General features: G+C 63.2%; 133 protein-coding genes, 3 tRNA genes and 2 pseudogenes. 84 read left to right on the forward strand and 54 right to left on the reverse strand.

The annotated features are described in order from the left end of the window. Positions 1–122: 122 nt before the first annotated feature. Positions 123–2,834: a [protein-PII] uridylyltransferase gene (locus tag MKZ40_RS12225; RefSeq protein WP_175089678.1), complete on the reverse strand. Its 2,712-nt coding sequence runs from the start codon at positions 2,832–2,834 to the stop codon at positions 123–125. A 5-nt stretch (positions 2,835–2,839) separates the two neighbouring features. Continuing rightward, entirely contained in the window at positions 2,840–3,631 is a 792-nt protein-coding gene (map, locus tag MKZ40_RS12230) for a type I methionyl aminopeptidase (RefSeq protein WP_175089677.1), read from the reverse strand. Positions 3,632–3,946: 315 nt separating this feature from the next. Here map and rpsB point away from each other — a divergent pair, with 315 nt between their 5' ends. The 18 genes and pseudogenes from rpsB to tilS all read left to right on the forward strand — a co-directional run bounded on the left by rpsB (position 3,947) and on the right by tilS (position 25,921). Next, complete coding sequence (rpsB, locus tag MKZ40_RS12235; RefSeq protein WP_175089676.1) at positions 3,947–4,681, forward strand: 30S ribosomal protein S2; 735 nt, start codon at positions 3,947–3,949, stop codon at positions 4,679–4,681. Positions 4,682–4,860: 179 nt separating this feature from the next. Further along, positions 4,861–5,730, forward strand: a complete 870-nt coding sequence (gene tsf, locus MKZ40_RS12240) for a translation elongation factor Ts (RefSeq protein WP_175089675.1) — start codon at positions 4,861–4,863, stop codon at positions 5,728–5,730. 115 nt (positions 5,731–5,845) lie between these two features. Beyond that, complete coding sequence (gene pyrH / locus MKZ40_RS12245) at positions 5,846–6,583, forward strand: UMP kinase (protein WP_253064173.1); 738 nt, start codon at positions 5,846–5,848, stop codon at positions 6,581–6,583. Positions 6,584–6,587: 4 nt separating this feature from the next. Next, on the forward strand, positions 6,588–7,145 hold the full coding sequence (gene frr, locus MKZ40_RS12250) for a ribosome recycling factor (protein ID WP_043333023.1): 558 nt from the start codon (positions 6,588–6,590) through the stop codon (positions 7,143–7,145). Positions 7,146–7,199: 54 nt separating this feature from the next. Continuing rightward, entirely contained in the window at positions 7,200–7,943 is a 744-nt protein-coding gene (gene uppS, locus MKZ40_RS12255; RefSeq protein ID WP_175089673.1) for a polyprenyl diphosphate synthase, read from the forward strand. Beyond that, positions 7,943–8,746 carry a phosphatidate cytidylyltransferase gene (locus MKZ40_RS12260; protein WP_175089672.1) on the forward strand — a complete coding sequence of 268 codons (804 nt, stop codon included), beginning with the start codon at positions 7,943–7,945 and terminating at the stop codon, positions 8,744–8,746. Before uppS ends, MKZ40_RS12260 begins: the two co-directional genes overlap by 1 nt. After that, positions 8,743–9,996 carry a 1-deoxy-D-xylulose-5-phosphate reductoisomerase gene (gene ispC, locus MKZ40_RS12265; protein WP_282627910.1) on the forward strand — a complete coding sequence of 418 codons (1,254 nt, stop codon included), beginning with the start codon at positions 8,743–8,745 and terminating at the stop codon, positions 9,994–9,996. The genes MKZ40_RS12260 and ispC overlap by 4 nt, the downstream gene beginning before the upstream one ends. Positions 9,997–10,084: 88 nt before the next feature. Beyond that, positions 10,085–11,440 (forward strand): sigma E protease regulator RseP, encoded by a 1,356-nt coding sequence (gene rseP / locus MKZ40_RS12270; protein WP_175089671.1) that lies wholly within the window; start codon positions 10,085–10,087, stop codon positions 11,438–11,440. A gap of 245 nt (positions 11,441–11,685) precedes the next feature. Beyond that, a complete protein-coding gene (gene bamA, locus MKZ40_RS12275) occupies positions 11,686–14,022 on the forward strand; it encodes an outer membrane protein assembly factor BamA (RefSeq protein ID WP_175089670.1) in 2,337 nt (778 codons plus the stop codon). Between the two features lie 145 nt (positions 14,023–14,167). Beyond that, complete coding sequence (locus MKZ40_RS12280; RefSeq protein ID WP_175089669.1) at positions 14,168–14,680, forward strand: OmpH family outer membrane protein; 513 nt, start codon at positions 14,168–14,170, stop codon at positions 14,678–14,680. A 92-nt stretch (positions 14,681–14,772) separates the two neighbouring features. After that, positions 14,773–15,810 carry a UDP-3-O-(3-hydroxymyristoyl)glucosamine N-acyltransferase gene (lpxD, locus tag MKZ40_RS12285; RefSeq protein ID WP_175089668.1) on the forward strand — a complete coding sequence of 346 codons (1,038 nt, stop codon included), beginning with the start codon at positions 14,773–14,775 and terminating at the stop codon, positions 15,808–15,810. Positions 15,811–16,003: 193 nt separating this feature from the next. After that, positions 16,004–16,447, forward strand: a complete 444-nt coding sequence (gene fabZ / locus MKZ40_RS12290; RefSeq protein WP_175089667.1) for a 3-hydroxyacyl-ACP dehydratase FabZ — start codon at positions 16,004–16,006, stop codon at positions 16,445–16,447. Further along, complete coding sequence (gene lpxA / locus MKZ40_RS12295) at positions 16,444–17,211, forward strand: acyl-ACP--UDP-N-acetylglucosamine O-acyltransferase (protein WP_175089666.1); 768 nt, start codon at positions 16,444–16,446, stop codon at positions 17,209–17,211. The genes fabZ and lpxA overlap by 4 nt, the downstream gene beginning before the upstream one ends. 2 nt (positions 17,212–17,213) lie before the next feature. After that, on the forward strand, positions 17,214–18,365 hold the full coding sequence (lpxB, locus tag MKZ40_RS12300; RefSeq protein ID WP_107335918.1) for a lipid-A-disaccharide synthase: 1,152 nt from the start codon (positions 17,214–17,216) through the stop codon (positions 18,363–18,365). 101 nt (positions 18,366–18,466) lie between these two features. Beyond that, positions 18,467–19,111, forward strand: a pseudogene (gene rnhB, locus MKZ40_RS12305) (ribonuclease HII); the annotation flags it as partial. 431 nt (positions 19,112–19,542) lie between these two features. Beyond that, positions 19,543–23,043, forward strand: a complete 3,501-nt coding sequence (dnaE, locus tag MKZ40_RS12310; protein WP_175089664.1) for a DNA polymerase III subunit alpha — start codon at positions 19,543–19,545, stop codon at positions 23,041–23,043. Positions 23,044–23,319: 276 nt separating this feature from the next. Continuing rightward, on the forward strand, positions 23,320–24,273 hold the full coding sequence (gene accA, locus MKZ40_RS12315) for an acetyl-CoA carboxylase carboxyl transferase subunit alpha (protein ID WP_175089663.1): 954 nt from the start codon (positions 23,320–23,322) through the stop codon (positions 24,271–24,273). A gap of 142 nt (positions 24,274–24,415) precedes the next feature. After that, positions 24,416–25,921 carry a tRNA lysidine(34) synthetase TilS gene (gene tilS / locus MKZ40_RS12320; protein ID WP_175089662.1) on the forward strand — a complete coding sequence of 502 codons (1,506 nt, stop codon included), beginning with the start codon at positions 24,416–24,418 and terminating at the stop codon, positions 25,919–25,921. 41 nt (positions 25,922–25,962) lie between these two features. Here tilS and ppx read toward each other — a convergent pair whose 3' ends face one another. Continuing rightward, on the reverse strand, positions 25,963–27,468 hold the full coding sequence (ppx, locus tag MKZ40_RS12325; protein WP_175089723.1) for an exopolyphosphatase: 1,506 nt from the start codon (positions 27,466–27,468) through the stop codon (positions 25,963–25,965). 460 nt (positions 27,469–27,928) lie between these two features. Between ppx and trxA the strand changes: the two genes are divergently transcribed. The 5 genes from trxA to folM all read left to right on the forward strand — a co-directional run bounded on the left by trxA (position 27,929) and on the right by folM (position 33,369). Beyond that, positions 27,929–28,255: a thioredoxin gene (gene trxA / locus MKZ40_RS12330; RefSeq protein WP_175089661.1), complete on the forward strand. Its 327-nt coding sequence runs from the start codon at positions 27,929–27,931 to the stop codon at positions 28,253–28,255. Positions 28,256–28,851: 596 nt separating this feature from the next. Beyond that, a complete protein-coding gene (gene rho, locus MKZ40_RS12335) occupies positions 28,852–30,111 on the forward strand; it encodes a transcription termination factor Rho (RefSeq protein ID WP_043332997.1) in 1,260 nt (419 codons plus the stop codon). 160 nt (positions 30,112–30,271) lie between these two features. Further along, positions 30,272–31,741, forward strand: a complete 1,470-nt coding sequence (ubiD, locus tag MKZ40_RS12340; protein WP_175089660.1) for a 4-hydroxy-3-polyprenylbenzoate decarboxylase — start codon at positions 30,272–30,274, stop codon at positions 31,739–31,741. Positions 31,742–31,827: 86 nt separating this feature from the next. Further along, positions 31,828–32,622: an FAD-binding oxidoreductase gene (locus tag MKZ40_RS12345; RefSeq protein ID WP_175089659.1), complete on the forward strand. Its 795-nt coding sequence runs from the start codon at positions 31,828–31,830 to the stop codon at positions 32,620–32,622. Positions 32,623–32,655: 33 nt separating this feature from the next. Beyond that, a complete protein-coding gene (folM, locus tag MKZ40_RS12350) occupies positions 32,656–33,369 on the forward strand; it encodes a dihydromonapterin reductase (RefSeq protein WP_175089658.1) in 714 nt (237 codons plus the stop codon). Positions 33,370–33,537: 168 nt separating this feature from the next. On the opposite strand, the gene MKZ40_RS12355 is transcribed toward folM, so the two are convergent. Both MKZ40_RS12355 and MKZ40_RS12360 read right to left on the reverse strand, forming a co-directional pair. Further along, positions 33,538–34,248: an anti-sigma factor gene (locus MKZ40_RS12355; protein ID WP_175089657.1), complete on the reverse strand. Its 711-nt coding sequence runs from the start codon at positions 34,246–34,248 to the stop codon at positions 33,538–33,540. Then, on the reverse strand, positions 34,227–34,781 hold the full coding sequence (locus MKZ40_RS12360; protein ID WP_084207827.1) for a sigma-70 family RNA polymerase sigma factor: 555 nt from the start codon (positions 34,779–34,781) through the stop codon (positions 34,227–34,229). The genes MKZ40_RS12355 and MKZ40_RS12360 overlap by 22 nt, the downstream gene beginning before the upstream one ends. A gap of 725 nt (positions 34,782–35,506) precedes the next feature. Between MKZ40_RS12360 and MKZ40_RS12365 the strand changes: the two genes are divergently transcribed. Both MKZ40_RS12365 and MKZ40_RS12370 read left to right on the forward strand, forming a co-directional pair. Continuing rightward, positions 35,507–36,667 (forward strand): 3-deoxy-7-phosphoheptulonate synthase, encoded by a 1,161-nt coding sequence (locus tag MKZ40_RS12365; RefSeq protein WP_175089656.1) that lies wholly within the window; start codon positions 35,507–35,509, stop codon positions 36,665–36,667. Positions 36,668–36,944: 277 nt separating this feature from the next. Beyond that, positions 36,945–39,086, forward strand: coding sequence for a PhoX family phosphatase (locus MKZ40_RS12370; protein ID WP_175089655.1), 2,142 nt, complete (start codon positions 36,945–36,947; stop codon positions 39,084–39,086). 214 nt (positions 39,087–39,300) lie between these two features. Here MKZ40_RS12370 and ppk1 read toward each other — a convergent pair whose 3' ends face one another. Both ppk1 and hemB read right to left on the reverse strand, forming a co-directional pair. After that, on the reverse strand, positions 39,301–41,586 hold the full coding sequence (gene ppk1, locus MKZ40_RS12375) for a polyphosphate kinase 1 (protein WP_175089654.1): 2,286 nt from the start codon (positions 41,584–41,586) through the stop codon (positions 39,301–39,303). Positions 41,587–41,634: 48 nt separating this feature from the next. Continuing rightward, positions 41,635–42,654 (reverse strand): porphobilinogen synthase, encoded by a 1,020-nt coding sequence (gene hemB / locus MKZ40_RS12380; protein WP_175089653.1) that lies wholly within the window; start codon positions 42,652–42,654, stop codon positions 41,635–41,637. 444 nt (positions 42,655–43,098) lie between these two features. On the opposite strand from hemB, the gene elbB reads away from it, so the two are divergent. Continuing rightward, on the forward strand, positions 43,099–43,779 hold the full coding sequence (elbB, locus tag MKZ40_RS12385; RefSeq protein WP_175089652.1) for an isoprenoid biosynthesis glyoxalase ElbB: 681 nt from the start codon (positions 43,099–43,101) through the stop codon (positions 43,777–43,779). A gap of 193 nt (positions 43,780–43,972) precedes the next feature. Here elbB and tatC read toward each other — a convergent pair whose 3' ends face one another. The 13 genes from tatC to MKZ40_RS12450 form a co-directional block, all read right to left on the reverse strand. Next, on the reverse strand, positions 43,973–44,764 hold the full coding sequence (gene tatC / locus MKZ40_RS12390; protein ID WP_175089651.1) for a twin-arginine translocase subunit TatC: 792 nt from the start codon (positions 44,762–44,764) through the stop codon (positions 43,973–43,975). Continuing rightward, a complete protein-coding gene (tatB, locus tag MKZ40_RS12395) occupies positions 44,764–45,162 on the reverse strand; it encodes a Sec-independent protein translocase protein TatB (RefSeq protein ID WP_175089650.1) in 399 nt (132 codons plus the stop codon). The genes tatC and tatB overlap by 1 nt, the downstream gene beginning before the upstream one ends. A 5-nt stretch (positions 45,163–45,167) precedes the next feature. Continuing rightward, positions 45,168–45,422 (reverse strand): Sec-independent protein translocase subunit TatA, encoded by a 255-nt coding sequence (gene tatA / locus MKZ40_RS12400; protein ID WP_043332981.1) that lies wholly within the window; start codon positions 45,420–45,422, stop codon positions 45,168–45,170. Between the two features lie 109 nt (positions 45,423–45,531). After that, the gene (locus MKZ40_RS12405; RefSeq protein WP_175089649.1) at positions 45,532–45,867 is read right to left on the reverse strand and encodes a phosphoribosyl-ATP diphosphatase; all 336 of its coding nucleotides are present in this window, start codon (positions 45,865–45,867) and stop codon (positions 45,532–45,534) included. Between the two features lie 202 nt (positions 45,868–46,069). Next, on the reverse strand, positions 46,070–47,698 hold the full coding sequence (gene ubiB / locus MKZ40_RS12410; protein ID WP_175089648.1) for a ubiquinone biosynthesis regulatory protein kinase UbiB: 1,629 nt from the start codon (positions 47,696–47,698) through the stop codon (positions 46,070–46,072). Further along, positions 47,695–48,363 carry an SCP2 sterol-binding domain-containing protein gene (locus tag MKZ40_RS12415; protein ID WP_175089647.1) on the reverse strand — a complete coding sequence of 223 codons (669 nt, stop codon included), beginning with the start codon at positions 48,361–48,363 and terminating at the stop codon, positions 47,695–47,697. The genes ubiB and MKZ40_RS12415 overlap by 4 nt, the downstream gene beginning before the upstream one ends. Positions 48,364–48,370: 7 nt before the next feature. Continuing rightward, positions 48,371–49,117 carry a bifunctional demethylmenaquinone methyltransferase/2-methoxy-6-polyprenyl-1,4-benzoquinol methylase UbiE gene (gene ubiE, locus MKZ40_RS12420; protein WP_043332974.1) on the reverse strand — a complete coding sequence of 249 codons (747 nt, stop codon included), beginning with the start codon at positions 49,115–49,117 and terminating at the stop codon, positions 48,371–48,373. 147 nt (positions 49,118–49,264) lie between these two features. After that, entirely contained in the window at positions 49,265–49,624 is a 360-nt protein-coding gene (locus MKZ40_RS12425; RefSeq protein WP_043333080.1) for a DUF971 domain-containing protein, read from the reverse strand. Positions 49,625–49,960: 336 nt separating this feature from the next. Next, complete coding sequence (gene hslU / locus MKZ40_RS12430) at positions 49,961–51,286, reverse strand: ATP-dependent protease ATPase subunit HslU (protein ID WP_175089645.1); 1,326 nt, start codon at positions 51,284–51,286, stop codon at positions 49,961–49,963. Position 51,287: 1 nt separating this feature from the next. Further along, positions 51,288–51,809: an ATP-dependent protease subunit HslV gene (hslV, locus tag MKZ40_RS12435; protein WP_043332970.1), complete on the reverse strand. Its 522-nt coding sequence runs from the start codon at positions 51,807–51,809 to the stop codon at positions 51,288–51,290. A gap of 331 nt (positions 51,810–52,140) precedes the next feature. Then, positions 52,141–52,806, reverse strand: a complete 666-nt coding sequence (locus tag MKZ40_RS12440; RefSeq protein WP_175089644.1) for an SPOR domain-containing protein — start codon at positions 52,804–52,806, stop codon at positions 52,141–52,143. Between the two features lie 3 nt (positions 52,807–52,809). Continuing rightward, on the reverse strand, positions 52,810–54,495 hold the full coding sequence (gene argS, locus MKZ40_RS12445; RefSeq protein WP_175089643.1) for an arginine--tRNA ligase: 1,686 nt from the start codon (positions 54,493–54,495) through the stop codon (positions 52,810–52,812). Positions 54,496–54,735: 240 nt separating this feature from the next. Beyond that, positions 54,736–56,994, reverse strand: a complete 2,259-nt coding sequence (locus MKZ40_RS12450) for a primosomal protein N' (RefSeq protein WP_282627912.1) — start codon at positions 56,992–56,994, stop codon at positions 54,736–54,738. Positions 56,995–57,234: 240 nt separating this feature from the next. Here MKZ40_RS12450 and rpmE point away from each other — a divergent pair, with 240 nt between their 5' ends. The 3 genes from rpmE (at position 57,235) to MKZ40_RS12465 (ending at position 59,230) form a co-directional block, all read left to right on the forward strand. Continuing rightward, a complete protein-coding gene (gene rpmE / locus MKZ40_RS12455; RefSeq protein ID WP_054556509.1) occupies positions 57,235–57,447 on the forward strand; it encodes a 50S ribosomal protein L31 in 213 nt (70 codons plus the stop codon). Between the two features lie 24 nt (positions 57,448–57,471). Further along, positions 57,472–57,786: a hypothetical protein gene (locus MKZ40_RS12460; RefSeq protein WP_175089642.1), complete on the forward strand. Its 315-nt coding sequence runs from the start codon at positions 57,472–57,474 to the stop codon at positions 57,784–57,786. 175 nt (positions 57,787–57,961) lie between these two features. Then, on the forward strand, positions 57,962–59,230 hold the full coding sequence (locus MKZ40_RS12465) for a malic enzyme-like NAD(P)-binding protein (RefSeq protein WP_043333076.1): 1,269 nt from the start codon (positions 57,962–57,964) through the stop codon (positions 59,228–59,230). Between the two features lie 160 nt (positions 59,231–59,390). Here MKZ40_RS12465 and MKZ40_RS12470 read toward each other — a convergent pair whose 3' ends face one another. Beyond that, complete coding sequence (locus MKZ40_RS12470; protein WP_254627086.1) at positions 59,391–60,152, reverse strand: DUF481 domain-containing protein; 762 nt, start codon at positions 60,150–60,152, stop codon at positions 59,391–59,393. A gap of 224 nt (positions 60,153–60,376) precedes the next feature. After that, positions 60,377–62,893: a penicillin-binding protein 1A gene (locus MKZ40_RS12475; RefSeq protein ID WP_175089641.1), complete on the reverse strand. Its 2,517-nt coding sequence runs from the start codon at positions 62,891–62,893 to the stop codon at positions 60,377–60,379. A 248-nt stretch (positions 62,894–63,141) separates the two neighbouring features. Between MKZ40_RS12475 and pilM the strand changes: the two genes are divergently transcribed. From pilM to eno, 12 genes are all read left to right on the forward strand, one after another. Next, complete coding sequence (gene pilM / locus MKZ40_RS12480; protein WP_175089640.1) at positions 63,142–64,206, forward strand: type IV pilus assembly protein PilM; 1,065 nt, start codon at positions 63,142–63,144, stop codon at positions 64,204–64,206. Continuing rightward, positions 64,203–64,793, forward strand: coding sequence for a PilN domain-containing protein (locus MKZ40_RS12485; RefSeq protein ID WP_175089639.1), 591 nt, complete (start codon positions 64,203–64,205; stop codon positions 64,791–64,793). The genes pilM and MKZ40_RS12485 overlap by 4 nt, the downstream gene beginning before the upstream one ends. After that, on the forward strand, positions 64,790–65,422 hold the full coding sequence (locus MKZ40_RS12490; protein ID WP_043332958.1) for a type 4a pilus biogenesis protein PilO: 633 nt from the start codon (positions 64,790–64,792) through the stop codon (positions 65,420–65,422). Before MKZ40_RS12485 ends, MKZ40_RS12490 begins: the two co-directional genes overlap by 4 nt. After that, positions 65,419–65,970 carry a pilus assembly protein PilP gene (locus MKZ40_RS12495; protein WP_175089638.1) on the forward strand — a complete coding sequence of 184 codons (552 nt, stop codon included), beginning with the start codon at positions 65,419–65,421 and terminating at the stop codon, positions 65,968–65,970. Before MKZ40_RS12490 ends, MKZ40_RS12495 begins: the two co-directional genes overlap by 4 nt. A 153-nt stretch (positions 65,971–66,123) precedes the next feature. Beyond that, positions 66,124–68,181 (forward strand): type IV pilus secretin PilQ family protein, encoded by a 2,058-nt coding sequence (locus MKZ40_RS12500; RefSeq protein ID WP_175089637.1) that lies wholly within the window; start codon positions 66,124–66,126, stop codon positions 68,179–68,181. After that, positions 68,181–68,723, forward strand: a complete 543-nt coding sequence (aroK, locus tag MKZ40_RS12505) for a shikimate kinase AroK (RefSeq protein WP_175089636.1) — start codon at positions 68,181–68,183, stop codon at positions 68,721–68,723. Before MKZ40_RS12500 ends, aroK begins: the two co-directional genes overlap by 1 nt. Before the next feature lie 69 nt (positions 68,724–68,792). Next, positions 68,793–69,899 carry a 3-dehydroquinate synthase gene (gene aroB / locus MKZ40_RS12510; RefSeq protein WP_175089635.1) on the forward strand — a complete coding sequence of 369 codons (1,107 nt, stop codon included), beginning with the start codon at positions 68,793–68,795 and terminating at the stop codon, positions 69,897–69,899. A 552-nt stretch (positions 69,900–70,451) separates the two neighbouring features. After that, a complete protein-coding gene (gene gltB, locus MKZ40_RS12515; protein WP_175089634.1) occupies positions 70,452–74,903 on the forward strand; it encodes a glutamate synthase large subunit in 4,452 nt (1,483 codons plus the stop codon). 77 nt (positions 74,904–74,980) lie between these two features. Beyond that, positions 74,981–76,396: an FAD-dependent oxidoreductase gene (locus MKZ40_RS12520; RefSeq protein ID WP_043332950.1), complete on the forward strand. Its 1,416-nt coding sequence runs from the start codon at positions 74,981–74,983 to the stop codon at positions 76,394–76,396. 194 nt (positions 76,397–76,590) lie between these two features. Continuing rightward, complete coding sequence (locus tag MKZ40_RS12525; protein WP_175089633.1) at positions 76,591–78,231, forward strand: CTP synthase; 1,641 nt, start codon at positions 76,591–76,593, stop codon at positions 78,229–78,231. A gap of 131 nt (positions 78,232–78,362) precedes the next feature. Continuing rightward, the gene (kdsA, locus tag MKZ40_RS12530; protein ID WP_175089632.1) at positions 78,363–79,214 is read left to right on the forward strand and encodes a 3-deoxy-8-phosphooctulonate synthase; all 852 of its coding nucleotides are present in this window, start codon (positions 78,363–78,365) and stop codon (positions 79,212–79,214) included. 102 nt (positions 79,215–79,316) lie between these two features. Then, entirely contained in the window at positions 79,317–80,606 is a 1,290-nt protein-coding gene (gene eno, locus MKZ40_RS12535; protein ID WP_175089631.1) for a phosphopyruvate hydratase, read from the forward strand. A 1,245-nt stretch (positions 80,607–81,851) separates the two neighbouring features. Here the strand turns inward: eno and fdxA are convergent. Then, positions 81,852–82,175, reverse strand: a complete 324-nt coding sequence (gene fdxA / locus MKZ40_RS12540) for a ferredoxin FdxA (protein ID WP_043333067.1) — start codon at positions 82,173–82,175, stop codon at positions 81,852–81,854. A 260-nt stretch (positions 82,176–82,435) separates the two neighbouring features. Then, positions 82,436–85,015, reverse strand: a complete 2,580-nt coding sequence (mutS, locus tag MKZ40_RS12545; RefSeq protein WP_175089630.1) for a DNA mismatch repair protein MutS — start codon at positions 85,013–85,015, stop codon at positions 82,436–82,438. Between the two features lie 166 nt (positions 85,016–85,181). Between mutS and MKZ40_RS12550 the strand changes: the two genes are divergently transcribed. From MKZ40_RS12550 to MKZ40_RS12590, 9 genes are all read left to right on the forward strand, one after another. Continuing rightward, positions 85,182–85,718 (forward strand): CinA family protein, encoded by a 537-nt coding sequence (locus MKZ40_RS12550; protein WP_282627913.1) that lies wholly within the window; start codon positions 85,182–85,184, stop codon positions 85,716–85,718. Between the two features lie 215 nt (positions 85,719–85,933). After that, complete coding sequence (recA, locus tag MKZ40_RS12555; RefSeq protein WP_175089629.1) at positions 85,934–87,001, forward strand: recombinase RecA; 1,068 nt, start codon at positions 85,934–85,936, stop codon at positions 86,999–87,001. A 232-nt stretch (positions 87,002–87,233) separates the two neighbouring features. Beyond that, positions 87,234–87,818: a regulatory protein RecX gene (locus MKZ40_RS12560; RefSeq protein ID WP_175089719.1), complete on the forward strand. Its 585-nt coding sequence runs from the start codon at positions 87,234–87,236 to the stop codon at positions 87,816–87,818. 242 nt (positions 87,819–88,060) lie between these two features. Beyond that, positions 88,061–90,664, forward strand: a complete 2,604-nt coding sequence (gene alaS / locus MKZ40_RS12565; protein WP_175089628.1) for an alanine--tRNA ligase — start codon at positions 88,061–88,063, stop codon at positions 90,662–90,664. A gap of 109 nt (positions 90,665–90,773) precedes the next feature. After that, positions 90,774–92,021, forward strand: coding sequence for an aspartate kinase (locus MKZ40_RS12570; RefSeq protein ID WP_175089627.1), 1,248 nt, complete (start codon positions 90,774–90,776; stop codon positions 92,019–92,021). Between the two features lie 358 nt (positions 92,022–92,379). Beyond that, on the forward strand, positions 92,380–92,571 hold the full coding sequence (gene csrA, locus MKZ40_RS12575; protein ID WP_043332937.1) for a carbon storage regulator CsrA: 192 nt from the start codon (positions 92,380–92,382) through the stop codon (positions 92,569–92,571). Between the two features lie 464 nt (positions 92,572–93,035). Beyond that, positions 93,036–93,128, forward strand: a tRNA-Ser gene (locus MKZ40_RS12580). Between the two features lie 22 nt (positions 93,129–93,150). Next, positions 93,151–93,227: transfer RNA gene (locus tag MKZ40_RS12585), tRNA-Arg, on the forward strand. A 97-nt stretch (positions 93,228–93,324) separates the two neighbouring features. Beyond that, a tRNA-Arg gene (locus tag MKZ40_RS12590) sits at positions 93,325–93,401 on the forward strand. 337 nt (positions 93,402–93,738) lie between these two features. Here the strand turns inward: MKZ40_RS12590 and MKZ40_RS12595 are convergent. Further along, complete coding sequence (locus MKZ40_RS12595) at positions 93,739–94,815, reverse strand: tRNA-dihydrouridine synthase family protein (protein ID WP_175089718.1); 1,077 nt, start codon at positions 94,813–94,815, stop codon at positions 93,739–93,741. 256 nt (positions 94,816–95,071) lie between these two features. Here MKZ40_RS12595 and MKZ40_RS12600 point away from each other — a divergent pair, with 256 nt between their 5' ends. From MKZ40_RS12600 to MKZ40_RS12610, 3 genes are all read left to right on the forward strand, one after another. Beyond that, on the forward strand, positions 95,072–95,338 hold the full coding sequence (locus MKZ40_RS12600; RefSeq protein WP_175089626.1) for an OadG family transporter subunit: 267 nt from the start codon (positions 95,072–95,074) through the stop codon (positions 95,336–95,338). Positions 95,339–95,543: 205 nt separating this feature from the next. After that, positions 95,544–97,361, forward strand: coding sequence for a sodium-extruding oxaloacetate decarboxylase subunit alpha (oadA, locus tag MKZ40_RS12605; protein WP_175089625.1), 1,818 nt, complete (start codon positions 95,544–95,546; stop codon positions 97,359–97,361). 70 nt (positions 97,362–97,431) lie between these two features. Then, entirely contained in the window at positions 97,432–98,751 is a 1,320-nt protein-coding gene (locus MKZ40_RS12610) for a sodium ion-translocating decarboxylase subunit beta (RefSeq protein WP_131432760.1), read from the forward strand. 85 nt (positions 98,752–98,836) lie between these two features. Here MKZ40_RS12610 and MKZ40_RS12615 read toward each other — a convergent pair whose 3' ends face one another. The 6 genes from MKZ40_RS12615 to MKZ40_RS12640 form a co-directional block, all read right to left on the reverse strand. After that, entirely contained in the window at positions 98,837–99,952 is a 1,116-nt protein-coding gene (locus MKZ40_RS12615; RefSeq protein ID WP_175089624.1) for a metal-dependent hydrolase, read from the reverse strand. A 50-nt stretch (positions 99,953–100,002) separates the two neighbouring features. Next, a complete protein-coding gene (locus tag MKZ40_RS12620) occupies positions 100,003–100,587 on the reverse strand; it encodes a DNA-3-methyladenine glycosylase I (RefSeq protein ID WP_175089623.1) in 585 nt (194 codons plus the stop codon). Continuing rightward, on the reverse strand, positions 100,587–100,991 hold the full coding sequence (locus MKZ40_RS12625; protein WP_282627915.1) for a DoxX family protein: 405 nt from the start codon (positions 100,989–100,991) through the stop codon (positions 100,587–100,589). Before MKZ40_RS12625 ends, MKZ40_RS12620 begins: the two co-directional genes overlap by 1 nt. Positions 100,992–101,057: 66 nt before the next feature. After that, positions 101,058–101,501, reverse strand: a complete 444-nt coding sequence (locus MKZ40_RS12630) for a GNAT family N-acetyltransferase (RefSeq protein WP_175089622.1) — start codon at positions 101,499–101,501, stop codon at positions 101,058–101,060. A gap of 44 nt (positions 101,502–101,545) precedes the next feature. Continuing rightward, the gene (locus MKZ40_RS12635; protein WP_175089621.1) at positions 101,546–102,151 is read right to left on the reverse strand and encodes a glutathione S-transferase family protein; all 606 of its coding nucleotides are present in this window, start codon (positions 102,149–102,151) and stop codon (positions 101,546–101,548) included. Positions 102,152–102,284: 133 nt separating this feature from the next. Further along, positions 102,285–102,887, reverse strand: a complete 603-nt coding sequence (locus tag MKZ40_RS12640; RefSeq protein WP_043332923.1) for a LysE family translocator — start codon at positions 102,885–102,887, stop codon at positions 102,285–102,287. A gap of 157 nt (positions 102,888–103,044) precedes the next feature. On the opposite strand from MKZ40_RS12640, the gene MKZ40_RS12645 reads away from it, so the two are divergent. Continuing rightward, positions 103,045–104,496, forward strand: coding sequence for a PLP-dependent aminotransferase family protein (locus MKZ40_RS12645; protein WP_175089620.1), 1,452 nt, complete (start codon positions 103,045–103,047; stop codon positions 104,494–104,496). Positions 104,497–104,509: 13 nt separating this feature from the next. Here MKZ40_RS12645 and MKZ40_RS12650 read toward each other — a convergent pair whose 3' ends face one another. The 4 genes from MKZ40_RS12650 to MKZ40_RS12665 form a co-directional block, all read right to left on the reverse strand. Beyond that, complete coding sequence (locus tag MKZ40_RS12650) at positions 104,510–105,805, reverse strand: methylated-DNA--[protein]-cysteine S-methyltransferase (RefSeq protein WP_175089619.1); 1,296 nt, start codon at positions 105,803–105,805, stop codon at positions 104,510–104,512. A 150-nt stretch (positions 105,806–105,955) separates the two neighbouring features. Continuing rightward, positions 105,956–106,480: an acyl-CoA thioesterase gene (locus tag MKZ40_RS12655; RefSeq protein ID WP_043332919.1), complete on the reverse strand. Its 525-nt coding sequence runs from the start codon at positions 106,478–106,480 to the stop codon at positions 105,956–105,958. 272 nt (positions 106,481–106,752) lie between these two features. Further along, positions 106,753–108,063 (reverse strand): short-chain fatty acid transporter, encoded by a 1,311-nt coding sequence (locus MKZ40_RS12660; RefSeq protein WP_175089618.1) that lies wholly within the window; start codon positions 108,061–108,063, stop codon positions 106,753–106,755. A gap of 189 nt (positions 108,064–108,252) precedes the next feature. After that, positions 108,253–109,587 (reverse strand): MATE family efflux transporter, encoded by a 1,335-nt coding sequence (locus MKZ40_RS12665; RefSeq protein WP_254627085.1) that lies wholly within the window; start codon positions 109,585–109,587, stop codon positions 108,253–108,255. 285 nt (positions 109,588–109,872) lie between these two features. On the opposite strand from MKZ40_RS12665, the gene MKZ40_RS12670 reads away from it, so the two are divergent. Next, complete coding sequence (locus MKZ40_RS12670) at positions 109,873–110,154, forward strand: hypothetical protein (protein ID WP_254627084.1); 282 nt, start codon at positions 109,873–109,875, stop codon at positions 110,152–110,154. A gap of 107 nt (positions 110,155–110,261) precedes the next feature. Here MKZ40_RS12670 and MKZ40_RS12675 read toward each other — a convergent pair whose 3' ends face one another. The 4 genes from MKZ40_RS12675 to MKZ40_RS12690 form a co-directional block, all read right to left on the reverse strand. After that, positions 110,262–113,192 carry an MASE3 domain-containing protein gene (locus MKZ40_RS12675; RefSeq protein ID WP_175089616.1) on the reverse strand — a complete coding sequence of 977 codons (2,931 nt, stop codon included), beginning with the start codon at positions 113,190–113,192 and terminating at the stop codon, positions 110,262–110,264. Positions 113,193–113,711: 519 nt separating this feature from the next. Next, positions 113,712–113,969 (reverse strand): YfhL family 4Fe-4S dicluster ferredoxin, encoded by a 258-nt coding sequence (locus tag MKZ40_RS12680; RefSeq protein ID WP_175089615.1) that lies wholly within the window; start codon positions 113,967–113,969, stop codon positions 113,712–113,714. Between the two features lie 10 nt (positions 113,970–113,979). After that, positions 113,980–114,489, reverse strand: coding sequence for a pantetheine-phosphate adenylyltransferase (gene coaD, locus MKZ40_RS12685; RefSeq protein WP_175089614.1), 510 nt, complete (start codon positions 114,487–114,489; stop codon positions 113,980–113,982). 227 nt (positions 114,490–114,716) lie between these two features. After that, positions 114,717–116,591 carry a beta-ketoacyl synthase gene (locus MKZ40_RS12690; RefSeq protein ID WP_175089715.1) on the reverse strand — a complete coding sequence of 625 codons (1,875 nt, stop codon included), beginning with the start codon at positions 116,589–116,591 and terminating at the stop codon, positions 114,717–114,719. Between the two features lie 477 nt (positions 116,592–117,068). Here MKZ40_RS12690 and MKZ40_RS12695 point away from each other — a divergent pair, with 477 nt between their 5' ends. Further along, the gene (locus MKZ40_RS12695) at positions 117,069–117,758 is read left to right on the forward strand and encodes an SAM-dependent methyltransferase (RefSeq protein WP_175089613.1); all 690 of its coding nucleotides are present in this window, start codon (positions 117,069–117,071) and stop codon (positions 117,756–117,758) included. A 6-nt stretch (positions 117,759–117,764) separates the two neighbouring features. Here MKZ40_RS12695 and MKZ40_RS12700 read toward each other — a convergent pair whose 3' ends face one another. After that, positions 117,765–118,691 (reverse strand): LysR family transcriptional regulator, encoded by a 927-nt coding sequence (locus tag MKZ40_RS12700; RefSeq protein WP_175089612.1) that lies wholly within the window; start codon positions 118,689–118,691, stop codon positions 117,765–117,767. A 141-nt stretch (positions 118,692–118,832) separates the two neighbouring features. On the opposite strand from MKZ40_RS12700, the gene MKZ40_RS12705 reads away from it, so the two are divergent. From MKZ40_RS12705 to dacB, 3 genes are all read left to right on the forward strand, one after another. Continuing rightward, a complete protein-coding gene (locus MKZ40_RS12705; RefSeq protein WP_175089611.1) occupies positions 118,833–119,282 on the forward strand; it encodes a PACE efflux transporter in 450 nt (149 codons plus the stop codon). A gap of 4 nt (positions 119,283–119,286) precedes the next feature. Continuing rightward, complete coding sequence (locus MKZ40_RS12710; RefSeq protein WP_175089610.1) at positions 119,287–119,616, forward strand: multidrug efflux SMR transporter; 330 nt, start codon at positions 119,287–119,289, stop codon at positions 119,614–119,616. Between the two features lie 67 nt (positions 119,617–119,683). Beyond that, the gene (gene dacB / locus MKZ40_RS12715) at positions 119,684–121,234 is read left to right on the forward strand and encodes a D-alanyl-D-alanine carboxypeptidase/D-alanyl-D-alanine-endopeptidase (protein WP_249330404.1); all 1,551 of its coding nucleotides are present in this window, start codon (positions 119,684–119,686) and stop codon (positions 121,232–121,234) included. A 304-nt stretch (positions 121,235–121,538) separates the two neighbouring features. On the opposite strand, the gene MKZ40_RS12720 is transcribed toward dacB, so the two are convergent. Further along, on the reverse strand, positions 121,539–122,516 hold the full coding sequence (locus tag MKZ40_RS12720; protein ID WP_175089609.1) for an MDR family oxidoreductase: 978 nt from the start codon (positions 122,514–122,516) through the stop codon (positions 121,539–121,541). Between the two features lie 247 nt (positions 122,517–122,763). Continuing rightward, positions 122,764–124,296, reverse strand: coding sequence for a sodium/proton antiporter NhaB (gene nhaB / locus MKZ40_RS12725; RefSeq protein WP_175089608.1), 1,533 nt, complete (start codon positions 124,294–124,296; stop codon positions 122,764–122,766). Between the two features lie 287 nt (positions 124,297–124,583). On the opposite strand from nhaB, the gene MKZ40_RS12730 reads away from it, so the two are divergent. The 4 genes from MKZ40_RS12730 (at position 124,584) to MKZ40_RS12745 (ending at position 130,052) form a co-directional block, all read left to right on the forward strand. Then, the gene (locus MKZ40_RS12730; RefSeq protein WP_043334615.1) at positions 124,584–124,955 is read left to right on the forward strand and encodes a diacylglycerol kinase; all 372 of its coding nucleotides are present in this window, start codon (positions 124,584–124,586) and stop codon (positions 124,953–124,955) included. Positions 124,956–125,057: 102 nt separating this feature from the next. After that, positions 125,058–128,147 carry a bifunctional [glutamate--ammonia ligase]-adenylyl-L-tyrosine phosphorylase/[glutamate--ammonia-ligase] adenylyltransferase gene (glnE, locus tag MKZ40_RS12735; protein WP_175089607.1) on the forward strand — a complete coding sequence of 1,030 codons (3,090 nt, stop codon included), beginning with the start codon at positions 125,058–125,060 and terminating at the stop codon, positions 128,145–128,147. A 79-nt stretch (positions 128,148–128,226) separates the two neighbouring features. Continuing rightward, complete coding sequence (locus tag MKZ40_RS12740; protein WP_175089606.1) at positions 128,227–128,994, forward strand: hypothetical protein; 768 nt, start codon at positions 128,227–128,229, stop codon at positions 128,992–128,994. Between the two features lie 173 nt (positions 128,995–129,167). Beyond that, the gene (locus MKZ40_RS12745) at positions 129,168–130,052 is read left to right on the forward strand and encodes an ion transporter (protein WP_175089605.1); all 885 of its coding nucleotides are present in this window, start codon (positions 129,168–129,170) and stop codon (positions 130,050–130,052) included. A 126-nt stretch (positions 130,053–130,178) separates the two neighbouring features. Here MKZ40_RS12745 and speD read toward each other — a convergent pair whose 3' ends face one another. The 4 genes from speD to MKZ40_RS12765 all read right to left on the reverse strand — a co-directional run bounded on the left by speD (position 130,179) and on the right by MKZ40_RS12765 (position 134,031). After that, positions 130,179–130,973 carry an adenosylmethionine decarboxylase gene (gene speD, locus MKZ40_RS12750; RefSeq protein WP_175089604.1) on the reverse strand — a complete coding sequence of 265 codons (795 nt, stop codon included), beginning with the start codon at positions 130,971–130,973 and terminating at the stop codon, positions 130,179–130,181. Between the two features lie 313 nt (positions 130,974–131,286). Continuing rightward, on the reverse strand, positions 131,287–131,712 hold the full coding sequence (locus tag MKZ40_RS12755) for an OsmC family protein (RefSeq protein ID WP_175089714.1): 426 nt from the start codon (positions 131,710–131,712) through the stop codon (positions 131,287–131,289). Positions 131,713–131,923: 211 nt separating this feature from the next. Continuing rightward, complete coding sequence (locus MKZ40_RS12760; RefSeq protein ID WP_175089603.1) at positions 131,924–132,784, reverse strand: nucleotidyltransferase family protein; 861 nt, start codon at positions 132,782–132,784, stop codon at positions 131,924–131,926. Beyond that, on the reverse strand, positions 132,784–134,031 hold the full coding sequence (locus MKZ40_RS12765; protein WP_175089602.1) for a phosphotransferase: 1,248 nt from the start codon (positions 134,029–134,031) through the stop codon (positions 132,784–132,786). The genes MKZ40_RS12760 and MKZ40_RS12765 overlap by 1 nt, the downstream gene beginning before the upstream one ends. A gap of 171 nt (positions 134,032–134,202) precedes the next feature. Here MKZ40_RS12765 and MKZ40_RS12770 point away from each other — a divergent pair, with 171 nt between their 5' ends. The 8 genes and pseudogenes from MKZ40_RS12770 to MKZ40_RS12805 all read left to right on the forward strand — a co-directional run bounded on the left by MKZ40_RS12770 (position 134,203) and on the right by MKZ40_RS12805 (position 143,415). Then, positions 134,203–136,797: an LPS-assembly protein LptD gene (locus MKZ40_RS12770; RefSeq protein ID WP_254627083.1), complete on the forward strand. Its 2,595-nt coding sequence runs from the start codon at positions 134,203–134,205 to the stop codon at positions 136,795–136,797. A gap of 82 nt (positions 136,798–136,879) precedes the next feature. Then, positions 136,880–138,163: a peptidylprolyl isomerase gene (locus MKZ40_RS12775; RefSeq protein WP_175089601.1), complete on the forward strand. Its 1,284-nt coding sequence runs from the start codon at positions 136,880–136,882 to the stop codon at positions 138,161–138,163. Between the two features lie 27 nt (positions 138,164–138,190). After that, complete coding sequence (gene pdxA, locus MKZ40_RS12780; RefSeq protein WP_175089600.1) at positions 138,191–139,207, forward strand: 4-hydroxythreonine-4-phosphate dehydrogenase PdxA; 1,017 nt, start codon at positions 138,191–138,193, stop codon at positions 139,205–139,207. A gap of 194 nt (positions 139,208–139,401) precedes the next feature. Then, positions 139,402–140,190, forward strand: a pseudogene (gene rsmA / locus MKZ40_RS12785) (16S rRNA (adenine(1518)-N(6)/adenine(1519)-N(6))-dimethyltransferase RsmA); the annotation flags it as partial. Positions 140,191–140,381: 191 nt separating this feature from the next. Beyond that, complete coding sequence (apaG, locus tag MKZ40_RS12790) at positions 140,382–140,762, forward strand: Co2+/Mg2+ efflux protein ApaG (RefSeq protein ID WP_043334633.1); 381 nt, start codon at positions 140,382–140,384, stop codon at positions 140,760–140,762. 71 nt (positions 140,763–140,833) lie between these two features. Next, positions 140,834–141,673: a symmetrical bis(5'-nucleosyl)-tetraphosphatase gene (locus tag MKZ40_RS12795; protein ID WP_175089598.1), complete on the forward strand. Its 840-nt coding sequence runs from the start codon at positions 140,834–140,836 to the stop codon at positions 141,671–141,673. Positions 141,674–141,752: 79 nt separating this feature from the next. Then, on the forward strand, positions 141,753–142,079 hold the full coding sequence (glpE, locus tag MKZ40_RS12800) for a thiosulfate sulfurtransferase GlpE (RefSeq protein ID WP_054557228.1): 327 nt from the start codon (positions 141,753–141,755) through the stop codon (positions 142,077–142,079). A 91-nt stretch (positions 142,080–142,170) separates the two neighbouring features. Then, on the forward strand, positions 142,171–143,415 hold the full coding sequence (locus MKZ40_RS12805; protein ID WP_175089597.1) for a polynucleotide adenylyltransferase: 1,245 nt from the start codon (positions 142,171–142,173) through the stop codon (positions 143,413–143,415). Positions 143,416–143,599: 184 nt separating this feature from the next. Here MKZ40_RS12805 and MKZ40_RS12810 read toward each other — a convergent pair whose 3' ends face one another. Then, positions 143,600–144,220, reverse strand: a complete 621-nt coding sequence (locus MKZ40_RS12810) for a glycerol-3-phosphate acyltransferase (protein WP_175089596.1) — start codon at positions 144,218–144,220, stop codon at positions 143,600–143,602. 161 nt (positions 144,221–144,381) lie between these two features. Here MKZ40_RS12810 and folB point away from each other — a divergent pair, with 161 nt between their 5' ends. Both folB and folK read left to right on the forward strand, forming a co-directional pair. Next, on the forward strand, positions 144,382–144,759 hold the full coding sequence (gene folB, locus MKZ40_RS12815; protein WP_175089595.1) for a dihydroneopterin aldolase: 378 nt from the start codon (positions 144,382–144,384) through the stop codon (positions 144,757–144,759). After that, the gene (gene folK / locus MKZ40_RS12820) at positions 144,756–145,295 is read left to right on the forward strand and encodes a 2-amino-4-hydroxy-6-hydroxymethyldihydropteridine diphosphokinase (protein WP_175089594.1); all 540 of its coding nucleotides are present in this window, start codon (positions 144,756–144,758) and stop codon (positions 145,293–145,295) included. Before folB ends, folK begins: the two co-directional genes overlap by 4 nt. Positions 145,296–145,443: 148 nt before the next feature. On the opposite strand, the gene tsaD is transcribed toward folK, so the two are convergent. Continuing rightward, complete coding sequence (gene tsaD / locus MKZ40_RS12825; RefSeq protein WP_175089593.1) at positions 145,444–146,484, reverse strand: tRNA (adenosine(37)-N6)-threonylcarbamoyltransferase complex transferase subunit TsaD; 1,041 nt, start codon at positions 146,482–146,484, stop codon at positions 145,444–145,446. 425 nt (positions 146,485–146,909) lie between these two features. On the opposite strand from tsaD, the gene rpsU reads away from it, so the two are divergent. From rpsU to rpoD, 3 genes are all read left to right on the forward strand, one after another. After that, positions 146,910–147,125 carry a 30S ribosomal protein S21 gene (gene rpsU / locus MKZ40_RS12830; RefSeq protein WP_024951433.1) on the forward strand — a complete coding sequence of 72 codons (216 nt, stop codon included), beginning with the start codon at positions 146,910–146,912 and terminating at the stop codon, positions 147,123–147,125. Between the two features lie 228 nt (positions 147,126–147,353). After that, on the forward strand, positions 147,354–149,441 hold the full coding sequence (gene dnaG / locus MKZ40_RS12835) for a DNA primase (protein WP_175089592.1): 2,088 nt from the start codon (positions 147,354–147,356) through the stop codon (positions 149,439–149,441). Positions 149,442–149,767: 326 nt separating this feature from the next. Continuing rightward, entirely contained in the window at positions 149,768–151,606 is a 1,839-nt protein-coding gene (gene rpoD / locus MKZ40_RS12840) for an RNA polymerase sigma factor RpoD (protein ID WP_043334650.1), read from the forward strand. Positions 151,607–151,816: 210 nt separating this feature from the next. Here the strand turns inward: rpoD and MKZ40_RS12845 are convergent, their stop codons facing one another. The 3 genes from MKZ40_RS12845 to MKZ40_RS12855 all read right to left on the reverse strand — a co-directional run bounded on the left by MKZ40_RS12845 (position 151,817) and on the right by MKZ40_RS12855 (position 154,437). Continuing rightward, positions 151,817–152,143 carry a hypothetical protein gene (locus tag MKZ40_RS12845; RefSeq protein ID WP_054557224.1) on the reverse strand — a complete coding sequence of 109 codons (327 nt, stop codon included), beginning with the start codon at positions 152,141–152,143 and terminating at the stop codon, positions 151,817–151,819. A 395-nt stretch (positions 152,144–152,538) separates the two neighbouring features. Beyond that, entirely contained in the window at positions 152,539–153,273 is a 735-nt protein-coding gene (locus MKZ40_RS12850; protein ID WP_175089591.1) for a hypothetical protein, read from the reverse strand. Positions 153,274–153,426: 153 nt separating this feature from the next. Next, positions 153,427–154,437, reverse strand: a complete 1,011-nt coding sequence (locus MKZ40_RS12855) for a LysR substrate-binding domain-containing protein (protein WP_175089590.1) — start codon at positions 154,435–154,437, stop codon at positions 153,427–153,429. A 264-nt stretch (positions 154,438–154,701) separates the two neighbouring features. Between MKZ40_RS12855 and MKZ40_RS12860 the strand changes: the two genes are divergently transcribed. The 6 genes from MKZ40_RS12860 (at position 154,702) to MKZ40_RS12885 (ending at position 161,733) form a co-directional block, all read left to right on the forward strand. Beyond that, complete coding sequence (locus MKZ40_RS12860; RefSeq protein ID WP_175089589.1) at positions 154,702–156,084, forward strand: L-serine ammonia-lyase; 1,383 nt, start codon at positions 154,702–154,704, stop codon at positions 156,082–156,084. A gap of 607 nt (positions 156,085–156,691) precedes the next feature. Further along, positions 156,692–157,525, forward strand: coding sequence for an ABC transporter ATP-binding protein (locus tag MKZ40_RS12865; protein ID WP_052384708.1), 834 nt, complete (start codon positions 156,692–156,694; stop codon positions 157,523–157,525). Further along, positions 157,522–158,307 carry an ABC transporter ATP-binding protein gene (locus tag MKZ40_RS12870; RefSeq protein ID WP_175089588.1) on the forward strand — a complete coding sequence of 262 codons (786 nt, stop codon included), beginning with the start codon at positions 157,522–157,524 and terminating at the stop codon, positions 158,305–158,307. Before MKZ40_RS12865 ends, MKZ40_RS12870 begins: the two co-directional genes overlap by 4 nt. 246 nt (positions 158,308–158,553) lie before the next feature. After that, complete coding sequence (locus MKZ40_RS12875) at positions 158,554–159,735, forward strand: ABC transporter substrate-binding protein (protein ID WP_175089587.1); 1,182 nt, start codon at positions 158,554–158,556, stop codon at positions 159,733–159,735. Between the two features lie 107 nt (positions 159,736–159,842). Further along, positions 159,843–160,730: a branched-chain amino acid ABC transporter permease gene (locus MKZ40_RS12880; protein ID WP_043334657.1), complete on the forward strand. Its 888-nt coding sequence runs from the start codon at positions 159,843–159,845 to the stop codon at positions 160,728–160,730. A gap of 73 nt (positions 160,731–160,803) precedes the next feature. Then, the gene (locus MKZ40_RS12885; RefSeq protein ID WP_217485862.1) at positions 160,804–161,733 is read left to right on the forward strand and encodes a branched-chain amino acid ABC transporter permease; all 930 of its coding nucleotides are present in this window, start codon (positions 160,804–160,806) and stop codon (positions 161,731–161,733) included. Between the two features lie 482 nt (positions 161,734–162,215). On the opposite strand, the gene nirD is transcribed toward MKZ40_RS12885, so the two are convergent. Genes nirD through MKZ40_RS12900 form a run of 3 tightly spaced genes read right to left on the reverse strand, consistent with a single transcriptional unit; the run spans position 162,216 to position 166,752 of the window. Beyond that, a complete protein-coding gene (gene nirD, locus MKZ40_RS12890) occupies positions 162,216–162,638 on the reverse strand; it encodes a nitrite reductase small subunit NirD (protein WP_217485860.1) in 423 nt (140 codons plus the stop codon). A 17-nt stretch (positions 162,639–162,655) separates the two neighbouring features. Continuing rightward, positions 162,656–165,313: a nitrite reductase large subunit NirB gene (nirB, locus tag MKZ40_RS12895; protein ID WP_175089584.1), complete on the reverse strand. Its 2,658-nt coding sequence runs from the start codon at positions 165,311–165,313 to the stop codon at positions 162,656–162,658. Further along, positions 165,310–166,752 (reverse strand): FAD-dependent oxidoreductase, encoded by a 1,443-nt coding sequence (locus MKZ40_RS12900; RefSeq protein ID WP_175089583.1) that lies wholly within the window; start codon positions 166,750–166,752, stop codon positions 165,310–165,312. Before MKZ40_RS12900 ends, nirB begins: the two co-directional genes overlap by 4 nt. Before the next feature lie 840 nt (positions 166,753–167,592). On the opposite strand from MKZ40_RS12900, the gene MKZ40_RS12905 reads away from it, so the two are divergent. Continuing rightward, the gene (locus MKZ40_RS12905; protein ID WP_175089582.1) at positions 167,593–170,457 is read left to right on the forward strand and encodes a nitrate reductase; all 2,865 of its coding nucleotides are present in this window, start codon (positions 167,593–167,595) and stop codon (positions 170,455–170,457) included. Next, the gene (cobA, locus tag MKZ40_RS12910; RefSeq protein ID WP_254627082.1) at positions 170,426–171,427 is read left to right on the forward strand and encodes a uroporphyrinogen-III C-methyltransferase; all 1,002 of its coding nucleotides are present in this window, start codon (positions 170,426–170,428) and stop codon (positions 171,425–171,427) included. Before MKZ40_RS12905 ends, cobA begins: the two co-directional genes overlap by 32 nt. The last annotated feature ends 649 nt before the right edge of the window (positions 171,428–172,076 follow it).

Below are 172,076 nucleotides of genomic sequence, written 5' to 3' on the forward strand. Positions count from 1 at the left end.
GGACTGCCATGCAGGTCGACTCGCGATTATAGGGAAGCCGACCGGTCCCCTCAATCGCGGGGTGCCGGCCGGCGCTTTCCCTCTGTACTCTCGTCACGTGCCGTCATGTGCCGTCACGCGTCTCAGCCGCGCTCGCCGACCTCAAGGACTTCGGTGAGGGCGTCACGCAGGCGTGTCTGGCGCTCGGGGTCGGTGATGGGTTCGCCGGCGCGGTCGGTGATGAAGAAGATATCCTCGACGCGCTCGCCGAGGGTGGCGATCTTGGCGGCATCGATGGCGATCTCATGCTCCATGAACACGCGGCCGATGCGCGCCAGCAGGCCCGGGCGGTCCGAGGCGATCACTTCCAGTACGCTGCGGCCGTTGGTGTAGTCCTGGCTCAGCGTGATGCGCGGCGCGATGCGGAAATGCTTGAGCTGGCGCGGCGTGTGACGATTGACGATCACCGAGTAGTCATCCGGGTCATCCAGCTCTTCGACCAGATGGGTGCGGATATCGGCCAGGCGTGCGGCATCGCGGATCGGCTCACCTTCATCGTCGAGCAGGATGAAAGTGTTGAGCGTCCAGTTGTGGCTGGAGGTGGCGATGCGCGCATCGTGGATCGAGAGTCCCAGCTGTTCCAGCGCCGCGGCGGTGGCCGCGAACAGGTTGTCCACCGAGCGGGTATGGATGAAGACCTTGGTGCCGCCTTCGGTCATCTCCTCGGTGGGCGCGCTGGTCAGCACCAGCGGCAGCGGCTCGCCATGCTCGTCGAGCTGCGGTGCCGCCTGGCGCGCCAGGATGCCCTGGGTGTGCCAGGCCACCTCGCTGGGCGCGTAGCGTACGAAGTAGTCGTCGCCGAGGCTGGCCCACAGCGCCTCGGCGTCAGTGCGGGCGGTGCCCATGCCGGCCAGCAGGGACAGTGCCTCCTCACGGGTCTCGGTGATCCACTCGTGGCGCTCCGGCGGATGTTCGAGGCCACGGCGCAGCGCCCGGCGCGTCTCCATGTGCAGCTGGCGCAGCAATGCCGCACGCCAGCCGTTCCACAGCGACGGGTTGGTGGCGTTGATGTCGGCCACCGTCAGCACGTAGAGATAATCGAGGTGCGTCTCGTCGCCGACGATCTCGGCGAAGCGCGTGATGATCTCGGGGTCGGCGATGTCCTGCTTCTGGGCGGTCATCGACATCAGCAGGTGGTGGCGCACCAGCCAGCTCAGCGTACGGGTATCGCGCGGGCTGAGGTCATGGCGGCGCGCGAAGTCCTCGACTTCCTCGGCGCCGATCTCGGAGTGGTCACCGCCACGGCCCTTGCCGATGTCGTGATAGAGCCCGGCGATCCACAGCAGCTCCAGCTTGGGCAGCTCGCGGATCAGGGTCGCGGCGACCGGGAACTCCTCCTCGGCATCGGGGGCGCGGAATTCCTGGGCGACCTTGAGCAGACGCAGCGTGTGTGCATCGACGGTGTAGACGTGAAAGAGGTCATGCTGCATCAGTCCCACGGCACGCCCGAAGGCCGGCAGGTACTTGCCGAGGATGCCGTAGCGCGCCATGCGCTTGAGCACGCGAGGCACGTTGCCGCCACAGCGCATCAGCTCCATGAACAGGCTCTGGTGGCGCACGTCGTCGCGGAAGGCGTCGTCGATCTGGTGGCGATGATCACGCAGCGCGCGGATGGTGTCGGCGCGCACGCCCTCGATCTCCGGATGCTGCGCCATCAGCAGGAACAGCTCCAGCAGCGCGGCGGGGCGGCGGCGGAACACGCCTTCCTCGCGCAGGCTGATGTAGCCGCTGCGGATCTCGAAGCGCGGATTGAGCGGCACGATGTTGACCGGTTCGTCATGACGCAGGATGGCCTCGTCGAAGTGCTGCAGCAGCATGTCATTGAGGCCCGCCAGGGCGGTGACATGGCGGTAGTAGCGCTTCATGAACTGCTCGACCGCCAGATGCTCGGGCGTGTCGCGGAAGCCGAACAGCTCGGCGATGGTGCGCTGGTGGTCGAATAGCAACCGGTCCTCGGCACGCCCGGCCAGCATGTGCAGCGCGAAGCGCACCTGCCACAGGAAGGCCTGGCCCTGGCTGAGAATGCGCAGTTCGGCATCATTCATGAAGCCCAGTGCGACCAGGTTGTCGTAGCGCTCGACCCCGAAGTGGCGCTTGGCGACCCAGCCGATCATCTGGATGTCACGCAGGCCGCCCGGCGACGACTTGATGTTGGGTTCGAGGTGGTATTCGGTGTTGGCGAACTTGTGGTGACGCGCGATCTGCTCCTGCCACTTGGCCTCGAAGAAGGCTTCGGCCGGCCACAGGCGGTCGGTGGCCAGGCGTTCGCGCATGGCCTCGCGCAGCCGCTGCGGGCCGGCGATGACGCGGGATTCCAGCAGGTTGGTGATCACGGTGACATCGGCGCGTGCCTCACGTTCGCAGTCATTCAGCGAGCGCACGGACTGGCCGATCTCGAGACCGATGTCCCACAGGAAGGTGATGAAGTCGGACAGCGCCTCACGATAGGGCGTGTCGTCGTCCTGCTCCAGCAACAGCAGCAGGTCGATGTCGGAATGCGGGTGCAGCTCGCCACGGCCGTAGCCGCCCACGGCGAGCAGGGCGATGCCGTCATCCGGCCAGGCCTGACGTTGCCAGGCGATGGCCAGCAGGCGATCGATGGCGCGGGCACGACCATGGATGAGGTCGCGGATGTCGGCGCCCGCCTTGAAGCGAGCCTCGAGACGCTCCTGTACCTGTGCCAGAGCCCGCTTGAACAGCGGGATGGGGGTCTTCGTCGTGGCCAGCTCGCCGTCCAGGGTGACGGCATCGTAGAGCGCTTCACGCTCGACGAAGTGATAGTGGTGCAGGAGCATCTTGATCAACCCTCGAGGAAGGAGAGGTCCTCTTCCGTGCGACGTGTCAGCACCTCAACGCCGGTGGCGGTGACCAGCAGAGTGTGCTCCCACTGGGCCGAGAGGCTCTTGTCCTTGGTGACAGCCGTCCAGTCGTCCTTGAGGACCTTCACCTTGTAGCCACCGACATTGACCATAGGCTCGATGGTCAGGCACATGCCTTCCAGAAGCTCGGCGTCAGCACGGGCTTCGTAGCCGTCATAGTGCAGCACCTGCGGGTCTTCATGGAAGCCGGCGCCGATGCCGTGGCCGCAGAAGTCACGCACGACACTGTAGCCAGCCGCTTCGGCATGCTTCTGGATCGCGCGACCGATTTCTGACAGGCGCACGCCCGGACGTACCAGCTCGATGCCTTTATAAAGGCATTCCTGGGTGATGCGGCACAGACGCTCGGCCTGGATGCTCGGCTCGCCGACGATGTACATCTTCGAGGTGTCGCCGTGATAGCCGTCCTTGATCACGGTGATGTCGATGTTGAGGATGTCGCCTTTCTTGAGCTTCTTGTTGTCATCGGGGATGCCGTGACAGACCACGTGATTGATCGAGGTGCAGATCGATTTCGGGAAGCCGTGGTAGTTGAGCGGCGCCGGAATGCAGCCCTGAACTTCGGTGATGTGGTGGTGCGCGATGCGGTTGAGCTCGCCCGTGGTGACGCCGGGACGGACATGCTCGTCGAGCAGCTCCAGCACTTCAGCCGCCAGACGGCCGGCGACGCGCATCTTGTCGATTTCTTCAGCTGTCTTGATGGGAATGTTCATGAGGACTCGAGGCAGGAGATAAGAGGGATGAAACGCCGCCAGGCCGCGCGTGACGGGGGAATGGCGCGACGCATCGCATGCCGCGTCGGGCAGTGGCGACTTCATATCGTGGTCGAGCTATGGTATAAAGCCGCGCGCTTTCCTGCAAATTCTCCTCGATCGGCCACCTCCGGGCGCCTGGCCGAGGCGAGATTGAAGGATTGACGTACATAACCCCAATCCACACACGTTCCGTCACATGGTCCCGGGTGCCGCGCAAGCGGTCGGATCCATGGGGGACGTGGAGGCCCAACCCGATATCCAGGAGATATTCACATGGCGCAAGTCAACATGCGCGATCTGCTCAAGGCAGGCGCACACTTCGGTCACCAGACCAAGTACTGGAACCCGAAGATGTCCAAGTTCATCTTCGGCGCTCGCAACAAGATCCACATCATCAACCTCGAGCACACCCTGCCGGCGCTGAACGAAGCCGTGTCAGTGGTCGAGAAGATGGCTGCCAATGGCAACAAGATCATGTTCGTGGGCACCAAGCGCGCTGCCGGCAAGATCATCAAGGAAGAAGCTCGCAAGGCTGGCCAGCCGTACGTCAACCATCGCTGGTTGGGCGGCATGCTGACCAACTTCAAGACCATCCGTCAGTCCATCAAGCGTCTGCGCGAAATCGAGCAGATGCATGAAGACGGTACCTTCGCGAAGCTGACCAAGAAAGAAGTCCTGATGGCCACTCGTGAGCAGGAAAAGCTCGAGCGTTCCATCGGCGGTATCAAGGACATGGGCGGCCTGCCGGACGCAATGTTCGTGATCGACGTTGACCACGAGCGCATCGCGATCAACGAAGCCAACAAGCTGGGCATCCCGGTCATCGGCGTCGTCGATACCAACTCCAACCCGGACGGCGTGGACTACGTCATCCCGGGTAACGATGACTCCATCCGCGCCATCCAGATCTATGTCCAGGCAATTGCAGGCGCCTGTGGCAAGAACAAGGAAGAAGAGCTGGCCGGTGAGTTCGTCGAAACTGCTTCTGAAGAAGACGCAGCAGAGTGATCCTGGCGGCTTGATCTGACTGTCACACACGCTGCGCTACACTAGGTGCGGCATGGCCTAGCCAGGCGGCAGTCAGGTCAGGCAATGAGGGGGCCACGGCCCCCTCATTTGCGACCGTTCAAGCGGTCGTGACCGAATTCCCGTATTCAAAGACGTCGACACGACAGAGGTTTCATCCCATGGCAGCTATCAGCGCATCTATGGTCAAGGAACTGCGTGAGCGTACCGCGCTCGGCATGATGGAATGCAAGAAGGCTCTTACCGAAGCCGGTGGTGACATCGAGCTCGCGATCGAGAACCTGCGCAAGAACTCCGGCCTGAAGGCCGCCAAGAAAGCTGGCCGTGTGGCCGCTGAAGGCGCCATCGTCATCAAGGTCGCCGACGATGCCAGCTACGGCGTGATGGTCGAAGTCAACTCCGAGACCGACTTCGTCGCTCGTGATGACAACTTCCAGGCCTTCACCAAGCTGATCGCCGACCGCGTGTTCGAAACCAAGAACACCGACATCGCCTCCCTGATGGAAGGTGAGCTGGAAGACACTCGTGGTCAGCTGGTTCAGAAGATCGGTGAGAACATCTCCGTTCGTCGTGCCGAGCTGGTTGAAGCACCGGCTGGCGGCATCGTCGGTGGTTACGTCCACGGCGGTCGCATCGCGGCACTGACCCTGCTGCAGGGCGGCACCGCTGACGCAGCCAAGGACGTTTCCATGCACGTCGCAGCCGTCAACCCGGTCTGTGCTCGTCCGGCAGACATGCCGCAGGAACAGATGGACGCCGAGAAGGCCATCATCCTTGCTCAGCCGGACATGGCAGGCAAGCCGGCGGAAATCGCCGAGAAGATGTCCCAGGGCCGTCTGAAGAAGTACCTGGCCGAGAACAGCCTGACCGAACAGCCGTTCGTCAAGGACCCGAACCAGACCGTCGCCGAGTTCGTCAAGGCTGCCGGCGGTGAAGTGGTGTCCTTCGTTCGCATGGAAGTCGGTGAAGGTATCGAGAAGGAAGAAGTCGACTTCGCAGCTGAAGTCCGTGAGCAGGCCAGCCGCGCGTAAGGGCTGACTGTTTTCGCTTCTCACGATGGCGTGCGCTTAGTCGCACGCCATCGTGTATCTGGCCCCCGCCTTCGGGCCGCCCCGTCCCCGTATGTCAGTATCAGGAGAGATTCGCATGGCCACCATTTCCGCTGAACGCAATGCCAAGTACAAGCGCATACTGCTCAAGCTTTCCGGTGAGGCCCTGATGGGTGATGGCGATTTCGGCATCGACCCCAAGGTGCTGGATCGCATGGCGCTGGAAATCGGTCAGCTGGTGGGCATCGGTGTCCAGGTCGGCATCGTCATCGGTGGCGGCAACCTGTTCCGTGGCGCAGCCCTGCAGGAAGCCGGCATGGAGCGCGTGACCGGTGATCACATGGGCATGCTGGCCACCGTCATGAACGGTCTGGCACTGCGTGATGCACTGGAGCGCTCCAATATCCGTTCGCGCGTGATGTCTGCCATCCCGATGAGTGGCGTGGTAGAACATTATGATCGTCGTACCGCCATCCGTTATCTGACGTCTGGCGATGTGGTCATCTTCTCCGCCGGTACCGGCAATCCGTTCTTCACTACCGATTCCGCTGCCTGTCTGCGCGGTATCGAGATCGACGCGGATGCCGTCATCAAGGCAACCAAGGTGGATGGTGTCTACGACAAGGACCCGGTCAAGTTCCCGGATGCCGTGAAGTACGACAGCCTCAGCTACGATGATGCGCTGGAGCAGAAGCTTGGCGTGATGGATTTGACCGCCATCTGCCTGGTACGTGACCATGACATGCCGGTGCGGGTGTTCAACATGAACAAGGCAGGCGCGCTGCTCAACCTGGTGGTGGGTGGCAAGGAAGGCACGCTGATTGATAGAGGGTAAGACTGTGATCAACGACATCAAGAAAGACGCCGAATCACGCATGAAGAAGACCATCGAGTCCCTCGGTGCCGCCTTCGGCAAGATCCGTACGGGTCGTGCGCATCCCAGCATCCTGGATGCCGTGACGGTCGATTACTATGGTAGCCAGGTACCGCTGAATCAGGTGGCCAACATCACCACCGAAGACGCGCGTACCCTGACGGTCGTGCCGTGGGAAAAGCCCATGGTGCCGAAGGTCGAGAAGGCCATCATGACTTCTGACCTGGGTCTCAACCCGTCCACCGCCGGTGACGTGATTCGCGTCCCGATGCCGATGCTGACGGAAGAGACTCGTCGTGGTTACACCAAGCAGGCGCGCGCCGAAGCGGAAAACGCCCGCGTGGCGCTTCGCAATGTGCGTCGTGATGCCAACGGCGACATCAAGAGCCTGCTCAAGGACAAGGACATCTCCGAGGACGACGCGCGTCGCGGAGAAGACGAGATCCAGAAGCTGACCGACAAGTATGTGGCGGAAGTCGACAGTGCTCTGGAGCACAAGGAAACCGACCTGATGCAGGTCTGATCGGGTCTGCCGCCGGCATCTGCCGGCGGCATCCGGTGCTCGTAGCGAGACCCCATGACGTCACCGAATTCCCCCTCCACGCCACGCCATGTGGCGATCATCATGGACGGCAACAACCGCTGGGCGAAGTCCCGCGGCTGGGCTGGCATACGCGGCCATCGCGCCGGTGCCGAAACTGTCCGCAGTACCATCCGTCGCGCTGCCGAGCAGGGCGTGGAAGTGCTGACCCTGTTCGCCTTCTCCAGTGAGAACTGGAAGCGCCCGGCCAATGAAGTCAGTGCGCTGATGGAGCTGTTCCTGCTGGCGCTCAAGCGCGAGGTCAAGAAGCTTCATCGCCACGATATCCGACTCTCGGTCATCGGCGAGCGCAGTCGTTTTTCCAATTCGATTCAAAAGCATATCCAGAGCGCCGAAGACATGACGCGCGGCAATCGCGGCATGCACGTGGTGATCTGCGCCAACTATGGCGGCCGCTGGGATATCGCCGAGGCCGCTCGCCGTCTGGCGGAGCAGGTCGAGCGCGGCGAGCTCAAGGCAGCGGACATCGACGAGTCACGTCTCGGGGCGGAAGTGTGCCTGAGCGATCTGCCGGAGGTGGATCTGTGTATCCGCACCAGCGGTGAGCAGCGTATCTCCAACTTCCTGATCTGGCAGCTGGCCTATGCCGAGTTCTATTTCTCGCCCGTGCTGTGGCCTGATTTCGATGCGGCAGCCTTCGATGAAGCGCTCAGCGCCTACGCCCTGCGTCAGCGTCGTTATGGCATGACCAGCGAACAACTCGACGCCGAGGGGCTCTAGTGCTCAGACAACGAATCATCACCGCGCTCATTCTCGCGCCGCTGGCGCTGTGGGGGCTGTTCGGCCTCGACGGCGCCGCCTTTGCCACCTTTACCGGCGCTGTCGTCGCGCTGGCCGCCTGGGAGTGGTCCAATCTGTCTGGCGTGCGTGCCGGCATGGCGCGCCTGCTGTTCCCGCTGGTGCTCAGCGTGCTGATGCTGCTGGTCTGGCAGCTCGATGGCGCTCTTGCGCGTTGGCCGCTGTATCTGGCGGCACTGGCATGGCTGGTCAATCTGCGCTGGGTAATGCGCTATCCGGCCTCCAGTCAGGAATGGCAGGCGACCGGCGTGCGGCTGGGCGTCGGCGTGCTGGCACTGCTGCCGACCTGGTTCGGCTTCGTGCAGCTCAAGGCCAGTGGCGGCGAGTGGCTGCTGTATGTGCTGCTGATGGTGTGGGCGGCCGATATCGGTGCCTACTTCTCCGGCAAGCGCTTCGGCAAGCGCAAGCTGGCGCCGCGTGTCAGCCCGGGCAAGTCCTGGGAGGGCGTCTACGGTGGTCTGGTGGCGACCGGTCTGCTGGCGACCGGCTATGCGCTGGCGGGGCTGGCCGACTGGCTGCCGCTGCTACTGGTCACGCTGGGCGTGACAGCCGTCTCGGTGCTGGGTGACCTGCTCGAGAGCATGTTCAAGCGCCAGCGTCAGATGAAGGACTCAAGCCATCTACTGCCCGGTCATGGTGGCGTGATGGATCGCATCGACAGCCTGACCGCGGCGGTGCCGCTGTTTGCCCTGCTGTTGCCGTGGGTGCTGGGAGGTGGTGCGTGAGCACGAATGTGAACGTGAATCACGAGACTCCTTCTGATGCACCTGCGTTGCAGCGCATCACTATCCTCGGCGCGACCGGCTCCATCGGGTCCAGTACACTGGATGTGATCGCGCGCCATCCCGAGCGCTATCGAGTGCATGCGCTCAGCGCTGCCACGCGTCACGAGGCGCTGCTGGAGCTGTGTCTGACGCATCGCCCGCAGGTGGCGGTGATCGCCTCGTGCGAGGCGGCTGCATGGCTCAGTGAGGCCCTCAAGGGCGTCGAGAGCTATCAGGGCACGCCCATCGAGGTGCGCCACGGTGAGCAGGCGCTGGTCGACATCAGTGAGGCGCCTGAAGTCGATAGCGTGATGGCTGCCATCGTCGGTGCGGCTGGCCTGTTGCCGACGCTGGCGGCGGTGCGGGCCGGCAAGCGCGTGCTGCTGGCCAACAAGGAAGCGCTGGTGTGTGCCGGGCAGCTGTTCATGGATGCGGTGAAACAGCACGGGGCGACCCTGCTGCCGATCGATTCCGAGCACAACGCCATCTTCCAGTGCCTGCCGGCCCGGCATCGTGATGGCCTGGCGCCGATCGGTGTCGAGAAGCTGTTGCTGACCGCCTCCGGTGGCCCGTTCCGCGATGATGCCGAATGGCCTGCCGAGCGACTGGCGACGGTGACGCCGGACGAAGCCTGCGCGCATCCCAACTGGTCGATGGGACGCAAGATTTCCGTCGACAGCGCCACCCTGATGAACAAGGGGCTGGAGCTGATCGAGGCCTGCTGGCTGTTCGCCTGCGGGCCGGATGACATTCAGGTGGTCGTGCATCCCCAGAGCGTGATTCACTCGATGGCGGCCTACAGCGATGGCTCGGTGCTGGCCCAGATGGGCAATCCGGACATGCGCACGCCGATCGCCTATGCGCTGGCATGGCCGGAGCGTATCGATGCCGGCGTCGAGCCGCTGGACCTGTTCCAGGTCGCACGTCTCGATTTCCGTGCCGCCGATGAGACGCGCTTCCCGTGTCTGCGGTTGGCGCGCGAGGCCATCGCGGCGGGCGGTACCTGGCCTGCGGTGATGAATGCTGCCAACGAGGTGGCAGTGGCTGCCTTCCTCGAGGGTCGCCTGGCCTTCGATCGTATCCCGGCAGTGGTGCAGGCCGTCATGCAGGCGCGCCCGCCGCTGGCGGTGGATGGCCTCGAGGTGATTCTTGCCGAAGATGCGGCGGCGCGTGAGCTGGCCGCTGCCGAGTTGGCCCTCGCCGGGCCCTGAAATCCTATCTTGCACTGTCTTGTCACTTTCCTCGTGAGCGTAACAAGGCAGGCTGCCCATCTCGGGCACCAATCTCCAGGAGCGCGTGATGGGTGTGATCCAGAATATTCTTGCCGTGATCGTCGTGTTGGGGGTGTTGATCACCATCCATGAATACGGTCATTTCTGGGTCGCGCGTCGTTGCGGCATCAAGGTGCTGCGCTTCTCCATCGGCTTCGGAAAACCCTTCTGGTCGTGGACCGATCGCCACGGCACCGAGTACGGGGTCGCCGCCATTCCGCTGGGTGGCTACGTCAAGATGCTGGATGAGCGCGAAGGGCCGGTCGATCCGGCCGAGCGTCATCTGGCCTTCAACACCAAGTCGGTGTGGAAGCGTATCGCTGTTGTCTCGGCGGGCCCGCTGGCCAACTTCCTGCTGGCCATCGTCGCCTACTGGGCGCTGTTCGTCGCCGGTACCACCACGGTGGTGCCGATGGTCGGTGCCGTGGCGCCTGACTCGCCGGCTGGCCGCGCTGGCCTTGCGCCGAAGACCGAGATCGTCGCCATCAATGGTCAGGCCACTCCCTCGTGGGATGAGGTCAACCTGCGCTTGATCGGTGCGATCGGCGATGACAGCCTGACGTTTACCACGCGTGCCGAGGGCGCCAGCACCACGCGTGAGCAGTCCCTCGATGTGACACGCTTTCTGGTCGATCAGGACCCGCCGCGTCCGCTGGTGACGCTGGGCATCACGGCCTGGCGTCCTCAGCTGCCGGCGGTGCTGGGGCGTGTGCTGGACGGTGGTGCCGCCCAGGCGGCAGGTCTGCAGGCCGGTGACCGCATCGTCAGCATCGATGGCACCCTGGTGGTCGACTGGATCGATTTCGTCGAGCGCGTGCGTGGTGCGCCGGGCGAGACGCTGTCGGTACTGGTGGCGCGAGATGGCAAGGAAGAGACGCTGTCATTGACACCTGCCAGCAATTCGCTCGATGACGGGCGTGTCGTGGGGCAGGTCGGTGCCGGCGTCCAGAATGTCAGCTGGCCCGAGCAGTATCAGCGCGAGCTCAGCTTCGGGCCACTGGCGGCCGTCGGGCAGGCCGTCGGCAAGACTGGCGAAATGACGGTGCTGACGCTGGATTCGATCCGCAAGATGCTGGTTGGCCTGATCGCGCCGTCCAATCTGTCAGGCCCGATCACCATCGCGCGTATCGCCGGCGACACGGCGCGCTCCGGCCTCGAGGCCTTCCTCGGCTTCATGGCCTACCTCTCCATCAGTCTGGGTGTCCTGAACCTGCTGCCGATTCCGGTGCTGGATGGCGGTCACCTGCTGTTCTATCTGGTGGAAGCCGTGCGCGGCAAACCACTTTCGCAAGAGGTCCAGAATGCGGGGTTGAAGATCGGCATGGCGCTGGTCGGTTCCCTCATGCTGATGGCCATCTACTTCGATCTCATGCGTCTTTGGTGACAGATTCGGGGAGCCATCAGCACTCGATGGCTCCCGCACGATGAACCGAATCTGAACTGTCGATGCCCATGGGGGTCAATTCATTGCACGGGCTGGTCAATGCGATCAACTCCCGTCATCATGCCCACACGACTTCGGCCCCGATTGCCGATCCTCACTCGTAGCTGTCTTGTCAGTTGCAGGGGGTTGTGTATAAGGTGCCTGTTCACCCAAGCGGGCGGAATCCAGAGAAGCGAAGCGACTGCATGAAACTCAAGACCATTGGATTGGCAGCTGCGCTGCTCGGGGCCAGTCAGGGCGCCTTGGCCGCATCTTTTAAAGTTTCGGACATCCGGGTAGAGGGCCTCCAGCGTGTGTCTGCGGGCACCGTCTTCAACGCCTTCCCCGTCTCCGCGGATCAGAATGTGGAAGAAGGGGACCTGTCGTCGGCTGCGCGTCAGCTGTTCGATACGGGCCTGTTCGACGACATCCGCCTCAAGCGTGATGGCGATGTCCTGATCATCGATGTGGTCGAGCGCCCGACGATCTCCAAGATCGAGATTGATGGCAACTCGCAGATTCCCGACGAAGACCTGCGCAAGGGCCTCAAGGAAGCAGGGCTGGCCGAGGGTCAGGTTCTGCAGCGCTCCACGCTGGAAGAGATGCAGCGTGAGCTCGAGCGTGTCTATCAGGCTCAGGGCCGCTACAGCGCGCGTATCGAGACCTCGGTCGAGGAGCTCGAGCGCAACCGCGTACAGGTCAACATCGACGTCAAGGAAGGCGCGATCGCCAAGATTCATCAGATCAACATCGTCGGCAATGATGCCTTCGACGACGAGACCCTGCGTGAACAGCTGGAGCTGGAAGACAAGCCGAGCTGGTTCTTCGGCTGGTTCTCGGATGATGAATATTCGCGTGAGAAGCTGACCGGCGACATCGAGACCCTCAAGTCCTGGTATCTCGATCGCGGTTACGTCAACTTCGAGGTGCGCTCGACCCAGGTGTCCATCTCGCCGGACAAGTCCGAGATCTTCGTCACCATCAACGTCGATGAAGGCAAGCCGTACAAGATCGGTGAGATCGGTTTCGCCGGCGACATCAAGATGAAGGAAGAGCGGGCACGTGATCTGGTCAAGCTCGCTCCGGATGCTCTCTATTCCCAGCGTGATGTGACCGCTTCCAGCGAGGCGCTGCGCCAGGCACTGGGTGCTGACGGCTTCGCCTTCGCCAAGGTCAACGCGGTGCCGGAGGTCAACGAAGAGAGCGACACTGTCGATCTGACCTTCGCGGTCGACCCCGGCAAGCGTGCCTACGTGCGTCGCATCAACTTCAAGGGCAACACCACCACCGCAGACGAAGTGCTGCGTCGTGAAATGACCCAGCTGGAAGGCGCACCGGCCTCCACCGACAAGATCAAGCAGTCCAAGCAGAAGCTTGAGCGCCTCGGCTTCTTCAAGCAGGTTGATGTCGACACGCGCCCTGTCGCCGGCGAGCCTGACCAGCTGGACGTCAACTACAACGTCGAGGAGCAGCCGTCAGGCTCGATCTCGGCGTCGATCGGCTTCTCCCAGGGTGATGGTGTCATCTACGGGGTTGGCCTGTCGCAGAAGAACTTCCTGGGCACCGGTAACGAAGTCAACATCAACGCCCAGAAGTCGGACGATTACACCAACGTCAGCTTCGGCTACACCGACCCGTACTGGACGCTGGATGGCATCTCGCGCGGCTACAACATGTTCTACCGCAAGGTGGACTACGACGATGACGATGATGTCGCCAGCTACGCGACCGACAGCTTCGGTGGCGGGATCAACTTCGGGTATCCGATCAATGAGCTGTCACGCCTGAACTTCGGCGGCGGTTACGAGTTCGTGCGCGTCAAGGACTTCGACGACAGCCCGGCGGAGGTCACGCAGTTCATCGAGGATGAAGGCGAAGACTTCAACCTCTACAAGCTGACAGCCAGCTGGTCACGCAACAACCTCAACCGTGGCATCCTGGCCACGGCGGGCAGCTCTCAGCTGCTGTCGCTGGAAGTGGCGGTGCCGGGTTCCGATGCGGATTACTACAAGCTCCGCTACAAGGGATCCAAGTACTTCGAGCTGAGTCAGGACTGGTCACTCAAGTTCCGTACCGAGCTGGGCTATGCCAACTCGTTCTCCGGCGATACCTATCCGTTCTTCAAGAACTTCTATGCCGGTGGCCTGGGCAGCGTGCGTGGTTACAGCTCCAATACTCTGGGGCAGGCTACCACCGAACAGAACGATGGTGACGACGATACCATCGGCGGCAACATCCTGATCGAAGGTGGGGTGGACCTGATCTTCCCGATGCCCTTCATCAAGGACAAGCGCTCCGTGCAGCCGTCGTTCTTCGTCGATGCCGGTAACACCTATCTGACGTCGTGCTACGACGTGAGCTCCAGTGACACCAGCAGCTGTGAAAGCGGTGTCGACCTGGGTGAGCTGAATTACAGTGCCGGTATCGGCCTGTCGTGGATCACGCCGGTGGGCCCGCTGACCTTCAGTGTCGCCCAGCCGATCGGTGACGATGACGACGATGACACCGAGATCTTCCAGTTCTCGCTGGGCCAGACCTTCTAAGGCCGTACGATGCCGCACCCGCTAGAGCCGGTGCGGCCTTCGTCACGACCACCGGCGGCGCTGTCCCTGTTCCGTCGCCGGTTTTCGCACCGTCGGTCGCTGAGTCATCAGTGACCGAGCAACAGGTCTACAAGGAGTTTGTGTGATGCGTAAATTGACCCGCGCCCTGTGTCTGGCTGGTGGCCTTGCCGCCATGGCAACTCCGATGCTGGCACAGGCCACCGAAGTCGCGGTCCTCGACTGGCGCCAGGCGCTGTTGAGTTCCGACTCGGCCAAGATTTCCATGAACCAGCTCAAGAATCAGCTGGCCGGCAAGCAGGACCAGGCCAAGGCTCTCGCCAAGGAACTGGAATCCCTGCAGGCCAAGCTTCAGAAGGACGGCGCCGTGATGTCCGACTCCGAGCGTCAGTCCGTGCAGCAGCAGCTGCGCCAGAAGGGTGGCCAGTTCCAGCAGCTGCGTGGTCAGGTCCAGCAGCAGCAGCAACAGGCGGAGCAGACCTTCCTCAAGCAGTCCAAGCCGAAGCTCGACAAGGCCATCCAGCAGGTCGTCGACAAGCATGGCATCGAGCTGTTGGTCGACCGCAATGCGACGGTCTACAGCAAGGACGGTTTGGATCTGACCAATGAAGTGACTCAGGTGTTCAACTCGCTCAACTGAGTGCATTCCGCGCGCGCAAGCGTGCGGGATGTATTGCATCCGAGCATGACAACGCGAATGCGAGCCAGAGGCGCTCAGCGCCCAGAGACAGAATGAAAAAGCGACAATTCTCTTACACTCTCGAGGATCTGGCTCAGCGGCTGGGCGCTCGTCTCGTCGGTGACCCGGCTGTCCGGGTCACCGGCCTGTCGACGCTGGTCGATGCTGAGCCCGGCGATATCGCCTTCCTCGCCAATCGCGCCTACCTCAAGTATCTCGGGGAAACCGCCGCGACTGCCGTGCTGCTGCATGAAAGCCATCTTGAAGAGTGCAAGGGTAATGCCCTCGTGCTGGACAATCCGTATCTGGCCTACGCTGAGCTGTCGCGTCTGTTCGATCCGTTGGCGGTCGAGCCTCAGGCGAGCGTGCACGCCAGTGCCGTCATCGACGAGACCGCAACCCTGGGGGCCAATGTCGAGGTCGGCCCGCAGGTCGTGATCGGTCCGGGCGTCAGCATCGGTGACAACACGCGCATTCAGGCGGGTTGCGTGATCGGGGCCGACAGCGTGCTGGGCGAGGGCTGTCTGCTGCATCCCAATGTCACGCTCTATCATGGCGTGGTGGTCGGTGCGCGTGCGGTGCTCCACAGCAGCTGCGTGATCGGCGCCGATGGCTTCGGTTTTGCCCACGATGGCAAGGGCTGGCACAAGATCGCTCAGCTCGGCGGCGTGCTGATCGGCGATGATGTCGAAGTCGGCAGCTGCACCAGTATCGATCGTGGCGCGCTCGGCGACACCATCATCGGCAATGACGTCAAGATCGACTCCCAGGTCCAGATTGCGCACAACGTCCAGATCGGGGATCACTCGGCACTGGCGGGCTGTGTCGGCATCGCCGGCTCCACCAAGGTCGGGCGCTACTGTCTGATGGGCGGCGGTGTGGGTCTGGCGGGGCACCTGGAAATCGCCGATGGCGTGCAGGTGACCGGCATGAGCCTGGTGACCAACTCCATCACCAAGCCGGGCGTCTATTCCTCCGGTACTGGCGCGATGGACAACGGCCTGTGGCGCAGAAATGCCGTGCGTTTCAAGCAGTTGGATCAGTTGGCGCGACGCTTGAATCAGGTAGAGAAGAGTCTGAAGGACAAGTAGTACTGCAAGCCCGGGTAGTACCTGTCCAGAGCGGGGTCTCGCACCTGCTTGGCGCACTGTCGGGCAATGAGCGGCTGCCAGCCACGCGCAAGGACGCTATAATGCGCGCCATTGCCCGAACGGCGGTCCGGACCGTCATTACATGCCTGCCCGCGAGCGGCAGGCATTTCGTTATTTCAGAGGTTGCAAGCCAATGGTTATGGACGTCAACGAGATCCGTGAGTATCTCCCGCACCGCTATCCTTTCCTGCTGATCGATCGTGTCATGGACCTGACCCTTGGCGAGTTCATCGTTGCGCGCAAGAACGTCAGCATCAACGAGCCGTTCTTCAATGGTCACTTCCCGGAGCACCCGATCATGCCGGGCGTTCTGATCGTGGAAGCCATGGCTCAGGCGGCGGGTATTCTCGGCTTCAAGACCGTCGACAAACGTCCCGCCGATGGCTACATCTACTATCTCGTCGGAAGCGACAATGTGCGCTTCAAGCGCCCGGTGATGCCGGGTGATCAGCTCGAGATCAGCGCCCGCGTGCTGCGCGAGAAGCGTGGCATCTGGAAATTCGCCTGTCAGGCCAAGGTCGATGGCGATGTGGTCTGCGAGGCCGAAATCATCTGTGCCGAGAGGAAGGTCGCTTGATACATCCTACTGCCATTGTCGATCCCGGCGCCCGCCTGGCCGATGATGTCGAGGTCGGCCCGTTCTGCGTGATCGGGGCTGATGTCGAGATCGGCGCTGGCACGGTGGTGGGGCCGCATGTCGTCATCAAGGGCACCACCGTCATCGGTGAGCGCAACCGTATCTTCCAGTTCGCGTCGGTGGGCGAGGACTGCCAGGACAAGAAGTACGCCGGTGAGCCGACGCGTCTGGAGATCGGGGATGACAACGTCATCCGCGAGGGCGTGACCCTGCATCGCGGCACCGTCCAGGATGCCAGCCTCACGCGTATCGGCAGTCGCAACCTGTTCATGGCCTACTCGCACGTCGGTCATGACTGCATCATCGGCGACGACTGCATCATGGCCAATCAGGCGACGCTGGGCGGCCATGTCCACCTCGGCAACCACGTCATTCTGGGTGGCCTGTCGGCGGTGCATCAGTTCTGCCATATCGGCGAACATGCCATGGCGGGTGGTGGCTCCATCATCACCAAGGACATCGCGGCCTTCGTGATGGTCAATGGTCATCCGGCGGAAGCGCATGGCCTCAACAGCGTCGGCCTCAAGCGTCGTGGCTTCAGCCGCGAGATCATCTCCGCGCTGAACACGGCCTACAAGACGGTCTTCCGTCAGGGGCTGACGCTGGCCCAGGCCCTCGAGCAGCTGGAAGCCGAGCCGCCGCTGGCCGAGCGCGATGTCTTCATCGCCTCGCTCAAGGCGTCCACACGCGGTCTGACTCGCTGAGCATGCGCATCTACCTGGTAGCCGGGGAGCTCTCCGGTGACATCCTCGGTGCCAGCCTGATGCGCGCGCTCAAGGCGCGCTATCCCGATGTCGAGTTCCGTGGCATCGGCGGCCCGCGCATGCAGGCCGAGGGCTTTGACAGCCTCTATCCGCTGGAAACCCTGTCGGTGATGGGGCTGGTCGAGGTGCTCAAGCATCTGCCGGCGCTGATCAAGGTGCGTCGCCATCTGTTGCGCGACGCCCTTGAGTGGCAGCCCGACGTGATGATCGGCATCGATGCCCCGGACTTCAATCTGGGGCTCGAGCTGCGTCTGCGCAAGCAGGGCATCACCACCGCGCACTACGTCAGCCCCTCCGTGTGGGCCTGGCGTCAGGGGCGCGTGAAGACCATTCGCCGCGCCGTCGATCGCATGTTGACCTTCCTGCCCTTCGAGGCCGCCTTCTATCGTGAGCATCAGGTGCCGGTGACCTTCGTCGGCCATCCGCTGGCCGATGAGTTGCCGCTCGAGGATGATCGCGCTGCTGCCCGTGGGCAGTTGGGGATCGATCCGGAAGTGCAGCTGCTGGCGGTATTGCCGGGCTCCCGCGCCAACGAGATCCGCTTTCTCGGCGAGACCTTCCTGGCCGCCATCGAGCGTCTCTGTCAGCGTTATCCTGGCCTTGAGGTGGTGATCCCGGCGGCCACGCCGCTGCGGCGCACCGAGCTCGAGTCCCTGATGGCGGAGCGCGAAGGTCTGGATCGCAGCCGCATCCATCTGGTGGATGGCCAATCGCGTGAAGCGATGACCGCCGCCGATGCCGTGCTGCTGGCGTCCGGCACAGCGGCGCTCGAATGTCTGCTCTGTCATCGCCCGATGGTGGTGGCCTATCGCATGGCGCCGATGACACATCGCATCGCGCGGCATATGGTCAAGACCGAGTGGATTTCCCTGCCTAATCTGATCGCCCGCGAGACGCTGGTGCCGGAGCTGATCCAGGACGCCGCCACGCCGGAGTCCATCGAGGAAAGCCTTGCGCCATTGCTGTCGCGTGCCGCCGGTGACGTCGCCCGCCAACGAGAACTGCGAGAGCGTTTCACCGCCATGCATCGTGAACTGACCTGTGATGCCAGCGCTGCGGCCGCCATCGCCATAGGTGAGCTGGCCGGACGCTGATCCCGCGTGTCACCGCCAGACATAGCGCTACCCTTGATTGAATCACCTCGACAGGCAGATCGCGTTGGCGCTCTGCCTGTTGTCTTACGCCTCGAGATATCATGACCGACTCTGCCGACAGCCACGCCACTCCGCCTTCTGCGCGCAAGCGTAAACCCGCCGATGATTTCCCGCCGCTGGTGATTCCCTACCAGGGGCAGTTGCTGGCCGGTATCGATGAGGTCGGACGTGGACCGCTGGTTGGTCCGGTGGTGGCGGCAGCGGTGATTCTGGACCCGAGCGATCCCATCGAGGGCATCACGGACTCCAAGAAGCTCAGCGAGAAGAAGCGTCTGGCCCTCTACGAGCAGATTCGAGCGCGTGCCTGGGCGTGGGCGATCGCCGAGGCCTCCAGTGACGAGATCGATGAGCTGAACATCTATCAGGCCACGCACCTGGCAATGCGGCGTGCCATCGATGCACTGGGCGTGCGCCCGGAATACCTGCTGGTGGATGGCAATCGACTGCCGGGGCACGAGATTCCCGGCATGGCGGTGGTGAAGGGCGATCTGCGTCACGCTGCCATCGGCGCGGCCTCGATTCTGGCCAAGGTGCATCGCGACGCCCAGATGGCGGCGCTGGATTCGCGCTTCCCCGTCTACGGCTTCGCGCGTCACAAGGGCTACCCGACTCGTGAGCACCAGGCCGCCATCAAGGAACATGGCATCCTCACCCTGCACCGCAAGAGCTTCGGGCCGGTCAAGCGGCTGTTCATGTCGGGGCACGTGCCACAGGCCGTGCCACCGGACGCGCTGATCGCGCTTCCGACCCCGGAGGCTGCGATTCCAGAAATGGCGACGCCAGAGCTGGATGACAGCGCCACGCCGGCAGGGCCGCAGACAGGAGTGCAGGTCGAGCCAACGCCAGAGCCGAGCGCGATGCTGAGCGATGCAAGCGAGACGAGCCAGTATTCCACGGCAAAAAAGCCACCAGCCGTGGTCTGACTGATGCCAGTGAGACCGCGGCATCCCCGTCAGTCGAGCCTGTCCGGCCAGACGCTGCACCTTCAGACGATGGCGCTGACAGGCTATCCTTGAAGCCCGAGCCTTCAGCCTCGCAGCCGCCGTCACCCGCAGCGACGACAGCACCAGCCGCAACCGAATCCTTCACCGTCACGCCGACTTCACGAGCCGATTCCATGACCACGCCCTTTGTTCACCTGCGCGTTCACACCGAGTTCTCCCTCGTCGATGGTCTGCCCGGCGTCAAGCCGCTGATCAAGGCGACCGCCGCGGCGGGCCAGCCGGCTGTCGCGGTGACTGACGAGGCCAACCTGTTCGGGCTGGTCAAGTTCTACTCCAATGCGCGCGCTGCCGGCATCAAGCCGATCATCGGTGCCGACATGTGGCTGATCAATCTCCAAGATGCCACGCGCCCGTATCGCCTCACGCTGCTGGCGATGAACGACACCGGTTATCGCAATCTCACCGAGCTGATCTCGCGCGGCTGGACCGATGGCCAGAAGCAGGACCGCGCCTACCTCGAGAAAGAGTGGATCTTCGAGCAGGCCGAGGGCCTGATCGTGCTGTCCGGCGGCCGTGAAGGCGAGATCGGCCGTCATCTACTGTCGGACCACGAGGACAGCGCTCGGGCACTGCTCGGTGAATGGAAGTCGGTGTTCGGGGATCGCTTCTATCTGGAGCTGACCCGCACCCAGCGTCAGTACGAGGAAGAGTGCCTTCATCTGTCGGTAGCGCTCGCCGAGGCCACCGATACGCCCGTGGTGGCCACCAATGATGTGCGCTTCCTCAAGCGTGAAGACTACTGGGCCCATGAGACGCGCGTCTCCATCGGCGAAGGCAAGGCGCTGGATGACCCGCGGCGCGAGACCCGCTACAGCGATGAGCAGTACCTGAAGAGCGCCGAGGAGATGAGCGAGCTGTTCTCCGACATTCCCGAAGCGCTCGAGAACAGTGTGCTGATCGCGGCGCGTTGCTCGGTGACCGTGCAGCTGGGCACCTACTTCCTGCCCGAATTCCCGGTGCCGGAAGGCATGACGATGGACCAGTTCTTCCGCAAGGTCTCGCATGATGGCCTGACGGAGCGTCTCGACAAGCTGTATCCCCACGCCAGGCATCCGCGCGACAGCGAGGCCTGGGCCGAGATCGAGCAACGCTACCGCACGCGGCTGGATTTCGAGCTCGACATCATCCTGCAGATGGGCTTCCCCGGTTACTTCCTGATCGTCATGGACTTCATCCAGTGGGGCAAGGACAACGGCGTGCCGGTCGGTCCGGGGCGCGGTTCCGGTGCCGGCTCACTGGTGGCCTATGCCCAGAAGATCACCGATCTGGACCCGCTGGAATATGACCTGCTGTTCGAGCGCTTCCTGAACCCGGAACGTGTCTCCATGCCTGACTTTGACGTCGATTTCTGCATGGAAAAGCGTGACCGCGTGATCGAGTACGTGGCCGAGCGCTACGGGCGCAACGCGGTCTCGCAGATCGTCACCTTCGGCACCATGGCTGCCAAGGCTGTGGTGCGTGACGTGGCGCGTGCCCAGGGCAAGCCCTACTCGCTGGGCGACAAGCTCTCCAAGCTGATTCCCTTCGAGGTCGGCATCACGCTGGAGAAGGCCATCGAGCAGGAGCCGCAGCTCAAGGAATTCATCGACAACGACGAGGAAGCCCAGGAAATCTGGGAGATGGCGCTCAAGCTCGAGGGCACCACGCGCGGCACCGGCAAGCACGCCGGGGGCGTGGTGATCGCGCCGACCAAGCTGACCGACTTCGCGCCGCTGCTCTGTGATGAAGACGGCAGCGGTCTGGTGGTCCAGTTCGACAAGAACGATGTCGAGGAGGCCGGGCTGGTCAAGTTCGACTTCCTGGGGCTGCGCACCCTGACCATCATCGACTGGGCGACCGAGATGGTCGACAAGGTCCGTGAGCGCGAAGGGCTGCCGCCACTGGATATCGATGACATCCCGCTGGATGACGCCAAGACCTTCGACATGCTGCAGAAGGCGGAGACGACGGCCGTCTTCCAGCTCGAATCCCGCGGCATGAAGGAGCTGATCAAGAAGCTCAAGCCCGACTGCCTGGAAGACATGATCGCCCTGGTGGCCCTGTTCCGTCCCGGGCCGTTGCAGTCCGGCATGGTGGATGACTTCATCAACCGCAAGCACGGTCGTTCCGAAGTGTCTTATCCACACCCGGATTACCAGCATGAGCTGCTCAAGCCGGTACTGGAGCCGACCTACGGCATCATCCTGTATCAGGAGCAGGTCATGCAGATCGCGCAGGTGCTGGCCGGCTATACGCTGGGGCAGGCCGACATGCTGCGCCGCGCGATGGGCAAGAAGAAGCCGGAAGAGATGGCCAAGCAGCGTGCCGGCTTCATGGAAGGGTGTGCGGGCAAGGGCATCGACAAGGACCTGGCCGGCAACATCTTCGATCTGGTGGAGAAATTCGCCGGTTACGGCTTCAACAAGTCGCACTCGGCGGCCTATGGTCTCGTCTCCTACCAGACGGGATGGCTGAAGGCGCACTATCCGGGGCCGTTCATGGCCGCGGTGATCTCGACCGAGATGCAGACCATCGAGAAGGTGGTGCCGCTGATCGAGGAGTGCCGCCATATCGGCCTCACGGTCACGCCGCCGGATGTGAACCTCGGCGGCTACAAGTTCACCGTCGATCTGGAAGGGCGCGTCGTCTATGGTCTGGGCGCGATCCGTGGCGTGGGTGAAGGCCCGATTGATGCCATCGTCAGCGCGAGAGCCGAGGGTGGCCCGTTCAGTGACATCTTCGACTTCTGCAAGCGCATCGATGCCAAGAAGATCAACAAGCGCACTCTGGAGGCGCTGATCCGCTCCGGTGCGCTGGACAACATCGGCCCGTCGCGCGCGGTGCTGATGCTGGCGGTGGAGGATGCGCTCAAGGCCGCCTCCCAGAATCACGCCAACAATGATGTCGGCATCACTGACATGTTCGGCGATGCCTTCAGCGAGCCGGAAACCGATGTCTACGCCGGCTATCGCAAAGCGCGCGAGTGGACCGACAAGGAACGTCTCACCGGCGAGAAGGACACGCTGGGCCTCTATCTGACCGGCCATCCCATCGATGAGTATGAGGGTGAGCTCAAGCGCTTCATCAATGCGCGCATCAGTGATCTCAAACCGTCGCGCGAGCCGCAGCGCATCGCCGGGCTGGTGATCGCCATGCGCACCATGAAGTCCAAGCGGGGCGACACCATGGCCTTCGTGACCCTGGATGACCGCACCGGACGCATCGAGGCCTCGATGTTCGGTGAGCTCTACGATCAGGTGCGCAACAAGCTGGTGCCTGACAGCGTGGTGATCGTCGAAGGCGAGGTCAGTCAGGATGACTATTCCGGCGGCCTGCGTCTGCGCGGCAAGGATGTCACGCCGATCATCGATGCGCGGGCGCGCTTCGGTGAGGCGGTCGAGATGAGCATTGCCGCCGAGGACATCGGCGGTCGCTTCACCCAGCAGCTGACCACCTTGCTGACGCCACACCTGGCCAGTGAAGGCCTGCCTATGCGCCTGCGTTATCGCAACGCCGCGGCGGAGGCCTGGCTGGAGCTGGGCGAGCAATGGCGCGTTGCGCCCAGTGATGAGTTGTTGATCCAGCTGGGTGAGGTGGAAGGCCAGCGCGGCGTGCGCCTCAAGTACCGTGACTGACTTGCTGGCCGACAGGATGATGCCTGCCTCGCCAAGCGGCGGGGCAGGCACAGCACCGAGATGAGCGGCGTGGGCGCAGAGTTAATCCACGCCTAACAGGCGGGCAAGGTTTGCACCTGTCGAACAGGGTGCGATAATGCCTGTCCATCTTTTCCGTACCCAATTCCATGCCGACTGTGACCGCCGTGTGCCACAGATCGCCTGAGCGTGTGCTCAGGGGGAGTGACCCGGCCGACTCGCTTTCCTGGCTGCCCGAGACGACGAACGAAACGCCTTATGAATCCCAATTATCTGGACTTTGAACAGCCGATCGCCGAGCTGCAGGCCAAGATCGAGGAACTCCGTCTGGTCGGTAACGACTCCCAGGTCAACCTGTCTGACGAGATCGCTCGCCTGCAGGAAAAGAGCACCAAGCTCACCGAGTCCATCTTCAAGGACCTCGGCGCCTGGCAGGTATCTCAGCTGGCACGTCACCCGCAGCGCCCGTATACCCTCGATTATCTCGAGAACCTGTTCACGGACTTCGATGAGCTGCACGGCGACCGTCACTACGCGGACGACGAAGCACTGGTCGGCGGTATCGCGCGTCTCGACGACAAGCCGGTGATGGTGATCGGTCACCAGAAAGGTCGCGACGTGAAGGAAAAGGTGCGTCGCAATTTCGGCATGCCGCGTCCGGAAGGTTACCGCAAGGCCTGCCGTCTGATGGAGATGGCCGAGCGTTTCAAGATGCCGATCCTGACCTTCATCGACACTCCGGGTGCCTATCCGGGCATCGGTGCCGAGGAGCGTGGTCAGTCCGAGGCCATCGCCTACAACCTGGCGGTGATGTCTCGCCTGAAGACGCCGATCATCTCCACTGTCATCGGTGAGGGTGGTTCCGGCGGTGCACTGGCGATCGGCGTGTGTGACGAGCTGAACATGCTGCAGTACTCCACCTACTCGGTGATCTCGCCGGAAGGTTGTGCTTCCATCCTGTGGAAGAGTGCCGAACGTGCCGCCGACGCCGCTGATGCGATGGGCATCACTGCCTCGCGCCTCAAGGAGCTGGGCTTCGTCGACAACCTGATCAAGGAGCCGCTGGGTGGCGCGCACCGCAACCCGCAGTCCGCCGCTGACAGCATCAAGGCCGCGCTGGGCGAAGGTCTGGAGCGTCTTGGCGCCATGGATACCGATGCCCTGCTGGAGCGTCGTTACCAGCGCCTGATGAGCTACGGCGCCCCGGTCTGATCCCGGTGCCTCTCGCATGATGCGCGATCGGCTCATGCCCGCGTGACCAGGACGCCTCCGGATTCTTCCGGGGGCGTTCTTGCGTTCAGGGCCGGCGTTTTCTCCTCGACTTCTTTCCTCCGCTTCGCGACAGGAGCCCGACATGTCTCTGTCCCCCTCACTGGATTCGCTGTACCTGTTCGCTCAACCATTGAGCGAGATGGCGGAGTCGCGCGCACTCGTCGCCGTGCGCGAGGCGCTCGAGGCCAGCGATGCCAGGCGCACGGTATGGGTCGCGCTCTCGGGTGGGCTGGATTCGGTGATGCTGGCGCGGCTGGCGGCACGTGCGGTCAAGGACTGCCCGCGTCGACTGCGGCTGGTGCATGTGCATCACGGCCTGCAGGCAGCCAACGATGATTTCGAGCAGCTGGCGCGCAGGCTGGCCTCGCGTCTCGGGCTGCCGCTTAGCGTGCGTCATCTGGCGCTGGCGGAGACAGCACTCAAGTCGCGAGGACTGGAGGCGGCAGCGCGCGAAGGACGGCTGGCGGCGCTGAGCGCCTGTCTGGTGGCGGGGGATAGCCTGTGGCTGGCGCAGCATCAAGATGATCAGGCCGAGACGCTGTTGCTCAACGCACTGCGTGGCAGTGGCGGGCGCGGGCTGGCGGCCATGCCGTCTGAGCGGGCGCTGGCCATGGGTGAGGCATCCCCTGGGCGGGCACGACTGCTACGGCCGCTGCTGGGTATCTCGCGCGATGAAATCCAGACACTGGCGAGCCAGCAGGGCTTGCAGGCCGGGCGAGACTGGTGCGAAGACCCCAGCAATGTCGATCAGCAGTTTGATCGCAACTACCTGCGCCACAGTGTCGTGCCGCTGTTGCAGGCGCGCTGGCCGCAGGCCGTGGCCAGCCTGGCGCGCTCGGCGCAGCAATTGCAGGAAGAGCAGTCCTTGCTTGATGAGCTGGCGGCCGAGCTGTTGACGAAGGTTCAGGTGACGGGCGCTGAGCGCCTGGTTCAGAGACAAGGACAGGGGCAGGGTCTTGATCCGGGACTGAACCAGGGCCTGGATCAAGGGCGGGAGCAAGAGACGCAGTTGTCATTGGCGGAGCTGGCAGGCTTGAGTGAGTCACGCCAACGGCTGGTCCTGCGCCATCTATGCCAGTCGCGTGGCTGGCCGGTGCCACCGCGCGGACGCTTGATGAGCCTGCAGCGATTGATCGCCACGCCGCCCGACTCGGTGGCCGAGGTGCAGTGGGCCAATGCCGAATATGCCGTCAGCGTGCGCGCGTGGCGCGGACAGCTGTGGTGGCAGGTCTCAGATACCGTTATTGAGCAGAGCGTTTGCCACCGACAAGGTGATAACGGCTACGCGAGAAGTGGTCGCCAACCCGGCGAGAGACCTTCCTGCGAGTGGGATTCTGAGGCACGCAAGGCATGGCGGGCGCTGGGAAGGGGCGAGCAGCATGTTGCCTTCACGTCGCGTCAGCCGGGAGATGTACTGCGAGTGGCAGGGCGGGGGCGGCGCGATATCAAGCGCTTGCTGCAGGAAGCCGACATCCCGCCCTGGCAGCGTGAGCAGTTGCGTGTGGCGCGCATGAACGACGGGACAGTCGCGGGGCTGTGGCACCCCTCGCGGGGCTGGTGGCTACTGGCCTCACTCACATCGCAGTGAGGCCAGCGGGCGATCTCGCCGATATCTTGCTTGGGGCTCGCTCAGGCATCGGCCAGTGTCAGCGTCATGCCGGCGGCTTTCTGCAGCTCGCTTTCCTGGCTGAGGTCATCGTTGATCAGGCTGTGATCGCGATATTCCTCGGTCAGATTGAGCGTCAGATCGTCGCCTTCGGCGCTGAGATGCATGCCGAGCACCGGCGCTTCCGAGCGTGAATGGTTGAGCATCACCGCCATGCGCAGCAGGCGTGCCAGGCGCGCCAGACGCGGTTGCTGCGGCTCCGGCAGCGTCGCCAGTTCGTTCCTGGGGAACTTGCGACGGTGGGCACGGACCAGGAAGGCCAGCGCGCGCTGTTCGGGACGCGAGAAGCCGAGCAGGTCGGAATGCTCGAGCAGGTAGGCGCCATGGCGATGGAACTGGCTGTGGGAAATCGCCTGGCCGACTTCGTGGAGTTCGGCGGCCCAGCTCAGCAGTTGGCGTGACGTCGCCCCCAGCGCCCAGTCACCGGCGACCTGATCGAACAGCTGCAGGGCGGTGTCGCGCACATTGCTGGCGTGGCGGGTATCGATGCCATAACGACGCTGCAGCGACTCGATGGCTGACAGGCGTGAATCCTCCGGCGTGTTGCGCCCGATCAGATCGAACAGCACGCCTTCGCGCAGCGCGCCGTCGGAGTAGCGCATCTGCTCCAGCCCCAATGCCTCGAAGACACCGCACAGAATGGCGATGCCCGCCGGGAAGACGGTGGCACGATCGTTCTTCAGGCCGGGCAGGCTGACCTTGTCGAGACGTTTGAATTCCAGCAGCGCCGCGCGCAGCTTGAGTAGCCCTTCGCGTGTGACCACGCCATGCGGGGCCCAGCCGTGCGCTTCCAGCACGTTGGCGGCGGCCTTGATGGTGCCGGAGGAGCCGACCGGGTCATCCCAGCCCATCTCGCGATAGGTGCGCTGGATGCTGGCCAGTTCCGAGCGTGCGGCCAGCTCGGCGCGGCGCATGCGCTTCTCGCTGATCTCGCCATCTTGGAAAAAGGCCTTGGTATAGGCAACGCAGCCCATGTGCAGGCTTTCCAGCAGCTGGGGCTCGAATTGCTCGCCGATGATGAACTCGGTGGAGCCGCCGCCGATATCGACGATCAGACGCTTGCCGTGCACATCGGCCAGTGCATGCGCCGCGCCCAGATAGATCAGGCGGGCTTCTTCGCGCCCGGCGATGATCTCGATGGGATGCCCCAGCAGAGCCTCGGCACGTTCGATCAGTTCTTCACTGTTATGCGCGGCGCGCAGGGCGTTGGTGCCCACGACCCGTAGATGGTCGGCCTCGATGCCGTCGATGAAGGGTGCGAACTGGGCGAGGCAGTTGAGGGCGCGCTCCATGGCTTCCTCGCTGAGCATGCCGTCTTCGTCCAGCCCTGCCGCCAGCTGGACCTTCTCACCCTGCTTGGCCACGACCTGCAATTGCCCCGCCTGGTGGTTGGCCAGCAGCAGGTGGAAGCTGTTGGAACCCAGATCGATGGCGGCCAGCTTCAGCAGCGGGGCCTCGTTGCCGGTGATGCCTTCATCAGTGGCGGTGGGTTGTGGAGGCTGGGAGGGTGCTGATTCACTCAAGGGCGGAGTCCTTTACGGCGGGTCATTCATGGCAGGCATCATGCGCTGCCTCCTTCACGCCAACTCCTGCGACGGCTTCCCTGCGTAGCGACCATGGCGCAATGAAGCTGTCGTGAGCGTGGGCGGCCACCGGACGCGGGCCTGCTGCGGAAAGATGAAGCTGGCTGCAGGGCGCGGCGGCGACTCACGCAAGATTGCGGCGACTGGCCAGAGGTGTCAAACCGGTGGCACCCACGGCGCCACCACCTCGAGGGGCTGGCGGCACATTCAGCGCATGGGGCATGCTATTGTAGCGGCGTGATATGACAGAACGGCGAAGTCGCGGGTCATCATCACGTACTATGAGTCATAAGCCATCACGCAGCACATTCAGCAAGACCGACCGGGTCTGGGAGATAACGTCGCGATGAGCGAACGTGTGGTACCGATTGCAGAAAAGGACTTCGAATCCGTGGTGCTGGAAAGCGAGCATCCGGTGCTGGTGGATTTCTGGGCTTCCTGGTGCGGGCCGTGCAAGAGCGTGGCACCGACGCTGGAATCCCTGGCCGAGGAATACGAAGGGCAGCTCAAGATCGTCAAGGTCGATGTCGATGAAGCCCCTGAACTCGCCGCCCGCTTCGGCGTGCGCGGTGTGCCGACATTGATGCTGTTTCTGGGCGGCAATGTCGAAGCCAGCAAGGTGGGCGCCATGCCGCGCGCGCAGCTGGCAGCCTTTCTGGATGCCAATCTGTGAATCGGGCCTTGCTGCCCTCGGGGGCCTTGGGGCATCAGTGAAAGCGCCGTGTCAGCGGCAGCTATCGCAGTGTTGGCTGGCCGGTGGCGAGCACTTCAGGCAGTACCGGGTGCGCCACCAGGCCGTCGGGGCTTGCGTTCAGGGGCCGGCTTGACTACCATCGAGGCGTTCGCCTGATTACACGCTCTCTGATTGCGTCATGTCGACCGTCCCACGGTCCCCCAGTTGTCAGCCAGCCCTCTGGTAATGCTGCCCGCGACACGCCGGCCAGCCCCCAGGCGATTCATACCGCTAGATTCCATATCGAGAAGACTTTTCTGTCAGGAAGCATGACGCTCCGTGTCCCTTCGACCGGTCCGTCGTCGCTGGACATCCGTAGCTCGACACTCCGTTGCTGAATTCGTTGTTCGGCCGTGGTGAGTGATCTTTCCTGAACTTTTGGCACCTGTCTTCATCCAGCTCAGGCGCTTGCCTCCGGGAATGCTGTCGAGTTCTGTCTGCACCCTTGCAGTGCCGGTCCTTGTCTTCTGCCCGTCTTCTCGATTCCCTTCTTATCTATCAGCCCTGCTGACCTGAGCCACGTTCAAACAAAGCCGATGAATCTTACCCAACTCAAGCAAAATACTGTCCCCGAACTGCTGGAACTTGCCCAGACGATGGGCATCGACAATCTGGCACGTTCGCGCAAGCAGGACATCATCTTCGCCATCCTCAAGAAGCACGCGAAAAGCGGTGAGGACATCTACGGCGACGGCGTTCTGGAAATCCTGCAGGACGGCTTCGGCTTCCTTCGCAGTGCAGACTCTTCCTACCTCGCGGGTCCTGATGACATCTACGTTTCACCTTCCCAGATCCGTCGCTTCAATCTGCGCAAGGGCGACACCATCTCCGGCAAGATTCGTCCGCCGAAGGAAGGGGAGCGTTACTTCGCGCTACTCAAAGTCAACCAGATCAACTTTGACCGCCCTGAGAACGCCAAGCACAAGATCCTGTTCGAGAATCTGACGCCGCTGTTTCCGCAGTCGCGCCTGCTGATGGAAATCGGCAATGGTTCCACCGAAGACATCACCTCGCGCATCCTTGATCTGACCGCACCGATCGGCAAGGGCCAGCGTGGTCTGATCGTCTCGCCGCCCAAGGCGGGCAAGACGATGATGCTGCAGAACATTGCCGCCTCCATCACGCGCAACAACCCCGAATGTCACCTCATCGTGCTGCTGATCGATGAGCGTCCCGAGGAAGTCACCGAGATGTCGCGCACCGTGCGTGGCGAAGTCGTGGCCTCCACCTTCGATGAGCCGCCGGCCCGTCACGTCCAGGTCGCCGAGATGGTGATCGAGAAGGCCAAGCGTCTGGTCGAGCACAAGAAGGATGTCGTGATCCTGCTTGATTCCGTGACCCGTCTGGCGCGTGCCTACAACACCGTGGTGCCGTCTTCCGGCAAGGTGCTGACCGGTGGTGTCGACGCTCACGCGCTCGAGAAGCCGAAGCGCTTCTTCGGTGCCGCGCGTAACATCGAAGAAGGCGGCAGCCTGACCATCCTCGCCACGGCACTGGTCGATACCGGCTCCAAGATGGACGAGGTCATCTTCGAGGAATTCAAGGGCACCGGTAACATGGAAGCTCACCTCGACCGCAAGCTGGCCGAGCGTCGTGTCTTCCCGGCCCTCAACATCCGTCGATCCGGCACGCGTCGTGAAGACCTGATCGCGTCCGAGGATGAAATGCAGCGCATGTGGATCCTGCGCAAGCTGCTCAACCCGATGGAAGATGTGGCGGCCACCGAGTTCCTGATCGATCGCCTGAAAGATACCAAGACCAATCTCGAGTTCTTCGAGGCCATGAAGCGCCGCTGATCGACACTTGGCCGAGCCGGTTGGCTGGCCATGTTCTCGACAGGTGCTTGCCAGGACGCCCACTTCCCGCTCGGGAAGTGGGCGTCCTGCGTTGCTGACCTGCCGAGTGCCGGCTGGCAATGTTATGCTCGGGGCTTGATCAAGCCGAGCGGAAACTCCCATGCAGTATCGAGACTTACGCGATTTCATCGCGGCGCTGGAAGAGAAGGGCGAACTCAAGCGCATTCGTGCCGAGGTGGACCCCTATCTGGAGATGACCGAGATCTGTGATCGCACCCTGAAGGCGGGTGGTCCGGCGTTGCTGTTCGAGAACGTCAAGGGCCACAGCATGCCGGTGCTGGGCAATCTGTTCGGCACGCCGCGGCGCGTGGCGCTGGGCATGGGGCAGGAATCCGTCGAGGCGCTGCGCGAAGTCGGCGAGCTGCTGGCCTTCCTCAAGGAGCCGGAGCCGCCCAAGGGCTTCCGGGATGCCTGGGACAAGTTGCCGATCTTCAAGCAGGTGATGAGCATGGGGCCGAAGAAGGTCAAGCGTGCGCCCTGTCAGGAGATCGTGCTGGAAGGGGAGGATGTCGATCTCGACATGATTCCGATCCAGCACTGCTGGCCCGGGGATGCCGCGCCGCTGGTGACCTGGCCGCTGGTGATCACCCGCGGTCCGCACAAGGAGCGCCAGAACCTCGGCATCTATCGTCAGCAGAAGCTCGGCAAGAATCGCCTCATCATGCGCTGGCTGGCACACCGTGGCGGTGCGCTGGACTTCCGCGAGTGGCAGAAGGCCCATCCGGGCGAACCCTTCCCCGTCGCGGTGGCGCTGGGTGCCGATCCGGCCACCATTCTCGGCGCTGTCACGCCGGTACCGGATTCACTCTCCGAGTATGCCTTTGCCGGTCTGCTGCGCGGCTCGCGCACCGAGCTGGTCAAATGTGGCCTGTCGGATCTCGAGGTCCCGGCCAGCGCCGAGATCATCCTGGAAGGCTACCTGTACCCGGATGACGTGGCACCGGAAGGCCCCTACGGCGATCACACCGGCTATTACAACGAGGTGGAGACCTTCCCGGTCTTCACCATCGAGCGCATCACCCATCGGCGCGACCCGATCTATCACTCCACCTATACCGGGCGTCCGCCGGATGAGCCGGCGATCCTCGGCCTGGCGCTCAATGAAGTCTTCGTGCCGATCCTGCGCAAGCAGTTCCCGGAGATCGTCGACTTCTATCTGCCCCCGGAAGGCTGCTCCTACCGCATGGCGGTGGTGACGATGAAGAAGCAGTACCCCGGCCACGCCAAGCGCGTGATGATGGGGGTCTGGAGCTTCCTGCGTCAGTTCATGTACACCAAGTTCGTGATCGTGCTGGATGATGATGTCGATGCCCGCAAGTGGGAAGATGTCATCTGGGCCATCACCACGCGCATGGACCCGAGCCGTGATACCGTTCTGGTCGACAATACGCCGATCGATTATCTGGACTTCGCCTCGCCAACGGCGGGTCTTGGCTCCAAGATGGGCATGGACGCGACCAACAAGTGGCCCGGCGAGACAGACCGCGAGTGGGGCGAGCCCATCGTGATGAGCGAAGAGATCACATCCCGTGTCGATGAACGCTGGGACAGTCTGGGCATTCTGGACTGATTTTGCGACTGACCATCAACACCCATGCATTTACCCTGTCGTCGCGCAGCGCGCTGGCGGCAGGCATCAGATAACAAGAGGATACGATGACGGCGCGGACCCTGACCTGTCATGTCGAGAGTGTGGAAGATCTGACCCCGGACGTGTTTCGTGTGCGCTTCGCCGCACGTCCCGAGGCCCTGGCGCACGCGCCGGGCCAGTATCTCGAGATGAAGCTCGATGACACCACCTGGGTACCGTTCTCCATCGCCAATGCCGCCAGTGGTGATGGCGTGCTGGAGCTGCATATCCAGCATTGGCCGGAGCGCAGCAATTCCGCGCGCCTGCGCAGCCTGCTGGTCGCGGCCAATCAACTTGAGCTACGCCTGCCCAGCGGCGAATGCGTGCTGGACCTCGACGACCCCAGCCCCATCGTGCTGATCTGTGCCGGCACTGGATTCTCGCAGATGCACGCCATGCTGCAGGCGGCGTTTGCACGTGGCCTGTCCCAGCCCATCGAACTGTGGTGGGCAGCGCGCGAGCGGCGTGATCTGTATCTGGAGAGCGCGGCGCTCAACTGGGCCGCCAGTCAGCCCAATTTCCGCTATTTTCCGGTGCTGGAAGAAGCGCCGGAAGTCGGCGATGCCCATCATCGCGCGCTGGAAGCGGCCGGTGTCGAGGCCGCTTTCAATGGTCATCTGGGACGTATCGACGAGGTGCTGCGCGAGCACGCGGGCAGCATGGCGGGCAAGCGCGTCTATCTGTCCGGCTCGCCGGGCATGGTCTATGCCTGTGTCGATGCGCTGACGCCATTGGGTGTCGAGGCCAGCGCGCTGAGCTCCGATGTGTTCAGCTATGCGCCACGCGAGCCGCTGCTGGACCCGGCGCTGGTCTCTGCCTGAAGTAGCCTGACCTTGCCTGAAGGAGTCGAGTGAATGAGTCAGTCTCCGATACTGATCACGGGTGGCGCTCAGCGCCTGGGGCGTTACTGTGCCGAGCGATTGGTCGATGATGGTCATCCGGTCATCATCAGTTATCGACGCGAGCGGGAAGAGCTCGACGCCCTGCGCGCACTGGGCATTCGCACCGTGCAGGCGGATTTCTCCAGCGAGACAGGCATCCAGGCCTTCATCGCGGCGATTCGTGAGCTGACGCCGACCCTGCGGGCCATCGTGCACAATGCCGGCGATTGGGCACCGGATGGCGACGGCGAGGGGCAGGGCGAGCTGTTCGAGCACCTGTTCCGTGTCCATATGCAGGCGCCGTACCTGATCAATCTGGCGCTGCGCGATCTGCTGGAAGCTGGAATCGAGCCGCAGGCGGACGTCGTCCACATGAGTGATTTCGTGGTCCAGAAGGGCTCGCGCAAGCATGCGGCCTACGCGGCCAGCAAGGCGGGGCTCGAGAACCTGACCTTGTCGTTTGCGTCGATGTTCGCGCCACGCATCCAGGTCAACACCATCGCGCCGGCGCTGATCATGCTGCGCCCTGACGATGATGACGACTATGCCGAGCGTGCGCGAGCCAAGTCGTTGATGCAGCAGGTACCGGGGCCTGGCGTCATCTGGCAGGCACTGCGCTATCTGCTGGATAGTCCCTATGTCACGGGCACGACCCTGCCGGTGGATGGTGGCCGCCACCTGCGCTGATAGCTTCTGTCAGCGGGTCTTTCGGTTATCGCTTTTGACTTCCGAGGCATGACATTCGAGATCTGAGCACAGCACGAAAAAAGCCCCCGCTGAAAAGCGGGGGCTTTTTTTTCGTTGCTGCGACCGTTGTTGCGATCGTTGTCACGACATTCTGCACTGGCGAAGCGCTTACAGGATGTGGCGGCCTTCGACCGGCGTCAGTTGACCCTTCTTGAGGGTCGGGCCCATCTGGTTGCCGGAGGGGGCACCCTGCGGGTTTTCCAGAGTGATCACCAGGTCGCTGTCAGGGAAGGCAGCCAGATACTCCTTGGGCACCTCGACCTTCATGGTGCCGGAATGCGGCAGGATGCCCAGTGACATCGGCTCCTTGCCATCCTTGGCCATCAGCCACAGCTCGCAGACCTTGCCTGGGGCCGGTGCTTCGGGCCTGACGGCCTGCACCATCATCTCGCCCGAGTGGGAGGCGTTGACGATCCAGCCGGGGCTGCTGTCAGAATTGTTGACCACGAACACGTAGTCGCTCTCCATGCCCGCGTTGTGCCCCAGGCTGAAGGTCAGGGTGACTGCCAGTGCCAGGCTGAAGGCCGTGGCGGTCATGCCCTGCCATAGGCCCAGACGACGCCACCAGGGCTGACGGGCAGTGCCGGTCGCCTCGGCGATGCCTTGCCAGACATGGGCCGGTGGCGTGACGGGGGGAAGCTGTTCATTGAACACGTTGAGATGCTCGCGCCAGCGCTCCACATCACGTTGCAGGTCGTGGCTGACGGCCAGCAGTGACTCGAATGCCGCGCGCTCGTCGCGTGTCAATGTGCCGAGCGCATACTCGCCCGCTGCGGCTTCGCGCAGTTCCGGGTCGCTCAGATCAAATGACTCATGCATGTCTTCAACCTCTCGAGTCCACGACGGACCCAGCTCTTGACGGTGCCCAAGGGCTGGTCCAGTTGATTGGCCAGATCCTGGTGGGTAAGACCTTCGAAATAGGCCAGTTCCAGGGCACGGCGTTGATCGTCATTCAGCTCGGCCAGGCACTGATGGAGTTCACCACTGTGCTGGGCCAGGTCGACATCTGCCTCGATATCACTCCGCCCCGGCATGGCGGCGATCAATTCATCGCTGTCATGCTCGCTGGGTCGCTGTCGACGTATCCAGTCGATGGCGATGTTGCGGGTCATGGTGCCGAGCCAAGTCATCGGGCGGGCGCGGCCGGCGTCATATTGACCGGCGGCGGCCCATACCCGGATGTAGACCTGCTGAAGACAATCCTGCGCGGATGCCTCATGTCTCAAGATACGCAGCAACTGAGCGTACAGATGCGCACTGGTTGCTCGATAGAGCCGATCCAGTGCCTTGGCATCCTGCCGGGCGCATCCCGACAGATACTCTATCAGTGCATCATTTCGGGAATCCTGCATGCATGCATTCCAAGCTGTGGGCGCGGTGTCAGGCACCGCTGGACGAATGCGTGTTGCCGATCATGTTGATCGACAACCAAAGATTATACTGATGCCACTTCAGGCTGATAGCCCTTCTTTATGCGTGCGGACAACGGTTTGTTGCCGGTTCACGCTTGCGCAGGACGATCTGGAGTGCAAGGATAGGTCTATCACCTTTTTCATCGTCACCACTGGATATCGGCCCGACCCATGAATCAGACCACCAGCCACCGCTCGTTCACCGTCGCTGCCTGCCCTTCGGGCCTGGTCGTGGCGGCTGCGTGTGCGGACGGCTATTGGTATTGGTTTACACAGGGGCGCGCCTGAGGTCACGGCGCGCCTGTCTCGTACGGGCTGCCACCACCTTGAAGAACCCCCGGTCGCAGCCATGGCCGGGGGTTCTTGCGTTTCGGACCTTGCGAAATCCATGACGAGGCATGTCACCCTAACGTGCCGACAATGATTGCAGCATGAATGACGAGAGGAATGACCATGCGCACCACTATCCTGACTACCCGCTTTTCACTTGCCTCCGCTCGGGTCGTGCATGGTTATTGGCGCTGGCGATTTAGCGGCGTCCTGCCTCTTTCCGCTGTCACCGCGGGGCAGGGCGAGCAATACCGGGGTGACGATTCGCGAAGTCCCTGTCTGTCAGAATGAATATTGCGTGATGAAGCCGAGGCTTCATTACAGGAGAGAAGACCATGAACGCCAGCCTTGAACGCGTGTTGACCGCAAGCCCGCACACTGCCGACGCCACTGTTGATCCCTTGACTGCCGAGAACGCCACCGTGACCCGCTCTGATGCCGCCCAGACTCCGACCACACCCGGACGCATCAGTCGTGAAGCCCTGCCCAGCGCCAGCGAATTGCGCGAGCAGCTGCCGGTGGACGCCGACTTGGCCGGCCAGATTCGCCAGCATCGCGATGAGATCAATGCCATTCTCGCCGGCGACGATGATCGTCTGCTGGTGGTGGTCGGGCCGTGCTCCATCCATGATCTCAAGGCCGCGCGTGAGTACGCCCAGCGCCTGGCGGTGATCGAGCCGCAGGTGCGTGATCGCCTCAAGCTGGTGATGCGTGTCTATGTCGAGAAGCCGCGCACCACGGTGGGCTGGAAGGGGCTGGCCTATGATCCGCATCTGGATGGCAGCGATGACATGGCCACCGGCCTGCGTCAGGCGCGCGAGCTGATGCGCGAGATCAACCAGCTGGGCCTGCCGGTGGCGACGGAGCTGCTGCAGCCGCTGACCGCCGCTTACCTGGAAGACCTGCTCGGCTGGGCAGCCATCGGTGCCCGCACCACTGAGTCGCAGATCCATCGCGAGATGGCCTCCGGCCTCGGCTGTGCCGTGGGGTTCAAGAACGGCACTGACGGAGGCGTCGAGGTCGCCGTGCAGGCCATCGGAGCGGCGGCGCATGGGCATCGCCACTTCGGCATGGATGACAGTGGGCGTCCGGCGCTGATCGAGACCGCGGGCAATCCGCATACCCATGTGGTGCTGCGCGGCGGTCATGGCCAGCCCAACTATGACGCCGCCTCGGTGGCCGCCTGCCGGCGTGAGCTGGAAGGCGCTGGCCTGACGCCGCGCCTGATGGTCGATTGCAGTCACGCCAACTCCCGCAAGGACCACCGCCGCCAGAGTGAGGTGATGCTGGATGTGCTCTCTCAGCGTCTGGCGAGGGATGATGCCTTGATCGGCGTGATGCTCGAGAGTCACCTCAATGAAGGCAAGCAGGCCTTGCCGGCAGCGGAGAAGCTCTCCCAGCTGCGTCATGGCGTGTCCGTCACCGATGCCTGCCTGGGCTGGGAAACTACCGAGCATTTGCTGAACCTGGCCGCCGAGCGCCTGCGCGAGGCCTGATGCAAGGCTCTATACATCAGGTCTCGGACGCCAGGCCCGCGCCTCGTCGGGAGGATGACGACGCGCTTGTCTGATAATTGCTGAATTTGTCGGCTTGTCTCCTGAAGCCCCTGCGCCCAACGGTCGAAAGGCCGTTGGGCGCTGTCGTCTATCGTCGCTGTTGTCCCTTCGTCACGGAATTGTCATCGGGCTCGCGTATCACTCTTGTTGCCTTCGGCATGCACTTGCGGGGCATGCCTGAACAGAACAACCCGAAACCTGACTACGGTGAAGCGACATGAGCAAGGAAATCGAAGACCATCGCCTGCTTAATCCCAGCAGCAACGAGACATTCTCATCTGTCATCGAGCGACACATCTCGCGTCGTCGTGTCTTGCAGGGTGGCCTTGGCATGGCGGCTGCCAGCATGCTCGGTGGTTTCGGTCTTGCGGGGCTGAGCACCACGGCCAACGCCGCCAGCAACGAAGCGGGCAAGAAGACGCCGCTGGCGCTGGCATTCGAGTCCATCAAGGGGTCACGCACGGATGCCGTCGTGGTTCCCAAGGGATATACCGCACAGGTGCTGGCGCCGTGGGGCACACCGCTCAATGCCAAGGCACCCGAGTGGAGCAAGGATTTGGCGATGACGCCGGATATCCAGCTCAACACCGTCGGCATGCATCACGATGGCATGCACAACTTCGCCTTGAGCGACGACACGGCCTCCAGCAACTTCCTGCTGGTCATGAACAACGAATACATCGATCAGGATGCTCTGTGGGCGCCCAAGGGCGGCGCGACCAATGCGGATTCCGGCAAGCGCCCGGTCGATGAAGTGCGCACCGAGATCAACGCCCACGGCGTGACAATCGTCGAGGTCAGGAAGGACAGCAACGGCAAGTGGGAAGTGGTGGGTGATTCGCGCTACAACCGTCGCTACACCAGCGCCAGTGAAATGAAGCTGAGCGGCCCGGTGGCGGGAAGCGATTACGTCAAGACAGCCTTCTCGCCGGATGGCATGCGCACCCGTGGTACCAACAACAACTGCGCCAACGGCTACACCCCGTGGGGCACCTACCTGACCTGCGAAGAGAACTGGCCGGGTTACTTCGTCAAGCGCAGCGATCGTCAGCTCGATGACAACCGTATCGGCATCGAGACCGAGCGTGGCCGCTATGGCTGGGAAACTGCCGCTGGAGATGCCAGTGAAGTCGAAGGCGAATTCGCGCGTTTCGACAACACGCCGACGGCAGACAGCGCCGACAAGGATTACCGTAACGAACCGCGGACCTTCGGTTATATCGTCGAGATCGACCCCTACACCGGCGAGCAGGCCATCAAGCGCACCGCGCTGGGCCGCTTCCGTCACGAGGGCTGCTGGCCGGGCAAGCTGGTCGAGGGGGAGCCGGTGGTCTTCTACTCCGGTCACGATTCGCGCAACGAGTACATCTACAAGTTCGTGTCAGACGCCAAGTGGGACGCCGCTGATGCGCGTGGCGCCGGTGACTTCAAGGACCGCCTGGCGATCGGCGACAAGTACCTGGACAAGGGCACGCTGTATGTCGCCCAGTTCTCCGCCGATGGCACCGGCAAGTGGCTCAAGCTGACGCCGGAGGCCGTGACCAGGGATGGCCGCACCCTGGCCGAGGCTCTGGGGCTGGCGGCCGATGACCTGGCCGGTATCATCATCCATACCGTGGACGCGGCGGATCTGATGGGCGCCACGCCGATGGACCGCCCGGAGTGGGGCGCCGTCGACCCGGCTTCCGGTGAGGTCTACATGACACTGACCAACAATTCCAAGCGCACCGAAGAGGGGACCGCGGCTGCCTTCACCAATGACGGCAAGACCATCGAGGAGCCGGGAGTCGGTTACAGGACGGCGCCGACCAATGCCGCCAATCCGCGCGGTGACAACGAGGCGGGACAGATCATCCGCTGGCGCGAGGCAGGGGATCACACCGCCTTCGATTGGGAGATCTTCGTGTTCGGTGCAGCGGCCAGTGATGCCGACAATCTGTCCGGCCTGACCGAGATGAATGAATTCGCCAGTCCGGATGGCCTCTACTTCGACGAACGTGAGGACGAGCAGGGCATCCTGTGGATCCAGACGGACAACGGCTACGCCGGTGTGGCGGATGCCACCAATGACCAGGTGTTGGCCGTCGTGCCGGCCACGCTTCAGCAGGCTGAAGGGGATGCTGCCGTGATCGGTGCCGATAACCAGGCACACCTCAAGCGCTTCGCGGTTGGCCCGAACGGCTGTGAAGTGACCGGCATCTTCGCGACCCCTGACAGGACGGCGTTGTTCGTCAATATCCAACATCCCGGCAACTGGCCGCAGAGTATGGATGCGACTGCCGAAACTGACGGCAGTGTGCGCCCGCGCGCCGCGACCGTCGTCATCCAGCGGGAAGATGGTGGCAAGATCGGCGTCTGATACCCGTGACTGATCCGATGTGAAAGCGAAGCCCCCGTATCGATGATATGGGGGCTTCTTGCATGCGTCTGATCGTCGGTCCCGCCTTGCACAGCCTTGGGGGGATCAGAAGGAGGAGCAACGACAACGGCCCTCCACGCAAGCGTGAGGGCCGAGAGTTCAGTTGGCCGTGTGTGCTGCTACCTGAGGGGGGGCTGGCGTGAGCAAGTCGTGATCAGGCCTTGGCAGCGTAGGCGAACAGCAGGGTTTCCTGCACGCTGATCGGCTCCGCGTCGCCGGCATCCAGCTGGGTGTAGTGACCATCGCTTTCCAGGCGCCAGCTCTGGCAGTTGTCGACCAGGTAGGTGTCCAGGTCCTTGCGGATACGCTGGGCCAGCTTCTTGTCGAGCAGCGGGAAGCAGGTCTCGACACGATGGAACATGTTGCGTTCCATGTAATCCGCACTGGAGCACCAGGTTTCCGGCTGACCGGCATTGTGGAAGTGGAAGGTGCGCGTGTGCTCGAGGAAGCGACCGATCACCGAGCGTACGCGGATGTTGTCGGAAATCCCCGGCACACCCGGACGCAGACAGCAGACGCCGCGAATGATCAGGTCACACTGCACGCCAGCACGCGAGGCACGGTAGAGGGCGCGAATCAGCTTGGGCTCGGTCAGTGAATTGCATTTGACGATGATGTGGGCTCGCTTGCCTTTCTCGGCGTTGCGCGCTTCACGGTCGATCATCTCCACCATGCGCTCATGTAGCGTGAAGGGGGCGTGCAGCAGCTTCTCGATATCGCGCTGCTTGCCCATGCCGGTCAGCTGCTGGAAGACCTTGTGGACGTCCTCGCACAGTGTCTCGTTGGCGGTCAGCAGGCTGTAATCGGTATAGAGACGCGCCGTCTTGGCATGGTAGTTACCGGTGCCCAGGTGCGCGTAGTGACGCAGCTCGCCGTGTTCACGTCGCACGATATGCAGCATCTTGGCGTGGGTCTTGTAGGCCATCACGCCGTAGATGACGATGGCGCCGGCTTCCTGCAGGCGTGAGGCCAGCTGCAGATTGTCGGCCTCATCGAAGCGCGCCCGCAGCTCGATCACCACGGTGATTTCCTTGCCCTGACGTGCGGCTTCCACCAGCGAGGAGACGATGTTGGAGTCGGCGCCGGTGCGATAGAGGGTCTGCTTTATGGCCAGCACGTTCGGGTCGCGCGCCGCCTCGGCGAGCAGGTTCTCGACCGGGGAAAAGGACTGGAAGGGGTGATGCAGCAGGATGTCCTCGCGACGGATCGCATCGAACAGGCTGTTGTCGCCCTTGAGCGCCTTGGGGATGCCCGGGGTGAACGGGGCATAGAGCAGGTCCTCGCGGCCCACGTCGCCGATGACTTCCATCAGGCGGTTGAGGTTGACCGGGCCCTTGACCTGATAGAGGTCACGCGTCTCCAGATCGAACTGCTTGAGCAGGAAGGTATAGAGCGCTTCCGGGCAGTTGTCGGCCACCTCGAGACGCACCCCATCGCCGTAGCGGCGCGCCAGCAGCTCGCCACGCAGCGCGGAGGCCAGGTCGGAGACATCCTCGGCATCCACCGAGAGATCGGCGTTGCGAGTCAGGCGAAACTGATAGCAGCCCTTGATCTTCATGCCCGGGAATAGCTCCTGGGCATGAGCGTGGATCATCGAGGACAGGAAGACGTATTCGGTGTAACCCGGTTCGACGAGGCCATCCGGGATGCGGATCAGGCGCGGCAGCGAGCGCGGGGCCGGCAGGATGGCCAGGCCACCTTCACGACCGAAGGCATCCTTGCCTTCCAGTTCGACGATGAAGTTGAGGCTCTTGTTGACCAGGCGCGGGAACGGGTGCGACGGGTCGAGACCGATCGGGCTGATGACCGGCTGGATCTCTTCCTCGAAGTAATCGCGTACCCAGGCCTTCTGCGCGTCGTTCCATTGATTGCGGCGACGGAAGCGGATGTGCTGCTCTTCCAGCGCGGGGATCAGGTCCTCGTTGAGCATGCGGTACTGGCGTTCGACCTGCTCATGCGTGATGCGGGACACCTCATCGAGCACCTTGCTCGGCAGCATCCCGTCACAGCCGGGGTCGGTACGATCGAAGGCGATCTGATGCTTGAGGCCCGCCACGCGAATCTCGAAGAACTCGTCCATGTTGGACGTGAAGATCAGCAGGAACATCAAGCGGTTGAGCAGCGGATGCGAGGTATCCTTGGCCTGTTCGAGTACGCGGATGTTGAACTGCAGGTTGGACAGCTCGCGATTGAAGTACAGCGCCGGATCGGCGAGGTCGGCCTCGGGGGAGGGAGTGGCCTTGGCATGGATACCGGTACGCGTCCGGTTGACGCGCAGGGGCAGTGGTTCCTGAGCCGGCGGCTCATCCGCCACCAGCTCGATCTCGCCTTCCCGTGGAATGGATGCTGCCTTGGGGGCAGCATCCCTGTCGCGGCTGTCAGCGACTCCCGGCAGGGTCGCCGTGGTGTTGTCGGTATCTTGCTTGGGCGTCTGTTCCATCATCAACTCCATGATCCCGGTCAGCCGCTTCCGCAATGGCCGGGGTTGTCAAAGGCGGTTTTTCTCCGCCAGCAGTTCCGCGGCCCGGCGGGCAAAATAGGTGAGAATGCCGTCGGCACCCGCACGCTTGAAGCACATCAGTGATTCGAGAATGACCTTGTCGGCGTCCAGCCAGCCGTTCTGGAAGGCGGCCATGTGCATGGCGTACTCGCCGCTGACCTGGTAGGCGAAGGTCGGCACTTCCAGTTCGCGCTTCACACGCGTTACCACATCAAGATAGGGCATGCCCGGCTTGACCATCACCATGTCAGCGCCCTCGGCGATGTCCATCGCCACCTCATGCAGGGCCTCGTCGCTGTTGGCCGGGTCCATCTGGTAGGTCTGCTTGTCGGCCTTGCCCAGATTGCCGCTCGAACCGACTGCGTCACGGAACGGGCCGTAGTAGTTGGAGGCGTACTTGGCCGAGTAGGCCATGATGCGCGTGTTGATCAGACCTTCCTGTTCCAGCATGGCGCGGATGGAGCCGATGCGGCCGTCCATCATGTCGGAGGGCGCGATGACATCGGCACCGGCTTCCGCGTGTGACAGCGCCTGCTTGATCAAGGTCTCGACGGTGCGGTCGTTGAGCACGTAGCCGTCTTCGTCGAGGATACCGTCCTGACCGTGAACGGTGTAGGGATCGAGCGCGACATCCGTGATGACGCCCAGCTCCGGCAATGCTTCCTTCAAGGCGCGCACGCAACGCTGCACCAGGCCGTTGGCGTTGTAGGATTCTTCGGCATACAGCGTCTTGGCCTCGGCATCGACCACCGGGAAGAGTGCGATGGCCGGCACGCCCAGCGCGTGGACGGCGCGGCATTCTTCGACCATGAGGTCGATGGACAGGCGCTCGACGCCCGGCATGCTGGGCACGGTTTCACGACGCTGGGAGCCTTCGAGAACGAAGACCGGCAGGATCAGATCATCAGCCGTCAGCTGATTTTCACGCATCAGCCGGCGAGAGAAGTCGTCCTTGCGCATACGGCGCATACGAGTCGCAGGAAACTGGCGCGGGGTATGTTGGCTCAAGAAATGCTCTCCGGATCAGAGGCTCCGGTTCCGTGAGGGACGCTGGAAGTCTAAGTCTATCATGTTTCAATGATATGACAGATCAGGCAGCACCCCCAGCACCGAAGGCGATGGGGTTGGCCGGGCAAGTAGCGGCACGGATCATTCGAGTATATCAGTGCAGACACGCCACGGCAGGGCATGGCATGGGACAGGGTGTCGCGTCCCGTGCATGGCCATCTTGCCCGCTCGCCCCCAGCCACGCCCTTGAGGTGTGGCTATGTCGCCCATAGTCTTGGGGCATCGGAGTGACGACTTCCCACCCTGTGCGGGCTGCAGGGACGGCATGCTCTTGCCCGCAGGCTCCCTCTCATATGAGGCTTGCCTGATGCTGATTCCTGTACGACTCTGTCACTTCTGACCTGCCGGCAGTCGCCGGGCAGTTCACCGTCAATGGAGTAACACATGACCAAGCAGGTAGCCCTGATCCTTTCCGGTTGCGGTGTCTTCGATGGCTCCGAGATCTATGAAACTACCCTGACGCTGCTGCGTCTCGATCAGCTGGGCATAGCCTATGAGTGCTTTGCACCGGATGTCGCGCAGCATCACGTGATCAATCATGGCACTGGCGACGAGATGAAGGAGGCCCGCAACGTGCTGGTCGAGTCCGCACGTCTGGCACGTGGCAAGGTGCGCCCGCTGGAAGAGTTGTCTGCGGACGACTTCGATGCGCTGATCCTGCCCGGTGGCTTCGGCGCCGCCAAGAATCTGTGTGACTTTGCCGTCAAGGGAGAGGACCTCGAACTCGTCGCTGGCCTGCAGGAGGCCGTGCAGCCCTTCCATGCGGCCGGCAAGCCGATCGGCGTGATGTGCATCGCGCCGGTGATGGTGCCCAAGCTGCTGGGTGAGGGCATCTCGGTCACCATCGGCAACGATGCCAGTATCTCAGGGGCGATCAGTGCCCAGGGTGGCCTGCACAAGAGCTGCGAGGTGACGGGCATCGTCGTCGATGCCGCCAACCGTGTTGTCACCACCCCGGCCTATTTGCTGGCGGAGCGTATCAGCGAAGCGGCCCAGGGCATTTTCAAGCTGGTCGAGCGCATCGATAGCTGGATCGAGGACGACAAGGCGCGTGCCGCCGACTAGGACTGATTTCGACACGCCGGTGCATGTGTCGTGATAGCGCGCGCCTGCTGCGAGCAAGACCCTTGAATACACAAGGCCTTCAGAAACAGAAAGCCCCGCCGGAGACTCGGCGGGGCTTTCTGTTTTGGTGCTCTATTCTGGTGCCCAGTTCCAGAACCCGCATTATTGGAAACACGATTGCAGGCAGCTGCGTTCAGGGCGTTTCCTGCGATGCCTCATCGTCCGAGGCCGCACGACGGCGCTTGAAGAGGCGCGAGGCCAGAATGCCGACCTCGAACAGCAGCCACATCGGAATCGCCAGCAGGGACTGCGAGATCACATCCGGCGGTGTCAGCAGCATGCCCACCACGAAGCAGGCGATCACGATATAGGGGCGCTTCTTGCTCAGCGCCTCCACCGTGGTCGCGCCGGTCCAGATCAGCAGGAAGGTGGCGATGGGAATCTCGAAGGCGACCCCGAAGGCGAAGAACAGCTTGAGGACAAAATTCAGGTACTGATTGATGTCCGTCATGATCGCCACGTTCTCGGGGCCCGTGGTGGTGAAGAACTGGAACAGCAGCGGGAAGACGACATAGTAGGCGAAGGCCGCACCGGCATAGAACAGCAGGATGCTGGAAGCCAGCAGCGGCAGCGCCAACGCCTTCTCGTTTTCATAGAGGCCCGGCGCGATGAACGCCCAGGCCTGATAGAGCACGGCGGGAATCGCCAGGAACAGCGCCACCACCAATGTCAGCTTGAAGGGCGCCAGGAAGGGCGAGGCCACTTCGGTGGCGATCATCTGCGACCCCGGTGGCAGCAAGGCCATCAGCGGTTCGGCGACATACAGGTAGATCTGGTTGGAGAAGCCGTACAACGCGGCGAAGACCACCAGCACCACCAGGGTGGCGCGCAGCAAGCGCGAGCGTAGCTCGATCAGGTGTTCGATGAGCGGCGCGTGAGCAGCGCCGCCCTGACCACCTGATGGTGAGGCATGTGGATCACTCATCAGGAACGTGGCTCTCGTGATTCACGGGTGTCGGAAGCAGTGCTCGGCTCAGTGGCCGGCGCACCATTCTCGGCAGGGCGGGGGCTGGGTTCAGCGCCGGAAGCACCTGCATCGCGGGGCGAGCTGGACTCGGTGATGCCGAGCTCGACATCGCGTGCCTCGTTGCGCGCATGAGCGAGCGTCTCATCGAGCTGCTTCTTCTGCTCGTTGAGCGTCTGACGCAGTTCCTCGGCTTCCAGCTGGGCACTGATTTCCTGCTGAATGTCCGAGACACTGCGCTTGATGCGTCCCAGCCACAGACCCGCAGTGCGGGCGGCCCGGGGCAGACGCTCCGGGCCGAGCACGATCAGCGCCAGCAGCGCGATCAATGCCAGTTCAAAAAAGCCGATATCGAACATGCGGGTTACGAGCGCTTGTCAGCGGTATCGCGGCTCTCGGCCTCGACATCGATGGTGTCGCCACGCTTTTCCTCATGCGCGACCTTCTGCTGGGCAGTCGGCTCGTCGCTCTTCTTCTCTTCTTCCTTCATCGCGCCCTTGAAGCCCTTCACGGCACCGCCGAGATCAGAGCCGACGTTGCGCAGCTTCTTGGTTCCGAAGATCAGGATGATGATGCCGAGCACGATGAGAAGCTGCCAGATACTGATGCCACCTAACATGGGGAATTCTCCATTTGGGCCGCTGACACCGGGTCATTGGGCCTTGAGACTTGCAGGGTGCTGGCACCTCTGCCGGAAAGCCGGCTTGCGCCGGAAGAATACGGGTCCTTCACTGGCCGCGAGCGGCCTTTTCATCATGGCCGGAAACACCGAAGCGGCGCGCCAGCTCATCCAGCACTTCCTGATGATCCAGCCCCAGATGTGACAGCATGACCAATGAATGGAACCACAGGTCAGCGGTCTCACCGATCACGGCACGCTGCGAGTCCACGTCGTCGTGAGCGAAATCCTTGGCGGCCAGTACGGTTTCGGTCGCCTCTTCGCCAATCTTCTCCAGTACCTTGTTGAGGCCCTTGTGGTGCAGGCTCGCGACATAGGAGGAGGTCGGGTCAGCGTCGCGCCGTTCTGCCAGTACCCCTGACAGACGGTTGAGAATATCACTCATGAATCATCATTCCTGAAAGCTTGGGTCTTGCGTTAAATCATCGAGTTCTGCGCTGACGGCACGCCTTGCACGGCAAACGGCACGGCGTGGGCAGGCGACTAAGGATGCAAGTGTTATGTGTCATTCATATTGCACTGCGTCCCATGGGGCGGCAAGTTTCGTTGCGCGCCGGGCCAGACCGGCCATCATGACTGCCTGCGGGCTAGCGCCACAGCAATAACACGATTCCCAGTCCCGCGCCCACCAGTACTGCCACGGGCTGGGTCTCCGCCCAGGCCATCAGGGGCTGCCAGCCGAAGGCACCGGCCACCAGCAGCAGGCCCGCACGCAGTCGCCAGCTGGTGCTCGAAGCGTGGTTGACCCGGTCGCGCAGCGTGGTGATGGCCTCTGTCTGACGCTGACGGGCGCGATGCTCGTCCTCGATGCGTTCCATGGCCTGGAAGGCCATCGCCGGCAGCTGTGGCAGCTGATGCGACAGCTCCGGTGCCTGCTTGACCATCTCGGCCCAGAACGCCTTGGGGCCGGCGCGCTCTTTCATCCAGCGTTCCAGGTAGGGGCGGGCGGTGGCCCACAGGTCGAGGTCCGGATACAGCTGGCGGCCGAGGCCCTCGATGTTGAGCAGGGTCTTCTGCAACAACACCAGCTGTGGCTGGACTTCCATGTTGAAGCGGCGCGCGGTCTGGAACAGCCCCAGCAGGACCTGGCCGAAGCTGATGTCCTTGAGCGGCTTCTCGAGAATCGGCTCGCAGACGGCGCGGATGGCGGCGGCGAATTCGTTGGCGCGCGTGCCTTCGCCGACCCAGCCGGACTCGATGTGCAGCGCCGCGACCTCGTAGTAATCCTGGCGGAAGAAGGCCAGCAGGTTGCGGGCCAGATAGTCCTGGTCCTCGCGGGTCAGGCTGCCGACGATGCCGCAGTCGATGGCGATGAACTGCGGGTCGTGCGGGTTCTCGCGCGAGACGAAGATGTTGCCGGGGTGCATGTCGGCGTGGAAGAAGTTGTCGCGGAATACCTGGGTGAAGAAGATCTCCACGCCGCGCTCGGCCAGCTTCCTGAGGTCGGTGCCCTGCGCGGTCAGCTCCTCGATATCGGCGACCGGGATGCCGCGGATACGTTCCTGCACCATCACGCGGCGGCGCGTCAGTGGCCAGTGGATGGCCGGGACGTAGAGCAACGGCGAGTCGAGGAAGTTGCGCTTGAGCTGGGAGGTGTTGGCGGCCTCCTTGTGCATGTCGAGCTCGTCGAACAGCGTCGCTTCGTAGTCGGCGACGACTTCGACCGGGCGCAGGCGACGGGCTTCCGGCGAGACCTTCATCAACAGTCGCGCGAACAGGTAGAGCAGGCCGATATCCTTGCGCATCACTTCCTCGATGCGCGGCCGGATGACCTTGACCACCACATCCGAGCCATCGTGCAGGCGTGCGGCATGTACCTGAGCGATGGAGGCCGACGCCAGGGGCTGGGCCTCGAATTCGGCGAAGGCTTCGTCGACCGACATCTCGAGTTCCTGCTCGACCAGCTCCCGTGCGACCTGGTTCTCGAACGGCGGCACCTGATCCTGCAGGCGCTTGAGTTCGTCGGCGATGTCCGGCGGCAGCAGGTCGCGGCGTGTCGAGAGCATCTGGCCGAACTTGATGAAGATCGGGCCGAGGGCCTCGAGCGCCAGGCGCAGACGCTCGCCACGCGTGCGTCTGCCGATGGGGAACAGACGCAGCGGAGACAGCTTGAGCAGCGGGCGCAGCAGGGCCGGTACGCGCCCCGGTGGCACCAGGTCGTCGAGGCGGTAGCGGGCGATGACCCACAGGATGCTCAGCAGGCGATAGAGTCTCACGACGGCTGGCACTCCCGCTCGGCAGGTTGATGAGAGGTGGCGGCCTCGAGATGACGGCGCAGCCGCGCCAGACGCGCTTCGGTGCGATCCAGACACTGGGTCAGCTCGGTCAGCTCGTCGCGTGCGACCCGCATCTGCGCCTGGCCGGGCAGCCAGCGCGCTTCCTCGGTGAGGTACTCGCGCAGGTCCAGCTCCAGCTCGCGGCGGCTGATCAGGCCGAAGCGCCCGAGGCTGCGCAGGCCGTTGGCCAGGCTATGGCCGGGGGCTTCGCCGAACCACTCACTGAGCGCGCCTTCCCAGTCCAGGTCGAGGTCCATCACCAGGTCACGGGCGCTTTCCAGCAGATGGATGCGGCCACGCACGGCGAGGCGGCCCTCGAACATCAGACGCTCGATGGATTCACCGGACAGCAGGGCGGCGGCGGTCTCCATGTCGAGCTCCACCACCACATCGCCATCGCTCTCGTTGGCCTGGGGCAGGCGCAACAGGTGCAGGCCCTGCAGGTCGAAATGCACCAGCAGGTCAAAGGCGGGGCGTTCGACACGCACCAGCAGGCGTCGGCCTGCCAGTGCATTCAGGCGCGACGTCGAGGCCGGGTCGCGAGCAAGCAGCTGATTCAGCGTCCGCTCAGCGGTCGCCAACAGCAGGGGGGTCAGCAATGCCATGACAGCCTCAGAGCTTGATACCGCGGTGCAACGCGACGATGCCGCCCGTCAGGTTGGTGTACTCGACGCGCTCGAGACCGGCCTCTTCCATCATGCCGGCCAGCGTCTTCTGGTCGGGGTGCATGCGGATGGACTCGGCCAGGTAGCGGTAGGAGTCGGCATCGCCGGCGACCATCTCGCCCATCTTAGGCAGCAGCCGGAAGCTGTACTGGTCATAGGCGGTAGAGAGCAGCGGATTGACCGGCTTGGAGAATTCCAGCACCAGCAGACGTCCGCCCGGCTTGAGGATGCGTTGCATGGAGCGCAGGGCCTTGGCCTGGTCGGTGACGTTGCGCAGCCCGAAGGCGATGGTGATGATGTCGAAGGTGTTGTCCGGGAAGGGCAGGGCTTCGGCGTTGGCCTGCACGTATTCGACGTTGCCGCCGACGCCACGGTCGAGCAGCTTGTCGCGGCCGACGTTGAGCATCGAGGCATTGATGTCGGCGAGCACCACGCGGCCTTTCGGGCCGACCAGACGCGAGAACTTCAGCGTCAGGTCACCGGTGCCGCCGGCGATGTCCAGCACCGACTGGCCGGGGCGGGCGCCGGCACGCTCCAGGGTGATGCGCTTCCACAGACGGTGGATGCCGAACGACATCAGGTCATTCATCACGTCGTACTTGGCGGCGACACTGTGGAAGACATCCGCGACGCGGCCTGCCTTCTCGTCCACGGCAACTTCCTGATAACCGAAGTGAGTCGTACGCTTGTCCATGACTTCCCCTGTTGTGACGCCGCCGTGGCGACGTCAGCACAATATGGTGAGCTTTCGCAGTGGCTCGATTGTAACCGCTGGCCAGCGGGCTGTCTTTTGGCAAGACGTCGACTCGGACATCTTGCCGCGCCCAGTGGCAACAGTGGCTTACAGCTGGTTGAGCGGAATGCCCAGTGGCTCGCGCGAGGCGCCGGCCTCTTCCAGCTGGCGCAGGTAGTAGGCCCACATGGCGTCGCGGCGATTGGCCAGTTCCCACAGGTATTCCCAGGTATACAGGCCGCTGTCATGGCCATCATCGAAGTGCAGCTTCAGCGCGTAGCGGCCGCTCTGGGTGATGTTGGTCAGCCCGACGTAGCGCATGCCGACCTGCAGGGTTTCCTGGCCGACGCCGTGGCCACGCACTTCCGCCGACGGCGACATCACGCGCAGGAATTCGGTGCTCAGGCGGAAGCTCTGGCCATCGGCGTAGCCCAGTTCCAGTTCGCGCTCTGACTTGTGGTAGTGCACGCGCGTCGGTACCGGGGCCTCTTCGCCATCACGGGCATGGCGCTCGTTGAGGCGGTAGTCGCGCTGCTGGCCGCTGCTATCAGCGTCGTGGGACGCGGCGGCGTCCCTGGGGGTGTCGTGGCTCATCGGGGGATCCTCGGGCTTGCATGCCGCGCGGTGGCGCAGGGCGGCATGGCGAAGGCAGATAGGCGTCGAGCGCGGCGCTTGGCCGGTCGATGTGTCTTGTGCGCATGATGCACTGACGCCCGATCCGGGCCAAGCCGGATCGGGCGTCAGAAGTCCCCTCAGGAGCGGAGCTGGCTTCCATGAGGGGCTGTCAGGCGCGTGAGCGTGTCGTCAGAGGATGTAGCGCGACAGGTCTTCATCACGCGCCAGATCACCCAGACGGGCATCGACGTAGGCGGCATCGACCTTGAGTTCACCGGGCTGATCGCCACCCTCGTAGGAGATCTCTTCCAGCAGACGCTCCATCACGGTGTGCAGACGGCGGGCGCCGATGTTCTCGGTGCCTTCGTTGACCTGGTAGGCGATCTGGGCGATGCGCTCGATGGCATCGTCCGCGAAGCTCAGCTCGACGCCTTCGGTCGCCAGCAAGGCCTTGTATTGACGGATCAGGGCGGCGGACGGCTCGGTCAGGATGCGCTTGAAGTCTTCCGGCGTCAGGGCGTTGAGCTCGACACGGATCGGCAGACGGCCCTGCAGCTCCGGAATCATGTCCGACGGCTTGGACAGGTGGAAGGCACCGGAGGCGATGAACAGGATGTGGTCGGTCTTGACCATGCCGTGCTTGGTGGAGACGGTGGAGCCTTCGATCAGCGGCAGCAGATCGCGCTGCACGCCTTCACGGGACACATCGCCACCACTGCCGGATTCGCCACGCTTGGCGACCTTGTCGATCTCGTCGAGGAAGACGATGCCGTTCTGTTCGACGGCCTCGATGGCACGGCTCTTGAGGTCTTCATCGCTGACCATTCTGGCCGCTTCTTCCTCGTGAACCAGCTTGAGCGCTTCCTTGACGGTGATGCGACGGCTCTCTTTCTGCTGCTTGCCCATGTTGGAGAACATGGACTGCAGCTGGCTGGTCATCTCTTCCATCCCCGGCGGGGTGGCGAAATCGAGAGTCTGGCTGGCCGGGCTCAGCTCGATATCGATTTCCTTGTCATCCAGCTGACCTTCGCGCAGCTTCTTGCGGAACATCTGGCGCGTGCTGCTGTTGTTGGCGGCAGCGTCGTACTCTTCGCCACGCACACGCGGCAGCAGGGCGTCGAGGATGCGCTCTTCGGCGGCATCTTCGGCCTTGTCGCGCACTTCCTTCATGGCGTCTTCGCGCACCAGCTTCATCGCGACCTCGACCAGGTCGCGGATGATGGATTCCACGTCACGGCCGACGTAGCCGACCTCGGTGAACTTGGTCGCCTCGATCTTGAGGAAGGGCGCGCCGGCCAGCTTGGCCAGACGACGGGCGATCTCGGTCTTGCCGACACCGGTCGGGCCGATCATCAGGATGTTCTTCGGCGTGACTTCCGGACGCAGATCGTCATCGAGCTGCATGCGGCGCCAGCGGTTGCGCATGGCAACTGCCACGGCGCGCTTGGCTTCAGGCTGGCCGACGATGTGCTGGTCGAGGGCGTTGACGATTTCCTTCGGGGTCATCTGGGACATCTCAGGACAGCTCCTCGATGATGGCATTGTGGTTGGTGAAGACGCAGATATCGGCCGCGATGGAGATGGACTTCTCGGTGATCTCGCGGGCGGAAAGCTCGGTATTCTCGATCAGGGCGCGGGCAGCGGCCTCGGCGTAGTTGCCGCCGGAGCCGATGGCCAGCACGCCGTGCTCGGGCTCGACCACGTCACCATTGCCGGTGATGATCAGGGAGGCATGCTTGTCGGCGACCACCAGCATGGCCTCAAGCTTGCGCAGGGCGCGGTCTGAGCGCCACTCCTTGGCAAGCTCCACGGCGGACTTCACCAGCTGGCCCTGATACTTCTCGAGCTGCGCTTCGAAGCGTTCGAACAGCGTGAAGGCATCGGCGGTACCACCGGCGAAACCGGCCAGTACCTGATTGCGATACAGACGACGCACCTTGGCGGCGTTGCCTTTCATGACAGTGTTGCCAAGGGATACCTGGCCGTCACCAGCCAGGGCGACCTGGCCGTTGCGACGCACGGAGACGATCGTGGTCATGGATAACTCCTGAGAGAGCATGCCGGCGATTGGAATAAGGTGAACGGGGCCGGGCATGGCATTTCTGGGCAGACGAGGCCGTGGCCTCGTCGCGTAAAACGGGTGGTGATCGTCAGCCTGGCGCTTGCCACTGCTTGCCGCGATCCTGCGCCGCCTGACGGGCGGCACGCGGGCCTGATATCTCACCGGAATGCTGTAGATGGGGGCGCCGATACGGGTTTCAAGTCATCGGCGACTCAGCGTTGACTGCGACCGGCCCTGGTCTGCGCCCTCATGCAACGGGCCCGCTCAAAAATGAGCGGGCCCGTCTGTCGCAAGGCTCACGCCTGGCTTACTGCAGCTTGATCAACAAGGGCTCGATGCCCTGGGTGTTCATCAGGTCCTGGGCGCGATTGAGCTCGCGGGTGTCCTTGTAGGGGCCGACCTGCACCCGGTGCCAGACAGTGCCGCCGGAGGCATTGACGTCACTGACCTTGGCCAGCAGGCCAAGGTCCTTGAGCTTGCCGGCCAGCTTCCTGGCATCGCTCATCTCGCGGAAGGACGCCGCCTGCAACATGTAGTTGGTCAGCGAGGCCTCGGACTTCTTGGTGCTCTCGGCGCTGCCCGGACGCGGCGTGGACTTGTACTCATCCACCTTGGGCGCGATCACCTCGGTTTCCGGCAGCAGGGTGTAGAACTCGAAGGTCGGCATGTTGCCGGCGGACTCTTCGGGGGCTTCCTTCTGCTGCTGGTTGCCCTGTCTGGCGGTCTGCTGCCCGCTCTGTTGTCCGTTCTGCTGCCCGCTCTGCTGAGTGTTGGCCTTGGGAACGATGGCCGCGACCGGCAGACGCGGAGCCTGTTTCTCGAAGTACTGCGCGAGAGCGAAGCCGGCGATCAGACCGATGATGCCCCACAGCCAGCCGGGCAGTCCACGGCTCTGGCTGGCAGCGGGTTGCCGACGGGGGCTCGCCCCCTGACGGGAGGCGGGCTTCTTGTTGGCGGGGCGGCGAGCAGCCATGGCTTACATCTCCTCGGGAGCGCTGACACCCAGCAGGGCCAGGCCGTTGCGGATGACCTGTGCGGTCGCCAGACCCAGCGCCATGCGCGCATTGCGGGTCGCGTCGTCCTCGACCATCACCTTCACCGCGTTGTAGCAGGTGTGGAAGTCGGAGGAGAGGTCCTGCAGGTACTGGGCGACCTGCTGCGGCTCGCGCACCTTGGCGGCGTGGGCGACGACGTCCGGGAACTGCGCCATGCGATTCATCACGGCCTTTTCCTGGTCGCTGGTCAGCAGGGTGAGCTGCGCCATGGCCAGGGCTTCGTCGAAGGGCTTCTCTTCGCGGCTGGCCTTGCGCAGCACGCTGTGCACGCGGGCGTGAGCGTACTGGATGTAGTAGACCGGGTTGTCGTTGGACTGGGAGCGCGCCAGGTCGATGTCGAAGGTCAGCTGGGAGTCGGCGCGACGTGCTGCCAGGAAGTAGCGGGTCGCGTCGCGGCCGACTTCCTCGATCAGGTCGCGCAGGGTCACGTAGCTGCCGGCACGCTTGGACAGCTTCACTTCCTCGCCGGAGCGCATCACGGTGACCATCTGGTGAAGCACGTAGTCCGGCCAGCCCTTGGGGATGTCCGCCTGCAGGGCCTGCAGTCCGGCACGCACGCGGGTCACGGTGGAGTGGTGATCGGCACCCTGCTCGTTGATGACCTGGGTGAAGCCACGCTGCCACTTGTCGAGGTGGTAGGCGACGTCGGGCAGGAAGTAGGTGTAATCGCCGTCACGCTTGCGCATCACGCGGTCCTTGTCATCACCGAAGTCGGTGGTGCGCAGCCACAGGGCACCATCGTCTTCATAGGTGTAGCCGTTGTCGACCAGGCGCTTGACGGTCTCTTCGACCTTGCCGTCACGGTATAGCGAGGACTCGAGGAAGTAGACATCGAATTCGACGCCGAAGGCCTTGAGATCGAGATCCTGTTCATGGCGCAGATAGGCGACGGCGAAGACGCGGATGGCCTCCAGGTCATCGGGGTCCGCGGCGCCGGTCACCTGCTTGCCATCGGCTTCGACGGTGTCGCCGGCCATGTAGGAGGCGGCCAGTTCGCTGATGTAGTCACCGCGATAGCCATCGGCCGGCCAGCTGGCGTCATCCGGGCCCAGGCCCTTGGCGCGTGCCTGGACGGAGAGTGCCAGATTGTTGATCTGGGCGCCGGCGTCGTTGTAGTAGAACTCGCGGGTGACATCGTGGCCGGTGGCGGCCAGCAGGCGGCACAGTACGTCGCCGACTGCGGCACCGCGGCCGTGACCGACGTGCAGCGGACCGGTCGGGTTGGCGGAGACGAACTCGACCTGCACCTTCTCGCCGGCACCCACGTCGCTGTGACCGAAGCTGTCGCTTTCGCTGAAGATGCGACGCACGATGTCGGCTACCGCACCAGTGTCAGCGAAGAAGTTCAGGAAGCCGGGGCCGGCGATCTCGACCTTGGAGACGGCATCGGAGGCCGGCAGCGCCGCGATCAGCTTCTCGGCCAGATCGCGCGGCTTCATGCCGGCGGCCTTGGACGTCATCATCGCCAGATTGCTGGCGTAGTCGCCGTGGCTCTTGTCCTTGGTCGGGTCGACCTTGATCTGCGGGCTGGCGTCGGCGGGCAGGGTGCCGTCGGCCTTGAGGGTTTCCAGGGCCTGGCCCAGCAGTTCGATGATCGTCTCTTTCATGGAATATCGGTCTCTTCACGGCTCGGGTCGCACCGCGTGCCATACAGCAGGCGGTTGCAGGCATCAGGCCTGCGGGCAATGGGGGAGTGCGGATGTCGCTGCACGATGGCGGGCATTATCACCGATCCTGGGGCTTGCATAAACCGTCGTGATCAATCGCGCCGTATTCCGCGCCCTGCAGGGATAGTGGTCAGTTCATCGCAAGCGGCGTGCGGGGCTGTCACGCCGCTGACGATGAACTCACGCCATGCCGATGGGATCGACATCCAGCGACCAGCGCAGGCGGCGCGCGTCGCGGTCCTGCTCGCAGAGTGTCACCAGCCAGGCCGCCGCTTCATGCAATGGGCCGCGTTTCGCACAACGCAACAGCAATTGGGCGTGATAGCGATTCTGGCGACGCTCCATCGGCGCGGGCACCGGACCGAGGCAATCCACCTTGAGGTTGGCAGCCTCGAGGTGCTGGCGCAGGGCGCCACCCACCTTCAACAGCCACTGCTCGACCTGCTGCTGGTCGCTGGCCTCGGCGCGCAGCAGCGCCAGATGGCTGAACGGCGGTAGCTGGGCGATGCGGCGCTCCTCGAGCAACTCCCCCGCCAGCTGCGGGTAGCCTGCCTGAATCAGCGTCAGCAGGTTGGGGTCTTCCGGGTGGCGCGTCTGGATCAATACCTCACCGGGGCGCTCGGCGCGTCCGGCACGCCCCGCGACCTGCACCAGCAGCTGTGCGGACTGCTCAAGTGCGCGGAAGTCGGCGGCATAGAGGCCGCTGTCGGCGTTGACCACCACCACCAGGGTGACGTGGGGGAAGTGGTGGCCCTTGGCCAGCATCTGGGTGCCGACCAGCAGGCAGGGTTCACCACGCCGGATCACCGCCAGCGCCTCGCTCATGGCGTCCTTGCGCTGGGTGCTGTCGCGGTCGATGCGCAGCACCGGCACGTCGGGGAATTTCTCGCCGAGCAGCTCTTCGGTACGCTCGGTGCCCGTCCCCTGCGGGCGAACGTCGCCACTGCCACAGGCCGGGCAGGCGTCCGGCAGCGGGCGGGTGCGCTCGCAGTGGTGGCAGGTCAGCTGGGGCGGATGACGATGCAGAGTCATGCAGGCATCGCAGTTGTCGCATTCGGCAATCCAGCCGCAGGCATGGCAGGTCAGGGTCGGCGCGAAGCCGCGTCGATTGATGAATACCAGCACCTGATCGCCTTGGGCGAGGCGCTTCTCGATCGCTTCCAGACTCTGGGTCGAGAGACCGCCCAGCGTCATGCGGCCGCGCAGGTCGACGGGGTGCAGGCGGGCCGGCTGACTGCGTCCGGCGCGCTTGAGCAGATGCAGATGCGTGAAGCGCCCCTCGCGTGCATGGCGCAGGCTCTCAAGAGACGGCGTGGCGCTGCCGAGCACCACTGGTATGCCTTCCTGCTTGCCGCGCACCAGCGCCAGATCGCGGGCGTGATAGCGCAGGCCGTCCTGTTGCTTGAAGGAGCCGTCGTGCTCCTCATCGACGATGATCACGCCGAGTCTGGCCATCGGCGTGAAGATGGCGGAGCGGGTACCGATCACGATTCGCGCCCGGCCGCTGCGGGCGGCTTCGAAGCCATCGAGGCGTTCGCCATCGCTGACGCCGGAGTGCAGCATCACCTGCGGCACACGGAAGCGTCTGCGGAAGCGCTCCAGCGTCTGGGGTGTCAGGCCGATCTCGGGCACCAGCACCAGCGCCTGGCCGCCGCGGTCCAGCACCGCCTCGATCAGCTGCAGGTAGACCTCGGTCTTGCCGGAGCCGGTCACGCCCTCCAGCAGTGTGGGTGAGAATTGACTCAGACCGTCGTGCAGACGCGAGAGGGCGCGGCCCTGTTCATCATTGAGGACAAGGTTGGGTTCGGCGAGCACGCCCTTGCTGGCCTGCTCCGGCGTGGCGCCGGTCACCGGCTCCTCGCGGGATTCGATGTAGCCGCGACCGCGCAGGGTTTCCAGCTGCTGGCGGGTGAATCCCTGGGCGGTGATGGCGCTGTGCACCAGGCCATGACGATGCTGAGCGAGCAGCTCCAGCAACGCGATCTGGCGGGTGGCTCGCCCCAGGCTTGCCGGCTCGGTGGCGCGGCCCTTGTCGGTCAGCGTCCAGCGCTCACGGGTACGCGCCTCCAGGGCGCGCCCCTGACGCAGCAGCGAGGGCATCGCCTGGGCGAAGGTGTCGCCGAGCGAGTGCTGGTAATAGCGCGCGGTAAACTGACATATCCACAACCAGTCGGCCGGCAGCGGTTCGTCATCGATGACTTCGCTGACAGGCTTGAGCTTGTCGATGGGGAAACTTGAGTCGCTGCGCAGCTCGGCGATCACCCCGACCAGCTGGCGACGCCCGAATTCGACGCGCACGCGCAGGCCCACCTGCCAGCCGTGGCGGGGCGGCTGGCGGGATGGCAGGTAGTCGAACAGATCGCGCAGCGGGCCGGGAATCGCGATGCCCAGCACACGTCCCGGCAGGTGAGTCGCAGTCTTGTCGGTAGTGTCAGGCACGCAAGGTATCCGGATATGAGGTGATATGAGGCGTTCAGTAAAACGGGGATATGCCGTGGCACGCAGTCTACAAGGTGTTGCCCGCGATAAACGGCACAAAGTTTGGTCTTGCGGCAGATGACTGGTAAAATGCGCGGCCTTCCGTCGGAAACGGCGGAATGACCGGTTCAATCCAAAACCCGTGTACGGTGCCTGGCAAGTGATCAGGTGGCGGTGCACAGCGACCTGAGGTTACACATCATGAAACAGGGTATCCATCCGGACTACCAGCGCCAGACCGCAACTTGCTCCTGCGGCGCGCAGCACGAAATCGGTACCACTTCCAAGCAGACTTTCGCGCTTGACGTGTGCTCCGAGTGCCACCCGTTCTACACCGGCAAGCAGAAGCAGGCTACCACCGGTGGTCGTGTCGAGCGCTTCAACAAGCGTTTCGGTGCTGCCATCAAGCGCTGATACCTTCAGCTGCTTGTCGCTTTCATGGCGCTGCGCATCTTGCAGCGTCATGGACGAAAAACCCGCTCACGAGCGGGTTTTTTTGTGCCTGTCGTTCAGGCCGCTCTGAAGAGGGCCGCGACCACGACAGCTGATTCGAGATGCCCTTGCGAAGATGTCACCCCTGCGCTGCGCTTGCTGAAGGGAAAGATTGTTTCCGATCTGGCACTTTTTCTGCTCTGCCTCTGCATCAAGCGCGCCGGAATGGTGGGTTGCGTCGGTGAGCGGTCGAAAATCGAGGATCTTGCGCGAATCGTGGCGTCAACAAGGGTCGAAATCGACACGAAATCCTGTCAGTGATAAGGAAAGGTTTATGGCTGGACAGGGCATCCATAACGTTAGACGAATGGCTAAAACATTTTTTAAACAGTCGTTTTAAAGTCATGCATAACAGCAAGTTGCGTCGGTTGTTCAGAGGTGTCTTTTTCTATATTCTGGAGCAGCCAACCCCCCGCCAAAATACCGGATGACACGCATGTCTGATGCCATGAAGAAAGCAGCACTGCAATATCACGCCGAACCGATTCCCGGGAAGCTCTCCATCGAGCTGACCAAGCCGACCGAGACCGCCAAGCACCTGGCGCTGGCCTACAGCCCGGGCGTTGCCGAGCCGTGCCGCGAAATCGCCGCCGACCCGGAAAACGCCTACCTGTACACCGGCAAGGGCAACCTGGTCGCGGTCATCTCTGACGGGACTGCCATCCTTGGCCTGGGCAACCTGGGCCCGCTGGCTTCCAAGCCGGTCATGGAAGGCAAGGGCGTGCTGTTCAAGCGCTTCGCTGGCATCAACTCCGTCGATGTCGAAGTGGATGCGGAAAGCCCGCAGGCCTTCATCGACACCGTGCGTCGCATCCACACCACCTACGGTGGCATCAACCTGGAAGACATCAAGGCACCGGAGTGCTTCGAGGTCGAGCAGGCGCTGATCGAGCAGTGCAACATCCCGGTCTTCCATGACGACCAGCACGGTACCGCCATCGTCACCGCGGCCGGCATGCTCAACGCCCTGGATATCGCCGGCAAGAAGCTGGAAGACGCGCGCATCGTCTGCCTGGGTGCCGGCGCTGCCGCCATCGCCTGCATGAAGCTGCTGGTCGCCAGTGGTGCCAAGGTCGAGAACATCTTCATGCTCGACCGCAAGGGCGTGATCCACAGTGGCCGTGACGACCTGAACCAGTACAAGGCGATGTTCGCCACCGAGACCGAGCTGCGCACGCTGGACGACGCCATCGATGGCGCCGATGTCTTCGTCGGTCTGTCCGGCCCGAACCTGCTCAAGGCAGAGCAGCTCAAGAAGATGTCCGCCAATCCGATCGTCTTCGCCTGCTCCAACCCGGACCCGGAGATTCACCCGGATACCGCTCGCGAAGCACGCCCGGATGTCATCATGGCGACAGGTCGCTCTGACTACCCGAACCAGGTCAACAACGTGCTGGGCTTCCCGTTCATCTTCCGTGGCGCGCTGGATGTGCGTGCGACGCGCATCAATGAAGAGATGAAGCTTGCCGCCGTTCACGCTCTGAAAGATCTGGCGCGTGAGCCGGTCAGCCAGGATGTGCTGGATGCCTACGAGATCGACAGCCTTGAATTCGGCCCGGGTTACATCATCCCGACGCCGATGGACTCGCGTCTGCTCGAGCGTCTGCCTGCAGCCGTGGCCCAGGCGGCCATCGATTCCGGTGTCGCGCGCAAGCCGTACCCGGCGCACTACCCGCTGACCAGCACGGATCAGGTCTACGGTTAAGCGTCAGCGGTCGAATGGCCGGTTGGCGGCGTCGCTTGAGCGACGCAGGAAATGAAAAAGCCCTCGTCGGAGATTCCGGCGAGGGCTTTTTGTTGGTGGATGCTTTCAGCCACGAACCACCCGCGACTGGCACCCGTGCGGGCAGGCGCCAGGCCTTTGCTCAGAAGCTGTAGAGGATGGAGGCCGCCGTGGTGGTGTCGGTCTTGGCATCCGACTCGTCGGGCGGATTGGTGTTGTTCTCGATCTCATGCGAGAGCTTCAGGGCAAGGCTTGCATTGATGGCGACCGTCAGCGCGGTATAGCTGCGACTGATCACGTTCTCGCGCGTGGCCTCTGCCGAGAACTGCTGCTCGAACTTGGAGGTATCGGACAGCTGCCAGCGGTAGTCCATCGCGCCATAGCCCAGCAGGTAGTTCTCGTGATCCCCCGCCGTGATGTCATCGAACCGATACCCCGGCCCGGCCTCGAGGGATAGGTTGTGCTCGGGGCCATCCAGTACCGTGACGCCTTCACCGACGATGGAGGTGACCTGGTGGTTGTAGCCGGAGAAGCGTTCCTTCTCCCAGCGCAGCAGCCCGAAGGCGTAGTGGTCATCGCTGAGGTCATAGCGCTCGCGCTGGCCGACCAGGTACTTGTCGGTCGTGGTCTCGCCACTGCTGGAGACATGCTTGGCCTCCACCCGGAAGGTGTGGGTCCAGGGCTTGAGGTGCCAGGACAGGCTGGTCTTGCCCAGCAGGGTCTCGCTGTTCGAGTTGCCCGACAGCTTGGTGAACCCCAGCTCGGCCTGGCCGCTGAAGGGCTCAGAGTCCTCGCTGGCGGGGGGCGGTGCATAGAAGAGGTCGTCTGCGACAGCCGTGTCGAGGGGAAGCAGGGCCAGGCACAGAAACGCGGTCCTGCGCAGTGTGGGCAATGGGTGAAGCATGCGAACTCCGGCATGTTTGAGGCATGACATCATCATCGGGTATGTGACTTGCGAGATGACGCTGGCTGAGCGGGGCGGCCTGGCGCGTCATCCGGACGCTACCAGTGGATCGCGATACGGGGGAGCCTTGCGAATGCTCAGATGGCAGAAGAGCGACCAGCGGCCGCTCTTCCTTGGGCTCTCCCCCTGCCGATGAGGCTGGCAGGCGAGGTCTGGAGATCAGATCAGAAGATGGCCTCGAAAGTTCCGGTACCTTCCGAACCGCTTTCCTGCTCCAGCTCCTTGCGAATGGTGCGTTCCTGATAGGGCGGCAGATTATCCTTGCGGAACAGTTCGCTGATGCCGCCGGACTGACCACTGCGCAGGCGCTTTCCGGTGTCCGGGTCGATGGTCGCCGTCACGATGTTGTTCGGACGCTCCATGGTGGAGGACGGCATGCCCTTGAGGGCACCGCGCATGTAGTCGACCCAGATGGGCAGGGCAGCCTGGGCGCCATACTCGGCCAGGGTGTCGTTGGAGTCCTTGCCGACCCAGACCGTGGCCACCAGCTTGCTGTTGAAGCCGGAGAACCAGGCATCACGCTGGTCGTTGGTGGTGCCGGTCTTGCCGGCCAGGTCATCACGACCCAGCGCCAGAGCGCCACGGCCAGTGCCGCGCTTGATGACATCCTGCATCATGTCACGGATCAGATACATGGCTTCGGGGGAGGCGACACGCTCGGCCAGCGGGTACTGGCGACCGTCACGATTGACGGTGACCATGCCCGGCGCACAGTTGGCACAGGCAACCGCTGGATGCGCTTCATAGTCGGTCTCGTCATCGCCACGCGTGATGGTATCGATGTACCAGGGCTCGACACGGAAGCCGCCATTGGAGAGCACGGCGTAGCCGCGTGCCATCTCCAGCGGGGTCAGTGAGGCGCTGCCCAGGGCCAGTGACAGGCCATTGGGCAACTCGTCACGCTGGAAGCCCAGCTTGACCAGGAAGTCGAGGGTCTTGTCGAGGCCGACCGTCTGCAGCAGACGCACGGAGACCAGGTTCAGCGAACGATACAGGCCAACGCGGATGCGGGTCGGGCCGGTGAACTTGCCGCCGGCATTTTCCGGGCGCCACACCTTGCCGCCATCCTGAAGCACGACAGGGGCGTTGTTGATGATGGTCGCCGGTGACATGCCGGCCTGCTCGAGCCCGGACAGATAGACGAACGGCTTGAAGATCGAGCCTGCCTGGCGGCGTGCCTGGATGGCGCGGTTGAACTTGCTGGCGGAATAGCTGAAGCCACCTTGCAGGGCGAGGATGGCGCCACTTTCCGGATCCAGTGAGACGATGGCGGATTGCGCGTCCGGCAGCTGGCCCAGGCGGTAGCCGTCGTCCTGCTTGATCACGCGTACCAGATCACCGGCATTGGCGATCTCGGCGGCCGAGCCCGGCACGCCGCCACGCCATTTGGCGCTCTTGTACTCACGCGCCCACTTCAGGCCGTTCCAGTCGAGGGTCACGGCTGTGGCGTCGGCCAGCAGCACCTTCATCTGCTTGCCGGTGCTTTCCACCACGATGGCAGCCTTCAGCGGGCCGTAATCCGGGGTACGGTCGAGCACTTTCAGCCAGTTCGAGACATCACGGTCGATGCCGGCGATGCGCTTCTCGCTCTTCTGGGCCGCCTGCCTGGCGGTTTCCAGCACTTCCGGCGACTTGGAGAGTTCTTCCTCGAGGCCGGCCTGATCGGTCTGGTCCTGGGCTTCCGCCAGGGAGGCGGCGATGTCGGATTCCTCGACTCCGCGCCAACCGTGGCGGGTATCGTAGGCGATCAGCCCCTTGATCAGCGCATCACGTGCCATTGGCTGCAGCGAGCTGTCCAGCGTCGTAGTGATGCGGACGTTGTCGGTGTAGGCCTTGTCGCCGAAGCGGTCGACGGCGAAGCTGCGCGCCATTTCCGCGACGTAGGGTGCCTGCACTTCCGGTCGGGAGTAATGGCGTGCCGCGGTGATCGGCGCCTTGACGGCTTCGTCATAGGCCTGCGACTCGATGTAGCCCAGCTCCTTCATGCGCAGCAGGATCCAGTTGCGACGGATCAGTGCGCGCTGCGGATTGGTCAGCGGGTTGAAGCTCGACGGCGCCTTGGGCAGACCGGCCAGCATGGCTTGCTCGGCCAGGGTCAGTTCATCCAGGGACTTGTCGTAATAGGTGCGCGCAGCGGCGGCGATCCCGTAGGCGCGATGGCCCAGGAAGATCTTGTTGACGTAGAGCTCCATGATCTCCTGCTTGGAGAGAATCTCTTCCATCTGCAGCGACAGCAGAATCTCGCGAATCTTGCGCGTGAAGGTCTGGTCCAGCGTCAGCAGATAGTTGCGCGCCACCTGCATGGTGATGGTGCTGCCACCTGACTGGATGCTGCCGCTGGAGGCCAGCTGCACGGCCGCGCGCGCCAGCCCCTTGGGGTCGATGCCCGGGTGGGAGAAGAAGTTGCTGTCTTCGGCGGCGAGGAGGGCGTCGATGAAGGTCTCGGGGATCTCGTCGTAGGTGACCGGGATGCGACGCTGGTCACCGTATTCGCCGATCAGCTTGCCATCGCGGGTATAGATGCGCAGCGGCGTCTGCAGCTTGGTATCCTGAAGCTGATGGACGTCGGGCAGGCCCGGCGAGAAGTACAGCGAAGCGCCAACGATGGCCAGAAGTCCCGCGGCACATAGTGATAGCAGCAGCCAGAACACTGGCGAGAATAGTCGTCTCAATAGCTTCATGGGCAAGACAGGGTCCGTGGGTAAGAAAAGCGAGTGGCTGCGCGGGGATTGGCAATTCCATTGCTGGGGCATTATAAGTAGCGGGTTCAGATGCGGCCAGCGTTGAACCCTGACTTGCGCGTCTGTTGTGTTATTCTGGGAAACATAATGTAACATCCTGGAGTGATAGAGGGTGTCGCGGCAACGTCGTCAGGGAACCGGCGGCCAGCCAGTCTGGCAAGATCGTCATCAGAGCAGGGGAACGCCAATTGCTGGGACTCAAATCCGCCGGCAAGGGACTCATCGGGGTCGATATCACGTCGGCCACGGTGAAGCTCCTGGAGCTGTCCAGGCAAGGAAATCGATACCAGATCGATAGCTATGCGGTGCGTCCACTCAAGGAAGGCGCAGTCGTCGAGCGACGGATACGGGACATGGACGAAGTCGTGCTGGCCATCAAGCGCGCGGTCGAGCAGGCGCAGCCGCGCTCGAAGCGCGCCGTGGTCGCGGTTCCCGCGAGCGCTGCCATCACCAAGACACTGAGCTTCCCGGCCAATCTCGCCGATGACGAGATCGAGCAGCGCATCGCGCTCGAGTCCGAAAAGCACTTTCCCTTTCCGCTGAACGATGTCGCGTTCGACTTCCAGCATCTGGGCGTCAATCCGCGCAATCCCGATCAGCAGGATCTTCTGCTGGTGGCGTGTCGCAGCCTGGATGTCGATCAGCTGACTTCGGCACTCTCCCAGGCCGGCCTCGAGCCGGCTGCCGTCGATGTCGAGACCTTCTCCCTCGAGCGCGCCTTCGGCGAGCTGCGTCATCAGTTGCCGCCGACCTACGACAATGAAGAGTGCGTTGCCGTCGTCGATATCGGTGCGACGATGACCGCCTTCCACGTCATCCAGAACGGTCGCATCGTCTACAGTCGCGACGCTGTCTTCGGGGGACGTCAGCTGACGGACGAGATAATGAATCGCTTCGATCTCTCCAATGATGAAGCGGGCCTGGCCAAGAAGCGTGGCGGCCTGCCGGATACCTATGACAGCGAAGTGCTGGGTCCGTTCCGCGAGACGCTCATCCAGCAGATCGCGCGCTCTCTGCAGCTCTATTACACCGCCGGCAAGCGTCGTGAGGTGCAGCGCATTCTGCTCGGGGGCGGTACGGCCGCCATCGCCGGGCTGCGTGAGGGCCTGGCGGAGCACACCGGGCTTGAAGTGATCATGGCCAACCCCTTCACGCACATGAGCGTCAATCCGCGCGTCGATATCCAGGCGCTTGCGGGCGATGCCCCGGCGATGCTCACGGCCTGCGGTCTTGCGATGAGGAAGCGCTCATGACCATCGAGATCAACCTGCTTTCCTGGCGTGAAGACCGGCGTGAGAAGCGCAGCAAGCGCTTCATGGGCATACTGGCGCTGGCGGCTGTCGTCGGCATCGGTGGCGGCTATGGCATGAGTGAGTATTACCAGAGTCAGCTCGAGGCGCAGCAGCAGCGCCATGCCTTCATCGAGAAGGAAATGGCCCGCCTCAATCGTGATATCAAGGAAGTCGAGGACATCGAGGCACGACGCACCCAGATGCTCGACCAGATAGAGCTGATCCGCAGTCTGCAGTTCTCGCGTCCGGAAACGGTGCGGGTCTTCAATCAGCTGGTGACGTCTCTGGTGGACGGTGCCTGGTATCAGAGCATCAGTCGCAGCGGGCGCCAGCTCAAGGCGAATGGCACGGCGGAAAGCACGCGTCAGGTTTCCGGCCTGATGCGCGCCATTGCCCTGTCGGATTCCTTCGGCACTCCGACGCTCTCCGATGTGCAGAGCAATGACGACGATCAGCGCAGCTTCAATATCACGATTCCGGAGCGCCCGGCGGGGTCTGCGCTGAACGCTGCCGATGCGGTAAATGACAAGAAAGGAGGTCGGCGATGAGTTTCATCGATGCTGAGATCCGCCGCCTCAAGTCGACGGATTTTCGTGATCTTGACCTGAAGGAAGCCGGCATCTGGCCGGTCACGCTGCAGGCCGTGCTGGCGCTCATCGTGCTGGGCGCCCTGTTCTGGGCGTCCCACTGGTTCCTTGCGGCGCCCAAGGCAGAAGACCTCGAACGTCTGCGTGCCCAGGAAAGTCAGCTGCTCCAGCAGTTCGAAAGCAAGGCGTTCAAGGCCGCCAACCTGCCGGCCATGCGCGAGCAGATGGTGGAGCTGGAGTCTCGCATGGGGCAGCTGCTGGAAATGCTGCCCACCGACGCGGAAGTCCCGGCGCTGCTGGATGATATCAGCGAGACGGCTATCAACAACCAGCTGGCGGTCGAGTACATTCGTCTGAAGCCGGCGGAGAATCGCAACTTCTATGTCGAACAACCTTTCGATATCAAGGTGCGCGGCGACTATCATCGTATCGCCGCCTTCATTTCCGGTGTCGCGGGGCTTTCACGCATCGTGACGCTGCATGATTTCGTGCTGACGCCGGTCGCCAACAGCGATGATCTTGAGCTCTCCCTGCTGGCCAAGACCTACAATTATCGTCAGACCCCGGCAACATCAGGAGGCAAGCAATGAGCCTGATGACACGTCGAAATGCCGTGATGGGTACTGTGTTGCTGGCCACTCTGCTTGCGGGCTGTGGAGATCCGCAGCTGGGCGCGCTGGAAGGGGAACTCGAGTCCTTGAGGGGGCGTCCTTCCGGCAAGGTGCAGGAGTTGCCGCCGCAACCCGAGTATCATCCCGTCACCTATGACATGGCGGATGCGCGCAGTCCTTTCCAGTCACGCCTGCCGGAGCCCGAAGAGGAGCTGACAGCCGTCGACAATGGTGTGCGACCGGACCTCGATCGCCCTCGTGAGCCACTGGAAGCCTGGCCGTTGGAACAGCTCAGCATGGTCGGGACCCTGGATGTCGATGGCGCGCGCTCGGCATTGATTCTGACGCCGGAGCAGGAAGTCCAGCGTGTGCGGGTCGGCAACCATATGGGTAGCAACTTCGGCAGGATCACCCGTATCGGTGATACGCAGATCGATATGGTGGAAATCGTGCCCAATGGTCAGGGCGGTTGGATAGAGCGGTCTCGCGCCATGGCGCTGAAAGAGCCCGTGTCGACAGGTGGTTGAGATCACTGGCGTTGGCAGTAGCCATATTGTCACGGAAGACGAACGGTCGCCCCATCAATAGATGGCGACCGACACCATAACGCTTCGATAAGAATAAGGCGCGATCAGCCCGACGGTTGAACGGAGCCACGGCGAGACAGGGGACTAGGGAACATGACGCGATTGCAACGAATGAGTCTGCTGGGGCTGGCGGCAGTCGGAAGCCTGATGGCAAATGTAGCGATGGCCGCGTCATCGCTGCAGGACCTCAACTTCACCGCCCTCGGGGGCGACCGTATGGAGCTCAAGCTCGACTTCGTCGGCGGAGTGCCGGAGGTCAAGGGCTACCGTATCGAGACGCCGCCGCGCATCACCATCGACCTCCTGGACACCAGCAGTCAGCTCGACAAGCGTCGCTTCGATCTGGGGCTCAGCGGCGTGGACGAGCTGGTGGCGCTGGAAGCCGGCTCGCGCACGCGTCTGGTCATGAAACTCAACCAGTCCAAGCCGTACGTCACGCGCACCGAGGGCAACAGCCTCTACGTCATCGTCGGCGAGCAGGGCGGTGCGCCGGGCGCTCAGCCTGTGGCTGCCTCCCAGGCGAACGCCGCCAGCGTACCGCCGGACAACCGTGCCCTGGAAGTGGCAAGCGAGCCGGCCGTCAGTGGTATCGATTTCCGTCGTGGCACGGATGGTGAAGGCCGCGTCGTGATCAACTTCAATCGCTCCAATGTCGAGTCACGTGTCACCGAGCGCGGGCGCAAGATCTATGTCGACATCAAGGGCGTGAAGCTGCCGCCGGAGATGAATCAGGTGCTGGATGTCGGCGATTTCGCCACGCCGGTGACCCGTATCGATCCGCAGCGTACCCGTGATGGTGTGCGTATGGTGGTGGATGCCAGTGGCTACTACACCCAGCTGGCCACCCAGGCAGGCAACGAGCTGGTGCTTGAGGTCAAGCCGCTGACGCGTGAAGAGCAGGCGGAGCGCATCAAGGACAAGTTCCCCTACACCGGCAAGAAGATCTCGCTCAACTTCCAGAACATCGAAGTGCGCTCCGTGCTGCAGATCATCGCTGACTTCACGGGGCTCAATCTGGTCGCCAGTGACAATGTCACAGGCAACGTGACCCTGAACCTGAAGGAAGTGCCCTGGGATCAGGCGCTGGATCTGGTGCTCAAGTCCAACGGTCTGGCCAGTCGTCGCATGGGCAACGTGCTGATGGTCGCACCGGCCGAAGAGCTGGCGGCACTCGAGCGCAAGGAGCTCGAGGCGAATCAGCAGGTCAAGGAACTGGCGCCGATGACCACCGAATACATCCAGGTGCGTTATGCCAAGGCGGCGGACCTGGCGGCGTTGCTGCGCGGTGAAGGCGGTATCGGTCTGCTGTCCGAGCGGGGCCGCGTGATGGTCGATGAGCGCACCAATACCATGCTGATCCAGGACACCCGCGATACGCTCGAGTCCATTCGTGGCACGCTGGAATACCTCGACATCCCGGTGCGTCAGGTGCAGATCGAAGCGCGCATCGTCATTGCGCGCAGTAGCGTCTCCAGCGAGATCGGTGTCAATTGGGGGCTTTCCAACAGCAGCAACGGCAAGTTCGGCCTGGAAGGCGCGTCTACCGGTACGACCAGCAACGGTGGTCTAAGCGTAGATCTGGGGGATGATAGCAGTCCGGGAAGCACCTTCAGCTTCGGTTACCTGTCCGGCGATATTCTGCTGGACCTGGAACTCTCGGCGCTGGAAAGCGAAGGCAAGAGCCAGACCATCTCCCAGCCCAAGATCATCACCGCCAACCAGAAGAAGGCCGTCATCAAGCAGGGTCAGGAGATTCCCTACGAGGAGGCGACCTCCAGCGGCGCGACCAACATCGAGTTCAAGGAAGCGGTGCTGGCATTGGAAGTGACGCCACAGATCACGCCTGACAACCGCATCATCATGGACCTGTTGATCAACAATGATGATGTCTCCGATGACAGCTTCAATGGCGAACCGGCCATCGATACCAATGAAATCGAGACGCAGGTGCTGGTCAATGATGGCGAAACCGTGGTGCTGGGTGGCATTCTGACCTCCGAGCAGATTCGCAGCGTCTTCAAGACACCCTTCCTAGGAGACCTGCCGGTGATCGGGAATCTGTTCCGCTATACCGAAGAGTCCAACGAGAAGGTAGAATTGCTGGTATTCATTACCCCGAAGATCATCGAGGACGGCCTGGCGGTGCGCTGATGCATGTGATTCCCAACGTATTCCTTGTCGGCCCCATGGGGGCCGGCAAGAGCACTATCGGCCGCCTGCTGGCGGCCGACTTGCATCGTGAATTTTGCGATAGCGACCATGTGATTGAAGACCGCTGCGGAGCCAGCATTCCGTGGATTTTCGACGTCGAGGGCGAGTCCGGCTTTCGTGAGCGTGAGCAGGCTGTCATCGATGAGCTGACCTCGCTCAGGGAAGTCGTGATGGCCACCGGTGGTGGCGCGATCATGGCGGAGGCCAATCGGCGCGTACTGCGCGAACGCGGCACTGTCGTGTATCTCTACGCGCCTGTCGAGCAGCAGCTCAAGCGAGCCGGCCGTGATCGCAATCGTCCGCTGTTGCAGCAGGATGACCCCGGGAGGGTGCTCAAGCGGCTGTTCGAGTTGCGTGACCCGCTCTACCGCGAGACGGCCGATATCATCGTGCGTACCGATCGTCGTAGTCCTCGGGCGGTCACCAACGAGATTCGGCGCCGTATCAAGGCGCTGGCGAACCCGTTGCACGCCCCTGGCTAGTCTCATCAGCGGCTGGTGGCCCTGGCGGGCATCAGTCGCTGTCACCTGTTTCGCCCAAGGAGAATTCTGATGTCCCTGGCACCTGCTCATCGTCTTGATGTCGCGCTCGGCGAGCGCAGTTATCCCATTCATATCGGGCCGGGCCTGACCGCACGTGGTGATCTGATTCGTGAGCACCTTGCGGGGCGTCAGGTGATGATCGTCACCAACACCGTAGTGGCACCGCTGTATCTGGACGCACTGAAGGCCTCGTTGGGCGAGGGGCTCGATATCCGCGAGGTCATCCTCGACGACGGTGAGCAGACCAAGCACATGGCCAGCATCGGCCTGATCTGGGATGCCCTGCTCGAGGCCGGCTTCAATCGCCGCTGCACCTTGATCGCCCTCGGTGGCGGTGTGATCGGTGACATGACCGGCTTCGCGGCGGCCTGCTATCAGCGGGGTGCGGCCTTCATCCAGGTGCCGACCACGCTGCTGTCGCAGGTGGATTCCTCGGTGGGCGGCAAGACCGGCGTCAATCATCCGCGCGGCAAGAACATGCTGGGCGCCTTCTGGCAGCCGCGTCTGGTGCTGATCGATACCGCGAGCCTCAAGACATTGCCGCAGCGTGAGCTGTCAGCGGGCATGGCCGAGGTCATCAAGTATGGTCTGCTGTGGGATGAAAGCTTCCTGAGCTGGCTGGAAGACAACATGACGGCCTTGATGGCGCTGGACGAGACCCTGCTCGGTGACGCCATTCGCCGCAGCTGTGCCATCAAGGCGGATGTCGTGGCGCAGGATGAGACCGAGCAGGGCGTGCGTGCGCTGCTCAATCTGGGTCACACCTTCGGGCATGCCATCGAGACGGATCAGGGCTATGGCGTCTGGCTTCACGGCGAAGCCGTCGGCACCGGCATGCTGATGGCGGCTGAGCTTTCGGCGCGCATGGGCTGGCTGTCGAGTGCGGATGTGGAGCGTGTCTCGCACATCATCGCCAAGGCGGGCTTGCCGCTGGCGGCTCCGGAAGACATGGGCGTCGAGGACTTCCTGAAGCACATGCAGCTGGACAAGAAGAATGTCGATGGCCGCCTGCGCCTGATCCTTCTTGAGCGCATCGGCCGCGCGGTGATCACCGAAGAGGCGCCAGCCGGCGTGCTGGCCGACATGCTGGAGCACTGGCCACGCAGCTCTCGCTGACATCTCGGCCAGCCATTGGCTGGTTCATGGGCGCTGCACGATCACGCAAGCCGTCACCCTCTGGGTGGCGGCTTTTCTTTTGGCAGCTTTTCTTTTGGCAGCTTTTCTTTTGGCGACTTGTCTTTTGGCAAGTATCAGCGCGCCGTGGCGGAGTCATTGGTGGAGCGTGATTCCTGAATTGGTATGCCGTATGCGTAATCGGTATGGGGCAGATCGAATAAAAACGCTGTTTTTTATTCAACCAATACTAAAGTTGCAAGGCGAAATTCATGAGGCATGTCTACCCGCTAAGCGCTTGAGCCTACAGGGTTTTTTGGTTGGGGGTTCTTCTAACCTTCGGTTTTGTCAGGTTTTTTTGGTCGATGGGCGACCTGTGGAGAATTGCGCAGGCGGGAAGCTGGGGGATATGCTCGAGGGAAATCTGGCGTCGTGTAGCGACACTGATGGCGCCACTATCGGCAGGTATAAAAATAAAGATAACCGATAACTATAACCGGGAAAATGCTTGAAAAAAAGCATCTGGACACATGATTTCTCCGTGAGGCACGCCCCATGAACAAAGGTCTCCACCATCCGGGAGAGTTCCGCGACAACTGCGGCTTCGGTCTGATCGCCCATATGGAAGGGCAGGCGAGCCACGAACTGCTGCAGACCGCCATTGAATCCCTGACCTGCATGACTCACCGTGGCGGAATTGCCGCTGATGGCAAGACCGGCGATGGCTGTGGCCTGCTGCTCAAGATGCCGGACGGCTTCATGCGCCAGATCGCTCGAGAATCCCTCGGGCTGGAACTGGGCGCTCGCTATGCCGTCGGCACGCTTTTCCTGCCTGATGATGACGCGCGTGAACAATCCGCGCGTGATGCTTTCGAGTCGGCGCTGAGCGCGCGCAACCTCGAGGTGCTGGGCTGGCGCGAAATGCCGGTAGATGACAGCGTGTGCGGCCCGATGGCCCGCGACTGCCTGCCGCGCATCCGTCAGGTCTTCGTCGGCGCCGCCGATGAGCGTACTGACATCGCCTTCAATGTCGATCTGTTCATGGCGCGTCGCTATGCCGAGCAGGCGCTGAAGAGCGAAGAGGACTTCTACGTCTGCTCGCTCTCCAGCAAGGTCATCTCCTTCAAGGGCCTGGTGATGCCGGAAGATCTTCCGCGCTTCTACAAGGATCTGGGCGACCCGCGTCTCGAGACCGCGATCTGTGTCTTCCACCAGCGCTTCTCGACCAACACCGCGCCACGCTGGCCGCTGGCCCAGCCGTTCCGCTTCCTCGCCCACAATGGCGAGATCAACACCATCGAGGCCAACCGCGGCTGGGCCAATGCGCGCAAGGAGAACTTCGTCTCCGAGCAGCTGCCCGAGATCGCCGAGCTGGACGAGATCGTCAACACCGTCGGCTCCGACTCCTCCAGCATGGACAACATGCTGGAAGTCCTGCTGACCGGGGGCATGGATATCTATCGCGCCATTCGCATGATGGTGCCGCCGGCATGGCAGAACGTCGAGCAGATGGACTCCGATCTGCGTGCCTTCTACGAATACAACTCCATGCACATGGAGGCCTGGGACGGCCCGGCGGGCATCGTGCTCACCGACGGTCGCCATGCCGTGTGCATGCTGGACCGCAACGGTCTGCGTCCGGCGCGTTGGGTCATCACGCGCAATGGTTTCATCACCCTGGCCTCCGAAATCGGCACCTACGATTACAAGCCGGAAGATGTCGTCGCCAAGGGGCGCGTCGGGCCGGGTCAGGTGTTGGGCGTCGATACCGAGACCGGTGAAGTGCTGCACACCGATCAGGTCAGTGAGCGCCTCAAGGGCGCACATCCCTACAAGCGCTGGCTGCGTGAGAACGCCAACTATCTCGAGTCAGCGCTGACCGAGCTGGCGCGCTTCCAGCCGATGGATGCCGATCAGCTGGACGTCTACCAGAAGATGTTCCAGGTCAGCTTCGAGGAGCGCGATCAGTTGCTGCGCCCGCTGGCCGAGAGCGGTCAGGAGGCGGTCGGCTCGATGGGCGATGACACGCCGATGGCCGTGCTGTCGCGCCAGAATCGCGTTCTGACTGACTACTTCCGTCAGAAGTTCGCCCAGGTCACCAATCCGCCGATCGATCCGCTGCGCGAAGCGATCGTGATGTCGCTGGAGACCTGCTGTGGTGCCGAGCTCAACATCTTCGACGCGACGCCGGAACACGCGCATCGCCTGATCCTGACCACGCCGGTGTTGTCACCGCGCAAGTTCAATGCGCTGGTCAATCACGAAGATCCGGCCTTCACCTCGCAGACGCTCAAGCTGCACTACGATCCGGCGCAGGACTCCCTCAAGCAGGCGCTCAAGGGCCTCTGTCAGCAGGCCGAGGAAGCGGCGCGCAATGGCAAGGTGATCCTGGTACTCAGCGACTGTGGCTTGAAGAAGGGGCAGCTGCCGATCCATGCCGCACTGGCGACTGGCGCCATCCATCATCACCTCGGTGCGCTGGCCCTGCGCCCGCGCGTCAACCTGGTGATCGAGACCGGCTATGCGCGTGACGCGCACCAGATGGCAGTGCTGTTCGGGGTCGGCGCCACGGCGGTCTACCCGTACCTTGCCTATCAGGTGATGGCTGACATGCATCGCACTGGCGAGCTGTCCGGCAACCCGGCAGATGCCCGCGAGAACTATCGCAAGGGCATGCAGAAGGGCCTCTACAAGATCCTGTCCAAGATGGGCATCTCGCACATCGGCTCCTACCGAGGCTCGCAGCTGTTCGAGGCGGTCGGCCTCAACAGTGAAGTCATGGACATGTGCTTTACCGGCATGGCCTCGCGCATCGAAGGCGCCGGCTTTGCAGAGCTGCAGTTCCAGCAGGAGCTGCTGGCCCGTGAAGCCTGGCTGCCGCGCAAGCGCATCAAGCAGGGCGGGCTGGTCAAGTACGTGCATGGCGGTGAATACCACGCCTACAACCCGGATGTGGTGGTGAAGCTGCAGCAGGCCGTGCAGCAGGGTGACTACGGCAACTGGAAGGAATTCGCGCGCCTGGTCAACGAGCGTCCGGTGGCGACCATTCGTGACCTGCTGACTCTCAAGCCGGTCGCCGAGCCGCTGCCGATCGAGGAAGTCGAGTTCGTCGAGTCCCTGCTGCCGCGCTTCGACAGCGCCGGCATGTCGCTTGGCGCGCTGTCTCCCGAGGCACATGAAGCGCTGGCTCAGGCCATGAACGAGGCCGGTGGGCGCTCCAACTCCGGTGAGGGTGGCGAAGACCCGGCGCGTTACGGCACCGTGCGCTCCTCCAAGATCAAGCAGATCGCCTCCGGTCGCTTCGGTGTTACACCGGCGTACCTGGTCAATGCCGAGGTACTGCAGATCAAGGTCGCACAGGGCGCCAAGCCCGGTGAAGGCGGTCAGCTGCCGGGGGGCAAGGTCAACGACCTGATCGCACGTCTGCGCTACGCCGTGCCGGGGGTGACACTGATCTCGCCGCCGCCGCATCACGATATCTATTCCATCGAGGATCTGGCGCAGCTGATCTTCGATCTCAAGCAGGTCAATCCGTCGGCGCAGGTCTCGGTCAAGCTGGTCTCCGAGCCGGGGATCGGCACCATCGCCACCGGTGTCGCCAAGGCGTACGCCGACCTGATCACCGTCTCCGGCTATGACGGTGGCACCGCGGCCAGCCCGATCACCTCGATCAAGCACGCCGGTTCCCCGTGGGAGCTGGGGCTGCCCGAGGTGCATCAGGCGCTGCGCATCAACCAGCTGCGCCACAAGATCCGTCTGCAGACGGATGGCGGCCTCAAGACCGGTCTGGACGTGGTCAAGGCCGCGATCCTGGGCGCCGAGAGCTTCGGCTTCGGCACCGCGCCGATGGTCGCGCTGGGCTGCAAGTACCTGCGTATCTGTCACCTGAACAACTGTGCCACCGGTGTCGCGACCCAGCACCAGGCGCTGCGTGACGAGCATTTCCGCGGCACCGTCGAGATGGTCAAGCACTACTTCCGCTTCATCGCCGAGGAAGTGCGCGAGCTGATGGCGCTGCTGGGCGTGCGTCAGATCACCGACCTGATCGGTCGTACCGATCTGCTCGAAGTGCTGGAAGGCGAGACCAACGCGCAGCGTCGTCTCGACCTCACGCCGTTGCTGGGCAATGACTTCGTGCCCAAGGATGCGCCGCAGTTCTGCCAGGTCAGCCGCAACGAGCCGCATGATCCCGGTGCCAAGAATCTTGAGATGCTGGCCGCGATGGAATCGGCGATCGACAGCCGCAGCGGTGGCGAGTTCAGCTTCCATGTCACCAACTGTGACCGCTCGGTGGGTGCGCGTGTCTCGGGTGAAATCGCCAAGCGCTATGGCGAGGCCGGGCTGGCAGGATCGCCGCTCAAGGTCAGTCTGACCGGTGTAGCAGGCCAGAGCTTCGGTGTCTGGAACGCGCACGGACTCGAGATGCATCTGGAAGGCGACGCCAATGACTATGTCGGCAAGGGCATGAACGGCGGCAAGCTGACCATCGTGCCGCCGCGTGGTTCGCGCTTCGAGAGCCACAAGACCGCCATCATCGGCAACACCTGCCTGTACGGCGCGACCGGCGGACGGCTGTACGCCGCGGGCACCGCCGGCGAGCGCTTCGGGGTGCGCAACTCCGGTGCGCACGCCGTGATCGAAGGCGCGGGCGACCACTGCTGTGAGTACATGACCGGCGGTCTGGTGTGCGTATTGGGCGAGACAGGCGTCAACTTCGGCGCGGGCATGACGGGCGGCTTCGCCTACGTGCTGGACGAGAATCGCGACTTCGTCGACAAGTACAACCACGAGCTGGTGGAAATCCACCGCATCAATACCGAAGCCATGGAGGCCTATCGTCGCCATCTGCGCGAAGTCATCGAGGAATATGTGGCCGAGACCGGCTCCGAGCGCGGGCGCGACATCCTGCGCGATTTCCCTGACTTCGTGCGTCACTTCTGGTTGGTCAAGCCGAAGGCGGCAAGCCTCAACGGCCTGCTGGACCAGTCACGGCGTCAACCGGAGTGATCGCATCCCTCACCCAAGCATGCCTCGGGTGAGGGCCCGCACCGCGACGGTGCCCGGATTTTGAGAGAGGATTCATCATGGCCAATCAGCTCGCCAACGACTTCCAGTTCATCGATGTGGGTCGTCAGGACCCGCAGAAGAAAGATGCTCGCGTGCGCGCACGTGAGTTCAACGAGATCTATGCCGAGTTCAAGCCGGTAGAAGCCGCCAGCCAGGCACATCGCTGCCTGGGCTGTGGCAACCCCTACTGTGAGTGGAAGTGCCCGGTACACAACTACATTCCCAACTGGCTGAAGCTGGTCTCCGAGGGCAACATCCTCGAAGCTGCCGAGCTCTCTCACCAGACCAACTCGCTGCCGGAAGTCTGTGGTCGCGTCTGCCCGCAGGACCGTCTCTGTGAGGGCGACTGCACCCTGAATGACGGCTTCGGTGCCGTCACCATCGGCTCGGTGGAGAAGTACATCACCGACACCGCCTTCGCGATGGGCTGGCGTCCCGACATGTCCAAGGTCAGCTGGACCGACAAGCGCGTCGCCATCATCGGTGCAGGCCCGGCGGGTCTCGGTGCCGCCGATATTCTGGTGCGCAATGGCGTGCGTCCGGTGATCTATGATCGCCATCCGGAAATCGGCGGTCTGCTGACCTTCGGCATCCCGGAGTTCAAGCTCGAGAAGGGCGTGATGACGCGTCGCCGCGAGATTTTCGAAGAGATGGGCATGGAGTTCCGTCTCAATGTCGAGGTCGGGCGTGATGTGACCTTCGATGCGCTGCTCGAGGAATACGATGCCGTCTTCCTGGGCATGGGTACCTACAACGCCATGAGTGGCGGCTTCCCGGGCGAGGATCTGCCGGGCGTGCACAAGGCGCTCGACTTCCTGATCGCCAACGTCAATCACTGCCTGGGCTTCGAGAAGGACCCGGCGGATTACGTCTCCATGGAAGGCAAGAAGGTCGTGGTGCTCGGCGGTGGTGATACCGCGATGGACTGCAACCGCACCTCCATCCGTCAGGGCGCGGAAAGCGTGACCTGTGCCTACCGTCGTGACGAGGCCAACATGCCGGGCTCACGCCGTGAGGTGACCAATGCTCGCGAAGAGGGCGTCGATTTCCTCTTCAACCGTCAGCCGGTGGCAGTGGTCGGCGATGGCAAGGTCGAAGGCGTCAAGGTCGTGCGCACCCGTCTGGGTGAGCCGGATGCCAATGGCCGTCAGCGTCCGGAAGTGGTGCCGGGATCTGAAGAGATTCTGCCGGCGGATGCCGTGGTCGTGGCCTTCGGCTTCCAGGCAAGCCCTGCACCGTGGTTCGCCGACTTCGACATCGCCGTCGATGAGCGTGGCCGCATCGCGACCAGCGCCGAGCGTCATGCCTTCCAGACCACCAACGCCAAGGTGTTCGCTGGCGGTGACATGGTGCGCGGCTCCGACCTGGTGGTGACCGCCATCGATGAAGGGCGCCGTGCCGCTGAAGGGATTCTTGATTTCCTGGAAGTGTAAAGGTGAACTGACGTCACGTATCAGGCCCGCCATGGCGGGCCTGATGCGTTATGACGGTGCATCGGATGGTGGCGCGAGAAGGGCAGATGGTGGCATTCAAATTGAGCCGGAGCAGCCTTTCCGCTAGACTGGCGACCCATCCTGATCCGTTCCCCCCGGATCTCTCCTACAGCTCACGTTTTCGGCAGGTTTCCATGACACGATTTATCTTCGTGACGGGCGGCGTTGTGTCCTCGCTTGGCAAGGGCATCGCATCCGCTTCGCTGGCGGCTATTCTCGAGGCCCGTGGCCTCAAGGTCACCATCCTCAAGCTGGATCCGTACATCAACGTCGATCCGGGCACCATGAGCCCGTTCCAGCACGGCGAAGTCTTTGTCACCGAAGATGGCGCGGAAACCGACCTCGACCTCGGTCACTACGAGCGTTTCATCCGCTCGCGCATGACCCAGGGCAACAACTTCACCACCGGCCGAGTCTACGAGCACGTGCTGCGCAAGGAGCGCCGCGGTGACTACCTCGGTGGAACGGTGCAGGTCATCCCGCACATCACCGACGAGATCAAGCGCCGCGTGATCGCCGGTGGTGAAGGCTATGACGTCGCACTGGTCGAGATCGGTGGTACCGTGGGTGACATCGAGTCGCTGCCGTTTCTGGAGTCCATCCGTCAGCTGCGTGCGCAGCTGGGTGGCGAGCGTGCGCTCTTCATGCACCTGACGCTGGTGCCGTACATCAAGACGGCCGGCGAGACCAAGACCAAGCCGACCCAGCACAGCGTCAAGGAGCTGCGCTCCATCGGTATCCAGCCGGATATCCTGATCTGCCGCAGCGAAGTCGAGATCGAGGAAAGCGAGCGTCGCAAGATCTCGCTGTTCACCAACGTCGAAGAGCGTGCCGTCGTCTCACTGCAGGATGCTGACACCATCTATCGCATTCCGTTGATGCTCCACGAAGCCGGCCTCGATGAGATCGTCTGCGACAAGTTCCGCCTGGAGGCCAAAGAGGCCGACATGTCCGAATGGGTCGCGGTGCTCGACGCCAAGCTCAACCCGCTCAAGACCATCAACATCGCGATGGTCGGCAAGTACATGGAGCTGCTCGACGCCTACAAGTCGCTGAACGAGGCGCTGACCCACGCCGGTATCCAGGGGCGTGTGAAGGTCAACGTCGACTTCATCGACTCCGAGGAAATCGAGCGCAACGGCACCGACCGCCTGATCGGCAAGGACGCGGTGCTGGTGCCGGGCGGCTTCGGCGAGCGTGGTGTGGAAGGCAAGATCGCCACCGCGCGCTTCGCGCGTGAGAACAAGGTGCCGTATCTGGGCATCTGCCTGGGCATGCAGGTTGCCGTCATCGAGTTCGCACGTAATGTGGCGGGCTGGAGCGATGCCAACTCTACCGAATTCACCCATGACACCCAGCACCCGGTGGTCGGTCTGATCACCGAGTGGCTGACGCCGGAAGGCAAGATCGAGACCCGCGATGCGGCGTCTGATCTGGGCGGCACCATGCGTCTTGGCGGTCAGGCCTGCAGCCTGCTCAACGGCTCCAAGGCGCATCAGGCCTATGGCAGCGACGAGATCGTCGAGCGTCACCGTCACCGCTATGAGGTCAATGACCAGTTCGTGCCGGCCCTGGAAGAAGCGGGCCTGATCTTCTCCGGTCGCAGCGTCGACAACTCGCTGGTCGAGATGGTCGAGCTGCCGGATCACCCATGGTTCGTGGCATGTCAGTTCCACCCGGAATTCACCTCCACGCCGCGTGATGGCCATCCGCTGTTCACCGGCTTCGTGAATGCCGCGCTCAATCACAAGGCGGCGCGTACTCGCGGCGAGTGATAGGGTGTTGAGCGGGCGCCACCTCGGGTGGCGCCCGTAGGTCTTCTGCGTGGTGGTTGCAGGTCTTGATGTTCGCCAGAGCATCATCAGGCAGACTGCCGATGGACAACGATTTGATGGACGGTGCAGAGATGAGCAACGAACAACGCGTGATCGACTTTGCGGGTCTGCAAGTCGCCAACGATCGTCCGATGACGCTTTTCGGTGGCATGAACGTGCTCGAATCGCGGGAGCTGGCGCTGGAAGTCGCCGAGCAGTACGTCGAGGTGACGTCACGCCTGGGCATGCCGTACGTCTTCAAGGCCAGCTTCGACAAGGCCAACCGCAGCTCCATGCACTCCTACCGCGGGCCCGGGATGGAGAAGGGGCTCGAGATTCTGGCCGAGATCAAGTCGCGCTTCGGTGTGCCGATCATCACGGACGTGCATGAGCCGCATCAGGCGGCAGCCGTGGCGGAAGTGGCCGATGTCATTCAGCTGCCGGCCTTCCTGGCGCGGCAGACGGACCTGGTCGTGGCCATGGCGCGCACCGGCGCCGTCATCAACGTCAAGAAGCCGCAGTTCCTCGCGCCGCACGAGATGCGCCATATCGTCGCCAAGTGCGGTGAAGCGGGCAATGACCGGATTCTGCTGTGCGAGCGTGGCTCCAGCTTCGGTTACAACAACCTGGTGGTCGACATGCTCGGCATGGCCGAGATGAAGGATAGCGGCCTGCCGGTCTTGTTCGATGTCACCCACTCGCTGCAGCGTCCGGGCGGGCGAGTCGATTCCGCTGGCGGGCGCCGTGAGCAGGTCTTCGATCTGGCACGCTCCGGTGTCGCCTTGGGGCTTGCGGGTCTGTTCCTCGAAGCGCATCCGGACCCGGACAACGCCAAGTGTGACGGCCCCTGCGCCTTGCCGCTGGACCAGCTCGAACCCTTCCTGCGCCAGCTGCAATCGCTGGATGCGCTGGTCAAGGGCTTCGCGCCGCTGGACATTCGTTGAGCAGGACTACTGGCCGTTCACCCCTGTGTGAGCGGCCTTTTTGCACTATGGGCAAGATGCCCGTCGTGGTGTTTCAATCCCCCGTGTAGAGGACGACACAAGATGGCCAATATCGTCGAAATCCGCGCCCTTGAGGTGCTCGATTCCCGTGGTAACCCGACCGTACAGGCCGAGGTCGTGCTGGAAGGTGGCCAACGCGCCAGTGCCTGCGCGCCTTCCGGTGCCTCCACCGGTTCGCGTGAAGCGCTGGAATTGCGTGATGGCGACAAGAGCCGTTATCTGGGCAAGGGCGTGCTGAAGGCAGTCGAAGCCGTCAATGGCGCGATCCGCGAGCGCCTCGTGGGCATGGATGCACTCGACCAGCGCGCGCTGGACGATGCCATGCTGGCGCTGGATGGTACCGAGAACAAGGAATCGCTGGGTGCCAACGCGATTCTTGCCGTCTCTCTGGCGGCTGCCAAGGCGGCAGCGCAGGCCAAGGGCATCGAGCTCTACGCTCACATCGCTGAGCTCTACGGCCAGCCGGGGCAGTACTCCATGCCGGTGCCGATGATGAACATCATCAACGGCGGTGAGCATGCCGACAACAACGTCGACATCCAGGAGTTCATGGTCCAGCCGGTCGGCGCGCCGACCTTCCGTGAAGCATTGCGCACCGGCGCCGAGATCTTCCACGCGCTGAAGAAGGTGCTGCAGGGGCGCGAGCTGAGCACCTCCGTGGGTGATGAAGGTGGCTTTGCTCCGATCCTGGCGTCCAACTCCGAAGCACTGGCCGTCATCAAGCAGGCCGTCAGCGATGCGGGCTACACCCTGGGCACCGATGTGACTCTGGCGCTGGATTGCGCGTCTTCCGAGTTCTACCAGGACGGTCAGTACAACCTGTCCGGCGAAGGCAAGAGCTTCGACGCACGTGGTTTCGTCGACTATCTGGCGGGCCTGGCCGCGGAATATCCGATCGCCTCCATCGAAGACGGCATGGATGAGTCCGACTGGGAAGGCTGGAAGATGCTGACCGACGAGCTGGGTGACAAGGTGCAGCTGGTCGGCGACGACCTGTTCGTCACCAATACGCGCATCCTGAGCCGCGGTATCGATGAAGGCATCGGCAACTCCATCCTGATCAAGTTCAACCAGATCGGCTCACTGTCCGAGACTCTGGATGCGATCAAGATGGCGCAGGCCGCCGGCTTCACCGCGGTCATCTCCCACCGTAGTGGCGAGACCGAAGACACCACCATCGCCGACCTCGCCGTCGGTACCTGTGCTGGCCAGATCAAGACCGGTTCTCTGTGCCGCTCTGATCGTGTCGCCAAGTACAATCGTCTGCTGGTGATCGAGCAGCAGCTGGGAGACGTGGCTTACAACGGTCTGAAAGAGATCAAGGGTCAGTAATTGCCCGTGGTGTGCGGGGCTCAGCGCCCAGCACCGTAGAGGTAACTTGCAACGGGGTCGTGCCTTCTGGCACGGCCCCGTTGTGCATTGCAGGCGATGAATGAGTGGGGAGGCAGGAAATGGACCGCTTCCAGGCACTGATTTCGTGTAAGTCATCTCTTACAAATTCCGCAGGACAATCGAGACACTGACTGCGAGTCGCCTGCGGATATGAACGTATGTTCTTCATTATCTACTTGTTTTTATTGAATATATTTTCTCTGATGGTCTGTTCGGGTATAGCGGGGTAAGAGGTTTGGCTAGTTGCCTCGCCGGCGAATGCTGCCCAGAATGGCTGCATGGACGTGAGGGTGCGGCGGGACACCGCAGTCTCGGCAGGATGCCAACGGGATGATCAGAAAAGACTTGATGGCGAGACAGGACGTTTCGCCCCGCTGAGCAGGACGCTCGGCGGAAAAGGACCTGGCATGGACGTCGGTAGCAGAGAGCTGCATATCTTCGCTTGAAGGAGTCAGGCGAGAGATGCCAAGGAAGCAAGGATGGCGGGCATGACACCGGAGTGTGTCAGGATCAGGATGATCCGTCGGCGATGGGAAGCGCCACACAGGCAGGAAGCACGATAACGACACGGAGTGTCGAAGAGCCCCAGGCTCTGATATGCAGTCAGGAAGCTTGCCCTCACAGGAAGTGACGGATGACGGGACATCATCTGCGTCAGGAATGATGGGGCAGACAGCGGCAGCATCAAGTGACAGGAAGCCACGACAAGCATAGTCGGACAAGGAATGTCGTGAGGCTGTCAGCTGCACAGGCAGGGAGCGGTAAAGGCAGGACGCCGGGCAATGCATGGGCAGGACAGCAGGACAGGCAAATATCTGCACTAACGGGCATTGCGGTGGGACAGCTGCGCGAGCAGTGCTGCAATGCCCGCCACGCGTGACGGTGCGCCCCGAATGACAGGATGTCGTGAAGGGCAGGGACAGCACTCAGGAGTGCGATCCAGGATGGATCGACAGGGACACGCTTGGAGCGGGCGACCTTACGGGGTCGCCCTTTTTTTATGTCTGGAGGTCGGGGGGGAGGAGTTCTCAGCGCGAGCTCTTCAGGCACAGGCTTCAGGCATCAGATACAGAAACGGCAGCGGCTCCCGGGGGAATCGCTGCCGTTTCTGTCGTCAGAGCCGGGCTTTGCCCTGTCAGGGCGGGCAAGCCGCTAGCCACGCGAGATGCGGGTGACTTGAGGGGCTTACTGCTCCAGATACTCAAGCTTGCCGTCGACACCATCCCACTTCTCGGCGTCTTCCATGGCGTCCTTCTTCTCGCTGATGTTCGGCCAGACTTCGGCCAGATCGGCATTCAGCTCGATGAATTCCTTCTGGTTCTCCGGCACTTCATCCTCGGAGAAGATGGCTTCGGCGGGGCATTCCGGTTCGCACAGCGCGCAGTCAATGCACTCATCCGGGTTGATCACCAGGAAGTTCGGGCCTTCGTAGAAGCAATCCACCGGGCAGACTTCCACGCAGTCGGTGTATTTGCAGCGAATGCAGTTCTCGGTGACGATGAATGCCATGCAGGTCTCCTGACGCGGATTGGCGTCTCTCTCGTAGGTCGTGGTCCAGGCGCCCACCATGTGTCGTCTCGGCGACATCATGGCCTTCAGGTTATAAGCGGCGCAGATGTTATAAGACGTTATTCTAGTGGCGCTCTGCCGCCCCCGCAATCAGCAGGGGCGGATCGTTTTGGAATGGTGCTATGCCCGAAGGTTGCTGTCGAGTCTTGCCATTCACTCTTGAGCCTTGCCGTTCCTTCTCGGAGCAGGCGTGACGGCACTCAGCGCTGCCGGTGCCATTCGTAGATCAGCTCCAGCGCTCGCTTGGGGCTCAGATCATCCGGGTCAAGGCTGTTGAGGGCTTCGACGACCGGATGCGGCGGTGCCGCGAACAGGTCATTCTGTTGCGGTACCGGCTGGCCCAGCGCATCCTCGCGCGCCACCTGTGGGCGATCGATTTCCTGCTGCTCCAGGCTGGTCAGCTTCTCGCGCGCGCGCAGGATGACGCTCTGCGGCACCCCGGCCAGCTGGGCCACCTGCAGGCCATAGCTCTGGCTGGCAGGGCCTTCCTCGACGCGGTGCATGAAGACGATGCCATCGCCGTGCTCAGCGGCCGTCAGGTGCACGTTGGCGACGGCATCGGCATGCTCGGGCAGCGCCGTCATCTCGAAGTAATGGGTCGCGAACAGGGTAAAGGCACGCGTGCGCGCCAGATGCTCGGCGCTGGCCCATGCCAGTGACAGACCATCGAAGGTCGAGGTGCCGCGGCCGATCTCATCCATCAACACCAGGCTCTCGTCAGTGGCGTTGTGCAGGATGCTGGCGGTCTCGGTCATCTCGACCATGAAGGTCGAGCGGCCGCCGGCCAGGTCATCCGATGAGCCGATGCGCGTGAAGATGCGATCCAGCGGGCCGATGCAGGCGCGCGTCGCCGGCACGAAGCTGCCGGTATGCGCGAGCAGAGCGATCAGTGCCGTCTGACGCATGTAGGTGGATTTACCGCCCATGTTGGGGCCGGTGATCACCAGCATGCGCCGCGTATCATCGAAGCGCACATCGTTGGGGACGAAGGGATGGTCGCTGACATGTTCGACTACCGGATGGCGGCCGCCTTCGATGTCGATGCCCGGGGTCTCGCTGAGTTCTGGGCGCACGAAATCGAGCGCGGCGGCGCGATCGGCGAAGGCGGTCAGCACATCCAGTGATGCCAGCGCACGGGCCGTCTGCTGCAGGCCATCCAGTTCGGTATTCAGATCATCCAGCAGGTGCTCATACAGCAGCTTCTCGCGCGCCAGTGACTTGGACTTGGCGGACAGCGCCTTGTCCTCGAATTCCTTGAGTTCGGGGATGATGAAGCGCTCGGCATTCTTGAGGGTCTGGCGACGGATGTATTCCGGCGGGGCCTCGGCCGATTGCGAGCGCGGCAGTTCGATGAAGTAGCCATGCACGCGGTTGTAGCCGACCTTGAGGTTGCTCAGGCCGGTGCGCTCGCGCTCGCGAGTCTCGAGTGCGACCAGATACTGGCCGGCGTTCTCGGACAGGCCGCGATACTCGTCCAGCTCATCGTCGTAGCCATCGGCGATCACGCCACCATCGCGCAGCACCACCGGCGGATTCTCGACCAGCGCCTCGCTGAGCATCGCGGAAAGTGCCGGGAACAGGCGGATGGCATCGCGCAGGTCATCGATGGCGCTGCCTTTCTCGACGCTGGCGAGCACGGCGCGCAGCTCGGGCAGGGTGTTGAGACCATCGCGCAGGCGTGCCATGTCACGGGGGCGTGCGCTGCGCAGCGCGACACGGGCGAGGATGCGCTCCACATCTCCGATGCGCTTGAGCAGGCCTTGCAGTTCGAAGGGGTAGTCGCCATCCAGTAGACGCTGTACCGCCGCCTGACGCTGGCCGATCTGGCGCTGATCGCGCAGCGGGCGGTTGAGCCAGCGCTTGAGCAGGCGTGAGCCCATCGCGGTCGCGGTGACGTCAAGCACGCTGGCCAGCGTGTTGTCGCCGGTGCCACCCAGGTTGGTATCGATCTCGAGGTTGCGGCGGCTGGCGGCATCGATCACCACCGAGTCATCGCGGCTTTCGACGGCCAGCGCGGTCACGTGGGGCAGGCCGGTGCGCTGGGTGTCGCGAGCATAGTCGAGCAGGGCACCGGCTGCCGTGACGGCGCGCGTCAGGTGGCTGCAGCCAAAGCCGTTGAGGTCCTGGACGCCGAACTGATCGCACAGCAGGCGCAAGGCAGTCTCGTGATCGAAGTGCCAATCGCTCTGGCGGGTCAGGCCTGGGCGCGAGGACAGGCTGGCGGGGAGGGTACGGCTTTCGCCGACCATGACTTCGGCAGGCGACAGGCGCTGGATCTCGGCCAGCAGCTCGTCATCACCATTGACCTCGAGCACGCTGAAGCGACCGGAGGAGAGCTCGAGAGCGGCCAGGCCCCAGGTCTCTCCATCACGGTGCAGCGCCACCAGCAGGTTGTCGCGGCTGGCATCCAGCAGCGCCTCATCATGCAGCGTCCCCGGCGTGACGATACGCACCACCTTGCGCTCGACAGGCCCCTTGCTGGTCGCCGGGTCACCGATCTGCTCACAGATGGCCACCGATTCGCCCATCTTGACCAGACGTGCCAGATAACCTTCGGCGCTGTGGTAGGGCACCCCTGCCATGGGGATCGGTGAACCGCCGGAGCTGCCGCGCGCCGTCAACGTGATATCGAGCAGTTGTGCTGCGCGTTTTGCGTCCTCATGAAACAGTTCATAGAAGTCGCCCATGCGATAGAACAGCAGCACGCCGGGGTGCTCGCGTTTGATCTTCATGTACTGCGTCATCATCGGCGTCATCTGGGGCGCGCTGTTCTTGGCCATGGCCATGGACTTCCTTGACTGCACTGCAATGGGAAAAAGCACACATGCGAGAACACGGCATGCGGGATGCGCGATATTCTACGGACTGGCGCGGCCGGCTCCAATGCCTGTGATGTCTCATGCTCGCTGCCCTTTTCACTTGATGACCTTTACAGGGAGAAAGTTCGTGAGCCAATTGACTGGTACGACACCCGAGGCTGCGTGCGTGAATGCTCTGGCTGAGCAGTTGCAGGCGCTGGCGATCGCGCGCGGCGTGCGCGTCACCACCGCCGAGTCGTGCACCGGGGGCGGCGTGAGTGCCGCGATCACGGCGATTGCCGGCAGCTCCAGCTATTTCGATGCGGGCTACGTGACCTATTCCAATGCCACCAAGCAGCGCCTGCTGGGGGTCAGTGAGGCATCGCTTGAAACTTTCGGCGCCGTCTCCGAGGCGGTCGTGTGCGAGATGGTGCGGGGCGCCTGTCGCGACAGCGGCGCTGAGCTGGGGGTGGCGATCAGCGGCGTGGCCGGCCCCGGCGGGGGAAGTGACGAGAAGCCCGTCGGCACCGTGTGGCTGGCGTGGGGGAGCGAGGCGCGCCAGCAGGCACGCTGCTGTCACTTTCCCGGCGACCGGCAGGCGGTGCGTGACGCCGCCGTGCGGGAGGCGTTGCAGGGCTTGATCAAGCGCGTGGAGGCCTTGCAGATCGGCACCGAAGACGCGTGAGTCCGATGCAAGCCCCGCGTTGGGGGTGCTGCCTGAAAAAGCGCACCACCGGACTGGCAGAGCGACGCAACTTGCGGCATTATACTGTCCATGTATACAGGGTTTTGCCACGGCACCTCAGCCGCTAGTCTGACGGTGTCTGCTCAGCTCTCAGTGACAGAATTCTCTATTCCAGGTGGCAGCCCGTGTGGCTCCGCCGTTCGACAGGAGGCCACATGGCAAAGGACGACAATCGTACCAAGGCGCTGAACGCGGCGCTGTCCCAGATCGAGCGCCAGTTCGGCAAGGGCGCCGTCATGCGCATGGGCGATGCCCCGCGTGTGGCCATCCCGTCGGTTTCCACCGGTTCTCTGGGGCTGGATATCGCACTCGGCATCGGCGGCCTGCCCTTCGGGCGCGTGGTCGAGATCTACGGCCCGGAATCCTCGGGCAAGACGACACTGACCCTCTCGGTCATCGCCCAGGCGCAGAAGCAGGGCAAGGTGTGTGCCTTCATCGATGCCGAGCACGCACTGGATCCGTCCTACGCCGAGAAGCTGGGCGTCAATCTGGACGAGATGCTGGTCTCCCAGCCGGACACCGGTGAGCAGGCGCTCGAGATCGTCGACATGCTGGTACGTTCCGGCGGTGTTGACGTCATCATCGTCGACTCCGTGGCAGCGCTGACGCCGCGTGCCGAGATCGAAGGCGAGATGGGCGACTCACACGTTGGCCTGCAGGCGCGTCTGATGTCCCAGGCGCTGCGCAAGGTGACCGGTCACATCAAGAACGCCAACTGCATGGTGGTGTTCATCAACCAGATCCGCATGAAGATCGGCGTGATGTTCGGCAGCCCCGAAACCACGACTGGCGGTAACGCACTGAAGTTCTACTCCAGCGTGCGTCTGGATATCCGTCGTACCGGTTCCGTGAAGTCCGGTGATGAAGTCACCGGTAACGAGACCCGCGTCAAGGTCGTCAAGAACAAGGTCGCGCCGCCGTTCCGTCAGGCCGAGTTCCAGATTCTCTACGGCAAGGGCATCTATCACGCCGGTGAGGTGATCGACCTGGGTGTGCAGTGTGGTCTGGTCGGCAAGTCAGGTGCCTGGTACAGCTATCAGGGCAGCAAGATCGGCCAGGGCAAGGCCAACTCCGCCCAGTACCTGGAAGACAATCCCGCCATCATGGAGGAGATTGAAACCCAGATCCGCGCCCAGTTGCTGGCAGCCCCGGAAGCCAAGGAAGAGTCGAAAGAGGCCGCGGCCGCCGAGAGTGAAGACGACCTGGATATCGATCTCGATTGAGGCTCGTCCAGAAGAAAGAGCAAGAGCGCCGGCCGTCAGGCTGGCGTCATCGCAGCGTGTCGTTTCCGACCCGGTGCGATGAACGCAAGGCGCCCGCCCCGATGACTCGGAGGCGGGCGCCTTGCGTTCACGTCCATCGATGTCCTTCTGCTCAACCCCGGAGAGCATGACCATGCACGATGACAGCGCTGAAATGGGCGGGCCTGAATATCAACCGCTCGACTCAGGTGCGATGACGCCGCAACGGCGTGCGCGCAATGATGCCATCGCGCGACTGGCGCGCCGCGAACATAGTCGCCGCGAGCTGCACGACTATCTCAAGGAGCGTGACTACCTGCGGGCGGTCAGCGATGACGAGTTGGCAGAGCGGCAAGCCGCGGGCGAGGAGGGCGCGCAGGCGACCTTGAGTCGCGATGAGGTCGAGCTGCTGATCGAGGAGGTGCTGGAGCGCATGGCCGAGGAGGGCCTGCAATCCGATGAGCGCTTTGCCGCCAGCTTCCTGCGGGCGCGCGTCCTGCGCGGGCAGGGGCCGAGGCGTATCCAGCAGGAGCTGCGCCAGCGTGGTATCGATAGCGAGACGCTCAATGCCGTCATGCGTGCCGCCAGTGACCCGACGCCGGATGCCTTCGGCCATGTCGAGGCGGTGGATTTCTTCGAGCTGGCGCGCGAGACGCTGGCCAGGCGCTTTTCCGGCCCCGGCGAGGGACAAAAGGAGCGCGCACGGCGCGAACGCTTTCTGCTCCAGCGCGGCTTCGACTATGAGCAGCTGCGCTATGCCATGGAGTCCGCCTGGAGTGATGAGGAGGAAGATGGCTAGCTGGCGAGCATCTGTTTGGCTCTCATGACGCGCAAACCGGCGCTTCAGGACATTTCCCCCCCTTTAGCTTGCGCGAACAGACGTTATACTAGGTCGTCTTGCGACGGCACGGGGCAGGCGCCTTCTTTCATGCTTTTCATTGCACCTCCATGCATACCCACATGGATGAATATGCAGAAACCATGCGGAAGTCATGCAGAAGACCCCCGGAGCGTCTTTACGCACATCGCTACGGAACCTCTATGAAAAGCGCAGAAATCAGAAACGCCTTCCTGACCTATTTCGAGAAGCAGGGCCATACCATCGTTCCCACCAGCTCTCTGGTGCCGAACAACGACCCGACCCTGCTGTTCACCAACGCCGGCATGGTGCCCTTCAAGGATGTCTTCCTGGGTCGTGACCCGCGTGGCTACAGCCGTGCGACCTCCGCGCAGCGCTGCGTGCGCGCCGGTGGCAAGCACAATGACCTGGACAACGTCGGTTATACCGCCCGTCACCACACCTTCTTCGAGATGCTGGGCAACTTCAGCTTCGGCGACTACTTCAAGCGTGAAGCCATCCAGTTCGCCTGGAAGTTTCTGACCGAAGAACTCGGCCTGCCGAAGGAGAAGCTTTGGGTCACCGTGCACGTCAGCGATGACGAAGCCCGTGATATCTGGTTCAACGAGGTCGGCATCGATCAGAACCGCTTCTCGCGTCTCGACGAGGACAACTTCTGGCAGATGGGCGACACCGGCCCGTGTGGCCCGTCCTCCGAGATCTTCTATGACCATGGCGAAGACGTCGCCGGTGGCCCGCCGGGCAGCCCGGACGAAGATGGCGATCGCTACATCGAGATCTGGAACCTGGTCTTCATGCAGTTCGACCGTGACGCCGAGGGTACGCTGCACCCGCTGCCCAAGCCGTCCATCGATACCGGCATGGGCCTGGAGCGTGTCGCGGCCGTGATGCAGGGCGTGCACTCCAACTACGAGATCGACCTGTTCCAGAATCTGCTGGCCGCCGCGGCCGAGATCATCGGTCACGACAACATCGCCACGCCGTCACTGCGTGTGGTGGCTGACCACATCCGCTCGTGCGCCTTCCTGATCGCCGATGGCGTGCTGCCCTCCAACGAAGGCCGTGGCTACGTGCTGCGTCGCATCATCCGTCGCGCCGTGCGTCATGGTCACAAGCTGGGCGCGCGTGGCAGCTTCTTCTACAAGCTGGTCGCGGCTCTCGACAGCGAGATGGGCGATGCCTATCCGGAACTGCGCGCCGCACGCGAGCAGATCGAACGGGTGCTGCTCAAGGAAGAAGAGCAGTTCGCGCGTACGCTGGAACATGGCATGAAGCTTCTGGAAGAAGCCATCGCTGGCCTCGAGGGCAATACCCTCGACGGCGAGACCATCTTCAAGCTCTACGACACCTACGGCTTCCCGTATGACCTGACCGCCGACATCTGCCGCGAGCGCGAGCTGATCCTCGATGAGGCAGGTTTCCAGGCGGCCCTGGAAGCACAGCGTGATCGCGCCCGTGCCGCCAGCAACTTCGGCGGCGACTACTCCGCCAACCTGGTGCTGGAAGGCGAGACTGTCTTCACCGGTTACGACCAGTTGGAAGGGGAAGCCACCGTCACCTCGCTGTTCGACGCCGAAGGCAATGCCGTCGAGCAACTCGAGGTGGACACCAAGGGCATCGTGGTGCTCGACACCACCCCGTTCTACGGCGAGTCAGGTGGCCAGGCCGGTGACACCGGCTATCTGCATCTGGACGGCGGCCGCTTTCAGGTCAGCGATACCCAGAAGCAGACCGGCCATCACCTGCACCACGGTGTGCTGATCGAAGGCGCTCTCAAGGTCGGTGACAAGGTGCGTCCGCAGGTCGATGCCGAGCTGCGTGCGGCTTCCGTGCGCAACCACTCCGCTACGCACCTGCTGCACGAAGCGCTGCGTCTGGTGCTGGGCGAGCACGTTCAGCAGAAGGGCTCGCTGGTCACGGCCGAGCGTCTGCGCTTCGACTTCAGCCACTTTGAAGCGATGACGGCCGAGCAGCTGTCCGAGGTCGAGCGCATCGTCAACGCGCAGATCCTCGCCAACGCCGAGACCACCATCGAGTTCATGAGCCTCGATGAGGCCAAGGCGCGCGGCGCAGCGGCACTCTTCGATGCCAAGTATGGTGAGGAGGTCCGCGTGCTGACCATCGGTCAGGACGCCTTCTCCATCGAGCTGTGCGGCGGGACTCACGTCAAGCGCAGCGGCGACATCGGCCAGATGCACATTCTCGCCGAAACCGGTATCGCGTCCGGCGTGCGTCGTATCGAGGCCATCACCGGTCGCGCCGCGCGTGACTTCCTGCTTGCGCAGGAAGCGACCCTGACTCGCCTCGGTGAGCGTCTCAAGGCCAAGCCGGAACAGGTCGAGGAGCGCGTTGGCAGCCTGCTGGAGCGCAACCGCGGCCTCGAGAAGGAGCTTGAGCGCCTCAAGGCCAAGCTGGCATCTGCCTCGGCCAGCGACATGCTCAGCGACATCGCGAATGTCCAGGGCATCAAGGTGCTGGCCAAACAGGTCGAAGGCGTTTCCGGCAAGGAGCTGCGCGGCCTGATGGATGACCTCAAGTCCAAGCTCGGTTCCGGCATCCTGGTGCTCGGCGTCGCGGACGGTGACAAGGTCAGCCTGATCGCCGGTGTCACCGACGACCTGACCTCGCGCGTCAAGGCGGGTGACCTGGTACGCCACGTGGCCGAGCAGGTCGGCGGCAAGGGTGGCGGTCGTGCTGACATGGCCCAGGCCGGTGGCAGTGATGCCGCCTCGCTTCCGGGCGCACTGGCCGGTGTGCCATCATGGGTAGACGCCCAGCTGGGCTGACAGTACAAGATGAAGGCCGGGCTCCTCCTGGGGAGACCCGGCCTCTTTTTGGGCTCACATGAGCTTCATGTGGGGACAACGCAAACGGACACGGATAACGGAAACGCACATGGCGCTATACGTTCAGAAGTTCGGAGGCACTTCGGTCGGCTCGGTGGAGCGGATCAAGGCCGTCGCCGAGAAGGTCAAGCGATTCCGCGATGAAGGCCATCAGATTGTCGTGGTCGTCTCTGCCATGAGTGGCGAGACCAATCGACTGATCGGTCTCGCCAGCGAGATCAATGATGACCCGACACCGCGCGAGATGGACATGCTGGTCTCCACTGGCGAGCAGGTCACCATTTCCCTGCTGGCCATGGCGCTGCAGAAGATCGGCGTCGATGCGACCTCATACACGGGGGCGCAGGTGGGAATCCGCACCGATAGCGCGCACACCAAGGCGCGTATCCAGCGCATCGATACCGATGACCTGCGTGAAGACCTCGACGATGGCAAGGTGGTCGTGGTGGCAGGCTTCCAGGGTGTCGATGAGGAGGGCAACATCACGACGCTGGGTCGTGGTGGCTCTGATACCACCGGTGTTGCCCTGGCTGCCGCACTGAAGGCGGATGAGTGCCAGATCTACACCGATGTCGATGGTGTCTATACCACTGACCCGCGCGTGTGCTCCAAGGCACGTCGTCTGGAAACGGTGACCGTCGAGGAAATGCTGGAAATGGCGAGCCTGGGCTCCAAGATCCTGCAGATCCGTTCGGTGGAATTCGCCGGCAAGTACAATGTTCCCCTGCGTGTGCTGTCTTCCTTCGAGGATGGCCCGGGTACCCTGATCGTCGCTGAGGAAGAAGACAACATGGAAGAACCGCTGATCTCCGGCATCGCCTTCAATGTCAACGAAGCCAAGCTGACTCTGCTCAACACGCCGGATATCCCGGGTGTCGCTTCCAAGATTCTGGGCCCGATCGCCGATTCCAACATCGAAATCGACATGATCGTCCAGAACGTCTCTCCGGACGGCAATACCACTGACTTCTCCTTCACCGTCGCCAAGACCGACTTCAAGGCGACCCAGCGCATCCTGACCGAGACGGTGATTCCGTCCGTCGGTGGTGGTGAGATGCGCGGTGATGACAACATCGCCAAGGTCTCGCTGGTCGGTGTCGGCATGCGTTCTCACGCCGGTGTCGCCTCCAAGATGTTCCGCGTACTGGCGGAAGAAGGCATCAATATCCGCATGGTCTCCACTTCAGAGATCAAGATTTCCGTCCTGATCGACGAGAAATTCATGGAGCTGGCGGTTCGCTCTCTGCACACCGCCTTCGGCCTGGATGCAGAAGCGATCAGCGACGAGACTGCCTGAGTCTCACCACGGAGCGTGCAGCAAGGAAGTCGTAAAGACACCGACAATCAATGACTTGCCCAAGTCGTTAAGCGTCGGTGCCCAGGCTGGGGATATTGGTCTGGAAGACGTGCGGCACGTGAAGTCGATAGCGCCCGATGTATTTTCTGTCATTCTTCTGAATGTCAGTCTGTGCATCGGGCGCTTTCATTCAACGTGCCTATCGGGTGTGATGAAGGTATGGCATTGGCCGTCGGAGCATGCATAGCGCATAATTCGAGCTTCATGCATCAGGGTGGTCGACTTGTCCCGGTCGATCGCCGCCTCCACATCCCGTTGAAGTCCCAGCTGTTTTGAATTTCTGACAAGGAGATCAGTCATGCTCATCCTGACCCGTAGAGTGGGTGAAACTCTGATGATCGGAGACGACATCACTGTCACCGTTCTCGGAGTGAAAGGTAATCAGGTGCGTATCGGTGTGAACGCGCCCAAGGACGTTGCCGTCCATCGAGAAGAGATCTATCAGCGCATCCAGCGTGAGAAAGAAGACAATGGCGATGCCATCGCCTGACGGCATGCTGCGCCTGCACGTCGCACGACCCTGCACGACCCGACGAACGCCAGCCATTGTCCCCATGGCTGGCGTTCGCGTATGTGGGCCTGGCGCAGGCGAGGGCGGCCCGCCTAGCTCATGAACAACGGCGTACTTACCTCCATGAGCAGCGGCTCATGCGGGGTGATGAGAGGACGGCTTGTTCAAGTCTGTGTTCCGTAAGGGAAAAATTTGGCTTTTTTCTCAATAAAGGGGGAGACAAGCCGATTCTGGTTCGGTAATATGCCCGCTCCCTCGAACGAGACGCGACGACAGGCTAGCCATCGTCATGTTCTGGTTCATGCGGGGAGATTGCTTGGGGGCGCGCAGCCTCGAGCCTGTCGTCGAGTGGTGATGAGATGTTCAGCATCGAAGCCAAAAAATCGACACAGGGGCTGGACAAAGCCCAATCAAATGAGTAAGATATGCGCCGTACCTGATGAGGAGAGGTGGCCGAGTGGCTGAAGGCGCTCCCCTGCTAAGGGAGTATAGGGTTTATAGCCCTATCGAGGGTTCGAATCCCTCTCTCTCCGCCATTAAGTACAAATGCAGTAAGATGCGCCCTTAGCTCAGCTGGATAGAGTACCTGACTACGAATCAGGCGGTCGGAGGTTCGAATCCTCCAGGGCGCGCCACTGCAACGCAAGACATGAAGTTGGAAAGACGCAGTACTCGCACGATAAAGTCCTGAAGTCATTTTGAAATGCTCAGGCCACAGATTTCAAGGTTTATGCGCCCTTAGCTCAGCTGGATAGAGTACCTGACTACGAATCAGGCGGTCGGAGGTTCGAATCCTCCAGGGCGCGCCAATTGAAAAACCCGCTTCAACGAAGCGGGTTTTTCTTCGTCTGAAGAAAAGTCAGGCAATGAAAGACGCCAGGCTTTGAGGCCAGGTTCTCAAGCAAGGTTATGAGGCAGGATCAGTGCCGAGTGATCGCCGCCTGCACACCCCGATCCCCGCATTGCCGACGATCTTGTTGTTCTACCACTTTCCTTGACTGTGATGTCACGCCTTCGGGCGGACGATCGCCAGGGCGCCCTTTTCGCGAGGGGCGCCCTTTTTTTGGTTCACTGATCGGGGCAGCAGCCGGATCGGGTGTTGGCCGGTGCTGATGTTCAGGTTCAGGTTCAGGTTTCAGTTCAGGCTCAGACTGGGGCGTTCACGGCTTCCATTTGCGATGCCTGGGGCGATTCCGATGCCTGAGGAGATTCCGGTGCCTGAGCCGGTTCCGGCATGCGAGTCACTGAGGTGAGAAGACTCGGCGCCAGCTCCAGCGCAGTGCCGGCCACCAGGCCGGTGAAGAACTCGGCGCGCCCCTTGTGACGCTTGATGGCTTGGAAACGGCTTTCGGCTTCTGCGTTGCCGCTCTGACGCATCATGTTCATCCACTGCTTGAGCAGCGGCACCATCACCTTGTCGGGAAGGTGAGCGCAGCGCTCAGCATGAGAGAGCAGCACCTGCGCACGCTGTGTCCAGTCCGTCTCGGGCAGCAGCTCGCCGGTCGCCTGCCAATGCTTGATGCGTGCCGCCAGGAAGGGGTCGGCCAGGGCGGCCCGACCCAGCATGACATCGCGACAGCCGGACAGGGAGCGCGCCCGCCAGTAGCAGTGCATATCCCAGATATCGCCATTGGCGACCACCGGAATGGAGAGCTCGGAGGTGATCTTGCCGATCCATTCCCAGTGCGCCGGTGGGCGATAGCCTTCCTGTTTGGTGCGGCCATGCACCACCAGCTGAGTCGCACCGCCTGCCTCTGCCGCCTGAGCGCAGGCCAGTGCCAGGCGCCGATCATTGAAGCCGAGACGAATCTTGGCGGTGACCGGTACGCCCGTGCCCTCGAGTGCCTTGCGCACGCCTTCCACCGCGCGGAAGACGCGTTCCGGCGAGCGCAGCAGCGCCGCGCCACCATCATGTCGATTGACGGTCTTGGCCGGGCAGCCGAAATTGATATCGACGCTTGGGGCGCCCAGGCGCGCCGCGACGCGCGCATTGATGCCCAGTGCCTCGGGATCGGCCCCCAGCAGCTGCAGGGCGACCGGGGTCGCGTGTCGTGTACGGGCTGTCTGTGTCGGGGAGGCGTCGAGCAGCTCGGGACAGATGCGCTTGAAGACGCGCGGCGGTAACTTGACGTGGGTCACGCGCACGAATTCCGTCACGCACCAGTCGTAGCCGCCAAGGCCAGTGAGACATTCGCGGGTGATGTCATCTATCACGCCTTCCATCGGCGCGATGCCGATGCGGCCGGCCCGCGCGAGGGCCTGTGGGGTCAACGATGGTGTCATTGCAATTGCCGTGGAATCAGGCACTTTAGAGCGACCAACAAGCATTGAATGCAGCTGCATGGGCATACCGACAGAGGCTATCGGCGGCGGAGCCTATCCGTCGTGCCGTGTCCGGCGTGACCGAAGGCATTGGCGTTCAGCGCAGGCGCTGCGCCGTAGTGCGGCTCGATAACGAGAAAGACTCGAGGACACTGGCATGCAAGAGAATGATCTGCTCGGTGAAGGCTTGAACCTGATGGTGTTCGGGATGGGGTTCGTGTTCGTGTTTCTAAGTCTGCTGGTGGTCGCCATGATGGCGATGGCCAGGCTGGTGGATCGCTTTGCGCCTGCACCAGTGCCCGCTGCGCCAGGTGCTGCGCGGGCGCCGGCTGCCCCGGCCCCTGCGGCAGAGGACGACAGAGAACTGACGGTCGTCATGGCCGCGGCGATTCACCGCTTCCGGCAGGACCAGAGCAGGCACTGACGCTTTCGCGGCTTCGCCGATAGCATCTGGGCTCTGCCGAGCGTCTGACCACTGCCAAGAGTAGCAGGCGGCGATTCTATCACGAGCAGTACGGTGGGTAGACCTCCCCCCGAGTGCAATATTCCGTGTTGCAGGCTGATGCAACAGGCTGCCTGCAGCGCGCGCAGAACTCGATATCCACAATATAAAGAACAAGGGATCACTCATGGACAAGCAACCGCTGGGCATCACGGATGTGGTACTGCGCGACGCGCATCAGTCACTGCTGGCCACGCGCATGCGTCTCGATGACATGCTGCCGATCGCCGCCAAGCTGGACGATATCGGCTTCTGGTCGCTGGAGAGCTGGGGTGGCGCGACCTTCGACGCCTGCATTCGCTACCTGGGCGAAGACCCCTGGTCACGCATTCGTGCCCTCAAGGAAGCGATGCCCAAGACCCAGCAGCAGATGCTGCTGCGCGCCCAGAACCTGCTCGGCTATCGTCATTACGCCGATGATGTGGTGGATACCTTCGTCAAGCGTGCCGCGACCAGCGGTGTCGATGTCTTCCGTGTCTTCGATGCCATGAATGATCCGCGCAACCTCGAGCGTCCGCTCAAGGCGGTGCTGGATCAGGGCAAGCATGCCCAGGGCACCATCTCCTACACCGTGAGCCCGGTGCACACCCTGGAGATGTGGGTCGAACTGGCACAGAAGATCGAGTCCATGGGCGCCCAGTCACTGGCGATCAAGGACATGGCGGGCCTGCTGACGCCGTACACCGCCTTTGAGCTGGTCTCGCGCCTCAAGGCGAGCCTGTCGATCCCGATCCACATGCAGTGCCACGCCACCACCGGGCTTTCCACCGCCACGGCCCTCAAGGCCATCGAGGCAGGCATCGACAACGTCGATACCTCCATCTCCTCCATGTCGATGACCTACGGCCACAGCCCGACGGAATCCGTTGTCGCGATGCTGGCGGGGACCGAGCGCGATACCGGACTCGATCTCGAGAAGCTCGAGGATATCGCCGGCTATTTCCGCGAAGTGCGCAAGAAATACGCGGCCTTCGAAGGCAGCCTGCGCGGTATCGACTCGCGCATCCTGGTCGCGCAGGTGCCGGGCGGCATGCTCACCAACATGGAAAGCCAGCTCAAGGAGCAGGGCGCCGGTGACAAGCTGGATGACGTACTCGCCGAGATTCCGCGGGTGCGCAAGGACCTGGGCTATATCCCGCTGGTGACGCCGACCTCACAGATCGTCGGCACCCAGTCGGTGATGAACGTGATGATGGGCGAGCGTTACAAGTCGATCTCCAAGGAAGTCCAGGCGCTGCTCAAGGGCGAATATGGCGCGGCACCGGCGCCCTTCGACAGTGAGCTTCAGTCCCGCGTGCTGGAAGGCGCCGAGCCGATCACCTGCCGCCCGGCAGACAACCTGGCGCCGGAGATGGAGCAGCTGCGTGAGGAGCTCAAGGGCAAGGCCAGCGAAGAAGGCATTACGCTGGAAGGTGGCGAGCGCGAGACCGATGACGTGCTGACCTACGCGCTGTTCCCGCAGATCGGCCTCAAGTTCCTGCGCAACCGTGGCAACCCGGATGCCTTCGAGCCTGCCCCGCAGGCTGTCGATGACAAGGCGCCCAAGGCTGCAAGCGCGCCGGCCGCCAGTGCTCAAGCCGCGTCGAGCGGCCCGCAGACCTACACCCTGAACGTCAACGGCAAGCAGTATGTGGTCGAGGTCGCCGAAGGCGGAGACATCACCCAGGTGCAGGCCAGCACGCCAACGGCACCTGCTCCGGCAGCCACGGCGGCACCTGCCGCACAGGCCGCCTCCGGTGAGCCGGTGAGTGCGCCGCTGGCGGGCAACATCTTCAAGGTCAATGTCAGTGCCGGTGACAGCGTGGCCGAAGGGGATGTGGTCATCATCCTCGAGGCGATGAAGATGGAGACCGAGATCCGTGCCCACCAGGCCGGCACCGTCTCCGCAGTGAAGGTCAAGGAAGGCGACAGTGTCAGTGTCGGCGACGTTCTGATCACCCTCTGAGCCGGTATGTCCGGCCCATCGTCATGCACGGTGGGCCGGTCGGTGATGCTCCTCTGCAAGGCGACACGACATGGACAAGATACTCAACCTCTGGCACGGCTCGGGGCTCTACAACATGAGCTTCGGCCAGCTGGCGATGATCGTCATCGGCCTTGGCCTGCTTTATCTGGCGATCCGCAAGAACTTCGAACCCCTGCTGCTGGTGCCGATCGGTTTCGGCGGCATTCTGGCCAACATCCCGGAAGCCGGGCTGGCGCTGTCTGCCGCCGAGCAGGCGGCCCATCTCGGCAAGCCGGAGCTGTTGGCTTCGATGGCCAATCTGCTCAACGTCAATATCGCCAGCCTGCCGCTGGATGAGGCGCGCCACGCGGTGGAGCAGGCGCTGCATGGTGAGATCCCGGCCGCGCTCAAGCAACAGGCCAGCAACATGGCGCTGGATGGCGGCTTCTCCAACGGCATGCTCTACAGCTTCTACAGCGTGGCGATCGCCTCCGGCATCGCGCCGCTGGTGATCTTCATGGGCGTGGGCGCGATGACGGACTTCGGCCCGCTGCTGGCCAATCCCAAGACCCTGTTCCTCGGCGCGGCGGCGCAGTTCGGTATCTTCGCGACCCTGCTGGGCGCGGTGGCGATGACCTCGATGGGCCTGATGGACTTCAGCCTGCAGCAGTCGGCGGCCATCGGCATCATCGGCGGTGCGGACGGCCCGACCTCCATCTATGTCGCCAGTCTGCTGGCGCCGGAGCTGCTGGGCGCGATCGCCGTGGCGTCCTACTCCTACATGGCACTGGTGCCGATGATCCAGCCGCCGATCATGCGCGCACTGACCACCGCCAAGGAACGCAGCCTGGTCATGACCCAGCTGCGGCCGGTGTCCAAGACCGAGAAGATCCTCTTCCCGCTGGTGCTGCTGATCATGGTGGCGATGCTGCTGCCGGACGCCGCACCGCTGCTGGGCATGTTCTGTTTCGGTAACTTGATGCGCGAGTGTGGTGTGGTGGAGCGTCTGTCGGATACCGCCCAGAACGCACTGATCAACATCACCACCATCTTCCTGGGGCTGTCGGTGGGCTCCAAGCTGCAGGCCGACAAGTTCCTGGCGGTGGAGACACTGGGCATTCTGGCCCTCGGCGTGGTGGCCTTCGGCATCGGCACGGCCTGCGGGGTACTGATGGCCAAGCTGATGAACAAGGTCTCCAAGACACCGATCAATCCGCTGATCGGGTCGGCCGGTGTCTCGGCGGTGCCGATGGCGGCACGTGTCTCCAACAAGGTCGGGCTCGAGTACAACCCGCATAACTTCCTGCTGATGCATGCCATGGGGCCGAACGTGGCCGGTGTGATCGGCTCGGCGGTTGCCGCGGGGGTGATGATCAAGTACCTCGGCTGATCGTCTTTGCAGCACTGATACGACAACGCCCGCCATGGCTACCATGGCGGGCGTTGTCGTATCTCGGGTCTTCATCAGTGGCGCTTTATCTTGTCTCGGCCGAGAGGCTGGAGGGCGTGGCAGAGACGGTGCGCTGACTCGGTTGCATGCGCGTCTGCGGGTCGTGGATGGCCTGCCAGAGGCTTTGCAGGGCGGTGCGATCGACAGGTCGGCTGGGCAGGCGTTGGCTGTCCTCGAGCTCTTGCCATCCCCCCGGGGCACTCTGACGTGCGAGGGCAAAGCGGAAGGGGTGATAGCCGGGCGAGCCCAGGCGTGTATCGGTCACTGCCAGCAGCGTCTCACCCTCTGGGGTCCGCTCGCGGCTCGCGCGCAGATAGGGCGCCGCGAACCAGCGCAGGCGCTGGCCGTCCTCCAGCTTCGCGACCTCGGCATCCAGCGTCGGATGGCGCGGAAAATCGCGGCGTGCGAGAGACGCCAGCTGCGCGTCGGAGTCGAACACGCTGACCATCCATTCGTGATCTGCCTGCGGCGTGGTCGCGCTGACACGCCACAGCAGGCTGTTGAAGGGAGTCGGCTGCACCATGCGCGGGGCGTCGGCGAAGCCCTGGCTGGCCAGCAGCGGCGCCACGCGATGTTCGACCCAGCTCTTGGCGGCCAGCCCCCAGCCCAGATAGAGGCTCGAGAGCATGAGGCCCGCGGTCAGAAGGCGCCCGGCACGACCACGAATCGCCACCCACAAGCCGGTGATCAGCAATGGCAGGGTGTAGAGCGGGTCGATGATGAAGACGCTGGCCAGACTGATGGGCCGACTGGGCCACGGCCACAGCAGCTGGGTGCCGTAGGTGGTGAAGCTGTCCAGCAGCGGGTGGGTGACCAGGCATAGCACGCAGTAGGCGATCAGCCGACCACGGCCAAGATTCGCCAGACGTGGCAGGCGAGCCAGCAGCCAGCCGAGCACGATGCCCAGAAGCGCCAATATCGGCAGGGAATGGCTGAAGCCACGGTGATGGGTGTAATTGGCGACCGCGTCGCCGTAGTCGATCATCACGTCGAGGTCGGGCAGGGTGCCGAGCGCCGCACCGCCGAGCAGCGCATGGCGGATGGCCGCGCCGCGTTTCGGGCTGGGCAGGCGGCGAATGGCCGGCGTCATGACGGCGCCGCCAACGACGGCCCCTAGGCAGATCTGGGTAAGGGAGTCCATGCGTGGGCTACCTGTGAGGAAGAAGAGAGCGGGAGGCGTGAGAGCAGGCGTCAGTCATCTGAGCGGATCGCCGCCAGGGCGCCCGGCTCGGCCCAGCGCGGGCCGGCATCCAGCACGCGCGCCTGCACCGGGCAGTCATCACGATGACAGCCGGGCAGATAGCCGCAGCTCATCAGCAGCTCGTTGACGATCTCGGGGCCGGTGAAGCGGAAGGTCTTCTTGAACAGCTTGATCCAGGCTGATAGCGGTTGAGGATGGTGGGCATCCAGCCAGCCGCTGAAACTGCCGTGGGAGTCCTTGAGCTGCATCACCACGCCTGCGTTGTGGATCACGGCATTGATCTTGAGCCGGTTGCGAATGATGCCCGCATTGCTGAGCAGGCGCGCGCGATCCTCGTCCCCATAGGCGGCGATGCGCGCGATGTCGTAATCCTCGAAGGCCTCGCGGAAGGCCGGACGCTTCTTGAGCACTGTCAGCCAGGAGAGGCCGGCCTGATTGATCTCGAGCACGAAGCGTTCGAACAGCACCCGATCATCGCTGACCGGAAAGCCGTATTCATGATCATGATATGGGCCATGAATCGGGTGCTTAGGAGCATTCTCGCAATAGGTGCTGGCGGTGACGACGTCGGCCATCAGTCCTCCTGTACCGCGTAGCGGCCGCTGCCGAGAAAGACGATGGCCAGGGCGCTGGCGAGGAAGAAGCCTTGCAGCTCCAGCGCCCAGCCGCCGGAGGGTGATAGGTTCAACAGCTGGCCCATGTGCGCCACGGCAAAGGCGAACAGCATGTTGGCGACCACGATCAGTCCGGCGATGCGCGAGTGCACGCCGAGCACCAGCATGATGGGCGCGATGATCTCGCCGATGTAGACGCCATAGGCCACCACGCCCGGGATGCCAAGATTCTCGAGCTCGCCGGCGATCCAGCTCAGCGTGCCGCCATCACCAAGCAATTTCGAGAGGCCATGAAACAGCAACAGCAGGCCCAGCATCAGGCGCAGTATCAGCTTGCCGAGGTCGTCATTTTCGAGAAATTGCACGGTAGAGCTCCTTGCTCAGCGGTCGTCGGGCTTGCTCAGCGGTCGTCGGGATGGAAGGCGGCTGTCTCAGGCGTTGGGGTTGTCCACCAGAATGCGCGAGAAGCGCACGATCTCGGCATTGCGGTTGGTCCAGCCAAGGCGCTCCCAGAAGCGATGGGCGTCATGGTTGTCGTGCAGGGTATCCAGATGCACCTTGTCGATGCCTTCGCTGGCCAAGGCCGCCAGGCAGCAGTCGACCAGCGTGCTGGCGATGCCCTGGCCACGCATGTCCGGCGCCGTCATCACATGCTGAAGATAGCCGCGCTTGCCGTCATGGCCCGCCATGGCGCAGCCGACCAGGCGCTCATCGAGAAAGGCCAGGTGGCTCATGCCGGGGTTGCGCGCCAGATAGCGGGCGACAGGGGCATGGCGGTCGGCATCGCGGATGACCACTCCCGGGGTCGTCTCCATCATGGCGATGAAGGCAGGGTGGTCTTCCGGTGTCATCGGGCGATAGGTCAAGGTTGGCATCGTGTGTCCTGGCAAACGGCGGTCGTCGGGGATGCCATATCCTATCAGTCCCGCGGGATATCGAAATGTCTCGGCTGCGCCGCGACACGTGCCAGCCACGCCTGAATGGCGGGGTAGTCATCCAGCGCGAAGCCGCCTTCATCGGCAACATGCGTATAAGCATAAAGGGAAATGTCGGCGATCGTGAATCGCTCCCCGACCAGCCAGTCATGCTCGGCGAGATGGTGCTCCATCACGCGCAGGGCGCGCTTGCCGCCCTCCTGCTTGGCGGCGTACTCGGCGCGGCGCTCGTCGGGGAGGCCGAGGTAGCGGTTGATGAAGCGGGCGGTGGCGATGTACGGCTCATGGCTGTACTGCTCGAAGAACTGCCACTGCAGCACCTTGGCGCGCAGGAGGGGGTCACTCGGCAGGTAGTCGCTGCCATCGGCGAGATAATTCAGGATGGCGTTCGACTCTGACAGCGTCTCGCCGCGATGCAGCTCCAGCAGCGGAATCTTGCCATTGACGTTGCGGGTCAGGAATTCCGGCGTGCGGGTGTCGCCGGCCAGAATGTCGACCTCGATGTAGTGATGATGGCGTTCGAGCAGGTGCAGCAGCAGCTCGACCTTGTAGCAGTTGCCGGAGCGGCGATCACCGTAGAGTGTCAGCATGCAGGGAGCGTCCTGTGCGAGCGTGGAATTGGCGTCTCGACAGTCTAACCAACCTCGCCTGCATGAACAGTGATCATTCGAACAGTGTTCGACGCTTCGATGTCATTCGCGTGCTCCAGACGCAGGCTGTGGATCAGCCGAGGATCATCACCACGCAGGAAGCGGTCAGTACGCCCATCACGCGATTGAAGATCTTCCAGGCGCGTTCGGTATTCAGCAGGCGCCCGATGGCGGTCCCGAAGCCCGCCCACAGCGAGATGCACGGCAGCGCGACCAGTTCCGCGAAGCCTGCCAGCAATACGGCGTTGAGCAGTGCCGGGCCTTCCTCGGGCAGAAAGCTCGCCATCAGCGCCATGCCCATCACCCAGGCCTTGGGGTTGGCGAACTGGAACAGGCAGGCCGCGAGAAAGGTCATCGGGCGTGCATCCTGCTGGCTGGCGAAGTCAGGGGGCGGGGCGGTGGCGATCTTCCAGGCCAGGTAGAGCAAGTAGGCACTGCCCAGCACCTTCAGCAGCGTCTGCACGATGGGATAACGCTCGAAGACCAGCCCCAGCCCCAGCGCGATGGCGATGAACAGCACCAGGCAGCCGATCAGGATGCCAAAGATATGCGGCAGGGTGCGCCAGTAACCATAGTTGGCCCCCGAGGCCGTCAACATCACGTTGTTGGGGCCGGGTGTCAGGGTCATCGACAGCATGAAAAGCGTGGCGGGGGCCAGAAAGGCGAGGGATTCCATGGGTGTCCTTCAGCGTGGTGGGCGTTGTCGAGGTAGCATATCTGATTGTATGGATTCAATTTGCAAGTGCCGGCACATTCCCGTGTTTTATGGCTTGTTGGCGGCATGTTTTGAGCATAATCTGATGACAATTACCGTCAACAGGTTTTTTGTCACCATGACAATGTGGATTCCGACCCTGGACCCCGCCATGCCGCGCTACCGTGCGCTGGCGGAGGCCATCCGCCTCGATATCGCCTCAGGCCAGCTCAAGGAAGGCGAGCGACTGCCTCCTCAACGGCGGCTGGCGGATGCGCTGGGCGTGACCATCGGCACGGTGACGCGAGGCTACGCCGAGGCCGAGCGGAGTGGCCTGGTATCGGCGCGTGTCGGGAGCGGCACCTACATCAACGGCGCCACCCGGAGCGCGCATGGATCCTCCAGCAGCTTCGGGCATGCCTTGCGTGTCAGAAAGGCCTATGGATTGGCGTCAGAACAGGAGGGCGTGCTGTCGGCAGCGGCCGGCGTGATCGATCTCACCATGAGCCTGCCACCGCCTCACCCCGCGCGGCAGCAGGGAATGGCGGCGGCGCTGGCCGCGATCAGCCAGTCACCCGAGGCCTTGCTGCGCAGTGTCGAGTATCAGAATGAATTCGGGGACGGCAGCCACCGGCAGTTGCTGGCGAGCTGGATGGGTGAGCTCGGCATGCCGGTCGACCCCGAGGAGCTGATGCTGACCCAGGGCGGCCAGAATGGCATCACGCTGGCATTGTCGGCGCTGCTGGCGCCCGGGGATGCCGTGGTCACCGGCGCGCTGACCTATCCCGGGCTGATCGTCGCCAGCGCCGAACGTGGCCTCAAGCTGTTGCGGGTGCCGCTGGACGAGGACGGCATGGATGTCGAGGCGCTGGCGCGGCTGTGCCGTCAGCAGGCGCCCAGAATGGTCTATGTGATGGCCGAGCAGAACAATCCGGGCGCGGCGCAGTTGTCTCATGCACGGCGCGAGGCCCTCGTCGCCCTCGCGCGCCAGCATGACTTCTGGATTCTGGAAGACGGGGTACAATATCTGCCCGACGAGGAGTGCGGCACGCGGCTCTATCAGATGGCGCCGGAGCGCACCCTGTATGTCTTCAGTACCTCCAAGTTGCTGGCCGGGGGCCTGCGCCTGGGCGTATTGCGGGCGCCGGTGGAGGTGCTGACCCGCATCGGCGCAGTGCTGCGCAGCCACAGCTGGATGGTGGCGCCACTGTTGATGGAGACGGTCTGCGCCTGGTTGACCAGCGGCAACGCGACACAGCTGGTGGAGTGGCAGACGGAGGAGATGCGCGCGCGCCAGAAACTGGCCCGCACGCTGCTGGCGGAGTGGTCGCCGGCGGCGCGGCCGTCCTCGTTTGACCTGTGGCTCGAGCTGCCCGAAGGGCAGCGCAGTCAGGCGATGGTCGCGTCGTTGGCCGAGCGGGGTGTGCACGTCACCAGCGCCGAGCCCTTCTGTGTCGGCAATGAGCCGCCACCGCAGGCCATCCGGCTGTGCCTGAGCGCCGCCGAGAGCCGTGAGGCGCTGACCCACGCGCTGGAAATCTTGCGCGAGCAGCTGCAGGCGCCGCCTGCGCTGCGTCCCATGACGCTCTAGCGCTTCGCCGCTCTCACTCCCGGCGGTCGCCGGACTCCTGCGCCAATCTGGCCTGCTTGAGCGGCACGCCCCAGCGATAGCCGCCGAGCCCGCCATCACCGCGTACCACACGATGACAAGGCGTCAGCAGAGCCAGCGGGTTGGCACCACAGGCATTGGCGACGGCGCGGTTGGCGGTCGGCCGCTCGAGCGCCTCGGCCAGCTGGCGATAGGTCAGGGTATCGCCACTCACGGTAGCGTTGAGCTGCTGCCAGACGCGCAATTGAAAGGCGGTGCCACGAACATCCAGCGGCAGTTCAAGCAGCAGTGCATGGCTGGTCTCCGGTTGCTCACACAGGGCCAACAACCGTGCCCCCAGTGAGGCATGCAGCAGACGACTGGCCGTGTGAGCGCTGCCGTCCTGCTCGTCTGTCTCTGTCTCCATCTGCTGCCAACTGGCCTTGGGTAAGCGTGCTTCCAGCGCCTGCTGACCCGCCTCACGACTGTCGCTGAGCTGAATGACGACCACGCCACGCGCGCTGAGTCCTGCGCTCAGCCAGCAGGACTGTTCCGGTATCCCGAAGCGACACGGCCAATGCAATGCCAGCAGGTCTTCTCCCTGGCCGCCGGAGCGGCGGGCGCTGGGCGTGATGCCGTCCCTGCGTGCATAGGCACGGCTGCTGGAGCGATAGCCGGCGGCGATGATCGCCTCGGTCACGCCATGGCCCTCCTCCAGCAGCGCATGGAACTGCATCTGGCGCAGACCCGCCGAGTACTCGGAAGGTGACAGGCCCAGCAGTGCCGTGAAGCGGCGCTGAAGATGCGAGGCGCTTATCCCGTGCTCCGCCGCCAGGCTTGCGAGTGACGGAGTGGGCTCGCCTGCGGCGACGGCCTGCTCCAGCTGCCGACACACCGCCAGTGGCCAGGGCATGGCGGGGGTTGAGTCAGTATTCGCAGGTGTCGAGCGGGCGGCAGTGGAGGCGCGTGAAAGTGGGGCGTTCGATTCCGGCATCGTCGGTGCTCCAGGCGTGGCCCTGACGGGGTGGCGGTTCTGCTTGTCGGCCTGAGGGCGATCAGGCTTGTCGGGCTGCTCAGGATGACAGCGCCGGCAGGCGCGCATGCCCGCGGCTCGCGCCGCGTGACAATCGGCAAACAGGCGCAGGTTGTCGCGGCGTGGCGCCGGGGATGGGCAGCCGATGCGACAGAAGATGCCAGTGGTGATCACGCCGTAGCGCAGCGCCTCCCCGGCGATCGGCTGGCGCGCCAGCAGACGCTGCCAGATGGCCTCATCGCGCCCTTGAGCGTCGCCAGCGGCAGGTGGTTCCGTCATCCCCGCCGCTGTCTTTTCGCCGGACACTGATGTCATCGTTCATCTCGCTGTGCAAGGTTCACGATCAGTATCGCCATCCGCTCGGGGCTGTGCACTCCGTATCTTGTGCTGACTGTCAGGATTGCGCTCGCAGCGCTTGCCGGGAGTCGCTCAGAACTCGATGGATTCCTGGCGCTTCTCTTCTTCTTCGGCCTGCTTGCGCAGCTTCTTGCGGATGGCGGCCTTGTGGAAGCGCAGCTTCTGTTCCTGGGTTTCCAGGTTGAGTGGCGGCACCGGCACCGGCTGGCCGTTGGAATCGACCGCGACCATGGTCAGATAGCAGCTGTTGGTATGGCGAATCAGGCGACCCTGGATGGATTCGGCGACCACCTTGATGCCGATCTCCATCGAGGAGCGGCCAACATGATTGACCGAGGCCAGGAAGGTGACCAGCTCGCCGACGTGAATCGGCTGCTTGAAGCGCACCTGGTCGACCGAGAGGGTGACGACATAGCTGCCGCTGTAGCGACTGGCGCAGGCGTAGGCGACTTCATCCAGCTTCTTGAGGATGGCGCCACCGTGCACCTTGCCACTGAAGTTGGCCATGTCGGGGGTCATCAGTTCGGTCATGATCAACTGATGCTGGCCGGGCAGAGCTTCGTTGAGGGCGGTCTGTTCTGGCTGGTTCTCGCTCATTGGGGCGTCCTTCAGGCACGGGCCTGTCAGGTGAGTGGGAGCTGTCAGGGGCTCTCAGGTGAAGCAATGGCTCTGGCATGCCGCGCAGAGAGGGATAATGGCTAGTCTGCGGGATTCGTGACGTCTTGGCACCCCGTGAGCGGCATATCAGCTATCTATAAACGACCTTGCCCCCACAGTCGCCTGTGGGGGCAAGGAGCTTGCGGGGTTATCGGTAAGGCTATCTGAATCACTGGCTGAAAAGGCTGGCTGACGCCGCCGTCAGCCAGGTATCAGAGCAGCGTCAGACCCAGCGAGATGATGATGCCGGTCACCAGCAGCTGCACCAGGCAGAAGCCCATGATGTCCTTGGCCTTAAGGCCGGCGATGGCGAGCACCGGCAATGCCCAGAAGGGCTGCAGCATGTTGGTCCAGGCATCGCCCCAGGCGACGGCCATGGCGACGCGTGACAGGTCGGCCCCCAATGCCTGGGCGGCGGGAATCATGACCGGTGCCTGCACGGCCCACTGACCGCCACCGGAGGGCACGAACAGATTGACGACACCGGCACTGATGAAGGACCAGAACGGCAGGCTGTCGGCGGTGGCAATCGACACGAAGCCTTCGGACAGCGTGGCGGCCAGTCCCGACTGCACCATGATCGCCATGATGCCGGCGTAGAAGGGGAACTGGATGACGATGCCTGCGCCACCCTTGATGGCTTCATTCAGGCTGTCCAGCAGCTTGCGCGGCGTGCCATGCAGCACGATGGCCAGGAACAGGAAGCTGAAGTTGATCACGTTCAGGTTCAGCCCGCCGCCACGGACCACGAAGTGATCCACCAGCCAGGCGAGGCCGAACAGGCCGACGACCCAGGCGAGAATCGGCGAGTTCTCGAGACGCTCGGCGGGACGAGGCTGGTCGCTGATCTCGGTGTGCTTCTCCTCGAGCAGGGCCGGGTCCACGTACACGCTTTCCTTCTCGAAGGGCATCATGGCGCGATTGACCAGCGGCATGATGATCAAGAGCGCCGCGACGATGGCGATATTGAAGAAGGCGAAGATGGTGTCCGAGGTGGGCACGATGCCGATGTTTTCCTCGGTGAAGTGGCCCGCGGTGGCGATGGTCAGCGGAATCGAGCCCGAGATGCCCGCATGCCAGATCACGAAACCGGAGTAGGCACTGGCGATCAGCAGGCGGTAATCGACCTTGATCATCCTGGCCAGCTGCTTGGCGAACAGAGCCCCGATCACGAGCCCGAAGCCCCAGTTGATCCAGCTGGCGATCAGCGACACGAAGGTGACCAGCATGATGGCGCTGCCCGGCGTTCTGGCCAGCGAGGCGATGCTGGCCAGGCCTTTTTTCACCGGCGGGGTGTTGGCGAGCATGAAGCCTGAGATCAACACCAGCAGCATCTGCATCGAGAAGGTCAGCAGATTCCAGAAACCATCGCCCCAATAGCGCATCACCTCAGCGGGGGAGCGCTGTTCGATGAGCATGGCGGCTGCTGCTGCAACGACAGTCAGCAACAGGACGAAGATATAGGGGTCAGGCAGGTAGCGCTCAACCAGCTTGACGGCTGGCCGTGATAGCGATTGCAGCATGTGAGAGTCCCTGTTGGCTTTTTGTCAGTATGGGAAACGGGTTGGCACGCTCACATTAGTCCATTCGCTACCAGGAGAATATCGCGCGATGGTCGAGTGGCACACCAATGCCAGCGGCAAGCCAATGCCAGCGACAAGCCTTTCAGCGCTGCATCAACCTGCTGGAGGCTTCAGCCAACGGGCATGGCATCAGCGCCAATGATGGCGGCGATGATGCAGGTAGTAGCCGCCGAGCACGGCAGAACGCACGCTGGTGAACAGCAGGAAGGCCAGCCACAGTCCATGATTGCCGAAGCCTTCGAGCAGCGGCCATAGGCCGATGAAGGCCAGCAGGGATATCACCAGCGTATTGCGCATTTCACGCGTCGCCGTGGCACCGATGAAGATGCCGTCCAGCAGGTAGCTCCACACCGCGACCAGGGGCATGGCGACCATCCAGGGCAGATAGACGGTGGCCAGGGCGCGTACCTCGGGAATGTCGGTCAGCAGGTGGATCAACGCCGGCCCGTAGAGCCAGAGCAGGCCGCTGGCCGCTGTCGCGGTGATCAAGGAGAAGCGGGTTGCCGCCCCCACGCTGCGCGCGAAGCGTTGCCAGTCGTTCTGGCCGACGGCTCGCCCGACCTCTGACTCCGCTGCCTGGGCGAAGCCGTCCAGTGCATGGGACGTCATCATCACGAACTGCAGCAACACCGCATTGGCCGCCAGAACATCATCTCCGAAACTGGCACCCTGTGAGGTGAAATAGGCCGTCGCGCCCAGCAGGCACAGGGTGCGCACGAACAGATGCTGATTGACGCGGATCAGCGCGCCCCAGGCGGGCAGAGACAGCAGCGCTGCGCGATCACTGCGCCCCGGCATGCGCCTGAGCTGGCGGGCGACCAGCCACAGACCCGTGGCCAGCGCACAGTAGTCGGCGATGACGCTGGCCAGCGCCACGCCATCGCTGGTCATGCCAAGGCCGGGCACGAAGGCCAGGTCGAGCAGGATGTTGACGCCATTGGTCAGCACGAGGATGCCAAGCGTGACGCGCGAATTCCCCAGCCCCAGGAACCAGCCCAGAATCACGTAGTTGATCAGCACGGCCGGTGCCGACCACAGCCGGATGCTGGCGTAGTCATGGGCCAGGGCGCGCGTGGTCTCGCTGGCCTCCATCAGCGATAGCCCCAGGGTGATCAGCGGCGAGCCGGCGATGATCAATACCAGTCCGATGGCGAGTGCCAGCCCGATGCCCTGGCCCAGCAGGGTGCGCAGACCATCGTGGTCTTCACGGCCATGGGCCTGTGCCGTCATGCCGGTCGTGCCCATACGCAGAAAGCCGAAGCCCCAATAGAGAAAACTGAAGAGAACCGCGCCCAGCGTGACCGCTCCCAGATACACCGCATCCTCGAGATGCCCGACCACGGCGGTATCCACCAGTCCCAGCAGTGGCACGGAAATGTTGGAAAGGATGATGGGCCAGGCCAGGCGCCACATATGGCGATCGGCTGAAGGCAGTGCGGCGGTCTTCATGGAGGGGGTGGGCATGATGAGTCCGAATGAAGGGGTGAAGGTAACGTCAGCCGGGAGAGGGCGGCGAGCCATGACGTTGATCAGGATAAGGCCTGGCAGGGCTGGGCGTAATGGCGCTGGAGCGCTAATCTAGTTCTGGTGACTTGATGGCAAGGCCTGCCATGCGCCAGCCGAGAGATTCACTGGCGGGAAGATCCATAACAGGGACGCATGGAGCGTCCGGACGCAAGGGAATTGACTATGAAACGCACGATTCTTCAGCGAAGCACGCGATTGCGCACTGGGCTTGCAGCAGCTGGCATGACGCTGATGCTGGCGTCGCCGGTGCAGGCCATCGAGCTGCCCAGCGAGCAGGGTGACGACACGCCCAGCGCAGGCATGATGGTGGCCGATGCCCTTGTCGGGCGTCCACTGTTGCTGGCTACGACCGTCGTTGGTGCTGCCATCTTTGTCGTGTCGGCTCCCTTCGCGGCCATGGGGCAGAATATCGATGAGACGGCGCGCGTACTGGTCGCGACCCCGGCGCAGGCGACCTTCGCTCGCTGCCTGGGCTGCAAGACCACGCGTGTCGATTGGGATTGAAGATGTCCTGATCGCGGCTGGTGAGTATGCGCCGCTCAAGTCTGTACACGACAACGCCGACCCTTGAGGTCGGCGTTGTCATGTCCGAAGGACGGTGGGAGCCACGATCAGTGGGCGGTCTGCCTTGCGTGGTTGTCGGCTGCGGGTGGCAGGGAGTTGAAGCACAGCACGCGTTTGCGTCCGGCGCGTTTCGCCTCATAGAGCGCATTGTCGGCCATGTTGAACAGCGCGTCGGTGGCCTGGCTGTCATGCGGCGCGTTGGCGACTCCGGCGGAGAAGCTCAAGCCGGTCAGCGGCCCCAGTGTCTCATGCTCGAAGACTTCTTCGTGGAAGGCTTCGAGAATGGCCTCGACGCGTGCACGTGATACCGCTGCGCTGGCACCGGGGATCAGGATCACGAACTCTTCACCGCCGTAGCGACAGGCTTCATCGGAGCTGCGCAGCGACTCACGTATCAGGTTGGCCAGGCGGGTGAGGACCTGATCGCCCATTTCGTGCCCGTAGGTATCGTTGACCTGCTTGAAGTGGTCGAGATCCAGTATTACCAGGGACAGTGGGTTGCCGATGCTGGCCTCGGCCAGTTTCTGAGGCAGAACCTCATCGAGGTGGCGGCGGTTGAAGAGGCGCGTCAGCGTGTCCTTGCGCGCCTCATGTGCCAGACCTCGCTTCAGCTGCAGGTCTGCCAGTGCCAGCATCACCAGGTGGCTGACATCCTCCGCCAAGGGCTGCAGGCGCTCCAGGCTGTCCTCTTCCGGCGGGATAAGCAGCACGAATTCCCCCACCTGGCCATCCCCGACCGTCAACGTCTGCTTGAGGTGACGAGCGTCGGTGGGCGGTGTTCCCCAGTTGATATGCATCGTCTGATTGATGTCATTCGGGTCGTGCAGGGTCACGTTACCTTCGCAGCCGGCGAACAGGCTGGGCAGACGAACATTGAGCTGAGTGGTGATCTCATCGAGCTGAGAGCAGGTCAGCAGGCATTCCGCGAGGTGATGGATCTGGCTGCGGCTCTCGGAGAGTCGCGACAGCTTGAGGTTGGCAGCCTGCAGGTCGCGCTGGGCACGCTTGCGATCGGTGATGTCGTGAACGATGGAGAACAGAAGAGTGCGGCCGTTCAGGTCCACCGGGCCGGTAAAGATCTCGACATCACGCAATTCACCGTTGGCAAGCTGATGGCTGGCCTCGAAGTGGTTGTCGGTACGGTTGACGACCGCACGGATGCGCTTGGAGAGCGACTGGCTGGCCAGCACGTTGATACGGCCCAGTGGCATGCCGCACATCTCGCCGATGCTGTAGCCATAGAAGTCGGCGGCGACCGGGTTAGCATCGATGATCTCTGCAAGTTCCGGGTCGATCAGCAACTTGATGGCGTTGCCGGTGCTGAAGACTTCCTGATACAGGGTCGCGTTCTCCTCGAGCAACTCGATGGCGCGGCGGCGGTCCTCGATATTGTTGATCAATACCAGGGTGCGCTCTTCGCCCTCCAGCGGCGTGAGGGTGACTTCTGCCCAGAACATCTGTCCCGTGTCGGTCTGCATGTGGTATTCGTCCTGAAAGCTGCCACCCTCGCGTTGCAGCTGGCCCCAGGCACGTTTCATGCGACTGATCTCGTCCAGTGAGAACAGCCCCCACAGCGATTGCTGGAAAAGTTCGGCATCACTCTTGCCCAGCAGGGCATGCATGGCCGAGTTGGCATCCGCGATGGTGCCATCCCGATCGGCGACGATGATGCCCACCGGGGCGGAGTGATAGATGGAGCGTAGACGGGCACGACTGCTGATCAGGCGTTGCTGTTGCTCCTTGATCCAGTCGATATCGCTGTGAGTGCCTATCATCCGAAGAGGCCTGCCATCCTCGGCACGTTCCACCACGCGTCCCTGATCGAGAATCCACTTCCATTCGCCGTTGCGCGTCAGCATGCGGTGCTCGTTGCGATATTCTGCGCTGTGGCCTTCAAAGTGCTGTTTCAGGTCGTCGAGAGTGCGCGGCATGTCATCCGGGTGGATGCGTGACTTCCACTCATCGAAGCTGCTGCCGATCTCGTGTTCCTGGAAGCCGAGCGTGGCCTTCCACTGCGGAGAGTAGAAGACGTGATCGGTGTCCTGCTTCCAGTCCCAGACGCCGGCGCCTGACCCTTCCAGCGCGAACTGCCAGCGTTGCTCGGCCTCACTCAGAGCGTCACTCATTTTCTGCAGCTGTTGATAGGGGTAGACCATGCGCGATGAATAGATGGCGTGATAGATCATCGCGTAGGCCACCACCTTGTACAGATGGCCGAGCAGATTGAAGGCATCGAAGGCAGAGGCATAGAGCGTGAAGCACAGCTCGGAAACCCCCGTGGCCAGCGCCGCGACCGCCAGCCAGCCGGCATTGGTGCCTTCAGGCAGTCGGCGCGCGCCGAGCAGAAGTACCGCGGCCAGCGCAGCGCTCAGTGCCAGAGCCCACTCGTAGCCGATCTTCCAGGCGGTCAGGCCGCTGCCGACGATGAAGGTCTCTGGCAGGAAGTCGAGATGAAAGAGGCCTATCCAGCTCACCATTAACCCGATGGCGAGCGTCACGCCAAAGGCCACGGGCAGATAGCGGCGCGGCACGGGACGGGCTGTCAGCAGGCAGGGAGCCAGCAGCGCGATGATGAAGGCGGTCCGTCCTGCCAGCCAGAAGTGGATGGCCTTGCTGACGGAGGCTTCGCTGACGAAGTCAGGCATGCCGTCGTAGCTGAAGATATGCACCATGTCGAAGAAGGCGGAGAGCATGAAGGCACACCCCATGACCAGAAAGCTGGTCGGCAGTGTCCGACGGTGCCCTTGGAAGATGGAGACGGCAGACATCACTGCGACCAGTATCGCACCCATTTCCAGCAGTGAATGCGGGACAAGGTACTGTCCGATCGAGCTGAACAGCTGCGGGCGCGGCACCACGATCAAGACCACCATGATCGCCAGCATGACAAGCAGCATTCCCGTGCCGGCATTGGGCAGCTGTGTGCGTGTCCCCGGGAAGGGGCGCTTGAAAACGGTAGAAAGAGAGCGAGAGGACATGGGCAATCCGTGCGCGTGAAAGGGTGCGGTCGGTGACTTTATCACTACAGGGTAGAATATTTTGTTTACATTATCCTAACAGAAAATAACCTGGTGTAGCGTTTGGTATTGATTGCGTAGCCGTTTAGGCAGGGGGCCGAGCGCAAGCTGACGACCATGACGTTGTCTGGCCATCTCAGCAGTGGGACTGGCGGGAGCAGGCAATGACAGGCAGCGCGTCGCGGGAGATCGTGATCGAGGGCGAAGAGTGTCGCTGGTCGACGTCTTTGCCAGTCGGTTTCGTTACCCGCTGGTTTCTCGCGGCAAGAGGCGCCGCGTTGGGGGGCAGGCGCTGAAGCGCCTGTCAGGGCCGAGCTTGAGGAAAGGGCTTGAGAAAAGGAGCTTGCAGGAAAGGCTATCGGGGAGCGCTTGAAAAAGGCTTGCGGAGAAGGCAAGAAGAAGCAGGCAGCAGCCGTCACGACGGATGTGGCGCAGTACAGGCCATGTCATCGTCATGACGGCTGTCGGAGCAGGCGGCAATCAGTTGCCGAGTGCGGCCGTGATGATGTGGTACTTGTCCATCAGCTCTTCCCGGCTTTCCTTGTTGGCCGGGTCGAGCGGGATGCAGTCGACAGGGCAGACCTGCTGACATTGCGGCTCATCGAAGTGTCCGACGCATTCGGTGCACAGGTCCGGGTCGATGACGTATATCTCTTCCCCCGGCGAGATGGCCCCATTGGGACATTCCGGCTCGCAGACGTCGCAGTTGATGCACTCATCAGTGATGATCAGGGCCATGATGCTGTCCTCAGCTTGTGGCTGTGTCGTCGTCGGTAGCGGTGAAATGCCGGGCGAGGGTCTCGGCCACCAGCGGATGCACCAGACGCGACACATCACCGCCATGACGCGATATCTCGCGCACGATGGTCGATGAAATGTAGGAGTTCTGTAATTCCGGGGTCAGGAACAGGCTATCGACGTGCGGAGCCTGGGCCCGGTTCATGTTGGCCAGCTGCAGTTCGTACTCGAAGTCGGAGACCGCACGCAGGCCGCGCAGAATGATACGCGCATTCTGCTGCTCAAGCAGCTCTGTCAGCAGGCAGCTGAAACCGATGACCTCGACATTGTCGAGATGCGCCAGAATCCGGCGTGCCAGATCGATGCGCATCTCCAGCGGCAGGGCAGGGCGTTTGCTGGGGCTGTAAGCCACCGCCACCACTACCTTGTCGAACAGGCGGGCGCCGCGCTCGATCAGGTCGGTATGGCCATTGGTGATCGGGTCGAAGGTGCCGGGATAGACGGCGATGTTCTTGGGCATGACGAACTCGAGCTCTGTCGGCAGCGGGTCAGCTTGGTGACCGGCTGCAGTGGACGACGAAGGATGAGGAGCCGCAGAAGGCCGGGGCGCAGTGCCTGTCGCGCCGCCGGCTCCCCTGGTACGCCGAGTGTAGAACCCCTCGCGCGGCTTGCCAGTCGCGCGAGGGGATTCGTCACCGAGTGCGCAACCCGGGAGGGGTAGCCAACCGGTCTTGCAGCGAGCCTGGCTTACAGCGAACCGAAGGGGTTGTCGACCTTGAGCGAGACGGGCTTCGCATAGCCGGGGATACGGATCTCGCGATCCGTGATCTCCAGCTCCGGACCTTCGAGCACACCTTCACCGAAGCGATAGGTCGGCGTGAATTCGCCGCGCTGTGCCTTGTCCAGATAGTCAGCACGCCGCTGCTCGCAGAGATCACTGCGCTCACGCCAGGCAGCCAATGCCTCCTCACCGTGTCGCGCCGCCAGCAACTTCAGCGTGACATCTGCCGACAGCACCACGCCACTGGCGTTGTTGCCACCGAAGCCCTTGGCATTGATGAAGGCGACATCTGCGGTGAACTCGCGCGCCTCGCGGCGAATGTCGAGATGGCTGTGATGCACGTCATCGGCGATGGCATCCAGCGTCGGGATACCTGGCAGGATGCCGGTCGCCATGCTGCCGAGCGCCGATACCGCCTGATCGCCCGCGGCGCTGCCCTGGCTGTGGCCGACGAAGGATTTTACCGCCACCACAGGCCAGGACTGGATGTCGTTGGCGCGAGCCACTTCATTGAGCACATGGGATTCGGTGGTGCGGTTCTTCGGCGTGGAGGTGGCATGTGCGTGCACGAAGCTGCGCTGGCGCACGCCTTCATCGCCGACGATATCGCGCGCCAGCGCTACCGCCTTGCTCAGGGTGATGTAGTTGCCGACGCCGGGTGCCGAGATGGAGCGCTTCCAGCCGTCTGCATTGACGAACACGTCCGGCACGCTGCCGATGATGCGAGCGCCGGTGTCCAGCGCCAGATCATCCGCCATCAGGATCACGAACTGGGTCGCTTCCGCGATGGTGAAGCCACAGTTGCGCGCGAACGGGCGACAGGCCTTCTGGTAATCGCTGTCGGTGAGCACTTCCAGCGCGTCGAGGGCCTTGAGGCTCTCGTCATCGGCCAGAGCCCCCATGCTGCGGAAGCCCTCGATGACTTCCGGCGTGATCGGCGCATCGGCGGTGCCGACCATCACCACGCGGCGACGGCCGCTGCGGATGTCGTTCAGGCCCAGCTTCAGGTTGTAGAGGAAGCTGGCACAGGCGCCCATCGCTGCACCGGCGCCGCCGACATTGCCCAGCACATAGGCATTGAGGAAGTCGGCGGGCATCTGGGCATAGCCCAGTGGCATCTGCTTGGAAGTGGCGCGCTCGCCGGCCACGAATGACTTCATCAGTCCGCCCCAGCCTTCGGCATCCATCTGGCCGATGGAGTTGCCGGCGTAGACGGCGATATCGTCCGGATCGAGGCTATCGCGCAGCGCATCCCAGTCCAGGCCGCTGTCGCCGAGGCAGTCGCTGGCGCCGAAGATGGTCATCGACAGGCCGCGCGGGTGATGCACGCTGCGATAGAGCTGTTCTGGCGCGAAGCCGCTGGGCAGCTGACCCGCGGCGCGCACCAGCGCCTGACGATGATCGGGCAGCAGGACCTCGAATTCGCCGGCCGGTACCGTGACTTCGACATGACGGTTGTCCAGCTCGCGGATCTGCCAGTCAGCGGGCGGCTGTTCCGGCAGCTGGCGGCTGCGCAGCGTGAAGGTCAAGTCCTGGCCCAGCGCCAGCTTTGACTGACGATTGGCAGGAATGCCGGTCGCGTTGAAGCGCTCGTCTTCAATGCGACGAATCAGGGTGTGGGACAGCACCTGGTCCGCCAGGCGCTCCGCGAGTGCCTGAGCCTCGGCGGGTTGGCCTTCGGCATCGAACCACTGGCCCTGATCATCGCAGCGGGCGAGGTTCATGAGCGACGCGAGCCCCAGCAGGGTCTCTTGACGGTCTGTCTCCGGCAGGGAGTCGAGCACCGTGCGTCGGAACGCCTGATGGCCCGAAGTTCTGCCGGCGGCATTGACGCCGCCCATGCCGACGATCACCGGTAAGTGTGACAAGCCGCTTTCCTCGTAAAAATACTGTGAGTCGTTGGTCTGGGCGATACCTCTGCGGATATTCGTCCAAATGATGGGCGGATGATAACACCCCCTCAATACAGGCGTCATGCACCCCTGCCTCTACGCGGGCGCGCCAGCGAGCGCTTGCTGCGAACACTGTGCGATATCTCTGCGCTCAGTGCGAGACCCTCTGGCCTGTTTTTGTACTTGTCATGGCATGGAGTGATCGTGATTAAACGTTTGTTTGATTTTCGAGAAACAAGCTGACATTCTGTCTTGGCTGTTTGAGTTGGTGTAGGCGCGTGCCGCGAGGCAGGCGCCTTTTTTGTGCCCAGGCCTTTCTGCACCGCCGGCCCCGGATGGGCTGTGCGCCATATGGCGCAGCCCGATGCAGGCGCATCTGCTAGACTCCGCGCGTGATTTTCCTGCCCGTTGCTATCGGAACTGCTGATGTACGCCAACTCCCGCCAGATCGATTCTCCCCAGACCGGCCCCCACGAGGATATCGAGCGTCGCGTGCGCCGTGCGATGGCGCATCCGCTGCGCAAACCCGTGGCGGAACATACCCGCGAAGCGTTCCTGCAAGCGCAACGGTGGTTGTCGGCTCAGGGCAGGCCCCTGTGGCTGGACAGTGGCTGCGGCGTCGGGCGATCGACGCGTCAACTGGCACTGGCGCACCCGGACCATGCTGTCATCGGTGTGGACCGCAGCGAAGACCGTCTCAGTCGCAAGCATGGCGAGCTGCCGGACAACGCCCTGTTGGTTCGCGCGGACCTCGTCGACTTCTGGCGTCTGGCGCTCGCCGCGGGCTGGGCACCTGCGCATCACACCCTGCTGTACCCCAATCCTTATCCCAAGGCGCGCCACCTCAAGATGCGCTGGCAGGGCCACCCGGTATTCCCGATCATCATGGCGCTGGGTGGTCAGCTTGAGCTGCGCACCAACTGGGAAATCTACGCCCGGGAATTCGCCCAGGCCATCGGGCATGCCACCGGTGTCGAGGTGACGGCGCACGCCTTCGAGCCGCAGGGCGATTATCTGACGCACTTCGAGCGCAAGTATCACGAGTCTGGCCAGGCGCTGTGGCGACTCGAGTGCCAGCTTGAACACACGCCCGAGCGCTACCCGCTGCAGGTCTGACGTGAATCACGCCGGTGGCAGATTCTGGTTGGCGATAGCGGCGTGGCTGTTGTGGAAGGTGTCGCGCAGTGACTGGCGCAGCCAGCTTGCCGCGGGGCCACGAGGGCTGTCGCGGCGCGCGATCAGTTCGATATCGATGTCGGCGGTGGCGCCCAGCGCGCTCAAGTCCAGAATCTTCAAACGCTGCTGGAAGGGCGGGTAGTGGGCGATATGGCGCGGAACCTGCGCCCAGCCCAGTCCGCGCGTCGTCAGCTCAGCCATCGCATAGAAGCTGTTGAGCTGCCAGAAGCGCTGTGAGCGTGGCCCCTCGTGGCCGGGTTCCAGTTGCTGGCGTTGACCGATCATCAGCTGGCGGTGATCCGCCAGGTCGCTGTGGGTCGGGCTCTCAAGCTGCGCCAGCGGATGGTTGCGTGCCACGATCAGCACCTGCTCCAGTCGCCCCAGCGCCTCGCGCTCCAGCGCCATGACACCCAATGGCTGATAGAACAGGATGCCGAGATTGGCCTGGTGCTGCTCCACCCAGCGGGCCACCTCATCCTGCGCGCCATTGAGCAGATTCAGCGTCAGCGTCGGGTATTGCACCGCCATCTTTTCCAGTACCGCCATCACCGGCGGCATTTCTACCAGCGCCTCATCGATCGCCAACGTCAGGCTGGCTTCCAGCCCCTGGCTGAGGGTGCGAGCGCGTGCCTCCAGGCGCTGGCATTGCATCAGCACGCTGTTGGCTTCGTGCAGCATGGCCTTGCCCGCGGGCGTCAGCACCGGCGTGCGAGGGCGGCGATCGAACAGCTCGCAGCCCAGGTCCAGTTCCAGATTGGCGATGGCGGTGCTGACTGCGGATTGCGCGCGCCCCAGACGCCGCGCCGCCGCCGAGAACGAGCCCGTCTCCGCCACGCAGCGCAGTGTCTGCAGTTGCTCCAGGGTCCAGTTCATTGCCTCGCCTCGCGCCTTGATCCATCTGAATAATAGATGGATGCCAACTTTAAACCATCTTGTATCTCTCTAGAATGCCTCCTCCATCCGCGTCGTTCCGCCCATCCGGCATCACACGCGGTGATCGAGAGGAGGTATGACATGCGTTCCAAGAAAGAACGTCTGGCCCAGGCAGGACTGCTGGAATTGGGCGGTATCCTGCTCGTGGCGCCGCTGTCGGCACTGGTCACGGGGCACGACCTGGCGAGCATGGGCAGCCTGGCGGTGGTGATGTCCACACTGGCGGTGATCTGGAGTACGGTCTGGAACTGGATGTTCGACCGCTGGGTACCGACCCGCCAGCGCAGCGTGGCCCAGCGCATCGCTCAGGCACTCGGCTTCGAACTCGGCCTGGTACTGGTGACCGTCTTCATCGTGGCTGCCTGGCTCGACCTCGGGCTGTGGCAGGCACTCCTGCTGGATCTCGGCTTCGTTGCCTTTTTCCTGGTCTGGGCCATGATCTTCAATCCGCTGTTCGATGCCGTGATGCACCGTCTGCTGGCGCGCAAGGCCGCGCGCGAGCAGCAGCTGGTCCACCACAATACGAGGTGATTCGATGAGTTATGTCTTCCTGGCAGTGGCCATACTGGCAGAGGTCATCGCGACCAGTGCGCTCAAGGCCTCCGAGTCCTTTTCACGACTCGGCCCCAGCATGATCGTGGTGGTGGGCTACGGCATCGCCTTCTATTTCCTGACGCTGGTACTGCGTGATCTGCCGCTGGGTGTGACCTATGCGGTATGGTCCGGGCTCGGCATCGTGCTGGTCACCGTCTTCGGTGCGGTGGTCTATCGCGAGATGCCGGATCTGCCGGCCATCCTGGGGTTGGCGATGATCGTGGGCGGTGTCGCCGTCCTGCATCTGTTTTCCAGCGCCAGTCCTCATTAAGCTAGGGGCATCACGGCGCCTCCCGGCTGTGACATGGATGCTCACCGACGACGTCACTGGATGCCTCATGCCCCTATTTCGCACTGCACCGACCTCTGCGCGACCCTCCCGACTCTCTCCCCTGTTGCCTTTGCTGAAGGCGGCGCGCCCCGCAGCAGCGGGCAAGTCGCTGCGTTTCACGCGCTCGCTGCGCCGACTGGCCATGGCGGCCGGTGCGACGCTTGTCGTGGCGGGCCCGGCGCAGGCGGCGGGCTTTGACAACCTGACGCGGCTGACTGACAAGGGCTTCATCGTCAGTGCCCAGGCGCGCATGCTCGATACCGGCGAGACGCTGGCCTCGGTCAATCCCGACCAGCAACTGACGCCGGCTTCGCTGTCCAAACTCTATATCGCCGGTGCGGCGCTGGACCGTTTCGGTCCGCAGTATCGTTTCTCCACGCGTCTGCGCAGTACGGGCACGATCAGCGGCGGTGTCTTGACCGGTGACCTGGTGCTCGAGGGCAGCGGCGACCCGGCGCTGACCAGCGAAGAGCTGTGGCGGCTGACCGAGGAGCTGCGCTTTCGGGGCATCCGCCGTGTCGAAGGGCGCCTTTTGATCAGTCAGTGGCGTTTCGGGCCGGTGCCCTGCATCAGTACCGATCGCTGCAATGCCTCGCGGCGTTCCAGCAACGCCTATGATGCGCTGCTGTCGTCCGCGGCCAGCAACTATGCCAGCTGGTGCGTGAAGGTGATGCCGGGTGCGGGCAGTCAGGCGCCGGCGCGACTGGCCAGCTGCGATACCACCCAGCCCACCGAGATCTTCGATAACCAGGTCACTACGGTCGGCGCGGGGGGCAAGAGCGCCATCAATGCCCGCCGTACCACCAGCAACGGTCGCGATACGCTGGTCGTCACCGGCACCATCGCCGCCGACAGCCAGCCGCGCAGTATCTACCGCGCCGTCTCCAATCCTGCGCTGTACACCGGTGAGCTGATGCGCGACATCCTGGCGCGCGCCGGGATCACGGTGACCGGCGGGGTGGATATCACCTCGACGGCGCCGCCCTCCAGCGCCGCGCAGCTCGGTAGCGTCGAAGGCAAGCCGATGCAGGAGTTGCTGACGCGCATGCTCAACTACTCCAACAACTTCATGGCGGACCAGCTGACGCTGGCGCTGGTCGGCGGCAGTCAGGCCACCTTGCGCCAGGGCGGTGCCAAGCTTGAAACCTTCGCCAGCGCGATTCCCGGGCACGGCCCGCTGACGATGTATTCCGGCAGCGGCCTGACTTCCCAGAACCGCACCAGCGTCAGTGGGCTGGTGGCGTTGCTCGACAGCATGTATCACCGCCCGGCGCTGTTCCCCACCTTCGTGGCGGGCCTGCAGGCACCGGTCAATGGCCCGATGCGCTTCATCCGCCGTGGCAGCGAGACCTTCCGCAATCACGTGATGGTCAAGACAGGCACGCTCAACAACCCGGTGCCGGTGCGCGCCATCTCGGGATACTTCCGCACGCAAAGTGGCCGCTGGGGTGCCTTCGCGGTGATGGTCAACGGTCGGGCGGCGGTGCCTTATCTGTCCTGGCCGCAGGTGCTGGATCCGGTCGCCGAGGACCTGACCGCGATGATCGAGCGCAACTGAGCTCCTGATCGCGAGCGCATGACACGAAAGCCCCGCCAATCGGCGGGGCTTTCGTGTTCATGGCCTGAATGACAGACACAAAAAACCCCGCCCGAAGGCGGGGTGGTCCTCCACACGCCCGGCATGGCTGAGGGGAGGGCACTCGGGACGCTCGACAGGGCGCAACGAGATAACAAGAGCATAGCGTTGTGTGAGGGCATTGGCTAACGCCAAAATCGCTATTGCACCGCAACAATCAAGGACTTGAAGCGTTTTTGGCGCTGCGAGGACAAATTTTCCGTCGCGAGTCGTGCGTCGAGTGTCTTCAGCGCGTCGGGTCGAGCAGCACGCGACCGCTGACGCGTCCGTCGATCATCGCCTCGGCGCGCTCGGCCAGGCCTTCCAGACCGACCGTCTCGAGCTGCATCTGGGCGTGCATCTCATCCGGCAGGTCGGCCAGACGCTGCCAGACCTTTCGACGACGTTCGGCATTGATCATGACGCTATCGACGCCCAGCAACGAGACGCCGCGCAGGATGAACGGCATCACGCTGGTGGGCAGGTCGGCGCCCGCCGCGAGGCCCACGGCCGCCACCTTGCCATCGTAATTCATCTGCGCCAGCAGATTGGCCAGCACCTGGCCACCGGCAGTATCCACGGCGCCTGCCCAGCGGCTCTTTTCCAGTGGGCGGCCCTTGTCCTCGAAATCACTGCGCAGATGGACTTCGCTCGCGCCCAGTGACTCGAGCCATTCGCGCTGCTCGGCCTTGCCGCTGACCGCGTGAACCTCGAAGCCTTGCTTGGCCAGCATCTGCACGGCCCAGCTGCCGACCCCGCCGGTGGCGCCGGTGACGATCACCGGGCCCTGCTCGGGCGTCAGGCCGGCCTCCTCGAGGCGCATCACGCACAGCATGGCAGTCAAACCGGCGGTGCCGAAGGCCATGGCCTGCTCGGCGCTCAGATTGGCAGGGCGCTTGACCAGCCACTCGGGCTTGACGCGCATGCGCTCGGCCAGACCACCCCAATGGCGCTCGCCCACGCCCCAGCCGGTCAGGATGACCTCATCGCCCGGCTGATAGTCCGGCGAGTCGGAGGCTTCGACGCGTCCCGCGAAATCGATGCCCGGCACGAAGGGCAGCTCGCGGACGATCTTGCCACGGCCAGTGATGGCCAGTGCGTCCTTGTAGTTGAGCCCTGAACGCTCGATGGCCACCGTGACGGGCAGGTCAGGTAGCTGATCATCGGAGAGGTCGACGACTCGGGCGCGAGGTGTCTCTTCGTGCAGCATCAGTGCGCGGGACATGGCTGTCTCCTTGTGGATGGCGTTGGTGTTGGCGGTCTTCCTGCTTGAAGGGTGTCACGGCGTCTGATCGAGACGCGTCACCTCACAGTGCCTGCAAGCGACGCTGTGGGGAAGTCTCGCGATATCGACATTGGGATGAGACTGACGCAACCGGGGCCAGCCGGGTGTGCGGTTGGCCCCGGTAACAGGAGGCGCTGGCGGAAGGCTCTCGTCAGGCCTCTCATCAAGGTTCTCGTCAAGACGCTGGCTAGATGAAGCTGCGCACGGTGGCCAACCCGACCAGCGTCATCAGCACCGTGTAGGGTAATGCCATCCATACCATGCGCCCGTAGGAAAGCCTGACCAGCGGCGCGATGGCGGAGGTGAGCAGGAACAGGAACGCCGCCTGGCCATTGGGGGTCGCAACGCTGGGCAGGTTGGTGCCGGTGTTCACCGCGACCGCCAGCGCATGAAAGTGCTCGCGGCTGATATTGCCGGCCACGAACTCGTTCTTGACCTGGGTGATGTACACCGTGGCCACGAAGACATTGTCCGAGATGGCCGAGAGCAGCCCATTGGCCAGGAACAGTGCGCCGGCCTGCTCCTCGATGGGCAGACTGAGTACCCACTGGATGAATGGCTGGAACAGATGCTGCTCGTGGATGACCGCGACGATGGTGAAGAACACCACCAGCAGCGAGGTGAAGGGCAGTGATTCCTGGAAGGCGCGGCCGATCTGGTGCTCATCGGTGATGCCGTTGCCGGCGGTCAGCAGAATGATCACCGCCAGCCCGATCAGCCCGACCTCTGCCATGTGCAGTGCCAGCGCCAGTACCAGCAGCACGGCCACCACGGCCTGCACGATCAGCGCGGCGCGTTCCCGCGGCGTGCGCCGTGCATCCTGATGATGATCATAATCCTCGAGAATTCGTCGCACGCTGGCGGGCAGTCGCTGGCCGTAGCCGAACCAGCGGCCACGCTCAAGCAGCACACACAGGGCGAGGCCGGCGAAGAAGGTCGGCACGGTGACCGGCGCCATGGCGAGGAAGAAGTCGATGAAGTCCCATTCAGCGGCCTTGGCGATCACCAGGTTCTGCGGCTCGCCGATCATGGTGCTGACGCCTCCCAGCGCGGTTCCCACCGCGCCATGCATCAGCAGCGAGCGCAGAAAGCCGCGGAAATCCTCGAGGTCTTCACTGTGCACGGCCTCGACGCTGACATCGTTGGCATGGTCATGCTGGGTATCGAAATGCTTGCCCGAGGCCACCTTGTGGTAGACGGAGTAGAAGCCCACCGCGATGCCGATGATGACCGCCGTCACCGTCAAGGCATCGAGAAAGGCGGACAGCAGAGCGCTTGAGAGACAGAACATCAGCGACAGCCAGGTCTTGGAGCGCACGCCGAGGATGATCTTGGTGAAGGCATACAGCAGCAGCGGCTTCATGAAGTAGATGCCGGCCACCATGAACATCAGCAGCAGGATCACCGGCAGGTTGCGCTCCATCTCCTGCATGATGGCCTCCGGTGAGGCCATGCCGATGACGACGGCCTCCAGTGCCAGCAGACCGCCCGGCTGGAGGGGGTAGCACTTGAGCGCCATCGCCAGCGTGAAGATGAATTCCCCCAGCAGCAGCCAGCCGACGATCACGCCACCTTGCGGGCCGCTGAACCACAGCAGTAGTGGGTTGGTGATCAGAAACAGGCACATCAGCTGCTTGTACCAGCGTGGCGACTGGCCGAGGAAGTTGCGCGCCAGTCCGCGGCTGAGCGTCTGGCGTGTGTCGTGTGATAGCGAAGGCATGGGCAGTTCCCGGCGTTGATTTGTTGTTGTTGGAGGACGGGATCGGCAATGCCGCTTCAGCGCGTGCTTTGCTATCATCGCCGCCGTCATCGAGCGCCTGGCGGTATTAGAGCACGCCCGTCGATGAGGCCTCGGGTAGCCTTTGGTCGTGAAATTCGCGCAGGCAGCGCTGCGCTGTCGCTGGCCGGTGTGCTGCGAGCTCTCCCGAGGCGTGTTGCTGGCAGACGTCGTCCGATTGAAAGATCGGCCTTTGCAGCCCCCGTGCTGCTTCTGTACGAGACCCGAAGATGAAATCACGGCATACCGGCTTGACCCACCTCAAGCATTCCGCGCGTTACTCGCTAAAGGGCCTCAAGGCCGCCTGGAGCAACGAAGAGGCCTTCCGCCAGGAGATCGTGCTGTGCGCCTTGCTGCTGCCGTTTGCCTGGTGGATCGGTGATTCGCATGTCGAATGGCTGCTGCTGGTCGGCTCCACGCTGATCGTGCTGATGGTCGAACTGCTCAACTCGGCGGTGGAGTCCGCGATTGACCGCATCGGCCCGGAATTCCATGAACTGTCCGGGCGCGCCAAGGACATGGGCTCGGCGGCGGTGATGATCAGCCTGATATTCGCCGGGCTGACCTGGGGCACCTTGCTCTACGACAAGCTGTTCGGCTGAACGTCCTCGCCCTGGTCTCATCAATGGAAGGGGCAGCGGGCAGGGCCGTGTCATGTGCCTGCGGCCTCCGTTATGCTGAGGGCTGGATCGAAGGAGACGACCATGCCCCAGCCATCCCCCGCGCAGTCCCGCCCACTGTTGCCCGCTGATTTCCTTGCGCCGTCATCGCTGCTGGCCGAGCAGTCGGCTGACAGCCGTGCCACGCTCGAGAGCGCCCTGCACGCCGCGCAGGAGCGTCTCGAAGAGAGCCTGACCCAGGCTGAGAATCTCAGCGAGATGCGTGGCGATGACAGCTCTCCGCTGGCGACCTTTCTGGCCCTCGATGAGCGTCAGCGCAGGCAGCTTGGGCGTCTGATCACGCTGTCCGACTTCGCGCTGGAGGCGCTGTGCCGCCGCCCTGAATTGCTGTCCGAACTGCTCGAGAGTGGCGAGCTGGAGCGCGCCTTGCCGGTCGCCCAGCTCACTGAGCGCCTCGCCGCCGGTCTCGCCAGTGCCGATGACGAGAAGGCGATGCAGCAGGTGCTGCGGCGTTTCCGCCAGCTGCGCATGCTGGGCATCGTGTGGCGTGACCTCAACGGCGCCGACATGTGGCAGACCGCGGCGGCGGTCTCGCACCTCGCCGAAGTCACCCTCGAAGGCGCGCTTGGCTGGTTGGAAGCGTCGCTCGAGCCGCGCTATGGCCGCCCCGCGCCGGATCGCTTCGGCGAGCCGCAGCGGCTGGTGGTGCTCGGCATGGGCAAGCTGGGCGCCGGCGAGCTCAACCTCTCCTCCGATATCGACCTGATCTTCGCCTTTCCCGACAAGGGCGAGACATCCGGTGGCCGCAAGTCTCTGGATCATCAGGAATATTTCACGCGCCTCGGCCAGAAGCTGATTGCCGCGCTGGACGCGATGACCGCCGATGGCTTCGTGTTCCGCGTCGACATGCGGCTGCGTCCGCTGGGGGACGGCGGGCCTCTGGTCGGCAGTTTCTCGATGCTGGCCAGCTACTATCAGGATCAGGGCCGCGAATGGGAGCGTTACGCGATGCTCAAGGCGCGCCCGGTGGCGGGCAGCGTCGCTGCCGGCGAGCGCCTGATCGCGCACCTGCGTCCCTTCGTCTATCGCAAGTATCTGGATTTCGGTGCCATCGAGTCGCTGCGCGAGATGAAGGCGATGATCAATCGAGAGGTCAAACGGCGCGGGCTGTCCGACAACATCAAGCTCGGCTCCGGCGGCATTCGCGAGGTGGAGTTCGTCGCCCAGGCCTTCCAGCTGATTCGGGGCGGGCGTGAGTCGGAATTGCAGGTCACCTCGCTCAAGCAGGCCTTTGCGCGCCTGCCAGCCCTGGGCTTGCTGCCGCAGGCGGTCGTGGATGAGCTGGTGCCGGATTACGTCTTCCTGCGCGATCTTGAACATGCCCTGCAGGCCCAGGCCGACCGCCAGACCCAGACATTGCCGCTGGATCCGCTGGGCCGCGAGCGTCTCGCGCTGGCCATGAAACTGCTCGATTGGGAGGCACTCACCGCGCGCCTGGAAGAGGTGCGTATGCGCATCCGCCATCACTTCGACAACGTGATCGCCGCGCCGGAAGACGACGAGGCCGAGCAGGGCGAAGGCCAGCAGGCGCTGGATGAATGGCGAGCGCTATGGCGCGGCGAGCTGACGGCGGAGGAGGGCGAGGCACTGCTCGCCGAGAGCGGCTTCAAGAGTGCGGCTGAGAGTTTCCGCCGTCTCGATAGCCTGCGGCGGTCGCGTGCGGTGCAGGGCATGCAGCGCATCGGCTTTGATCGCCTCGATGCGCTGATGCCGCCATTGCTGCAGGCGCTGGGCTCGGCGGCGGGTGACCCCGAGAAGCCCGGCGAGCACGATGCCAGCCTTGTGCTGGAGCGCGTCTTGCCGCTGATCGAGGCGGTACTGCGCCGAACGGCCTATCTGGCGCTGCTGCGCGAGAACCCGGATGCGCTGGCGCAGTTGATGCGCCTGTGTGCGGCAAGCCCTTGGATTGCCGAACAGCTGGCGCGCTATCCGGTGCTGCTCGACGAGCTGCTGCACCCGCATAATCTTTATTCTCCCGCCGACAAGACGCGCCTCGCCGATGAGCTGCGCACCGCGCTGTCGCGCATCCCCGAAGATGATGAAGAAGCGCTGCTCGAGGCCTTGCGAGTGTTCCGCCATGCCCAGGTGCTGCACGTGGCGGCCTCCGATATCGCCGGTGCCCGCCCGCTGATGAAGGTCAGCGACTATCTGACCTTCATCGCCGAGGTGGTGCTGGAACAGGTGCTGGCGATGGCGTGGAAGACCCTGACCCGCAAGCATGGCTTCCCCATCGGGCGCGATGGCCAGCCGATCACCGGCGACAGCCTGAGTGGCAGCTTCGTGATCGTCGGCTACGGCAAGCTGGGCGGCATCGAGCTGGGCTATGGCTCGGACCTGGATCTCGTCTTCCTGCATGATGCGGCCAGCAAGGGCCAGACGGATGGCCCGCGGCCGCTGGACAACCCGCTGTTCTTCACGCGCCTGGGGCAGCGCATCATCCATCTGCTGACGGCGGTGACGCCGGCCGGTGCGCTCTACGAGGTCGACATGCGCCTGCGCCCGTCGGGCAATTCGGGGCTGCTGGTCTCGAGTCTGGCGGCCTTCCGGGACTATCAGCTCACCCAAGCCTGGACCTGGGAGCATCAGGCGCTGGTGCGCGCGCGGGCCGTGGCGGGAGACCCGGCGCTGGCGCTGGCTTTCGAGGAGGTGCGCCGTGAGGTGCTTGGTCAGCAGCGGGACGAGAAGACGCTGCGCCAGGAGGTGATCGCCATGCGCCACAAGATGCGTGATCACCTGGGCAGCAGCGCCAAGGACCGCGAGGCCGGCCAGTTCCATCTCAAGCAGGATGCCGGCGGCATCGTCGACATTGAATTTCTCGCCCAGTACTGCGTGCTGGCGCTGAGTCATCAGGTGCCTGCTCTGCTTGAGTGGAGCGACAACATGCGACTGCTGGAAACCCTCGAGTCCTGTGGACAGCTGCCGGGCGAGCAGGCCGGTGAGCTGCGCGAGGCCTATCTGGCCTATCGCGATGTCAGTCATCGCCTGGCGCTGGAGAAGCACGGCAGCCTGATGCGACTGGAGCAGCACCCGGTGATTGCCGCCCACCGTGAGCGGGTGATTACCCTCTGGCAGGCACTGCTGGGCGAGGATCAGGTCAGCAACAAAGAGGTTTAACGCCAAATCAATGCTCGCAATCCCCTGTCGCTGTCCCCAAGAAAGGGTGCACCAGACAACGTTGACAGGGGAGGTCAGCATGATGGAGTGGATCGCGAATCACTCGAAAACCATCTCGGCGATTGCCAGTGTCGGCTCGTTCTTCATCTGGCTGGTCTACGCGCAGCTGCTGTATCACAACTTCCGGCGCCAGCGCCGGCCGCGAGTGCTGATCAATCGCGGCAAGTCCAAGGGTATCGACAGTCTGTGCATCATCAGCAACATGAGTGCTGAGTCGATCTTCATCGAGCACATCATCGCCAGGCTGGATACCAGTCATGGCAGCCTGCTGATGGATGTCACCGAGTTCGAACGCAGCTATCAGGAAGGTGACGAGCAGGGGGACAACCAGCAGGACGGCGACAGCGAACAGCCCGCGCAGGGGGCTTCCAGCAGCAGTGAATGGCGTATCTCCGATACCACGCGTCAGGGGCCGCTGGGCTCGGGCGACTTCCTGCATATCGGGACTTTCTCTGAAGTCATCGAGCGCATGGCGCGCCGCAATGGCATCTCGCTCGACGGTCACTGGCCCAGCAATGAGCAGCTGGAATTCCAGCGCCTGACGCTGCAAATCATCGGCATCTACGGCAGTGAGGACCATCCGATCGGCGTCGAGCGTGCCTTCCGCCTGCACGATGCCAATGGAGAATGTGCGCTGGTACCGGAGCGCTGGGATTCCAATCGCCTGTCATCACGCAGGCAGCGTCACAAGTTGCGCAAGCTTTTGAATCGCATCAGTGGGGAGGACATCAGCGAGCAGTCCACCTTCCAGCCCCCGAGTGACGAGGAGTCGCGCAACAAGGCTTGATGAGCGCGGGTGCATGAGGCCAGAAATCCATGAACCACCGGACGCATGAGCCCAGGGATGCATGAACCATCGGACAGATGAGTGCCCGGGCGCATGCCAGCGGTGGCTTCACACTGTCAGGGCGTCGAGGATGGGGTAGGCTTTCCAGAGCCCCATTCACGGAGAGTCTTCGGATGCAGGAACGCGTCACGCCCTTTCAGCTGTTCATCCTGGTGCTGTCGATCTATGTGATCGGCGCCATGGTGGTGGACCTTGTCTTTGTGTTGTCACCCCAGGTCCAGCGGCTGCTGGAGTACATGGACTACGTGGTCTGCCTGTTCTTCTTCATCGATTTCTGCAAGCGCTTCGCCAGTGCCAAGAGCAAACGTGAGTACATGAAGTGGGGCTGGATCGACCTGCTGGCCTGTATCCCGGCGGGACTCTTCCAGGGCGCGAGGCTGTTTCGCGTGGTGCAGGTGCTGCGGGTGCTGCGCGCCATCAAGTCGATGGAAATGATCTGGAAGCTGCTGTTCCGCAACCGGGCCGAGGGGGTCTTCGCCTCGGCGGCCACCGCTACGGTGCTGCTGGTGGTATTCGGCGCCCTGACCATGCTGATGGTGGAGACACCGAATCCCGACAGCCCCATCAATACCGCCGAGGAGGCGCTGTGGTGGGCGGTGGTGACGGTGACCACTGTCGGCTATGGCGACTACTATCCCATCACGACGCTCGGTCGCGTGGTGGCGGTGCTGCTGATGGTCGGGGGCGTGGGGCTGTTCGGGAGTTTCGCCGCCTATATCAGCTCGATCTTCATCGAGGATGACAGCGAGCAGGAGGCCCGAGCGGCGCGTGCCCAGCGCGACATGACGCGGGCGCTCTATCATCAGATCAGCGAGTTGACGACGGAAGTGCGCGAGCTGCGTGAACGACTGGATCAGGTCGCGCAGGAGCGGGGAGAGTCGCTGGCTGATCACGAGCGCCACCGCGAGGCGCTGCATCGCCAGGTGAATGAGGAGATGGAACAGCGCCTGAGAGATGCCGCTCCGCCAGACAGGGAGGACCCCGCCGGCGATCGTTGAACCGACAGGCAGATAATGAAAGCCCCCTGATACCGTGAGGTGTCAGGGGGCTTTTTTCGGACTGTCACCAGGCCTCAGCCAAGCGGACACATACGCTGTGGCGGTCGCGCATGGCTCGGGCGGTGATCAGTCGAAGTTGCGCGAGTAGAAGATCTCGAGCATTTCACGACGCAGGCGGCCTTCGATGTTGGTGGCTTCCTCGAAGGTCAGCTCGCGACGCGAGGTGCCGAAGAGGTAGTTGTCCAGTTCGAAGTCCTTGAGCAGCATCTTGGTGTGGAACATGTTCTCTTGATACACGTTCACATCGACCATCTGGTAGGCACGCTTGGTGTCTTCCGCCAGGTAATCCTGGATGGAGGTGATGTCGTGATCGATGAACAGTTTCTTGCCATCCACGTCGCGCGTGAAGCCACGCACACGGTAGTCCATGGTCACGATATCGGAATCGAAGCTGTGGATCAGATAGTTCAGCGCCTTCAGCGGGCTGATCATGCCACAGGTCGAGACATCGATATCCAGACGGAAGGTGCTGATGCCGTTGTCCGGGTGGGACTCGGGATAGGTGTGCACCGTGACGTGAGACTTGTCCAGATGGCCGACGACCGTTTCCGGCAACGGGCCCGGGCCCGGCGCGGTCTGGGACGCGTCCTGCTCTTCCAGCTCGTGCTCGGCGATCAGGATGGTCACGCTGGCGCCATGCGGCTCGTAGTCCTGACGTGCGATGTTCAGCACGTGGGCACCGATGATGTTGGTGACATCCTTGAGGATCTGGGTAAGACGCTCGGCATTGTAGAGCTCATCGATATAATCGATATACGCCGTGCGCTGCTCTTCGGTCTGCGCGTAGCAGATGTCGTAGATATTGAAGCTCAACGAACTGGTGAGGTTGTTGAACCCGTGAAGGCGGAGTTGATCGCTCACGTCCAGGCCTCCTTGAGATGGGAGGGTGGTATGACATCCGATGCGCCATTGCAATGGGGCAGAGGCAGGCATCGGGCCGAAGAGGACATCTCGAAAGGTCCGTCCCGGGCGCTGGCAGCATGACTCACAGGGAGCATTGCGTGCCATCTTTGCCACGAGATGACCGGTGAGACGACCGGTTTGAGGGGCGTATTATGCACAGGCAGGGCTGACACGCCAGCGACAATTCCCGCCGATCCAGGCGAGTCGTCGTCAGTGGTGCGCTCCCTCCCGCCGTCGGCGGGGCCTTGAGCGGCGGGAGGGCGAGGCGAGATCAGGCCGCGATGTCGATGACTTCGTAGGAGTGAGTGATCTCGACACCCCCGGCGCTCAGCATCAGGGAGGCGCTGCAGTACTTCTCGGCGGACAGCTCGACGGCACGCTTGATCTGAGATTCCTTGAGGTTGCGACCGGTGACCACGAACTTGACGTGAATCTTCGTGAACACGCTCGGCACGCTATCGGCGCGCTCGGCGCTCAGTTCGGCGTGACAGTCGGTGACCTGCTGGCGGGCCTTTTCCAGAATCTGGATGACATCGAAGCTGGTGCAGCCGCCCAGACCCATCAACAGCATTTCCATCGGACGCGGACCGGTGTTACGACCGCCGTTGTCCGGATTGCCGTCCATGACCACGCTGTGGCCGCTGCCGGATTCGGCGAGGAACTGGCGACCATCGGTCCATTTGATGCTGGCGTTCATTGCCATGTCGGAACTTCTCCTTCTGATAAGTCGTTGATGCGCCACCGGCCCGGCGCTAGCAGCCATAGGGGCCGACAGCGATAGAGGCTGAGAGTCATGCGGGCTGAGCGCTATGGAAGCCAAGGGCGCGGTGAGCACGATGGCGCACAGGGTAGCATTGTCATCGGCGTGCCCGGAGGAACGTCCAGCGCTGAGCTTATATCGCGCTGGCTCAGGCCCTGGCGTGGCTCAGCAGCTCATCCAGCTCGGCCAGACGCTGTGGGGTGCCGACATCGATCCAGGCGCCGCGATGATGCAGGCCGCGTACCTCGCCATGCTGCATGGCGTCACGCAGCAGCGGCGCCAGCTTGAAGACGCTGTCAGGGCCCTGGTAGGCCGGTGTCTCGGCGATGGCGCGACGGATCAGGCGGGGTGACAGCCACGACACGCCGGAGAAGGTCAGGCGGCTGCCGGCCTGCTTTTCCTGCTCATCTTTCTCTTCCTTCTCGTCCTGTTCGTCACTCTCGTCGCGGGTTTCACCCTTCACAATCCCCGCCGGGGTGAGCAGGAAGTCGCCCTCGGGATGATGGGGCGGGTTATCCACCAGCACCAGCCCCGCCAGCGCCTGCGGCTGGTCGGCGTGTAGAGCCAGTGAATGGCTCGCCAGCGCTTGGATGGTCAGCAGCGTGAGGTCAACGTCGCACCAGACATCGCCATTGATCAGCAGGAAGGGCGTGTCATCGCCTGCGTCCTGCGTCAACGCACCGGAGAGTGACAGGGCGCGAGCGATGCCGCCGCCGGTTTCCAGTGGCGTCTCCTCGTGCGAGAAGATCAGTGTCAGGGAGCGCTTGCGCCCCTGCCAGCAAGCCTCGAGCTGGCCCTGGACATTCGGCTTCGCGGCGAAGTGGCTCAGAATCCTGTCGGCCAGGTGGCCGACATTGATGACGACCTTGTCCACATCGATCGCTTCCAGACGCAGTAGGTGGTGCTCCAGCAACGGCAGCCCGGCGACTTCCAGCAACGGCTTGGGGGTATGGTCGGTCAGCGGGCGCATGCGCGTGCCGAAACCGGCCGCCAGAATCATCGCGCGCATCAGTGGCTCCCTGGCTCGTCATCGGCATTTGCAGTGCTTTCCTTGCTTTCCCCACTTGCCGCAGCGCTCTTCGCCGTAGCGGCGGCCGCGTTGCGCTGCAGGCGGGCGGCGCGATCGGCGAGTGCCGCCAGCTCATCGTAATCATCGAGGTTGATCTCGGGGCGCTCGCCATTGACGAGACGCAGATCGCGGGCCTCGCATTCCTCGGCCAGGCGCAGTGACAGTGCCGGCGTCAGTACCTCATCCAGCCAGTGGGTGAAGGAGATCAGTTCCGGGCAGAAGGCCAGGCCTTCGCGCAGGTGGCCAAGGAAGCGCGGCATCAGCGTCAGGTAGCGGGGTTTGGCGTCCCGCAGCGTCAGGCGCGCGAAGATGCCGAGAATCTTGAGATTGCGCTGCACGCCCATGCGCTCGACGCTCTGGCGGTACTCGAGCGGGCTTGGTGCCGGCAAGCCGGTGGCGGCGTAGCGTGGCAAGGCGGCCAGGCGTGCCTGCTCGATCCAGCGCGCCATGGCGGGTTCCGGCCATCGCCAGTGACGGTCACGCAGCAGCGAGATCAGGTCGTAGTTCTCGGGGCCGCTGACGGCGTCCTGGAAGTCGATGATCCACAGCCGGGGCTGGTCCTGGGATGCTGATTGATGCAGGAACAGGTTCTGGGCATGGAAGTCGCGATGCACGCTCACCACCGGTTGCGCGCTGGCGGCCGCGAGCAATTGGTCTCTCAGCTTGCCCCAGGCGGCGTAGCGGCGGTCATGCGGCATGTCGAGAAGCTGGCCAAGACACCAATCCGGAAACAGCTCCAGCTCGGCGGACAGCCGGGCGTCGTCATAGGCAGGCAGGTTGCCGGGTGGCAGCTGATGCAGCTGCTCGAGCAGCCCGATGGCTTCGCCATAGTAGTGGTCGGCGTGCTCGGTGCTGGTCAGGGCGGTCATCAGCGGGGTGTCGCCGAGGTCTTCCAGCTCCAGGAAGCCGAGTGACTCGTCAAAGGCGAAGACCTCGGGCAGCGGCAGGCCGGCGTCACGCCATTGGCGGGCGATGGCGACGAAGCCGTGACTGTCTTCCTTCTCGGGCGGCGCGTCCATCAGGATGCGCGCCGGCGTGGCCGGGTCGAGCTCCTCGAGGTGCAGGCGGAAATAGCGGCGGAAGCTGGCGTCGTCAGCCACGGCGCTCATGCGCACGGCCTCTGGCGTGAGGTCGTGGCGGGCGGCGGCCCAGGCGTGCAGCGCCTGGCGGCGGGCGTCGGATGTCATGGGGCTTGGGCTCCTGTCAGCGTGTGCGGGGCCGGCTGTCAGTTGACGCCTGTGCCGCGGCCCCGCATGCTGTCGTGTGGTGACGAGAAGGCAGGCGGAACCGGCAAGCAGGAAGGCCGGTTGCTGGGCCTGTATAATACCGATTCCCCCAGCCAAGGACACAGAGCAGCCATGGCCCAGCGCAGCCATTCATCCCATCCGGGCAAGCCGACGACCGCTCCCGGGCGACGTCAGCGTCGCTTCGCGACTCACTCTCTGTCTGCTCATTCCCGGCAGGCATCGATAGCCCGATCGGGCGATGACCGCCCGGTCTGGCAGCTCAAGCCACTGGTTTTCCGTCTGTTGTGGACCCTGGCGCCACTGGCCGCCGGCGCTCCTCTGATGGCACAGGCCGCTCCGCCCGAGCCCCTGTCAGCCAGTCAGCTCGATTGGCAGCCCTATGATGAGGTGCCGCAGGGCCAGCTGTGCTCCGGGCGCTATGTCACGCCGGCCTACCGTATCGAGGCGGGCGACACGCCGGAGCAGGTCACGACCTCGGCCGACAAGGCCAACTACGGCAACGATGGCGTCGCCACCCTGATGGGGGAGGTGGTGCTGCGCCGCGGTGATTCCCAACTGGAATCGCCCGAGGTCAGCGTCAACGAGGCGCGTGACACCGCCACCGCCAAGGGCCCTGTCACCTATCGCCAGCCCGGAGTCCTGCTGCGTGGCGACGATGCGCGGGTCTCGCTCAACAGCGATGCGGCCAGCGTCGACAACGGCCACTACGTCTTTCACGAGCAGCATGTGCGCGGCGATGCGGTGCAGCTGGCGCGTCTCGAGGATGGCCGCTACCGCCTGAAGGATGCCAGCTTCACCTCCTGTGAGCCGGGCAACAGCCTGTGGCGCCTGGTCGGCAGCGACATCACCATCGATCAGGACTCCGGCTGGGGGACGGCCAAGCATGCGCGCATGGAAATGGGCGGCGTGCCGGTCTTCTACTGGCCCTACGTGCGCTTCCCGGTCGATGACCGTCGCCACACGGGCCTGCTGTGGCCGCAGTTCAGCTACACCAGCTCCAGCGGCTTCGACTACGCACAGCCGATCTATCTGAACCTGGCCCCCAATTACGATGCCACCCTCACGCCGCGTTACATCTCCGAGCGTGGCGAGATGCTGGAAGGCGAGTTCCGCTATCTATTGCCGCGTGGCGATGAAGGCAGCATCGAGGGTGCCTGGCTCGCCGATGACGACGGCGGAAGCGACCCCGACGATGACGAGGAAGACCTGATCGGCGAGGACCGCTGGTACATCAACTACCAGCATGCTGGCCGCTATGACGCCCGTACCGACTACCAGTTGAAGTACGGTGCCGCCTCCGATGGCAATTATTTCGACGACTTCGGGCGCAACTTCGGGGAAACGGAAACCGATAGCCTCGAGCGTCTGGCACAGCTCGATTACCACGGCGATGCCTGGGACCTGCAGTTCAAGGCGCAGGGCTACCAGCGCATGGACTACCCGCTGGATAACGATGACAAGCCGTTCTACCGTCTGCCGAGCCTGACCGCGAATGGTCGCTGGAGTCAGTCCAACGGCTTCTACGAAGAGTGGAATTCCAACGCGACCTACTTCTGGCGTGATGTCGATGAGACGGATACCGATATCGACGAAGACCAGGCTGCCAATGGTTCGCGCCTGCGTCTGGCGCCGGCACTGGGCTGGCGTAGTGATCAGAGCTGGAGCTTCATCGAGCCGCGCGCCCAGCTGGTCAGCCTGTCATACAGCCTGGATTACGGTGACCGCGAGACGGACCGCAGCACCAGCCCGTCCGCCACCATCCCGGTGCTGTCACTGGACAGCGGCCTGATCTTCGATCGCGAGACCGAATGGTTCGGCGATGGCTATACCCAGACACTGGAACCGCGCCTCTATTACGCCTATGTGCCGGAGGTCGACCAGTCCGATCTGCCCGACTTCGACACCTCGGAAGACGCCTTCAGCTGGAATCAGCTGTGGTCTCCGTACCGCTTCAGCGGGGGTGACCGCGTCGGCGATACCAACAAGGTCTCCTACGGCGTGTCTTCGCGCTTCATCAGCGATGAAAGCGGCCGTGAACGCCTCAAGCTGGGGGTCGGCCAGTCGAGCTATCTATCGGACCGCAACATCGACATGGACGGTGATCCGGACAAGACCTCACGCTCCGACTTCGACAGCTACTCCGACTACTATCGTGCGACGCGTGACCGCTCGCCGGTGGTCTTCCAGGCCGATGTGGTGCTCAACGACCAGTGGACCGCCTCCCAGGCCGTGTTCCAGGATTTCGATCGTGGCGTGACCGAAAGCGCCCAGACCTCGCTGCGTTATCGTGCGGAACAAGGCACGGTACTGAACTTTGGCTTCAATCGTGAGATCGAAGGCTTCGTGCCTTACGACGATGAGGACGAGGACGACGTGCTGGGCTATACCCGCAACGAGTGGGATTTCTCCTTCGCGACGCCGATGAGCGAGAGCTGGTCGCTGCTGGGCCGTTACATGTATGACAGCACCAATTCCCGTTCACTGGAGAAGGTGTTGGGTGTGCAGTACAACGATTGCTGCTACGGCGTGCAGGTCACCTGGCGTGAATGGCAGGATGACAACGACACCGCCAACACCATCTCGGATGACGAAGAGAAGAATGGCATCTTCCTGACCTTTGAATTCAAGGGCTTGGGAGGCGTTGGCCAGAGTGCTGACAGCTACCTGGAGCAGGCTGTACCGGGCTATCGCAACGCGGGCTTCTGAGTCGCCGCGTCAGGCCGTGAATGACGCCAAGGCGCCGCCGCAGGGCGGCGCCATCAACATTTTTACGCCGAGAGAACATGTGATGCGCAAGACCCTGATTGCCCCGCTGGGGCTGGCATTTGTGCTGGCGAGTCTGCCGGCCGGTGCCGCCGAGTTGCTCGACCGCGTGGTTGCCGTGGTCAACAAGGACGCCATCATGCAAAGCGACATGGAGCAGCGCGTCACCCAGGCGAGTCAGCAGTTGCAGAGCCGTGGCATCAACCTGCCGCCGCGTGACGTGCTGGAGCGCCAGGTTCTTGATCGTATGGTCAACGAGCAGATTCAGCTGCAGTTGGCGGAGCAGGCCAACCTCAGCATCGATGACACCCAGCTCAACGCCACCCTGCGCGGCATCGCCAAGGACAACGGCATGAGCCTGGAAGCCTTCGCGGACAAGCTCGAGCAGGACGGCATGTCACTGGCCCAGGTGCGCGATCAGGTGCGTCGTGAGCTGCTGGTGCAGCAGATCCAGCAGCGCAGCGTCGCCAGCCGGGTGCGGATCTCCGATCGTGAGATAGATCGCTATCTCAATCAGCAGAATGTCGGCAGCGACGTCCAGTACCATCTGGCCCACCTGCTGGTGGCACTGCCCCAGGAGCCGACGCCGGATCAGGTCAAGGCCGCGCGCGCCAAGGCCGACAGCCTGCGCCAGCAGATCGAGCAGGGCACCGATTTCGCCCAGCTGGCTGCTGCCGAATCCGCCGGTAGTCAGGCGCTGAGCGGCGGCGATCTCGGTTGGCGTTCCGGCGGTGAGCTGCCGACGGTGTTCGCCGATGTCATCCCGAGCATGCAGGCCGGTCAGGTCTCCGAGCCGCTGCGCAGTGCCAGCGGCTATCACCTCGTCAAGCTGATCGAGAAGCGTGGCGCGGGCAAGGCGTTGATTTCCCAGACGCGCGCACGCCACATCCTGATCCAGCCCAACCCGAACCTCAGCGATCAGCAGGCGCTTGAGCGTGCCGAGTCCATTCGCCGCCGCCTGCTGGGGGGCGAGGACTTCGCCGCGCTGGCTCAGGAGTTCAGCGACGACAAGGGCAGCTCTCTCAAGGGCGGCGAGCTGGGCTGGGTCAGCCCGGGCCAGACGGTCTCCTCCTTCGAGACGGCCATGAATGGCCTGGATGTGGGCGAGATCAGCCAGCCGGTCAAGAGCCGCTTCGGCTACCACATCATCGAAGTCGAGGAGCGTCGCCAGCAGGATGTGACCAACTCCAGCCAGCGTGACAAGGTGCGCAAGACCCTGTTCCAGCGCAAGCTCAATGATGAGCTCGAAGCCTGGCAGCAGCAGGTGCGTGCCGAGGCCTATGTCGATAATCGTCTCGATGAGCAGTAAGTCCGAGTGGAGCAGCGAGACGCCGTCATGAATCGTCCCGAAGAGACTACGCCCGACATCATCGCCCTGACCGCCGGTGAGCCGGCGGGCATCGGCCCCGAGCTGCTGGTCATGCTGGCCGGCCAGGCGGAAGCGTTCCCCGCGCAGCTGGTCGCCGTGGCGGATCCCGCTTTGCTGGTCAGTCGTGCTCGCCTGCTGGGCTTGCCGCTGGTGGTGCATGAGTTGTCGCCGGGCGACCCGCTGCCGCCGGCCCGCAATGGTGAGCTGCCAGTGTGGCCGGTGCCGCTCGCAGTGCCCAGCGAGCCGGGCGTGATCGATGCGCGCAACGGCGATCATGTGCTGGCGATGCTGGATGTCGCCATCGCCGCCTGCCAGGCCGGCCATGCCAGTGCGATGGTGACGGCGCCGCTGTCCAAGGCCGCCGTGATCGAAGCCGGGCATGCGGGCTTCACCGGCCACACCGAATATCTGCGCGATGTCTGCGGGGTCGAGGAAGTGGTCATGATGCTGGCGTGCCCCGGGCTGCGGGTGGCGCTGGCCACCACTCACCTGCCGCTGCGCGAGGTGGCCGATGCCATCACGCCCGAGGGGCTGACGCGAGTGATGAAGATCCTCGCCAAGGACCTGACGCGCTACTTCGGCTGTGCCGCACCGCGCATCGCGGTATGCGGGCTCAACCCGCATGCCGGCGAGGGCGGGCACCTGGGGCATGAGGAGATCGAGGTGATCTCCCCGACGCTCGACGCCCTGCGCGCGACCGGCATGCAGCTGGATGGCCCGCTGCCGGCCGACACCCTGTTCACGCCGCGACATCTCGATGGCGTGGATGCGGTACTGGCGATGTACCACGACCAGGGCCTGCCGGTGCTCAAGTATGCCGGCTTCGGTGAGGCTGCCAACATCACGCTGGGCCTGCCGATCGTGCGTACCTCCGTGGATCACGGCACGGCGCTGGACCTTGCCGGCAGCGGGCGCGCCGACGTCGGCAGCCTGCTGCAGGCCGTGCGTGTCGCCATCGAGATGGCAGCCGCCGCGCGAGCCTGAGATAATCCCCGCATCACTCGGGCGTGACCGCATGGCGGCACGTCAGGCGTGCGCCACCGTGTGGCGTCTCGCTACCCCAGTCATTCGACCATCGAGGATGGTCTCGCCGCCCCGGTCTGCCTGTGTCCCTGCAGGCCATGGCGGCGTCTTGTTGTCGGGAATCCCGACGGATTCCCAGGAGGAAGGTCAGTCCCATGTCCCAGCATTTCCCCGCGCATCGCGCTCGCAAGCGTTTCGGTCAGAACTTTCTGCAGGACCTTGGCGTCATCTCTCGCATCGTGAATGCCATTCGTCCCGCGGAAGGCGAGCGCCTGGTCGAGATCGGTCCGGGGCAGGGTGCCTTGACCGGCCCGTTGCTGGAAGCGGCAGGCAAGTTGGAAGTCATCGAGCTGGACCGTGACCTCATCCCGGGTCTGCGCGTGCAGTTCTTCAACTACCCGGACTTCGTGATCCACGAAGGCGATGCCCTGCGCTTCGACTTCCCGGAGCTGGTCGGTGACGGCCCGGCGCTGCGCGTGGTCGGCAACCTGCCATACAACATCTCCACCCCGCTGATCTTCCACCTGCTGGAAGCACGCGGCGCGATCTCCGACATGCACTTCATGCTGCAGAAGGAAGTCGTCGAGCGTCTGGCCGCCGAGCCGGGTGGCACCGACTGGGGCCGTCTGTCGGTGATGACCCAGTATTACTGCGCGGTGGAAAATCTGTTCCTGGTGCCGCCGAGCGCCTTCTTCCCGGCACCGAAGGTGGATTCCGCCATCGTGCGTCTGGTGCCGCACCATGAACTGCCGCATCCGGCCAAGGATGAGAAGCTGCTCGCCGTCATCGTGCGCGAAGCCTTCTCCCAGCGCCGCAAGACGCTGCGCAACAACTTCAAGGGCCGCATCGATGCCGACCAGCTGACCGCGCTGGGCATCGACCCCTCGCGTCGTCCGCAGACACTGACCGTCGCTGAGCTGGTGATGATCAGCAACCATCTCAGTGAGCAGGGCATGACGGTGGACAAGGCCGACAAGGCGCCGAAGAAGCGTCCGCGCAGCAATGTCGGCCATGGTGTGCCGGCAGCCGACAGTGCCAGTGATAGTCATCGTGATAGTGATAGTGACAGTGGCGAACGTCTCGATGCCGAGAACGATGCCAAGGGCGACGCCCGCAACGCCAGCGACCACGACGCATGAGTAGCGTGGCGGACATCCGTATCGACGCCGTACCCGAGTACTGCGCCGACGAGAGTCGTCCGAGCGAGAACCGACACGTGTTCCGCTACACCATCACCGTGCACAACGGAACGGATGAGACCGTGCAGCTGCTGGCGCGCTACTGGAAGATCACCCAGGGCAGCGGCGATGAGCAGGAAGTGCGTGGCAAGGGCGTGGTCGGCAAGCAGCCACTGATCGCGCCCGGCGAGAGCTTCCGCTATACCTCACGCGCCGTGCTCGACATGCCGGTCGGTGTGATGCAGGGGGCCTATACCTTCTGTGACGCGACCCATGCGCGCACCTTCGAGGTCGCCATCGCACCGTTCCGTCTCGCCGGTCCGCATCAGGTTCACTAGGGTGGCCGCGTGATGCAGCATTTCGTATTCAAGACAGCAAGTCAGGCCGCCTCGGCGGCCAGGGAGTTGGCATGACGCAGTGGGCGATTGGCGATTTGCAGGGCTGCCATCAAGAGTTCGAACTTCTGTTGCAGCGCCTCGATTTCACTCCGGGGCGCGATGTGCTGTGGCTGGCGGGGGACCTGGTCAATCGCGGGCCGGGTTCGCTGGAGTGCCTGCGTCTGGTCAAGTCGCTGGGCGATGATGCGCGGGTGGTGCTGGGCAACCATGACCTCCACCTGCTGGCGGTGGCCGAAGGCTTCAGCCGTCACAAGCGCTCCGATACGCTGAGGCCGATTCTCGAGGCGCCGGACCGTGAGGAACTGCTGGACTGGCTGCGTCGTCAGCCGCTGATGGTGGATGCGCTGGTCGGCAATCGTCGCACGGTAATGAGCCATGCTGGCGTGTTGCCGAGCTGGACGCTGGACCAGGCGGCCGGTTATGCCCGCGAAGCGCACGCCGTGCTGGCGGGCGACGACTATCGAGGCTTTCTTGGCGAGATGTACGGCAATACGCCGGACCGCTGGCAGGAGGATCTCGAAGGCACGCCGCGCCTGCGCTGCATCGTCAATGTCTTCACGCGCATGCGCTTTCTGCACAGTGATGGTCGACTGGATTTCGCGGCCAAGGAAGGGCTGGACAGCGCGCCGGAGGGATGTCGCCCCTGGTTCCAGTACCCGCGTCCCGAAGGGGCCTGGGATGATTCGCCGCGCCTGCTGTTCGGTCACTGGGCTGCTCTGGAAGGCGAGACGCCGGCGGCGCGCCAGGATGTCGAGGCGCTGGACACCGGCTGCGTGTGGGGCGGTGGCCTGACGGCGCTCAATCTCGAGACGGAAGAGCGCGTCTTCGAGCCGGCGCTGTCCTCGCGCTGAGCGACCTCGCATCGCCAGTGACAGCAGGTCTGCCGTCGCTGGCGAATGCCTTTCCCCTTACTCAACAAGCGGAGTCCGCATGAGTTTCGAACATCTTGATCTCGCAACCCTCAGTGACTGGCGCCAACGCGACCCGTCGCTCGTGGTACTCGATATTCGCGATCCGCTCAGCTTCACGCAGGGGCGTATCCCGGGCAGCCGTCATCTGGACAACGCCAGTGCCGGTGCCATTCTGGAAGACACCCCGCGCGACAAGCCGCTGGTGGTGGTCTGCTATCACGGCCATTCCAGTCAGCAGGCGGCCGCCTGGCTGGCGGGGCAGGGCTTCGAAAAGGTCTATTCCCTCGATGGTGGCTTTACCCAGTACCAATTGACGCATGGTGATGACGTCGAGAGCGGTAGCTGACGCCGCCTGCACGTGACTGCCATCACTGGTCGTTTTTCCTCGCTTTCCTCATTCAGCTTTGTATCTCGTGCCGCAGGGCAAGGACATTCGCATGACTCAGACGACGCCTTCTTCACTGACCGATTCGCGTGACCGCCTGTTGAGCGGGCTTGAGGTCTATCGCGTGGGCGGCGCGGTGCGTGATGCGCGCCTGGGTTGGCCGTGGTACGAGTGCGACTTCGTGGTGGTGGGCGCGACGGTGGAAGATATGCAGGCGCGGGGGTTTCGGCCGGTCGGGCGGGACTTCCCGGTCTTCCTGCATCCGCAGACCCAGGAGGAATACGCGCTGGCGCGTACCGAGCGCAAGTCCGGCCACGGGTATGTCGGCTTCAGCGTGCATGCCAGCCCCGATGTGACGCTGGAGGACGACCTCATTCGTCGCGACCTGACCATCAATGCCATGGCCGAACCGCTCGACAGCACGCCGGGTCAGGGCGAGGTGATAGATCCCTATGGTGGCCTGGCGGATCTCGAGGCGCGTATGTTGCGTCATGTCTCGAGTGCCTTCAGCGAAGACCCGCTGCGCGTATTGCGCGTGGCACGCTTTCTGGCGCGCTATCAGGGGCTCGGCTTCACGGTCGCGGATGAGACGCGGGAGATGATGGTGGCCATGGTCGAGAGCGGCGAGGTCTCGCATCTGGTGGCCGAGCGGGTCTGGAAGGAGACCGAGAAGGCGTTGGGCGAGGCCAGTCCCGAGGCCTATTTCCAGCTGCTTGATGAGCTGGGAGCGCTGGCGGTGCTGATGCCGCCACTGACCCGCGATGCCGACCAGCTCACAGCGGCGCTGGCGCGTCTGGATCGCCTGCCGCGTCAGCTGGTCGATGAGGCGGAGATGGTCTGCTGGCGCATGGCGCGCCTGGTGGAGCACCTGTCACGCGACGAGATCGATGCCCTGGCGCAGGACCTGCGCCTGCCCAGCGCCGTGCGTGACGCCGCCCAGCAGGCACGTCTGTGCCGGGAATTGAACGAGGCCTCGCGGCGGGAAGGTGGCGTGAGCGCAGCCGATCTCAAGGCCTGGCTGGATGGTGTCGATGCCTGGCGGCGTGGTGAGCGCCAGTCGGTGCTGGTGGCCCTGCTGGCCGTCGAGGACAAGGGGTTGGCACGGTTGGGCAATGCCGTCTGGCAAGCCGCGACGGCGGTGTCGCCGCAATCTCTGGTCGAACAGGGTCTGAAAGGGGCGGAGATCGGGCGTGCGCTCAGTGAGCAGCGCCAGCAGGCCATCGAGCAGGCGCTGAGCGAATGGCGGGCCATGCCGGAAGTGCACGCGCCTCATTGCGGCTGCGGAAACAGTCACTGATCACCTGCCTGCTGCTGAGCACCTGATCTGTGCACCTGACCTGAGCATATGACCCCGAAAGCCCCGGCCCTGCGCCGGGGCTTTTGCGTCCTGACCGCAGGAAGGGGGCTTTTGTGAGGCGGAGTGTGCGTTTGAGCAGAGCGTGTTTTTCATGAGCAGTGCGCTGCGTGTGAGCAAAGCATGCTTACAGGCGCGGCTCGCTGCCATCGCTCAGACGGCGCAGATTCAGTGCATGACGAATCACGATCAGGCTGGCGAAGACCAGAATCACGCCGCTCATCTGCGGCGCCAGCCACAGGCTGAACAGGGGTGCCGCCAGTCCGGCCACCAGTGAGGCGATGGCTGCCGTGCGCAGTCGCCATGCCAACCCGACCCATAATGCGGCGCAGCTCAAGGCGACGCCTGGCGCCAGCATCAGCAGCACGCCAAAGGCGGCGGCCACTGCCTTGCCACCGCGATGGCCACGGTGCCACAGCGGCAGGCTGTGGCCGATCAGCACGGCCAGCCCGATCAATCCCAGAGCCCAGGGCGGCAGCGAGAGCGCCAGCCCCAGCCAGAGTGCCGGCATGCCCTTGGCGGCATCGAATACCAGCACCAGGGCGGCGGGCAGTGCGCCATGCAGCCGCAGCACATTGGAGAAGCCCGGATTGAAGGAGCCCGCCAGGCGTGGGTCGGGCAGCCCCAGTCGCTGACAGATCCACACCGCGCCCAGCACCGAGCCGCTGGCATAGGCCACGGCGATCAGCAGGCTCAACTGTTGCCAGGTGGACAGTTGCGCGCCCCACTCGATCAGGCCCGTCAACATGATACCGACTCGCTGAGTGTCCTAGGTGTCGCACACAGGCAGGGAGAGAGGGGCAGGCGGCTTGGCCAAGCAGGGGCCGGGTGCAGTAGAATCAGTCGCATGATGGCGGGGCCTTGGGCGTCGTTTTTATTCGTTCATTCGACAAGCATAGAGGTAACGCCGTGGATCGTGTGCTGATCGAGGCTCTGGTCGTGGAAACCGTGATTGGTGTCTATGACTGGGAGCGTACCATTCGCCAGCGTCTGGTGATGGATCTGGAAATGGCCACGGATATTCGTGCCGCAGCTGCCGACGATGACCTGACGCACACCCTGGACTATGCCGCCATCAGCGCGCGAATCCAGACCTTCGCCGAAGATAGCCGCTTCGAGCTGGTGGAAACCTTCGCCGAACGCCTGGCGGCCCTGCTGCGTGAAGAATTCGGCATCCCCTGGCTGACCATGACGGTGCGCAAGCCGGGCGCCGTGCCGGAAGCCGCCGCCGTTGGCGTGCGTATCGTGCGCGGTAGCCTCGATGCCGCCTCGGATGCGCCGGCATGAGTCTGGTACTGATCTCCATCGGTAGCAATATCGAGCGTGAGCATCATGTGCGGGTCTGCCTGGATGCGCTGCAAGCGACCTTCGGCAATTTGACGCTGTCCTCCGTCTACGAGAGCGAACCGGTGGGCTTCGTCGACGGGCGCAACTTCCTCAATCTGGTCGCGGGTTTCGAGAGCGACTGGAGCGTCGGCGAATTGCAGGCCTGGTGCAAGCAGCTCGAGTTGGCCAACGGTCGCCTCAAGAACAGCGCCAAGTTCAGTCCGCGCACCCTGGATCTGGACCTGCTGACCGTCGGTACCCTGACCGGGGAGGTCGATGGCGTGATGCTGCCGCGCGATGAGGTCGATCGCAATGCCTTCGTGCTGCTGCCGCTGGCCGAGTCGTTCGGCGAAGAGCGCCACCCCGTCACCGGCGAGGATTACGCTTCGCTGTGGAAGGCCTTCGTGGCCGCCGGGCGCGCCGAACAGCAGCCGTTGTGGCCGGTGGACTTCAGCTGGCGTTGCCGCATGATCTCTCGCGCTGATGCCACGGTCTGACACCATCAGGCACCACGTTGCCGGTGTCCGGCGATGAACATGACTGGCCCCTCAACAACAACGCCCTGCCGATTCTCATCGGCAGGGCGTTGTTGTCTCGCAGGGCACTGGCGTCTGGCAGGGCACTGGCGCCTGGCAGGGCTGAGCCTCAGTCCTGCGCTGTGCTCGGGGCCGTCAGACTGTCCAGCGGCCAGCGCGGCACGGCCTTCATCGGGCCGGTGTCCTGCTCGCCGGCATTCAGGCGCTGCGCGCCCACGTAGGCGATCATCGCGCCGTTGTCGGTGCAGAAGCGGCCGCGCGGGTAGTAGGCGCGGGCGTTGCGCTTGGTTAGCTCATGGCTCAGGCGTTCGCGCAGGCGGGTGTTGGCACTCACGCCGCCGGCGACGACCAGACGCTTGAGGCCGGTCTGGTCCAGTGCGCGACGACACTTGATGACCAGGGTGTCGACCACGGCTTCCTCGAAGGCGCGCGCGATATCGGCGCAGTGCTGCTCATCCAGGTCATCCGCGGCCTTGGCCTTCTTGAGCGTGACCATGGTGTGGGTCTTGAGGCCGGAGAAGCTGAAGTCGAGGCCCGGGCGGTCCGTCATCGGGCGTGGGAAGCGATAGCGTGTGGGGTCGCCCTGTTCGGCCAGCTTCGCGACCTGCGGGCCGCCGGGGTAGGGCAGTTCCAGCATCTTGGCGGCCTTGTCGAAGGCTTCGCCAGCCGCGTCATCCACGGACTCGCCGAGCAGCTCGTATTCGCCCAGTCCGTGCACCGCGACCAGCTGGGTGTGTCCGCCGGAGACCAGCAGCGCCACGAAGGGGAATTCGGGCGCATCGTCTTCCAGCATCGGCGCCAGCAGGTGGCCTTCCATGTGGTGGACGCCGAGCACCGGCACTTTCCATGCCTTGGCGAGCCCATGTGCGGTGGATGCGCCGACCATCAGCGCGCCGACCAGGCCGGGGCCTGCGGTATAGGTGATGGCATCGATGTCAGCGGCCTGCAGCTGCGCCTCATCTATCACCTGCTGGATCAGCGGCAGCAGCTTGCGAGTGTGATCACGCGACGCCAGTTCCGGCACCACGCCGCCGAACTCGGCGTGCATGGCGATCTGGCTGTAGAGGGCATCTGCAAGCAGGCCCTGGTCCGTGTCGTAGATGGCGACGCCGGTCTCGTCGCAGGAAGTCTCGATGCCGAGCACACGCATGGCTGACTCTCAGGAAGTATCAGAAGTAGAGGGCGGCACGGCCAGCGAGGCTGCCTGAGCGAGCCCGAGAGGCGTGTGTGCCGTGAATGCGCGACATTCTACTGGCTGTGAGCACGGGTGTCGCGCCAGCTGGCGTAGAGGGAGAGAGGATTTCCGGTTTCCGCGTTTGCAAAGCCGGGGGCGGGTGTCTAGAATATGGCACTCTGCAAGACTGGGTCGTGCATCCGACCACCCCGCAAAAGCTCCCCGAATCATGATTCCAGCCAGCGACGGCTACCCTCACCGGTGGTGTCGCAGGCGACTGATTGATGCTGGATCGACCTGCAGGTGGCGGTTTACCGTCACTGGCTGGTGGCTCCTGAGGAGTGGCTGCACCGGATGTGCGTTCAAACCGAACTCATGATCTCAAGGTAGGTGAGTGTTTAATGCCTTCAGTTAAAGTACGTGACAACGAGCCGTTCGACGTCGCCCTGCGCCGTTTCAAGCGCTCCTGCGAAAAAGCCGGTGTTCTTTCCGAAGTGCGTCGTCGTGAGCACTACGAGAAGCCGACAGCTGTTCGCAAGCGTCAGCAGGCGGCCGCTGTAAAGCGCCACGCCAAGAAGGTTCAGCGTGAGCGCAAGCGTTTCGAGCGTCTCTACTGATCCGTACTTTTGGGGAGTGATATTCTGCTCTCTGGAAGGACACCAAGCGGCTGCCTCACGGTGGCCGCTTGTTTTTGTCTCTAGTTGTCCGTTTGTTCTCGAACCGTGTGCCGTTGCCTGGCGCATGTCGCTAACTCGAGGAATGGCCTGACCCGAAGGTAGCCGCTCACTCAGCTGAGCCGACACTATCTTGCGGTCAGTCCGTTTTTCCACGACTTCTGGCGAATCATGGCTGGTCTCATCCCTCAAGGCTTCATTGACGATCTGCTGGCCCGCACCGACGTGGTCGAGGTGGTGGGTGAGCGCGTCCAGCTGAAGAAGGCCGGCAAGAGCTATGTCGGCCTCTGCCCGTTCCATCAGGAAAACTCTCCCTCGTTCAATGTCATCCCGGACAAGCAGTTCTATCACTGCTTCGGGTGCGGGGCGAGCGGCAGTGCGCTCAAGTTCCTCATGGAGTTCGATCGCTTGCCGTTCCCCGAGGCCGTGGAGCAGCTGGCCTCGCGGCTGGCACTTGAAGTGCCGCGCGAAGGCGGCAACCAGAGTCCGCACGAGCGCCGTGAGCGTCAGCGTCGCGAGCAGGCCCGCGAAGAGGGCGTCAATCTGCTCGAGGCGGCCGCGGACTTCTATCGTCAGCGCCTGACGGAGCCGGCCGCGCAGCCGGCACGTGAGTATCTGGAAGGGCGTGGACTGTCGCGCGAGGTCATGCGTGACTTCGGCATCGGCTTCGCGCCGGAAGGCTGGGAGCACCTCAAGCATCACCTGAGCAAGCTGGGTGTCAGCGAGGATGTGCAGATTGAATACGGTCTGCTGATCCATCACGAGGAAAGCGGCCGCCGCTATGACCGCTTCCGTGATCGCGTGATGTTCCCGATCCGTGACTGGAAAGGCCGCACCATCGCCTTCGGCGGTCGCGTGATGGGCGATGCCAAGCCCAAATACCTGAATTCTCCCGAGACTCCCGTCTTCCATAAGGGGCGCGAGCTCTACGGGCTGTTTGAAGCCCGTGAGGCGAATCGCAAGCTGGAACGCATGCTGATCGTCGAAGGCTACATGGACGTGGTGGCGCTGGCGCAGTACGGCATTCGCAATGCCTGCGCGACCCTGGGCACCGCGACCAGTGAGGAGCACCTCAAGCGCCTCTATCGCCTGGTCGATGAGGTGGTGTTCTGCTTCGACGGCGACAAGGCAGGTCGGCAGGCGGCGCGGCGCGCGCTGGAAACCGTGCTCGAGGTCATGATCGATGGCCGTCAGGCGCGCTTCCTGTTCCTGCCGGAAGGCGAGGACCCGGACTCCCTGGTGCGCAGCGAGGGGCAGGAGGCGTTCGAGAAGCGTGTCACCTGCGCCTCCGGGCTCTCCGAGTTCCTGTTCGAGCAGGCCGCGGAAGGGCGTGACCTCAAGCGTATGGAGCAGCTCGAGCGGTTCGTGACCCAGGCGCTGGAGTGGATCTCGCGCGTGCCCGAAGGGGTGCTGCGCTCGCTGCTGCTCAAGGAGCTGGAACGACGCAGTGGTCTGGAGCGTGAGCGGCTGAATGCCATGCTGGTGGAGCGCGCCGCGGCGCGTGAAGCCCAGCAGGCACGTCTCCGACAGCATCAGCAACTACGTCAGCAACCGCAGCATTTGCAACAGCAACAACGTCAGCCCGGCGCGACACGCTCGGCGCCGCGCTCAGCGCCTGCTGCCGGTCCTCAGGACGGCGCGACGCTGGGTGACGCGCAGGACGAGTGGTCGTCGCTGGAGGCGATGGCAGATGCCGGCTTCGGCGACAGCGAGCCCGATGGCTGGCTGTCGGATGACTGGCAGTCGCACAACGAGATGTCTGCGGGCCAGGGTGCTCAAGCTTCGCGCGCGACGCCGGCCAGGTCTCAGAAGCGCACCTCGGTCAGCATGCTGACGCGCCTCTTGCATCTTCTGGTGCACGAGCCGCAGCTGGTCGCCGAGCTGCCTGACTCCAATGAGTGGATAGAGGGGGCGGGCGAGCCGGCCGACAGCGAGGATGCACAGCTGTTGAACGATGTGGTGCGTCTCCTGAAGGCAGGGCAATATCGTTCGCCTCAGGTGCTGTTGGCGCACTTCCTCGGTACCGCGCAGGGGCCGAGACTTGAGCAGCTGGCAGCCCGCGAATTGCTGATTCCGCGTGACGTGCGCAGCGAAGAGCTGAAGGGGCTGGTGGAGCATTGCCAGCATCAGCAGGCGCGCACCACGCCGGAAGCGGAATATCAGGCCCTGCTGGCCAAGGAAAAGCGTGGCGAGAAGTTGTCGGCAGAAGAGAAGCAGCGGCTGATGGCCCTGCTGATGGAGCTGGCAACACGGCGCTGACGCAGTCTTGGTGCCAGGAAGGCCGACAATGGTGGAAATGCCGTGAGTGCTGAGGTGATGGCGCAGGAAAATACGCCCCATGGCCTTGAAAGACGCACTCATGCCCACTATTTAATGAGGTAGCTCCCGATGCGGACTGCCGCAACGTAACCGATAACGCTAACACACCTGGATGGTCCGGCAAATACGCCGCTGGCAGCATCTCCCGATGGCACGCTATACTGGTGCGCTTGATGCTCTCTTCGTCCCTATACCGGCGCCATGCTCACTCGCTGAGCCGCGTCGCGTCCAGGTGCTTCATTCTTCTTCGTCGAGATAGGGGTTCTATGGCTGGTAATGCGCAGCAGCAGTCGCGTCTCAAGGAGTTGATCGCGCGCGGCAAGGAACAGGGTTACCTGACCTATGCCGAGGTCAACGATCACCTGCCCGAGGATATCGCTGATCCCGAACAGGTGGAAGACATCATCAGCATGATCAACGATATGGGCATCAAGGTCGCGGAAGAAGCGCCCGATGCCGATACCTTGATGATGTCTGATTCCTCCACTGACGAGTCTGCCGCCGAAGAGGCCGTTGCCGCCCTCGCCGCGGTGGAAAGCGATGTGGGACGCACCACCGACCCCGTCCGCATGTACATGCGTGAGATGGGCACCGTGGAACTCCTGACCCGTGAAGGCGAAATCAAGATCGCCAAGCGGATCGAGGAGGGCACGCGTGAGGTGATGTCGTCGCTGGCATTCTTGCCGGGGGCAGTCGACTCCATCCTGGAAGCCTACGACGGCACTCTGGGCGAGGACGGCGGACGTCTGTCCGATCTCTTCTCCGGTTTCATCGACCCTGACGAAGGCGTGCCGGGTGTCGCCGAAGTCGAAGTCGAGGAAGTCGAAGAGATTCCCGAGGGTGAAGAGTCCGAAGGCGACGAAGACGAAGACGACGATTCCGCCTCTGAAGGCGGCCCGGATCCCGAGCTGGCCCGCGTCCGCTTCGAGCAGATCCGTGAACAGAACGAGGCGACCAAGGCCGCCATCGAGAAGTACGGTTCCGGCTCTGCCGAGGCGAAAGCCGAGCAGGACCGTCTTGCCGAGCTGTTCTCGCCGATCAAGCTGGTGCCCAAGCACTTCGAGCGTCTGGTCGGCCAGGTCCGCGTGTCCGTCGAACAGGTGCGCGAGCAGGAAAAGGTCATCCTGCAGATATTCGTCAAGCGCGGCAAGGTGCCTCGCAAGAGCTTCATCAAGGCCTTCCCGGGCCACGAGTCCGACATGGACTGGTTCGACAGCTTCATCGGTGGTAGTAAGAAGTACGCCGACAAGCTCGAGCCGTTCCGTGCCGACGTGCTGCGTGCCCAGCGCAAGATCGCCTTCGAGCAGGACATGGTCCAGCTGCCGGTCAGCGAGCTGAAGGAAGTGAACCGTCGCCTGTCGATCGGTGAAGCCAAGGCGCGTCGTGCCAAGAAGGAAATGGTCGAGGCCAACCTGCGTCTGGTCATCTCCATCGCCAAGAAGTACACCAACCGTGGCCTGCAGTTCCTGGATCTCATCCAGGAAGGCAACATCGGTCTGATGAAGGCCGTGGACAAGTTCGAGTACCGTCGTGGTTACAAGTTCTCGACCTACGCCACCTGGTGGATCCGTCAGGCGATCACTCGCTCCATCGCGGACCAGGCACGCACCATCCGTATTCCGGTGCACATGATCGAGACCATCAACAAGCTGAACCGTGTCTCGCGTCAGATGCTGCAGGAAATGGGTCGCGAGCCGACGCCGGAAGAGTTGGGCGAGCGTCTCGAGATGCCGGAAGACAAGGTGCGTCGCGTGCTCAAGATCGCCAAGGAGCCCATCTCCATGGAGACGCCGATCGGTGACGATGATGATTCGCACCTGGGTGACTTCATCGAGGATGGCACCATGGTCTCGCCGATCGACTCCGCCACAGGCGAAGGTCTGATCGAAGCGACCCGCGGTATCCTGTCCGGCCTGACCGCACGTGAAGCCAAGGTGCTGCGCATGCGCTTCGGTATCGACATGAACACCGACCATACCCTCGAGGAAGTCGGCAAGCAGTTCGATGTCACCCGTGAGCGTATCCGTCAGATCGAAGCGAAGGCGCTGCGCAAGCTGCGTCACCCGTCACGCTCCGAGTCACTGCGTTCCTTCATGGAAGAGTGATCTGAAGCGCTCGAGGCCGCGCCTCGACAGCTGGCCCCGCTGACAAGACAACGCCCGCCCCCATGCGAATGGGAGGCGGGCGTTGTCGTTTGCGGGCTTTACGTTACGGGTCTTTCTCTATGGGCTGTGCCGCCTTCAGGCTTGTCTTTATGGATGTTGTCACCTTCGAACTGTGTCGTTCCAGAGCTGCGTGATGTGCCTTGGGGGCTATCAGGCGCCGTGGCGCAACTGGTGAGACGAGGGCGTTGCCGCCACGCTGAAGACGACACGGCCCTTGATGCACTGACGGGAGACCGGCCCCATCTGCTCGCTGCTCAAGCCGTCGGGGTGCTCGCCACGTAGCCACAGGCGGCCGTTGTCGTCGATGCGATGCAGGCGCTTGACCAGCTGGCCGAGCCTGGGATGTTCCACCACGACGGTGGCACCGGGCGTCAATCGCCAGCGGCTGGGCCAGCGCATGCTGATGATGAGGCTGTGCTGCGGGAGACTGGGGGCAAGACTATGACCGTGCAAGCGGTAGCTACTGAACCAGCGCATGTGAGGCTCCTTGAGAATGAGGGCATGACACGGTCAAGATCCTGTCGGTGCTTTCCTGTGGCAGTGGCGATAGTTGAATTGTATCCACTGCTTAGTAAAATATAATCATTCTCATTTGATGTCCAGCCGTTTCCGTCACCGCCTCGCGCAATGGCTATCGAGAGACGGCTGCCCAGCGGGACCTGTCGAGAGCGGAGGCTGTTGATGGTAAAGACGAAAAAAAGCCGCGGCTCAGGTGAGCAGCGGCTTTTGGGAGTCACGGGTCTGTCTCTTTCGCTTCACGCTGTACTTCATGTCTTGTCACGTCACTTCGCGTTATTTCATGGGGCAGGGCGAAGTGACGGCCATGCGACAGGTCATGCGCGCAGCTCGGCAAGAGGGTTTTGCTGGCGGGCTCAGTCGTTGGCGTTGAGCTCACGCAGCAGGGCGCGGCGCTGGCGGCCCATGCGGATCGCCAGCAGCACGATCTCGATCACGGCGATGGCCATCAAGGTGTAGCCGAACAGTTCCGTGACTTCCTCGGCGGCATTCTTGACCGAACGCAGGTAGGAGTCCCCCATCAGGGTTTTCCAGAATTCCGAGCGACCATAGAGGCGTGAGAAGACGTAGGTCGCCAGGAAGCCGGCGCCGAACAGGCCGAACGCGAAGCTGCGCCCGAAGTGCTCGAACTCGGCAATGAAGCGGCTGCGGTTGCGCCATACGCCGATGATGACCGGGATAGCGACCACACTGACCAGGAACTGCCAGCTGCCATCGCCGATCATGCCGTCGAGCAGGGCGTCCTGTTCCCGGATCAGGGACGCCGCGAACAAGCCGAACAGCAGCAGGCTGATGGTGCGCAGGTCCGGCAGGCGCGAATGCACCATCCACATGGTGGCTGCGCTCAACGCCAGCAGAGTGCTCTGCATGTGTTCTGTCCAGCTGGCTTCGCTGAAGCCGACATCACCGAAGTGGTGGGCATCATGCATGACCAGCGACATCATCGCGGCTACCAGTGGCGCATAGATGGCCAGGCGCAGGCAGGCTTGCATGAAGAGCGAAGTGGGCTTGCGCCCATACAGCGGTTGTTCGGCGCTGATGGGGAGCGGGACAGCGTTATGGTGCTGGGTATGCGAAGTCAGGCGAGACAAGGGACTCTCCGGACAGTCCATGGACTGCCTGTCAGGGTGAGGGTGTCGTTTGCCTGCTCATTATAACGATGCAAAGGTGCTCAGTTAATATTCTGATAAGAAAACTGTGAGATTCCATTTCAGCATCGATGTTGCGCCGAGCGGAAATGTTTGTCAGCTCTGACGTAACCTATCACGCTCGGCTTCCTCGACGATCCAGTCATGCACGGCCTGGATTCGGCCGTCATCCAGGGTGCCGTGGGGATGGACGATGACGTAGCGCTTGCCGGTCAGCACTCGCTGCGCGAAGGGCGCGATCAGCGTGCCGCGCGACAGCTCGTCGGTGATCAGGGTGCGCCTTGCCATCGCGACCCCCATGCCGGCGATGGCAGCCTCCATCGACAGGTGGTTGCGGTTGAAGGTATAGCCACGCTGAACGTTGATCTCGGGCGCACCGATGCTGGCCAGATAGAATTCCCACTCGGCGTGATCGTGACTGCCGCGCCAGGCGGTGATGTCATGCAGCAGCGGATACCAGGCGAGGTCCTCTGCGCTGCGCAGCGGTGGGCGTCCGCGCATCAGGCCGGGATGGCAGACGGGGAAGATCTCCTCTTCCATCAGTTCGGTGACCTGCATGCCCGGGTAGTGACCGTCGTTGAGGTCGACCGCCAGCTCGAAGTCGCCCTCGCGCAGCGGCGAGTCACTGTCCTCGGCGCGCACGTGCAGCTCGATATCCGGAAAGCGCGCCTGCAGGCGAGGCAGCCGGGGCGCCAGCCATTTGGAGAGAAATGACGGCACCGAACGCAATCTGAGTACACCGCTCATCAAGCCGCTGCGCAGCCGTTTGACCTCCAGTCCCACCGCGCTATAGGACTGCTCCACCACGCGCGCCAGCCGCGCGCCTTCCCCTGTCAGCTCGAGTCCACGTGAACGACGCAGAAACAGCTTGAAGCCCAGCCGCTCTTCCAGCTGCTTGATCTGCTGGCTCACCGCGCCGGTGGTGACGTGCAGTTCTTCTGCCGCACGCGTGAAGGAGCCGTGACGCGCGGCGCAGGCGAATACCTGCAGCCAGGCATGGGTCTGACCATTCAGGTGGCGCAGGCTCGGTGTGGTGGCGGGTGTGCCGGTCACCGTCGGCGGCGCGGTGGGGCCAGTACCAGGCGTGTTGTCGAGGGAAGACGTCATGGGCGGGTCTCATGCAAGCGCTGGAGCCAGATAGTGAGGGAGAAGCCGCAATGGCCAGATGCAGATGGCGGTGGTAGCTAAAGGCATCAGGGCACAAGGTGGCGCGAAGAGCATAGTTTACGCCGTTTTTGATGCATAGGGTTTAGTCAGGCTAAACCCACGGCCAATTTTTATGGTTTGTCGCGTCCCGTCCCTATCCATCATCATTGCCTCATCCACTGGCAGGCGCTCAGGCGCGGCGAGTTTCCGAGATGAGGTGTTGTCATGTCCATCAGTGTATTTGATCTCTTCAAGGTCGGTGTCGGCCCCTCCAGCTCGCACACCGTCGGCCCGATGCGTGCTGCCGCGCAGTTCGTCGAGACCCTGCGCTCACGTGATCAGCTGGAGCGCGTGGCGCGCATCGAGGTGCAATTGCATGGTTCGCTGTCTGCCACCGGCGTAGGCCACGGCACCGACAAGGCGACCATCCTCGGCCTGATGGGCGAGCTGCCGGAAACGATCGACCCTGCGATCATCGACCCCTGCATCGAAGAGCTGCTGGAGTCCCAGACGCTGCTGCTCGACAACCGCATCGCGGTGCCCTTCGTGTGGGTACGTGACATGCAGTGGCACGATGCGCCGCTGCCGTATCACCCCAATGCCATGCGTCTGATCGCCTACGGCCATCGCGAAGAGCTTTATCGCAATGTCTATTACTCGGTGGGCGGTGGTTTCGTGGTCGACGAAGTCGAGGCCGCACGTGACCCGCTGCTGGAAGATGAAAGCCTGCGTCTGCCGTATGAATTCAACACCGCCAATGAACTGCTGGCGCTGTGCCGCATGCACAAGATGCGCATCAGCGAGCTGATGATGGCCAACGAATGTGCGCTGCGCAGCGAGACTCAGGTGCGTCGTGGGCTATGGCGCATCTGGGAAGTGATGAACGAGTGCATCGACAACGGCCTGACGCACGAAGGCGTGCTGCCCGGCGGTCTCAACGTCAAGCGCCGTGCCAAGCGTCTGCATGCGCGTCTGCTGGATGTGGAATCCAGCAAGTCGATCATCACCTCGACCTTCTCGGCGATGGACTGGGTCAACCTGTTCGCGCTGGCAGTCAATGAGGAGAACGCGGCCGGTGGTCGCATGGTGACGGCGCCGACCAATGGCGCGGCCGGCATCATTCCGGCGGTGCTCAGCTATTACATGAAATTCCAGGATGATGCTCGTGAGGAGGACGTGGTCGATTTCCTGCTCACGGCAGCCTCGGTGGGCATTCTGTGCAAGAAGAACGCCTCCATCTCCGGCGCGGAAGTCGGCTGTCAGGGCGAGGTGGGATCCGCCTGCGCCATGGCAGCCGCCGGGCTTGCCGAGCTGATGGGCGCGACGCCGGAGCAGGTCGAGAACGCGGCGGAAATCGGTCTCGAGCACAATCTGGGGCTGACCTGTGACCCGATCGGCGGCCTGGTGCAGATTCCCTGCATCGAGCGCAATGCGATTGCCTCGGTCAAGGCGATCAATGCCGCCCAGATGGCGATGTGTGGCGATGGCGATCACTTCGTCTCGCTGGACAAGGCGATCCGCACCATGCGCGACACCGGCCGTGACATGCAGGAAAAGTACAAGGAGACCTCCAAGGGCGGTCTCGCGGTCAACGCCATCGAATGCTGATTCGACCGGTCGCCACTCCAATATGAGCTGATATGACTTTCCGCCGGAGGCCTGCCGCCTCCGGCCAAACCCGTTGTCTTTTGTCAGGTACATGAACTCCGGCCAGAGGTCATGATCTCGGCAACCCTCGTTGACGCCTCTTCGGCGCGGTATTCCGCGACGGACAGGCGTCTTTTTTATGGCGGGAATTGCGCTCATCCCGACTGTTCGGCTCGGGCTGGTGGGGTATCTGCCGGCCTTGAGATGTCTCGGGATGGCTGCCTTGTAAAGAAGTCGCTGATATATCGGCTATTGGTCGAGTGAGCGCGCTTGCCGCTGGCAGCGCGCCTCTTGCTATTCTAGTTTACGTTAACGTCAGTTGTGCCGGTCGCAACGATGGAGCGTATCGAGGGCCTGTCAGTGCTGTCTGTTGATTGCGCCTGAGAACAGGGCCTGTGACCAGGGCCTGTGACCAGGGCCTGTGGACAGCGCCTCCTGTTGATACTGCGTGTCGATGACGAGCCGCGATGTTGTGGGCGGACGTTGCGGGCATCAGCGCTGACGAACAGCCCCCATGTCTCTTGGAAGACACAGACCACCGGCTTGCCGGTCAGGACGGAGTACTGACATGCCATCACCGCCCATTCAGGGGCCGCGTGCCAGCGGGGGCGCATCCGCGACAGCCCCGATTCTCGAGACGCGTGGCTTGAGCAAGGACTTTCGAGGCTTCACGGCCGTCGATGACGTCAATCTCCAGGTGCAGGAAGGGCATATCCATGCCCTGATCGGCCCCAATGGCGCCGGCAAGACGACAGTCTTCAATCTACTGACACGTTTTCTGCCGGCCACTCGCGGCGAGATTCTCTACCGCGGCAAATCCATCACCCGCATGAAGTCGCATGAGATCGCGCGCCTGGGGTTGGTGCGCTCCTTCCAGATATCGGCGGTGTTTTCCCAGATGACGGTGCTCGAGAACGTGCGGGTCGCGTTGCAACGCCCCCAGGGCACCTCGTTTCATTTCTGGAAGCCGGAACGCAGCCTCGACAGCCTGAACGAGCAGGCGCTGCACCTGCTGGAGCAGGTAGGGCTGCGCGATGACGCCCACCGCGTGACCGCCAGTCTGCCTTACGGTCGCAAGCGAGCGCTGGAGCTGGCGACCACGCTGGCGCTTGAGCCCACGCTGATGCTGTTGGACGAGCCGACCCAGGGCATGGGCGCCGAGGATGTGGACCGTGTGGTCGAGCTGATTCGTGTCGCGGCGCGGGGCCGTACGGTGCTGATGGTCGAGCACAATCTGAGCGTGGTCAGCCGTCTGTGCGATCGCATCAGCGTGCTGGCGCGCGGGCGGGTGCTGGCGGAGGGCGATTACGCCAGCGTGTCGGCCAACCCCGAGGTGCGTGAAGCGTATCTGGGCAGTGAAGCGCCCGAGTCCACGGCGGATGAGCACAAGGAGGTTTCATGACGGTGGTTATGGAGCAGGCGGTGGACAGGCAGGCCTCGGCGGCCGACTCGTCGCTGGGGGAAGAGCAGCTCTGCCTGCGCGAGCTGAACGCCTGGTATGGCGAGTCCCATGTGCTGCATGGCGTCAACATGACGGTGCGGCGCGGCGAGCTGGTGACCTTGCTGGGGCGCAACGGGGCCGGGCGCAGCAGCACGCTGCGCGCGATCATGAACATGGTTGGCCGGCGCAGCGGCGACATCCTCATCAAGGGGCAGGACAGCATGGGGCTGGCACCGCATCGCATCGCCCATCTCGGTGTCGGTTTCTGCCCAGAGGAGCGCGGCATCTTCGCCAGTCTGAGCGTCGAGGAGAATCTGCTGCTGCCACCGCTGGTCAAGAGCACAGGGCATGACCAGGCCCAGAGCCAGGTCATGTCGCTGGATGAGCTCTATGCCCTGTTTCCCAATCTGCATGAGCGGCGCACCAGTCAGGGCACGCGCCTCTCCGGTGGCGAGCAGCAGATGCTGGCGCTGGCGCGCATCCTGCGCACCGGAGCGGATCTGCTGCTGCTGGATGAGATCACCGAGGGGCTGGCGCCGGTCATCAACCAGAAGTTGGCCGAAGTGCTGGTGATGCTGAAGGCGCGTGGTATGACCATCGTGTTGGTGGAGCAGAATTTCCGCTTTGCCGCCCCGCTGGCCGACCGGCATTACCTGATGGAGCACGGCACCATTCTGGAAGAGATCAGCGCGGCTGAATTACCGGCCCGCCACGAATATCTGCACAAGGTACTGGGGGTCTGAACCCCCGCTCGGGATGAGCTGCACAGGGTCGGCCGCCATGCACGGCCTTTGCACTCGCCAAACTGAAGTCCGCACGTCTCACCACAACAATCACAATATTGCCGGGAAAACCGGTCTGGAGATGTCATGCACGCCACCGCTTCATGCAACGCCACCGTTTCATCCAGTGCCACCCCCGTCGCGTCACCGTTGTCCCGCCGCATCACGGCGGCTACACGCCGGCGCCTGTTGCCCCTGTCTGCGCTCATGATGGGGTCACTCCTGTTGGCGGGAATCGCGCAGGCCGATATCAGCGACGGCGTGATCAAGATCGGCTATCTGGCCGACATGTCAGGCACCTATCGTGATCTGGCCGGCCCGGGCGGCCTCGATGCACTCAAGATGGCGGTCGAGGACTTCGGCGGCAGCGTCAATGGCATGCCGATCGAGGTATTGAGTGCCGATGACCGCAACAGCGCCGATGTCGGTGCCAATACGGTGCGCGGCTGGATCGATCAGCAGAATGTCGACATGGTCGCAGGCCTGGTGGCCTCATCGGTGAGCATCGCGGTGACACGGATTCTCGCCGAACAGGACACGCTGGGAATCGTCTCCGGCTCGGCGGCTTCCAGCATCACCAATGAGCATTGCACGCCCAATCATGTCCACTGGGTGTACGACACCTATCCGCTGGCGCATGGCACGGCCAAGGCGATCGTCGATGAAGGTGGTGACAGCTGGTTCCTTTTGACCGCGGACTACGCCTTCGGTCATGCCCTGGAAGGCGATGTGGAAAAGGTGGTGAACGAGAACGGCGGCACCATCGTCGGCAAGGTACGTCATCCATTCCCGACCAGTGATTTCTCCTCCTACATCCTTCAGGCGCAGGGTTCCGGGGCCAAGATCGTCGGGCTGGCCAATGCCGGGTCGGACACCGTCAATGCGTTGACCACGGCGAGTCAGTTCGGCGTGGTGCAGGCTGGGCAATCGTTGGCGGGGCTGCTGATCTTCCTCAACGATGTGCATGCCCTGGGGCTTGAGGTGGCGCAGGGGCTGCAGCTCACCACCGGCTGGTACTGGGACCTCAATGACGAGACACGTGCCTGGTCCCAGCGCTATCACGAGCGCAATGAGCGCATGCCGACCATGGTGCAGGCCGGTATCTACTCCAGCACCCTGCATTACCTGAATGCGGTCGCGGCCACCGGTAGCGATGACACCGCCACCGTGCGCACCAGAATGGGCGAGACGCCGGTCAACGACATGTTCGCCAGCAACGGCACCATCCGTGCCGATGGGCGCATGGTGCACGACATGTATCTGGTCAAGGTCAAGGCGCCCTCCGAGTCTCAAGGCGAGTGGGATGTCTATGACGTGATCCGCACCATTCCCGGCGCTGAAGCCTACCGACCGCTGGCGGACAGCCAGTGCGAGCTGGTCAAGGGCTGAAGCCGAACACCAGTCGAGTCGCTGAGACGTATGGCATGGCGCTGCCGGTCGGATGATCGGCAGCGCCGAGCGGCTGACGCGAATGGGCGCTGAAAAGGAATGGGCGGATGACCATGATTTTTGGAATACCCCTGATGGTGCTGTTCGGTCAGCTGATGCTGGGGCTGATCAACGGTGCCTTCTATGCATTGCTGAGCCTTGGGCTGGCGGTGATCTTCGGTCTGTTGCGCATCATCAACTTCGCGCATGGTGCCCAGTACATGCTGGGCGCCTTCGCGGCGCTGCTGGGAGCGCAATATCTGGGGCTCAACTACTGGACGGCGCTGATCGTGGTGCCGCTGGTGGTGGGGGCCCTGGGCATCGTGGTCGAGCGTCTGCTGCTGCGGCGCATCCAGCATCTTGATCACCTCTATGGGCTGTTGCTGACCTTCGGGCTGGCGCTGATCTTCGAGGGCACGCTGGTGAATCTGTTCGGAGTCTCGGGGTCGAGCTATCCGATCCCCGAGGCGCTGAGTGGCGGCTTCAAGCTGAGCTTCATGTTCCTGCCCACCTACCGCGCCTGGGTGCTGGTGGCGGCGTTGGTGGTCTGCTTCGGAGTCTGGTTCCTGATCGAGCGCACGCGCCTTGGAGCCTATCTGCGCGCGGGAACCGAGAATCCCGAGCTGGTGCAGGCCTTCGGCATCAATGTGCCCTTGATGGTGTCGCTGACCTACGGGCTCGGCGTGGCGCTTGCCGCCTTCGCCGGCGTACTGGCCGCGCCCTTGTATCCCGTCTCGCCGACCATGGGCTCGAGCCTGCTGATCGTGGTGTTCGCGGTGGTGGTCATCGGCGGGATGGGCTCGATTCTCGGCGCCATTCTCACCGGGCTCGCGATGGGGCTGATCGAGGGGCTGACCAAGGTGTTCTATCCCGAGGCTGCCAATACCGTGATCTTCGTGGTGATGGTGATGGTGTTGATGCTTCGCCCTGCTGGGCTGTTCGGAAAGGAGGCCTGACATGGCCGTACTGCAACAGGATCACCAGGCCGCGCGTGCAGGCAGCGCGCCGCGCAGAATCACCCCGCTGGGCATGCTGTATCTCGTGCTGTTCCTGCTCGGGTTACTGGCACCCTGGGTCGCCTATCCCGTCTTTCTGATGAAGATTCTGTGCTTTGCGCTGTTCGCCAGCGCCTTCAATCTGCTGCTCGGCTTCGTGGGGCTGCTGTCCTTCGGGCATGCTGCCTTCCTGGCCACGGGCGCCTATATCACCGGCTTCTTGCTCGCGGAATACCCGGGCCTGAGTCCGGCGTTGGGCATCGTGGCCGGTACGCTCGGCGCGGTAGTGCTGGGGACGCTGTTCGGGGCGCTGGCCATCCGGCGGCAGGGCATCTACTTCGCGATGATCACGCTGGCCCTGGCCCAGATGATGTTCTTCTTCTTCATCCAGGCGCCGTTCACACATGGTGAAGATGGCCTGCATGGCGTGCCGCGCGGTGAGCTGTTCGGCATGTTCGATCTGGCGAACAATCACACCCTGTATTACTTCGTGTTCGCGATCTTCGTGGCGGCCTTTGCCCTGATCCGGCGCGTGGTGCATTCCCCCTTCGGTCAGGTGCTGAAGGCCATTCGCGAGAACGAGCCGCGCGCCATCTCGCTGGGCTATCACACCGATGCCTACAAGCTGGTGGCCTTCGTGCTGTCGGCGGGGCTGGCAGGCCTGGCGGGGGCGACCAAGACGCTGGTGTTCCAGCTCGCCTCGCTGGGTGATGCCAGCTGGCACATGTCGGGGGAGGTGATCCTGATGACATTGCTGGGCGGCGTCGGCACGCTGCTCGGGCCACTGGTGGGCTCCGGGCTGGTCATCGGGCTGCAGCATCAGTTGGCGCAATCCGCGCTGGGGGATTGGGTCAGCGTGATTCTGGGCGCCATCTTCGTGGTCTGCGTGCTCAGCTTCCGCAGCGGCATCATCGGAGAATGTCAGCGCTGGATCGCACGTCGTCAGCAGCGGGAAGAAAAATGAGCGGCGAGGGGCAAGAAGGAAAAGCGAGAAGCACGAAGGGAGATCAGCAAGACAGAGTGAGTGGCCCATCGTGCTTTGAAGCAAAGAAATCAATGGCTTGTCGCTGTCTGCTGGCATAAAAAAAGTCCACCCCAGATAGGGTGGACTTAAATGCCATTGTATATCGAGGGGGATACGCCGGTCCCGGATCCTCGACTCAGCAATGAGCACGCCATGCGAGATAGCCGCCATTTGCCATCTCGCTGTATAGATTGCATGCCCGATGCCAGCTTTACAGTATCCTCAGTAAAAACAATGGCTTGAGATATTGATGCCTCTTTGTGAGCTGCCAGCTGTCGGTCAGATGACTCGAGGCGTGCGCGCTGCTGGGCGATTCATGGTGCGTTGCAGCATGGTTGTGCACCAAATATGTGCCGTTTTTCGAGCATATGCGTACGTCATCAATCACTTATGTGGCTTGCAGATGTGGTTTGCGGGTGTGGCTAGCAGGCATCGTCTGTCCGCTGGCACTGTATCTGTACCTCGCCGCCTGCCAGACGCACAGGCCACACCGTCAAGGCAAGAGTGTCTTCGTCCAGGCATTGGCCATCACTGAGTCGATAGCGCTGCTTGTAGAGTGGCGAGATCACCAGTGGCTCTCCGGCGTGATCGCCCAGCAGGCCGCGGGCAATCACGTTGGCGCCTGACACCGGATCATGATGGTCGATGGCGAACAGCGTGAGGTCATCGCTATCGGCTATGGCCGGCAGCGTGAACAGGGCGATCTGGCAGGCCTGGCCGTCCGCCTCAAGCCAGGCGGCGACGCCGGAGCCCGGTACCAGGTCCTCGCGCTGGCAGAGTGTCACCCAGCGACGGGATGATGTCGCCGTGGCGGAGTGGTGGGGCGATGCAGTATTCCGTGTCATGGCAAGTTCAGGCGATGTCATGAGCGTACCTCCGTGGCCAGATGGATCGTTGACTGAGGCTGATGTTCTGCCACTGATTCGCATGCGCCACCGTCGCTGATGATCAGATTGTCACTGGCCAGTTCATCGCGGCTGGCGGGGCGGATCTGGTCGCGTTCGACGATGTTGACCACGGCCGGGTCGGGGCGCTGGTCATTGACGTAATTGCGGAAGCGTTTGAGTTTCTCGGGGCTCTTGAGGGCATTGGCCCATTCGCACTCGTAGCGGTCCACCACCTGCTGCATCTGCTCTTCCAGGGTTTCGCCGAGCCCCAGACTGTCCTCGAGAATCACCTCTTTCAGATAGTCGAGGCCGCCTTCGAGGCCCTCGCGCCAGACGGAGGTGCGCTGCAGGCGGTCGGCGGTGCGGATGTAGAACATCAGGAAGCGGTCGATGGTGCGGATCAGGCTCTCGTCGTCCAGGTCGGTCGCGAACAGCTCGGCATGACGCGGGCGCATGCCGCCGTTGCCGCAGACGTAGAGGTTCCAGCCGTTCTCGGTGGCGATCACACCGACATCCTTGCTCTGGGCCTCGGCGCACTCACGGGTACAGCCGGAGACGGCGAACTTGAGCTTGTGCGGGGAACGCAGGCCCTTGTAGCGGTCTTCCAGCGTCAGCGCCATCGCCATGCTGTCCTGCACGCCATAGCGACACCAGGTGCTGCCGATACAGGATTTCACCGTGCGGGTGGACTTGCCGTAGGCGTGGCCGGTCTCGAAGCCGGCGGCGATCAGCTCGCTCCAGATTTCCGGCAATTCATGCAGCTGGGCTCCGAAGAGGTCGATGCGCTGGCCGCCGGTGATCTTGGTATAGAGGTTGTAGCGCTTGCCGATCTCGCCGATGGCGATCAGCTTGTCCGGCGTGATCTCGCCGCCGGGGATGCGCGGCACCACGGAATAGGTGCCGTTCTTCTGCATGTTGGCCATGAAGGTGTCATTGGTGTCCTGCAGCGGAATGTGCGAGGACTCGGTGATCGGCGCGTTCCAGCACGAGGCCAGAATCGAGCCCACCGCCGGCTTGCAGACCTCGCAGCCCAGAGCATCGGGATGGCGTCCGTGGCTGGCCATCAGCTCGGCGAAGGTCTCGATGCCTTCGACGCGCACCAGCGAGTAGAGCTCCTGACGCGTGTGGGCGAAGTGCTCGCACATTGAGCGGTCGACCTCGACGCCACGACTTTCCAGCTCGGCGTCCACCACCTTCTTGAGCAGCGCCGCACAGCCCCCGCAGCCGGTGCTGGCCCTGGTGCAGGCCTTGATGGCGCCCAGATCACTGTTGCCGTCATCGATGGCGCTGCAGACATCGCCCTTGGAGACGTTGTGGCAGGAACACAGAGTGGCGCTATCGGGCAGGGCATCCGCGCCCAGCGTGATGGCCTCGCCACTGGCATCCGGCAGGATGAGTGCCGCCGGGTCCTTGGGCGCCGCAATGCCATTGGTGACGTACTGCAGCAGGGTGTCGTAGCGCGAGTTGTCGCCGATCAGTACCGCGCCCAGCACCTGCTTGCGGTCCTGCGAGACGATCAGGCGGCGATAGACGCCATCGGCCTCGTCACAGTAGCGATAGCTGATCGCGCCCTCGCTCTTGCCGTGGGCGTCACCGATGGAGCCGACATCCACGCCCAGCAGCTTGAGCTTGGTGGACATGTCGGCACCCTGGAAGCGGAAGCGCTCCTGCGCATCGCTTGTGGCATCGCCAGCGCTGGCGGCCAGCAGGGACGCCACGCCGCGGGCCATCTGATAGCCCGGCGCGACCAGCCCGAAGATGCGTGATTGCCACAGGGCGCACTCGCCGATGGCGAAGATTTCCGGGTCCGAGGTGCGGCATTCGTCATCGATGATGATGCCGCCGCGCTCGCCGATCTCGAGGCTGGCGCTGCGTGCCAGCGCATCCTGAGGACGGATGCCGGCGGAGAACACGATCAGGTCGGTCTCCAGGTATTCGCCATCGGAGAAGTTCATCCGCCACTGATGGTGCTCGCCGGGCACGATGTCGGTGGTGGCGCGATTGAGGTGCACCCCCACGCCCAGCGCAGTGATGTGTTGCTTGAGTGCAAGGCCGCCATCCTCATCCAGCTGGACCGGCATCAGGCGTGGCGCGAATTCGACGACATGCGCTTCCAGGCCGAGTGACTTGAGGGCATTGGCGGCCTCAAGTCCCAGCAGGCCACCGCCGACCACCACGCCACGTGTCTTGCTGTCGGCAGCGGCGCGAATCTGATCAAGATCCTCCAGGGTGCGGTAGACCAGACGATTGCTGGCGGCAGCCTCGCTTCCCGGCTCACCGAGGCCCTGGATGGGCGGCACGAAGGGGGTCGAGCCGGTCGCCAGTACCAGGCTGTCATAGGGATAGCGCCCGCGCGGAGTGATGACATGGCCACCATCGCGATCGATCGCCGTGACGCATTCGTCCAGATGAAGCGTGATACCGGCGCTGGCGTAATCCTCGACGCTACCGAGCGCGAGAGATTCGGCATCACGCCCGGTGAAATACTCCGAGAGGTGCACGCGGTCGTAGGCGATATGGCGTTCTTCGCCGAAGACATGAATCTGGTAGTGCGCGGTGGCACCCAGTGCGATCAGCTGTTCGACGCAGTGATGGCCAACCATGCCATTGCCGATGATGATCAGGTGTTTCATGCGGCCTCCTCGAAGGTGTCAGGGGTGTTGTCGGTCTTGTTCGTGGTGTTGGTCTTGTTGGTCTTGTCGGTCTTGTCAGAAGTGTCTTGAGTGCCCGGCTTGCCACCGGGGTCATCAGGCGCCGTCGGCGGGCCGTCCTGGGTCAGACGTGCGAGGGCTTCTGCCGGCATCAGCAGGAGGTCTTCGCGAATCCTGGTCAGTGGTGTGCCGGCCTTGAGCGCTTCGAACAGGGCATTGCCGGCACTGACGTCGCCGTAGAGCACTACACCGACCAGACGCTCCTCGCGCAGCAGCAGTCGGCGGTAGTCGCCCAGGGCGTGGTCCTGATAGACCAGCACCTCGTCATTCGTCTGTGGGGCAAGCTCGCCGCAGCTATAGAGGTCGATGCCGCTGATCTTGAGGCGCGTCGCCAGTGGCGCATTGCGATAGGGTGGAGTCGGTTGCGCGAGAAGCTGGCGGGCGAGCACTTCGGTCTGCGCCCAGATGGGCTCGATCAGGCCGAAGGTCTCGCCATCCACCTCACAGCATTCGCCCAACGCATGAATGTGCGGATCGCTCGTGAGCAGGTGGCCATCGACCTGGATGGCGCGCTGACAGGTCAGCCCTGCAGCACGCGCAAGCTCGATTTCGGGACGAATGCCGGTGGCGGCGATGGTCAGTCCGGCGTGCAGTTCGCGGCCATCCTTGAGGCGCACGCCGGTGATGCGGCCCGCCGGGGTCTCGAGCCACTCTTCGAGATACGCGCCAGTAATGATGTCGAGGCCACGCTCGCGAAGTTCCTGCTCCAGCAGTCCGGCCGCGACCTCATCCAGCTGACGGTTCATCAGGCGCTTGCTGCGTTGCAGCAGCGTCACCTCAAGGCCACCCTTGCGCAGGCCCTCGGCGGCCTCGAGCCCGAGCAGCCCGCCACCGATGACCAGTGCGCCAGCGCCCCCCTGCCGTCCGGCAAGGCAGGCGGCCTGCATCTGCTCGACATCCTTCAGATCGCGAAAGCCCATCAGCCCCGGCGGCCAGTCATTGGCGTACGACGCCTCTGGCAGGTGAGCTGGTAGCGGCAGAGGCAGCGCCGGGCGTGAGCCGGTCGCGATCACCAGCCGCTGATAGGGAATGCGGCCACCGCTGGCGGTCTCGACACAGCGAGCGGCGCGATCGATCTGGCTGACGGGGTCGCCGCTGATCCGTGTGATGCCATGCTGCGAGAACCAGTCGGCCTGCTGGCTGATCAGGCCTTCGGTTTGTGTCTCGCCCGCCAATAGCGGCGAGAGCTGAATGCGGTTGTAGGGGAGGTGGGGCTCCTCGCCGATCACCGTGGTCGGCCAGGGCAGCTGCTGATCAGGGCTCAGCGAGACCAGCTGCTCCAAAAGCTTCTGCGCCGCCATGCCGTGGCCGATGATGACCAGTGCTGGCGTAGGCTCGCGGGTGGTAGATGACGGATGCATTCTGCCTCCTTGCGCTGACGTTCTGGACGCATAAAAAAAGCGCCTGCTTGGCGCCGTGATGATCACGACGTCAAGCAGGCGCCTTTGCCTGGAAGATGAGGGCTAAGCATTGGATAGCGAGTTGCAGCATCAGGCGGCGATGTCACTGTCACCCGCAACTGCGGCAGGTCTGGCGGACCGTCGGCTGCGGCATGCCACTCATCGGAGTGAGCGCTGCGAGACCTGCGATTCGGGGTCGTCATTGACCCAACCTGCCGACACTCAGGCGAATTCGGTGCCGCTCCAGAGAAAGTCGCTATTTTTCATTCACTTGCAGTTGCAGATGCTCGAGGCACTGTCCTGACATGGTAGAGCCGGTCACGGTTGGGGGAGACATCAAGGCAGGGATTGGTGCAGTTGCATGCGCTGATGCACATGGCTGGTGCGTCAGCGATGCCTGGCGCTGGCCGACTTGCGCTGTTCGCCTCCTGGTTCGGTAGCTTATGGCGACCAAGTGATTGTTATTTATGGTGATTGATCAGGGTTGGTCTGTTAAGTGCGTCTGTCAGGTCATTGGTGTGATACCTGATTGAGGGTTCGCGACTCCGCAAGCTTCACTGTTGCGAGCCCCGCGAACCGGCCAACGGCGGCTCTTCAATCATGCACGTCATGTCGACGTCTCGAAGACGAGATTGCGCACCCATCGGCATGACGAGGCCGTATCCACCGTTAGTTTCCATTGTCAGCCTGCAGGGCAGACCTGGACTGACCACGACAGGCAAAGGCGCCTGATGACCGCACATTACGTGGCGGGTCATCAGGCGCCTTTTTTCATGCTTACTGCACCAGGGAGTGATGTCGATGCAGGCCAGCAAGCCCCAGAGCACAAGTGAGTCTTCCCCCAGCAGCGCCTCGACGACCTGCCCGTATTGCGGTGTCGGGTGTGGCGTGTCACTTGAACTGGAAACCCGGGAGCAGGCAGGCGGTGAGCTCAAGCGCAGGGTCGTCGCCGTCAGCGGCGACAACGACCATCCGGCCAATTATGGGCGTCTGTGCGTCAAGGGGGCTGCGCTTGCCGAGACGCTGTCACTCAGCGGCCGTCTGACGCAGCCTCAGATACGCGATGCCGCTGGTGTGCTGCGAGAGGTGAGCTGGGATACGGCGCTGGATCTGATCGCTGCTCGCTTCGATGAGCTGCGCAGTACCCATGGTGGGGACAGCATCGCCGCCTATCTGTCAGGACAGCTGTTGACCGAGGACTATTACCTTGCCAACAAGCTGTTCAAGGGCTTCATCGGCACACCGCACCTGGATACCAATTCGCGGCTGTGCATGGCCTCGGCGGTCGTGGCGCACAAGCGTGCCTTCGGAGCAGACGCCGTGCCTTGCAGCTATGAGGATCTCGAGCGTGCCGAACTGGTGGTGCTGGTCGGCAGCAATCTGGCATGGAACCACCCGGTGCTGTTCCAGCGTCTCAAGCAGGCACGTATCGACAATCCGCTGCTGCGTATCGTGGTGATCGACCCGCGGCTGACCGACAGCTGCGAGATCGCGGACCTGTATCTGGGTATTCGCCCCGGCAGCGACGCGCGCCTCTTCAATGGCTTGCTGGCCTATATGGCTGAGCGCGGACGTACCGACCGCCTCTATCTGGAGGCCCACACCCAGGGGTTCGATGCGGCGCTCAAGCAGGCGAAGCGTGACGACTGCTCGCTTTCCGCGATTGCGCGGGATTGCGATATCGATGTGGAGCGTCTCGAGACCTTCTATTACTGGTTCGCCACCCAGCTGCACGTGGTCACGCTGTTCTCCCAGGGCGTGAATCAATCGACCAGTGGCACTGACAAGGGCAATGCGATCATCAATTGCCATCTGGCGGGTGGCAAGATCGGGCTGCCGGGCGCGGGGCCGTTCTCCATCACCGGGCAGCCCAATGCGATGGGCGGTCGCGAAGTCGGTGGTCTGGCGAACCAGTTGGCGGCACATATGGATTACGACACGCCGGGCGCGCGGGCGCTGGTCAGCGAGTTCTGGCAGGCGCCGAATCTACCCGAGGGGCCTGGTCACAAGGCCGTCGAGCTGTTCGCGGCGGTGGGGCGCGGCGAGATTAGGGCACTGTGGATCATGGCGACCAACCCGGCGGTGAGTCTGCCGGATAGTGCACGAGTGCGTGCGGCACTGGCGGCCTGCCCGCTGGTGATCGTCTCCGAGTGCATGGCCGACAGTGACACCCTGGCCTACGCCGACGTGGTGCTGCCGGCCAGCAGCTGGAGCGAGAAGGATGGCACCGTCACCAATTCCGAGCGTTGCATCTCGCGTCAGCGTGGCCTGCTGACTCCGCCGGGCGATGCGCGTCATGACTGGTGGCAGCTGGCGGAGGTCGGCAAGCGCATGGGCTATCAGGAGGCTTTCGACTACTCGGGGCCCCACGCGATCTTCCGTGAACACGCTCGCCTCTCGGGGTTTCGCAATGCTGCGCCGCATCTCAAGGCCGGTCGCAGGCCATCGGCGATACCCTCGGTCAAGCGGCTGTTCAACATCGCGCCGCTGGCGGAGCTGGATCGCGCGGGCTACGACGCGCTCAAGCCGATCCAGTGGCCGGTGCGCCGCGGGAGCAAGGGCGAGCTGACCGGCACGCCACGCCTGTTCGAGGATGCCACCTTCAACACCCCAAATGGGCGCGCACGCCTCGTACCCGTGGCACCGCAATTGCCGCAACAGACGCTGAGCGATGCGGCGCCGCTGCGTCTCAATACCGGACGTATACGTGATCAGTGGCACACCATGACGCGCACCGCGCGCAGTGCTCGCCTGATGAATCACCGGGCCGAGCCTTTCGTGGAGCTTCATCCGCAGGATGCGGCGGCTCGTGATTTGCAGGATGGCGGTCTCGCGCAACTCAAGGGGCGTGATGAGCAGGGCGGGCTACGTGGGGATTATCGGGCTCGCGTGCGCATCAGCAGTGGTCAGCGACGCGGGGAGGTGTTCATTCCGATGCACTGGAGTGACCACTTCGCGAGTCATGCCCGGGCCGGTGCGCTGCTGGCGGGTTTTGTCGATCCCTTCTCCGGTCAGCCGGAATCCAAGCATGGCGCGGTCGAGGTCGCGCCATTGCCGTGCGAGTGGCAGGCCACTCTGTTGATCGCCCCCGCCATCCTGGCCGGGCGTGAGGACCTGGCGGATGCCGTGGCCCAGCTCGATGGGCGCTACTGGGCACGTATTCCGCAATCGGCATTGGTGCGCTACCAGCTGGCGGGTCAGGGGCAGCCGGATTGGCAGCATTGGTGCGAAGGCCATCTGGGTGTCCCGGCGGGGCTCTGGGCACAGGACGCCGCTCAGGGAGGCATCAGCGCAGCGGGCTTTCGTGATGGGCGCCTTGTCTGGTGGCTGAAGGTGATGCCGGGTGACGCACACCTCGATCGCCAACCCAATATCGCCTGGCTGGGCGAATGCTTCGCATCAGAGCAGCTCTCCGCGCATGAGCGGCGCAGCCTGCTGGCCGGCCGTCTCTCCGGGCAGGCGGACGTCGGGGCGATGATCTGCGCCTGCCATCAGGTCGGCGAGCTGACCATTCGTCAGGCCATCCAGTCCGGTGACGGTTCCGTGGAAGCACTGGGCGCGCGACTGGCCTGCGGCACTCGCTGCGGTTCCTGCCTGCCTGAACTCAAACGTCTTGTGGAAGAGGAGCGATCCGATGAGCGGACTGATTCGTTGGAAATGGCGTGACCTGATGTCGGTATCCAGCAGTGCAGAGTCTTTCGGGATTCTCATGGCACGGCTGACCGACGGCCTGATGTCGCGGCGCGAGTGGCGTGGAGGGAATCAGCATGCGCCGACGCGCAGCGATGCCAACGGGATTTCTCCCGCCTGGGAGGCGTTTCTTCCGGGGCAGGTCGCGCTGGTGGGCGCGGGGCCGGGGGACCCGGACCTGATGACGCTCAAGGCATGGCGAATGCTGAATGCTGCGGATGCGGTGGTCTATGACCGTCTGGTCGGCGGTGAGATTCTCGCTCAGCTGCCGGTTCACTGTGAGCGCTACTACGTCGGCAAGGCCTGCGGCAATCATAGTGTGCCGCAGGATGAGATCGGCGCGCTGATGGTGCGTCTGGCGGGGGAGGGCATGCGGGTCGTGCGCCTCAAGGGTGGTGATCCCGGTGTCTTCGGACGCATGGGGGAAGAGCTCGCGGCTCTCGATGATGCCGCCATCACGCGTCATATCGTGCCAGGCATTACCGCGGCTTCCGGTGCGGCTGCTGCCCTGGGGATGCCATTGACGGACAGGGCGCATGCGCAGCGTCTGCGTTTCGTGACCGCTCAGCTCTGCAGCAAGAGCGAGCAGCCTGAATGGCAGCAGCTGGCGCGTCGCGATGAAACGCTTCTCTTCTACATGGGGCTCAATCGTCTCGAGGTGATCTGCGATGAGTTGCAGCGTCATGGACTGCCGGCGGACTGGCCGATGATGCTGGTCGCCAATGCCAGCCTTCCCGAGCAGCAGACCCTGCATGGCTCGCTCGGCAATATGGTGAGTCGTCTGGCCGAGCATCCATTGCCGACACCGTGTCTGATCATCGTGGGCAGTGTCTGCCAGATGGCGGCGGGGAGAGAGAGTGCAATGGCCGATGCTATCGCACATGCAGCGACTCACATGTCTTGCAGGGTCCCTGTAGAAGAGAAGCATATTGAGAGGGTTGCATAGTGGAGGGCGTTTGATGGGACAGTGCTGACAGCGTTTGTCGAGGAAGTGGCTATATAGTGGACTCTCGTGTGATGTCTTTCGAGATGCCGTCCTGATGGTGCTAGAGAAACGCATGGACTCGCTTTGCACTCTTTTGGGCATTACTGCCAAAAAGCCCTTGCCCTCACGACAGTTCGTGCGTAAAGTACGCATCCGCTGCCGGGGACGCATGGCGTTACCAGCGGTGAAAGAGGTTTGCAGGTGATTGTTTTGCTGGATGTTTTTGAAGCCCGCTTCGAAAATCATCGATTGACAATCCCGGGCGATTCGCTAGAATACGCCGCATTCCTTACGGGACAGGTGATCGGGCAACGCTCCTCACCGCTTGATGATGCTTAGAGGCAGTCGACTGACTCATTATCAAGTGCTTGACTTCTCAAGCGTTCCGGGTAAAATATGCCTCCTCGCTTCACAGCGACGCTCTTTAAAAATTTGATCAGGTAATTCGTGTGAGCGCTTGCCGATGAGTGGTGACAAGGTCACCAAATATCGGAGCAAGCCTCTCACGAGAAGTTTGACTCTGAACCAAGTTTGGTCTGCTTAACAGACTATCAAGCTTTCAACTGAAGAGTTTGATCATGGCTCAGATTGAACGCTGGCGGCAGGCTTA

The sequence above is a fragment of the Cobetia sp. BMC6 genome, assembly GCF_029991385.1.
In the GTDB taxonomy this organism is placed as follows: Bacteria; Pseudomonadota; Gammaproteobacteria; order Pseudomonadales; family Halomonadaceae; genus Cobetia.

What these genes read in the sequence shown, in the direction of transcription:
- MKZ40_RS12225 (WP_175089678.1), bottom strand. Translation starts at nt 2,834, where the DNA reads ATGCTCCTGCACCACTATCACTTCGTCGAGCGTGAAGCGCTCTACGAT.
- map (WP_175089677.1), bottom strand. Translation starts at nt 3,631, where the DNA reads ATGAACATTCCCATCAAGACAGCTGAAGAAATCGACAAGATGCGCGTC.
- rpsB (WP_175089676.1), top strand. Translation starts at nt 3,947, where the DNA reads ATGGCGCAAGTCAACATGCGCGATCTGCTCAAGGCAGGCGCACACTTC.
- tsf (WP_175089675.1), top strand. Translation starts at nt 4,861, where the DNA reads ATGGCAGCTATCAGCGCATCTATGGTCAAGGAACTGCGTGAGCGTACC.
- pyrH (WP_253064173.1), top strand. Translation starts at nt 5,846, where the DNA reads ATGGCCACCATTTCCGCTGAACGCAATGCCAAGTACAAGCGCATACTG.
- uppS (WP_175089673.1), top strand. Translation starts at nt 7,200, where the DNA reads ATGACGTCACCGAATTCCCCCTCCACGCCACGCCATGTGGCGATCATC.
- rseP (WP_175089671.1), top strand. Translation starts at nt 10,085, where the DNA reads ATGGGTGTGATCCAGAATATTCTTGCCGTGATCGTCGTGTTGGGGGTG.
- bamA (WP_175089670.1), top strand. Translation starts at nt 11,686, where the DNA reads ATGAAACTCAAGACCATTGGATTGGCAGCTGCGCTGCTCGGGGCCAGT.
- MKZ40_RS12280 (WP_175089669.1), top strand. Translation starts at nt 14,168, where the DNA reads ATGCGTAAATTGACCCGCGCCCTGTGTCTGGCTGGTGGCCTTGCCGCC.
- lpxD (WP_175089668.1), top strand. Translation starts at nt 14,773, where the DNA reads ATGAAAAAGCGACAATTCTCTTACACTCTCGAGGATCTGGCTCAGCGG.
- fabZ (WP_175089667.1), top strand. Translation starts at nt 16,004, where the DNA reads ATGGTTATGGACGTCAACGAGATCCGTGAGTATCTCCCGCACCGCTAT.
- lpxB (WP_107335918.1), top strand. Translation starts at nt 17,214, where the DNA reads ATGCGCATCTACCTGGTAGCCGGGGAGCTCTCCGGTGACATCCTCGGT.
- dnaE (WP_175089664.1), top strand. Translation starts at nt 19,543, where the DNA reads ATGACCACGCCCTTTGTTCACCTGCGCGTTCACACCGAGTTCTCCCTC.
- accA (WP_175089663.1), top strand. Translation starts at nt 23,320, where the DNA reads ATGAATCCCAATTATCTGGACTTTGAACAGCCGATCGCCGAGCTGCAG.
- tilS (WP_175089662.1), top strand. Translation starts at nt 24,416, where the DNA reads ATGTCTCTGTCCCCCTCACTGGATTCGCTGTACCTGTTCGCTCAACCA.
- trxA (WP_175089661.1), top strand. Translation starts at nt 27,929, where the DNA reads ATGAGCGAACGTGTGGTACCGATTGCAGAAAAGGACTTCGAATCCGTG.
- rho (WP_043332997.1), top strand. Translation starts at nt 28,852, where the DNA reads ATGAATCTTACCCAACTCAAGCAAAATACTGTCCCCGAACTGCTGGAA.
- ubiD (WP_175089660.1), top strand. Translation starts at nt 30,272, where the DNA reads ATGCAGTATCGAGACTTACGCGATTTCATCGCGGCGCTGGAAGAGAAG.
- MKZ40_RS12345 (WP_175089659.1), top strand. Translation starts at nt 31,828, where the DNA reads ATGACGGCGCGGACCCTGACCTGTCATGTCGAGAGTGTGGAAGATCTG.
- folM (WP_175089658.1), top strand. Translation starts at nt 32,656, where the DNA reads ATGAGTCAGTCTCCGATACTGATCACGGGTGGCGCTCAGCGCCTGGGG.
- MKZ40_RS12355 (WP_175089657.1), bottom strand. Translation starts at nt 34,248, where the DNA reads ATGCATGAGTCATTTGATCTGAGCGACCCGGAACTGCGCGAAGCCGCA.
- MKZ40_RS12360 (WP_084207827.1), bottom strand. Translation starts at nt 34,781, where the DNA reads ATGCAGGATTCCCGAAATGATGCACTGATAGAGTATCTGTCGGGATGC.
- MKZ40_RS12365 (WP_175089656.1), top strand. Translation starts at nt 35,507, where the DNA reads ATGAACGCCAGCCTTGAACGCGTGTTGACCGCAAGCCCGCACACTGCC.
- MKZ40_RS12370 (WP_175089655.1), top strand. Translation starts at nt 36,945, where the DNA reads ATGAGCAAGGAAATCGAAGACCATCGCCTGCTTAATCCCAGCAGCAAC.
- ppk1 (WP_175089654.1), bottom strand. Translation starts at nt 41,586, where the DNA reads ATGGAACAGACGCCCAAGCAAGATACCGACAACACCACGGCGACCCTG.
- elbB (WP_175089652.1), top strand. Translation starts at nt 43,099, where the DNA reads ATGACCAAGCAGGTAGCCCTGATCCTTTCCGGTTGCGGTGTCTTCGAT.
- tatC (WP_175089651.1), bottom strand. Translation starts at nt 44,764, where the DNA reads ATGAGTGATCCACATGCCTCACCATCAGGTGGTCAGGGCGGCGCTGCT.
- tatB (WP_175089650.1), bottom strand. Translation starts at nt 45,162, where the DNA reads ATGTTCGATATCGGCTTTTTTGAACTGGCATTGATCGCGCTGCTGGCG.
- tatA (WP_043332981.1), bottom strand. Translation starts at nt 45,422, where the DNA reads ATGTTAGGTGGCATCAGTATCTGGCAGCTTCTCATCGTGCTCGGCATC.
- MKZ40_RS12405 (WP_175089649.1), bottom strand. Translation starts at nt 45,867, where the DNA reads ATGAGTGATATTCTCAACCGTCTGTCAGGGGTACTGGCAGAACGGCGC.
- MKZ40_RS12415 (WP_175089647.1), bottom strand. Translation starts at nt 48,363, where the DNA reads ATGGCATTGCTGACCCCCCTGCTGTTGGCGACCGCTGAGCGGACGCTG.
- ubiE (WP_043332974.1), bottom strand. Translation starts at nt 49,117, where the DNA reads ATGGACAAGCGTACGACTCACTTCGGTTATCAGGAAGTTGCCGTGGAC.
- hslU (WP_175089645.1), bottom strand. Translation starts at nt 51,286, where the DNA reads ATGTCCCAGATGACCCCGAAGGAAATCGTCAACGCCCTCGACCAGCAC.
- hslV (WP_043332970.1), bottom strand. Translation starts at nt 51,809, where the DNA reads ATGACCACGATCGTCTCCGTGCGTCGCAACGGCCAGGTCGCCCTGGCT.
- MKZ40_RS12440 (WP_175089644.1), bottom strand. Translation starts at nt 52,806, where the DNA reads ATGGCTGCTCGCCGCCCCGCCAACAAGAAGCCCGCCTCCCGTCAGGGG.
- argS (WP_175089643.1), bottom strand. Translation starts at nt 54,495, where the DNA reads ATGAAAGAGACGATCATCGAACTGCTGGGCCAGGCCCTGGAAACCCTC.
- rpmE (WP_054556509.1), top strand. Translation starts at nt 57,235, where the DNA reads ATGAAACAGGGTATCCATCCGGACTACCAGCGCCAGACCGCAACTTGC.
- MKZ40_RS12460 (WP_175089642.1), top strand. Translation starts at nt 57,472, where the DNA reads ATGGCGCTGCGCATCTTGCAGCGTCATGGACGAAAAACCCGCTCACGA.
- MKZ40_RS12465 (WP_043333076.1), top strand. Translation starts at nt 57,962, where the DNA reads ATGTCTGATGCCATGAAGAAAGCAGCACTGCAATATCACGCCGAACCG.
- MKZ40_RS12470 (WP_254627086.1), bottom strand. Translation starts at nt 60,152, where the DNA reads ATGCTTCACCCATTGCCCACACTGCGCAGGACCGCGTTTCTGTGCCTG.
- MKZ40_RS12475 (WP_175089641.1), bottom strand. Translation starts at nt 62,893, where the DNA reads ATGAAGCTATTGAGACGACTATTCTCGCCAGTGTTCTGGCTGCTGCTA.
- MKZ40_RS12485 (WP_175089639.1), top strand. Translation starts at nt 64,203, where the DNA reads ATGACCATCGAGATCAACCTGCTTTCCTGGCGTGAAGACCGGCGTGAG.
- MKZ40_RS12490 (WP_043332958.1), top strand. Translation starts at nt 64,790, where the DNA reads ATGAGTTTCATCGATGCTGAGATCCGCCGCCTCAAGTCGACGGATTTT.
- MKZ40_RS12495 (WP_175089638.1), top strand. Translation starts at nt 65,419, where the DNA reads ATGAGCCTGATGACACGTCGAAATGCCGTGATGGGTACTGTGTTGCTG.
- MKZ40_RS12500 (WP_175089637.1), top strand. Translation starts at nt 66,124, where the DNA reads ATGACGCGATTGCAACGAATGAGTCTGCTGGGGCTGGCGGCAGTCGGA.
- aroK (WP_175089636.1), top strand. Translation starts at nt 68,181, where the DNA reads ATGCATGTGATTCCCAACGTATTCCTTGTCGGCCCCATGGGGGCCGGC.
- aroB (WP_175089635.1), top strand. Translation starts at nt 68,793, where the DNA reads ATGTCCCTGGCACCTGCTCATCGTCTTGATGTCGCGCTCGGCGAGCGC.
- gltB (WP_175089634.1), top strand. Translation starts at nt 70,452, where the DNA reads ATGAACAAAGGTCTCCACCATCCGGGAGAGTTCCGCGACAACTGCGGC.
- MKZ40_RS12520 (WP_043332950.1), top strand. Translation starts at nt 74,981, where the DNA reads ATGGCCAATCAGCTCGCCAACGACTTCCAGTTCATCGATGTGGGTCGT.
- MKZ40_RS12525 (WP_175089633.1), top strand. Translation starts at nt 76,591, where the DNA reads ATGACACGATTTATCTTCGTGACGGGCGGCGTTGTGTCCTCGCTTGGC.
- kdsA (WP_175089632.1), top strand. Translation starts at nt 78,363, where the DNA reads ATGAGCAACGAACAACGCGTGATCGACTTTGCGGGTCTGCAAGTCGCC.
- eno (WP_175089631.1), top strand. Translation starts at nt 79,317, where the DNA reads ATGGCCAATATCGTCGAAATCCGCGCCCTTGAGGTGCTCGATTCCCGT.
- fdxA (WP_043333067.1), bottom strand. Translation starts at nt 82,175, where the DNA reads ATGGCATTCATCGTCACCGAGAACTGCATTCGCTGCAAATACACCGAC.
- mutS (WP_175089630.1), bottom strand. Translation starts at nt 85,015, where the DNA reads ATGGCCAAGAACAGCGCGCCCCAGATGACGCCGATGATGACGCAGTAC.
- recA (WP_175089629.1), top strand. Translation starts at nt 85,934, where the DNA reads ATGGCAAAGGACGACAATCGTACCAAGGCGCTGAACGCGGCGCTGTCC.
- MKZ40_RS12560 (WP_175089719.1), top strand. Translation starts at nt 87,234, where the DNA reads ATGACGCCGCAACGGCGTGCGCGCAATGATGCCATCGCGCGACTGGCG.
- alaS (WP_175089628.1), top strand. Translation starts at nt 88,061, where the DNA reads ATGAAAAGCGCAGAAATCAGAAACGCCTTCCTGACCTATTTCGAGAAG.
- MKZ40_RS12570 (WP_175089627.1), top strand. Translation starts at nt 90,774, where the DNA reads ATGGCGCTATACGTTCAGAAGTTCGGAGGCACTTCGGTCGGCTCGGTG.
- csrA (WP_043332937.1), top strand. Translation starts at nt 92,380, where the DNA reads ATGCTCATCCTGACCCGTAGAGTGGGTGAAACTCTGATGATCGGAGAC.
- MKZ40_RS12595 (WP_175089718.1), bottom strand. Translation starts at nt 94,815, where the DNA reads ATGGAAGGCGTGATAGATGACATCACCCGCGAATGTCTCACTGGCCTT.
- MKZ40_RS12600 (WP_175089626.1), top strand. Translation starts at nt 95,072, where the DNA reads ATGCAAGAGAATGATCTGCTCGGTGAAGGCTTGAACCTGATGGTGTTC.
- oadA (WP_175089625.1), top strand. Translation starts at nt 95,544, where the DNA reads ATGGACAAGCAACCGCTGGGCATCACGGATGTGGTACTGCGCGACGCG.
- MKZ40_RS12610 (WP_131432760.1), top strand. Translation starts at nt 97,432, where the DNA reads ATGGACAAGATACTCAACCTCTGGCACGGCTCGGGGCTCTACAACATG.
- MKZ40_RS12615 (WP_175089624.1), bottom strand. Translation starts at nt 99,952, where the DNA reads ATGGACTCCCTTACCCAGATCTGCCTAGGGGCCGTCGTTGGCGGCGCC.
- MKZ40_RS12620 (WP_175089623.1), bottom strand. Translation starts at nt 100,587, where the DNA reads ATGGCCGACGTCGTCACCGCCAGCACCTATTGCGAGAATGCTCCTAAG.
- MKZ40_RS12630 (WP_175089622.1), bottom strand. Translation starts at nt 101,501, where the DNA reads ATGCCAACCTTGACCTATCGCCCGATGACACCGGAAGACCACCCTGCC.
- MKZ40_RS12635 (WP_175089621.1), bottom strand. Translation starts at nt 102,151, where the DNA reads ATGCTGACACTCTACGGTGATCGCCGCTCCGGCAACTGCTACAAGGTC.
- MKZ40_RS12640 (WP_043332923.1), bottom strand. Translation starts at nt 102,887, where the DNA reads ATGGAATCCCTCGCCTTTCTGGCCCCCGCCACGCTTTTCATGCTGTCG.
- MKZ40_RS12645 (WP_175089620.1), top strand. Translation starts at nt 103,045, where the DNA reads ATGACAATGTGGATTCCGACCCTGGACCCCGCCATGCCGCGCTACCGT.
- MKZ40_RS12650 (WP_175089619.1), bottom strand. Translation starts at nt 105,805, where the DNA reads ATGACGGAACCACCTGCCGCTGGCGACGCTCAAGGGCGCGATGAGGCC.
- MKZ40_RS12655 (WP_043332919.1), bottom strand. Translation starts at nt 106,480, where the DNA reads ATGAGCGAGAACCAGCCAGAACAGACCGCCCTCAACGAAGCTCTGCCC.
- MKZ40_RS12660 (WP_175089618.1), bottom strand. Translation starts at nt 108,063, where the DNA reads ATGCTGCAATCGCTATCACGGCCAGCCGTCAAGCTGGTTGAGCGCTAC.
- MKZ40_RS12665 (WP_254627085.1), bottom strand. Translation starts at nt 109,587, where the DNA reads ATGCCCACCCCCTCCATGAAGACCGCCGCACTGCCTTCAGCCGATCGC.
- MKZ40_RS12670 (WP_254627084.1), top strand. Translation starts at nt 109,873, where the DNA reads ATGACGCTGATGCTGGCGTCGCCGGTGCAGGCCATCGAGCTGCCCAGC.
- MKZ40_RS12675 (WP_175089616.1), bottom strand. Translation starts at nt 113,192, where the DNA reads ATGTCCTCTCGCTCTCTTTCTACCGTTTTCAAGCGCCCCTTCCCGGGG.
- MKZ40_RS12680 (WP_175089615.1), bottom strand. Translation starts at nt 113,969, where the DNA reads ATGGCCCTGATCATCACTGATGAGTGCATCAACTGCGACGTCTGCGAG.
- coaD (WP_175089614.1), bottom strand. Translation starts at nt 114,489, where the DNA reads ATGCCCAAGAACATCGCCGTCTATCCCGGCACCTTCGACCCGATCACC.
- MKZ40_RS12690 (WP_175089715.1), bottom strand. Translation starts at nt 116,591, where the DNA reads ATGGGCGGCGTCAATGCCGCCGGCAGAACTTCGGGCCATCAGGCGTTC.
- MKZ40_RS12695 (WP_175089613.1), top strand. Translation starts at nt 117,069, where the DNA reads ATGTACGCCAACTCCCGCCAGATCGATTCTCCCCAGACCGGCCCCCAC.
- MKZ40_RS12700 (WP_175089612.1), bottom strand. Translation starts at nt 118,691, where the DNA reads ATGAACTGGACCCTGGAGCAACTGCAGACACTGCGCTGCGTGGCGGAG.
- MKZ40_RS12705 (WP_175089611.1), top strand. Translation starts at nt 118,833, where the DNA reads ATGCGTTCCAAGAAAGAACGTCTGGCCCAGGCAGGACTGCTGGAATTG.
- MKZ40_RS12710 (WP_175089610.1), top strand. Translation starts at nt 119,287, where the DNA reads ATGAGTTATGTCTTCCTGGCAGTGGCCATACTGGCAGAGGTCATCGCG.
- dacB (WP_249330404.1), top strand. Translation starts at nt 119,684, where the DNA reads ATGCCCCTATTTCGCACTGCACCGACCTCTGCGCGACCCTCCCGACTC.
- MKZ40_RS12720 (WP_175089609.1), bottom strand. Translation starts at nt 122,516, where the DNA reads ATGTCCCGCGCACTGATGCTGCACGAAGAGACACCTCGCGCCCGAGTC.
- nhaB (WP_175089608.1), bottom strand. Translation starts at nt 124,296, where the DNA reads ATGCCTTCGCTATCACACGACACACGCCAGACGCTCAGCCGCGGACTG.
- MKZ40_RS12730 (WP_043334615.1), top strand. Translation starts at nt 124,584, where the DNA reads ATGAAATCACGGCATACCGGCTTGACCCACCTCAAGCATTCCGCGCGT.
- glnE (WP_175089607.1), top strand. Translation starts at nt 125,058, where the DNA reads ATGCCCCAGCCATCCCCCGCGCAGTCCCGCCCACTGTTGCCCGCTGAT.
- MKZ40_RS12740 (WP_175089606.1), top strand. Translation starts at nt 128,227, where the DNA reads ATGATGGAGTGGATCGCGAATCACTCGAAAACCATCTCGGCGATTGCC.
- MKZ40_RS12745 (WP_175089605.1), top strand. Translation starts at nt 129,168, where the DNA reads ATGCAGGAACGCGTCACGCCCTTTCAGCTGTTCATCCTGGTGCTGTCG.
- MKZ40_RS12755 (WP_175089714.1), bottom strand. Translation starts at nt 131,712, where the DNA reads ATGAACGCCAGCATCAAATGGACCGATGGTCGCCAGTTCCTCGCCGAA.
- MKZ40_RS12760 (WP_175089603.1), bottom strand. Translation starts at nt 132,784, where the DNA reads ATGCGCGCGATGATTCTGGCGGCCGGTTTCGGCACGCGCATGCGCCCG.
- MKZ40_RS12765 (WP_175089602.1), bottom strand. Translation starts at nt 134,031, where the DNA reads ATGACATCCGACGCCCGCCGCCAGGCGCTGCACGCCTGGGCCGCCGCC.
- MKZ40_RS12770 (WP_254627083.1), top strand. Translation starts at nt 134,203, where the DNA reads ATGGCCCAGCGCAGCCATTCATCCCATCCGGGCAAGCCGACGACCGCT.
- MKZ40_RS12775 (WP_175089601.1), top strand. Translation starts at nt 136,880, where the DNA reads ATGCGCAAGACCCTGATTGCCCCGCTGGGGCTGGCATTTGTGCTGGCG.
- pdxA (WP_175089600.1), top strand. Translation starts at nt 138,191, where the DNA reads ATGAATCGTCCCGAAGAGACTACGCCCGACATCATCGCCCTGACCGCC.
- apaG (WP_043334633.1), top strand. Translation starts at nt 140,382, where the DNA reads ATGAGTAGCGTGGCGGACATCCGTATCGACGCCGTACCCGAGTACTGC.
- MKZ40_RS12795 (WP_175089598.1), top strand. Translation starts at nt 140,834, where the DNA reads ATGACGCAGTGGGCGATTGGCGATTTGCAGGGCTGCCATCAAGAGTTC.
- glpE (WP_054557228.1), top strand. Translation starts at nt 141,753, where the DNA reads ATGAGTTTCGAACATCTTGATCTCGCAACCCTCAGTGACTGGCGCCAA.
- MKZ40_RS12805 (WP_175089597.1), top strand. Translation starts at nt 142,171, where the DNA reads ATGACTCAGACGACGCCTTCTTCACTGACCGATTCGCGTGACCGCCTG.
- MKZ40_RS12810 (WP_175089596.1), bottom strand. Translation starts at nt 144,220, where the DNA reads ATGTTGACGGGCCTGATCGAGTGGGGCGCGCAACTGTCCACCTGGCAA.
- folK (WP_175089594.1), top strand. Translation starts at nt 144,756, where the DNA reads ATGAGTCTGGTACTGATCTCCATCGGTAGCAATATCGAGCGTGAGCAT.
- tsaD (WP_175089593.1), bottom strand. Translation starts at nt 146,484, where the DNA reads ATGCGTGTGCTCGGCATCGAGACTTCCTGCGACGAGACCGGCGTCGCC.
- rpsU (WP_024951433.1), top strand. Translation starts at nt 146,910, where the DNA reads ATGCCTTCAGTTAAAGTACGTGACAACGAGCCGTTCGACGTCGCCCTG.
- dnaG (WP_175089592.1), top strand. Translation starts at nt 147,354, where the DNA reads ATGGCTGGTCTCATCCCTCAAGGCTTCATTGACGATCTGCTGGCCCGC.
- rpoD (WP_043334650.1), top strand. Translation starts at nt 149,768, where the DNA reads ATGGCTGGTAATGCGCAGCAGCAGTCGCGTCTCAAGGAGTTGATCGCG.
- MKZ40_RS12845 (WP_054557224.1), bottom strand. Translation starts at nt 152,143, where the DNA reads ATGCGCTGGTTCAGTAGCTACCGCTTGCACGGTCATAGTCTTGCCCCC.
- MKZ40_RS12855 (WP_175089590.1), bottom strand. Translation starts at nt 154,437, where the DNA reads ATGACGTCTTCCCTCGACAACACGCCTGGTACTGGCCCCACCGCGCCG.
- MKZ40_RS12860 (WP_175089589.1), top strand. Translation starts at nt 154,702, where the DNA reads ATGTCCATCAGTGTATTTGATCTCTTCAAGGTCGGTGTCGGCCCCTCC.
- MKZ40_RS12865 (WP_052384708.1), top strand. Translation starts at nt 156,692, where the DNA reads ATGCCATCACCGCCCATTCAGGGGCCGCGTGCCAGCGGGGGCGCATCC.
- MKZ40_RS12870 (WP_175089588.1), top strand. Translation starts at nt 157,522, where the DNA reads ATGACGGTGGTTATGGAGCAGGCGGTGGACAGGCAGGCCTCGGCGGCC.
- MKZ40_RS12875 (WP_175089587.1), top strand. Translation starts at nt 158,554, where the DNA reads ATGATGGGGTCACTCCTGTTGGCGGGAATCGCGCAGGCCGATATCAGC.
- MKZ40_RS12880 (WP_043334657.1), top strand. Translation starts at nt 159,843, where the DNA reads ATGACCATGATTTTTGGAATACCCCTGATGGTGCTGTTCGGTCAGCTG.
- MKZ40_RS12885 (WP_217485862.1), top strand. Translation starts at nt 160,804, where the DNA reads ATGCTGTATCTCGTGCTGTTCCTGCTCGGGTTACTGGCACCCTGGGTC.
- nirD (WP_217485860.1), bottom strand. Translation starts at nt 162,638, where the DNA reads ATGACACGGAATACTGCATCGCCCCACCACTCCGCCACGGCGACATCA.
- nirB (WP_175089584.1), bottom strand. Translation starts at nt 165,313, where the DNA reads ATGAAACACCTGATCATCATCGGCAATGGCATGGTTGGCCATCACTGC.
- MKZ40_RS12900 (WP_175089583.1), bottom strand. Translation starts at nt 166,752, where the DNA reads ATGCATCCGTCATCTACCACCCGCGAGCCTACGCCAGCACTGGTCATC.
- MKZ40_RS12905 (WP_175089582.1), top strand. Translation starts at nt 167,593, where the DNA reads ATGCAGGCCAGCAAGCCCCAGAGCACAAGTGAGTCTTCCCCCAGCAGC.
- cobA (WP_254627082.1), top strand. Translation starts at nt 170,426, where the DNA reads ATGAGCGGACTGATTCGTTGGAAATGGCGTGACCTGATGTCGGTATCC.